The 178,413-nt window shown below is 62.6% G+C and carries 168 protein-coding genes, 4 tRNA genes and 5 pseudogenes; 77 read left to right on the forward strand and 100 right to left on the reverse strand.

What is annotated here, in order from left to right; translation table 11 throughout:
• Positions 1-913: pseudogene (locus tag CXY70_RS07025) on the reverse strand (13E12 repeat family protein); the annotation flags it as partial.
• A 191-nt stretch (positions 914-1,104) separates the two neighbouring features.
• A complete protein-coding gene (locus tag CXY70_RS07030; RefSeq protein ID WP_104191681.1) occupies positions 1,105-1,941 on the reverse strand; it encodes an SDR family NAD(P)-dependent oxidoreductase in 837 nt (278 codons plus the stop codon).
• 73 nt (positions 1,942-2,014) lie between these two features.
• Here CXY70_RS07030 and CXY70_RS07035 point away from each other — a divergent pair, with 73 nt between their 5' ends.
• Entirely contained in the window at positions 2,015-3,157 is a 1,143-nt protein-coding gene (locus CXY70_RS07035) for a cation:proton antiporter (RefSeq protein WP_104191682.1), read from the forward strand.
• 52 nt (positions 3,158-3,209) lie between these two features.
• Here CXY70_RS07035 and CXY70_RS07040 read toward each other — a convergent pair whose 3' ends face one another.
• The 3 genes from CXY70_RS07040 to CXY70_RS07050 all read right to left on the reverse strand — a co-directional run bounded on the left by CXY70_RS07040 (position 3,210) and on the right by CXY70_RS07050 (position 4,691).
• Positions 3,210-3,506, reverse strand: coding sequence for a hypothetical protein (locus tag CXY70_RS07040; RefSeq protein ID WP_104191683.1), 297 nt, complete (start codon positions 3,504-3,506; stop codon positions 3,210-3,212).
• A gap of 39 nt (positions 3,507-3,545) precedes the next feature.
• Positions 3,546-3,800: a hypothetical protein gene (locus CXY70_RS07045; protein ID WP_104191684.1), complete on the reverse strand. Its 255-nt coding sequence runs from the start codon at positions 3,798-3,800 to the stop codon at positions 3,546-3,548.
• Between the two features lie 90 nt (positions 3,801-3,890).
• Complete coding sequence (locus CXY70_RS07050; protein ID WP_199183393.1) at positions 3,891-4,691, reverse strand: class I SAM-dependent methyltransferase; 801 nt, start codon at positions 4,689-4,691, stop codon at positions 3,891-3,893.
• A gap of 125 nt (positions 4,692-4,816) precedes the next feature.
• Here CXY70_RS07050 and CXY70_RS07055 point away from each other — a divergent pair, with 125 nt between their 5' ends.
• Positions 4,817-5,590: a helix-turn-helix domain-containing protein gene (locus CXY70_RS07055; RefSeq protein WP_104191685.1), complete on the forward strand. Its 774-nt coding sequence runs from the start codon at positions 4,817-4,819 to the stop codon at positions 5,588-5,590.
• A 68-nt stretch (positions 5,591-5,658) separates the two neighbouring features.
• On the opposite strand, the gene CXY70_RS07060 is transcribed toward CXY70_RS07055, so the two are convergent.
• A complete protein-coding gene (locus tag CXY70_RS07060; protein WP_233205806.1) occupies positions 5,659-6,060 on the reverse strand; it encodes a DUF3592 domain-containing protein in 402 nt (133 codons plus the stop codon).
• A 94-nt stretch (positions 6,061-6,154) separates the two neighbouring features.
• Between CXY70_RS07060 and CXY70_RS07065 the strand changes: the two genes are divergently transcribed.
• Complete coding sequence (locus CXY70_RS07065; RefSeq protein WP_369852140.1) at positions 6,155-6,292, forward strand: hypothetical protein; 138 nt, start codon at positions 6,155-6,157, stop codon at positions 6,290-6,292.
• Between the two features lie 173 nt (positions 6,293-6,465).
• Positions 6,466-7,356: an amidohydrolase family protein gene (locus tag CXY70_RS07070; RefSeq protein WP_233205807.1), complete on the forward strand. Its 891-nt coding sequence runs from the start codon at positions 6,466-6,468 to the stop codon at positions 7,354-7,356.
• A 208-nt stretch (positions 7,357-7,564) separates the two neighbouring features.
• Here the strand turns inward: CXY70_RS07070 and CXY70_RS07075 are convergent, their stop codons facing one another.
• From CXY70_RS07075 to CXY70_RS07085, 3 genes are read right to left on the reverse strand one after another with little or no spacing between them, the layout of a single operon-like run.
• Positions 7,565-8,605, reverse strand: coding sequence for a hypothetical protein (locus CXY70_RS07075; RefSeq protein ID WP_104191686.1), 1,041 nt, complete (start codon positions 8,603-8,605; stop codon positions 7,565-7,567).
• Position 8,606: 1 nt separating this feature from the next.
• Positions 8,607-10,289: a multicopper oxidase family protein gene (locus tag CXY70_RS07080; protein WP_104191687.1), complete on the reverse strand. Its 1,683-nt coding sequence runs from the start codon at positions 10,287-10,289 to the stop codon at positions 8,607-8,609.
• 2 nt (positions 10,290-10,291) lie between these two features.
• The gene (locus tag CXY70_RS07085) at positions 10,292-10,483 is read right to left on the reverse strand and encodes a hypothetical protein (protein ID WP_104191688.1); all 192 of its coding nucleotides are present in this window, start codon (positions 10,481-10,483) and stop codon (positions 10,292-10,294) included.
• Positions 10,484-10,601: 118 nt separating this feature from the next.
• Between CXY70_RS07085 and CXY70_RS07090 the strand changes: the two genes are divergently transcribed.
• The 9 genes from CXY70_RS07090 (at position 10,602) to CXY70_RS07130 (ending at position 21,058) form a co-directional block, all read left to right on the forward strand.
• The gene (locus CXY70_RS07090; RefSeq protein ID WP_104191826.1) at positions 10,602-12,002 is read left to right on the forward strand and encodes a DUF6421 family protein; all 1,401 of its coding nucleotides are present in this window, start codon (positions 10,602-10,604) and stop codon (positions 12,000-12,002) included.
• Positions 12,002-12,670, forward strand: a complete 669-nt coding sequence (locus tag CXY70_RS07095) for an SDR family NAD(P)-dependent oxidoreductase (protein ID WP_104191689.1) — start codon at positions 12,002-12,004, stop codon at positions 12,668-12,670. The genes CXY70_RS07090 and CXY70_RS07095 overlap by 1 nt, the downstream gene beginning before the upstream one ends.
• Before the next feature lie 267 nt (positions 12,671-12,937).
• Positions 12,938-14,095 (forward strand): hypothetical protein, encoded by a 1,158-nt coding sequence (locus tag CXY70_RS07100; RefSeq protein WP_104191690.1) that lies wholly within the window; start codon positions 12,938-12,940, stop codon positions 14,093-14,095.
• 69 nt (positions 14,096-14,164) lie between these two features.
• Positions 14,165-15,496, forward strand: a complete 1,332-nt coding sequence (locus CXY70_RS07105) for a sensor histidine kinase (RefSeq protein WP_104191691.1) — start codon at positions 14,165-14,167, stop codon at positions 15,494-15,496.
• Positions 15,493-16,188, forward strand: a complete 696-nt coding sequence (locus tag CXY70_RS07110; protein WP_104191692.1) for a response regulator transcription factor — start codon at positions 15,493-15,495, stop codon at positions 16,186-16,188. The genes CXY70_RS07105 and CXY70_RS07110 overlap by 4 nt, the downstream gene beginning before the upstream one ends.
• A gap of 98 nt (positions 16,189-16,286) precedes the next feature.
• Positions 16,287-17,171 carry an ABC transporter ATP-binding protein gene (locus tag CXY70_RS07115; protein WP_104191693.1) on the forward strand — a complete coding sequence of 295 codons (885 nt, stop codon included), beginning with the start codon at positions 16,287-16,289 and terminating at the stop codon, positions 17,169-17,171.
• Positions 17,168-18,277, forward strand: coding sequence for an ABC transporter permease (locus tag CXY70_RS07120; protein WP_199183394.1), 1,110 nt, complete (start codon positions 17,168-17,170; stop codon positions 18,275-18,277). Before CXY70_RS07115 ends, CXY70_RS07120 begins: the two co-directional genes overlap by 4 nt.
• Before the next feature lie 16 nt (positions 18,278-18,293).
• Positions 18,294-19,376, forward strand: coding sequence for a low specificity L-threonine aldolase (locus CXY70_RS07125; protein ID WP_104191694.1), 1,083 nt, complete (start codon positions 18,294-18,296; stop codon positions 19,374-19,376).
• A complete protein-coding gene (locus tag CXY70_RS07130; protein WP_104191695.1) occupies positions 19,373-21,058 on the forward strand; it encodes a long-chain-fatty-acid--CoA ligase in 1,686 nt (561 codons plus the stop codon). The genes CXY70_RS07125 and CXY70_RS07130 overlap by 4 nt, the downstream gene beginning before the upstream one ends.
• A gap of 183 nt (positions 21,059-21,241) precedes the next feature.
• Here the strand turns inward: CXY70_RS07130 and CXY70_RS07135 are convergent, their stop codons facing one another.
• Together CXY70_RS07135 and CXY70_RS07140 are read right to left on the reverse strand one after the other, a co-directional pair.
• On the reverse strand, positions 21,242-22,291 hold the full coding sequence (locus tag CXY70_RS07135; RefSeq protein WP_104191696.1) for a zinc-dependent alcohol dehydrogenase family protein: 1,050 nt from the start codon (positions 22,289-22,291) through the stop codon (positions 21,242-21,244).
• Between the two features lie 45 nt (positions 22,292-22,336).
• The gene (locus CXY70_RS07140) at positions 22,337-24,499 is read right to left on the reverse strand and encodes an ATP-dependent Clp protease ATP-binding subunit (protein ID WP_104191697.1); all 2,163 of its coding nucleotides are present in this window, start codon (positions 24,497-24,499) and stop codon (positions 22,337-22,339) included.
• 268 nt (positions 24,500-24,767) lie between these two features.
• On the opposite strand from CXY70_RS07140, the gene hisC reads away from it, so the two are divergent.
• From hisC to CXY70_RS07160, 4 genes are all read left to right on the forward strand, one after another.
• On the forward strand, positions 24,768-25,835 hold the full coding sequence (gene hisC / locus CXY70_RS07145) for a histidinol-phosphate transaminase (RefSeq protein ID WP_199183395.1): 1,068 nt from the start codon (positions 24,768-24,770) through the stop codon (positions 25,833-25,835).
• 67 nt (positions 25,836-25,902) lie between these two features.
• Positions 25,903-26,898 carry an ABC transporter substrate-binding protein gene (locus tag CXY70_RS07150; protein ID WP_104191699.1) on the forward strand — a complete coding sequence of 332 codons (996 nt, stop codon included), beginning with the start codon at positions 25,903-25,905 and terminating at the stop codon, positions 26,896-26,898.
• Between the two features lie 32 nt (positions 26,899-26,930).
• Positions 26,931-27,845: an ABC transporter permease gene (locus CXY70_RS07155; protein ID WP_104191700.1), complete on the forward strand. Its 915-nt coding sequence runs from the start codon at positions 26,931-26,933 to the stop codon at positions 27,843-27,845.
• Positions 27,846-27,852: 7 nt separating this feature from the next.
• A complete protein-coding gene (locus CXY70_RS07160) occupies positions 27,853-28,644 on the forward strand; it encodes an ABC transporter ATP-binding protein (protein WP_104191701.1) in 792 nt (263 codons plus the stop codon).
• 84 nt (positions 28,645-28,728) lie between these two features.
• Here the strand turns inward: CXY70_RS07160 and CXY70_RS07165 are convergent, their stop codons facing one another.
• The 4 genes from CXY70_RS07165 to CXY70_RS07180 are packed head-to-tail and all read right to left on the reverse strand — an operon-like array spanning position 28,729 to position 31,818.
• Positions 28,729-29,508 carry an alpha/beta fold hydrolase gene (locus tag CXY70_RS07165; RefSeq protein ID WP_104191702.1) on the reverse strand — a complete coding sequence of 260 codons (780 nt, stop codon included), beginning with the start codon at positions 29,506-29,508 and terminating at the stop codon, positions 28,729-28,731.
• Complete coding sequence (locus CXY70_RS07170; protein WP_104191703.1) at positions 29,498-29,827, reverse strand: biotin/lipoyl-containing protein; 330 nt, start codon at positions 29,825-29,827, stop codon at positions 29,498-29,500. Before CXY70_RS07170 ends, CXY70_RS07165 begins: the two co-directional genes overlap by 11 nt.
• On the reverse strand, positions 29,820-30,854 hold the full coding sequence (locus CXY70_RS07175; protein WP_104191704.1) for an alpha-ketoacid dehydrogenase subunit beta: 1,035 nt from the start codon (positions 30,852-30,854) through the stop codon (positions 29,820-29,822). Before CXY70_RS07175 ends, CXY70_RS07170 begins: the two co-directional genes overlap by 8 nt.
• Entirely contained in the window at positions 30,847-31,818 is a 972-nt protein-coding gene (locus tag CXY70_RS07180) for a thiamine pyrophosphate-dependent enzyme (RefSeq protein ID WP_233205817.1), read from the reverse strand. Before CXY70_RS07180 ends, CXY70_RS07175 begins: the two co-directional genes overlap by 8 nt.
• A 295-nt stretch (positions 31,819-32,113) precedes the next feature.
• On the opposite strand from CXY70_RS07180, the gene CXY70_RS07185 reads away from it, so the two are divergent.
• From CXY70_RS07185 to CXY70_RS07200, 4 genes are all read left to right on the forward strand, one after another.
• Entirely contained in the window at positions 32,114-32,617 is a 504-nt protein-coding gene (locus CXY70_RS07185; RefSeq protein ID WP_104191706.1) for an Lrp/AsnC family transcriptional regulator, read from the forward strand.
• A 120-nt stretch (positions 32,618-32,737) separates the two neighbouring features.
• Positions 32,738-36,205, forward strand: a complete 3,468-nt coding sequence (locus tag CXY70_RS07190; RefSeq protein ID WP_104191707.1) for a DEAD/DEAH box helicase — start codon at positions 32,738-32,740, stop codon at positions 36,203-36,205.
• A 76-nt stretch (positions 36,206-36,281) separates the two neighbouring features.
• Positions 36,282-37,604: a glycosyltransferase 87 family protein gene (locus CXY70_RS07195; protein ID WP_104191708.1), complete on the forward strand. Its 1,323-nt coding sequence runs from the start codon at positions 36,282-36,284 to the stop codon at positions 37,602-37,604.
• Positions 37,601-38,194 carry a histidine phosphatase family protein gene (locus tag CXY70_RS07200; RefSeq protein ID WP_104191709.1) on the forward strand — a complete coding sequence of 198 codons (594 nt, stop codon included), beginning with the start codon at positions 37,601-37,603 and terminating at the stop codon, positions 38,192-38,194. The genes CXY70_RS07195 and CXY70_RS07200 overlap by 4 nt, the downstream gene beginning before the upstream one ends.
• 13 nt (positions 38,195-38,207) lie before the next feature.
• On the opposite strand, the gene CXY70_RS07205 is transcribed toward CXY70_RS07200, so the two are convergent.
• The 5 genes from CXY70_RS07205 to dnaK all read right to left on the reverse strand — a co-directional run bounded on the left by CXY70_RS07205 (position 38,208) and on the right by dnaK (position 43,424).
• Positions 38,208-39,332, reverse strand: coding sequence for a class I SAM-dependent methyltransferase (locus tag CXY70_RS07205; RefSeq protein ID WP_233205818.1), 1,125 nt, complete (start codon positions 39,330-39,332; stop codon positions 38,208-38,210).
• Between the two features lie 171 nt (positions 39,333-39,503).
• Positions 39,504-39,917, reverse strand: coding sequence for a heat shock protein transcriptional repressor HspR (locus CXY70_RS07210; RefSeq protein ID WP_104191711.1), 414 nt, complete (start codon positions 39,915-39,917; stop codon positions 39,504-39,506).
• Between the two features lie 2 nt (positions 39,918-39,919).
• Positions 39,920-40,921 (reverse strand): DnaJ C-terminal domain-containing protein, encoded by a 1,002-nt coding sequence (locus tag CXY70_RS07215; RefSeq protein ID WP_104191712.1) that lies wholly within the window; start codon positions 40,919-40,921, stop codon positions 39,920-39,922.
• Entirely contained in the window at positions 40,914-41,540 is a 627-nt protein-coding gene (locus tag CXY70_RS07220) for a nucleotide exchange factor GrpE (protein WP_104191713.1), read from the reverse strand. The genes CXY70_RS07215 and CXY70_RS07220 overlap by 8 nt, the downstream gene beginning before the upstream one ends.
• A 9-nt stretch (positions 41,541-41,549) precedes the next feature.
• Positions 41,550-43,424: a molecular chaperone DnaK gene (dnaK, locus tag CXY70_RS07225; protein ID WP_104191714.1), complete on the reverse strand. Its 1,875-nt coding sequence runs from the start codon at positions 43,422-43,424 to the stop codon at positions 41,550-41,552.
• Positions 43,425-43,628: 204 nt separating this feature from the next.
• On the opposite strand from dnaK, the gene CXY70_RS07230 reads away from it, so the two are divergent.
• The 3 genes from CXY70_RS07230 to CXY70_RS07240 all read left to right on the forward strand — a co-directional run bounded on the left by CXY70_RS07230 (position 43,629) and on the right by CXY70_RS07240 (position 46,729).
• Entirely contained in the window at positions 43,629-44,939 is a 1,311-nt protein-coding gene (locus CXY70_RS07230; protein ID WP_104191715.1) for an MFS transporter, read from the forward strand.
• A 20-nt stretch (positions 44,940-44,959) separates the two neighbouring features.
• Positions 44,960-45,979 (forward strand): Gfo/Idh/MocA family protein, encoded by a 1,020-nt coding sequence (locus CXY70_RS07235; protein WP_233205809.1) that lies wholly within the window; start codon positions 44,960-44,962, stop codon positions 45,977-45,979.
• Positions 45,980-46,048: 69 nt separating this feature from the next.
• Complete coding sequence (locus CXY70_RS07240) at positions 46,049-46,729, forward strand: FadR/GntR family transcriptional regulator (protein ID WP_104191717.1); 681 nt, start codon at positions 46,049-46,051, stop codon at positions 46,727-46,729.
• Positions 46,730-46,735: 6 nt separating this feature from the next.
• On the opposite strand, the gene CXY70_RS07245 is transcribed toward CXY70_RS07240, so the two are convergent.
• Positions 46,736-47,401 carry a transaldolase family protein gene (locus CXY70_RS07245; protein WP_104191718.1) on the reverse strand — a complete coding sequence of 222 codons (666 nt, stop codon included), beginning with the start codon at positions 47,399-47,401 and terminating at the stop codon, positions 46,736-46,738.
• Between the two features lie 131 nt (positions 47,402-47,532).
• On the opposite strand from CXY70_RS07245, the gene CXY70_RS07250 reads away from it, so the two are divergent.
• The 11 genes from CXY70_RS07250 to CXY70_RS07300 all read left to right on the forward strand — a co-directional run bounded on the left by CXY70_RS07250 (position 47,533) and on the right by CXY70_RS07300 (position 59,364).
• Positions 47,533-48,495, forward strand: coding sequence for a ribokinase (locus tag CXY70_RS07250; protein ID WP_104191719.1), 963 nt, complete (start codon positions 47,533-47,535; stop codon positions 48,493-48,495).
• Positions 48,496-48,534: 39 nt separating this feature from the next.
• The gene (locus CXY70_RS07255) at positions 48,535-49,386 is read left to right on the forward strand and encodes a GntR family transcriptional regulator (RefSeq protein ID WP_104191720.1); all 852 of its coding nucleotides are present in this window, start codon (positions 48,535-48,537) and stop codon (positions 49,384-49,386) included.
• A gap of 90 nt (positions 49,387-49,476) precedes the next feature.
• Entirely contained in the window at positions 49,477-50,064 is a 588-nt protein-coding gene (locus CXY70_RS07260) for a glucose-6-phosphate isomerase family protein (protein WP_233205810.1), read from the forward strand.
• The gene (xylB, locus tag CXY70_RS07265; RefSeq protein WP_104191722.1) at positions 50,061-51,560 is read left to right on the forward strand and encodes a xylulokinase; all 1,500 of its coding nucleotides are present in this window, start codon (positions 50,061-50,063) and stop codon (positions 51,558-51,560) included. The genes CXY70_RS07260 and xylB overlap by 4 nt, the downstream gene beginning before the upstream one ends.
• Positions 51,533-52,516 (forward strand): NAD(P)-dependent oxidoreductase, encoded by a 984-nt coding sequence (locus tag CXY70_RS07270; RefSeq protein WP_104191723.1) that lies wholly within the window; start codon positions 51,533-51,535, stop codon positions 52,514-52,516. The genes xylB and CXY70_RS07270 overlap by 28 nt, the downstream gene beginning before the upstream one ends.
• A gap of 2 nt (positions 52,517-52,518) precedes the next feature.
• Positions 52,519-53,172: a bifunctional 4-hydroxy-2-oxoglutarate aldolase/2-dehydro-3-deoxy-phosphogluconate aldolase gene (locus CXY70_RS07275; RefSeq protein WP_104191724.1), complete on the forward strand. Its 654-nt coding sequence runs from the start codon at positions 52,519-52,521 to the stop codon at positions 53,170-53,172.
• On the forward strand, positions 53,169-54,083 hold the full coding sequence (locus tag CXY70_RS07280) for a shikimate dehydrogenase (protein WP_104191725.1): 915 nt from the start codon (positions 53,169-53,171) through the stop codon (positions 54,081-54,083). The genes CXY70_RS07275 and CXY70_RS07280 overlap by 4 nt, the downstream gene beginning before the upstream one ends.
• Complete coding sequence (locus CXY70_RS07285) at positions 54,080-55,096, forward strand: phosphotriesterase (RefSeq protein ID WP_104191726.1); 1,017 nt, start codon at positions 54,080-54,082, stop codon at positions 55,094-55,096. The genes CXY70_RS07280 and CXY70_RS07285 overlap by 4 nt, the downstream gene beginning before the upstream one ends.
• Before the next feature lie 28 nt (positions 55,097-55,124).
• Positions 55,125-56,087: a LacI family DNA-binding transcriptional regulator gene (locus CXY70_RS07290; protein ID WP_104191727.1), complete on the forward strand. Its 963-nt coding sequence runs from the start codon at positions 55,125-55,127 to the stop codon at positions 56,085-56,087.
• A gap of 74 nt (positions 56,088-56,161) precedes the next feature.
• On the forward strand, positions 56,162-57,730 hold the full coding sequence (locus CXY70_RS07295) for an FGGY-family carbohydrate kinase (protein ID WP_104191728.1): 1,569 nt from the start codon (positions 56,162-56,164) through the stop codon (positions 57,728-57,730).
• Entirely contained in the window at positions 57,727-59,364 is a 1,638-nt protein-coding gene (locus CXY70_RS07300; RefSeq protein ID WP_104191729.1) for a fucose isomerase, read from the forward strand. The genes CXY70_RS07295 and CXY70_RS07300 overlap by 4 nt, the downstream gene beginning before the upstream one ends.
• Positions 59,365-59,460: 96 nt before the next feature.
• On the opposite strand, the gene CXY70_RS07305 is transcribed toward CXY70_RS07300, so the two are convergent.
• From CXY70_RS07305 to CXY70_RS07315, 3 genes are all read right to left on the reverse strand, one after another.
• On the reverse strand, positions 59,461-60,441 hold the full coding sequence (locus CXY70_RS07305; RefSeq protein ID WP_104191730.1) for an ABC transporter substrate-binding protein: 981 nt from the start codon (positions 60,439-60,441) through the stop codon (positions 59,461-59,463).
• A gap of 169 nt (positions 60,442-60,610) precedes the next feature.
• Entirely contained in the window at positions 60,611-61,630 is a 1,020-nt protein-coding gene (locus tag CXY70_RS07310; protein ID WP_174844560.1) for an ABC transporter permease, read from the reverse strand.
• Positions 61,631-61,635: 5 nt separating this feature from the next.
• Entirely contained in the window at positions 61,636-63,147 is a 1,512-nt protein-coding gene (locus tag CXY70_RS07315) for a sugar ABC transporter ATP-binding protein (protein ID WP_104191732.1), read from the reverse strand.
• Between the two features lie 211 nt (positions 63,148-63,358).
• Between CXY70_RS07315 and CXY70_RS07320 the strand changes: the two genes are divergently transcribed.
• On the forward strand, positions 63,359-64,228 hold the full coding sequence (locus CXY70_RS07320; protein WP_104191733.1) for a sugar phosphate isomerase/epimerase: 870 nt from the start codon (positions 63,359-63,361) through the stop codon (positions 64,226-64,228).
• A 45-nt stretch (positions 64,229-64,273) separates the two neighbouring features.
• Here CXY70_RS07320 and CXY70_RS07325 read toward each other — a convergent pair whose 3' ends face one another.
• Genes CXY70_RS07325 through CXY70_RS07340 form a run of 4 tightly spaced genes read right to left on the reverse strand, consistent with a single transcriptional unit; the run spans position 64,274 to position 67,782 of the window.
• Complete coding sequence (locus CXY70_RS07325) at positions 64,274-64,687, reverse strand: RbsD/FucU family protein (RefSeq protein ID WP_104191734.1); 414 nt, start codon at positions 64,685-64,687, stop codon at positions 64,274-64,276.
• Positions 64,681-65,550: an amidohydrolase gene (locus CXY70_RS07330; protein WP_104191735.1), complete on the reverse strand. Its 870-nt coding sequence runs from the start codon at positions 65,548-65,550 to the stop codon at positions 64,681-64,683. The genes CXY70_RS07325 and CXY70_RS07330 overlap by 7 nt, the downstream gene beginning before the upstream one ends.
• Positions 65,547-66,503: an aldo/keto reductase gene (locus tag CXY70_RS07335; RefSeq protein ID WP_104191736.1), complete on the reverse strand. Its 957-nt coding sequence runs from the start codon at positions 66,501-66,503 to the stop codon at positions 65,547-65,549. Before CXY70_RS07335 ends, CXY70_RS07330 begins: the two co-directional genes overlap by 4 nt.
• On the reverse strand, positions 66,496-67,782 hold the full coding sequence (locus CXY70_RS07340; RefSeq protein WP_104191737.1) for an enolase C-terminal domain-like protein: 1,287 nt from the start codon (positions 67,780-67,782) through the stop codon (positions 66,496-66,498). Before CXY70_RS07340 ends, CXY70_RS07335 begins: the two co-directional genes overlap by 8 nt.
• Before the next feature lie 108 nt (positions 67,783-67,890).
• Here CXY70_RS07340 and CXY70_RS07345 point away from each other — a divergent pair, with 108 nt between their 5' ends.
• From CXY70_RS07345 to CXY70_RS07355, 3 genes are all read left to right on the forward strand, one after another.
• On the forward strand, positions 67,891-68,763 hold the full coding sequence (locus CXY70_RS07345) for a fumarylacetoacetate hydrolase family protein (RefSeq protein ID WP_104191738.1): 873 nt from the start codon (positions 67,891-67,893) through the stop codon (positions 68,761-68,763).
• The gene (locus CXY70_RS07350) at positions 68,756-69,505 is read left to right on the forward strand and encodes an SDR family NAD(P)-dependent oxidoreductase (RefSeq protein WP_104191739.1); all 750 of its coding nucleotides are present in this window, start codon (positions 68,756-68,758) and stop codon (positions 69,503-69,505) included. Before CXY70_RS07345 ends, CXY70_RS07350 begins: the two co-directional genes overlap by 8 nt.
• A gap of 119 nt (positions 69,506-69,624) precedes the next feature.
• Entirely contained in the window at positions 69,625-70,425 is an 801-nt protein-coding gene (locus CXY70_RS07355; RefSeq protein ID WP_104191740.1) for an isocitrate lyase/phosphoenolpyruvate mutase family protein, read from the forward strand.
• 34 nt (positions 70,426-70,459) lie between these two features.
• On the opposite strand, the gene CXY70_RS07360 is transcribed toward CXY70_RS07355, so the two are convergent.
• Entirely contained in the window at positions 70,460-70,981 is a 522-nt protein-coding gene (locus tag CXY70_RS07360) for a hypothetical protein (RefSeq protein ID WP_104191741.1), read from the reverse strand.
• Between the two features lie 76 nt (positions 70,982-71,057).
• Entirely contained in the window at positions 71,058-71,639 is a 582-nt protein-coding gene (gene dcd / locus CXY70_RS07365) for a dCTP deaminase (protein ID WP_104191742.1), read from the reverse strand.
• A 71-nt stretch (positions 71,640-71,710) separates the two neighbouring features.
• On the opposite strand from dcd, the gene CXY70_RS07370 reads away from it, so the two are divergent.
• Positions 71,711-71,784 (forward strand) — tRNA-Gly (locus CXY70_RS07370).
• 545 nt (positions 71,785-72,329) lie between these two features.
• On the opposite strand, the gene CXY70_RS07375 is transcribed toward CXY70_RS07370, so the two are convergent.
• Both CXY70_RS07375 and CXY70_RS07380 read right to left on the reverse strand, forming a co-directional pair.
• Positions 72,330-73,292 (reverse strand): hypothetical protein, encoded by a 963-nt coding sequence (locus CXY70_RS07375; RefSeq protein WP_104191743.1) that lies wholly within the window; start codon positions 73,290-73,292, stop codon positions 72,330-72,332.
• A 94-nt stretch (positions 73,293-73,386) separates the two neighbouring features.
• Positions 73,387-73,908, reverse strand: a complete 522-nt coding sequence (locus CXY70_RS07380; RefSeq protein WP_104191744.1) for a methyltransferase type 12 — start codon at positions 73,906-73,908, stop codon at positions 73,387-73,389.
• Positions 73,909-73,986: 78 nt separating this feature from the next.
• Here CXY70_RS07380 and CXY70_RS07385 point away from each other — a divergent pair, with 78 nt between their 5' ends.
• Positions 73,987-74,850: an NAD(P)H-binding protein gene (locus CXY70_RS07385; RefSeq protein ID WP_104191745.1), complete on the forward strand. Its 864-nt coding sequence runs from the start codon at positions 73,987-73,989 to the stop codon at positions 74,848-74,850.
• A 4-nt stretch (positions 74,851-74,854) separates the two neighbouring features.
• Here CXY70_RS07385 and CXY70_RS07390 read toward each other — a convergent pair whose 3' ends face one another.
• Entirely contained in the window at positions 74,855-75,259 is a 405-nt protein-coding gene (locus CXY70_RS07390; protein ID WP_158250931.1) for a MarR family winged helix-turn-helix transcriptional regulator, read from the reverse strand.
• Positions 75,260-75,611: 352 nt separating this feature from the next.
• Between CXY70_RS07390 and CXY70_RS07395 the strand changes: the two genes are divergently transcribed.
• From CXY70_RS07395 to CXY70_RS07410, 4 genes are all read left to right on the forward strand, one after another.
• Positions 75,612-75,887, forward strand: coding sequence for a hypothetical protein (locus CXY70_RS07395; protein WP_104191747.1), 276 nt, complete (start codon positions 75,612-75,614; stop codon positions 75,885-75,887).
• Positions 75,888-76,068: 181 nt separating this feature from the next.
• Positions 76,069-76,338 (forward strand): GlsB/YeaQ/YmgE family stress response membrane protein, encoded by a 270-nt coding sequence (locus CXY70_RS07400; protein WP_104191748.1) that lies wholly within the window; start codon positions 76,069-76,071, stop codon positions 76,336-76,338.
• Between the two features lie 201 nt (positions 76,339-76,539).
• Entirely contained in the window at positions 76,540-76,950 is a 411-nt protein-coding gene (locus CXY70_RS07405; protein ID WP_104191749.1) for a DUF4383 domain-containing protein, read from the forward strand.
• Between the two features lie 58 nt (positions 76,951-77,008).
• Entirely contained in the window at positions 77,009-77,581 is a 573-nt protein-coding gene (locus tag CXY70_RS07410) for a hypothetical protein (RefSeq protein ID WP_104191750.1), read from the forward strand.
• Between the two features lie 60 nt (positions 77,582-77,641).
• Here the strand turns inward: CXY70_RS07410 and CXY70_RS07415 are convergent, their stop codons facing one another.
• Positions 77,642-78,994 (reverse strand): ATP-dependent RecD-like DNA helicase, encoded by a 1,353-nt coding sequence (locus tag CXY70_RS07415; RefSeq protein ID WP_199183396.1) that lies wholly within the window; start codon positions 78,992-78,994, stop codon positions 77,642-77,644.
• A gap of 137 nt (positions 78,995-79,131) precedes the next feature.
• Between CXY70_RS07415 and CXY70_RS07420 the strand changes: the two genes are divergently transcribed.
• Positions 79,132-80,214 (forward strand): hypothetical protein, encoded by a 1,083-nt coding sequence (locus tag CXY70_RS07420; RefSeq protein WP_104191752.1) that lies wholly within the window; start codon positions 79,132-79,134, stop codon positions 80,212-80,214.
• A 6-nt stretch (positions 80,215-80,220) separates the two neighbouring features.
• Here CXY70_RS07420 and CXY70_RS07425 read toward each other — a convergent pair whose 3' ends face one another.
• The 14 genes from CXY70_RS07425 to CXY70_RS07490 form a co-directional block, all read right to left on the reverse strand.
• Positions 80,221-82,209 carry a cytochrome c oxidase assembly protein gene (locus CXY70_RS07425; protein ID WP_104191753.1) on the reverse strand — a complete coding sequence of 663 codons (1,989 nt, stop codon included), beginning with the start codon at positions 82,207-82,209 and terminating at the stop codon, positions 80,221-80,223.
• 149 nt (positions 82,210-82,358) lie between these two features.
• The gene (locus CXY70_RS07430) at positions 82,359-82,646 is read right to left on the reverse strand and encodes an HU family DNA-binding protein (protein ID WP_035835256.1); all 288 of its coding nucleotides are present in this window, start codon (positions 82,644-82,646) and stop codon (positions 82,359-82,361) included.
• 321 nt (positions 82,647-82,967) lie between these two features.
• A complete protein-coding gene (rpsN, locus tag CXY70_RS07435; protein WP_092110538.1) occupies positions 82,968-83,273 on the reverse strand; it encodes a 30S ribosomal protein S14 in 306 nt (101 codons plus the stop codon).
• A gap of 2 nt (positions 83,274-83,275) precedes the next feature.
• Complete coding sequence (gene rpmG, locus CXY70_RS07440; protein WP_035880539.1) at positions 83,276-83,443, reverse strand: 50S ribosomal protein L33; 168 nt, start codon at positions 83,441-83,443, stop codon at positions 83,276-83,278.
• Positions 83,443-83,679: a 50S ribosomal protein L28 gene (gene rpmB, locus CXY70_RS07445; RefSeq protein ID WP_035835252.1), complete on the reverse strand. Its 237-nt coding sequence runs from the start codon at positions 83,677-83,679 to the stop codon at positions 83,443-83,445. Before rpmB ends, rpmG begins: the two co-directional genes overlap by 1 nt.
• Positions 83,680-83,900: 221 nt before the next feature.
• A complete protein-coding gene (locus tag CXY70_RS07450; protein ID WP_104191754.1) occupies positions 83,901-84,305 on the reverse strand; it encodes a Fur family transcriptional regulator in 405 nt (134 codons plus the stop codon).
• The gene (locus CXY70_RS07455; protein WP_104191755.1) at positions 84,302-85,150 is read right to left on the reverse strand and encodes a metal ABC transporter permease; all 849 of its coding nucleotides are present in this window, start codon (positions 85,148-85,150) and stop codon (positions 84,302-84,304) included. Before CXY70_RS07455 ends, CXY70_RS07450 begins: the two co-directional genes overlap by 4 nt.
• Complete coding sequence (locus tag CXY70_RS07460; protein WP_233205811.1) at positions 85,150-86,040, reverse strand: metal ABC transporter permease; 891 nt, start codon at positions 86,038-86,040, stop codon at positions 85,150-85,152. Before CXY70_RS07460 ends, CXY70_RS07455 begins: the two co-directional genes overlap by 1 nt.
• Positions 86,041-86,838, reverse strand: coding sequence for a metal ABC transporter ATP-binding protein (locus tag CXY70_RS07465; RefSeq protein ID WP_233205812.1), 798 nt, complete (start codon positions 86,836-86,838; stop codon positions 86,041-86,043).
• Positions 86,839-86,845: 7 nt separating this feature from the next.
• Positions 86,846-87,889 (reverse strand): metal ABC transporter substrate-binding protein, encoded by a 1,044-nt coding sequence (locus tag CXY70_RS07470; RefSeq protein WP_104191757.1) that lies wholly within the window; start codon positions 87,887-87,889, stop codon positions 86,846-86,848.
• A gap of 56 nt (positions 87,890-87,945) precedes the next feature.
• The gene (locus CXY70_RS07475; RefSeq protein ID WP_104191758.1) at positions 87,946-89,313 is read right to left on the reverse strand and encodes a dihydrolipoamide acetyltransferase family protein; all 1,368 of its coding nucleotides are present in this window, start codon (positions 89,311-89,313) and stop codon (positions 87,946-87,948) included.
• 22 nt (positions 89,314-89,335) lie between these two features.
• Positions 89,336-90,340, reverse strand: a complete 1,005-nt coding sequence (locus CXY70_RS07480) for an alpha-ketoacid dehydrogenase subunit beta (RefSeq protein ID WP_104191759.1) — start codon at positions 90,338-90,340, stop codon at positions 89,336-89,338.
• Complete coding sequence (locus CXY70_RS07485) at positions 90,340-91,431, reverse strand: thiamine pyrophosphate-dependent enzyme (RefSeq protein ID WP_233205819.1); 1,092 nt, start codon at positions 91,429-91,431, stop codon at positions 90,340-90,342. The genes CXY70_RS07480 and CXY70_RS07485 overlap by 1 nt, the downstream gene beginning before the upstream one ends.
• 94 nt (positions 91,432-91,525) lie before the next feature.
• A complete protein-coding gene (locus CXY70_RS07490; RefSeq protein WP_104191761.1) occupies positions 91,526-92,632 on the reverse strand; it encodes a histidinol-phosphate transaminase in 1,107 nt (368 codons plus the stop codon).
• An 89-nt stretch (positions 92,633-92,721) separates the two neighbouring features.
• Between CXY70_RS07490 and CXY70_RS07495 the strand changes: the two genes are divergently transcribed.
• The gene (locus CXY70_RS07495) at positions 92,722-93,114 is read left to right on the forward strand and encodes a phage holin family protein (protein WP_104191762.1); all 393 of its coding nucleotides are present in this window, start codon (positions 92,722-92,724) and stop codon (positions 93,112-93,114) included.
• Positions 93,115-93,136: 22 nt separating this feature from the next.
• Here the strand turns inward: CXY70_RS07495 and CXY70_RS07500 are convergent, their stop codons facing one another.
• Together CXY70_RS07500 and CXY70_RS07505 are read right to left on the reverse strand one after the other, a co-directional pair.
• Entirely contained in the window at positions 93,137-94,603 is a 1,467-nt protein-coding gene (locus CXY70_RS07500) for a hypothetical protein (RefSeq protein WP_146066087.1), read from the reverse strand.
• Entirely contained in the window at positions 94,591-94,872 is a 282-nt protein-coding gene (locus CXY70_RS07505; protein ID WP_146066088.1) for a hypothetical protein, read from the reverse strand. The genes CXY70_RS07500 and CXY70_RS07505 overlap by 13 nt, the downstream gene beginning before the upstream one ends.
• A 136-nt stretch (positions 94,873-95,008) precedes the next feature.
• Here CXY70_RS07505 and CXY70_RS07510 point away from each other — a divergent pair, with 136 nt between their 5' ends.
• Together CXY70_RS07510 and purB are read left to right on the forward strand one after the other, a co-directional pair.
• A complete protein-coding gene (locus CXY70_RS07510; protein WP_104191765.1) occupies positions 95,009-95,536 on the forward strand; it encodes a low molecular weight protein-tyrosine-phosphatase in 528 nt (175 codons plus the stop codon).
• Complete coding sequence (gene purB, locus CXY70_RS07515; RefSeq protein WP_104191766.1) at positions 95,533-96,915, forward strand: adenylosuccinate lyase; 1,383 nt, start codon at positions 95,533-95,535, stop codon at positions 96,913-96,915. Before CXY70_RS07510 ends, purB begins: the two co-directional genes overlap by 4 nt.
• Before the next feature lie 44 nt (positions 96,916-96,959).
• Here the strand turns inward: purB and CXY70_RS07520 are convergent.
• The 5 genes and pseudogenes from CXY70_RS07520 to CXY70_RS18000 form a co-directional block, all read right to left on the reverse strand.
• Positions 96,960-97,797, reverse strand: a pseudogene (locus tag CXY70_RS07520) (NAD(P)-dependent alcohol dehydrogenase); the annotation flags it as partial.
• Positions 97,794-98,729 (reverse strand): annotated as a pseudogene (locus CXY70_RS07525) (mannitol dehydrogenase family protein); the annotation flags it as partial. The pseudogenes CXY70_RS07520 and CXY70_RS07525, both read right to left, overlap by 4 nt.
• On the reverse strand, positions 98,730-99,239 hold the full coding sequence (locus tag CXY70_RS07530) for a carbohydrate ABC transporter permease (RefSeq protein WP_233205813.1): 510 nt from the start codon (positions 99,237-99,239) through the stop codon (positions 98,730-98,732).
• A 216-nt stretch (positions 99,240-99,455) separates the two neighbouring features.
• Positions 99,456-100,295, reverse strand: a complete 840-nt coding sequence (locus CXY70_RS07535) for a carbohydrate ABC transporter permease (RefSeq protein ID WP_233205814.1) — start codon at positions 100,293-100,295, stop codon at positions 99,456-99,458.
• Positions 100,296-100,479: 184 nt separating this feature from the next.
• Positions 100,480-100,683, reverse strand: coding sequence for a hypothetical protein (locus CXY70_RS18000; RefSeq protein WP_199183397.1), 204 nt, complete (start codon positions 100,681-100,683; stop codon positions 100,480-100,482).
• Positions 100,684-100,819: 136 nt separating this feature from the next.
• On the opposite strand from CXY70_RS18000, the gene CXY70_RS07545 reads away from it, so the two are divergent.
• Positions 100,820-101,017: an AraC family transcriptional regulator gene (locus CXY70_RS07545; protein WP_255412024.1), complete on the forward strand. Its 198-nt coding sequence runs from the start codon at positions 100,820-100,822 to the stop codon at positions 101,015-101,017.
• A gap of 120 nt (positions 101,018-101,137) precedes the next feature.
• Here the strand turns inward: CXY70_RS07545 and CXY70_RS07550 are convergent, their stop codons facing one another.
• From CXY70_RS07550 to CXY70_RS07600, 11 genes and pseudogenes are all read right to left on the reverse strand, one after another.
• A complete protein-coding gene (locus CXY70_RS07550) occupies positions 101,138-101,407 on the reverse strand; it encodes a hypothetical protein (RefSeq protein ID WP_104191769.1) in 270 nt (89 codons plus the stop codon).
• Positions 101,404-101,964 carry a hypothetical protein gene (locus tag CXY70_RS07555; RefSeq protein WP_199183398.1) on the reverse strand — a complete coding sequence of 187 codons (561 nt, stop codon included), beginning with the start codon at positions 101,962-101,964 and terminating at the stop codon, positions 101,404-101,406. Before CXY70_RS07555 ends, CXY70_RS07550 begins: the two co-directional genes overlap by 4 nt.
• A 163-nt stretch (positions 101,965-102,127) precedes the next feature.
• Positions 102,128-103,498 carry a replicative DNA helicase gene (dnaB, locus tag CXY70_RS07560; RefSeq protein ID WP_369852216.1) on the reverse strand — a complete coding sequence of 457 codons (1,371 nt, stop codon included), beginning with the start codon at positions 103,496-103,498 and terminating at the stop codon, positions 102,128-102,130.
• A gap of 513 nt (positions 103,499-104,011) precedes the next feature.
• Positions 104,012-104,461: a 50S ribosomal protein L9 gene (rplI, locus tag CXY70_RS07565; protein WP_104191771.1), complete on the reverse strand. Its 450-nt coding sequence runs from the start codon at positions 104,459-104,461 to the stop codon at positions 104,012-104,014.
• 9 nt (positions 104,462-104,470) lie between these two features.
• Complete coding sequence (gene rpsR / locus CXY70_RS07570; RefSeq protein ID WP_035835236.1) at positions 104,471-104,734, reverse strand: 30S ribosomal protein S18; 264 nt, start codon at positions 104,732-104,734, stop codon at positions 104,471-104,473.
• A gap of 47 nt (positions 104,735-104,781) precedes the next feature.
• The gene (locus CXY70_RS07575; protein WP_104191772.1) at positions 104,782-105,300 is read right to left on the reverse strand and encodes a single-stranded DNA-binding protein; all 519 of its coding nucleotides are present in this window, start codon (positions 105,298-105,300) and stop codon (positions 104,782-104,784) included.
• Between the two features lie 255 nt (positions 105,301-105,555).
• Positions 105,556-105,924: pseudogene (gene rpsF, locus CXY70_RS07580) on the reverse strand (30S ribosomal protein S6); the annotation flags it as partial.
• A gap of 152 nt (positions 105,925-106,076) precedes the next feature.
• A complete protein-coding gene (locus CXY70_RS07585) occupies positions 106,077-107,417 on the reverse strand; it encodes a sugar ABC transporter substrate-binding protein (protein ID WP_104191773.1) in 1,341 nt (446 codons plus the stop codon).
• A 43-nt stretch (positions 107,418-107,460) separates the two neighbouring features.
• Positions 107,461-108,291: a carbohydrate ABC transporter permease gene (locus CXY70_RS07590; RefSeq protein ID WP_104191774.1), complete on the reverse strand. Its 831-nt coding sequence runs from the start codon at positions 108,289-108,291 to the stop codon at positions 107,461-107,463.
• Positions 108,278-109,159: a carbohydrate ABC transporter permease gene (locus CXY70_RS07595; RefSeq protein WP_104191775.1), complete on the reverse strand. Its 882-nt coding sequence runs from the start codon at positions 109,157-109,159 to the stop codon at positions 108,278-108,280. The genes CXY70_RS07590 and CXY70_RS07595 overlap by 14 nt, the downstream gene beginning before the upstream one ends.
• Positions 109,149-110,579 carry a CCA tRNA nucleotidyltransferase gene (locus CXY70_RS07600; RefSeq protein ID WP_104191829.1) on the reverse strand — a complete coding sequence of 477 codons (1,431 nt, stop codon included), beginning with the start codon at positions 110,577-110,579 and terminating at the stop codon, positions 109,149-109,151. The genes CXY70_RS07595 and CXY70_RS07600 overlap by 11 nt, the downstream gene beginning before the upstream one ends.
• Positions 110,580-110,659: 80 nt before the next feature.
• Between CXY70_RS07600 and CXY70_RS07605 the strand changes: the two genes are divergently transcribed.
• From CXY70_RS07605 to CXY70_RS07630, 6 genes are all read left to right on the forward strand, one after another.
• Complete coding sequence (locus CXY70_RS07605) at positions 110,660-112,978, forward strand: DUF6049 family protein (RefSeq protein WP_255412023.1); 2,319 nt, start codon at positions 110,660-110,662, stop codon at positions 112,976-112,978.
• Positions 112,971-114,596 carry a murein biosynthesis integral membrane protein MurJ gene (gene murJ / locus CXY70_RS07610; protein WP_104191777.1) on the forward strand — a complete coding sequence of 542 codons (1,626 nt, stop codon included), beginning with the start codon at positions 112,971-112,973 and terminating at the stop codon, positions 114,594-114,596. Before CXY70_RS07605 ends, murJ begins: the two co-directional genes overlap by 8 nt.
• A 189-nt stretch (positions 114,597-114,785) precedes the next feature.
• Entirely contained in the window at positions 114,786-115,757 is a 972-nt protein-coding gene (gene trxB, locus CXY70_RS07615; RefSeq protein WP_104191778.1) for a thioredoxin-disulfide reductase, read from the forward strand.
• Between the two features lie 10 nt (positions 115,758-115,767).
• Positions 115,768-116,091: a thioredoxin gene (trxA, locus tag CXY70_RS07620; protein ID WP_104128743.1), complete on the forward strand. Its 324-nt coding sequence runs from the start codon at positions 115,768-115,770 to the stop codon at positions 116,089-116,091.
• Positions 116,092-116,195: 104 nt separating this feature from the next.
• Positions 116,196-117,560 (forward strand): PLP-dependent aminotransferase family protein, encoded by a 1,365-nt coding sequence (locus CXY70_RS07625; protein WP_369852195.1) that lies wholly within the window; start codon positions 116,196-116,198, stop codon positions 117,558-117,560.
• A gap of 42 nt (positions 117,561-117,602) precedes the next feature.
• The gene (locus CXY70_RS07630) at positions 117,603-118,559 is read left to right on the forward strand and encodes a D-alanine--D-alanine ligase (protein ID WP_104191779.1); all 957 of its coding nucleotides are present in this window, start codon (positions 117,603-117,605) and stop codon (positions 118,557-118,559) included.
• Between the two features lie 268 nt (positions 118,560-118,827).
• Here CXY70_RS07630 and CXY70_RS07635 read toward each other — a convergent pair whose 3' ends face one another.
• The 8 genes from CXY70_RS07635 to rpmH all read right to left on the reverse strand — a co-directional run bounded on the left by CXY70_RS07635 (position 118,828) and on the right by rpmH (position 123,979).
• Entirely contained in the window at positions 118,828-119,790 is a 963-nt protein-coding gene (locus CXY70_RS07635; RefSeq protein WP_104191780.1) for a ParB/RepB/Spo0J family partition protein, read from the reverse strand.
• Positions 119,790-120,743, reverse strand: coding sequence for a ParA family protein (locus CXY70_RS07640; RefSeq protein WP_104191781.1), 954 nt, complete (start codon positions 120,741-120,743; stop codon positions 119,790-119,792). Before CXY70_RS07640 ends, CXY70_RS07635 begins: the two co-directional genes overlap by 1 nt.
• A gap of 76 nt (positions 120,744-120,819) precedes the next feature.
• Positions 120,820-121,473 carry a 16S rRNA (guanine(527)-N(7))-methyltransferase RsmG gene (gene rsmG / locus CXY70_RS07645; protein WP_104191782.1) on the reverse strand — a complete coding sequence of 218 codons (654 nt, stop codon included), beginning with the start codon at positions 121,471-121,473 and terminating at the stop codon, positions 120,820-120,822.
• A gap of 68 nt (positions 121,474-121,541) precedes the next feature.
• Positions 121,542-122,009, reverse strand: a complete 468-nt coding sequence (locus CXY70_RS07650; protein WP_233205822.1) for a R3H domain-containing nucleic acid-binding protein — start codon at positions 122,007-122,009, stop codon at positions 121,542-121,544.
• A gap of 140 nt (positions 122,010-122,149) precedes the next feature.
• On the reverse strand, positions 122,150-123,124 hold the full coding sequence (yidC, locus tag CXY70_RS07655) for a membrane protein insertase YidC (protein WP_104191783.1): 975 nt from the start codon (positions 123,122-123,124) through the stop codon (positions 122,150-122,152).
• Positions 123,125-123,132: 8 nt separating this feature from the next.
• A complete protein-coding gene (gene yidD, locus CXY70_RS07660) occupies positions 123,133-123,444 on the reverse strand; it encodes a membrane protein insertion efficiency factor YidD (protein WP_104191784.1) in 312 nt (103 codons plus the stop codon).
• Positions 123,441-123,818 (reverse strand): ribonuclease P protein component, encoded by a 378-nt coding sequence (rnpA, locus tag CXY70_RS07665; protein ID WP_104191785.1) that lies wholly within the window; start codon positions 123,816-123,818, stop codon positions 123,441-123,443. Before rnpA ends, yidD begins: the two co-directional genes overlap by 4 nt.
• 23 nt (positions 123,819-123,841) lie before the next feature.
• Positions 123,842-123,979: a 50S ribosomal protein L34 gene (gene rpmH, locus CXY70_RS07670; RefSeq protein ID WP_010204566.1), complete on the reverse strand. Its 138-nt coding sequence runs from the start codon at positions 123,977-123,979 to the stop codon at positions 123,842-123,844.
• 475 nt (positions 123,980-124,454) lie between these two features.
• Here rpmH and dnaA point away from each other — a divergent pair, with 475 nt between their 5' ends.
• The 9 genes from dnaA (at position 124,455) to CXY70_RS07715 (ending at position 134,762) form a co-directional block, all read left to right on the forward strand.
• On the forward strand, positions 124,455-125,873 hold the full coding sequence (gene dnaA / locus CXY70_RS07675; protein ID WP_104191786.1) for a chromosomal replication initiator protein DnaA: 1,419 nt from the start codon (positions 124,455-124,457) through the stop codon (positions 125,871-125,873).
• A gap of 462 nt (positions 125,874-126,335) precedes the next feature.
• Positions 126,336-127,493 (forward strand): DNA polymerase III subunit beta, encoded by a 1,158-nt coding sequence (gene dnaN, locus CXY70_RS07680; RefSeq protein WP_104191787.1) that lies wholly within the window; start codon positions 126,336-126,338, stop codon positions 127,491-127,493.
• A gap of 5 nt (positions 127,494-127,498) precedes the next feature.
• Positions 127,499-128,665, forward strand: a complete 1,167-nt coding sequence (gene recF, locus CXY70_RS07685; RefSeq protein WP_104191788.1) for a DNA replication/repair protein RecF — start codon at positions 127,499-127,501, stop codon at positions 128,663-128,665.
• Complete coding sequence (locus CXY70_RS07690) at positions 128,658-129,197, forward strand: DUF721 domain-containing protein (RefSeq protein ID WP_369852200.1); 540 nt, start codon at positions 128,658-128,660, stop codon at positions 129,195-129,197. The genes recF and CXY70_RS07690 overlap by 8 nt, the downstream gene beginning before the upstream one ends.
• A 121-nt stretch (positions 129,198-129,318) precedes the next feature.
• On the forward strand, positions 129,319-131,349 hold the full coding sequence (gyrB, locus tag CXY70_RS07695) for a DNA topoisomerase (ATP-hydrolyzing) subunit B (protein ID WP_104191789.1): 2,031 nt from the start codon (positions 129,319-129,321) through the stop codon (positions 131,347-131,349).
• A 25-nt stretch (positions 131,350-131,374) separates the two neighbouring features.
• Entirely contained in the window at positions 131,375-133,990 is a 2,616-nt protein-coding gene (gene gyrA, locus CXY70_RS07700) for a DNA gyrase subunit A (protein ID WP_369852219.1), read from the forward strand.
• Positions 133,983-134,387, forward strand: a complete 405-nt coding sequence (locus tag CXY70_RS07705) for a DUF3566 domain-containing protein (protein WP_104191791.1) — start codon at positions 133,983-133,985, stop codon at positions 134,385-134,387. Before gyrA ends, CXY70_RS07705 begins: the two co-directional genes overlap by 8 nt.
• Positions 134,388-134,528: 141 nt before the next feature.
• Positions 134,529-134,602 (forward strand) — tRNA-Ile (locus CXY70_RS07710).
• Positions 134,603-134,689: 87 nt separating this feature from the next.
• Positions 134,690-134,762: transfer RNA gene (locus CXY70_RS07715), tRNA-Ala, on the forward strand.
• 200 nt (positions 134,763-134,962) lie between these two features.
• Here the strand turns inward: CXY70_RS07715 and CXY70_RS07720 are convergent.
• Positions 134,963-135,490: a hypothetical protein gene (locus CXY70_RS07720; RefSeq protein ID WP_104191792.1), complete on the reverse strand. Its 528-nt coding sequence runs from the start codon at positions 135,488-135,490 to the stop codon at positions 134,963-134,965.
• A 152-nt stretch (positions 135,491-135,642) separates the two neighbouring features.
• Between CXY70_RS07720 and CXY70_RS07725 the strand changes: the two genes are divergently transcribed.
• Both CXY70_RS07725 and CXY70_RS07730 read left to right on the forward strand, forming a co-directional pair.
• On the forward strand, positions 135,643-136,182 hold the full coding sequence (locus CXY70_RS07725) for a peptidylprolyl isomerase (protein ID WP_104191793.1): 540 nt from the start codon (positions 135,643-135,645) through the stop codon (positions 136,180-136,182).
• A gap of 20 nt (positions 136,183-136,202) precedes the next feature.
• Positions 136,203-137,045 carry a rhomboid family intramembrane serine protease gene (locus CXY70_RS07730; protein WP_104191794.1) on the forward strand — a complete coding sequence of 281 codons (843 nt, stop codon included), beginning with the start codon at positions 136,203-136,205 and terminating at the stop codon, positions 137,043-137,045.
• Positions 137,046-137,207: 162 nt separating this feature from the next.
• Here CXY70_RS07730 and CXY70_RS07735 read toward each other — a convergent pair whose 3' ends face one another.
• Positions 137,208-137,453 carry a cell division protein CrgA gene (locus CXY70_RS07735; RefSeq protein ID WP_104191795.1) on the reverse strand — a complete coding sequence of 82 codons (246 nt, stop codon included), beginning with the start codon at positions 137,451-137,453 and terminating at the stop codon, positions 137,208-137,210.
• A gap of 107 nt (positions 137,454-137,560) precedes the next feature.
• On the opposite strand from CXY70_RS07735, the gene CXY70_RS07740 reads away from it, so the two are divergent.
• From CXY70_RS07740 to CXY70_RS07745, 3 genes are read left to right on the forward strand one after another with little or no spacing between them, the layout of a single operon-like run.
• Positions 137,561-138,352, forward strand: a complete 792-nt coding sequence (locus CXY70_RS07740) for a class E sortase (protein ID WP_104191796.1) — start codon at positions 137,561-137,563, stop codon at positions 138,350-138,352.
• Between the two features lie 8 nt (positions 138,353-138,360).
• Positions 138,361-138,522 (forward strand): hypothetical protein, encoded by a 162-nt coding sequence (locus CXY70_RS18005; RefSeq protein WP_166806383.1) that lies wholly within the window; start codon positions 138,361-138,363, stop codon positions 138,520-138,522.
• A complete protein-coding gene (locus tag CXY70_RS07745; RefSeq protein WP_104191797.1) occupies positions 138,519-139,157 on the forward strand; it encodes an aminodeoxychorismate/anthranilate synthase component II in 639 nt (212 codons plus the stop codon). Before CXY70_RS18005 ends, CXY70_RS07745 begins: the two co-directional genes overlap by 4 nt.
• A gap of 156 nt (positions 139,158-139,313) precedes the next feature.
• Here the strand turns inward: CXY70_RS07745 and pknB are convergent, their stop codons facing one another.
• The 7 genes from pknB to CXY70_RS07780 form a co-directional block, all read right to left on the reverse strand.
• Positions 139,314-141,008, reverse strand: coding sequence for a Stk1 family PASTA domain-containing Ser/Thr kinase (pknB, locus tag CXY70_RS07750; RefSeq protein WP_104191798.1), 1,695 nt, complete (start codon positions 141,006-141,008; stop codon positions 139,314-139,316).
• 76 nt (positions 141,009-141,084) lie between these two features.
• Positions 141,085-142,797: a protein kinase gene (locus CXY70_RS07755; protein ID WP_104191799.1), complete on the reverse strand. Its 1,713-nt coding sequence runs from the start codon at positions 142,795-142,797 to the stop codon at positions 141,085-141,087.
• Complete coding sequence (locus tag CXY70_RS07760) at positions 142,794-144,245, reverse strand: penicillin-binding protein 2 (protein WP_104191800.1); 1,452 nt, start codon at positions 144,243-144,245, stop codon at positions 142,794-142,796. Before CXY70_RS07760 ends, CXY70_RS07755 begins: the two co-directional genes overlap by 4 nt.
• Positions 144,246-145,631, reverse strand: coding sequence for an FtsW/RodA/SpoVE family cell cycle protein (locus tag CXY70_RS07765; RefSeq protein WP_369852221.1), 1,386 nt, complete (start codon positions 145,629-145,631; stop codon positions 144,246-144,248).
• A complete protein-coding gene (locus CXY70_RS07770; RefSeq protein ID WP_104191801.1) occupies positions 145,624-146,853 on the reverse strand; it encodes a PP2C family serine/threonine-protein phosphatase in 1,230 nt (409 codons plus the stop codon). The genes CXY70_RS07765 and CXY70_RS07770 overlap by 8 nt, the downstream gene beginning before the upstream one ends.
• 3 nt (positions 146,854-146,856) lie before the next feature.
• On the reverse strand, positions 146,857-147,393 hold the full coding sequence (locus tag CXY70_RS07775) for an FHA domain-containing protein (protein ID WP_199183400.1): 537 nt from the start codon (positions 147,391-147,393) through the stop codon (positions 146,857-146,859).
• Between the two features lie 2 nt (positions 147,394-147,395).
• Positions 147,396-148,154 (reverse strand): DUF3662 and FHA domain-containing protein, encoded by a 759-nt coding sequence (locus tag CXY70_RS07780; RefSeq protein ID WP_104191803.1) that lies wholly within the window; start codon positions 148,152-148,154, stop codon positions 147,396-147,398.
• A 362-nt stretch (positions 148,155-148,516) separates the two neighbouring features.
• On the opposite strand from CXY70_RS07780, the gene CXY70_RS07785 reads away from it, so the two are divergent.
• Positions 148,517-148,600 (forward strand) — tRNA-Leu (locus tag CXY70_RS07785).
• Between the two features lie 189 nt (positions 148,601-148,789).
• Here the strand turns inward: CXY70_RS07785 and CXY70_RS07790 are convergent.
• Complete coding sequence (locus tag CXY70_RS07790; protein ID WP_104191804.1) at positions 148,790-149,545, reverse strand: transposase; 756 nt, start codon at positions 149,543-149,545, stop codon at positions 148,790-148,792.
• An 80-nt stretch (positions 149,546-149,625) separates the two neighbouring features.
• Between CXY70_RS07790 and CXY70_RS07795 the strand changes: the two are divergent.
• Positions 149,626-150,770 (forward strand): annotated as a pseudogene (locus CXY70_RS07795) (IS3 family transposase).
• A gap of 521 nt (positions 150,771-151,291) precedes the next feature.
• On the opposite strand, the gene speB reads toward CXY70_RS07795, so the two are convergent.
• Together speB and CXY70_RS07805 are read right to left on the reverse strand one after the other, a co-directional pair.
• A complete protein-coding gene (gene speB, locus CXY70_RS07800) occupies positions 151,292-152,257 on the reverse strand; it encodes an agmatinase (RefSeq protein WP_104191805.1) in 966 nt (321 codons plus the stop codon).
• Between the two features lie 216 nt (positions 152,258-152,473).
• Positions 152,474-153,799: an MFS transporter gene (locus CXY70_RS07805; protein ID WP_104191806.1), complete on the reverse strand. Its 1,326-nt coding sequence runs from the start codon at positions 153,797-153,799 to the stop codon at positions 152,474-152,476.
• A 543-nt stretch (positions 153,800-154,342) separates the two neighbouring features.
• On the opposite strand from CXY70_RS07805, the gene CXY70_RS07810 reads away from it, so the two are divergent.
• Entirely contained in the window at positions 154,343-154,906 is a 564-nt protein-coding gene (locus tag CXY70_RS07810) for an ATP-binding protein (RefSeq protein WP_104191807.1), read from the forward strand.
• Between the two features lie 45 nt (positions 154,907-154,951).
• Here CXY70_RS07810 and CXY70_RS07815 read toward each other — a convergent pair whose 3' ends face one another.
• The 6 genes from CXY70_RS07815 to CXY70_RS07835 all read right to left on the reverse strand — a co-directional run bounded on the left by CXY70_RS07815 (position 154,952) and on the right by CXY70_RS07835 (position 159,034).
• On the reverse strand, positions 154,952-155,155 hold the full coding sequence (locus CXY70_RS07815; RefSeq protein WP_104191808.1) for a hypothetical protein: 204 nt from the start codon (positions 155,153-155,155) through the stop codon (positions 154,952-154,954).
• A 426-nt stretch (positions 155,156-155,581) separates the two neighbouring features.
• A complete protein-coding gene (locus tag CXY70_RS07820) occupies positions 155,582-155,794 on the reverse strand; it encodes a transposase (RefSeq protein WP_104191809.1) in 213 nt (70 codons plus the stop codon).
• A gap of 11 nt (positions 155,795-155,805) precedes the next feature.
• The gene (locus tag CXY70_RS17775) at positions 155,806-155,967 is read right to left on the reverse strand and encodes a hypothetical protein (protein ID WP_158250933.1); all 162 of its coding nucleotides are present in this window, start codon (positions 155,965-155,967) and stop codon (positions 155,806-155,808) included.
• 181 nt (positions 155,968-156,148) lie between these two features.
• Positions 156,149-156,739, reverse strand: coding sequence for a hypothetical protein (locus tag CXY70_RS07825; protein WP_104191810.1), 591 nt, complete (start codon positions 156,737-156,739; stop codon positions 156,149-156,151).
• Positions 156,736-158,274 (reverse strand): sodium/proline symporter, encoded by a 1,539-nt coding sequence (locus CXY70_RS07830; protein ID WP_104191811.1) that lies wholly within the window; start codon positions 158,272-158,274, stop codon positions 156,736-156,738. The genes CXY70_RS07825 and CXY70_RS07830 overlap by 4 nt, the downstream gene beginning before the upstream one ends.
• 529 nt (positions 158,275-158,803) lie before the next feature.
• Positions 158,804-159,034 carry a hypothetical protein gene (locus CXY70_RS07835; RefSeq protein WP_104191812.1) on the reverse strand — a complete coding sequence of 77 codons (231 nt, stop codon included), beginning with the start codon at positions 159,032-159,034 and terminating at the stop codon, positions 158,804-158,806.
• Between the two features lie 352 nt (positions 159,035-159,386).
• Between CXY70_RS07835 and CXY70_RS17550 the strand changes: the two genes are divergently transcribed.
• Positions 159,387-159,623 carry a hypothetical protein gene (locus CXY70_RS17550; RefSeq protein WP_146066089.1) on the forward strand — a complete coding sequence of 79 codons (237 nt, stop codon included), beginning with the start codon at positions 159,387-159,389 and terminating at the stop codon, positions 159,621-159,623.
• 437 nt (positions 159,624-160,060) lie between these two features.
• On the opposite strand, the gene CXY70_RS17780 is transcribed toward CXY70_RS17550, so the two are convergent.
• Positions 160,061-160,228, reverse strand: a complete 168-nt coding sequence (locus tag CXY70_RS17780; protein WP_158250934.1) for a hypothetical protein — start codon at positions 160,226-160,228, stop codon at positions 160,061-160,063.
• Positions 160,229-161,874: 1,646 nt separating this feature from the next.
• Between CXY70_RS17780 and CXY70_RS07850 the strand changes: the two genes are divergently transcribed.
• Positions 161,875-162,828, forward strand: coding sequence for a cytochrome b/b6 domain-containing protein (locus tag CXY70_RS07850; RefSeq protein WP_104191815.1), 954 nt, complete (start codon positions 161,875-161,877; stop codon positions 162,826-162,828).
• Here the strand turns inward: CXY70_RS07850 and CXY70_RS07855 are convergent.
• Together CXY70_RS07855 and CXY70_RS07860 are read right to left on the reverse strand one after the other, a co-directional pair.
• A complete protein-coding gene (locus CXY70_RS07855) occupies positions 162,825-163,601 on the reverse strand; it encodes an EI24 domain-containing protein (RefSeq protein WP_104191816.1) in 777 nt (258 codons plus the stop codon). The genes CXY70_RS07850 and CXY70_RS07855 overlap by 4 nt on opposite strands.
• A gap of 9 nt (positions 163,602-163,610) precedes the next feature.
• Entirely contained in the window at positions 163,611-164,954 is a 1,344-nt protein-coding gene (locus CXY70_RS07860; RefSeq protein WP_104191817.1) for a hypothetical protein, read from the reverse strand.
• 115 nt (positions 164,955-165,069) lie between these two features.
• Between CXY70_RS07860 and CXY70_RS07865 the strand changes: the two genes are divergently transcribed.
• Positions 165,070-165,705, forward strand: a complete 636-nt coding sequence (locus CXY70_RS07865) for a hypothetical protein (protein WP_146066090.1) — start codon at positions 165,070-165,072, stop codon at positions 165,703-165,705.
• 19 nt (positions 165,706-165,724) lie between these two features.
• Here CXY70_RS07865 and CXY70_RS07870 read toward each other — a convergent pair whose 3' ends face one another.
• From CXY70_RS07870 to CXY70_RS07890, 5 genes are all read right to left on the reverse strand, one after another.
• A complete protein-coding gene (locus CXY70_RS07870) occupies positions 165,725-166,582 on the reverse strand; it encodes an MFS transporter (protein ID WP_104191819.1) in 858 nt (285 codons plus the stop codon).
• Between the two features lie 163 nt (positions 166,583-166,745).
• Positions 166,746-169,271, reverse strand: a complete 2,526-nt coding sequence (locus CXY70_RS07875; protein WP_104191820.1) for an excinuclease ABC subunit UvrA — start codon at positions 169,269-169,271, stop codon at positions 166,746-166,748.
• 132 nt (positions 169,272-169,403) lie between these two features.
• Complete coding sequence (locus CXY70_RS07880; protein WP_369852212.1) at positions 169,404-171,047, reverse strand: AMP-binding protein; 1,644 nt, start codon at positions 171,045-171,047, stop codon at positions 169,404-169,406.
• A 54-nt stretch (positions 171,048-171,101) separates the two neighbouring features.
• Positions 171,102-172,286, reverse strand: a complete 1,185-nt coding sequence (locus CXY70_RS07885; protein WP_104191821.1) for an acyl-CoA dehydrogenase family protein — start codon at positions 172,284-172,286, stop codon at positions 171,102-171,104.
• A gap of 71 nt (positions 172,287-172,357) precedes the next feature.
• Positions 172,358-173,086: a TetR/AcrR family transcriptional regulator gene (locus CXY70_RS07890; RefSeq protein ID WP_104191822.1), complete on the reverse strand. Its 729-nt coding sequence runs from the start codon at positions 173,084-173,086 to the stop codon at positions 172,358-172,360.
• Positions 173,087-173,331: 245 nt separating this feature from the next.
• On the opposite strand from CXY70_RS07890, the gene CXY70_RS07895 reads away from it, so the two are divergent.
• The coding region (locus tag CXY70_RS07895; RefSeq protein WP_233205816.1) for a peroxidase family protein at positions 173,332-178,413 on the forward strand (5,082 nt) is incomplete at its 3' end.

Genomic DNA, 178,413 nt, shown 5'->3' on the forward strand with positions numbered 1-178,413 from the left:
CGGAGTCGAGCTGGTCGAGCACCCGCCGCGCATGCCGCAGGGAAATGTCCCCGGCCCGCAGCGCATCGAGGGTCTGCGGGCGGGACTCGACCAACACCCGGCTCTCCTGCAGGAGACCTGACGCGGTGCCGGCCGGGATGCGCAGCGCACACGCCATCTCCGCGACCAAGCCCCGCTGAGCCGCGAAAGTCGCGTCCCAATCGTGCTCGCGACCGGGCCCAGCCTGCGGCCGGCCGGTTTCGGCGGTGTTGGTGGTGTGATCCCACGCCTCAGTAAGAACCTCAGCTTTGCTTGCCTGTGCCCAGGCAATGACCCTCTCGAGATAAAGCACCCGGTTGACGAACTGCGCCTGTCGGTGCTGGAACGGGTTCGCGTCAGTGAGCACGTCAAGCGCGGCTGAGTCAGCGGCAGCCGAGTCGAACGGGACAGGACCGAACGGATCGGCGGCGCACGGATCGGCGGCGCACGGATCGGCGGCGCACGGATCGGCGGAGGACGGATCGGCGGAGGACAGGTCGGCGACACACGGGTCGGCGTGGTGCTGGAGAGCGTTGTACTCGGCGAAGATAAACTCCTCGCGGAGGTTCTCGTCGAACAGGTGCTCGGGCGGGACGGCGGCGAACACTTCGGCGAGATCGAGGTCGGCCGGAATGGTCGGACCGTCGGCGAGCTGCACGTCCTGCCGAAACTTCACCGCAAGTGAAGCGGCGGCGGCCTGTGCCGCCGCTTCGGCTTCGGCTTCGTCTTCGGCCTGCCAATCGGACAGGCACTGCAGCCGGAACGCGTCGAAGAATGCGCGGTCTTCAGCCGAAAACGACCACTTGACGAACTCCCCCTCACAAACGTCGTCGAAGTAGGAATCGAAGTCGGAATCGACAAAGCCCGGTTGGGGGGTGTCGCCGCTCTGGCTCATGCTTTGATTCTACCAAAACTATGGCTTGAAGTCGAGGAATTCTCAGTAACTTTTGGATTTCTGTACGAAATTACATTCGGGCCATTTTTCGTGTTTCGAGACCGGTTCGCGTTGGAGAAGGTGATCAACGCGCAGAATTCGACGCCAGTGCCGGTCTGTCTGGAGCAGACCCCCTACCGCGAATTGGGCAGCTACCCGCGACCGACCCAGCGGTCCATTGACCGGTAGACACCGAAAACGCGACCGGCCACGGCGTCCCAGGCCGCCAACGGCAGCACCCCGCGCAGCACCTTCGACAGGTTCACCGTCCACGGCAACAGCAGTTGCGGCTTGCCAGCGAGCATCGCCCGCCAGACCCGGTCAACCACGTATTCCGGCGTCATCAACGGGGTGAGCAGCGGCCCGCGGGCCCCCGTGAACATTCCGGTGTCGATGTAGCTCGGACACACCGTTGTCACCTTGACATGGCCGTGTCCCTGCTGCACCAGTTCCAGCCGCAGCGAATCGCTCCAGCCGATCATGGCCGCTTTCGAGGCGGCATAGACGCTCATACGCGGGGTACTGAGGGTGCCGGCGGCCGACGCGATGTTCACGATGCGTGACTCGCGGTATCCGCTCGCAATCATCGCCGGCAAAAACTCGCGGGTGATGTACATCGGGGCAAGCGCATTGACCTGCATGGTCGGGCGGGTGTCGGCGCCGTTGTCGTGTTCCCAGAAATACTTGCCACGCACGATTCCGGCGTTGTTGATGACCACGTCGGGGTCGCCGATCTCGGTGCGCACCCGCTGCGCGGTCTGCGCGATGGCGCCGAGGTCGGCGATATTGACGACGTAGGGGACGACCTGCGTGCGTCCGTAGGAACGTTCAGACAGGATGGCGGCGGCCTGGGCGAGCGCGGCACCGTCGCGGTCCCACATAATGACCGTTTTCGCCCCCTCAGCGACGCAGCGTTCGGCATACAGGCGGCCCATTCCCATGGCGGCTCCGGTAATCAGCACGCGGGCTCCGGCGACGGTTCGACTCATACCCCCATCATGCCGCCTGCGCGCTCTATTGCGGGACTACGCTCGGGCCAGCGGCAGAATCGGGGAGGTGCGTATGGACTTTCAGACCCTCGCGATCATCTCCGTGATCGCACTGCTCGGGCCGCTGCTTGCGACACCGCGCCGGTGGAACATTCCCGTCGTGATCGGTCAGCTCGGTGCTGGTGTGATCGTCGGCCGCACCGGTTTCAATCTCATCGACGCCACCAACCCCACGCTGACCCTTTTAGCGGATGTCGGGTTCGCGTTGATCATGTTCGTGGCTGGCACGCACGTGCCCGTTCGTTCCGGCGCGATTCGTGCGGCGCTGTCGGCCGGCCTGGTGCGCGCAATTCTGGTGACGCTCACCGCGATCGCCCTCGGCGTGGCTATCGCAATGATCTTCGGCACAAATCATGCGCTCCTATATATAGTCTTGCTCGCCTCCTCGTCGGCCGCGCTCGTTCTGCCCCTCATCCATTCGCTGGGGCTGCGCGGCCGATCGATGCTCGAGCTCACGGCGCAGGTCGCGATCGCCGATATCGCCGCGATCGTGGCGCTGCCGCTGGCCATTGACCCGCCAAATGCCGGCCGTGCCGCCCTCGGCGCTGCCTTGGTGGCACTGCTGGCCGTGGCGCTCTACGTCGTGCTGGCTTGGTTGGAACGTAACGGCTCGCGCCTGCGGCTGCACAAGCTGTCGGAGAACCGCAAGTTCGCGCTCGAGCTGCGCATCCAGCTGGCCATTCTGTTCGCACTCTCCGCGGTCGCCGTATTCAGCCATGTCTCGGTCATGTTGGCCGGATTTGCGCTCGGCCTCGCCGTCGCGGCAGTCGGCGAACCGCGCCGCCTCGCCCGGCAGCTCTTCGCCCTCGCCGACGGATTCTTCGGCCCCCTCTTCTTCGTCTGGTTGGGCACCTCCCTCGCCCTGGGTGACCTTGTCGACCAGCCGCGGATGATCGCGCTCGGACTCGTGCTCGGCGTCGCTACCCTGCTCACCCACGCGACCACGCGCGTGCTGGGCCTCCCGCTGTCGTTTGGAATACTCTCGGCCGCCCAGCTCGGCATTCCGATCGCGGCCGCCACGATCGGCACCCAGCTGCGCGTGCTCGCCCCCGGGGAGGCTGCGGCCCTGCTGCTCGGAGCGCTCGTGACCATCGCGGTGACCGCGGTGGCGAGCGGATGGGCCAAGCCGCGCGCGGCATCCGCTACGCCGGCCTGATCTGACGGTCTACGGCTGGCGAAGCACGAAGCACGAAGCACGAAGCACGAAGCTAGGCTCCTGCGGCGCGACCCGCCCGCACGAACGTCGGCAGGGGCGCATCTGCTGCGGCGCGGACATAGGTGACCAGCACCCTGTCGCTGGCGACCTTCGACCGGGCGGGAAGTATCGGAGTCTCCGGTCGTGTAAACATGTTGATTTCCACGCGCACGACCGGGGCAACGCTCGGGCGGGCAACGCCGCGCAAACCCTGGCTCTCGCCGCCGGAGCCTATGTCTACAAAGGTTGACCCAACTCGAGTGAAGCCGTTCAAGGACGTGACACCCGGCAGCAGCTCAATGCGCGCCATCGCGCCATCCGCAGACTGCCCCCACGCAAGCCTGCGAATTCAGGTCAGTCTCATCTCGATTCCTTGATAGTCGGTAATAATACTGTCCTTCTTTGTTCCGAAGAAAAGGCCGAGATGGTTTCCCCTCTGGGGTGTGCCCGCCGGTGAGTTAGCCAACTTCGCGTAGCGGAGAATATTGTGCGAGTCAAAGCCACCCCCGCCACCGTTGTCCGCGCTAATGGTTTCCCATACTTCAGCGTTTGCCTGGCCATCCAGTCCACTTACCGGATCCGACTCATACGCGACGATGCTCACGTTATCGGAAATATCAAAACTTCCGATCGGCGATCGAGACTCTAGAGTGACCCCACCGTCTCGTATCCCATGGGTTACAGGGCATGGAGGTTACGTGGGGACCACGCGGTAGATCAGTTCGCCGTGGAGGACGGAGATCCAGCCGTCTTTGCTCGCGGCCCACTCTTTCCACGCGTCGCTGATCTCCTGGAGATCCTCTGATGTTGCTAGTCTCGATTCGATGAGTTGCCCTGCAATCGCCGAGTTGAGGATGCGGTCGGCCCACATGCCTCCCCACCAGGCTCGCTCTGCGGGAGTGGAGTAGCACCAGGTGCTCGAGGTAGCGGTGACTTCCTCGAGCCCAGCGGCGTGAGCCCACGAAAGTAAGCGGCGTCCAGCGTCTGGCTCACCACCGTTTGCTCGCGCAGCAGCGCGATACAGCTCAAGCCACCTATCGAGAGCCGGGATCTGCGGCCACCAGCAGAAGCCGGCGTAATCGCTGTCGCGCACCGCCACGATGCCGCCAGGCTTGGTCACCCGCGCCATCTCGCGCAATGCTTGCACGGGGTCGGCGACGTGCTGCAGCACTTGATGCGCGTGGGCTACGTCGAAGGTGGCGTCGTCGAACTCTAGAGCGTGGATGTCCGCAGGCGAAAAATCGATATTGGTCACGCCTCGCTCGTTCGCTGTTGCCCGGGTCAGATCGAGCGCGGCGGTGTCGATCTCGGTGGCGGTGATGCGCGCGACCAGGCCGGCGAGATCGGCCGTGATCGTTCCGGCGCCGGCGCCGATGTCCAGCAGATGGTCCGTGGGCTTCAGCAGCGGGAGCAGGTAAGCGGCGGAGTTCTCTGCCGTGCGAGAACGGTGCGATCGGAGAACGGAACCATGGTAACCGTGCGTGTAGATCGTCATGGAAGCTCCTTCAATTCGTATGGGTCTCAGCAGACTCAGTTTGGCGAGCCAGCCGGGGAGAGAGAAGGCCGTAATCTTCCTAGGAGCGCCGCACCCTTGTTGGCGGATGCAGAGGAGACCGACTGATGCCCAATGAGCTTGGTGAATTCCTTCGGGCACGGCGAAGCGACGCAGAACTGGAACCTCTGACGAACGCCGGTGCGAACCGCCGCCGGGTAGCTGGATTGCGCCGCGAAGAAGTGGCGGCCGCGTCGGGCATCAGCGTCGACTATTACACGCGCCTTGAGCAAGGACGAGAAACACATCCCAGCGACCCGGTGCTAGATGCGCTCGCCCGCGCGCTCCAGCTAAACGTCGATGCCAGCGAGCATCTCTACCGTCTCCGCGCGGCTACCTCGTCGCCCCGGAGTGCGCGCGGAGATGAGCTCGCACTCGGCCAACGCATGGCGGCTCTGGTCGAGGCCGTCCGGCCGAACCCCGCCTACGCACTCGACCGGCTGAGCAACATGGTCGCGGCGAATCCTGAGGGCCTGGCGCTCTACGACGGATTTGCCGATCTCCCGTCCGGGGAGCGAAATACGTGTCGTTACCTCATGACTGAAGATCGGGCGCGCGAGATCTTCGTCGAGTGGGAGGAAGTTGCGCGCGGAGCCGTCGCCCACCTTCGCGCGGCCAACGCCGACAACCTTCACGACACCGAGTTGAAGGCGCTTGTCGCTGAGCTGCGCGAGCAGAGCCCCCTATTCGGGGAGTGGTGGGACGAGCACATCGTCGAGCGCCGACGAGCCTCGCTCAAGCACCTACGCACCCAAGACGGCGAGACCATTGCGCGCCGCTACGAAGTACTGCGCCTCCCCGACGAAGGGATACGCGTAACCATTTGGCTTCCAGAAACCTGACGGGGTCGGAAAACCTCTGAGCCCCTGTCGCGCCACAGGCAACCGCTTTGATCCCCAACCGGGATGCCTCAGAGGAACATCAGCACGATACCGGCGATACCGGCGAGAACACCAATGCCGAGCAGCACCAGGCCGATCAGACGCAGGCCCTTGCCGTCGAGGTCGGGGTCGTGCGTGCGGCACTTTTCGGGCCGGCGATTGCGAAACCAGACGCGCACGTCATCGCCCTCTACCAGATTCTGCGTCTCGTGGGTGTCGGCTGGGCACTCGTGCACATCGCCGTCGTTATCAAACCAGCGGATGACCGTGGCAGGCCCCGACGCGGCGATTACGGCGGTCGTGCGAGTCCAGCGGCCACTAATGCCGCGTACGGACAGTCCGATGATATACAGGACCGCTCCGATGATGAGGCCGACGAGTGTGAGAATCTCGCTAATGATGCCGGCGAAGTCGAGCGCGTGCACTGCCACCGCCGTCCGTTTTCTGTCGTCTGCTCGCGGCGCATACCCCGATGGCTAAAGCGTATCGTTTAGCTCCGCACCGACGGGCCTCTAGGCTCAAACCATGCGATTTGTACTCTTTGTACCTCAGGGCTGGCGACACGATCTGGTCGGAATCGAACCGGCTCTGCAGTGGGCAACGATGAGTGGTTTGGCCGCTCACGCTGATGCCGGTGCGTGGGAATCGATCTGGGTCTCATAAGGAATTTGTAATGCCGTAAGCGGTTGCATGACGCTGCTGAAATAGGGCACGTCAGCGGGTCGTCACAAGTTGGGCGCGACGGTGACCGTCAGAGTGTTCATTTCGGTACCGCTTCTCGCCGCAAAAAATAGGCTTGGGGCAGCCGCCTGTCAAGGTCTGACACACTGGGGTCAATGATGCTCGACAACGAGGTACCGGCGTGGTGGCGCGGCCTGGGCCTGCCCGGACTGGTCGACCTACACACCCATTTTCTCCCAGAGCGGATGCTGCGGCGCGTCTGGGCCCACTTCGACGAGATCGAACCGCTGATCGGTCAGGAGTGGCCGATCCAGTACCGCGACGACCAGGAGTCCCGGCTGGCGACGATTCGCCGGCTGGGTGTGCGCCGTTTTACCGCGCTGTCCTATGCGCATCGCCCGGGCATGGCGGCTTCCCTGACCGATTTCTCGCTCGATCTGGCCGCTGAACACGCCGATTGCGTGCCAAGTGCCACGTTTTACCCGGAGGAAGGCGTGCTCGGGCAGGTGCAGTCCGCCCTCGATCGCGGCGCTCGGGTGTTCAAGATCCATGCGCAGATCGGCGCCTTCGACCTGCGGGAACCGGTGCTCGACCCAGTCTGGGGGTTGCTCGCAGACGCCGGGATTCCGGTCGTGATCCATGTCGGCAGCGGGCCGGTATCGCGGCCGGGTATCACCGGGCCGGACAAGCTTGCGGGGGTATTGGCGCGGCATCCGCTGTTGACGGCCGTCGTCGCCCATCTCGGCGCCCCGGAATACGGCGAGTTCCTCGATCTCGCCGAGCGCTATCCGTGGGTGCACCTCGACACCACCATGGCCTTCACCGATTTCTTCGAGCAACTCGCGCCGTTCGACCCCACGCTGCTGCCACGGCTGGCCGATCTGCCCGACCGGGTAGTGCTGGGCAGCGACTTTCCCAATATCCCGTACCCGTACGCGCACCAGCTGGAGTCGCTCGAACGCCTGCGCGACCGAGAGCCGCGCCTCGATGACGACTGGCTGCGCGCCGTCTGCTGGTACAACGGTCTGCGGTTGATCGGCGAATAAAACGCCGGGCATGTACTTTCGGGTGCTCACCGAGCTCGGACTGGTGAATTCATTGATCCTCCGGTCAGCTTCCAATAGGCCACCGACCAGATCCACCAGGCCCATTAGGAGAAATATACGGTTTGGTCCAGCTCCTCCTGCCTGGATGGTGCGCGGAGCGGGCTACCGACTCATCTGAGTTGATCGCCCAGCTGAAAGCATCCCGGCGCTAGTCGTCCTTGCTTTCGTTTTCGTTGCCGGAGTCGCCACTATCGGAGTCGTCCTGGCTGCCGTTGCCCCTGTTCTCGTCGGCGTCGTGGCCCGAATTGGTCCCGTGGCCCGAGCTGCCGCTGTCGTCGACCGTGTCGTCGACGCCGGGGCCGGAGTTGCTGCCTTCACCTCGTCCGTCGCTGTCATCGGGAGCGTCGGTAACGTCGTCACTGCCATTACCCGATCCGATGCGTCCGTCGCTATCATCGGGCGCGGCGTCGTGGTTATGGTCCGAAGCAGCTTCGGTGGCTGCCGGCGCCGGCGCTGGTTCCTTTGCCATGTCCACACCGACGCCGGCGGTCGAGCGAGGGGAAACGGTGACGGCTTCCAGCTTGGTCTGCGCCGCGCGGGCGATGCCGTTTTGAACGGACTTTATAAGATCATCGCTGAGTAACGGGCCGGTGTAGGTCACGTCGAGCTCACCAGTGCGGAGGGTGGTGGAGTAGTTGCCGAGCGCGTCCGACAAGATGCCTTCCCTGGCGATGGACTCCTCCAGTGCAGCAGGGCTGGTCGCCCGAACCGCGAACCGGAGATCGTGTACCAAGACCTCGGCGACGTGGTAATGGTCCACCCCGGCAACCACTGGGTCCTGGAAGTACGCTCGGTTGACCAGTTCGCCAGCTTCGGCAACGGTACCCCCCATCGGCAGGACGACGATCAGCTCCGGCACGAGGTGCTCAAGCGAGGCGGGGTCGAGTACGTCGGGAGAGATGTCGGACAGGGTTATCTGGCTTTGATTCGCCGCATCATCGAGCACCGTGCGAAGCGCGGCGAGATCAGCGTCGGGAGTCGAGTGGATTGCGATCGCCACCCGGCGTCGAACCATCAGCCCGTCGTAGGTCACGGTAGGCCGGTCGTTGCCCGCATCGGTACCCGTCTCAGCATCGCCGATCAGGCCGGCCGGAACGGGAGCGGTTGTAGGGGGTGACGCCACTGCAGTGCATCCGCTCAGTGCGAACGCGATAAGCACCGCCGTAACAATCTTGGTGAGATTGTTCATCTTAGGTTCCCGTCGCAAACCCCGGCCGGTACACGGGCGGATAGGAATTCATGGGGGTGGTGTCGACGATCGGATAGTCCGAGGTGACCGGGTCGTTGTTTCGCCAATCCCCCACCGAGAACTGCACCATCATGTCGTGGTCTTCGTGCACCAGGTTGTGGCAGTGCACCATGTATCGCCCGCCGGCGTGGGGACCGGTGTTGAACTGCATCAGCACGGTGATGGATTCGTTCTCTCCCGCATAGAAGACGTCTTTGGGCCCACCCTCCCACGGGAATGGCTTGCCGCCATTGGTGTTTCGGGCGATGATTTTGGCGTCGATCAGGTGAATGTGCACGGGGTGGAACCAGCCTCCGGACTCGTTCGTGATGGTCCACTGCTCAACGGAGTACGGCTGGGGGCTGGCGAAGCACCGGGAGAACCCGGATGCCTCAACGTCCTCCCACGTCTCCCCGTTGATGGTCCACTCTCCGCCCTGGCGCTGCACTCGAAGTATCCGCTTCGCTACCGCCATCTCCGGGGTCAGCTTCATCACGTCGAGGCCACCACGCTCGGGGTTTGCCGAGCCCCCGTCGTCGAGCGTTGTGGGGATGGCGGAGATCGCCCCTGTTGTGGAACCCGAGTCGGCCACCACCTGAAACCGCATGATCTTGTTCGTGTTGGCGAAGTTGACGTTGTTCTTGTTGCTCAGGTTGCGCATCTCGATCATCTGGCCGACCCTGTACTTGCGAAAGTCGATCAGGATCTCATAGCGCTCCGCCGTGCCCTGCCGCCAGGACTGCACGGCCTCCACCTTGGGCGTCATGCCTCCGTCGGTGCCGACGACGTAGAACGGGTCACCGGTGGACAGTGTGGGTCGATAGGAGCGAGTGATCGAGGCCACGAGCACTCGAAAGCGGTAGATGCGCGGCTTGACCTTCATCGTCGGCCACGGTACCCCGTTGACCATGATCACGTCACCCCACAGCCCCGCGTGGCCGTTGTCGTTGAATCCCAGGGAGCCGTCCGCGTTGAACATTGCGTCCGAGATCATCAGCGGCACGTCGAACTCGCCCTGCGGCAGTTGCGCCTGCTCGTACTGGTCCGACATCGGGTAGAACCCCGCGAGCCCTGAATACACGTTCTGGCTCGTGACCAGGTGGTTGTGGTCGTGGTACCAGAGCGTGCGCGCGGACTGCCAGTTGGGGTACTGGTAGTTCTTGACTTTGCCCGGGGCAGTGAAGTCGTTGGCGTACCCGTCGTATTGGGGCAACGACGCTGAGCCGTGCATATGGGTAACGGTGTTGAAGGCCGCCGGGTGCAGGAGCCCCGTTGCCGGCAAAGCGTTACGGATGCGTATCTCGGTTCGGGTGCCCTGCCTCACCCGAATGGTCGGGCCGGGAAAAATACCGTTGTAGCCCGCCAGCGTGGTGGAGAGTCCCGGAAGGAGCTGGGCCTGCGCCAGCCTCTCGGTGAGGGCGAATTTGGCGAATGGCCGAGACGGGTCGCCATTATCAAAGCCCGTGGCATACGGCACCAGATCGGGCGGGCGGCGGAATACACCCGCGTACGGAACCGGCATGTTCGCTGGCGCCAGCAGGCTGGGGGTGGGGACAGGGTCCGACAACCTGGCCATGCCGAGGGTGCCCATCGCGCCGACGGCACCGAGTGCGCCCAACTGCAGCAGTTCCCTACGTGTTGTCATGATCACTCCAGAGTGGTGCGTCGAAATGAATCCACGATGAAGAATGCCGCAGCGGCCTTGTGGAAACCTTGCGCGCTGGCGTGGTGTTTGTGTGCACGCTCGGGAACTGCCCCGTTGCCATGCTTACGTGTGGCAATCGAAATACCGTCGTCGTTTCTCAGCATTCGGCCTGCCGCGGTGAATTCAAGCGCCATTACGCCTCAGGAGCGATGATTCGTTGCGAGAAATCGCAAGAAAACGCCGCGCATCACCCGATATTCTGAAGTGGCACGCCCGCTGCGACCGCGGCACTCATTCGAATCGGAGGTTCCCATGTCGATATCTGTTGAAAAAACACACGTAGCTAACGCTTTGGTCGGAGAGCCCGAGGTTCTCGAAGACAGCCTCGCGCAGCACCCCTCCTGGCTCAGCCTCAAGGCAGCTGCGACCTCGCTGCAGGCTGTGCAGTCGCAGAACGGATCGATTACCGACACCGAACGGCACGCGGATGCTGACGTCTCGGTTGCGCGCATCACCGCAGCCCTCCACGACCTCGCGCCGCACTTCGCACACGACGCCGCCTATCTGGCGGCCCTGATCGTGGACTTCGACCGCTGGGCGTCAGACGGATTCGGCGTGCCCGACTTCTACGACTCCCTGATGGCCTTCCAGCCGCAGCAGCACCGGGTGAACGGACTGCGCCACCTCGTGGTGTTTCCGATGTATACGCAAAACGGCAGCGCCAACCGCCTGGTCGAAGCCGTTCTGATCGAGGTCACCTGGCCGGAATTCATCGGCGAACTCGAAGCCGGCTACACGAACAAGCTGTTCGTACCGATTCGTTTTCTCGACTTCACCCCGGGCTACGACACCAACTCGGCCGTACTGTTTCCCGAGACGGTCGCGATGCGCGAGATTCCCACGTTCACCTGGGGGGCGATCTTCGCCGACCGCGAAGCCGCCCGTTTTCGCCGAGTCGTGCGCGCGGCAGCCGAGATTACCCGGCTCGAGCTGCCCGCCGACGCCGCCCTGCTGCTGGGCGACCAGCACCTCACCGAAGAAACCTTCGTGATGTGGGACCTCATCCACGACCGCACGCACATGCGCGGGGATCTGCCGTTCGACCCGTTCATGATCAAGCAGCGCATGCCGTTCTTCCTCTACTCCCTTGAGGAGTTGCGCTGCGACCTGACGGCTTTTCGCGAATCGGTCACGATCGAGGGCAGTGAGCTGGCGAGCCCCGAGGCGCGTCGGCACGCGAAACTGGTGCAGTACGCGGTTATCTTCGACCGCATCTTTCGGTTCGCGATCACCGGCAACCGGGTGCGCAACTATGACGGCCTCGGTGGTCAGTTATTGTTCGCCTGGATGCACCAGCACGGCGTGCTGCACTGGACCGATACCCGCCTCAGCTTCGACTGGGACGCCGTGCCCGAGGTGGTCATCGCGCTCGGAGCGCAGATCGACGAGCTGTACTGGGCGTCGATCGACCGACCGAAGAAGGCGCACTGGCTCGCGGCCTACGAGATGATCTCGAAGACCCTCACGCCGAACCCGGCCTCCACCTGGGCCCGCGGGCTTTCGAACGAGGTGCTCGCCGGTTCGCCGAAGGGGTACACCGACCAGGTTCTCGACGACGAATTTCCGCTGTCGATGTTCTTCGAGGCGCTCGAGAAGAAGATGCGCACGGTCATCGAGTCGACGGCCGGCATCACCGGCAGCGCGGTCGACTGATGAATGCCAGCCCGGCCGTCGCTGGCCGCACCGTGCTGATCGCCGGTGCGACCAGCACGGCCGGTCTGGCCGTCGCAGCTTCCCTGGCGGATGCCGGCGCACACGTCGTCGCCGTCGGCTCCAATCTCCAACGCCTCCAGTCGGTGCTCGCCGTCGCGCCGGACGCTGCGTTGTATGAGTGCGACCTGGCAGATTTTGCCGCAGTGACTGCCCTGGCCGCTCAGCTCTCGCCTATCGACGGGCTCATCCACCTCGTCGGCGGCTGGCGCGGCGGTGGGGGCCTCACCGGTCAGACCGACGAGGACTGGGATTTTCTGCACTCCCACGTGGTCACCACGCTGCGCAACACCACTCGGGCCTTCAACGCCGACCTGCTGGCCTCGCCCGCCGGGCGCCTCGCCATCGTGTCGAGCGTGTCGGTCGACCGGCCAGCTGCTGGCGGCGCGAACTATGCGGCGGCGAAGTCCGCGGCCGAAACCTGGGTGCGTGCGGTCGGTGTGGGATTCGCGAAGGCCGGTGACACCGCCGCGGCGGTGATTTTCGTCGTACAGTCGCTCGACGGGCTCGAAACCGAGCTGGCTGCCCGCGTGACGGGGCTCTGGGACGAGGCGGCAGCATCCGCTAATGGCAGTCGGGTTGTGCTGGTGTCGGAGTACCCCAAAACCTGACGCGTGCTCAGGTCGCAGGCTTTCTTCACCCCCAGTCTGGCCGAAACGCGTTTCTGCACCGTGTGTGTTCCATAAGCTGCACGTGGGGATCCTTGCAGCACCACAATGCCTCGTGGCCAGAACTTGAGCCAGCGCATAACCGGACTCCCCGCCACGATCAGCTTTTTTCGACCAGCGGTTCGCCAACAGCGCGACTCCCACGTCCCAACATCAAGATTGGCTCCAATGACTTTTGCACGTTCTCGTTTTCGATACCGAGGGTCTGCCGTGGCCCTGACGATCGCGGCCGTACTCGCATTCGGCACGCTTTTCGCCGCGCCTGCCAGTGCCAACAGAGGTGATACCGGCCCGGTCACCATCGAAGGTAATCCTTTCATCATCGGCGACCCGATCATCGGGAAAACCCTGACCCTTGACGTTGGTACTTGGGACCACGGGACGACCTTTACGTATCAGTGGCGCTACGCATCGGGCGAGCCCATCGAAGGTGCGACCTCAAGTTCGTTCGCTCCAACCGAAGCTCAGCGCTGGGACCACATCTACGTCGCGGTGACCGGAACCCTGTCTGATACTTCTGAGGTGGCAGCCTCTGCCTTCGTTCGTGTCGAACGGCCACCCATGTCCGAGGGCAGCGTCTCTGTTTCTGGCTCCGCAGTCGTCGGCAGCGTGCTCACGGTCACGGCGGGTAACGACTGGCCGGAGGGCGCAAAGCTCGCGTACTTTTGGGGATGGAGCAATGGCGAGACCGGAGACGGGATCGACGGCGTAACCGGCACTACGTTTACCGTGCCCGCGACTCAAGTAGGTCGGCAGATTGTCGCCGGGATCGTTGCTACCCTCGATGGCGTCGAGGACGCCCGGGTATCTGCACACACTGATTTCGTGACCGCAGCTACCATCCCGGTCGCTACCGTGCCCGTTGAACAGGCTCCCACCACCCCGGTCGCCACCGTGCCCGCTGCCCAGGCTCCCGCCGCCGCGGCCCCGGTCGCCACCTCGGCCGAGCTCGCCGCATTCCTCACCGCGGCCCGCGTCGAAACGCGCACCGCGGCATCGGCTGGCCTACCGGCAACCGGCCTCGACGTGACCAAGCCCTACACGGCCACCGTGGACTGGGCCGCCGCCGACGGCTTCGTTGACGTCTACGCCTACTCGACGCCGACCCTCGTCGGCACGTTCCCCGTCATCAATGGCAAGGTGCAGGTCGTGCTGAGCAGCGCCATGCTCAGTGCGCTTGCGGCAGGCTCGCATACCCTCGTCGTCTCGGGCCAGTCCTCGGGCGCCGTTCAGGCCGTCGCATTCAACATCACGAAGACCCTCGCCGCCACCGGCGTCGATCCCATCGTGCCGATCGGTTCTGCAGCGCTGCTGCTTCTGCTCGGTGCCGCGCTCATCGTCGTGCGTCGCCGACGCACGCTCGCGTAACTCCGCGACAACGTGAAGGGGCGTAGCCAAGTGGCCACGCCCCTTTTCTGTGCACGCTAGCGTGTAGTCATGAGCACCGCAGACTCCCCCCTCAGCGACGAGTGGCAGAGGCCCAGCCCCAGCGGGCCGAGCCTGCGTAAAGACCTGTGGGTTGCGCTGGTTCTCGCCGGCGCTACCGCCCTGAGCGTGTCGCTCACTCGCAGCGCCGGCGTCTTCACCGAAGCGCCGGTCTGGCAAGTGGCGCTCTGGGTAGCGCTCATCAGCCTGCCGCTCGCGCTGCGTCGTCGGTGGCCCGAAATTGTAGCCATAACGGCATCCGTGGTCTTCGCCGCTGGCGCAATGCTCGCGGCGAGCGACATGCTTTTCTCCAACATCTGCCTCTACCTGGCCATTTATTCGGTCGGAGCCTGGAGCCGCCACCGCGTTGCCGCGAAATGGGTGCGGGTCGCAATCGTCGCCGGTATGTTCATCTGGCTGTTCGCGCAAATCATGGTGCAAGCCAACCAGATGACCATGATGCCCGAGCTCTCGCGCGACGGATTCTTTTCGCCCTACGCGGCATTCGGGGTGTTGCAGGTCTTCATCAACCTGGTCTACTTCGGTGCGGCCTGGTACTTCGGGGAATCCGCATGGAAGTCCGCCCGTAATAACGCCGCACTGGAGAACAGCACCGCCGAGCTCGCCAGCGAGCGCGAACGCAGCGCCGCCCAGGCGATCACACTGGAACGCGTGCGCATTGCCCGCGAGCTGCACGACGTCGTCGCCCACCACGTGTCGGTCATGGGCGTGCAGGCCGGCGCGGCCCGCCGCATCCTCTCAAGCGATCCGGATCAGACGGCCGACGCGCTCACCATCATCGAACAGAGCGCTCGCAGCGCCGTCGACGAGCTGCACACCATGCTTGGCGCACTGCGCGGTGACGACACTCAGAGCGCCGAACCGACCAGCCAGAGCAACAGCACCCGCGGCATCGCCCAGCTCGGTGAACTCGCCGACGAAAGCCGCACCGCCGGCGTTCCCGTGCGCCTGTCGGTCGTCGGCGACGAACGGGCGATTCCTGCGATCATCGGCCTGAGCATCTATCGCATCGCCCAGGAAGCCCTGACCAACACCCGCAAACACGCCGGCCCCGGCGTCAGCACCGAGTTGCGGCTGCGCTACGAAACGGATGCCGTCGAGCTTGAGATCACCGACGACGGAGTCGGCCCCCGGCGACAATTTGCGACGGTCCTGCCGGGCGGCGTTTCCGGGGAGGCCACCAGCGCCACGACCGGGCTAGGCCAGCGCGGTATGCGCGAACGGGTCGCTGCCGTCGGCGGCGATCTGCACCTCGGCGGTCGCCCACGCGGCGGCTACCTCGTACGCGCGCGGTTTCCGCTCACGAAGCGAGAGAACGCATGAGCGAGCCGGCCGGCATTCGCGTGCTCCTCGTCGACGACCAGGCGCTGGTGCGCGCCGGGTTTCGCATTATTCTGCAGTCCGAGCCGGGTATTCAGGTCGTCGGGGAGGCCTCCGACGGCGCCGCAGCGCTCGTCCTGGCTCGAACGCTTCAGCCCGACGTCATCTGCATGGACGTACAGATGCCCGGCGTCGATGGCCTGACCGCCACCCGGTCCATCGTCGACGACGCGTCGATCCATGCCGCTGTACTCATGCTCACGACCTTCGACCGCGAGGACTATCTCTTTGCCGCACTGCAACACGGTGCAAGCGGATTCATCCTGAAGAACTCCACACCCGAGGCGCTGATCGAGGCCGTGCAGGTGCTGGCCCGTGGCGACGCCCTGCTCGCCCCCGACGTCACCCGGCGCGTGATTGAGCGGTGCGTGAACCTGGGCGGGGCATCCGTTTTGGCTGCTGCCCCGCCCAGGGAACTGCACGACCTGACCGAACGCGAGTCCGAGGTGTTTGCACTGCTCGCCCAGGGGATGGCCAACGCTGAAATTGCCACGCAGCTCTTTCTCGGAGAGGCCACGGTGAAATCGCACGTCTCGAAGGTGCTGATGAAGCTGGGCCTGCGCGACCGCATCCAAGCCGTCGTCTACGCCTACGAGCACCGCGTCATCGTGCCAGGCGGCGCGCTCAAAGCGTAGCTCCTCCGCCAGGCGGAGACTGCGTTCACCCGCCAGGCGGATGTGAGGGCTTACGCCCCCGCGCTACCGTGAAGACACGCACAACGAAAGGGCGGGGAATGCTCGACATCAGGGGAGTCACCAAGAGCTATGGCACGAGAGAGGTACTCACCGACGTGAGTTTCACGGTCGGCGACGGCCGCATGACCGGCTTCGTCGGCGCGAACGGCGCCGGTAAGACCACGACGATGCGCATCATCCTCGGTGTGCTCTCGCCCGACGAGGGCACCGTGCTTATCGACGGCGTGCCAGTCACCGCGAGCGATCGCCGCCGGTTCGGCTACATGCCAGAGGAACGCGGCCTCTACCCGAAGATGAAGGTCGCCGAACAGCTGGTTTACCTGGCCCGCCTGCACGGCCTGTCACCGGCATCCGCTCGCCGCAATACCGATGATCTGCTCGAGCGTCTTGGCCTCACCGCACGCGCCGGCGACACCGTCGAGTCACTCTCGCTCGGTAACCAGCAACGCGCGCAGATCGCCGCCGCACTCGTGCACGACCCCGAGTTTCTCGTGCTTGACGAGCCATTCTCCGGCCTCGACCCGCTCGCGGTGGAGGTCGTGATGAGCGTGCTCGCCGGCTACGCCGCCCAGGGCGCGCCCGTTCTGTTCTCTTCGCACCAGCTCGATATTGTCGAAAGGCTCTGCGACGACCTCGTCATCATCGCCGACGGCGAAATTCGCGCGAACGGCTCCCGCGAGGCCCTGCGCGAGCAGCACAGCAGCCCCCGCTTTGAGATTCGCACGGCGGGTGACACCGGCTGGATCCGGTCAGAGCCGGGCATCACCGTGATCGACTTCGATGGCGACTTCGCCGTTTTTGAAGCCGAAACGGATGCCGCCAGCCAGGCCGTTCTGCACCGTGCGGTCGCACTCGGCGTGGTACACACCTTCAGCCAGCAAAGACCGTCACTCGCCACCATCTTCAAGGAGGTCATCGCGTGAGCTTCACACGCCCGGTGCACACCGCGCCCACCTTCGCCCAGAGCGTCTGGCTGGTCTCCAACCGCGAGATCACGGCACGCCTCCGCAGCAAGTCCTTTCTCATTGCGACCGGCATTCTGCTACTCATCTCCGTGGCGTCGGTCGTCGCCGGCAGTCTGGTCAGCCAGAATGAAAGCCTGACCAAGGTCGCCGTGGTCGGCACAGCCATCAGCGTCGTCGAACAGACCGAAGCCTTTGATATCGTCGAATCCGACACCGTCAAGGGCGCCGAAGCACTCGTGCGCGACGGCACCGTCGACGCGGCCGTTGTGCCATCGAACAGCGCCGATTCGCTGCTCGGCATCACGGTGATCGCACTGGATTCGGCGCCGATCGATGTTCTCGGCACGCTGAGTGTGCGCCCCGATGTAAAGATTCTCGACCCGGCCGAGCAAGACGGTTTTCTCGCCTACCTCGTTGCCATCGGCTTTGGCATCATCTTTCTCATGTCGGCAACCACCTTCGGCGCCACCATCGCCCAGAGTGTGGTCGAAGAGAAGCAGACCCGCATCGTCGAGATTCTCATGTCGACCATCTCGGTGCGGGCACTGCTGGCCGGCAAGGTGCTCGGCAACAGCCTCATGGCGTTCGGACAGATCGTGTCTATCGGCCTGCTGGTATCGATCGGCCTGGCGGTGACCGGGCAACGGGTGCTGCTGGCCGATGTCGGCCCGGCCATCGTCTGGTTCGCCGTGTTCTTCGCCTTCGGATTCGTGCTGCTCGCTGCGCTCTATGCGGCAACGGCGTCGATGGTCTCTCGGCAGGAAGATGTGGGCTCGGCGACCTCACCGGTGCTGTTCCTCGTCATGATCCCGTACTTTCTGGTGATCTTCTTCAACGACAACCCGCTCGTGCTCGCGATCATGTCGTATGTACCGTTCTCAGCGCCGGTCGGGATGCCGGTGCGCATCTTCCTCGGCCAGGCCGAATGGTGGGAGCCCGTGCTCTCCCTGATCGTGCTGGCCCTGTCGACGATGGTGGTGATTTTGATCGGGTCGCGCATCTACTCCAACGCGCTGCTGCGCATGGGCGCCCGCGTCTCGCTGCGCGAGGCGCTGCACAAGTAAGGCGACGGCCAGCCGAATGCGGGAGGATGGGGGAGTGACCCAACTCCATGATCTGTCCTCCCGCGGTTTTGCCTCCGACAACTACTCCGGAATCCATCCGGAAATCCTGGAAGCAATGGCCCAGGCCAACGGTGCTCACCAGATCGCCTACGGCGAAGACCTCTACACGGCCCGGTTGCACGAGGTCTTCGCCCAACAGTTCGGTGACGGCGTCGAGACCTTTCCCGTTTTCAACGGCACCGGCGCCAACGTCACCGGGTTGCAGTCGATGCTGCCACGCTGGGGCGCCGTTATCTGCTCGGCCACCGCGCACATCCACAACGACGAGGGCGGCGCCCCCGAGCACGTCGGCGGCTTCAAACTGCTGCCGGTCGTCACCCCCGACGGAAAGCTCACCCCCGAACTCATCGACCAGGAGGCCTGGGGCTGGGGCGATGAGCATCGCGCCCAGCCGCTCGTCGTGGCCATCACCCAGACCACTGAGCTTGGCACGGCGTACACGGTCGACGAGGTGCGCGCGATCGCCGATCACGCCCACTCCAAAGGCATGACGCTGCACATGGACGGTGCTCGCATCTCCAACGCGGCAGCGAGCCTCGGGGTGCCGCTGCGCGCCTTCACGCGCGATGCCGGCGTGGACGTGCTCAGCTTCGGCGGCACCAAGAACGGCATGATGCTCGGTGAGTGCATCGTGGTGTTGAACCCGGCGGCATCCACTGGTTTGAAGTTTTTGCGCAAGTCGAACATGCAGCTCTCCAGCAAGATGCGTTTCATCTCCGCGCAACTCATCGCGCTGCTCGACGGCGATCTGTGGCTGCGCAACGCCTCCCACTCGAACGCCATGGCCGCTCGGCTGCGCGGTGCGCTGGAGACCGAGCTCGCCCAGGGAACCATCACCGGGCTGGCCTTCAACCAGGCCACCCAGGCAAACGCCATCTTCGCCACCCTGCCCGCCGGCGTCGCCGACCGGCTGCGCGAATCCTTTCGCTTCTACGACTGGGACGCTACCAAGAACGAGGTGCGCTGGATGTGCGGCTTCGACACCACCGAGGACGACATCGACACGTTCGTGGCCGCGATCATCCGGGAGTTGTCGTGACCTTCCAGCACCAGCCGTGGCTTGCCTCGTATGCGCCCGGCGTTCCCGACACGATCGCCGAGACCACCGAAACCCTCACCGACATGATGGAGACCTCGGCGAAGCGGTTTGCGCCGGCCGTCGCACTGGACTTCTTCGGTTCCAGCACCACCTACGCCGAGCTCGGTGAGCAGATCTCTCGCGCCGCGAATGGCCTGCGCAAGCTTGGCGTGAGTCCGGGCGACCGCGTTGCCCTCGTATTGCCGAACTGTCCGCAGCACGTCGTCGCTTTTTATGCCGTGCTGCGCCTCGGCGCCATCGTGGTCGAGCACAATCCGCTCTACACCGACCGGGAACTGCGCCATCAGTTCGAAGACCACGGCGCGCGCGTCGCGATCGTCTGGGACAAGGTCTATGAGTCCGTGCGCACATTTCCCAAAGACATGGGCGTAGCGGATGTCGTCACCGTCGACCTCACGCGTGCCATGCCGTTTTCGAAACGGCTGGCCCTCAAACTGCCGATCAAGAAGGCGCAGGACGCGCGCGCTTCGCTCACCGCCGGGCCCGGAAAGGGCGCGATCAGCTGGGAGTCGATCGTGGGCGCCCGCAAACTGCACCCGACACACCAGCGGCCTGTGCTCACGGATACGGCTGTGCTGCAGTATACGAGCGGCACGACCGGCACCCCGAAGGGCGCCATCCTGAGCCATTACAACCTGCGCGCAAATGCCGCACAGGGTTCCGCCTGGGTGGCAGGCCTTCGCCCCGGTGAGGAGACCGTTTACGGTGTTCTTCCGATGTTCCACGCCTACGGCCTCACTCTCTGCCTCACCTTCGCGATGAGCATCGGCGCCCGCCTCGTGCTGTTTCCGAAGTTTGACGAGAAGCTCGTGCTCGACGCGGCCAGGCACGCACCGCCCACCTTCCTGCCGGCGGTGCCGCCGATCTACGATCGCTTAGTCACGGCCGCGGCGAAGAAAAAAGTGAGCCTCGCGGGCATCCGCTTTGCTATTTCGGGTGCGATGAACCTGCCGGTGTCCATCGTGGAACGCTGGGAGACGGCCACCGGCGGACTGCTCGTCGAGGGTTACGGCATGACCGAGGCATCACCCATCGTCGCCGGCAACCCGATCGGCCCGAGCCGACGCCCCGGAACGGTCGGTGTGCCATTTCCGAGCACCGATATCCGCGTGGTCGACCCGGAGAACCCCACGATCGAACGCGGCTTCGATGAGGAGGGTGAGCTGCTCGTAGCCGGCCCGCAGGTCTTCTCCGGCTATTGGGATCGCCCGAGCGAGAGCGCCGAGGTGCTGCTACCCGGCGGCTGGCTGCGCACCGGTGACATCGTGCGGGTCTCCGCCGACGGCTTCATCACCATCGTCGACCGCCTAAAGGAACTCATCATCACCGGCGGTTTCAACGTGTCGCCGTCTGAAGTCGAAGAGACCCTGCTCTCGCATCCCGACATCACGGACGCAGCCGCGGTCGGGCTGCCGAGCCCAAACGGCGGCGAAGACGTCGTGGCGGTCGTGGTGCTGCGGCCCGGCGTCGAACTCGACGTTTTCGCGGTGCGCGAGTACTGCCGCACCCGGCTGTCGTCCTATAAGGTACCGCGCCGCATCGTGGAGGTCGACGACCTGCCGCGCAGCCTCCTCGGCAAGGTGCTGCGCCGCGAGGTGCGCAACCGCCTCCAGGGAAAGTAAGCTGCGCAGCTAACTCGCAGGCCGGCGCCGACCTCGTCACCGGCACAAATGAGGTCGAAGGGAACATTGACTTGGCCGGCCTGCTGTAAGCACCCACCTGGCCGGTACGGCCGAATTCGCCCGCCAAAGTCGAGCCACCGTTTAAACGGGGCAACCGGGCATTTTTTCGCTCTTGTGGGAGGGCTACGGTCGCAACAACACCTTGATGGCGCGGCGCTCGTCCATCGCGGCGTAGGCTTCGGCTACTTCAGACAGGGGAAGCTCCAGGTCGAAGACCCGTCCGGGGTTGATCTGGCCCGAAAGCACCTCGGGCAGCAATTCCTCGATATAGCCGCGAACGGATGCCACGCCGCCGTTTACGCCCACGTTGCGTCCAAAGAGCGAGCGGATGGGCAGCTCGGCGCCGCCGTTGGGCACGCCGACATAGCCGACCATCCCACCGGGGCGGGTTGACCGGATCGCCTGATCCATGGATTCCTTGGTGCCGACGCACTCGAGCACAAAGTCGGCGCCGATTCCGTCGAACATGGCCTGCACGGCGGCAACACCCTCATCGCCGCGCTCTTCGATGATGTCCGTCGCACCGAATTCGCGGGCCACGGCCTGGCGGTCGGCGTGACGGGACATGGCGACGATGCGGCTCGCGCCGAGTCGCTTGCTCGCGAGGATGGCGCAGAGCCCGACCGCTCCGTCGCCGACGACGACAACGGTACTTCCGGCGGTGACGCCGGCCGAAAGTGCCGCATGGTGTCCGGTGCCCATCACGTCGGAGAGGGTCAAGAGTCCCGGGATCAGGGCATCATCGGGTACTTCGGGGGTTGCCACGAGCGTACCGTCGGCATGGGGAACGCGAACCCGCTCGCCCTGGGCGCCGTCGGCGAAGCCGCCCATGTCGTCTTTCTCGCCCCACGGAACAAGATGGAGGCAGGAAAAGCTCACGCCGTTGCGACAGTTGACGCAGGTATTGTCGCAGTCGTAGAACGGCGCAATGACAAAATCCCCTACCTTAATGGTGGAAACGTCTGGGCCAATTTCCTCGACGATGCCCACGAACTCGTGGCCAATGCGGTGCGGCTTCTTGGTGGCTGTCACACCGCGGTAGGGCCACAGGTCAGACCCACAGACGCAGGCCGCGACCACCCGAACGATGGCGTCGCCACCGGTCGAAAGTACAGGGTCAGGAACTTCTTCGAGGCGAACATCGCGTTCGCCATAAATCACGGTTGCTTTCATTGATAAACCCTAACCCGCCCAACCCGGATCTACCCCCCTTTCGAGTCACATTTTCGCTGCGAGGGCCGGAGCGGATACCACGGTGAGCGCGTCACCGTCGGCGGCGAGCGCCACGAGTACCGTGTCACCGTCACGAATATCACCGGAGAGCAGCGCCCGGGCCAGGCGGTCGTCGATCTCACGCTGCATTAGGCGTCGCAGGGGACGAGCGCCGTAGATCGGGTCGTAACCACGCTCGGCCAGCCAGCGGCGGGCATCCGGTGTCACGGCCAGTTCCAGCCGGCGCTCGGCGAGCCGCTTCTGCAAACGGTCGACGTCGAGTTCGACGATCTCGCCGAGTTCGTCGGTCGTGAGCGAGGAGAAAACCACGATGTCGTCGAGCCGATTGACGAACTCGGGCTTGAAGGACTGTCGCACGAGCGCCTGCACGGCGTCTTCCTTCTGTTGCACCGAGAGGCTCTGGTCTACCAGAAACTGCGACCCGAGGTTCGACGTGAGCACGAGAATGGTGTTGCGAAAATCCACTGTGCGTCCCTGGCCATCGGTGAGGCGGCCGTCGTCGAGCACCTGCAGCAGCACGTCGAACACCTCGGGGTGTGCCTTCTCCACCTCGTCGAACAAAATCACCGAGTAGGGGCGACGCCGAACTGACTCGGTCAGCTGGCCACCCTGCTCGTAGCCGACATAGCCCGGAGGCGCTCCGACCAGGCGGGACACCGAGAACTTCTCGCCGTACTCACTCATGTCGATGCGCACCATGGCTTTTTCATCGTCGAACAGAAACTCGGCGAGCGCCTTGGCCAGCTCGGTCTTGCCAACACCGGTCGGGCCGAGGAATAGAAAGGATCCGGTCGGCCGGTCGGGGTCGGAGATGCCGGCCCGCGAACGCCGCACAGCATCGGCGACCGCTCGCACGGCGCGCTTCTGGCCGATCAGGCGGTGACCGAGCTCGTTTTCGAGGTTGAGCAGTTTATCGGTTTCGCCCTGCAACAGGCGGCCGACCGGAATGCCGGTCCAGGCGGCGACCACGGCGGCGATGTCCTCGCTCGCGACCTGGTCGTTCACCATACGCGGCCCGACGGATTCTTCCTTCTCGGCGTCGGCAAGTGCCCGCTCCATGACCGGAATGTCTCCGTAGAGCAGCCGGGACGCCTTCTCGAGGTCTCCCTCACGTTGCGCCCGGTCAGATTCAATGCGGGCGGCGTCGAGCCGCTCGCGCAGCTCGCCGACCCGGTTCAACGAGGCCCGCTCACTGTCCCAGCGCGCCTGCAACTCCTTGAGGGTGGCCTGGCGCTCCACCAGATCACCACGCAGCTTCACCAGACGTGCCTTCGAGGCCTCGTCCTTCTCCTTCTTGAGAGCGAGCTCTTCGAGCTTGAGCCGATCGACGCTGCGCCGCAGTTCGTCGATCTCCACCGGGGAGGAATCGATCTCCATACGCAGCCGGCTCGCGGCCTCGTCGATAAGGTCGATGGCCTTGTCGGGCAGCTGGCGGGCGGTGATGTAGCGATTCGAGAGGGATGCCGCGGCCACGAGGGCAGAATCGGCGATCGTCACCTTGTGGTGAGCTTCATAGCGTTCCTTGAGCCCGCGCAGAATGGCCACGGTGTCTTCGACCGATGGTTCGTCGACCAGCACCGGCTGAAAGCGGCGCTCGAGCGCGGCATCCTTCTCGATGAATTCGCGGTATTCGTTGAGCGTCGTGGCGCCGATCAGGCGCAGTTCGCCGCGGGCGAGCATGGGCTTGAGCATATTGCTGGCCGCCACGGAGCCTTCGCCGCCACCAGCGCCCATCAGGGTGTGCAGTTCGTCGACGAAGGTGATGATCTGCCCGTCGGCGTCGTTGATCTGCTTGAGCACGGCCTTGAGCCGTTCCTCGAACTCGCCGCGATACTTGGCACCGGCCACGAGGGCAGCCAGGTCAAGTGAGACCAACTGCTTGTCTTTGAGTGAGTCGGCGACGTCTCCGGCCACGATGCGCTGGGCCAGCCCCTCGACCACGGCCGTCTTGCCGACGCCGGGTTCTCCGATCAGCACGGGGTTGTTCTTGGTGCGCCGGGTGAGTACCTGGCTGATCCGGCGAATTTCGGCGTCACGCCCGATCACCGGGTCGAGCTTGCCGCTGCGGGCAATGTCGGTGAGATTCACCCCATACAATTCGAGGGCCGTCTTGGCGTCTTGCTGCGGTGGTCGCTGACCGGCTTGCATCGCTGTCTCCTCCAAAGTTGAGCCTTACTGGCTCAAGTTTAGTCCCCCGCGGCCGACAGTCGAAATAGGCCACCGAAAATTCCAAAACTGGACAACTTGTTCGGCACAGCCCGCTGAGCACCAGTCAGATAGTGCAGTTTGTGACGTGCTGATTAGTCGAATTGTCAAACTTCTGCTACATCACTACGCTTTGAACCAGACCCGTCATTGCCGACGCTTTACTCGCCGAGCATGTCTGGCACCCGGTTACGAGTGAGGTTGAAAGATTATGGTGCAGCAACGCGAAGCCATCAGCAGGCTGCCCGCCTACAAGCAGGGCGCCGCAGCGGATGATTCGGGAGCATTCAAACTGTCCTCGAACGAGAACCCGTTCCCACCGCTCGTCTCGGTGACTGCGGTCCTCGCGTCCGCTCTTGGGGAGATCCACCTGTACCCGAGCATGGCCGTGGCCGAGGTCACCGACCGCATCGCGGCGCGGTTCGACGTGCCGGTCGAAAACGTGGCCTTCGGCGCCGGCTCGGTCGAGGTACTGTCCCAAATCATCCACGCGAGCGCCGGAGCCGGCGACGAGGTCATCTTCGCCTGGCGATCCTTCGAGGCCTACCCGATCCTGGTGCAGGTCGCCGGAGCGACGCCCGTTCCGATCGCTCTCACGAGCGATGAACGCCACGACCTGAACGCCATGGCCGACGCGATCACCCCGCAGACCCGGCTCATTCTGGTCTGCAATCCGAACAATCCAACCGGCGCCTTCGTCACCATCGACGAGTTGCACACGTTCCTGGCGCGGGTACCCGAGAACGTGCTGGTCGTCGTCGATGAGGCTTACGTGCACTTCAACCGTGACGCGTCCTCCGCCGTCGGCATCGACTTCTTTCGCCGCTACCCCAACGTGGCCGTGCTGCACACCTTCTCCAAGGCCTACGGCCTGGCCGGTCTGCGCATCGGCTACGCCATCGCGCCGACCGCGGTTGCTGCGAACCTGCGCCGAGTGGCGCTGCCGTTCGGCGTAACCGCGCTCGCCCAGCGCGCAGCCCTCGCCTCCCTCGACGCGGAGGCCGAACTGACCGTGCGCATCGACCAGATTGTCGCCGAACGCACCCGGGTTTTGACCGTATTGCGGGCGAGCGGATGGCGCGTCACCGATTCGCAGGGAAACTTCATCTGGCTGCGCACCGGCGACGACACCGACCGGGTGGACGCCGCGTTCATCGCCGGAGGCATCTTGGTCCGGGCTTTCCCCAACGAGGGACTGCGCGTGACGATCGGCACGGCCGAGCAAAACGACCGATTCCTGGTCGCCGCGGCAGCCGCCCTCGCGCCCGCAACCGTCTAGCCCCTGACCGTCCGGCCGCAGATTCCTGCGTGCCGTACCAGCATAAATTCAAAGGAGAATTTCTAGCATGAAATACACCAGATCTTTATCCGGCCTCGCCCTGGTCGCCGCGGGCGCCCTCGCTCTGAGCGGCTGCGCGGGGAGCGAGCCGACAGCATCCACTGCAGACGAGATGATCACGATCGGCATCAGCCAGATCGTGCAGCACCAGGCTCTCGATGACGCCCGGGAGGGATTCAAGAAGGCTTTCGCGGACGCCGGGTATGTCGAGGGCACCGACATTGAGTTCGACGAGCAGAACGCGCAGGGCGAGCAGGCAACCGCGAGCACCATCGCTGCGAAGTTCGCCGCCGACAAGGTCGACCTCGTGCTGGCGATCGCCACGCCCACCGCGCAGGCCGCCGCGCAGACGATCATTGACATTCCGGTGCTGTTCACCGCCGTGACCGAGCCAGAAGAAGCCGGACTGGTCGAGAGCTGGGAGAAGCCGGGCAGCAACATCAGTGGTACTAGTGACCTGAACCCGGTCAAGGAACAGCTCGAACTGATCCAGCAGATTTTACCCGACACCCAGTCGGTCGGCATCATCTACAGCTCGGGCGAGGTCAACTCCGACGTGCAGGTTGAGCTCGCCAAGGAGGCGGCCAAAGACCTGGGCCTGACCATCAAGGAAGCCACCGTCACCAACTCAAGCGAGGTCGCCCAGGCCACCGTATCGCTCGGCGATGTCGACGCCATCTATATTCCCACCGACAACCGCGTCACCGAGGGCCTCGAAGCCGTCATTCAGTACTCCGAGTCGAACCAGATTCCGCTGTTCGGTGCCGAAAACGGCCAGGTCGAGCGTGGCGCCATCGCGACCTACGGCATCAGCTACACCGACCTCGGCTACCAGACCGGCCAGATGGCCATCCGCATCCTCGAAGACGGCGAAGACCCGGCCGACATGCCGGTCGAGACCCTCGACACGATCGAGTTCATCCTCAACCCGGCCGCTGCCGAGCGCATGGGAGTGAGCCTCTCCGAGGAGCTCATCGCCAAGGCCGACCGAATCATCGAATAGCCGCCGCCCCTCATACCCGAAGGAATAACCAGATGAATGCGGCTCTCGAACTCGGCCTGCTCTACGGAATCATGGCGTTGGGTGTCTACCTGACGTTTCGAATCCTCAACTTTCCCGACCTCACCGTCGACGGAAGTTTCACGACCGGGGCCGCGGTAGCCGCGTCGCTCATCATCAATGGTGTGCCGGCTCCCCTCGCCACCCTCGCCGGGGCGGCGTCGGGAGCGGTCGCCGGTCTGGTCACCGGTGTGCTTTATACCAAGGGGCGCATCGACGGTCTCCTCGCCGGCATCCTGACCATGATCGCGCTGTGGTCGATCAACCTGCGCATCATGGGCAAATCCAACCTGCCCCTGTTGCGCGAAGACACCATGATGACGCCGCTGCGTGACGCCGGTCTGCTCGGCGGAGCCTGGAGCATCCTGATCTTCGCCGTCGCCGCCCTCATCATCAAGTTCGCCATCGACTGGTTCCTCAGCACCGACCTCGGTCTGTCGATTCAGGCGACCGGCAACAACGAGCAGATGATTCGCAGTCTCGGCGTCAACACGCACCGCACGACGATTCTCACGCTAGCGATCTCCAACGGGCTCGTCGCGCTGTGCGGCGCGCTCATTGCGCAGTACCAGGGCTTCGCCGACGTCAGCATGGGGATCGGCCTCATTCTGGTCGGGCTCGCCTCGGTCATCGTCGGCCAAGCCGTCTTCGGGCGGCGCACCATCTTCCTCGCCTCGCTCGCCGTCATCGGCGGCGCCGTCATCTATCGCCTGGTGATCTTTTTTGCCCTCGGCGCTGGCCTCAACCCAAACGACATGAAGCTCATCTCGGCGCTACTCGTCGTCGCAGCGCTGCTGTTGCCGCGCTGGGGCGTCCTGAAGCGCATCCCCTCGCTGCACCAGATGCGTTCCGTCACCGCCGGCAGTGCCAACTACAGCAAGGCCAACTAGGAGTCTCATGCTGCTCATCCAGAACATCACCAAGACCTTCTTTCCCGGCACAATCAACGAACGCGTTGCCCTCAACGACGTATCACTGCAGCTAAAAACCGGTGATTTCGTCACCGTCATTGGCAGCAACGGCGCCGGCAAATCCACCCTGCTGAACATGATCAGCGGCAAGCTGCCGATTGATTCCGGCGACCTGTCGATCGATGGCAGTTCCGTCAAGCGGATGCCCGACTACGCGCGCGCCGCGCACGTCGGCCGGGTGTTCCAGGATCCCATGGCAGGCACCGCGCCCGACCTGAGCATCGAACAAAACCTCGCACTCGCGCTGCGCCGCGGCCAGCGGCGCGGACTGTCCTGGGGCGTCACCCACAAGCGCCGCGCATTCTTTCGTGAGGAATTACTCTCACTCGAACTCGGCCTCGAAAACCGGCTCAAGGCCCGGGTCGGGCTGCTCTCGGGCGGCCAGCGCCAGGCGCTGTCGCTGCTCATGGCAAGCTTCACCCAGCCGCGCATTCTGCTGCTCGACGAGCACACGGCCGCCCTCGACCCGCAGCGCGCCGAACTGGTGACGACTCTCACCGAGAGCATCGTCGAGAAGCACCACCTGACCACCCTCATGGTCACCCACAATATGGAACAGGCGCTGCGCCTCGGCAACCGGCTCATCATGATGCACGAAGGCCAGATCATTCTCGACGTCGACTCCGAACGCAAGGCCACCATGACGGTGCCAGACCTGCTCGTCGAGTTCGCGAAGATCAAGGGTGCCTCGCTCGATGACCGGGCGCTGCTCGGGTAGTTGGCGACGCCGAAACACACCGACCCGGGACGGCGTCACAGCGCAGGCCGGATCGGCGTTTTCGTGGTCTAGCGGTTTAGTGGCTCAGCGGGCGAGAAACTCGATCGCGGCCTGCTTGAAGGCGCGGGAGCTCACCGCGTTGGTGTGAGTGCGGGCGGGCAACCACAGCACCTCAGAATCAGCGGCGAGCGCCGCGAGCTCGGCGGTTCCGGTCGCGAGCACGTCGCGGTCGCCGGTCACAAAGAGCAACGGCCGGACAGGAACGGATGCGCCCGGCTCGAACCGTTCCGCCTTGATCGCAGCGACCAACCGAAGCAGGGCGGGGGTATTGGCACCAGGTGCGAGCTGCATCAGGGTCATCAGGGACGCGGTCGACTCGTGCGCGATCGCCCTGAAATCGGCGAGAAACCGGTCGGCCGCATCGAGGTCGAAGTCGGCGAGCGGATCCTCGCCGCTCATTCCACCGAGCACCGCGCGATTAAACAGGTCGGGGCGTTCGGCGACGAGTTCCCAGACCAGGCGTGAGCCGAGCGAGTAGCCGACCAGGTCGACGCCGGAGGCGGGGTTGCCGGTCTCACGGGTTCGAGCGCCAGCCAGCGCGAGCACCTCGAGAACGGCCGCGCGCAGGCGGCTGGGGGCGTAGGCATCCGTTTCGAGCGGGGCGTGGCTCTCGCCGTGACCGGGCAGGTCGATCGTGAGCACGCGCCGACCGGCGTTGTTGAGGCCCTGCACCCAGCCGGTGGCCTCCCAATTGAGTGCGGTCGACGAGGCGAAGCCGTGCACGAGCAGCACCGGGGCGCGGCCAGCGTCGAGAGCGGGCTCGTGCTGCTGCCAGTGCAGGGTGCTGGCGAGGTCAGTCCTCATCGAGCACGACCGAGAGACGAACACGGCGCTTCGGAGCGGCCTCCTGCGGCACGGTGCCGACAATGCCGGCGGAATCGTCGGCGACCGCGAAGGTGATCAGCGGCCTGTCAACGAGCACGACATCGCCAGGCTTGCCGTGCAGCGTGAGCACAATGCCTGCGATCGGCGAGGGCAGCTCGACCGACGACTTGGTCGTTTCGACCTCGACGAAGGGCTGGTTGCGTTCGACCTGATCGCCCACCTTGACGAGCCATTCGAGTACGGTCGCTTCGAGCAACCCCTCGCCGAGGTCGGGCAGTGGAAATGATATTTCAGCCACGGCGGTACTCCAATACTCGCTGAACTCCGAAGAGAATTCGATCAATGTTCGGGATGTACTCGTCTTCGAGATCGCCAGAGGGGTACGGCACGTCGAAGCCGGTCACTCGCTCAACCGGCGCCCGCAGCGTGTCAAAGCAGCTCTGCGAAACGAGCGCCGCGACCTCGGCACCGAGGCCATTGGTGCGTGGCCCCTCGTGCACGACGATGGCGCGACGGGTGCGCGAAACGGATGCCGCCAGCCCCGCCTCGTCGATCGGCTTTAGCCAGCGCAGGTCGAGCACCTCGAGTTCGATGCCGTCTTCCGCGGCCAGCTCCGCGACCTGCAGGCAGCGGGAAACCATGGCGCCCCACGCGATGAGGGTGGCGTGATTGCCCGGCCGGGCAATCACCGAACCCTCGAGGGAAACGCTGCCCTGGTCATCAGTCAGGTCGACCGCGGCCTTGTTCCAGTAACGCGCCTTCGGTTCCATGAAGATCACCGGGTCTGGCATCGAGGCAGCGTGCTTGAGCAGGCGATAGGCCTGCTGCGGGTTGGACGGTGAGACAACCTTGAGCCCGGGCACGTGTGCAAACAGCGATTCGAGGCTCTCGCCGTGGTGCTCAGGGGCGCGGATGCCGCCGAAACTCGGCACCCGCAGCGTGACCGGCATCGGCAGGCGTCCGCGGCTGCGATAGTTCATGCGGGCGAGCTGCGTGATGATCTGGTTCACGGCCGGGTAGGCGAAGCCATCGAACTGCACTTCGGGAATGGGATGGAACCCGGCCATGGCCAGCCCGATCGCAGTGCCAAGAATGCCCGACTCTGCCAGCGGGGTGTCGAACACCCGGTTCGCGCCGAAACGTTGCTGCAGACCGTCGGTGACCCGAAAAACACCGCCGAGCACGCCGACGTCTTCACCGAAGATGAGGGCGCGGTCGTCGCGCTCGAGAATCTCACCGAGCGCCCGGTTGATGGCCTGCTGCATCGAGAGCTGCACGAGCGGGGTTGGCGCGGTCTTCCGCACACCTTCAAGGACTTCAGACATGCTCGGATTCCTCTTTCCACTGGCGTTCCTGGGCGCCGAGCGTCGGGGTTGATTCTTGAAAAACGAAGTCGAACATTTCGCTGCCGGGCCGGCTGGTAAGGGCTGCGACGCCGTCGCGGATCTCGTCGGCCCGTGTCTGGGCCTGCGCGTCGGCCTCGGCGAAGAAAGCCGCATCGGCCACGCCGCGCTCGAGCAGCACCGCACGGAACCGGCTCAGCGGGTCTTCTCCGCCATCGATTTTCTCGTCATCCAGGGTGCGATAGCGGCCGGGGTCATCGCTCGTGGAGTGCGGACCGCGCCGATAGGTCATGGCCTCAACCACGACCGGGCCGAGGCCGGCCCGGGCGTGGGCGGCGGCACGCCGGGTGGCATCGAGTACGGCGAGCACATCGTTGCCGTCAACCCGCACGGCCGGCATACCGTAACCCGCAGCGCGCGCGGCGACCGAACCGCCAGCCACCTGCTGCTCGGTCGGCACCGAGATGGCCCAACCGTTGTTCTGCACGAAGAACACCACCGGCGCCGTCAAAATGGCGGCGAAGTTCATGGCCTCGTGCACATCACCCTGCGAGCTTGCGCCATCGCCGAGAAAGGCCAGGGCGACGCCGAGCCCGACAGTGGACGCACCGTTCAGGGTCTGGCCGTGCGCCCAGCCGACCGCGTGCAGTACGGATCCCCCGACGACCGCCTGAAAGGGTGCGAAGTGGGTGACGGCCGGATCGTAGAGCCCGCCATGCCAGATCGCCTTGTGCGTCGACATGTACTCGACCATGTTCACGCCGAGCGTGTAGGCGACGCCCATCTCGCGGTAGGTCGGAAAGACGAAGTCCCGGGTTGTGTCCACGACGGCGCCGGCACCGACCTGGGCGGCCTCCTGGCCGAGCATGGGCGCGTAGCCGGGAATGAGGCCCTGCCGCTGCCAGGCGACCGCCGCCGTGTCGAGCTGCCGCACGTTCGACAGCATCCGGTACAGGTCGCGGAGCTGATCCGGGCCGGGAGCTCCGGCATCCGCTGTTCGCGGAGGAAGGGTGTCCAGGGTGCGAGGCGCCATGCTGGCTCCTTCTAATAGGTGTTCGGGCGGGCTACAGCAAAGTTAGTGACTTTGCCGAGCGTCTGCCACAGTGACTAATTAGAGTGCACAGTCTGCGAATATTTGTGTGCTCTTTGCACCAAACACCCTACAATTGGTATACAACGCTGTTCGGTAAAGCGGCCCGGCGCAGCAACGCAGCTCCGCCGGCACACGAAAGGTCACGCCCATGGATGTCGATTCTTTGGATTCCCGCCTCGTCACCCTGTTTTGCGAACGGCCCAAGCTCTCGGTCCTCGAGGCCTCGCGGCGACTAAAAGTTGCGCGGGCCACGGTGCAGGCCCGCCTCGACCGCCTGATGAGCCGCGGGGTGATCAAATCGTGGGCGCCCATGCTCAACCCGAGCGAGTTCGGCTATCCGGTCACCGCCTACTGCTCACTCACCGTGCGGCAGGATTCCGGCCACGCCGTTGTCGTCGCGGCCCTTGCAAAGATTCCCGAGATCCTCGAACTGCACACGGTCTCCGGCGACAGCGACATGCTGGCCCGGGTCGTCGCCCGGTCGAACGCCGACGTGCAGCGCGTTCTCGACCTGATCGTCGCAACGCAGACGGTCGTGCGCTCGTCGAGCGTGATCGTGCTGCAGACCCACATTGAAGCGCAGGCCCTGGCCCTCCTGCAGGCCACCGCCGCCACTCCCACCGCCGCCGCACCGGCCGGTTTTGGTGGCTAATTCAGGATATGTGGCGCGCTCCACCCCGCAGCCCCGTGACACCTCACATTGAGCGGGGCCCTTCAGGCTCCCGTGAGATAATAGAGGTTGGTCCCTTTTTCTTACGGAGCTCCCTCACCTATGGCCCATTCCCTCAGTACTCACGAGATCGCCCGCATCGTCGGCAGCCAGTCGTTCTCGCGCGGTGAACGTTACGCCCGAAACGGGCACGTCACCGAACAGTCCTGGGCCCAGTCGGGAACACACCTCACCGGTCGGGTCAGTGGCACCAGCCCGCAACCGTATACCGTACTTGTCTCGTTTACGCTCAATGCCGCCGGCCAGGCGGTTCGGGCCAGCGGAACCTGCACCTGCCCCATGGGCAGCAACTGCAAGCACGTCGCCGCCCTGCTGCTCGCCAGCCGAAGTACTCCCGCCGAGCTGAACGCTGAGCGCGCCGCCTCGAACGTGCGCGCTATCGGCGACCGCCGCACCCCGGTGTTCGAATCGACTTTCGTCCCGGGCGCATACCAGCCGCCCTCCCCTGCACCGGTCATTCCCATTCGCCCGCCGGTGCCTGCCTGGCGTGCCGCCCTGGCACCGATTGCCAAGCCAACTGCCGGCGACACCGTCACAAGCACAGCCCTGGCGCTGCAATTCGACCTGCTCGACCCGGCCTACAGCGCGAACAGACGCCCGGGACCCCGCCGTCTCGGCGCACGCCCCATGGTGATGGGCAAGAAGGGCAAGTGGATTCGAGGCTCCCTCACCTGGGACAACCTGTCCTGGACCCCCGGAACCTACAACCGCGGCCACCGCAAAATTCTCAACGCCCTTTACGCACTCTCAGCCACAGGCCAGCGCTATTACAGTTACACCGACCACTGGCTCTACCTCGACAACTTCGAAAACAAGGCCCTCTGGGACCTGCTGCACGAAGCACAGTTGAGCGGGCTGCCGCTGGTCTGCGCAACGGATGCCCAGAATCCCGTTCTGCTCTCACCCACGCCGGCCGCGCTCGAGTTGAATATTCGCCGCGACGATGCGGGCCTGCAACTGACCCCCCTGCTCATGCTGGGCCAACAGCTGCACCGCGGCGCCGAATTCGGCTTCATTGGGGATCCGGCGCACGGCGCCTACACGTTCACCGGACCCGCTGACCCGCTCGCGACCGGCAGGCAGCTCGTGCTCGCACCGCTGAATGTGCTGGTCAGCTCAGAGATCCGCGCGCTTGCTGTCACCGGGGGCTTCGACATTCCAGCCGACGACGAGCCCTCGTTCCTCTCCGATTACTACCCGTTCCTGCAGCAAAAATTGACCCTGACCAGCCATGACGCCTCGTTCGAGCTGCCCAAAACGGCCCGCCCCCAGCTGGCGCTGACGATCGCCCATCAAACGGATGCCCGGATCACCCTCGCCTGGGAATGGCAGTACCTCGCCCCCACCGAATCGGGCACCGACCCGGCCCTGAACGCAGTCAGCACGGACGCCGTTAAAACGGCCCCCGTGCTGTACCGCCACCCGCTGCGCCCGACGCCCGGCGACACCCGGTTTCGTGACCTGACCCGCGAACACGAAACGCTGCAAGCGGTCGACCGCGAGATCGCCTCGTTCGCGGGGCTCTGGCAACCTGCCACGCCGATCAGCCCGGCCCGGCTGCTCGAGCGGTCGGAGCTTCGCAGCGCCGTCATGATCACGTTTCTCGGCGAGGCCGTGCCAAAACTCGAGGCTGCCGGCATTGTCGTGCAGGTCTCGGCCGACGCCCCGAGCTACCGCGAAGCCGACGCAGCGCCGGTGATCAGCCTCGCCACCACCGAAAGCACCGACACCCGTGACTGGTTCGACCTCGCCGTCACCCTTACTATCGAGGGCGAAGACATCCCCTTCGACGACCTGTTTCGGGCACTGGCCACCGATCAAGACTTGATGATCCTTGACAGTGGCACCTACTTCAGTCTCGACCGCCCCGAACTGCAGCAGCTGCGACGGCTGATCGAAGAGGCGCGAGGCCTGCAGGAGAGCAACGCAGGCGCGCTCGGTCTCAGCCGCTTTCAGGCCGACCTGTGGGACGAACTGCAGCTGCTCGGTGTCGTCGCCGAGCAGGCCGCGTCCTGGCGCAGCGCCGTGGAGGGTCTCGCCGCCCTGCAGGGCTCGGCCGAGGCCGCCCCCCTCGACGAACGCCCGCTCCCGCCGGCCGTGCACGCCACCCTGCGTGCCTACCAGCAGACCGGATTCGACTGGCTCAGCTTTCTCTACGATCACCAGCTTGGCGGCGTGCTGGCCGATGATATGGGACTCGGCAAGACCCTGCAGGCCATCGCCCTCATTGCCCACGCCCGCGACAGCCAACGCGCCACGAAAGGCGCCACTCGCAAGCCCTTCCTCGTGGTCGCTCCCACGAGCGTCGTCTCCAACTGGGCCACCGAATGCGCTCGGTTTGCGCCCGACCTTGCGACAGCAGCCATTACGCAGACCGCCGGCAAGCGCGGCTCCAGCCTTCAGGATGAAATCGGCGAAGCGGATGTCGTGATCACCTCCTACACGTTGTTCCGACTCGACTTCGAGGAGTACAACGCCAAGGACTGGGCCGGACTGCTGCTCGACGAAGCGCAGTTCGTGAAGAACCACCAGAGTAAGGCACACGTTTGCGCCCGCCGCCTGCGCACCCCGTTCAAGCTCGCTATCACCGGCACGCCCATGGAAAACAACCTGATGGAACTGTGGTCGCTGCTCTCCATCACCGCGCCGGGCCTGTTCCCGAGCCCGAGCCGCTTCGCCGACTACTACCGCAAGCCCATCGAAACGGATGCCGACGCCGACCGGCTCGCGCAGCTGCGCCGCCGCATCCGTCCCTTCATGCTGCGGCGCACCAAGGCCGAAGTCGCCAGTGACCTGCCGGAGAAGCAGGAACAGGTGCTCGAACTCGACCTGCACCCGAGGCACCGCAAGGTCTACGACATGCACCTTGCCCGCGAGCGCCAGAAGGTGCTCGGACTGATCGAGGACATGAACGCGAACCGCTTCGAGATTTTTCGCTCGCTCACTATGCTGCGCCAGCTCAGTCTCGATGCGAGCCTGTACGACGCGAAGTACGACAGTGTTCCCTCGACCAAACTCGACGCCCTGCTCGAGCTACTCGAAGACACCGTGGCCGAGGGCCACCGCACCCTCATCTTCAGCCAGTTCACGCAGTACCTTGGTAAGGCACGCGACCGGCTCGACGCCGCCGGCATCAGCTACTCCTACCTCGACGGCAAGACACGCAACCGGGCCAAAGCCATCAGCGACTTCAAAGAGGGCACGAGCTCCGTCTTTTTGATCAGCCTCAAGGCCGGCGGATTCGGCCTCAACCTCACCGAGGCCGACTACGTCATTCTGCTCGACCCGTGGTGGAACCCGGCGACCGAAGCCCAGGCCGTCGACCGCGTGCACCGCATCGGCCAAACCAAGAACGTCATGGTCTATCGCCTGGTATCCAAGGACACCATCGAAGAAAAGGTCATGGCCCTTAAGGCTACAAAAGCGCGCCTATTCGAAAGCGTCATGACCGACGGAGCACCACAGGGTACCGCCCTGACCGCCGCCGACATTCGCGAACTCCTGGCCTGAGGCGACACCAACAGTTCATCCAGCCCCCCTAGACTGCACGCGACAGCACCATGTCGCACACTGCAGAAACGGTCCCATGTCCACCATTTTCGATCGGGTCGACGCCCGCCTGGCGCGCACGCTGACTCCGTCTCGCCGCCTCACGCTGCAACGCCCACGCACCCTTGCGCTCGGTTTTCTCGGCCTGCACGCGGTGTTCCTGTTCGCCTTGCTGCCCACCATCCTGACCGGCGGGGTACTCGGCGACCTTCCGCTGTACCGCACCTGGGCTGAACTGGGCCTGGAGTACGGCGTCTGGCAGGGTATCGATACCGAGTGGGTGTATCCGATCGGCGCCATGCTGCCGATCGCGTTCGCGGGCATCGCCGGTCCGCTGCTTTACCAGCTGCTCTGGTTTCTGATCACCACAACGTTGAATGCCGTCGCGGTCGGTGCGCTCACCGACTGGGGACGCCGCCGCAGCGGCTTCAAATCCGCCTGGTATTGGCTGTTCGCATCGTTTCTGCTGAGCCCGGTCGGGCTGCTCCGACTGGAAGGACTCACGGCACCGCTCGTCATCGTCGCACTCGTGCTGCTCGCGCGCCGACCGGTTGTCGCCGCGGTCGTGCTGACCCTCGCCACCTGGATCAAGGTCTGGCCAGCCGCCGTGTTCCTCGCGGTGGTCACCGTCTCGCCTCGCCGTCGCACGGTGGTACTCACCGGGGCGGCGGTGTCGGCGGGGGTGGCAGCATTCGTATGGCTGGTCGGGGGCCTGCAATTTCTTACCGGTTTCGTCACCGAACAGTCTGACCGTGCCCTGCAACTCGAGGCGCCCATCACTACTGTGTGGGTGTGGCTGGCCACGCTCGGTCAGCCCAGCACGGTCATCTACGAGAATTTCGCCATCGCTACCCGTGAGGTGAGCGGACCCGGCACGAACCTTGTCGCTTCCCTGATGACGCCGGTCATGTTTGGCGCCATCGCGGCGATCTTCGTGCTGATGCTCATTGCCCAGCATCGGCGAGCGGCTGCCGCCCAGCTGCTGCTGCTCGGAGCCCTTGCCCTGGTCGGCGCGTTCATCGTCTTCAACAAAGTCGGTTCACCGCAATACATGTTGTGGCTGGTGCCGGTGGTCGCGGTCGGGGTCGGCCGAAGCTGGGCTGAGTGGCGGGTGCCCGCTGTGCTGACGCTGGCCATCTCCGGCCTGACAACGCTGATCTTTCCCATTTTCTACCTACCGCTCATCGACGGCGACCCCTTCTCCCTGCTGCTGCTGACGGCGCGCAATGCGCTGCTCGTCGTGCTGCTGGGCTGGGCGATCACGGCCCTGGCCCGGATGGCCTGGGCTGCGCCGGAACGGGAAGCCCACATTGGGGCCCGCCGCGCACTCCCAGTCGGCCAAGGCAGAATAGACGAGTGACCACGACGACGACCTTCGCCCTCATCCGCCACGGCCAGACCGATTGGAACGCCGCCGCGCGCATCCAGGGCGCCACCGACATACCGCTCAACGACGTGGGGCGAGGCCAGGCAGCGGATGCCGTTACCCCGCTAAAACGCTACGACTGGGACTTCATCGTCTCGTCGCCGCTTTCGCGTGCGGCCGAAACCGCTGACCTGATCGGCGAAGAGCTCGGCCTCGCCTCTGTCCGACGCATTCCGGGGCTGATCGAGCGCGACTACGGACCAGCCGAGGGCCTCCACGCTGGCGCCGAACTCGACGCCCTGCGTTTTCCCGGCGGATTCCACGGCGCCGAGACCGAGGAGGCCGTCGCCGCGCGCGGCATCGACGCCCTGTGCGAGCTCGCTCGAAATCACCCCGGAGCCCGCATCATCGTCGTCGCGCACGGCACGCTGATTCGATTGAGCCTCGAAAACGCCCTCGACCAGCCCATCGGCAGCATCAATAACGCCTCGATCAACCTCGTGCACCACCACTACGCCCCCGCGAATGGCGAAGCAGCGTGGCAGCTCGACGTGCTCAACGGCGAGGCGCTCGTTCGCGCCTGAGCGGGGCGAACCGTCAACGACCGGTCGACACCGTCACCGTGAACTTGGTGTTGCGGCCAACCTGGCGGGTCGAACCGACGATACGGGTGAGCATCGGACGGTAGCCGAGGTGGGTGTTCCACACGGTCCACAGTTCGCCGCCCGGTGCGAGCACGCGCGCCGCGTCGATGAAGAGTTTCTCAGCGAGGCCCGCATGCACCGACGCTCCAATATGAAACGGCGGGTTGAGCAGAATCAGGTCGGCGGAGTCATCCGCTTGGCCGGATAGTCCATCGGCGCGCACCACAGTGACGCGATTGGCGAGCGCGTTGGCGTCAACGGTTGCGCGAGCGGATGCGACGGCCACGGCTGACTGATCCGTCGCAAGTACCTGCAGCAGCGGGCGCTGGGCAGCCAATGCCGCAGCCAGCACTCCGGTGCCGCAGCCCAGGTCAATGGCACGCTCGGCGTCGGGCTTCATCCGGTCGAGCACCTCGAGCAGCGCACGGGTGCCAATGTCGATACTGGTTCCGGCGAACACGCCACCGTGGCCGCGCACGGTGAGGTCGAAGTCGTCGTGCCGTTCGCTGTGCGGCCAGTCGGTCGTTAGAGCGGCCAGTGGCGAGGAGGCAATGAGAACCCGGGACTTCTGGCGGGCCGGGCGCACGTTGAGGGCGCCGAAGTGGCGGCGCAGCACCTCATTCATACTCACGGTCATGTGCTTAATGCGGCCGCCGGCAAAGACGATCACGTCTGGGGCGGCGTACCTGGCGATGGCACCGGCGATCTCGTCGAGCGCGTCGAGGCTTTTCGGCAGCTGCAGCAGCACGACATGGGCGTCTCTCAGCAGTTCTTCGCCGAGCGGCAGTGAGCGGTAGGCCTCCGTCAGGTTGACGCCGGAGGCGTTACTGTCGAGCGCGTATTCGCCCGAGAGCGCGTCCTGGTACACGCGGATACCGCGGGCGTTGTGCAGGGCTGCGGCACCGAGCGTAAGGGCGCCGTATCGGTCCTCGAGCACGACGACGCCGCCGTCACGGTAGGCGGCGATCGCGCCGGCGGCCTCATCGAGAATGAGCCGGTCGCTCGCGTCGACGGCGAAGAGGTTCTCCGCCTCGATATCGGGGCGACGACGCAGCCGGTCGAAATCAAATTCGTTCACGTTCGGGGCGGCGCCTTTCAACTGCGTGCTCGCTGTGGTGCCGGCGGTAGTGTTCCGCGGCGCGGACTGGTCAAACGCGTCCAATTTAGACATGGTTCCCCCTGAAAGTAGTGCTGGTGCAACCAGTTCGTGCTGTGAAACAGAAACGTGAAGCTTGTTACATATAACTGACTATGGTCTGGGCTGCCGCCAGATGACAATCTGGTTGCTGCGCCTGGTGCGGGTGCCCGCCTTCATCGAAATAACGTCGCCGGCCGAGCCAGCCGCGAAAACGCGGCGGCCCGGTCGGTTCAGTAGTTCGTCGGCGAGCGTCGATTCCAACTCGCGCAGGCGATTTTCGAGCCCGCGCACGTGATCCTCGAGTTCGAGGATACGACGAATGCCTTCCAGACTCACGCCTTCCGAGCCCAGTTCCGCAATTTCACGGAGCTTTGCCACGTCGAGCATGGAGTACCGTCGGCTCTTGCCGGGGGTGCGTTCCGGGCTGACGAGGCCCAGGCGATCGTATTGGCGCAGGGTTTGCGGGTGCATGCCCGCAAGCTCAGCGGCCGTGGAAATCACGAAAACCCGGGTGGTCTCGTCCATAATCAGCCCTTGGCCCGAGCGATCAGTTCATCGCGCGGGTTTTCCTTGGGCAGCGCCTCGGCGAATGCGGCGAGTTTCTCTTCCGCATCCTTCGACAGGTGCGAGGGCACAGCGACCTGCACGATGGCAAGCAGGTCGCCCGTGCCCTTGGCCGTAGTGACGCCACGACCCTTGACCCGCAGCACACGGCCGCCGGGAGTACCGGGGGCAACGCGCAACTTGACCGGGCTGCCGCCGAGGGTGGGTACCTCGATCGTCGCGCCAAGGCTGGCCTCGACGAAAGTGACCGGTACGGTAACCCGTAGGTTGAGGCCGTCGCGTTCAAACACCGGATGCTTGCGCACGGTGATCGTCAGCACGATATCGCCGGTTTCCCCGCCGTCCGGACTCGGCTGCCCCTTGCCACGCAGACGAATCTTTTGCCCGTCGGCGACTCCGGCCGGAACCTTGACCTTGATCGGTCGCCCGTCCTGGGTTTGCAGGCTGATCTGATCGCCCTGCGTGGCGGTGAGGAAGTCAATGGTCGTCGAGGCGATCACATCGCGGCCGCGGGTGGGCGCGCCCGACCCGCGGTAGCCGCCGGTGGGGTTGCCGAATCCGCCCCCGCCTCCGCCACCTCTGCCGAACATACCCCCGAGGATATCGTCGAAACCACCCTGCTCGAAGGTGTAACTCTGCTGACGGCTTCCGCCGCCGAACATGCCTCCGAAAGCATCCTCGAAGCCGCCACTCTGAGCCCGGCCGCCGGGCGCGGCGAACCGCGCCCCGCTGCCCATGGCCCGCACGGCGTCATACTCTTTGCGCTGGGCTGCATCGTTCAGCACCGAGTGCGCCTCGCTCAGTTCCTTAAACTTCGCCTCAGCGGCGGGGTTCCCCGGGTTGGAGTCCGGGTGGTACTTGCGAGCGAGCTTGCGGTACGCCTTCTTCAATTCGGCCGGCGTGACATCTTTCGATACCCCGAGAACCTTATAGAAGTCTTTGTCGAACCAGTCTTGGCTAGCCATCGCTCGGTACCTGGACGACGACCTTGGCCGCGCGCAACAGCGTGGAACCGAGGTAATACCCGGTCTCCGCGACGTCGCCGACGGTTTCGGTGTCGACGGCTGCACTGGGCTGCTGGAAGATCGCCTCGTGCATGGTCGGGTCGAAGGGGTCGCCGACCGCACCGAACGAGGTGAGTCCGAGACGCTCAACGCTCGAACGCAGCTTGGCCGCGATCGTCGCGAAGGCGGAGTCGGGCACGAGGTCGCCGTGCTTCTCTGCCCGGTAGATGTCGTCGAGTACCGGGATCAGTATCTTGACGATATCCCCGGTCACGCGCTCTTTCTCGATGGCACGGTTGGCTTCGGTGCGCCGACGGTAGTTAGCGTACTCGGCCGTCACTCGCTTGAGGTCGGCGAGGTGTTCACTCGTCGGCTCGGCAACTTCGCGTTCTGCCGCGTCCAGAATGTCCTGAACGGTCAGTTCGTCTTCTTCGATCCCGTCGGCCGAGGCCGGAGCCTGGCCGTCAGCAGCGGATGCCGCATCGGGCGCCGCTTCCGAAGGGACGCCCGCGCCGGCCGCGGCGGTGCCGTCATCGGGCACCCCCGCAGCGTCGTTGTCTGGATGTTTCTTGTCAGCCATGGTTGCGGCCTACTTCTTCTTGTCGTCTTCGTCGTCGTCAACAACCTCGGCGTCGACAACGTCTTCATCCTTGTTCTCCTCGGTGGGAGTCTCGTCGGTACCGGCTTCGTCGGCGCCGGCTGCGGCATCCGCCTGGCTGGACTTGTAGATGGCTTCGCCGAGCTTGCCTTGGCTTTCGTTGAGCTTGTCGAACGCGGTCTTCACCGCGTCGTCGTCGTCGCCGGCGAGAGCGGACTTGAGGGCGTCGACATCAGCCTGCACCTCATTCTTCACGTCTTCGGGGAGCTTGTCGACATTGTCCTTGATCAGCTTCTCGATCGAGTAGGCGAGCTGCTCGGCCGTGTTGCGCGTCTCGGCGACTTCGCGCAGGCGCTTGTCTTCGGCGGCGTGCTCTTCACCCTCGCGCACCATGCGCTCGATGTCTTCCTTCGCGAGCGAGGATCCGCCCGTGATGGTCATCGACTGCTCGGTTCCGGTGCCCTTGTCCTTGGCGGACACGTGCACGATGCCGTTGGCGTCAATGTCGAAGGTGACCTCGACCTGTGGGATGCCACGCGGCGCCGGCGCGATGCCGGTGAGCTCGAAGGTGCCGAGGTTCTTGTTGTCGCGGGTGAACTCACGCTCGCCCTGGAAGACCTGGATCGCCACGGACGGCTGGTTGTCGTCGGCCGTGGTGAAGGTTTCGCTGCGCTTGGTGGGGATGGCCGTGTTGCGCTCGATCAGGCGGGTCATGATGCCGCCCTTGGTCTCGATACCGAGGCTCAGCGGGGTGACGTCGATGAGCAGAACGTCCTTGCGCTCGCCCTTCAACACGCCGGCCTGCAGGGCTGCGCCAACGGCGACGACCTCGTCCGGGTTGACGCCCTTGTTCGGGTCCTTGCCGCCGGTCTCGCTCTTGACGAGCTCGTAAACGGCGGGCATACGGGTGGAACCACCGACGAGAACGACGTGGGCGATGTCGCCAACCTTGACGCCGGCTTCACGGATGACGTCCTGGAAAGGCTTCTTGGTGCGGTCGAGCAGGTCTTCGGTCATCTTCTCGAACTGGGCGCGGGTGAGCGTCTCGTCAAGGTTGGCCGGGCCGTTTTCGGTCAGCGAGAGGTAGGGCAGCTGGATGCTCGTCGACATGCTCGAGGAGAGTTCCTTCTTGGCCTGCTCAGCGGCTTCCTTGAGGCGCTGCTTGGCGATCTTGTCCTTGGACACGTCAACGCCGGTGGTCTCCTTGAAGCGCTTGATCAGGTGATCAACGATGCGCTGGTCCCAGTCGTCGCCGCCGAGGCGGTTGTCGCCGGCGGTCGAACGCACTTGGATGGTGGAGAAGTCGTCGTCTTTGCCCACCTCGAGCAGCGACACGTCGAAGGTTCCGCCTCCGAGGTCGAAGACCAGGATGAGCTCGTCTTCCTTGCCCTTGTCGAGGCCGTAGGCCAGCGCGGCGGCGGTGGGCTCGTTGATGATGCGCAGCACGTTGAGTCCGGCGATCTCGCCGGCCTCCTTCGTGGCCTGACGCTCGGCGTCGTTGAAGTACGCGGGTACGGTCACGACGGCGTCGGTGACCTTTTCGCCCAGGTACTGTTCGGCGTCACGCTTGAGCTTGGCAAGAATACGAGCGGAGATCTCCTGCGGGGTGTACTTCTTGTCGTCAATGGCGACGTTCCAGTCGGTGCCCATGTGGCGCTTGACGCTGGAGATGGTGCGGTCGACGTTGGTGACGTTCTGACGCTTGGCGGTTTCTCCGACGAGAACCTCGCCGTCCTTGGTGAACGCGACCACCGAGGGGGTGGTGCGCAAGCCTTCAGCGTTGGCGATGACGGTGGGTTCTCCACCTTCGAGCACGGCCACCACAGAGTTGGTGGTTCCGAGGTCAATACCTACTGCACGAGCCATGTGGGTTGTTCTCCTTCATTCATGTGCGAAACGAACTACTAAGTAATCTCAAGACTTGAGCCTCGATGGCTCAAGTATTCCAGCGCCGTCGCATCCGTGTCAATTTCTGCGGCTGAAAGTTGAGTGTGAGTGACTCAACTTTAAGAAGTGGATGCGGCAACGCGGCGAATCCAGATGTTTACCACCGGGCAGTAGATTGTGGACATGACCGAGACAGTCGCCGTAGACGCGGGAACCGCTCCAACGCGCGGACGGGTGGTGGCCTGGGCGTTCTGGGACTGGGGGTCGGCGGCCTTCAACGCCGTCGTCACGACGTTCGTCTTCAGCGTCTACATCACCGGCTCGTCCTTTGGCGACGAAGACGTCGTCTCCGCGCAATTGGGCTGGGCACTGGCCATTGCCGGACTCCTGGTGGCGGTACTCGCCCCCATCACCGGGCAACGATCTGACACCTCGGGGCGGCGTAAATTCTGGCTGGGTGCCAACACCTTCGTGGTCGTCGGCCTCACCACGGCGATGTTCTTCGTCGAGGCCAGTCCCAGCTATCTGATGCTCGGGCTCGTTTTGCTCGCCGCGGGCAACGTTTTCTTCGAATTCGCGGGCGTCAATTACAACGCGATGCTCAGCCAGGTATCCACTCCCCGCAGCATCGGCAAGGTCAGCGGGTTCGGCTGGGGCATGGGCTACCTCGGCGGGATCGTGCTGCTCCTCATCGTCTACTTCGGCTTCATCGCTCCCGAGGTGGGACTATTTGGCGTGACCAGTGAGAACGGTCTGGCCGTGCGCGTCACCATGCTCGTTGCCGCGGCCTGGTTCGCGCTCTTCGCGCTGCCGGTGCTGCTGCAGGTGCCCGAATATCGGGCCCCCGCGGCCATGCGCCGCGAGAAGATCGGCTTCCTGCAGAGCTATGTCGTTCTCGCCCGCGACGTCAAGCGCCTCTGGAGCACCAGCCGTCCGACCGTCTACTTCCTGTTGGCGAGTGCCGTTTTTCGTGACGGGCTGGCCGGCGTCTTCACTTTCGGTGGAGTGCTCGCGGCATCCGTTTTCGGATTCTCGCCGGGCGAGGTGATCATTTTCGCTATCGCCGCCAATGTGGTCGCCGGCATCGCCACCATGGCGGTCGGGGTGCTCGATGACCGTCTTGGTGCGAAACCGGTGATCGTGACCGCACTCGTCGGCCTGTTAGTGAGCGGGATGCTCGTGTTTCTGCTGCACGACGGCGGGCAGATCGTGTTCTGGACGGCAGGACTGGCCCTGTGCCTGTTCGTCGGCCCCGCCCAATCGGCCAGTCGCACCTTTTTGGCGCGTCTCATTCCCCCCGGCCGCGAGGGCGAAGTCTTCGGGCTCTATGCGACGACCGGTCGCGCCGTCAGCTTTCTGGCCCCGACTGCCTTCGCGGTCTTCGTGTCGATCTTCGGCGCCACCTACTGGGGCATTCTCGGCATCATGCTCGTGCTGCTCCTAGGCCTGCTGCTGCTCATTCCCGTCTCGGCCAGACAGCAGCAGATCGCGTAGCCTGTGGAGCGCAACACAACATGACTTCGTACCGACAACAGCTTTTGAAGGAAGACACTGTGCTTCGTATTGGCCTCCTTGGTGCGTCAGGTATAGCCCCGGCAGCAATCATCCACCCGGCCGAGCGCCGAACCGACGTCACCGTTATGGCCGTGGCGTCACGCCGCCCGTCGGCGGCCGCCGACTATGCCTCCGTCCACAAAATCGAGCGTTTTTACGGCGACTACCGCGCCTTATTGGCCGACCCTGACATCGATCTCGTGTACAACGCTCTGCCCCCCTCCGAACACGCCGAATGGTCGATCGCGGCACTCGAAGCCGGCAAGGACGTGCTGTGCGAAAAGCCGTTCGCCATGAATGCCGCACAGGCCGAGCGTATGCTCGAATCGGCGCAGGCTACCGGCCACCGCCTGATCGAGGCCTTCCACGATCGCTACCATCCGCTAAGCCTCGAAATCGATGCCCTGATCGCGTCAGGCCGGCTCGGTGACATCGTGGCGCTGCGCGCAGATTTCTCGGTCAGCAACCCGTTCGAACCCCGCGGTATCCGCCACGTACCCGCCCTCGGCGGCGGGGCGCTGATGGACCTTGGCTGTTATCCCCTGCACTGGGTGCGCAGCTTGATGAACGAGGAACCCGCCATCATGAGTGCAATCGCAACGACGAACCCACTCGGCGCCGACATGAGCATTGAGGCAGAGCTGCGCTTCCCGTCCGGCACCACAGCCCACGTCTCGGCAAGCATGGAAGCCGGCCCGAACGAGACGTCAACACTTGACATCGTCGGTACTCGCGGCACCGCACACGTGGATAATCTCGTCTTCCCCTCGGCTGGCCACAGCATCAGTGAAACCGTCGATGGCATAACCCGGGTCAGCACCGTGGCCGGTCTCACCACCTACGACCACCAGCTGGATGCGATCGTCACCGCCCTGGCCCAGCACACTCCGATGCCCACAGAGGGTGCCGACTCGATCAACAACATGATCGTCATCGATGCCATCTATGCCGCGGCCGGCATCGACCGGCAGTTCAACTGAGTCGTCCCGGCCCGGTACACGCAGGTCCTGCAGCCGGGTCGGGATTTCGACGACAGATAGAATCTGTTTATGGCCGTCACCGATGAAGCGATTCTCAAGATCAAAGACATGATCTTGAGCGGTGAGATCAAACCCCGCGACAAACTCCCCCCGGAGAAAGAGTTGAGTGAGCGGCTCGGCCTTTCCCGCAGCTCACTGCGGGAGGCGGTCAAGGCGCTCGAAGTCATTCGTGTGCTCGACGTGCGGCGCGGTGACGGCACCTACGTCACCAGCCTGGAACCACGCCTCCTTCTTGAAGCGATGACGTTCATCACAGACCTGCATACCGATTCGTCCGTGCTGGAACTATTCGCAGTGCGGCGCATCCTGGAACCGGCCGCAGCAGCACTCGCCGCAGTGCGCATGAGCGCAGACGAGTTGGCCACACTGCGCGCCCTGCTCGAGCTGGTGAACGAGTCAACCGACGTCGAGGGGTTGGTGACGGCGGACATCCAATTTCACGGAGCCATCGCCGCGGCCTCCGGAAATGCCTACCTGGCCAGCCTGATCGATTCTCTCTCGAGCCACACGATGCGCGCCCGGATCTGGCGTGGCCTCACCCAGGAGCACTCCGTCGAACGCACGCTTGCCGAACACGAAGCGATTGCCGACGCCCTTGAAGGCCACGATGCAGAGCTCGCACACGCCCTGACCATCGTGCATATCTCCGGTATCGAACAGTGGCTGCGTGACGCGCTGGTCGCGGCCTGACCGAACCTAGACCCGCGCGGCTCCGCGGGCGACGGCCGCCTCGAACTCAGCACTCGAGCGGTCGCTCACGTCGTGCTGCAGCACGGCCAGAATAACGGCCGGTGCCGCGGTGAAGTAGCGCACCCCCACCTCGGCGAGCGCCACGATGGCGTCCGGGGTGCGCAGGCTCGCGGCGAGGACGTCGGTGGCGGTGTCGGCCACCATGGTGGTCATAGTAGCTATTTCGGCGACGCCGTCGAGGCCGCTGTCCTGCATTCGGCCGAGATAGGGAGCGATGTAGCGCACGCCCAGACTCGCCGCCATGAGGGCCTGGCTCGGCGAGTGGACAGCCGTGAGCAGAACCGTCGCCCCTTCCCCGTTCAGTGCGACGGCCGCAGCGAACCCGGCGCGCGTCGCCGGAACCTTGACGACGACTTTCGGCCCGAGCGCCAGGATGCCCTCAGCATTGCGCAGAAGCGCCCGGGTATTCTCCCCCCAGGCTTGGAAGAACACTTCCTGCGCGCCTTCGGCCACCCAGCGCGCGTAGAGTTCGGGCGAATCCGCGGCACTGCGCTGGGCTCGTTCGAGAATCGTGGGGTTCGTGGTCACACCGTGCACCAGCCCGTCACGAAGCAATTCACTGACATCGGCTACCTGGGCGCTGTCAACATAAAAACGATGATCTCGACTCATCGAGGCTCTCTCCTTCGATCCGCCGATAAGCTCCGGCACTCGACACTAGCAACCAGGAAATAGGGCCCTGTCGCCACCTGTCCGGTAATGTACTTACACGTCACATGGCGCACGCACCAGGAAAGGCACCAATGAGCCAGACAGAGTCGTCGGCACCCCGCACCGACGGAATCCTGATCGTGGGAAGTACCACGGCAGATCTCACGACCTTCTCCCAACGCCTCCCGTCCCCGGGCGAGACCATTTTGGGCGATGACTTCACGCTGGTGCTCGGCGGCAAGGGTGCCAACCAGGCGATCGCAGCCGCTCTCGCCGGCGGCTCGGCCTATATGGTCTCCTGCGTCGGCACCGATCTGTTCGCACCGATGCTCACGGATGGCCTGCAGCAGGCCGGAGTCAATATCGAACATGTCGCCCAGGTTCCGGGCCCAAGCGGAATCGCCCATATCCGCGTCGATGACTCCGGTGAGAATGACATCGTCATGGTTCCCCTGGCCAATGCCGCACTAAGCGCGGCGCAGATCGACGCCGCCTTTCTGGCCCGCGCCTCGTCGTCAAAGGTGCTCCTGACCCAGCTCGAAATCCCCTGGGCACTCACCCAGCATGCGATCCGCAGGGCACACGAGTGCGGGCTCATCGTGATCCTCGACCCGGCCCCCGCGACCCCGCTCGACGAAGCGATCTGGCCCCTGGTTGACATCGTCACGCCAAACGAGACGGAAGCCAGCCGACTCACCGGCATCGTCGTGAGCGACGCTGACTCCGCCACGGCCGCCGGCAGATGGTTTACCGCGCGGGGAGCGGGCCACGCGTTGATCACCATGGCGTCGGCCGGCGCCATCCTGGTCTCAGAAACCGCGATCCAACATTTTCCCGCCATTCCGGTGGTAGCCGTCGACACGACAGCAGCCGGCGATGCCTTCGCCGGCTACCTCGGCGCGGCACTCGCGCGCGGCGATGATTTAGCGGATGCCATCAGCCAGGCGATGGCCGCCGGCGCGCTCACCGTCACCCAGCGCGGCGCATCGCCGAGCCTGCCGCAGCGCGCCGCCGTGGAGGCGCTGCTCGACGTGCATGCCGGTGTGGCGCACTGACTTCGGATGGTCTCATGCCGACCCACAGAGAGTGACACGATGAACAAGCAACCGTCCCCGCTCGACTCCGTCGGGCCAGCCCGCAGCACCCATACGCCCCCAGATATCGACCGGCTCGCCGCGACACCCATGTACCACCAACTGAAGCGTCGAATCATCGACGACATCGCCAGCCAGGGGTTGCGAGCGGGCGATCTGCTCCCTGGCGAACACCGATTGTGTGAGAAATTCAATGTCTCCCGGACAGTAGTGCGGCAGGCGCTCTCCCAGTTGGAGAATCAGGGGATCATCGAACGGGTCAAAGGCAAAGGCACGTTCGTAGCGCACCAGAAGGTGCCGGAAAGCCTCGTGCACACGCTGACCGGGCTGTACGAAGAAGTAGCCGCCCGCGGCGGGCACGTTCACAGCGAGGTTCGTCGGCAGGAGGTGATCCTGGCCGAAGACGATGTTGCAGAGTCCCTCGATGTCCCTCTGCAGTCGCCGGTCATCGTGATCGAGCGGCTCCGCTACGTCGATGACGAACCCTGGTCGTGGACGACGACGTACCTGCCGCACGACATCGGATTGCTGGTCCTGCACGAAGATCTGCGGGACAAGTCGCTGTATGCGCTGCTGGCTACCCACGGAATCCGCGCAGTGCGTGGAGTCCGGTCTGCCGAAGCGGTATCCGCGAATCGGGCACAGGGAGCACTGCTCAAGGTCGGTTCCGGCCAGGCTTTGCTGATACTGCGCAGCATCAGCTACGACGAGCAGGAACAGCCAATGGAATACTTCATTGCGTATCATCGCGGAGACCGCAGTCGCTTCGAGTTCCAGTTGAGCGCCTCGTCCGCCACCCAGAGCACGGCTGCGCTGCGCCATACTGGCACCGCCAGTCAAACGGCACCATAGCGAAAGAATTTTGCCTGTAATTACAGGTCACCTGTAATTACAGGTACTCTGGACCTGCAGCACCGCCGCTGCCCCGAGCCAGGAGACGACGTGTCTGATTACTCCGTACTGCCCGTTCCGCCCATGTCTATCCGCTTCGACCAAGCGGCCGGCACTCTGAGCCCCGCAGGTCCGGCACTTACTCGACGCATGTCCGACCTCGAAGGGCTGTTCCTCGATCAGAATGCGTGGCGGACCGCCGTCACCGACGGCGACCCGATCGTTTATTCCGTCGTGTCGAGCCTGGTACCGGAAGCCGATCGCGAGCTCCCGCAATCGGTCACGACCATCCAGCCGGGCTCTACCGGTGGGGAATTCTGGATGACCAAGGGCCACCAGCATCCCAACCACCAGGGTGAAATCTATCTCGGAATTTCGGGGCGCGGGGGGCTGCTCATGTTCGACGGGACTGATACCCGCTGGGTGGACATGACCCCTGGCACCATCGGTTACATCCCACCGGGCTGGGCGCACCGCAGCGTCAACGTCGGCAGTAAACCGTATTCGTTCCTCGCCGTCTACCCCGGCGGCGCCGGCCATGACTATGGCTGGGTGTTGGAATACGGCCTGGGCCAGCGAGTATGGCGTCAGGAAGACGGCGTGGCCTTCGTCGACTACTTCGCGGAGGCCTCGTCATGATCATCTCCCACGACCTCGGCACCACCGGAAACAAGGCATCCCTGCACCGCGACGACGGACGACTCGTCGCCTCGGTGACCGCCAACTACGGCGCATTCTTCGCCGACGGCGGTATCGCGGAGCAAAACCCAGATGACTGGTGGAACGCGGTGGTGGAAGCCACCCGCGGGCTCCTGACCCGATCCGGCGTTGACCCCTCCCAAGTGACCGGGCTCGTCGTTAGCGGCCAGATGATGGGTGCGGTGCTGTTGGATTCCGACTACCTGCCAGTGCGTCCCGCACTCATCTGGGCAGACACGCGCAGCACAAAACAGGCGCAACATTTGGAAAGCATCATCGGCCAGGACCGTGCGTACTCCCTGCTCGGACATCGGCTCAACCCCACCTACTCGCTGGAAAAAATCATGTGGGTGCGCGACAACGAACCCGACCAGTTTTCTCGCGTTCGCCACTTCTGCCTGGCCAAAGACTTCGTCGTGCACCGGCTCACCGGTCGCCTCGTCACCGATCGGTCCGACGCATCCGCCACGAACGCCTATGACCAGCAACGCGGCGAGTGGTCGTCCGAAATGCTCGCGGCTGCAGGTCTGGGCGCGCACCTCTTTCCTGAGATCCTCGACGCCACTGCCGTAGTGGGCACCTTGACTGACGATTCGGCGAGCGCGATCGGGCTGCCCCGAACGACCCGGGTTGTGCTCGGCGGCGGCGACGGCCCCATCGCCGCGGTCGGGGCAGGCATTGTCACCCCCGAAGACGGCGCCTACGTGTGTTTGGGCACCTCGTCGTGGATTTCCTTCACGAGCACGGCCCCCGTGCACGACCGGCTGCAGCGCACAATGACCTTCGATCACGTGATTCCCCATCATTACGTGCCCACCGCAACGATGCAGGCCGGTGGCGGCGCAATGGCCTGGGTGTCGGAACTGCTCGACCCGGCGCCCACGGGCGCGAGCCTCGCGGCCCTCGTCGCGGAAGCATCGACCGCATCAGCCGCATCAAGCGGTCTCTATTTTCTGCCATACCTGCTCGGTGAGCGTTCGCCGTACTGGAATCCGGATGCTGCGGGAGCGTTCATCGGAATAAACCGTCATCATGGGCGTGCCGAAATGACCCGGGCGGTGCTTGAAGGCGTAGCTTTCAACCTGCTCACCTGCGTGCAGGCCTTCCGGGAGGCCGGCGTGTCCATTGAACGCGTTGACGCGATCGGCGGCGGAGCGGCCAGCGACGTCTGGCTGCAGATCCTCGCGGATGTCTGGGGAATTCCCGTACGGCGCCGCACCATCGTCGAAGAGGCAAACAGCCTCGGTGCCGCAGTCACCGCGGCCGTCGGCCTCGGACTGGTCGATGATTTCAGTGCCGCGCGCGGTCTCTCCGAGGTGTCAGCAGAATTCATCCCCGACCACGGCCGTCACAGCGATTATCTCGACCGCCACGTCGTTTTCGTCGACGGCTATGAGCGCCTGGAACCGTGGTTCGCGACTCGGGCCGGCCGCTGATGGGCACCGTTCTAGTCACCAGTCGGTCCTTTTCCTCCGGCAGTATCGATGAGGTGGGCCGACTCGCCGACGCCGGGCACACCGTCGTCACAGCTTCGCCGAGCCACGATATCGCCGAACTGCGCGCGCTCCTGCCCGACGCGATCGGGTGGATCGCCGGGACGGGTGTGATCACCCGGCAACACCTCGACGCGGCGCCGCACCTGCGGGTGATTGCCCGCTACGGCGTCGGCGTGGAATCCGTGGATATTGCCGCGGCCGCCGAGCAGGGAATCGTCGTGACCAACACTCCCGGCGCCAACAGCGATGCGGTCGCCGATCACGCGGTCGGGCTGATGCTCGCCATCCTGCGCGGCACCACGGCGGGAGACCGTCGCGTTCGCGCCAACGACTGGTCCATGCTGCGCGGGCGCGAACTCGGAGCCCTCTCCGTCGGAATCATCGGTTTCGGCCGGATCGGGCAGGGCGTCGCTCGGCGCCTCCAGGGCTTCGGCTCCCGCATTCTGGCGCACGACCCGTGGCTCGGCGATGACGCCGTCTTTAAGGCAGGGGCTGTCCCGCAGGGAATCCTCGCCATGGCGTCGGAATGCGATCTGGTCACCCTGCACAGCCCTGGCGGCGCCAGTATCATCACCAACGAGTGGCTCGCCCGCACCCGGCCCGGGATCGTCATCGTGAACACCGCCCGCCCGGAGCTCATCGATGAACCCGCTCTCGCCCAGGCATTGCGCGCGCAGTCCGTCGGCGGATTCGCCGCCGACACCCTCGCCGGCGATGCCCGCGGCCTGTCGTCCCCGCTGCTGGCAGCCGACCTAGCGGACCGGGTGATCGTGACCCCGCATATCGGCGCGCAAACCGTGCAGGCAGTCGACAACATGGGTTCGATGGCCGTCAACAACCTGCTCGCCGTTCTCGCGGGTGACCCCCCGGCCAATCCCGTCTCAACGAAAGCGTGACCATGACGAATTCCCTGACCCGACTCCAGAACACTCGCGTGCTGGCTGTTGTGCGCGCCCCCTCCGCCGCGAGCGCACTGCGAGCAGCGGATGCCCTGGTGTCGGGCGGTATCACCGGGCTCGAGATCACCTATTCAACGCCCGACGCACCAGCCGTCATCCGCGAGCTGTCCACACGCTACGGCGACGATATCTATCTAGGCGCGGGAACCGTGACGACGAGCGGTGAAGCGATGCGTGCGGCAGCGGCAGGGGCGCAGTTTCTGGTCAGCCCCGGCACGCGGCGAGCACTCACCGCTGCGATGAAGGCCACCGGGCTGCTCGTCATCACCGGCGCACTCACCCCGAGTGAACTGATGGCTGCGGTGGAATACGGCACCGACGTTGTCAAGATCTTTCCCGCCTCCCTGGGCGGGCCAGCTTTTCTCAAGTCGCTTCGCGGTCCGTTTCCCAATGTTCCGCTCATGCCCACCGGCGGTGTCACGCCGGACAATATCGGTGCCTGGTTCGATGCGGGTGCGATCGCTGTCGGCGCCGGTGGCGATCTGGTCTCCGCGGTCGATCTGGCGACCGAGAATTATGGCAACATCGAACGTCTGGCGGCCCGGTTCATCTCTGCCGGCGTGCACCTGCACACGACGGAGGTCGGGGCATGAACGGCTATATGGGCTTCGTCGGTGTGAGCACCGCGCAGTCGTCGATCATGTCAATCTTTCCGGTGTGGGCCCAGATCCTCGACCTGCCCACCCGAACCCTGATCGGCCATGACCTCCCCGTTGGAGCGACGGCGCAGCAGTATGTGCAGCTTGTCGAACAGATTCGCGACGACCCGAATCATCTGGGCGCCCTCGTCACCACCCACAAGATGGGCCTGTATTCGGCAACCCACGACCTGTTCGACGAACTCGACGAGTTCAGCATTCTCTGCGGAGAGCTGTCGAGCATCTCCAAACGTGGAAGGCGACTGATCGGCCACGCCAAAGACCCGTTGACCGCGGGGCTGGCGGCTCGCGAATTCCTGCCTGACGATCACTTCGCGCGCACCGCCGGCCAGGTCGTCTGCCTGGGCGCCGGCGGCGCCGGCGCCGCACTTACCTGGTATCTGGCCGAGCGAACAGACGTCCCCGAGTTGATCGTCGTGACTGACACCGCTCAGAGCCGACTCGAGCACCTCAGGGGTGTGCATGAGCGCCGCGGAACACCCGCTGGCCTCATCCGCTACGTTCTGGTGGACGACGACCAGGTCACCCGCGACGTAGTCGCTTCCGCTCCGGCGCACAGCCTGATCGTCAATGCGAGCGGCCTGGGCAAGGACCGCCCAGGAAGCCCCGTGCCCTCTGAAACACCGTTTCCGTCAGCCGCCTACGTGTGGGAATTCAATTACCGCGGCACCCTGGAGTTTCTCGCGCAGGCACGTGCGCAAGCGGATGCAGCGCAATTGACGATCGTTGACGGCTGGCATTATTTCATCCACGGCTGGTCGCAGGTCATCGCCGAGGTCTTCGACATCGAACTCACCGAAGATCTGGTTACTGCGCTGTCCGAGGCGGCGTTGATCGTGCGATGAACCTGATTCGCAGTGTGCTCGGCGATGTAGACCCGTCCGGGCTCGGCCGGGTCAACTATCATGAGCACCTGTTTCAGGTCAGCCCTTTGCTCGTCGGTGATGAGCTGCGCGATGAATCGGCATCAACAACCGAAGCTCAGCTTCTGCGCACGAGCGGGTTCGACGCCATGATTGACGCGACCCCGCTGGGGCTCGGCCGCGACCCGGAAGCGGTGGCTAGAATCAGCCAGTCCACCGGGCTGACCGTGATCGCCACCACCGGCGCGCACCGCGACGCGCACTATTCTCCCGATCACTGGCTGCGCCGGTTGGATGCCCGTCGTCGCGCCGACCTGTTCCTCACCGACCTGCGTGAAGGCATGCCTCGCCTCGACCATCACCATCACCAGGCACGGGCGCAGACGCCGGCCGGCGACCCCGTACGTGCCGGTGTGCTGAAGGCGGGCATCGACTACTGGTCGATCTCTGCCTTTGAACGCGAGACTCTCGTGGCCGTTGCCCTCGCCCACGCAGCGACCGGCGCTCCGATCATGGTGCACCTAGAATACTGCACGGCGGCCCACGAAGTGCTTGACCTTCTCCTGACGCTCGGCGTTCAGCCGAGCGGGGTGGTGTTGGCTCACGCCGATCGCGATCCAAACCCGGCCTTGCACCTGGAACTCGTGGCGAGGGGGGCCTGGCTCGGCTACGACGGCGTCGCCCGGCCGCGCACCCGAAGCGATGCCGAATTGCTCGACCTCACCGAAGCCGTCATCGCCGGCGGGGGCCTGCAACACATTCTCATCGGCGGCGATGTGGCGAGGCGCAGCCGATACATTGCCTATGGCGGAATGCCGGGACTGGCCTATCTCGGCACCCGCTACCTGCCGGCGCTGCGCGCCAGAATCGGTCAGGGGCCAGTAGACACGATCCTGCGTGAAAACGCGGCACGGTTTCTCACCTGGACACCAGGTCAATCCGGCCGTCTTCTGCCCTCGCAACCAGACGAGCCGAGCGTCGGCCGGGATCAGTAAAGTGGAGACGCTCCACGAAAGGACCTCCATGGCCACGATTTACGACGTCGCCGCGCTTGCCGGAGTCTCCCCGGCGACCGTGTCCCGGGTCTTCAACGGCATCACGGTCTCGGCCGAACGCAGCGATCGGGTTCGTGCGGCGGCCGAGCAGCTGTCCTTCACGCCCAACCGGACCGCCCGCACGCTGCGCAAGCAATCGTCCGAGGTCATCGCCCTGATCATTCCGGACATTGAAAACCCGTTTTTCACGGCGTTGGCGCGCGGCGTCGAAGACGTGGCCCAGGCATCCGGGTACTCGGTGGTGCTGTGCAATACCGACGAGGACGCCGAGAAGGAAGCACGCTATCTCGACGTCGTCGTGTCGGAGAATATGGCGGGCATCATCCTTGCCGCGGCGAGTGACCTCGTGGATTTGACCGACCTGACCCGGCGCGGACGACCGGTCGTCGCCGTTGACCGCAGCCTGCCCGATGTGGATACCGTGACCGTCGATAATGTCGCCGGCGGACGCGATGCCACTCGGGCTCTGGTCGAACAGGGCTTCCGACGGATTGCCTGCATCACCGGACCGCGCGGGCGCACCACCGCCGAAGGCCGCGCCGACGGTTGGCGAGAGGTGCTGATGACCACTTCCGCGGTGCACGCAGATTTAGATCGCTACCTGCGCCATGCCGATTTTCGGGTCGAGGGTGGTCACGCGGCGATGGTCGATCTGCTGAATCTTCCGGAACCCCCGGATGCCGTGTTTGTCGCCAATAACCTTATGGCGGTCGGCGCCCTCCGAGCGCTGATCGAGCACGACCTCACCCCCCCGCTCGTCGGCATGGCCAGTTTTGGCGATTTGCCGTTCGCGACGCTGTCGCCGCGTGGCGTCACCGTGATCCGGCTTCCGGCACGCCTGCTCGGTGAAGCAGCCGCCCAACTGCTGATCGAGCGCCTGCATGGCGACGACCGACCTCGTCAAGCGATCAGGCTCGGCAACTCGGCCTGAATCTGGCACCGCTCCTGGGCCGCAGGGCGCGGCGCATCCTTGACCCTGAAATCGATTTCATTTAGGCTGAGCGCATGAGTACTGACGCGATTATCGGAGTAGATATTGGCACGTCAAGCAGTAAGGGCGTGCTCGTCGCCCTCGACGGAACCGTTCTGAGTTCAGCCAGCCGCACGCACGACCCCACACGACCCCGAGAGGGTTGGGTCGAGATGGACGCAGAGCTGTGGTGGAGCGAATTCGTAGCCATCTCCCGCGAACTGGCCGAAGCTGCCACGGCCGCTGACGCGGTGATCGTAGCGGTGGGAGTCAGCGGCATGGGCCCGTGCGTGCTGGTCACCGATGCGGCCGGCTTCCCCCTGCGCCCCGCCATCCTCTACGGCGTTGACACCAGGGCTACCCGGCAAATCGTGGATCTCACGCTCGCACTGGGCGGCGATGACGTGATCATGGCCCGCAGCGGCTCCGCGCTCTCCACCCAGGCGGTCGGGCCGAAATTGGCCTGGCTCGCCGACAACGAACCCGAGATCTTCGCCCGCGCCCGCCGCCTGTTCATGCCGAGTTCCTGGCTGGCCTGGCACCTGACCGGGGCGTACCTGCTTGACCACCACTCCGCCAGCCAGTGCACGCCGCTCTACGATGCCGGTTCGCACTCCTGGTACGAACCGTGGGCGGTGCCCATCATTGGCCCTATCGAACTTCCCGCACTCTGCTGGCCCGGCGACGTGGCTGGCCAGGTCACCGCTGCCGCTGCCGCCGAAACGGGATTGCCAGCTGGCATTCCCGTGATCGCCGGCACGATCGACGCTTGGTCGGAGGCGGTAAGCGTCGGCGCGCAACGTGCCGGAGACCTCATGCTCATGTACGGGACCACAATGTTCCTGGTCAACACGGTACCCGAACCGATCACGGCCGTCGGGCTGTGGGGAACAGTGGGCGCATTTCCCGGCACGCACAACCTCGCGGGCGGAATGGCGACCTCCGGTGCGATCACCGGCTGGCTGCGCGACCTGCTCGGCGCCGGTGATTTTCCAGAGCTCATCGCGCTGGCCGCAGCGTCTGGTCCCGGCGCGCGCGGGTTACTCATGCTGCCCTACTTCGCCGGAGAACGCACACCGATTCAAGATCCACAGGCACGCGGCGTCATCGCCGGCCTCACCGTCTCGCATTCCGCCGGCGATCTGTATCGCGCGGCCCTGGAAGCAACCGCGTTCGGCGTGCGGCACAACATAGAGGCCATGCGGGACGCCGGTGGGTCGATCGAGCGCATCGTGGCGGTCGGGGGCGGCGCCCAGGGAAACCTGTGGACACAGATCGTCAGCGACGTCACCGGACTACCGCAGGTGATCCCCAGTGTGCTGATCGGAGCCAGCTATGGCGCCGCATTCCTCGCCGCACTGGCCGTCACGACAGTCGACATCGACACCTGGAATCCGCCGGCCGAAGTGCGCAGACCGAATCCGACCCTGGCGGGCGAGTACAACGAGTTGTACTCGCTGTACCGCCAGCTGTATCCGGCTACCCGCGATATTTCCCATGCTCTCGCCGCTCGGGCCGGCCGACTTAATAACTCCGCGACTGCCGCAACCCAGACCAGTACGTCCCCTTCCAGCACCAGCGATCAGAAAGCGAATCCCGCATGACCAGCTACCTCCTGCCCACACCACTCGTTCGGGCGTCGGCGCCGGAACGAACAATTTTCACCGTCGCTAACGGAGATCTCCGCCAGGCCGCGAACCTCAAATGCTGGCCAACACAGGAACAGCTCGAAGCAGACTTCAGTTCAGCGGTGAATCGGATCGGTTGGTCGGTGCAGCGCGCTCACTCCGCCGATACGGCAAGCGGCCATGGATTCATAGACAGCCAACGCATGGGTATCGAGGTCTTCAAGACCATCCCGAGCGATGCCCCAATCGTGGTGGTCGAGGCAGTCTGGCAATACAGCCACCACGTACTCGCCGGTTTGCGAGCGCATCGTGGACCAATTCTCGTCGTGGCCAACTGGGCCGGCGATTTCCCCGGCCTGGTCGGCCTGCTCAATCTCACGGCGAGCCTCACCAAGGCCGGTATCGCGTACTCTTCGCTGTGGAGTGCCGACTTCACCGACGAATGGGCCGTCGCGCAATTGCGCACCTGGCTCCAAACTGGCCGCATCGTTCCCGACGAAAGCCACGTGCGTGACCTTCCCGTGCTGGATGCAGCCCAGCCCGAAGTTGTTCTCGGGGTGGCGCTGGCGCACCAGTTGCAGCAGGAGCAAGCCATCATCGGGATCTTCGATGAAGGCTGCATGGGCATGTACAATGCGATCATTGACGACGAGCTGCTCAACCCGCTCGGAATCTACAAGGAACGCCTCTCGCAGAGCGCCCTATTCGCCGAAATGGCGCGCGTGACCGACGCGGAGGCCGAGACGGTCAAGACTTGGCTGGACGACGCCGGATTTACGTTCCACTTCGGCCAGGACGACGCTGCCGAACTGACCCCCGACCAGGTGCACAGCCAGTTCAAAATGTACATCGCTGCGCTGCGCATCTCGGATGACTACGGACTTGATGCGGTCGGAATCCAATATCAGCAGGGACTCAAGGACCTCGTTCCCGCAAGCGACCTCGCCGAGGGTCTGCTCAATAACGTCGAACGTCCTCCCGTCTTCTCGCGGGATGGCAGCCGGGAGCTTTATGCCGGCCTCGCGCTGCCCCACTTCAACGAGGTGGATGAGGGCGTCGCCGTCGATGCTCTGATCACCAACCGGGTCTGGACTGCGATGGGTCTCGACCCGGCGAATACCCTGCACGATGTGCGCTGGGGTGAAGAATACGACGGTGAGTTCGTCTGGGTCTTCGAGATCTCCGGTTCCGTTCCGGCCTCCCACAACGGCGGCTATGACAAGAGCTACAGCATGCGTCAGCCCCCGATGTTCTTCCCCCTCGGCGGCGGAACACTCAGTGGAATTTCCAGGCCCGGTGAAATTGTCTGGTCACGGGTGTTCATCATGGACGGCGTGCTCCACGTTGACCTGGGTCGGGGGCACGTCGCGGATCTGCCAGCCGCGGAGACCCAGCGCCGCCTCGACGCAACCGATCCGCAGTGGCCGATCATGAACGCCGTCTTGCACGGCGTCACTCGCAACCAGCTGATGGGTCGGCACAAGGCTAACCACGCGCAGGTCGTCTATGCGCCGGATGCCGACACCGCCGACCGCGCGCTGGTCGCTAAGGCCGCCTTGTTCCAGGAGCTCGGAGTTCTCGTACACCTGTGCGGTGACGTGATCGCCTAGCAGCCCGCGCCACACAAGGAAGCCCCCACCCGATCGGGTGGGGGCTTCCTTGTATCTATCGTGATGCGGCCGGGCCGTTACGGCCCGGCCGCGGGGTCACTTGTAGAGAACTGCTGCTATTTCCGAGTCTTCCATGTTGGTCTTGTCGAACCAGAAGTAACCGGTGTCAATGACCTTTTCCGGAGTCTTCCCGTTAATGGCGTCGAAGGCGGCCTGAACCGTTGCTTCGCCGATTCCGATGGGGTTCTGCGTGATCGCGCCAGCCATCAGGCCGTTCGTGATCGCATCGATTTGCGCCTGGCCGGAGTCAAATCCGATCACGGTCAGTTCGCCCGCGTCCAGTCCGAGCTCGCCGACGGCGTTGACGATGCCGATGGCAGAGCCCTCGTTGGTGCCGTAAAGACCCTTCAGGTCGGGATGCGCCGCGATCATGGCCTTGGCGATATCTGCCGACTTGAGGTGGTCGCCGTCGCCGTACTGGATGTCGACGATCGTGATGTCGGGGTATTCGGCTTCAATCTGATCGACGAACCCGTCGCGACGTTCAACTCCGGTGGAGTTGATCTGGCTGTGGCCGACAATGGCTACTTCACCTTTTCCACCGATCAGCTCAGCCATGTGGTCGGCAGCAAGCGCACCGGCGCCGAGGCTATCGGTTTTAGCGATACTCAGTGGGTAGTCACTGTTGCAGCCAGCGTCGAACTGCACGACGGGAATCGATGCTGTCTTCGCCGCGTCCATGAGAGAGACGCAGGCTTCCGGGTCAAGTGCTGCATAGCCGATCGCGTCCGGCTTCTTGTCAATGGCGGCCTGCAGCATCTGCAGCTGGCTGTCGACCTCGGTTTCGGAAGCCGGTCCGTCGAAGGTGACGGTCACACCGAGCTCCTCGGCCTTGCTTTCCGCTCCACTCTTTACGGCCTGCCAGAACTGGTGCTGGAAGCCTTTGGAGACCAGGGCGATATACGGCTTGTCACTGTCGGCAGCAGCGTCACCGGCGTCTGAGCCGCCAGCCGAACAACCGGCCAGGGCGAGCGAGATCGCAGCCGCAGCGGCTAGAAAGACAACTTTCTTTTTCATCGATTAACTCCATTGTTTGTTCGGCGGACAACTTCGTAGTTGTCACGTAATGCTAGCGAAATTAGTGCTTGGAATACCGCTCAAGTACAGGCAGGTACAAGATCGTTACATTGGCGCAATCACGCGGATGCAACCGATTTCAAAAATCAGTCCCGCGAACGCGTCAGCGCTAGGACGCGTCCCGACGTTGCCGCAGGGCATCAGTAAATACGGCGATCAGAATTACGACGCCGATGACCACGTTCTGCCATTCGGTTTGGATCGACATGATCCGCAGCCCGTTGATCAGCACGCTCATGATGAGGGCACCGATCAGGGTACCGAGGATCGATCCTCGACCGCCCAACAGCGACGTTCCGCCGATGATGACGGCAGCGATGGCCTGCAGCTCATAGCCGGTGCCCAACTGCGGCTGGGCTGAGTCCAGTCGGGCGCCGATGACGACGCCGGCGACACCGGTGAACAGGCCAGCGACCGTGTAGATCACAATTTTCCACTTGCGGGTATCGACGCCCGACAACCGAGTTGCTTCTTCATTGCTGCCGATGGCAAAGGTGTAGCGCCCGAGCAAGGTCTTACTCAGCAGCACATAGGCCAGCAGTGCGAGCACGAACAAGATCAACACTGCGTTCGGCAGGCCAGGGATGACGGACCCGAGCGCGATGTTCTTGAACCCGACGACGCCGCTGAAATAGATCGGGCGCACTCCGGAGATGACAAGCGCGAGTCCCTGCGCGATAAGCATCATCGCAAGGGTGGCGATGAACGGCGGAAGTCTCAGAATGGCGATGTTGAAGCCATTTACAAAACCCATCAGTCCACCGGTGAGGATTCCACCGATCACTCCGACGATGAGCGGGAGCTCGAGATTGACCAGGAAGATTCCGGTCATGACCGCCGCGAGCGTCATACCGGTGCCGATCGACAGGTCGATCCCGCCCGTGATGATCACGAAGGTCGTACCGAGGGCGAGGATTCCGATTACGGCCGTCGAGAGCAGGATGCCGGAGATGTTGCTCCAGGTAAAGAAGTTGCTGCTCGCGAACGAGAAGAAGACCAGCAAAACGACGAGCGTTGCAAACGCGAGCGATTGCTGGATCTGGGTGCGCAAAAAGCTTTTGGCCGAACGACGTGGTTCCGGGGCCCCTCCCCCAACGCGTGTCTGGTCAGTTACGGGGGTAGCGTTCATGGCCGTCACAACTCTCTCTCGTCACCCATGCGGGTGGCGTAATCCATTATTTTTGCCTGATCGGCATCTTCGTTGTCGAGAATTCCGGTGATACGGCCATTCGCCATCACTACGATGCGGTGCGACAAACGCAGCACTTCCGGCAATTCGGAGGAGATCATGATGATCGATTTACCGGCGGCCACGAGATCGTTCAGGAGCTTGTAAATCTCCTCCTTGGCGCCGACATCGATGCCTCTGGTCGGCTCGTCGAAGATCAGAATGTCGCAGTCCCGCGCAAGCCATTTGGCAATGACGACCTTTTGCTGGTTACCCCCTGAGAGGTTCTTGGTCGTCGCCGAAATCGAAGGGGTCTTGATTCGCAGAGAAGCGACGTATTCGCGTGACTTCTGTTTGCCCTTCATGGTGTGCACGAAGCCGAGGGCATCCGTGTAGTCGCGCAGAGAGGCCAGCAAAACGTTGGTGTTCACGTCTTGCTCGAGCAGGAGACCGTAGGCTTTGCGGTCCTCGGAGAGATAGCCAATTCCGTGCGCAACCGCATCTGAGGGCTGCCTGATCTTGACCTGCTTGCCGTTGATGTGCACGCGCCCGCCCTCCGAGAGGTCGGCACCGATAATGGCCCTGGCCACCTCCGTGCGCCCCGCACCCATCATGCCGGCGAAACCGAGAATCTCGCCACGCTTGAGTTCGAAGGAGATGTCTTTCAGCAGCTGGCGGGTATTTAGACCCTCCACCTTAAGCACCACCTCGTCGCTCGAATGCTCGCGCGCCTTCGGCCGCGCACCCTCTTCGATATGGCGACCGACCATCATCTCAATGATCGTCGGAATATCCAGTTGCTCTTTTTGCAAGGTTCCGATGTATTCACCATCCCGCAGCACAGTGACGCGATCGGTGATCCGACGTAATTCGTCCATGCGGTGCGAGATATAGATGATGCCGGTGCCCGAGCGCTTCAGTGCTTCGATCAGCGTGAACAGCGTTTCGGTCTCCACATCAGTCAGTGCCGATGTGGGCTCGTCCATAATGAGCACCTTGGCGTCGAAAGACAAAGCCTTGGCGATCTCCACCATCTGCTGCTTCGCGACTGTGAGCGTTTCCACGAGAGCCTTGGGGTCCAGGTTGATGCCGAGGCGCTTGAGCAACTCGTCCGCTTTGCGGTTGAGCGCCCGCTCACGCAAAAACAATCCGTCCCGCGGCTCACGTCCAATAAAGATGTTTTGCGCAATTGTGAGGTGCGCCATCAGGTTCATCTCCTGATGAATGATGCTGACACCAAGCGCCTGGGCGGTCTTTGGGCTGTCAATGTTCACCTCCACCCCGTCGAGGAAGATGCTGCCCTCGTCCTTTGTGTAGATCCCGGACAAGATTTTCATCAGGCTGGACTTGCCGGCACCGTTCTCTCCGACGAGCGCGAGGACCTCCCCACGATCGAGTTCAAACTGAACGTCTTTGAGCGCCTGAACGCCCGGAAAGCTTTTGCTGATTCCGGTGACTCTCAACAACTGGTTTGACATACATCACCTACTTCATCGGAGGACGGACCTGGACCATGAGCAACTCGATCATGACAGATATTGCGTCAAAGATCAGACCAATTGCGAAACAATCGACTGACCCTGAGTTGTATCATAATGTATCTAAAACCAGCCAGGAACAATAGTGCGAGGGTGTTGGTTTTTTCGCAAATCAGAATTCGATGAGGAAATTTTTCAGAGAGAAGTCCATATGCAAATCGGTGCCCACGCCCTCGTCTTTACAGGATCTTTTGACCAGGCAGGCTTAACTCTCGCGATCGAGAAGACCAAGCAGGCGGGTTTCGACCTGATCGAAATTCCGCTGATGGATCCGGCGACTTTCGACCGTGCGCTGGCGAGTCGGCTACTATCCGACTACGACCTCGCCGCCACGGCGTCGCTGGGACTCAGCCAATCAACGGACCTTACGAGCGCGAATCCCGCGTGCGTCGCGGCCGGTGAGCGGATGCTGGAGGAGTGCCTGGACATCGTGCATGCTTTCGGCGGCACGCGATTGTGCGGTGTGCTCTACAGCGCAATGCAGAAATACATGAACCCCGTTACTCCATCAGGTCGGGCGTCGAGTGCGGCCGCAATCAACCGCCTGGCGTCTCGGGCGGCCGGGCTCGGCATCCACTTGTCACTCGAAGTGGTGAACCGGTACGAAACGAACGTGATGAACACCGGGCGAGCGGCCCTGGGGTTTCTCGATGAGATCGATCACGACAACGTGTCCGTGCACCTCGACACCTACCACATGAATATCGAAGAGTCCGATTTGTTCTCCCCGGTATTGGATGTGGCGGATCGCCTCGGGTACGTGCACATCGGCGAAAGCCACCGGGGCTACCTGGGCTCCGGCACGGTTGATTTCGGATCGTTCTTCCGCGGTCTGGCCCGGATCGAGTACGACGGACCCGTCGTGTTTGAGTCGTTCTCCTCGTCCGTCGTAAATCGTGACCTGAGCCGCACCCTGGGTATTTGGCGCAACCTGTGGGAAGACTCCGATGACCTGGCCGCGCATGCCAACACGTTCATCCGCAATCAGCTGCGGGCGGTGCAGTCGATCGCCCTGCACTAGGTCGGAAGGCATTCGACCGCACGGCGCGAGCGGCGCTGTACGTGGCTATTCGATCCCGACCAGGCCCTTGCGCACAATGGCACAGCCGTAAGTGCGCGTTTCACCGGTGCGCACGATCACATAGGCGTCGACTGCGTCACGATAGAAATCGAAGCGGTCGACGAACCGAGCCGCGTCCGACACCACCTGGGCGGCCCGAAGCAGTTCGGTCTGCACCGGCAGCACCGAGCCATCGGCTGAGGTCATAAGGTCCACCGCGGGGGAATCATCGAGGGGCAGTACGCTGCGAATAGCCGCGAGCACCTCCGGCGACGTCGTACCGGGAAGTTCAACCAGGCGGTTGGCGAGGCGTGCGGCCGGAAAATGGGCATCCACGATGAGCACCGTGTCCGAGTGCCCCATGGCATCGAGGTGGTTGAGCAGTTCTCCGGTGAGGAGGGGGTTGATTCCGTTCAGCATGGCCAGGTCCAATCGTTAAGGGGCAGATGGTAAATCCGTGCGGCCGTGCCGCCCAGAATGCTTGAGCGTTCGGGTTCGCTCAGTTCGGCTGCAAGTCCGTCGACGACCTGCCAGGCGGGCTGGTAGCCGCCGTTGAGCTCGGTGATGGGCCAATCGCCACCGTACATGAGGCGGTCCGGGCCGAAAAGATCGAGGGCGATCTCCCACACCCGGCGCAGCGCATCCATCGAGTACGGGCCGCTCACGCTCCACAGACCGGAGAATTTCGCCACGGTGTGGGGATGGCGGGCGACGCGGGCAAGCGCCAGGTGCCAGGCTTCGAAAGCGTCCGACGCCCGCGGCGGCTTGCCGAGGTGGTCGACGACGAGGGTCAGCCCGGGAAGGTCCCCCGCGAGGCGCTCGGCCTGGCCGAGGTGACGCGGCCAGGCATCGTGCAGGTCAAACGGAAGCCCGCGCGCCGCGACGTCAGCCAGGGAGTTCCGCACGGCCGGTAACTCCAGAAAATCCTCGCGCGGGTCATCGTTGAGCAGGGTGCGCACGCCACAGAAAGCCGAATGCTCGCTCCATCGTGCGAGCGCCTCGGCGCTCGCACGATGGTCGTCCAGTGGCACCCAGCCGACGACGCCGCGCACCCAGCGGTAGCGCGTGGCAACATCGAGCAGGTAGGCCGTGTCAGCGTACGAATCTTCGGCCTGCACCAACACGGCGCCGTGCATGCCGGCAGCCTGCAGTTCGACCGCCGCCTGTTGCGGCGTCCAACTCGCGTTCAGAAGGCCGTGTTGCGAGCCGAGCCAGTCATAGGCAGACACGTCGAGGTCCCACACGTGCAGGTGACCGTCGATGCGCAGGGCCGATCCGGTCATGCCATGATGAGTTCTTGCTCGATCAATCGCTGCCAGAGTTCGGCCGGGATCACTTCGTGCAGCCGGGACGCGTTCTGGCGGATCTGCTGCGGGCTGCTTCCGCCGACGACGACGGTTCGAACCAAGGGTTCCCGCAGAGAGTACTGCAGCGCCGCGGCGGCCAAGGAGACTCCGGCCTCCCGGCACAGCGCGGCAATGCGTTGCACGCGGTGCAGCAGCCCGTCGGGAACCGCGCCGTAGTCATAGCGAGCATCGGATCCGGGAAAGTCCGTAGCTAGAAGCCCGGAATTGAACACAGCGGCATTCACAATGCCGACTCTGTGTTCACGGCAAGCCGTCACCAGTTCGGGCACCGCCGACTGGTCGGCCAGGGTGTAGCGGCCGGCGATCATCACGAGGTCGAGGTAACCGGTGTAAACGCACGTTAGCAAAGCGGCCGTGGTCATCGATCCCACTCCGATTCGATCGACCAGGCCGGCTTCGCGCAGGCCGACGAGGGCAGGAATAGCACGGTCGATGCCGTCCTGCAGATCATGACGTTCTGGATCGTGCAGGTAGACCACGTCGAAGCGGTCCAGCCCGGTGCGCCGCAACGACTCATCAAGGCTTGAGCGGATGCCGTCGGGCGAGAAATCCCATACCCGCTTCTGATCAGCCGGCACCGCAAAATCTTGGTCCAGATCGAGCTGTCCCGCGCCGAGCGGATTCGGTCGCAACAGACGTCCGACCTTGGTTGAGACGACGTATTCATTCCGCGGCTTGTCCGCCAGAAACTCGCCGAGGCGGCGTTCAGAGAGGCCGAGCCCATAGTGCGGAGCCGTGTCAAAGTAGCGAATTCCGCTGTTCCAGGCGGCGTCGAGCACGTCGCGCGCCTCGGCATCCGTCATCGCGCGATACAGGTTGCCGACGTTGGCAGCTCCGTAGCCGAGGCGCCCCGGGATGAATTCACTCATGTGCGGTAAAAGAATACTCGTCCCGGCTGGTGGCGAGCATCTCGGTACCAGCACCCGGTATGGTCGGAGCCCGGTACGCGCCGCGATCAAGCACGACGGGGGTCAGGAAGTGCTCGTGCAGGTGATCGACGAATTCGATCACCCGGCCTTCCCTGGTCGCGGAGACGGCGACGAAATCGAACATGGACAGGTGCTGCACGGCCTCGCAGAGACCGACCCCGCCGGCGTGGGGGCAGACGCGCACGCCGAACTGAGCCGCCAGCAGCAGGATCGTGATATTTTCATTGACACCGCCTACGCGGGTGGCATCAATCTGCAGCACCTGAAGGGCGTCGGCCTGCAAAAACTGCTTGAACATGATGCGATTGGCCATATGTTCGCCCGTCGCAACGGGTATCGGCGCCACACCGCGGGCAATCGCCGCATGCCCGAGAATATCGTCGGGGCTCGTGGGTTCTTCAATCCATGCCACATCGAATTCGGCCAGACGCGACATCCACTCGATGGCTTCGGCAATGCCCCAGCGCTGGTTCGCATCGACGCCGATCAGAATATCCGGACCGACCGTCGCTCGGGCCAGGCGCATCCGACGGATGTCATCGTTGATGTTTGCCCCCACCTTGAGCTTGATCATGCCGAAGCCCTCGTCGACGGCTTCGGTGGCCAAACGCACCAGTTTGTCGTCGCTGTAGCCCAGCCAGCCCGGTGTGGTCGTGTAGGCGGGATATCCCGAAGCGAGCAGCTCAGCTTCACGTTTTGCGCGGCCCGGTACCGCGGCCCGCAGGATCCGCAAGGCGTCTTCGGGACTGAGCGCATCCGTCAGATAGCGAAAATCGACGAGCTCGACCAGCTGCTCCGGCGTCATCCGGCTAAGAAGCTGCCACAGCGGCAGGCCGGCGCGTTTCGCCTTGAGATCCCACAAGGCGTTCACCACAGCCCCGATAGCCATGTGCATGACGCCCTTTTCCGGGCCCAGCCAACGCAGCTGCGAATCCCAGACAAATTCGCGCCAGGTAGCCCCCATGTGCTCGAGCAGATCTTCTGTACTGCGACCGACTACCTGCCCGGCTAAGGCTTTGATCGCCGCGACCTGCACGTCGTTGCCGCGACCAATGGTGAAGACGAACCCGTGGCCCTCAAGGCCGTCGTCGGCATCGGTCACGATACGCACATAGGCAGCCGAGTAGTCCGGATCGGGATTCATCGCATCCGAGCCGTCGAGCGACGCCGACGTAGGAAATCGAATATCACTGGTGTGCAGCGCGAGAATAATACTCACAGAATTTTCTCCTTGTTTGGCACCCTGAGCCTAAACATCGGATGTATAGAATGTCAATCGAGAACCTGATTCGGAAGTCACCGAACACTTATCGACGAGAGTTGGCGCATGAAGTTTGCACGACTGGGCCCTATCGGCCACGAAAAACCCGCAGTACTGGTCGACGGCACCTATTTCGACCTGTCGACGATCGCTCCGGACATCGACGGGGAATTCCTCTCCACCGGCGGCCCGGCAGCGGCCCGCGCCGCCCTCTTAGCCGGAGATCTACCGAAACTGGAGCACGCCGAATCCCTGCGGATCGGCGCGCCCATTTCCCGGCCGAGCGCGGTCATCTGCATCGGTATGAACTATGCCGCTCACGCCGCAGAGTCCGGCGCTCTCCCACCCGAAATTCCGATCATGTTCCTCAAAACACCCAACACCGTGGTGGGTCCTAATGACACTGTCGAGATCCCCCCAACAAGCACTAAAACTGATTGGGAAGTGGAGCTCGGCGTGGTGATCGGCCGACGGGCCGCTTATCTGGCCAGCCCGGCCGAGAGCATCCGTCACATTGCAGGATTCGTCGCGGCCAACGACCTCTCCGAGCGTGATTTTCAAATGAACGTCTCAGGCGGACAGTGGTCGAAGGGCAAGTGCGCACCGGGTTTCAACCCGACCGGTCCCTGGCTGGTCACTCCCGATGAGGTGGAGTACCAGAACCTCGCCTTACGCAGCTGGGTGAACGGCGAACCGAGACAAAATTCGAGCACCGCTGACCAGATTTTCAGCGTGGACTTTGTGATCTGGCATCTCAGCCAGTACCTGACGCTGGAACCCGGCGACCTTGTGCTCACCGGCACGCCGGAGGGAGTGGCGCTCTCCGGACGTTTTCCCTACCTGGCCGCAGGCGACACGTGCGAAATCGAAATTGCCGGCCTCGGACGCCAGCGCCAGAGCTTCGTCCCGGCCTCCATTGAAAGGCACCAGAATGCATGAGTTCGAAAACCTCGTCGCTGTCGTCACGGGTGGTGCATCCGGAATTGGCGCGGCGATCGCCGACCGCCTGCACGCCGGCGGCGCCCGAATTGCCGTCCTCGATCTGAACCCGCACGACGCTGCCGTCACTCACTTCGCGGTGCAGACCGATATCGCTAATTCCGCATCAGTTGATGCCGCGATCGCTAAAGTGGCCGCGAAATTTGGACGCATTGACATCGTCATCAACAATGCCGGCATCGGTGCGCAGGGAACGATCGCAGACAATGACGACGCGGAGTGGGCGCGGGTACTCAGCATCAATGTGATCGGCATTGCCCGCGTCACTCGCGCAGCCTTACCCTGGCTGCTTCGGTCCCCGTCGGCAGCGATCGTCAATACTTCGTCGATAGCGGCCACCGCCGGACTTCCCGAGCGGGCCTTATACAGCGCATCCAAGGGAGCGGTTCTGGCGCTTACCCGTGCGATGGCCGCCGACCATCTCCGGAACGGCATTCGGGTGAACTGCGTGAGCCCCGGCACCGCAGACACTCCCTGGATCGGCCGGCTGCTCGCACAGTCCACCGACCCCGAAGCGGAACGGGCCGCGCTCAGCGCGCGGCAACCACACGGCCGTCTGGTCGATGCTCAGGAAGTCGCGGACGCCGTGGCGTATCTGGCTAGCCCGCGTTCCGGTTCCACCGTGGGCATCTCGCTAGCAGTCGACGGCGGAATGCAGCAGTTGCGGTTGCGCGCCCAATAGCGGTCGCGGCGAACCAGCGCCGGGTCGCCGGCTAGGCGCTCACCGGCCTTTGCCTGAGTATCCGCTGAAATAAGGCTGTCCGCTCGCTTACAGGGAGCAAGCCGGTCAGACTCGAATGCATGACACTTACCCAGCTCCAAAAGGCCGAACTCCTGCTCTCGCTGCACGTTCCGGGCGAGCCTCTCATCGTGACCAACGTGTGGGATGCCATCACCGCCAAGATCGTGGCCGACGCGCCCGGCGTCAAAGCCCTCGCGACGGCGAGCCACTCCATCTCGAACGTACGCGGCCTGCAAGACGGCGAGGGACTCTCGCTCGACGAGGCCATCATCGCCGCCACGATCATCGCCGGCGCCGTCGACCTTCCGGTCTCGGCCGACTTCGAGAAGGGCTACGCAACCGATGCCGTTGGCGTGACTCGCAACGTGCGTCGCCTGATCGAGGAATCCGGCATCGTCGGCATCAACATCGAGGACTCCGTCGGCGCGACAAAGGCCCCGCAGTTCGACATCGAGACCGCCACCGCCCGCGTGGCAGCCGCCCGGGCCGGAGCCGACCAGAGCGGCATTCCTCTGGTGATCAACGCCCGCGTCGACACCCTCGCCGGCGGCGGAAACTGGGATGAAGCCGTCGCCCGCGCCAACGCCTACCTCGGAGCCGGAGCCGACGTCATCTTCTTTCTCGGCCTCACGGACGAAGACAAGGTGTCACGCGCAATCGAGCAGGTCAACGGCAAAATCTCCGTGATTGGCGCGCCCGGACTCGTTCCGCTCGGGCGCCTCGCCGAGCTCGGCATCAGCCGAGTCAGCTTCGGCCCTGGCACCCTCGCCCTGACCCTCGCGGCATTGCAGGCCGCAGCCACGAACCTCACCGCACTTGGCGACTACCCCGACGACCTCGGGTTCAAGTTCGCCCTGTAGCCGCCCACGCATCGAGGCCATCAGCATCCGTTTCTCAGCGGATGCGGGTGGCCTCGTTGTGCGCAACGAGTTGCCAGGTCGCGCCCTCGTCGCCGGAGACCCAACCTTCCCATTTATAGCTGTTGGGGGTGATGGCGGTGAAGTTCCACCGGATTGGACGGCCGTCGGTGCGCGTGCCTTCCTGCCGCACGCCGTGCCGGTACGGCGTGGCAACGAGCTGACAGTATTCACCCAGCGCCGGGGCGAAGTAGCTCACGCGCCAGGCCCCAGCGAACGGGTCGTAGACGCGCACCGTCGTGGCGACGGTTTCAAATCCAGACGGATGCGTCGTGCTCGCGACGATCTCGACGTCTTGAACGGCCCGGCCGTCAAGGATGAATTCGACCATCCAGATGAAGTCGCGCTCGATCCATTCGCCCGTTGTCTCATCGAGCCGGGAGCCTTTGGCGGCCCAGGATCCGACCATCTGGCCGAAGCGGTGCATGCGTCCGGGGTATTCCAGCGTTGGGCCGTGCGCGATGAGCGCTTCGTCGAATCGGGTCGGCATGGGGGTCATACCTGAATTTTACCCGACGTGAGGTCGCGTTCGACGTACTGCGTTTGCTCGGCCCGCAGGCGTCCGATCAGGTCTCTCAGCGATCGATGCTGGTGCAGTGAAAGTTTTGGAACGAGCGCGAAGCAGTCGGGCCGCGCTGGCCTTGGTACCGGGAGCCGTATTCACTGGAGCCGTAGGGTTTCTCAGCCGGAGAGCTGAGTTGGAAGAAACACAGCTGGCCGATCTTCATTCCGGGCCACAGTTTGATCGGCAGTGTCGCGACATTGCTGAGCTCGAGGGTGACGTGGCCAGAGAAGCCGGGGTCGATGAAGCCGGCCGTGGAATGGGTCAGCAGTCCGAGACGACCAAGGGAGCTCTTACCCTCGAGCCGAGCCGCCACGTCGTCCGGCAGGGTGACCTGCTCGTAGGTGGCGCCGAGCACAAACTCGCCCGGGTGCAGGATAAACGGCTCGTCGGGCTTGGTCTCGATCAGGTGGGTCAGCTCTGGCTGGTCCTCGGCCGGATCGATGTAGGCGTACTTGTGGTTGTCGAACAGCCGAAATAGGCGGTCGAGGCGCACGTCTATGCTCGATGGCTGGATCATCGCGGGGTCCAGCGGCTCCAAACCGATTCGTCCAGCGTTCAGTTCAGCCTTGATATCGCGATCGGAGAGCAGCACGGTGCCAGCCTAGCGCCGCGGGGTTGATATGCTGGCACCGTTCCGATTGTTGTTCATCTATGGTCGGGTACGCGGATGTAGTTCAATGGTAGAACTTCAGCTTCCCAAGCTGATAGCGCGGGTTCGATTCCCGTCATCCGCTCCAGAGTGTTCTCAGGTATCGGTGAGTGTCCTCCCATTCCATACAGCACGAGCTTCTTTCTTGCGCTTACCGTCAGGACAGGGGTTGCAACCGACAGCTGGAATGGGTATTACCGGGACATGAAAATCAAATGATGGAATGCTCTGGTTTTCGGCTAGAAGCTCATACCCATCTTCGCGATCTACGGAGTAGCTCGGGCGTATCGCAGCCGCGGGCGCAAGCGGGGAAAAACGAATGTGAACTAATCATTCCTGACCGATGGAACAGATCGCCAGCGTCAACAATCGGGCGGCGCTGGCGTCCAAGGGATAAGCGACCGCTGACAATATGAATTGCCGCACGGGCGACGACCACGAAAGCTTGCGCTGATCGTTTCTTTGTTTATCTCAGCCTCAAAATGGTCTCGCTATGAATGACCGGACCCTAATTACCGGGAACGTTTAATCCACAATGAAGACCTGATCTCGCTTAGGTCAAGCAGTCTCGATTATCTCAAGAGCTGACACCACCGGTTCCGGTGTAAGGTGCATTCTTGAAAGGCTCTTATATCACCGAATCCACAAATTGCCATTCGAAGAGAACTGGTTGTCGTAACCACCAATCTTCCAGCGTCCATCTTCTTTCATAACAGTGAAGTTGAGAGTATACGTAGTCCGCCAGACGTTCGTTCCCGTGTTATCGAGCAGGTCAGCTTCAAGTTTGGCTTCTAGGTCTTCAGCAGACCAATCCGGAAACTCCATTTTAGCAGCCGCAATTGCCGCTGCATCAGTGACCCGGTAATCTGCGCTGCCCGTCATGGTGAAACCGAAAAATTTGCCCCATGTCGGGTCATCCGTTGCCGTAATGCTTGTGACATCGATGGTTGCATCCTGCATGCGAGCCCCACCGTCACGAATAAACTCAGGATTCCTATCTAAATCGTTGTTGTTGATTAAGCTTGGGCGATCGACTCCGTCGTTATTGTCCAATATGGAAACTTGTGATTCGAGAATATACTTCTCTCTATTCTTCTCCTTCCACGCCTCCCACCCCACAGTGCGGTGAGTATCGATAGTTGAGCTGTCGTAAACCTCTTCTATGGAAAACGTGACAATGAACTTTTGGGCGCTCAGTGTGTCAGCATCGGTGTAACCGGTCTCTGCTACGGTCGGGTCGATGATTGCCGTATTTAAGGACATCGCCTCAGCCTCTGGTGAGATAGTCATATGAGTGTAAGTTCCGAGATCGTCAGTTACCGTGGCGAGAGATACAACATCCCCAAAAGCAAATGCGGTAACGGGCTCCTGCGCAGCATCGGTTGGTGTGACAAGAGGTTCAGCGTCGGTCTTCTCGCCGTTCGCGGCACAGCCCCCGAAACTGAGACTCATTGTTCCCGCTATGACGACGGCGAGCACGGGTTTACGAAGAATTGATCCAAGCGTTTTGATGAGGTTCCTTCTCGCGTCGTCATAGTTGCTGGTGATGCCACCAGCGCCTTCTTCTATCTCTGTTTTTTTGTTTGACTTATGCATTGGTAAGTCTGTCACCATTGCCGAACGTCGCTGGACAACTTTGCTAAATGATATCGGGCACTAGCAATACAACGTTGTCGAGTTAACGACGAGGTTAGTCAGCACCAACGTCGTGTCGGTGATGCACAATGTCGTGTAGAAAGTACGCCCCCAGCGTCTCCACGGTGAACGATGGACCGTCGCTGCGGCGCGCGGTGCGCCAGCGGGCGTCCGGTGGCACCGACGCAAAGGCATCCGACACGGATGCCGCAGCCGCGGCGAGCTCCCGGGCCACGTTCGCCGGCACTTGCAGGTCGTACCGCTCCTCTATCGCGGTGGCGTCCTGATCCCAGTTGGCGAGTAGGGGGTCGTCCTGGTCGTGAATAACGCGCAAGCGCTGTTCGAACAGGTGGCAGACGTCACGCACATGGGCCGCGTACTCGAGCGGGGACCAGGTGTGATCGTCGGGCCGCACCGCGACATTCGCTCGCGCCAGCACGGCAGGCCACACGGCGGCGTTCTCGCGAATCAGGCCCGGCAGGTCCTCAAAGTCCACCTCGCTCGCTCGAAATCCACAGGCGGAGCAGGGGCGGTCAAGCACCCAGGTCCAGTCAGACGTGTCAGGAACAATAGGCATGTCGTTATGCTATCGGCCGCTTGGGCACGGCAAACTGTCACGGTGCGCCCGATAGCGTGCATACGGACAAGGAGACAGATGACGATAGTAATTGCCGGATGCGGTGACCTCGGCACCGAGGTCGGCTTACGATTGGCCAAATTAGGGCACGCGGTGGTCGGGGTGCGTCGCAACGCGAGTGTGCTCCCCGCAGAAATCAGCGGTCAGTCGATCGACTTGAGCCTTGAGAAGCCCGCCATTCCGTCCGACACCGAGTACGTCGTCATCGCGATCTCCGCTGGAAGCCCAACGATCGAGGCCTACCGAGCCGCGTACCTCGACGGCCTGCGCAACCTGCTCGATGCGCTCGATGATGCCCGTGTCACGCCCCGCCGCGTGCTGCTGGTCTCATCAACGGCCGTCTACGACATCAACGACGGCAGCCGGGTCGACGAGCAGACCCCCGCGAACCCCAGGCCGGGCACCGACTCCATCGTGTTCGACGCCGAGCGGATGCTGCACTCCCGCATACCCAACGCCACCGTTCTGCGCCTGGCCGGCATCTACGGCCCCGGTCGGGAACGACTGATCAAACAGGTACGGGATGGCACCGTGCTCTCCGCGACGTCGCGCCACACCAACCGCATCCACCGGGACGACGCAGCAGCCGCGATCGTGCACCTCCTGCTGCGCCCGGAGCAGCCGGCACCCCTGTATCTTGGCGTCGACAATGCCTCGGTCCCAGGCAACGAGGTGCTGGTCTTTCTGGCCGCTGAGCTCGGCCTTCCCGAACTAGCTCTGGAGACGAAAACTCCGCCAGCCCCCACCAGAGAAGGTCAGCGCGGCGGGGACAAGATCCTCAGCAACCGCTTGCTGCGAGATACTGACTTCACCTTCACGTACCCCACCTATCGAGAGGGTTACCGCGCACTTCTGGCCGGAGCCGGAAAACGCCACCCGTAAGCAGCTACCGGGCAGGGCCGGCCTGGATCAGATCCGCATCCGACTCCACCACGAGAGCCATCGCTGTCAGCAGCGTTCCCAGACGCACCTGATCATCCGGGCTGACGTCCCGCGCGGCACGAGCGATCAATGCCCGGAAGTCGCTGTAAACCTTCTGGGTGATCTTTTCTGCGGCGGGCGTCAGTACCAAAAGCAAACTGCGTCGATCACTCGGGTGAGCCACCCGAGTGACCAGTTCCAATGCCACCAGGCGATTTGAAAGGGCGGTCACGGCGCCCGTCGTCATTTGCAATGATTCCGCGAGCAACTTCGGCGTGATGTTGCCAGCTTCAGCGATCCGGGCCAGGGCTCGCAGCTCACTGCACGTCAGGTTGGTTTCCGAAGCGACTCGGTTGCGGTTGCGATCCATTCCCCGAAGAAAGGCGACGGCGGATGCTGACAGGCCATCCCCGGTGGGTCTCGAAATATTGAGTTTCATACGTTCTCCGACCTCTGGTCTGATTGTTATGCCCGCGCTGCACGCCCGCAAACCGGCCCGTCCCATCCGCTCTGGCCTCCTATTCTAACGGGTAGCTCAATTCCAGAGTTTCTTGCCAAGTGAGTAGTTTGTTCTTTGTATTATTTCCCGTATATTGATAGACGCGCTCGCGGATCGATGTGCTCCTGGGGTCCGCCAGTTTCCAGCAACCGGCCGCTATTGAGCCGCCGACAGGTCTCCTTGAGCGCGGCCATCACCCTGCACTAACGAAACGGACCATGCAATGCAGAGCTACCGCCTGACGATCAACGACGACTGGTTCTACTTGTCCGGCGATTATAACGTTTCGGCTCTCAAAGCAGCGATGACGGCAGCAGTTCACAGCGGCGGCGGCTTCGTCGACATATTCAGTTCCCTGCGTTCGCAGACCTCAATTTTGATCACGGCACATTCGATCGTCAAGCTGGAAGCCATCTGTGCCGAGGTTCTTCCTGACCCCATCGAGTCAACTCCCACCCTTGGCCACTCGTACATCGACGATGACTACTGGCTGGATTAAATCGTATTACGCGGGTTTTGCCCGCTCGAATGCTGGGTCATCCGTTCTGTGAGTCCGTTTGGATCGATACCTATGCACCATTGACGATGAGCACGCACACGGGTAAATTCACGCGGACGGGGATGTGCCCGTCTCGCACCGCCGACCAACTGACAGCCTGACCCACGGAAAGGCAGTTCTCATGAGTTTTCTCGGATTCCTCTTACTCGGTCTCATCGCCGGCGCCATCGCGAAGGCAATCCTTCCCGGTCGGCAGGGCGGAGGCTGGTTCATCACCCTGCTGCTCGGAGTGATCGGTGCCTTCCTCGGTGGGTGGCTGGGCGGACTCCTGTTCAACGTCAGCCTGGGCGAATTCTTCTCCCTAACGACGTGGGTCCTCGCGATCGTCGGTTCTCTTATCGTGCTGCTGATCTACGGGGCAATCACGAATCGCCGCCACGCCAAGTCGTAATACAACCACCGGACCGTTTCAACCGTTTCGAAAGCGTGGCACCCAAATCGGGTGTCACGCTTTTTGGCGTTTGCGATAGGTTGATGCGCCGTCACCCAAAAGGGGAGATTAGGGGCACAATTGGTACCAATCCGAAGTTGATGGAGCTCCGAATTTATAGCAAGCACGGGTTAGCCGTGAAACAAACAGGAGGCACCTGAAATGCGCACATCACCTAATCGTCTGATCGCAACCGTCTTCGGCGCGGTCTACGTTCTCGTTGGATTGCTGGGCTTCGCCGTCACCGGCAGCGTCGGATTCATCGCCACACAGGGCGAATTGCTTCTCGGAATCTTCGAGGTCAATCCGTTGCACAACATTGCGCACCTTCTGATCGGCGCCGCCCTGCTCATCGCTGGACTCTCCAACGTCTCGGCCGCCAAGGCAACCAACAGCACCGTCGGCGCCGTATATTTGCTCCTGGGCATCGTTGGATTCTTCATCGCGAGCACCTCGCTGAACATTCTGGCGCTCAACACCGCTGACCACTTCCTGCACCTCGGCAGCGCGATCGTGCTCCTCGGGGTTGGCCTCACCGCCGACAAGACGGTTCGTAACCACGCCACGGTGTAACGACCGGCCCTCAGCACCACTCCATCCCTTCGCAGCAGAAGATTCACCAAGGAGCATCATGTCCCCGGTCATTCGCATCTGGATGGGCTTCGCCGCTCTCGGCGCCGCTCTGATCCACCTGGCCGTGGGCGTAACCGCCCCGTTTCCACTGTCGGTTCTTCTGGTCGGGTTCGGCGTCGCCGAACTCGGCTGGGGAATCGCCACCCTTGCCATGGGCCGCATAACTGTTCCCCGCATCATCGTGGGAGCAGCCCTCATCCCGGTTTTCATCTGGGCAGTAACCGCCGCCCTCGGAAGTGGTCTCGGCGTCACGAGCGCCCAAACCGGGCTACCGCTGTACCCGATGGCCGTAGCGTCCCTGTTCAACATATTTCTCGCCGCGACCGTGGCCATCGCACTACGGCACGCATCAAAGACAGTCCCACCACCCGTCGGAACCGCCACTCACGGCGCTGCCACGCCCAGCGGGTGGCGTTTTCTCACTGGTCTCATCGTGGGAGGCTTCCTGCTCTCGGCGCTCACCACCCCGGCCCTCGCTGCCACCGAAGTCGGCTCCCACGCCGTACCCCACGGGTCGCACGGAGTGACCGAGGGTGTTACGCCGGAATCGGGCGGCCACGGGTCGCACTGACGCCTTACGCAGAGCGTGAAACAGGCCCCGCTGGCACCGATGACAGGCGGGTGGCCCGTTTCAGGGCTGGCTCTGCTCCGGCCCTGCAGCATTGAGGCCCGACGCATCCAAGCCCGCTAGGTCAGCCACCGGCGGCACAACCTCGATGTTCATAAACCGCTTGACGTTTTCATCAACGATGATATCGCTCGGTCTCAGTGGACGGGTGAGGTACAGCCCGTCCAGACTGGTCAGCCGGCTCAGCGCCACGTAGGTCTGGCCGGGGCTGAACACCCGCGCACCGAGATCGACAATGGCCCGCGCGTAAGTGGCACCCTGCGATTTGTGAATGGTGACGGCCCAGGCCAACCGCAGCGGAAACTGAGTGAATTCCGCCACGACATCCCGACTCAGTTTCTTGGTCGCGGCGTTGTAGGTGTACTTGTACTTTTCCCACACGGTCGGCTCGACCTCGTGCACGTCGCCGTCGATGTCCACGAACACGGTCGAGGTGACCTTGGTCACCGTTCCGATGCTGCCGTTCACCCAGCGCGGGCCACCGTCCAGCGGCGAGTCATTGCGCAGGAACATCACCTGCGCGCCCACCTTGAGTTCGAGCACCTCGTCGGCCGGAAACTGCTTGCCGCCGAAATCCCCGGTGATGTCTGCTTTCGCGGTGAGCGACTTACCTGACAGCTTTTTTAAGGCGGATGCGTTGATGCGGTTCACAGCGTCATTGCGGGTCGCGAGGGTGATCACACCCTCGCTCGGCGGCGTTCGCGCCCCCGCGCCGTTGAGGGCTCCGCCGATCTCAGGAGTGACCTGTCCGTGGCGAACGGCATTGAGCATGAGCTTAAAATCGTTGTCACGCTGCCGGTGTATTTCGGTGAGCTCGAAGATGCGCAGCTCTGCATCACGCCACACCTTGGCGTCGAAGAACCACATCGACCGGTAGTGGTCGGCGAAATAAGCGCGCTCGTCCGGGCCGCCCGGTACAGGGGCCAGCTGGTACGGGTCGCCGAACAGCACGATCTGCACTCCGCCGAATACCTCAAACGGGCGTTGCCTGGCCTGGCGCAGGCTGCGGTCGATCGCGTCCATGAGGTCGGCATTGACCATCGAGACCTCGTCAATGACGAGGGTGTCGATGGTGTTGAGAAGCTTGCGTACCTGGTCGTTCTGGTCAATCGGGCTGTCGGCAATCACACCGATCGGCAGGCGAAAGAGCGAGTGAATGGTTTGGCCGCCAACGTTCAATGCGGCGACACCGGTGGGCGCGGCGATCACGATCTGCTTGCTTGTATTCCACGACAGGTGGTTCAGCAGGGTGGACTTACCGGTTCCGGCCCGTCCGGTGACGAACACGTTCTGCTTGGTGCCTTCGATCGCCGCGAAGACCAGCGCCTGTTCACGACTGAGCGGAATCTCGGACACGGCACACTTTCTCTGACAGTCAAGCGCTGCACGGGTAATCGGCACAGGCAATATTCCACTGTAGCCTCCAGCAGCGCGCACGGGCACGAGCCGGGGCTTGGCCGCACGGCCAAGCGACCTGCCCATACAATATTGAAGTGACCATTCCGGCCGAACAGCATCGGGCGAGCGGGCGCCGCGGCAGTTTGCTCCGGGCCGTTCTCGCCATTGTGGTGGTCGCCGGGCTGCTCGCGGTCGGCCTCGCGGGTACCATCAGTGCCCTCAATCGCACGGTCTACAGCGCCGGCGGCTTTGTCGAACAATACCTTGACGCTTTGGTCCGCGGCGACACGCTCGGCGCCCTCGCGTTCGACGGCGTGATGCCCAGCAAAATTGACCTGGCCGACTGGGGGCTCACCGACGAGGTCGCGAAAGGTCTGCCGCAGACGCTGCTGCGGGCATCTGTTCTGAGCGGTCTCGACAATATCGAACTCGCGAGCGCAACTGCTACGCCTGCCACCGACGACGGAACCGTCCAGACCGTGGTGTTCGATTTCGATCTGAACGGCACCGCGTCGAGCATGGCGTTCGCTGTGGAGCGGGCGGGCTCGTTCGCTGGCGTTTTTAACGCCTGGACGTTCAGCACCAGCCCCCTTGCCGTGCTGCAGGTCTCGGTGCTGCACGAACGATCGTTCACGGTCAACGGCCTCACCCTGGACACGCGAGCCCACAGTGCAGCGGATGCCCCCGCCACGTTCTCCACGTCCGCCGCGTATCTCGCGTTCGCCCCGAACCGCTACACGTTCGAACACGAGTCGGCCATGCTCACCGCTCAAAAGAACACCGTGCGGGTGACGGAAGGCGGTCCCACCGCAGTGGAGGTCAACGCCCTACCGAACGAAGCCATGGTGAGCCAGGTACAGTCCGAGCTGAATAAGTTCCTCGACCAGTGCGCCACGCAGACGGTGCTGCAACCGACCAGCTGCCCGTGGGGCATCCAGATCGACGACCGCATCGAGAGCACTCCGGCCTGGTCGATCACCGCGTACCCCACTGTCGCCCTCACCGCCGGCGAGCTGTCGTTTGAAATGGCCGCTACCCCCGGGCAGGCGCATATCGTGGTGAAGGTGCAGTCACTGTTTGACGGCGACATCGGCACCCGCGACGAAGACGTACCGTTCACGATGGGGCTCAGCGCGGTCGTGCAGCCGAGCGGTGCCCTCGCCATCCAACTGCACTAGGCACGGCTAGCTGGAGTTCCGGGCGTCGCGCTCGGCGATGCGGGTCAGATTCGCGTTGTACTCGATGAGTTCGGCGTCCTCGGTGCGGTCCGCCGTGCGATCCAGCCGTTTCGTGACTTTGGTGTCGTCACGGCTCCACATAATCGCGACGACGACGGCCAGCACGAAGGTCGGCAGCTCGCCGATTCCCCAGGCGACACCGCCACCCATCTGCTGGTCAGCGATTGGTGACACTCCCCAAGTCCGGCCCATCGCTCCGTACCAGTCGGCCAGAAGCAGCCCAGTTCCGCTCATCAGGGCGAGGCCGAAAAACGCGTGGAAGGCCATCGTAACCAGCAGCAACAGCAGTCGGAATGCGTACGGCAGGCGGTACGGCACCGGGTCGATGCCGATCAGGGACTGCACGAACAGGTAGCCGGTAATGAGAAAGTGCACGATCATCCACAGGTGGCCGATGTGGTCGGTGGTGGCCCAGCTGAAGATGGAGGTGTAGTAGAACACCCACAGTGAGACACCGAACAGCACGGCCGCGACAATCGGGTTGGCGACGATGCTGGCAAAGCGCGAATGCACCGCGGTGAGGATCCACTCGCGCGCGCCCCGACTGCCGTCCTTCCGCTTGGCGATCGCTCGCGCGGCGAGGGTTACCGGGGCGCCAGGCACGAGCATCAAGGGTACGAGCATGGTCAGCACCATATGCACGAGCATGTGGGTGGAGAACAGGTACTTCTCGTACACATTCACTCCACCGTTGGTGATGTAGAACAGGGTGAGCATGCCCAGAACCCAGAGCACGCTGCGGTAGATCGGCCAGGTGTCGCCGCGACGGTGCAACCGCCAGACGCCGGCGAGATAGAAGAAGATGCCGAAGGCACAGAACAGAATCCAGGCCAGGTCGAAGCTCCACTCGGTGAAATAGCGCGAGAAGGTGAGTTCGGGCGGCAAAAGTTCACCGGTCAGAATCTGCGCCGGCGTTGACTGGGGGATCTCGGTTGTTACCACCTGCGCGACGGGCGTCGCCGTGCGGGCGAGCGCAGCGGCCACACCGGACGCGAGGCCCATGAAACCGAGCTCAGTCACGACGAGCCACCAGAACCAACGTCCGGTCGCTGGCCCGGTCCGCTGCATCCGCTTGATGAAAAACCGGCGTTGCAGAATGCCGAACCCGCCGAGTGCGACGAGGGCGGCGACCTTCACGAGCACGAGCAGGCCGTAGGGGCTGAGAAGGTTGTCCCAGCTGCCGATGCGCAGTTCAGCGCTGACATAGCCGGACGCGGCAACCACGATGAATGAGACCAGCGCGAGCGAGGAATACCGCCCGATCACCTGGCGGATGCGTTCGCCGTTCAACTGGGTACGCAGCACGATGATGGTGAGCAGGCCACCCAGCCAGATTGCCGCGAAGACGAGGTGCAGCCCGAGCGCCGTGATTGCGGCGTTGTGTCCCGCCGCGCCCGCCGCGTGCCCCTGCTGCGCCATGGGCAGCAGAGAGGTCAGCGCCAGCACGGTCACAAAGATCAGCGCGGTGTGATTGCGCACGGCGAAGCATAAGACGGTGACGCCGGCGGCGATCAAGGTCGTCGCGAGCCAGGCCTGCCCCAGTTCGATCTGGCTGAAGAATTGGCCGACCGTGGCGCTGAACTGATCGCTGATGCCGAGTGGCACATTGGTGACCTGCAGAAAGGTCAAAAAGCCCGTGAGAGCGGATGCGACGGCGAACAGCGCCGCGCACGCTGCGGCGAAGTCCAGGGCGGTGCCGAACTCGCGTTCCTTGGGGCTGAGCGCGAACAGGGTGAGCACGAGGGCACCGATCGTGCCGGCTGCCGCGAGGTTGACCACGAGCTTGGCGATGGGGAGTCCCCATCGCACCACCGGTCCCGGGTCGGCGAGGAGCTGGGCAGAAGCGCCACCGCCGAAGGCCAGGGCGACAAGGGTGGACAACACAGCGACCAGCAGCAGGGCTGCCGGTCCGAGAACGCGGACTATACGGGGCACCCACCCAGCTTATTCGCCCGGTCCTGAGCATCCGTCTTGCCTCCTCGCGCACGCGCAGCGGCGGCGGGCACGAGGTCGTGTATTTCGACACGTTAGAAGACACCAAAAGGGGCGTCGACCACGGTCGGCGCCCCTTTTTTGAGCAAAAGCTACTTGGCGGCAGCCTTGAGCTTGCTTCCGGCGGTCAGCTTGACGCGGTGGCCGGCAGCAATGGCGATTTCTTCGCCGGTCTGCGGGTTGCGGCCGGTGCGAGCAGCGGTTGCCGTGCGCTCGACGCCCAGCCATCCCGGGATGGTGACCTTGCCATCGGCGGCAACGGTCTCAGCCAGGGTTGCAAAGAATGCGTTCAGAACGCCGTCAACGGCGGCCTGGCTCTGTCCGGAGTCAGCGGCAACCTTGGCAACGAGCTCGGTCTTGTTCAGCGACTTGTCAGCCATTGAGTGTCCTCCTCGGACCTTCGTCTGTAAAAACAGCGATATTCGTAATACGGATGCTCCTCGAAGAGAAGCCCCGCTGGTCGGTTCGACCGAGTTGAAATCTAGCATTGATCCGCCAAAATCCCCGGATTTACGGCGTTTTTTGGCCATTTCGGGGTGGTTTTCCCCTCTGGGCACCCGATTTTCGCTCTCCGCGAAACCGCCGGGGACGGAACGGGCCACAGAGCAGGTTACACAAAACGGGATGTCGACCGAAGTCGACATCCCGTTTGGATGATTCAGAAGCCGCTGAAGACAAGCTTCAGCGGTTGCCAGAAGGAGTTACCAGCTGGACTTGGTGATGCCGGGCAGCTCGCCGCGGTGCGCCATGTCGCGAAAACGAACCCGCGAGATGCCGAACTTGGAGAGGTGGCCACGGGGACGACCGTCAACGGCGTCACGGTTGCGCAGGCGCACCGGGCTCGCGTTGCGCGGCAGCTTCTGCAGGCCCTTGCGAGCGGCTTCACGCGACTCGTCGGTGCCAGCAGGGTCAACCAGGGCCTTCTTGAGCTCAAGGCGCTTGACGGCGTACCGCTCGACGATGACCTTGCGCTGGTTGTTCTTGGCAATCATGCTCTTCTTCGCCATGTTTAGCGCTCCTCACGGAAATCAACGTGCTTGCGGATAACCGGGTCGTACTTCTTGAGCACGAGACGGTCGGGGTCGTTACGGCGGTTCTTTTTGGTCACATAGGTGTAACCGGTTCCAGCCGTGGAACGAAGTTTGATGATCGGACGTACGTCATGAGCCTTAGCCATTAGATCTTCACCCCACGAGCGAGAACGTCCTTGACGACGCTCTCGATGCCACGAGCATCAATAACCTTGATGCCTTTTGCGGACAGGGTCAGTGTGACCTTGCGACGAAGCGACGGCACGTAGTACGTCTTCTTCTGAACGTTCGGGTCAAAACGACGCTTGGTGCGTCGGTGCGAGTGCGAAATGTTGTGTCCGAAGCCGGGAACAGCTCCGGTCACCTGGCATACAGATGCCATGGTTTCCTCCATTACCGAAGGGCGAATGCCCTTCCCAAGATCCCTTGTCGGCGAGCTGCTCATAAATGACCAGCTCGCAATGCGCGCGCAGAGGCGCAGCAAGTCTCCACGATACGGGCTCCCGGGACGCAGTGCAAATTCGTCCGCGAATCTCCGTCGAAAGTGCGCGAACACGTGCTTTTACCGGCCAGCCCTCCGGCGGGCCGTCGAGATGTTTCGCGTTACCGAGCGGATGCTGCGGCTTGGGCAGTGCAGGCGGCGCACAGCCCGAACACGTCAACGACGTGGGCGGCCTGGGTGAACCCGTTCTGGGCGGCGACGTCCTTGGCCCAGGTCTCGACGGCATCCGCTTCGATTTCGACCGTGAGACCACAATTGCGGCAGATCAGGTGGTGGTGATGGTCGTTGGTGCTGCACGCCCGATACAGGCTTTCACCTTCTGGTGACTGAAGCGAGTCGGCATCACCCGTGACGGCCAGGTCGGCCAGGGCGCGGTAGACCGTCGCCAGTCCGATCGGGGATCCGGTCGAGTGCAAGGCGGAATGCAGCGCCTGTGCGCTGACGAAGCCGTCGTTAGCGTCGAGGGCACCCCGAACGGCCTCGCGCTGCCAGGTGTTTCGCTTCATGACATCAACCGTAGCGATGTTCGCTGTGGCTGGCGCGCATCTGCTTCGCGGGGTCGTCGTGCACGTGTCAGCCGCCGCAGCAGCAGAGCGAGCAGGAACAGCGCGACCGCAGTGAGGGCAATCGCCGGGCCTGCCGCAAGGTCGAGTGAACGCGAAAGCAGCACGCCGACCAGCCCGGCCAGGGCTCCGAGCAGGGGGGCGATGATGAACATTTGCGTGGTCGTGCGCGAGACGAGCCGGGCGGCTGCGGCGGGGGCAGCGATCAGGGCGATGGCGAGGATGGCCCCCACTGCGGGCATCGCGGTGACGACGGTGGCCGTTATGAGTCCCAGAGTCAGCAGTTCGATCGGCCATTCTCGATAGCCAGCCGCGCGAAATCCGTTCACGTCAAAGGTCGAGAATATGATCTGCTTGCCCAGAAAGACAATGGCCAGTACGGCAAACGCCAGCACTATGGCCACGAGCGCCACATCATTGCTGCTCACCGTGAGAATCGACCCCACCAGGTAGGAGTCGACCTTGACCGGCAATGACGGATTGAGCCCCTGCAGCAGAACGCCGAGCGCAAATCCGGCGGTGAGCAGAATGCCGGATGCCACCTGGTTTCCCTGGCGTTTGACCCGCCCGATCAACGTCATGACGCCGACGATGACTACGCTCGCCACGGCGGCGCCGACTGGAATGCTCACACCGAGAATTGCCGCGCCGACCGCTCCCGGAAAGGTGGCGTGGGTGAGTGCCTGGGCGAAGAAGGTGCGCTGGCGCAGCACCACCAGGGTGCCGACAAGGCCACTGAGCGCCCCGATCAGCAGTGCGGCCAGGAGGGCCTGCTCGAAGTAGCCCATCAGTGTGCCACCGGTACGGCACTGCGCTGTCGACGCGGGCCGCCGATTCGCTCCAGTGCGAGCCGCGCGACCAGGGCTAACACGTAGCCCGCGACGAGCACGAGCACGACAGTAGCTCCGCTTGGCAGGTCGACGCCGCCGTTGACGGATGCTTCGTAGCCGAGCGTCAGCCCCACCCAGGCGGCCAGTATCGCGAAGCCGGCGGCGACCGGAAAAAGCAGCCACAACCGATTGGTCACCAGGCGGGCGACTGCGCCCGGCACGATCAGCACGGCCAGGACGAGCAGGTTGCCCACAGCGCTGCTTGCCGCCACGACGACGAGGGCAATGGCGACGTTCAGCAGAATGTCGAGCGGGAGCGGCCGGTAGCCGGCCGCAGCCGCGCCTTCACGGTCGAAAGCCCGAAAGACCTGCTCCTTCAACGTGAACCCCACGATGATCAGGGCGATCAGGCAGACCACAACGGTTTGGTTGACCTCGGCCGGGCTGACGGTCAGCAGGCGCCCGAACAGCAGGGCGTCCAACTGACCGACATAATTTGTTTCCCGTGAAACTACGATTATCCCCACGCTGAACATGGCCGTGAAGACGATGGCGATCGCGGCGTCTGACGTGACCGCACGCTTGACGATGATAGTGAGCACGACGGCGGCGATGAGCGCCGCCACCATGGCTCCTACAAACAGCCCGTCGCGGCCACCCCAGACAAATCCGATGGCCACACCGGGAAAGACTGCGTGGGTGAGTCCGTCGCTGATGAACTCCAGCCCGCGCAGGTTGACGAGTACACCGACGAGTCCGGCGACCAAGCTGAGAACGACGAGCACGAGCAACGCCCTGGCCATGAACGGCAGGTCGAAGGCGGTGATCAGCGGAGTGAAGACATCCACTCAGTGACCTCCGTGACCGGGAACCACGATGGTGTGCTCGTCCATTTCCACGCCAACGGAGCCGAACGCCTGCTGTACGTTGGCGAGTGTCAACACCGCATCGCGCGGTCCGAATGCCACCTGAGCGCCGTTGAGCAGCAGCACACACTCACAGACGGCGCGCGCGAGGTCAAGGTCGTGGGTGGAAACCAGCACGGCAACGCCCTGCGCCTTGAGGCGTTTCACGGTTTCGATGAGGGCATCCCGGTTGACCTGATCGAGACCGTTGAAGGGCTCATCGAGCAGGAGCAAGCGCGGGGCGGATGCGACAGCGCGCGCGAGCAGACCGCGTTGCTGCTGCCCGCCCGAGAGCTCACCGAAGCGTGCCTTGGCACGATCGCCTAGGCTAACGGTCTCCAGCGCCTCGGCCACGGCTCGGCGATCGGCCTTGGTTGGCATGCGCCACCAGCCGAGAGAGCGGTAACGGCCCATCATGACGACCTGCTCGAGTGAGACCGGAAAGTGGGGGTCGAGTTGGTCGGTCTGGGGCACGTAGCCGATGTAGCCGGCCGGCGCCGGCCACTGTCCAAGCACCTCGACGGTACCGGACGTGCGCGTGATGAGCCCGAGGACACCTTTGAGCAGGGTGGACTTGCCCGACCCGTTCGGGCCGATCAGGGCAACAGCCTGGCCGGGCAATACCGTGAAGTCGATGCCGGTCAGCGCAGGGTCTGCGCCGTACGCAAAGGACGCCGTTACCACGCGGAGAGCGGCGGCAGCGTTCACCGTGGGTGTTACTTGAGAAGTGTTCTCGATCACGTGTTAACTATTGCAGGTCGGCGGGCAGTGGAGAGGGCGTGACGCCCCATGAGTCGAGCATGAGCGTGGCATTGTGCAACTGCGCCTTGATATAGGTGTCGCCGGCACTGCCCTCGGGGCCCAGCGAGTCAACGTACAGGGCGTCCTCGCCGGAGTAGACGGTCACACCGGCTTCGGTCGCAATCGTCTCGGCGGTTTTGGGGCTGAGCGAGGCCTCGGAGAAGACGGACGTGACGCCGGTTGCCGTGATGGCCGCGACGAGGGAGTCGATCTCGGCGGCGCTCGGCTCGGCGTTGTCGTCGAAGCTTGGAATCACCGAACCGACGTAATCGATGTGGTACGCAGCGGTGAAGTAGCCGAGGGAGTCGTGGTTGCTCACTAGTAGTCGCTCGCTCTCCGGCACCGTGTCGACGTTGGTGTGGATCCATTCGTCGAGGTCGTTGAGTTGCGCCGTGTACGCCGTCGCATTGGTCTTGAAGGTCGCGGCATTGGCACTGTCGGCGGCGGTGAGGCCGCCGGCGATCGTGGCGACGATGGTCTCCGCGTTCTGCACGTTCGTCCAAATGTGCGGATCGCCGCCCTCGTGGGCATGCTCATCCTCGGCCACGTCAGCGTGCGCATCCGCTTCTTCGTCGGCGTGTTCGTCGGCCGCCTGACCCTCGCCCGCCCCGACCTCGGAGATCGTGATGCCCTCATCGGCATCGATCGTGACGCCGTCAAAGCCGGATGCGGCTATGGCGTCATCGAGCCACTCTTCGAGTCCGACGCCGTTGATCACGAGCACGTCGGCGGCGCCGAGCGCGGTCAGGTCGGCCGCGGACGGGTCATAGCTGTGGGCGCTCTGGTTTGGCTGGATGAGTTGGGTCAGGTCGACACCTCTGGCATCGCCGACCACGTTGCGGGTGAAATCGGCGACCTGGGTGGTCGTGGCGACGATCTTGAGGTCCGCGGCCGCGCCGTCAGCGCGCACGGTCGCTCCGGCCGAACATCCCGAGAGGGCGAGGGCGGCAGATGCGAGGAGTGCGGGAAGGACGAAGTATCTCTTGGGCATTCCCTGAGAATAGCCTTGCTGATAATGATTGTCAAAACCATTAGCGGAGAGGCTCTCTATTCGAGCAGCAGCGCGGGTTCCTCGATGATGCTCGCAACGTCGGCGAGAAAACGACTCGCGACATCGCCATCAACGACGCGGTGGTCAAAGCTCGCACCGATGGTGGTCACGTACCGCACCCGCACCTCACCGTCCACGACCCACGGCTTCTGCTTGATCGTGCCGAGGGCCACAATTCCAGCCTCCGGCGAGTTGAGAATGGGAGTGCCGGTGTCCATGCCGAACACGCCGATATTGGTGATCGTGATCGTGCCATGGCTCATTTCGGCCGGGCTGGTCTTACCGTCGCGCGCGGTCAGGGTGAGTTTCTCGAGGGCCGCAGCAAGCTCGAGCAGGCTCATATCCTGCGCTTCCTTGATGTTGGGCACGATCAGCCCGCGCGGGGTCGCTGCTGCAATGCCGAGGTTCACGTAGTGCCGCACGATGATTTCCTCATCGGTGAAGGTCGAGTTAACCGTGGGGTTGCGCCGCACGGCCCAGATCATGGCCTTGGCCATGATCAACAGGGGCGACACGCGAATGCCGGCAAAGTCCGTGGACACCTTGAGCCTCTTGACGAATTCCATCGTGCGGGTGGCATCGACGTCAACGAACAGGCTCACGTGCGGGGCCGTGAACGCACTCTTCACCATCGCCTGCGCGATGGCCTTGCGCACGCCCTTCACCGGAATGTGCTCGTCGCGATCGACCGGCCATTCCGGCGTCTGGATGTTGCGGAACACGCTGGCCTGGGTCGCGCCGCGCAGCACGTCTTCGCGAGTCACGTCGCCGACCGGCCCGGTCGCCTCGACGAGGGAGAGGTCGACGCCGAGGTCTTTGGCGAGCTTCCGAATGGGCGGCTTAGCCATTACCGGTCCAACGGATGCCGCGCGCCGGGTCGGTTCCAGCGGCTGCGCGGGCGCGCGCGCCGGGGCTTTTGGCGCGAGCGTCTCGTGGGCGACGCTCGTGGCGGTGTGCCGACGCCGACGGGTCGGCATAGTAGCGGCGGCACCGCGGCCGACGAGCACCGGTTCCGGCGCCTCATCGCTGATCGTGCTGCTCGTATCTGTGGCCAAAGAGTCAACGGCGGATGCGACGACATCCGCTGTCGGAGCTGCCGCTGGCTGGTCTCCACTCGCGTTGGCATCGGGATTGATCGTGATGATGAGGGTACCCACGTCGACGGTAGTGCCGGCCGCGACCAGAATCTCCGCGACCACGCCAACGAACGGCGACGGCAGCTCGACCAGGGACTTGGCTGTTTCAATCTCAACGAGAACCTGGTTGATCGTCACAGTGTCGCCGGGCGCGACCTTCCACTCGACGATTTCAGCCTCGGTCAGGCCTTCGCCGACATCGGGGAGGGTGAATTTCGACACGCTCATAAGGTGCCTTTCTTGAAGTGTATTAGTAGGCGAGAGCGCGGTCCACGGCTTCGAGCACCCGATCGGGGCTGGGCAGAAAATGCGTCTCGACGGCGGCCGGCGGAAACGGTGTGTCAAAGCCAGAGACCCGCAACACGGGGGCTTCGAGCGTGTAGAACGATCGCTCGGCGACCGTGGCGGCGATCTCACTGCCGACGCTCACGAAACCGGGAGCTTCCTGGGTGACCACGAGGTGGCCAGTTTTCTGCACCGAACCCAGAATCGGTCGATAGTCGATCGGGGAGATCGAGCGCAGGTCGATGACCTCAAGGCTGATGCCCTCCGCGGTGGCGAGTTCAGCCGCCTGGAGCAGCACGCTGACCATAGCGCCGTGACCGACTACGGTGACGTCGGTGCCGGCCCGCACCACACGGCTGGCGTGCAGGGGAGTTCCGCTTTCGTCAAAGCGCACCTCACCCTTGGGCCAGTAGCGACTCTTGGGCTCGAAGAAGATCACCGGGTCATCACTGGCGATAGCCTCCTGCATCATCCAGTAGGCATCGTGCGGATTAGAGGGGCTAACCACACGCAAACCGGGAGTGTGCGCGAAGTAGGCTTCCGGGCTCTCCTGATGGTGCTCGATCGAACCAATGTGTCCGCCGTAGGGGATACGAATGACCACCGGCATGATGAGCCCGCCCTCGTGGCGGTTGCGCATGCGAGCGAGCTGACTGGTGATCTGGTCGAAGCCGGGAAAAACGAATCCGTCGAACTGAATCTCGCAGACCGGTCGAAACCCGCGCATAGCCAGGCCAATTGCCGTGCCGATGATGCCGGATTCGGCGAGCGGCGTATCGAGCACCCTCTTGTCCCCGAATTCGGCAATGAGGCCCTCGGTGACCCGGAATACTCCACCGAGGGGGCCGATGTCCTCACCCATCAGTAGAACTCTGGGGTCGTCGAGCATTGCGCGACGCAGCCCGGCGTTCAAAGCCTTGGTCATCGGTAGCGAAGCGGATGCCACGCTGGTGTCTAGTGCAGCGGTCATCAGTTCTTGCCTTCGTCAAAGGATGCTTCGTAGCGTTCCAGCCAGGCTTTTTGCTCAGCCACGAGCGGATGCGGTTCGGCGTAGACGTTGTCGAAGATCACCGATTGCTCCGGACCGGTGATCTCGAGAGCACGACGACGGGAGTCGGCGGCGAAATCGGCCGCTTCATCGTCGACGTCGTCGAGGAAGTGCTGCTCGACGCCCAAGCCCTTCAGATAGCTACGAAAGCGCACGATCGGGTCGCGGGCCACCCAGTAGGCGAGTTCCTCTGGGTCGCGGTATTTGGTCGGATCATCGGCGGTGGTGTGGGCGCCGACCCGATAGGTCAGTGCCTCGATCAGCGACGGTCCGTGACCGGCGCGAGCGTCATCCATCGACTTTGCCGTGACGGCGAAGCTCGCGAGCACATCATTGCCGTCGATCTGGGTGCCGGGCATTCCAAAACCGCCGGCACGCAGGTACAGCGGCGTGCGAGACTGACGGGCGACGGGCACCGAGATGGCCCAGTGGTTGTTCTGCAGGAAGAACACTTGCGGCGTCTGGTAGCTCGCCGCGAAAACGAGCGCCTCGTTGGCATCGCCCTGCGATGATGCTCCGTCGCCGTAGTAAACAATGACGGCCTGGTCGGTCTCTGGGTTGCCAGTCGCGGTCGAGCCGTCCAGTTGCATGCCCATGGCGTAACCGGTTGAGTGCAGGGTCTGTGAGGCGAGCACGAGGGTATAGAGGTGAAAGTTTCCGTGCTCTTCGGGTACCCAGCCGCCGAGGGTCACCCCGCGCAACATTCGCAGAATGTCCACAACATCAAGGCCGCGGATCATTCCAACGACGTGCTCCCGGTACGACGGGAACACATGGTCCTGCGGCCGGGTGGCGTAGGCGGATCCCACTTGTGCGGCCTCCTGGCCGTGGCTCGGAACCCAGAGCGCCAGCTGGCCCTGCCGCTGCAGGTTGGCCGCCTCGGTGTCAAACTTACGCACCACGACCATATCGCGATAAAAACGTCGGTGGTCGGCCTCGGTGATCCGGTCGAGGTAGGGCAGAAACTCTTCGGCGGCGGCGTTCGGCTCGAATACTCCGGTCGGGGAAATCATGCGCACGCAGGTGTCGGCCCCATCGAGACCAAAAGGTGTGGACGCTGCAGCAGTGCGTGATGCTGTCGCGTCGTTTCGAGTGGCTGACATCGTACTAACCTATCTTTCGAGCCGGGTGGTCGGCGGGAAGCGCGTCGACAAGATCCGCGCTTATTAATAGGAGTGTCGCCACAGCCTGCTCCTCACCGATCGAGATCCGAATACCTTCGTGCGCGAAGGGACGCACAACCAGGCCGGCCGCGCTGAGTGCCTCAGCGACACTGGTCGTTTCATCGCCCGTGGGCAGCCAGAGAAAATTGCCCTGGGGTGCAGGGATGTTCCAGCCCTGGTCGATCAGCGCCCGCCAGGTCGTATCGCGACGCGCGGCGATGACTCGAACCCGATCTAGCAGCTCTTTCTCCGCGTTGAGGGAGGCGATCGCGGCGGCTGCCCCCTGCGCGGTCACCGAGAGAGGGATCGCCGTCGATCGGGCGGCGTTGAGTATGTTTACCGGGCCGAGCGCATAACCAACCCGCAGCCCGGCGAGGCCGTACGCCTTGGAGAACGTGCGAAGGACAACCAGGTTGGGGTAGCGGGCGAGCAGCAATGGCCCGCTGACAGCATCCGCCTGGGTAACGAACTCGATATATGCCTCATCGAGAATGACCAGCAGGTCGGTCGGGACGACGGCCATGAAAGCCTCGAATTCGTCCTTGGTCACGACCGTGCCGGTGGGATTGTTTGGCGAGCACACGATGACGACCCGGGTGTTCTCGCTGATCGCGGCGGCCATTTCGGGCAAGTCATGGGCGTGATCGGTGCGGTTGGGTACGCGCACACTGCGCGCACCCGCAACGGTTACGAGTGAGGGATAGGCCTCAAACGACCGCCACGAGTAGAGCACTTCATCGCCCGGACCTGCAGCAGCGAGAATGAGCTGGGCCAGCAGGGCCACCGACCCGGAACCGATGTGCACCTGATCGACGCCGATGCTGTACTTGGCGGCCAGGTGCTCGCGCAGAACCAGCGCCGAGGCGTCCGGGTACCGGTTGTAGGCCGTTTCGGCCGTGACCGCCGCGATGACGCCGGGCAGCGGATCGAACGGGTTTTCGTTGCTGGAGAGCTTGTAGGCGCTGGCATCGGCCGGTTTGCCCTGCTTGTAGGCCGGAAGGGCGATAATCTCCGGGCGCAGGCGGACGGAGGGTCGGTCTGAGAGGCTCACTCGGCGAGTCTACGCCCGCATATATTCGCAATGACGAATGAACGTTCGTTGGACTTTCGCCCGCTGCAAGCCGGTGAGATAGTGGAGGCATGGCCAGATTTCTGATCCAACTGATCGTCACTGCGGTAGCCCTGTGGTTCACGGCCCTATTTGTGACCGGCGTGCACGTCACGCCCTACGCGCCGGACCCGGGTGCCAGCGTGCTCACGTATCTGCTCCTTGCGCTGATCTTCGGTTTCGTCAATACGGTGGTCGGCGGTGTGCTGCGCGTCGTGGCTTTTCCTCTTTATATTTTGACATTGGGCCTGTTCTCACTCATCGTCAACGGACTGCTCCTGCTGCTGGTGGCGTGGCTCTCCGGGTTTCTGGGCTTCGGCCTCGTCGTCGACGGCTTTTGGTGGGGCGTGCTCGGCGCACTCGTACTCGGCGTTATCTCCTGGCTGCTCGGCCTCATTCTGCGCCCGGTCACCGCGCGCGACTGATCGGGCCGCACCCACGCGCGCCCTACCCGTGCGCAGGTCCTCCCGGCAAGCGGATGCCGCGCCACAGCATGGCCTCGCCCGGTTCGTTCCCGATAATTTCGGTCACAGTGGATCGAAAGCCGCTGAGGTTATCTTCCGGCGAGGCGTCAATCATGCGCGCCGTCTCCCGGTAGGTATCGAGATCGTGAGCAGGCAGCACGGTCCCGGTTGGCGGCTCCTGCCCAGCGAACGCTTCGCGCCGAACGAGAAGTCGATCGTCGGAATCGATCATGCTGGCGCCGCCCATGGCGGTCACGACGTCATCGGTGTGCTCTATCGTCATCGTGGCCACGCCGGGTGGCACCGGAACTCGCGATTCGGGTGCCCCAAAGGTTGCGACCGCCTCCACATTGAACCAGGTGTACGCCGCAACCTGGGTTGCGACCAGCCCGCCCTGAGAATGGCCGGCAAGGACAACCGGATCGGACGGTGCAATGCCAGCCGCTTTCATAGCGTCGATGACAGCCGAGAAGGATCCCGCATTCTGGCGGGCAACCGCAGCAATGTTGGCCGTGAGGTCCCAGGGTTCAGTCGTCGCGACAGGGTTCCAATCGACCGTTCCGCCGATGTAGACCGCCCAGGAAGGGTTTTCGAGCGTGCCGTATCTCTCGATGCGCACCTGCGACTTGCCCGGGACGGCTTTCGGTATGCGAGCCGCCAGGTCACCGACCCCTGCTGGTGGAGTCGCTCGCGTTCCTGCTCCCACCGCCGTCGCCGTCACCGGACCTTCCTGAAGCAGACCAAGGCCGCGCGCCGCAGCCACAACCCCGAGGGCGGTCTGGGAAACACCGACCAGTCCCAATCCCTCGTCGCCGAATGTACGACCAACAATTCGCGGCGTCCCTTGAAGACCAGCGGCGGCGTCGTCGATTGATGAGGCCGCTAACCGAACGAGCAGCACCACAGCCGGGTTGGTGAGCAAGCGAGGGCTGATCTGCACTCCGCCGGCTGCGCCGTTCTGCACCGCAGACAAAGATTGCGTGGTTCCGTAACGGCGCATCAGTTCGAGGGTGAGAATCCCGGTCAGGGTGACACCGAGCGGCGTGCTGTACAGAGCCAAAAAATAAGCACGAACAAGACGGCCAAGGTCGTGAGCCACCTCTGCGGCACTAAGCAGCGCGAGTTCTTGCGCCAGCCGCTCCACATAGCCATAATTTCGGGCTGCTGCCCGGAGATAACTCGCGACTTCCGAACACAGCGTCGCGAGTCCATGGAGTCTGCCGGCCGCCTGCAGAAGATCCGGCCAGGAATCCTGTCCAAGCCAGTTCGCCGGCCGCATCGGATCCAAATTTCGAATGCGATAGGCGCGACCAGCCCAGTCGGCGGCATCGTCCCGGAGTGCATCCACAAACTGGGACTGAGCCAGAATGGCATCCGTTGCCACGATCGCGGTGCCACCCACCGAGACAACCAGGTCGCCGTCTTCAAAGCCATTACTCACGCTAGACACATGCGCTCCTCTTCGTGAATGTGCCTGCGAACACTGGCGAGCGCGTCATCGAGATGATGCAAAACCACATCGAGGTCTGCAAGCATTTCGGCCACTCGGAACGAATATTCGCGCTGCGCGCGCGAACTCCAGGCCTCACTGGGGTCAAGCATGCCCAGGTGTCGGCGGCCCGCTGTGATCTCTGCGTGCAGCGTGAAGAGAAGATTGCGTTGAGTGCGCAACATGGCCAGACGTTCATCGCGATCCTGACCGTACAGCAGAACCTCCACACGGTCCATGACACCTGCTCGTCAGGGACGATCGTCGCAGGATCAGCGACCCGTCCCGTGGCCTGTCGCGCAAACTGTGCACAGACGCTAAAAACTGGGCGTGTGGAGAAGACAAAACTGCTCCACAATGGGAGGCATGCCCTTTGCGTCTCTCACCCCGGATGAGTCGACGCCGTTTCGAATCATTTTCGTCTGCACGGGTAACATTTGCCGATCGCCCATGGCCGAGGTCGTGCTTCGCGACCTCGTCACGAGGCTTGGTCTTGGTCGTCTCATCGCAAGCAGTTCAGCCGGCACCGGAGACTGGCACGTGGGTGAGCAAGCCGACGGTCGCACGATCACAGCCCTGGCCAAGCGCGGCTACGACGGTAGTCACCATCGGGCCCGTCAATTTGACCCGCTGTGGTTCGCCGAGCACGACCTTGTCGTTGTCCTCGACCGCAGCCAGGAGCGCATCCTGCGGAATTGGACATTGGAGGATCGCGATCGCGCCAAGGTGCGCCTCCTGCTGAGCTTTGACGTCGAGCAGGCCCCCCTGCTCGACGTGCCAGACCCCTACTATTCCGACGATGCGTTGTTTGACGCCGTATTGGGCATGATTGAGAGGGCAAGTCACGCACTTGTGAAACAACTTGCACCCGCAATTCGACAGGGAGTCCGATGAGTCACCTACCCGTACAGGTTCTAAGCCCGCTAGATGGCCGCTACCGAGCCGCCGTTTCCGATCTGGGCGAGTTCCTGTCCGAGGCCGGCCTTAACCGCGCCCGGGTGCGAGTGGAGGTGGAGTGGCTGATCACCCTCACCGACCGCAGCCTGTTTGGTTCCGCCCCCCTGACCGCCGAGCAGAAGCTCGCGCTGCGCGGGCTCGTAACCAACTTCGGTCAGGCCGAGATTAACGAACTGGCCGAGCTCGAGGCCACCACCCGTCACGATGTCAAGGCCATCGAATACCTCGTCCGTCGACGCCTGGGAACACTGGGCCTCGATCACATCAGCGAACTCACCCATTTTGCCGCCACCAGCGAGGACATCAACAATCTCTCCTATGCCCTGACCGTTCGTGACGCCGTCCAGACTGTCTGGCTACCCAAACTGAGTTTGGTCATTGATGCGCTGCGCAGCCGCGCGCTGGAATTTCGAGCGGATGCAATGCTGGCGCGTACCCACGGGCAGCCCGCGACGCCGACGACAATGGGGAAAGAACTCGCTGTATTCGTTTACCGGCTCGAGCGCATTGTTCGTCAGATCAATGCCGGTGAATACCTGGGCAAGTTCAGCGGTGCTACCGGAACCTTTGCCGCTCATGTAGCTGCGGAGCCTTCCGTCAACTGGCCCGCGCTTTCGCGCGATTTCGTCGAGGGTCTTGGCCTCGGGTGGAACCCGCTTACTACCCAGATCGAATCGCACGACTGGCAGGCTGAGCTGTATGCCCGCACTTCCCACGCGAATCGCATCCTGCACAACCTGGCCACCGATATCTGGACCTACATTTCCATTGGCTACTTTCGCCAGATCCCCCAGGTTGGTGCCACCGGTTCTTCCACCATGCCTCACAAAATCAATCCGATTCGGTTCGAGAACGCGGAGGCCAACCTCGAACTGTCCTCTGCCATCCTGGACTCGCTCGCGTCGACCCTCGTGACCAGCCGTCTGCAGCGCGACCTCACCGACTCGACGACCCAGCGCAACATCGGTGTCGGTTTTGGACATTCGCTTCTCGCGCTCGACAATATTCTGCGGGGCCTCGGCGAGATCGATATCGACCGTGGGCTTCTCACAAGCGACCTCGACTCCAACTGGGAAATCCTGGGCGAAGCAATTCAGACCGTGATTCGTGCCGAGGTCTCGGCGGGGCGCTCATCGATTGAAGACCCCTACGCGTTGCTCAAGGAGCTAACGCGCGGCAAGCGCATCTCGAGCGCCGACCTGGCCGAGTTTGTGTCGGCCCTCGACATTGGTGCCGCGGCCAAGTCCCGGCTCCTGGCCCTGACCCCGGCCAGCTACGTCGGTCTCGCCGATTCTTTGATCGACTATCTGCCGTAGCTGGAGCGGCCACGCCTGAGCGGCGTCCGCCCGGATTGGGCCGGAACATCGAGGTCGACGGCGCCGCTCTCAACGAGTTTTATACCGAGCGGCCAGGTGTTGGTGTATTGGAAGACGCCGCTCAACCAGATCTCCCGGTTCTGAATCCAGGAGACGGGCAATTCGACCGTGTCGTTGCCCGACGAGAATGGCGCGGCCACCCGGCCGCACCGCCAGGATTCCGGCCTGCACCGCCGCCGCCACCCCGGAGGCATCGATGAACGCATTCACCTCCAGACCCTCGATCAAGTCGACCCGCGGGTCGAGGGCCACGGTCGCCCCGTGCTCCAGGGCCAACGCGCGCCGGTCATCCTCGATATCACTGATGTACACCGTGGTGGCGCCGAAAGCCCGCGCGGTCTGCGCCATGATCACGCCGATCGGGCCGGCCCCTGCGATGAGTACGCTACTTCCCGGACGAATGTCGGCGCGCTTGCACGCCCAGATGCCGACCGAGAGGGGTTCAATGAGCGCCGCGGCCTCGTCGGAGATGCTGTCGGGAATCGCGTGGGCGAAGTCCGCTTGAATCGCCACGTACTCGCAGAATGCCCCGTCGATCGGCGGCGTCGCAAAGAACTCAATGTCGGGACAGAGGTTGTAGCGACCGGCCTTGCACTGCTCGCAGACGCGACACGGTCGCTGCGGCTCGACAGCAACGCGCTTCCCGACGCGAGCCGGGTCGACGTTCGAGCCGACCGCAGTGATGCGCCCGGACAACTCGTGACCGAGAATGAGCGGATGCTCGACCACGTACCGTCCGATGCGGCCGTGCTGGTAGTAGTGCACATCGCTCCCGCAGACGCCGACGGCGGCAACCCGCACCAGAACTTGGTCGTGCTCAAGGAGTCGACGACAGTGATCGACTCACCCTGCTCGTCGGCGCCCTCGGCATACCGTGCCCAGCTGGCGACGATAGCGGCCGAGCACTCGACCTCTCCACCGCTGGCGAGCTGGTCACGAATGACCGGCACAAGCCATTTTGGGATTCGGTCGGATGATTCGGCGCACAGCCGGGCGAGGGTGTCTCGCACCTCGGGGTTCGAGAACCGCGCGATCAGCGTGGCCTTGTACTCATCGAGGTCAATTCCGGACACCGGTTTGAGCGTGGGCGTCGCCTCCCGATCCATGTAGCGTTCAACGAAACTTCGCAGCGCCACATCCGTCATGGCCTCGTGGGCATACCGGTGGCCGCTCAGATAGCCGAAGTAGCACAGGGCCTGGTGGCTGGCGTTGAGCAGCCGCAGCTTCATGTACTCGTATGGCGTGACGTCCTCGACCAGCTGCACATTGGCCTGCTCAAACGGTGGGCGGCCGAGATCGAAGTCGTCCTCGACGACCCACTGAAAAATCGGTTTGCAGACAACGGGCCAGCCGTCGTGCAGCCCGGTGAGGGCGACCACTCCCGGGTGGGTTTGGTCAAACGTGCCGGTGACTTGGTCGAAGTTGTAGCCGCCCTCCGTGATCGTGAGCGACACAATGCTAATAGCGGGGATCGCCAGTTTCTCGAGTACGGCCTCCGGATCGTCGGGCGCGAACAGGTACTCGACGATGCTGCCGATGATCGACGGCTCGCGGTGTCCGTCCGGGTATTTGAGCGTGACGGTATAGAGGCAATCCTGCTCGTCGAGCACGGCCTTCATTTTGCGGTCACCATCGAGGAGGCCGACGCCGCAGTGCACGATTCCCGCCGTTATTTTCGAGCGCTTGTAGTTAGGCCGGGCAACCCCGGACGTCAGGTTACTGAGTGTCGCATTGGACAGTGTGGGCTGAGTCATTTACTTCACCGCTCCCGTGGCCAGTCCGCGCACGAGCTGCTTTTGAGCAACCCACCCGGCGATGATGACCGGCAGCACGGCGATCGTTGACGCGGCGGAGAGCACCGCGAGGAACTGACCACGATCGTCGACGAAGCTCGCCAGGAACGGCGGCGTGGTGCGAGCGATCGAGGTCGTGAGAAGCGTCGCAAGGAAGTACTCGTTCCAGGCGAAGATGAAACAGATCAGGGCGACGGCCGCGATGCCGGGCAACAGAATCGGCAACACCACCCGGATCAGTTCGGTTCGCGGGTTCGCCCTGTCAATCTGGGCAGCCGCGACAATTTCGCGCGGTACCTCATTGCAGAACGACCGCATCATCCACACGGCGATCGGCAGGTTCATGGCCGCGTAGAGCAGTCCGATCGCGGTGATGTTGTCAAGAGCGCCGAGGGCCTTGAGGATGAAGAACACCGGCAGGATCGACGCCGCGGCCGGCAGGAAGCGCGTGGAGATGAAGAAGAACAACACGTCCTGAACGCGCTTGATCGGGCGGATGCTCAGCCCCTAGGCCGCTGGAATGGCGAGGAGAAGCACAATCGCTGTCGACGACAGGCTCGCGGTGAGCGAGTTGAGGAGATACGTTCCCATGCCGCGGTCAAAGACGAGCGCAGGCGATGGGAAAGAAGAACATCAGCACCAGAAGCCAGGTCGCTGCAGTGATCAGGGTGCCCGTGAGCTTGCGCATCAGCGGTCACCTCCATTCATGAATACTTTGAAGAGGGTGCGAAGGGCGAGGGTGGCGACGGCGATCGTCACAATGACCGTGACGACCCCGAAGGCGGCGGCTTGCCCGACGTCGAGTCCGATGAACGCCCGCTCATAGAGCAGGTAAGACAGGGTCTTGGTACCGCCCGTTCCCTTCGTCATGATCGCGATCGGGTCGAAGGCCTGCAGGAGCATGATCGACCCGAGGAGGGTCGCGATCTCGATGTATTGGCGCAGGTGCGGAAGCGTCATCCACTGGAAGGTTCGGAACGGGCCGGCACCGTCAACGGCCGCGGCCTCGAGCACTTCCCGACTTTGGCTCTGCAGCCCGGCAAGCAGGATGAGCATCATGAACGGCGTGTATTGCCGGGTGAGCATCATAATGATCGTGAGCGCCGGAAAGTCGGTGTTCCAGTCGATCGAGGGTATACCGATGAGGTTGAGTCCCACGTTGACCAAGCCGACGTTGACGTCGAGCATCGACCACTGCCAGATGAGAGCGGCGGCGGCCGGCATCACCAGGAACGGGGTGATCATGAGTGTGCGGGCGAGACCCTGGCCCATGAACTTACGATCGAGCGAGACGGCAAAAAACAAACCAAAGACGAGCGAGAGCACCACGGACGAGCCGGTGATGACGACGGTTGCCATCAGCGACGGGAAGAAGTCGGGGCCGGTGAAGACGACCGCGTAGTTCTGAAACCCGGCGAACGCGATCTCGGCCGGGTGGAGCTGGTTCCAGTTGAGGAACGAAAAGTCGATCGTGACCAAAAGCGGAACTTGGGTGAGCACGATCGAAAACAAGAGTGCGGGCAGCACGAGTGCCCGTGACTGTCGAGCCTTCGTGGGCAGGGAGAGTGCGGCGGCGTGCGATCATTTCGCCGTGGGCGGTGCCGGCGCTGGCGACCGGGTTGACGTCATGGTTGTCATTGCTTCTTCCTCATCGTTGCTGTGCTGTCGGGGGCCGTTTGACCGACCCCCAACAGCACGTTCTTGTGCGGTGCTACTTCTGATTGTCGCCCGCGGTGTGAGCGATGACCTGGCCCTTATCGAGGGCCTCCTCCATAGTGGTGCGTCCGGCGATGGCATCCGCTACCAACTGGGCGACTTGGTTACCAACGTCCTGGAACTCGGGAATCATCACATACTGGATGCCAACCCACGGCTGCGGATTGAGCCCGGGCTGCTTCGGGTTGACCGAATTCATGACGTCGAGCGTGATCGGGGCGAAGGCCGCAGCGACTTTCTGATATTCGGGGATCGAGTAAGTCGACGTGCGCGCTCCCGGGGGGACGCGGGTCCACCCCAGAGTCGTGCCGACTAGCTGCTAGAAAGCGAGTGGACTGACCTTCACTGCCATGGTGAAGAAGCTGCTTATCGCGAATGCCTGCCGGCTGCTTGCCCAGACCGATGACCCGATCGCCTCGGTGTCACTCGGTGTTGGCTATTCAAATCTGGCCAACTTCAATCGCCGGTTCTACGCCGAGCTCGATATGACCCCGAGTCGCTATCGGCGGCTGGATGCCGATGACCGCCCGTAGGGGACGACCCCGAGTCTTGACCTCAAGACCCGGCGCAATCCGTCCGTGCTCGAGGTGGCCGCGGGGATCACGGTGTAGGGCACCATGATGAGCCCGGCCAGATGCCCTGTCCGGCGCCGGTCAGTAGCCGTTTTGCTCGTCCAGGTCGGTCTGCTCCGACGCGTTCGGTTTCATGCCGAGCACGAGCATCGCAATTACCACGAGCGCCACTATGAACGTCACCCCGAGCCCGATGACCGAGAGCATGAGTTCGCGCGTCGTGAGAAGAATGGTCACTCCGACGAAGAGAGACATCGCGCCGGAAATTCCGAGCAATTCGGCCGGCTTCAACCGATCGGAGCGGCTCGGCTGGTGCGCCGGGTTGGGGGTACCAGGAGTCTTTTTGGTCACAGGGAGTCCGAATCATTGGTTGCAGTGTTCGCAGGGGCGGGTTCCGCTGTTGCCGTGGCGCGAGGACGCTGTCGGGGAGAATCCCCCTTGAGGGACAGCCCGGCAATCGGCTGGAATACAACGAGAAAGACCAGGTAGGCGCCGAACAGTCCGACCGAGACCACCGGGTTGGGCGGAAGCAGCAGCAGAAGCAGAGCGAGTACCGCCCCGCCAATGCCGGTGAAAAGCCAGTCCTTGGCGGGTAGAGGACGTGCGCGCAACCGGATGCCGGCATAGATTTCGAGAAAACCAGTAACGGCACCCCAGACGCTCACGATGAAAAGAAAAAACCCGTGTCCACCGGTGTGGAAACCGAGGGCTAGCGCGCCAGCGATCATGCTCACGATGCCGTGAATGAGAAACAGGCTGCGGTCGATAGCAACGGTCAGGGTGCGCGGTCCAACCAACACGAGCAGGATGCCGCTCGCGAGGGCGAATGCCCCGAAAACGATCAAACCCAGCTGCGCGGAGTGATCCCGGTTGAACGTGATGATAATGGCCGGGATGACTGCGATCAAGGCGCGCCCAACGGGTACAGCCCAATAGCGGGGCCCGACGCCTGATGGTACCTGCGCGTTTGCCACGCACGACCTCTTTCGTTGCAAAATCTGTCAGGCCTAGTCTACGCGGCCACACCGGCCGGATCTGCGAGCGCGCTGATGCCGACGACGCGGGCCCGAACTACCCGCCCGCCACCATGTCGGCGAAACGCGAGTAGTGGCCGTGAAAGGCAACCGTGACGGTGCGCGTCGGGCCATTCCGGTGCTTGGCCACGATGAGATCGGCCTCACCGGCGCGCGGGTTGTCTTTCTCGTAGGCGCTTTCGCGGTGAAGCAAAATAACCATGTCGGCATCCTGCTCGAGTGAACCCGACTCACGAAGGTCGGAGATGGCCGGCATCTTGTCAGCGCGCTGCTCTGGCCCACGGTTGAGCTGGGATAGTGCGATCACCGGAACCTGCAGCTCTTTCGCGAGCAGCTTGAGAGCGCGCGAGAACTCACTGACCTCTTGTTGGCGGGACTCGACCTTCTTGCCACTGGTCATCAGCTGCAGATAGTCGATGATGACCATCTTGAGGCCCACCCGCTGCTTGAGTCGGCGGCATTTGGCACGGATCTCAACCAGGGTCATGTTCGGGCTGTCGTCGATGTAGAGCGGTGCGTCGTTGATGCGCCCGCGAGTGGCGGCAATCGTGGTCCAATCGCGTGCCTCAACGGTGCCCTTGCGCATACTCTGGAGAGGTACGGAAGCCTCCGCCGCGAGCAGGCGCATCGCAATCTCGCTGCGCCCCATTTCGAGCGAGAAGAAGATGCTCGGCATGTTGTGGTGGATGGACGCCGAGCGTGCGAAGTCGAGGGCGAGGGTGGACTTACCCAACGCCGGACGAGCGGCCACGATGATGAGCTGGCCGCCGTGGAATCCGTTGGTCAGTTCGTCGAGATCCGCAAATCCGGTGGGGACGCCGCTCATTTGTCCGTCTTTGAGCTTGGCGGCCTCGATTTCTTCGATCGCCGCCGTCACAGCATCGGTGAGCGGAACGTAGTCCTCCGTCTGCGTTCCCCCCGTGACGGCATAGATTTCTGCCTGCGCGGTGTTGACGAGGTCAAGAACCTCCCCCTCAGCCGCGTAGCCCATCTGGGCGATACGGGTGCCCGCCTCGACCAGACGGCGCAGCAGCGCGCGCTCGGCCACGATGGTCGAGTAGAACCCCGCGTTGGCAGCAGTGGGCACGAGGCTCGTCAGGGTGTGCAGGTAGTCGGCACCCCCGGCCCGCGAGAGTTCACCGACCTTGGTGAGCTCATCCGTGACGGTGATCACGTCGGTCGGCTCGCCTTGGGCATAGAGCGAGAGAATTGCGTCGAAAATTATCTCGTGCTTGGGAATGTAGAAGTCGCCGCCTCGTACGGTCTCAACAACGTCGGCGACAGCGTCCTTGCTGAGCATCATGCCGCCGAGGGCGCTCTGTTCTGCGAGGAGGTCGTGCGGCAGTGCTCGCTCCGACTTCCAGGCTTCAGCGGGCCGCTCTCCGCGGGCAGGCCCACTCGCTGACAAACCGTACTCATTTGACGCTGGCTGATTTGCCAGGCCCAGGTGAGCGATTGACACTCCGCACCTCATTCTCTGTCGTTCGTATAGGTGTATCAGGGCCCACCGACACGGGACGGGAGACACCAGCCTGAGCGAGATGCCGACACTGATTCACCCTAAGGAGCCAGCAGCACTCGCCACAAACCCCCCTGTGGATAACGCTGTGGATAATCTGCGCGAAACGCCGTGGAGATTGTGCAGAACCTGTGCATTCGCCTGTGGATAAACTTTGATATTTTGCGAATAAAATGTCTTTGATCAGGACTTTAAGTAGGAGAATGGGTTGTGAATAAAGTAGTCTCAATCAACCCTTGAACCTTGCCGATACGAATGCTCACCTGTGCACAAGAGCAGCGGGTCAATGCCACAAAATCGCTCGTTAACGCCACGTAGCGGGGGATTCCCTGAGGAATCTCCCGCTACGTGGTTAGGTAAAAGCTGCCGGCCGTAGAGCGCCGGGCCTACCGAGGTGCGTTGTTACTTGGCAGCGACGACCACGAGGGTGATCGTGGCGCTGAGTTCGTCACGAAGACGAACCGTTGCCTTGTGCTCACCGGTCAGCTTGATCGCGGTGAGTTCGATCTTGCGCTTGTCGACCGTGCCGAGGCCAGCGGCGGCGACTGCATTGGCCACATCCGTGGTCTTGACCGAACCGAACAGGCGTCCGCCCGCGCCGGCCTTGACGACCAGGGTGACCTTGGTGTTCTCAAGCTTGACCTTGAGCGCCTCAGCCTCTTCGAAGGTTGCGTGCTCGCGGGCTGCGCGGGCTGCCTTGATCTGCTCGATCTGCTTTTCGCCGCCGCGGGTCCACGCCACAGCGAAGCCCTTGGGAACGAGGTAGTTACGAGCAAACCCGTTCTTGACGTCTACGACGTCACCGGGTGCACCGAGGCCGGAGACCTCATGCGTCAGAATCAATTTCGACATTTGGTTTCCTTACCGGCCTGAGCCTGCGTAGGGCAACAAAGCCATTTCGCGGGCGTTCTTGACGGCACGGGCGATGAGGCGCTGTTCCTGAACGGAGACGCCTGTGATGCGGCGGGCGCGGATCTTTCCACGCTCGGAGATGAACTTGCGCAGGGTGGGGACATCTTTGTAATCGATGACACCAACCCGAATCGACTTCGCGGGAGCGGCGTTCTTGCCACCCTTAGCTCCGCGAAGCGGCTTGCGGCGGTCGCCGCTCGACTTTCCAGCCATGATTTCCTTACTTTCTTAAAAGGTGTTAGCTACGCGCGTGGCGTGGCTTAGAAGGGGGTCTCGTCGCTGAAGTTGCCTGGACTGTTCCAAACATCTCCGCCGGACGCTGCGGGCGCAGCAGTCTTGGCAGGGGCGCTGGGTGCCCATGGCTCATCATTGCCCTGGCCACCGACAGCGGGAGCGCCGCTGCGGGGGCCGGACGACTGCGCGCGAGTGAGGGAAGCGGTGGCGTAGCGCAGCGAGGGACCAATTTCGTCGATCTCGAGCTCCATGCTCGTGCGCTTTTCACCTTCCTTCGTCTCGTACGAACGCTGCTTGAGACGCCCGGAAGCGATGACACGCGACCCCTTGGTCAGTGAACCTGCCACGTGCTCGGCGAATTCACGCCAAACGCTCGCACGCAGGAACAGCGCGTCGCCATCTTTCCACTCGTTAGCCGCACGATCGAATGTGCGCGGAGTAGAAGCAATGGTGAAGTTGGCAACCGCCAGCCCGTTCTGCGTGTAACGCAGTTCCGGATCGCTGGTGAGGTTGCCCACCACGGTGATTACGGTCTCGCCAGCCATGGGCTACTTGTCGCTTGCCTTGTCGGCAACAGCGGCCGGAGCCGGGGTGGCCTTGGCAGCAGCAGGCTTGGCGGCAGCGACCTTCGCGGAGGGAACCGCGGTGGAGGCGGCAGCAACCGGCGCGGAAGCGTCTACCTTGGCGGCAACCGGAGCAGCAGCGGCCGGAGCCTCGACTGCATCGGCGACGACAGGCTTCGCAGCAGAAGCAACCTTGGCCGCCGGAGCGGCAGCGGCTGCAGCAGCAGCGTCAGCCTTGGCCGCGATGACCTTGGGGTTGGCAGCCTTGCGGGCAGCCTTTTCTGCGGCCAGCTTGGTAGCGACGACGACCTGGGCAATGCCCTCTTCGGCGCGGAGCACCTTGGTGCGCATGACTGCCTCGGACAGGCTCAGCTGGCGGTCGAGCTCGACCGTGGCTGAGGCGTTCGCGGTGAAGTCAACGACGGCATAAATGCCTTCGGTCTTCTTGTTGATCTCGTATGCGAGACGACGACGACCCCAGACATCAACCTTGTCAATGGTTCCACCATCGTTGCGAACAACGTTGAGGAACTTGTCAAGGCTGGGAGCTACAGTGCGCTCATCGATCTCGGGATCGAGGATAACCATTAGTTCGTACTGATGCATGACTAACCCACCTCCTTCGGACTAAAACGGCTACAGACTTTCTGTAACAGGAGGGTTGTGCATGTGCTGAACGCGGAGGCCGGGAATCCGGCACGCAGGCAACCTGCCCAGACTACCGGATACCCCGTCGTTGCGCCAGTCGATCAGCTGGTTTACTCGGTCAGGGTCGCGTTCGCTGCGTCCTGGGCTGCGAGCACACCCTGCTGCACCGGAATGCGACCGAGGAAGACTTCGTCAAGCAGCGGCCGCATGGCGTTCTCGGCGGCCGGCCAGCCAGCACCGCGCGGCGCCGGCGCCGTTCCGCCGGCCAAAACGTCGTAGAACGGGCTGATGTCGACCTTCTCGGCTGCCCAATAAGCAGCGTAGGCGGGCTGCGCGGCCAGGACGGCCGGAGACGCTGCGCCGGAAGCGCCAATGAATTCAGAGCCGGCAGCGCTCCCGAGCCATTCCAACACCCGCTGGGTTTTCGCCGGGCGCTCCGACGAAGCATTTCCGGCAGCAGCGATGCCATCGACTCCGCTGATCGAGCCGGCGGGACCGCTGGGAAGTTGCACGACGCCCCAGTCGAAGTTCGCCCCAGCGCTCACATTGGCGAGGTTGTACACCCCGCTCTGAAACAGGGCCATCTTGCCCTGCAGAAACTGCTCGCGGCTGAAATCGCCGTTGGTGTTGGTATCGGCGGCCGACGGAGCGACGTGCCACCTGTTCATGAGGTCGACGAGGTACTGGAATGAAGCGAGACCCGCGTCAGACGCAAAGACATACTGGTTAGTTTCATCCTGGAACTGGGCACCACCGGAGGCCAGATAGTTCAGCACCATCGCCTGCAGGTCGTAGCCAGCGTTGTAGCCGTATTGGCTCAGGTTGGAACCGTCGAAATCTGCGCTGTCGGCCGTATTCCCGTTGTAGTCCTTGGTGAGTTTCTGCAGCGCGCTGATGAGGGTGTCGTTATTACCGGTGGGATCCCAGGTGAGCGCAGACACGTCTTCGGCGGTCAGACCGGCATCACCAAGCAGGTCGGCGTTGTAATACATCGCGATGCCGGGGTCGGCCAGCTGCGGTACTCCCCACAGCGTGGCATCCCGGGTGTACTGGGCGACGACGGCTGGAACCCAGCCGGCCTGGGTATCCGCTGGCATGGCGGTCGTGATGTTGAGCAGTGCGCCCGCGTCGGCATAGGCAGGGTAGCTGCCGCCATCGACCCAGAACACGTCAGGAGCACTGTTACCGGCGACGTCGGTGCGCAGCTTCTCGAAGTAGTCGTCCCACGGCACGATCTCGACGTCGACGTGGATGTCGGGGTTGTCTTTTTCGAAAGCGGTGAAGGACTTCTCGTAGGCGGCAGCGACCTGTTCGTCCCAGAGTCGCACGGTCACCGTGGTCGCGGAGTTTCCAGTGTCGGAGTCGGAGAAATTCAGTGCGGCGACGGCCCCGGAGATGACGAGAAGCACGGCGGCTGCGCCGGCGGCAATGATGGTGGAACGCTTGGCCATGATGTCCTCTGTTGACGGATCGAACCTTCCCCAAGGGACTAGCCTACGCAGAACCCGCAATGGTGATCGACCGGACGAAGCTGCGCTGGAACATCAGGAACAGCACGAGGAGCGGAACCAGGGCGAGCGTTGTGGCCGCCATGACGAGCGTCCAATTGCCGTTGAACTGGCTTTGCAGGCTTGCGGTGGCGACGGTCACGACCCGCCATTCGGTGCCGGTCGTGACCACGAGCGGCCACATGAAACTATTCCAGTGGCTCACGATTGTGATGAGGGTCAGGGTGGCGATGATCGGGCGGGACAGCGGCACGACGATCTCGACCAACACGTCGAGTGTGTTCGCCCCGTCGAGTCGGGCGGCATCGATGAGCTCTTGGGGAATGCCGCGAAAATATTCGCGCAACAAAAAAATCGCGTAGGGGGAGGCGAACGCGAATGGCAGCACGAGACTCCAAAACGAGTTGCGCAGGCCGGCCTCGGTCATCATGAGGTACAGCGGAACGACGAGCACGACCGGTGGGATCATCAGGGTCGACAGGTACACCCAGAACAGTATCTGGCGACCGGGGAAGTCGACTCGGGCGAAGGCATAGGCGGCGAGAATCGAACAGATCAACTGCCCGACCAGAATCAGCACGGCCGTGAGTACCGTGATCAGGATGGCGCGCCCGAATTGGGCCGGACCGTTCAGCAAGAGCGCAAAATTTTCCAGGGTGAACGGGTCAGGCCAGCTCAGCGCTGACTGCTGCGCGAACTGCTCCCGTGTCTTGAACGCGGTCAGGATACTCAGCAGGAACGGGCCGAGGGTGAACAGTGCGCCCAGCACGAGCACAAGGTAAACGGCGACCGTGGAGGATAATCTAGTCCATTTCATAGGTGACCCTCCGGCGAAAATACAGCTGCTGGGCGAGGGTGATGACGACCAGGATGACCAGCAGAACGACGGCCATGACGGCCGCGCGGCCGAGGTCGAAGGCCTCGAAAGCTTCGTAGTAGATGCGCGCGGCCACGACATCCGTCGATCGTGCCGGGCCGCCCTGGGTGAGCGCGTACACCTGGTCGAAGACCTGAAAGGCCGAAATAACCGTGGTGACCAGCACGAAGAACATGGTTGGGCGCAACAGGGGCAGCTTGATATGCCAGAACATCTTCACCGCGCCGGCGCCATCGATGCGGGCCGCCTCGAGAATCTGCCCAGGAATGTTGAGCAGCCCGGCCATGAAGAACAGGGTTACGTAGCCGACGTTGGTCCAGATCACCACGGCGGCCACAGCCGGAAGCGCGAGTGCGGGGTCACTGAGCCACTCGACGCGCTGCCCGAGCAGTGTGTTGAGTGCCCCATCCGTGGGCGCGAGGATCCACTTCCAGACGACGCCGAGAGCAAGTGGCGCGCAAATCCATGGCAGTACGTAGATCGTGCGAAACCAGGCTGACCCCGGCAGGCCGCGCGTGAGCACAGTGGCCGCGGCGAGGCCGATCAGGGTTTGAATCGGCACCACGAGCAGAGTGAAGATGAGCGTGACCAGCAGGGAGTTGCCAAAGACGCCGTCACTGAGAACGGATTGGTAGTTGTCGAGGCCGACGAAGGTGATCGGGCCGATCAGGTCCCAGCTCTGAAAGCTGAGCCAGAGCACGACGAGCACCGGAAGGAGGAGGAAGCAGACCACGCCGAACAGACTGGGCGCGAGCAGGGTATAGCCGGTTATCGCCCTGCGTCGACGCAGGCTGCCCCTATTGGACACGCTCCGCCCACCAGCCCACTAGTCGGCGAGTGGCTTCGTCCTCGCCGAGGGGTCCATCGTCCAGCCGCTGCTCGAGCAGATAGCGGTAGGCCTCGCCAACCTCGCGCCCCGGTTTCATGCCGAGCACGGCCATGATCTGTTCGCCGTCGAGGTCGGGGCGTACGGCGCCGAGTTCTTCCTGCTCGGCCAGAGCGGCAATGCGCTGTTCCAGGTCGTCGTAGGCGAAGCCGAGCCGATCGGCCTTGCGCCGGTTGCGGGTCGTGACGTCGGCGCGGGTGAGGATATGCAGCCGTTCCAGTTGGTCCCCGGCGTCGCGCACATATCGGCGCACGGCGGAGTCGGTCCAGGCGCCCTCGGTGTAGCCGAAGAATCGCAGGTGCAGCTCGATCAGGCGAGCAACGGCGTTGATGGTGTCATTGTCAAAGCGCAGGGCGCGCAGTCGTTTCTTAGCCAGCTTCGCCCCGACCACGTCGTGGTGGTAGAAGCTCACGACTCCGCCCGGTTCGAGTTTGCGGGTGGCCGGCTTGCCGATGTCGTGCATTAGGGCGGCGAGGCGCACGATCAGGTCGGGAGACTCAAGGTTGCCGCGTGATTTCTCGTAGCCCATAGCCTGATCCAGCACGGTGAGGGTGTGCTGGTAGACGTCCTTGTGGTGGTGGTGCTCGTCGATCTCCAATTGCAGACCGGGAATCTCGGGGAGCACGATCTCGGCCAAGCCCGATTCCATCAGCACTTCGATGCCCGCGCGTGGGTCCTTCGAGACCAGTAGTTTCGACAGTTCGTCACCGATGCGTTCGGCCGACACGATGCGGATGCTGTCCCGCATCTTCTCCATGGCCAGTGCGGTGTCGAGGTCCAGCGTGAAACCCAGCTGCCCGGTAAACCTGGCCGCGCGCAGCATCCGCAGCGGGTCGTCTCCGAAGGAAACCTCCGGAGTGCTCGGCGTGCGCAGTTGTTTGGCCAGCAGGTCGTCGATGCCGCCGGCCGGATCAACGAGCGTCAGCTGGGGCAGGCGCAGTGCCATCGCGTTGACGGTGAAGTCGCGGCGCATCAAGTCAGGTTCGAGGTGGCGTCCGAACACGACGTCGGGCTTGCGGGTGGTGCCGTCGTAGCTGTCAGCTCGATAGGTGGTGATCTCCACCGTCTCGCCGGCCAGGCTGGCACCGATTGTGCCGTATGCCCGGCCAATGTCCCACTGCGCTTCAGACAGTGGCCTGACGAGCGCGAGAATCTGGTCGGGGGCCGCATCCGTGGTGAAATCCAGGTCGTGCAGTGGACGATCAAGGAACGCATCGCGCACCGGGCCACCGACCAGAGCGAGTTCGTGGCCGGCAACCGCAAATGCGTTCGCCAGACGGGATACCGTGGGAGTGGCAGCCAGGTCGCCCAGTCGTGCGAGGGCTGCCGCGACGCTCTGCATAAGCCCCATATTAGTTGCCATCCTGAAGCGCGCAGTCGCGGTGCAGGCGGCTCTACGCTGGTACGCCGTAGAATCCCCTTATGGTGGCCGAGTCAGATCCCGCGCATCGGCCCGCGTTCCCGGTTGCCGCGTGCGCTGCCGTGCCCCCGGCCGGGAGCGTGTTGCGTCATCGACGATTGCGACCAATCACGGCGTTTCTGTTGGGATTCCTAACCCTGGCGTCCCTGATTTTTGCACCCCTATTCTCTTTGCCCTTGTCCCAGGCCGCTACGGAGAACAGTACGGTCACGAGCGCCACAACCCCCGAAGACACCATCAGCGTCACCGTATCTCCGACCACTTCGCCGCAATTGTCGCCGGGCCAGGATCTGGTTCTTACGGTGACCGTGCACAACAACACGGACGCTGGCATTCCGATCGGCCGCGTCGATGTGTACCTCGCGCAGCTGGCGCTGACCACGCGAGCTGCGCTCGATGGCTGGCTGCGACCCGATGCGAACACAAATTCTGGCGACCAGCTGGTGAGCGTACCAACGACGGAAGTTATTCCGGCTCGGGCCAGTACAAACCTCAGCATCACGGTTTCGGCCGAGGCCGTGGGATTGAGCGACCGAAACGCGTGGGGATCGCGTGGAATCACCGCGATACTCAGCGTGGGTGACGCGATTCAGGCAGAGGGCCGTGGCACATTTGTCTGGTCACAGGGCAGCGCGATCACCCCGGTCGGGCTCGCTTCCATCCTGCCGATCACGACCCCGGAAAGCACGACCGGGCTGATCACCCTGAAGGCGCTCGAGTCGTACACGAGCTCGGTCGGTCTGCTCTCTCGCCAATTGGATGCCGCCATAGAGACCCCAACGGCAGCGATCGCCCTTGATCCGCAGATTATCGCCTCGATTCGCGTGCTCGGCACCAAGGCTCCGGCATCGGCCGTGGCCTGGCTCGACCGTCTGGCTGGGACCAGTAACGACATCTTTCCGCTCGGCTATGCGGATGCCGATATCGCGTTGCAAGCGCAGGCCGGAGCCACGACGCTACTCACGCCGACCTCTTTCTCGGCGGCAATTGATGCCAGTCTGTTTGTCGTACCGCCGGCCACACCTATCCCTGAGCCCACGACCAGCCCGACCGCTGTGCCCAGCATCACCTCTCGCGCCGGAGCCGAAACTGCCCCATCGCCAACGCCCACCCCGACTCCCGCGTTGGAACCCGGCGCAACGGTCATTCCGTCGACCAGCGACCTGTTGGCGTGGGATTACACGAGCACCGCGATCGGCTGGCCGGTCGCCGGGGGTGTTGCGCGCACCGACCTCGACGTGTTTGCCGCGAGCGGCCAGACGACGACTATCCTCTCCAGCGGCAACGTCGAGCAATCCGACGTCTTCACCCCTAATGCAGCGTTCGCCCTTCCGGGCGGGCTGGCCCTCGTCAGTGACTCCGTGCTCTCGGCCGCCATCCGGGCCGCCGCCGCGGCGACGTCCGAGGACGAGTGGCGGGTTAACGTCTCCGAGGCTGCTGCGCTTTTGGCGATCGTGTCTGCGGAGAACCCCAATTCGGCACGCACGATGTTGGTCACCTTCGATCGCAGTAGCCCGGCCAGTGCCACCCGGGTCAGTCAGACCCTCGCGGCGCTCGATTCTACGGCTTGGTCGAACGCGGCTCCCCTGCAGTCAGCCTTGGAGTCTGCCCCGGCCACCACGGTGACCTTTCAAGACCGGGCAATTGACAGCAACCGGGTCGCACTCGCCCGATCCCTGTTGGATCGCGAGGCGGCGATCTCTGAATTCGCCACCATTTTGGCTGATCCCCTCGCGTTCACCGCTCCGGCACGACTGAATGTGCTGGCCCTTCTCGACACGACCTGGGCTTCGCAGACGTCGGCCTGGGCTGAGCAGGTCGGAGCGAGCCTGGCTGCCTCCTTCGACCTGATTCACGCCGTGACTGTCACCACCCGCGGACCAATTATTGTGGTGGGCAGCAAGGTTGACCTCCGCATCACGCTCGACAATGCCCTGGACCAAGCCGTCACCGTGCGCGCCAAGATTGTGCCCTCCAACGGTCGACTCATTGTCGGTGACACCCTCGAGACCATCATTCAGCCCAACTCTTCACAAGCGGTTTCCGTGCCACTCAGCGCCGCCGTCGGTAACGGCGACGTCGTCTTGCGAGTCACCCTGTTCACCCTGAACGGCACTCCGCTGGGCCAGCCAGCCCCCATTGACGTGAGCGTGCGCGCCGACTGGGAAGGAGTCGGTGCGAGCATCTTCGCGATCCTTGTCGTCGGCTTCTTCGGTTTCGGCATCTGGCGGAACATCGTGCGCCGACGCCGGGAACGCGCCGGTGAGGCATCCGCTACTCCCGGCAGAGATGTGTTAGCTGAGGCGGAATCCGATGTCTGACACCGCGACCGGCAACGGCGGAATCGGTCGAGCCAGCGCTTTCCTGGCCTCCGGCACGATCGTGTCGCGCATTCTCGGCTTCGTGAAGGTCATTGTGCTGGCCGCCATAATCGGCCAGTTCGGCGCCACTGCTGACACCTTCGCGATCGCCAATCAGCTGCCGAATACCATCTATGTGATCGTGGCCGGCGGAATACTGACGGCCGTTCTGGTTCCGCAGATCGTTCGTGCCAGCCTGCACGCCGACGGCGGCACTGCGTACATCAACAAGCTGCTCACGCTAGCCCTGCTCGTACTGTTGGCGGCGACGCTCGCGGCTACCCTGTTGGCCCCGCTGATAACGAGATTCATCGGCCTGAACCTGCCCGAGAACGAAAAGGCACTGGCCGTGGCATTTGCCTACTGGTGCCTTCCGCAAATGTTCTTCTACGGCCTCTACACGCTGCTGGGCGAAGTCCTCAACGCCCGCAAATCCTTCGGACCGTTCACCTGGGTGCCGGTGCTCAACAACGTCGTAGCCATCGCCGGCCTAGTCGTTTTCGCAACGCTGTTCAGCGCGGACCCTACCGGTGATCGATCGGCTGCCGAGATCACATCGGCCATGGTCGCTGTGCTGGGAGGCAGCGCCACCCTCGGCGTGATCACCCAGTCCGTCGTGCTGTTGTATTTCTGGCGTCGCATCGGTTTGCGCTATCGCCCGGACTTTCACTTTCGCGGCGTCGGTCTCGGGGCCGCGGGCAAAATGGCGAGCTGGACCTTCGGCATGCTTCTGCTCACGACCTTCGCGGGAATCGTCGAAACGCAGGTCGTCACCCGCGCGCACGGTGAAGCATCCGTTGCCGTGCTCGCGACCGCTTGGCTGATCTTCATGCTGCCGCACTCGGTGATCACCGTGTCGGTCGCGACGGCATACTTCACCCGCATGAGCGAACACGCCTCACTGGGTAATTGGACTCTGGTCAAAACGGATGCCTCGAGCGCGATTCGGGGAACGTCGCTGGTAATCGTGCTCGCTGCGGCCGTAATCGCCGTCTGTGCCTACCCCGTAGCTGCCGTCTTCGTGGCACCATTCGACCAGGTTCAATCCATTGGCAACGTCATCATCGCGTTTGTTCTGGGGCTCGTGCCGTTCTGCGTACTGTTCGTTCTGCAGCGCACTTTCTATGCCCTCGGCGACACACGCACACCGTTCTTTTTCACCCTGTTTCAGGTTGGTCTGCTGATCTGCGCCGTGCTGGCCTGCGCGTGGCTGCCGACAGACTGGATTGCCGTGGGCATCGCCGGTTCTATCACCGTGACCGGCACGCTGCAGGCCATTCTGGCTGCCCTGCTCCTGCGCCGTCGAATGCACGGTATCGACGGGCGTCGCATTTTGCGCAGCCTCGTGAAATATCTGGTCGCGGTCATCATGCCCCTGGCTGCGGGCCTGACCCTTATGGTGATTCTGGGGGCCGGTGTCGAGGGTGGCTTCGCGGTGTCCTCGAGACTTACGGCCATGGTCTCCATGGCTCTGACCGGTGTGATTATGGCCGCGAGCTACTTCGGCCTGCTGCTGCTCATGCGCAGCGACGAGCTCACAGCGTTCCTGACGCCCCTGCGTGATCGATTGCGCCGCTAACCACCGCGGCGGACGCAGCTGCCCACAGCGCCAGGATGAAGGCTTCGCCCGGTTTTCCCGATCGCTTCCCGAGACTGCGCCGCACCTCCAAGCTGGGAGGCCATGGAATAGCAGCCGATTAGGATGTGTTGTATCGAAACGTGAGGCGGGATATTGCTCGTCTCGCCCACCACTGCAAGGAGTGTGCGCGTGCGTCAGATCATCATTATCGGTTCCGGACCGGCCGGCTACACGGCGGCGATTTACGCCGCCAGGGCCAACCTCAAACCGCTTCTGATTGCCAGTTCGGTCGAGGCCGGCGGTGAATTGATGAATACCACCGACGTCGAGAACTTTCCTGGCTTCCCAGAAGGCGTTCAGGGCCCCGACCTGATGACCAAAATGCAGGAACAGGCAGAACGCTTCGGCACCGAGGTCGTCTACGACGACGTCGAATCTGTTGACCTGTCAGGACCCGTCAAGACGGTCGTCCTCGGTAACGGTGACGTCGAGCAGGCGCTCACCGTCATTTTCGCCACCGGTTCCGCCTACCGCAAGCTCGGCCTCAGCGATGAAGAACGTCTCTCCGGCCGTGGCGTCTCTTGGTGCGCCACCTGCGACGGTTTCTTCTTCAAAGGCAAAGAAATCGCCGTGATCGGCGGTGGCGACTCCGCCATGGAAGAAGCTACCTTCCTCACCCGGTTCGCCTCGAAGGTGCACGTCATTCACCGCAAGGGCGAATTGCGCGCGTCAAAGATCATGCAGGAACGTGCCTTCGCAAACGACAAGATCGAGTTCATCTGGAATTCCGAGGTCGTCGGTATATCCGGCATCGACGCCGTTGACGGTCTAATCCTGCGCGACACTGTCTCCGGAACCGAGACCGGCCTGCCCGTTGGCGGAGTGTTTGTAGCAATCGGCAATGATCCGCGCACGCACCTCGTGCACAAGCAACTCGATCTCACCCCGGAAGGCACCATTGCCGTGGCGGGCCGATCATCGCTTACGAGCCAGGCTGGCGTGTTTGCAGCCGGTGACGTAATCGATTCCAGCTACCGTCAGGCCATCACTGCGGCTGGTTCCGGCTGCGCGGCCGCTCTCGACGCGGAGCACTACCTCAGCACCCTTCCCCCCGCCTTGCTGGCCCAGACCGGCGACCCCGAACTCACAACAGTCAACTAAGGAGTATTTCATGACCGCACGATCCGTGACCGAAGCCAACTTCGAACAAGAAGTCATCAACAACGAAAAGACCGTCCTGGTGGATTTCTGGGCCGAGTGGTGTGGCCCCTGCCGCGCTGTCAGCCCGATCCTCGACCAGATTGCAACCGAGAACGCCGACAAGCTCGACATTGTCAAGCTCAATGTCGACGAGCACCCAGCTCTGGCCGCTAAGTATCAGATCACCTCCATCCCCGCGATGAAGGTCTTCCAGAAGGGTGAGGTCGTCAAGACCGTCATCGGCGCCAAGCCGAAGCCGCAGCTCGAGAAGGACCTGGCCGACTTCCTCGTCTAACCAGTAGTTCACACGCGATCAAACCCGTCCGGCATCAGCCGAGCGGGTTTTTTCGTGCCCGGTGCCACCCCATACGATAAGGAAGACAGCAGAACGGATGTGACGTGACAATTCAGGGTTCCCCCCAGACCGGCGCTGTGCAGACAACTACTGCGCAGGGCAGCAATAATCTCGACCCGTGGTACCACCACTACGCCGACCGAGCCTCTGGGCTCAAGGCCTCCGAGGTGCGCGCACTCTTCGCTGTGGCCTCACGTCCCGAAGTGGTTTCACTAGCCGGCGGCATGCCATACGTCGCTGCCCTGCCGCAGGACCTCGTCATTGATGCAATGGACCGCGTCATGCACCAGAAAGGTGCTACCGCCCTACAATACGGCTCTGGTCAGGGATTTCCCTTGCTCCGTGAACAAATTCTCGACGTCATGGCCCTCGAAGGCATCAAGGCCAACGCCGATGACGTAGTCGTGACGACCGGTTCCCAGCATGCCCTCGAGCTCGTGAGCAAGCTCTTTTTGAACCCTGGCGACGTCGTTCTCTCCGAAGGCCCGAGTTACGTCACCGCTATGGTCATCTTCAAGTCATACCAGGCCGAGGTTGACCATGTCCCGATGGACGAGAACGGTCTGATCCCGGCCGCTCTGATCGAGCACATCGCTGCCTTGAAGGCCGCCGGACGAACCATCAAGTTTCTGTACACGATCCCCAGTTTTCACAATCCCGCCGGGGTCACCCTCAGCTGGCAGCGGCGCCTGGAGATTCTCGAGATTTGCCGATCGAACAATATCCTGGTGCTTGAGGACAACCCCTACGGCCTGCTGTACTTCGATAAGCCAGCACCGGATGCCATTCGCTCGCTCGAGCGCGACGGCGTCGTCTACCTGGGCACCTTCTCGAAGACGCTCGCGCCTGGTTTTCGAGTTGGTTGGGCGCTCGCCCCGCATGCAATTCGCGAGAAACTCGTGCTTGCCAACGAGGCGGCCGTGCTCTCCCCCAGCTCCCTCACCCAGATGATCATTTCAGAATACCTGGCCACGACCGACTGGAAAGCGCAAATCAACACGTTTCGCGGCGTGTACCACGAGCGGAAGAATGCCATGCTGGCCGCCCTGGATGAGTTTTTGCCGGACCTGAGCTGGACCAATCCAACCGGTGGATTTTACGTTTGGGTCACCCTGCCTGAACGACTCGATTCCAAGGCCATGCTTCCCCGTGCGGTCAAGGAACTAGTTGCGTACACACCCGGTACCGCGTTCTACGCGGACGGAGATGGGCGCCAGAACCTGCGTCTCGCCTTCTGCTATCCCACCCCCGAAAGTATTCGACTTGGCATACGTCGTCTAGCTACTGTGATTCGTGGCGAACTCGACCTACTCGACACTTTTGCCGGCACAGGGCCGCTCGGCGCTGCCCCCGACCGGCCGGGCATTCACCATCAGCGTTTCGGTGGCCCACCGGCAAATATCTCTTAATTGCGCATTACTACCGACACTCAGCAAGGAAAAAACCTGATCATGAGCGAATTATCCGCACTTAGAATCATCGTGCTGGCCGGTGGCATCTCCCATGAGCGTGACGTGTCACTGCGATCGGGGCGGCGGGTAGCGGATGCCCTCACCGACGAAGGCCACTCCGTCACCGTGCTTGACCCTGGCGCCAACTTACTGAGCACCCTGGCGGAACTGGCCCCAGACCTTATCTGGCCCACCCTGCACGGCGCCACGGGAGAAGATGGCGCCCTTCTGTCCCTGCTGGAAACCACCGGAATTCCATTTGTCGGTTCGCGCGGCCCCGCGGCCGCTCTGGCCTGGAACAAGGCCATCGCCAAAGAGCTGGTGCTTCGGGCTGGCTTCGCAACTCCCCCAGCAATTGCACTGTCGACCGAAACTTTCCGCGATCTCGGGGCCACGAGCGTGCTTGAGCATTTAGTGAGGGCGATCGGTCTGCCGCTCGTCGTCAAGCCTGCCCAGGGCGGCTCGTCACAGGGCGTGACGATTGTGCGCACCCCCGCCGACCTGCCGCGCGCCATGGTCGACGCGTACACCTACGCCGACACCGCGTTGGTTGAGGCCTACATCGACGGGGCCGAGGTCACTGTCGCCGTACTCGACACCGGAGATGGTCCCGCGGCACTGCCGATCGTGGAAATCGTTCCCCTCGACGGCGTATACAGCTTCGAGGCTCGCTATAACGCTGGTGAGACCGATTTCTACACGCCTGCCCGTCTCTCTGACGATGTTGCAGTGACCGTCGCCGCCGCAGCGGTGGCCATACACACTCTTCTGGGGCTGCGCCACCTAAGCAGAGTCGACCTCATTGTCGATGCCGCCGGCACGCCTTGGTTTCTCGAGGCCAACGTGCTCCCCGGCCTCACCGAAACATCCTTGGTTCCCCAGGCTATCGAGGCCGACCGACACACCCTCGGCGCCACCTATTCCGCGCTGGCAACGAACGCCCTAGTCACTCAATAAGCCTGGTTTCACGTGAAACATCGCAGCTTCCCTTACTCGCACATCCCGTTTCACGTGAAACACCACACCTCCCCCATGGACAGGCCTGTTTCACGTGAAACGTGGCAAGGCGCCTGCTAAGCCGCCACAGGAAAGCCCGAGCTGCCACAAGAGCGGCCAGAAAATATTGATTTCTGCGGACGGACCCGGCACGCACCCCGGAACATTTGACGTGCCACGCCCGTCATGGACCGTTTCACGTGAAACGTCGCGCAGACAGACCCTCCGACTAATTTGCGCTGAAACCCGGCTCTCCGAGGACCGTCAGAATACGGTTCAAGTCACCGATAGTCGCGAAATCCACCGTGATCTGGCCTTTTCTAGCTCCCAGATTGATTTTCACGCGAGTGTCGAGCCGATCTCCGAGGTGCTCTGCGATCTCATCAAGATGCCCCTGGCGTCGACCCGGCAGTGGTTTCGCCTTTACTACCCTCGGAACGGCAATCGCAGTCGCTTCGGCCGCACGAACGGATAGGTCTTCCTCGACAATTTTGTCGGCCAGACGCAGCATGCCGGCCGGGTCGCCCACCGACAGAATCGCGCGCGCATGACCGGCCGAAAGTACACCAGCGGCAACGCGCAACTGAACCGGTTCCGGTAGTTTTAGCAGTCGCAAGGTGTTCGTGATTTGCGGACGAGATCGACCAATGCGCTTGGCTAATTCCTCCTGGGTTATACCGAAGTCCGCAAGCAACTGCTGATAAGCGGAGGCTTCTTCCAGTGGATTCAGCTGGGCGCGGTGCAGGTTCTCCAGCAATGCGTCACGCAACATATCGACGTCTGCGGTCTCACGCACCACTGCCGGAATGGTGTCAAGCCCAACCAACTTCGTGGCTCGCAAACGCCGCTCACCCATAACAAGCTCATACTTGCCCGGTTCATCGGATAATGGGCGAACAACGATGGGTTGCAACACCCCGACTTCACGAATGCTGTGCACAAGTTCAGCAAGGTCATCTTCATCGAAGATAGTACGCGGCTGCGCACGGTTAGGAACGATGTTTTGCGGATTCAGGTGCGCCAGTCGGGCGCCAGCTATCAGCGGAACGTCAGGGACAGCTTCGGGGGGGGCATCCGCTGCACTGGTCACACCCCGCGGAAAGAACACATCGACCGGGCGCGGAGCGGAGGCATCGTCCTGCACCGGGATGAGTGCGCCGATACCGCGGCCAAGGCCGGTTCTTTTCGCCATTAGTGCTGTTCTTTCGTTTGAGAAGTATTTTCCGCTCGTGGCGCCCCACGATGGGCCATTTCTGCGGCTGCTTCCAGGTAGGAGAGCGATCCTGCCGAGTTGAGATCGTAGCTGACGACACTCTGGCCATAGCTTGGGGCCTCAGAAACGCGCACAGAGCGTGGAATTGCAGTATTGAGCACCTCGTCGGGGAAATGATCGCGCACTTCCTTCGCAACCTGGGTTGCCAGATTGGTGCGACTGTCGTACATCGTGAGCAAAATGGTCGAGACGACGAGGTCGGGATTGAGGTGTTTCTCGATTAGAGCGATGTTCTTGAGCAGCTGACTCAGTCCCTCGAGTGCGTAATACTCGCACTGGATGGGGATAAGTACCTCGCGTGCGGCGACGAAAGCGTTGATGGTCAGTAGCCCAAGTGACGGCGGGCAGTCAATAAAAACATAATCATACGGCTCGACCACCTCAGCCAGGTAGAGGTCGAGTGCACGGCGAAGGCGCTGCTCACGCGCGACGAGTGAGACCAGTTCAATCTCGGCACCGGCAAGGTGGATCGTCGCGGGAACACAGAACAACGCACCAAATTCGGGGCTCTTCTGTACGACCTCGTCCATGGGCATGTCGTTAATGATGACGTCGTAGACGCTCGGCGTCTCAGCACGGTGTTCAACGCCTAGGGCCGTAGATGCGTTGCCCTGCGGGTCGAGGTCGATGACCAAGACACGTGCTCCCTGGCGAGCCAACGCGGCGGCCAGGTTGACTGCGGTCGTAGTCTTACCGACCCCGCCCTTCTGGTTGGAGATCGTCAACACACGCGTGTTCTCGGGTTTCGGCAGATCTCCAGCAGCGATGACCTGGCGACGACGCGTGAGTTCCGCAATTTCTCGGGCCAGCGGCGTTGTACCGTCGAACCCTGCCGCCTTGCCGTTGTGCTGATCTTCAGCAGGATGTTTCACGTGAAACCTTTACGCTCGACGGTTGATGAGCCACCTGAAAGGGACCCCCGAACATGAAATTCAGCGTCATTCGGGACTACTCCACTGTAGCTCTGATGACTCGGGTAACCTCGGGCAGCACACCAGCACCGAGGGTAATAACCCGAACATCACGCAGGCGATACTTGCGAATCGGTTTGGCCGCTGCTTCAATCTCACGCTGCGCCCCCTCACCTTTCATGAGGATGAGCTCACCGCCGCTGCGCAACAGGGGAGCGGTCAATGGTAACAACTTACTCAAGGCACTCACCGCTCGAGCAGTCACTTGATCAAGCGGATGCGCCAGGCGTGTTTCTTCGGCGCGCGCACGCACCACGGTCACATTCAACAGGCGTAGGGCCGCAACCTGGTTATTCAACCACGCGACTCGACGTTCCATCGGTTCGATCAGCACGAAATCCACGTCGGGCCGGGCGATAGCCAGCACGAGACCGGGAAGGCCGGCGCCGGAGCCAACGTCACCCACGAGCCCCGGACGCAAAAGGGGCGCCACGACGGCGCAATTGAGAATGTGCCGAGACCACAGACGTGGCAGTTCCAGTGGACCAATTAGCCCCAAAATTTCGCCCTGATCAGCTAAATTCGTGACAAAGGCCCTCATGACATCGACCTGTGGCCCCAGAAGGTCGACCGCCGTTGGCGGTTCAATCTCTACGGCAACCGGATCGCCCGTGCTTCCTGATGCCGCCATCGATTCAGGCATGTTTCCCGCGGTACGTTTCGGGTCCGGCGTGACAGATTGCGACATGACCAACGAGACTACGCCGCGGTAATGACGGTGTGTCGGTCGCGGCCCTCACCGGACGACTCCGACCGGTAACCACCACTGGCCGCGACGATGTCGTGTACCAGTTTGCGCTCGTAAGATGACATGGCCGGCAGGTCCGCTTCGGTCGCACCACCCACAATCCGCTCAATAGCCCGGGTCACAAGGGCGGCGAGTTCGGCTTCGCGCGCTTCACGGGATCCGCCGATATCCAAGATCAGCCGCGAAAAAGAACCCGTTTTATTCTGCACCGCGAGGCGAGTCAGTTCCTGCAGGGCGTTGACCGTTTCCGGCTTGGAAAGTACACGCAGACTGTCAGCCTCTGACGCTTTGACCGCTAAGTAGGCCCGACCATTGCGCGCATCAATGTCAATGTCGCCGTCCAGGTCGCAGATATCAAGGAACTCCTCGATATAGTCCGCAGCAATGTCACCTTCACGCTCGAGCTGATCGGTCGTCAGGGGTGTCTCGGTAACGCTCCCGGGTTCCGGAACGGCGGGGGAGGGATCTGTTGTCGTGTCGGTGGCAATGACAACTGCACTGTCAACAGTGACAGTATCCACTTCGTTGAGGCCGGTTTTGTCCGTCACGATGATCTCCACTATTTTTTCGGGCCGTTTTGTTTTTTCGCACGGGCCTTACCGACCGGCTGCTGCCGCTGAACGGGCTTGGCGGGCTCCTCAACCACAATGATGTCACCGTCAGTCGCGATGAGCTTGCCTTTACGCGCCAGACGCTCTTCCCGAGCCTTGGCGGCTTCACTGCCGGGCGTGGGCATGTTTCGGATGACCAGGAACTGCTGAATCATGGTCCAGAAGTTTGAGGTGAGCCAGTAGAACATGACGCCGAGCGGGAATGCAACACCAGAGAAAGCGAAGACGAGGGGGAGCAGGTAGAGCATGATGCGCTGCTGCTTGAACATGGGGCTCGCCTTGGTCTCAGGCGACATGTTCTTGGAAACGATCTGCAACTGGGTGATGAACTGCGAGGCGGTCATCAGCACGACCATTGTGGCCGCGATGATCATGACGGTGCCATTGAATGGGTCACCGGCAGTCCACAGCGACCACTGGGAGGCAAAGGTATCGTGCAGCGGCGCATTGCCAAACAGTGTGGCGTTGCCGAAGCTCTCGGCAAGGCTCTGGTTGAGGGGGCCGACACCGCGGGTCGAGCGCTGGGCATCATTGAGCACCGAAAACAGGGCGAAAAAGATCGGCATCTGCAGGAGCAGCGGCAAACACGAGCTCAGCGGGTTGGTACCGGTCTTCTTGTACATGGCCATGGTCTCGCGGGACATGGCCTCGCGCGAGAACTGGTCTTTCTTGCCCTTGTACTTGTCCTGGATCTTTTTGAGTTGAGGGGCGACCTCGAGCATCTTACGCTGGCTCTTGATCTGCCGTACGAAGATAGGAATGAGGGCCGCACGCACCACCAGTACGAGGCCGACGATAGACAACACCCAGGTGAGACCGTCGTTGTAACCCATACCCAAGCTGGAAAAAAGCCAGTGGAAGGCGACGAGCAGTAGCTCGACCACCCATTTCAGAGGCCAGAGAATCGTACCTATGAGGTCCATACTGTGGGTTAGCCCTTTCCGTGGCTAGGTGCGACGATAAAACCGAACGACGTCACACGAAAGCGACGCTTCTTTTTGAGAGGTACATCATCAATGCCACCTTCAGACCACGGATGACAGTGGCTCAGTCTGCGGGCAGCAAGGGCGCAGCCCCACGCTAGTCCGTGTTCCTGTACAGCCCCCAGCGCGTAGGCCGAACAAGACGGGTAGAACCGGCACACATCTCCGTAGAACGGAGAAATCACGGCGCGATACGCCCGAAGAACTACGACACCCACGTTGCGGGGTACCAGGATAATCGTCGCGATTACTTGGTTCATCGGCCCACACTCCGCTTTCGCGCTGGGTGCGGGCGGGAGAGGGAACGGTGAACTTCATCGCGCAGCGTCTGCCAGTCGACATCGCGCGCTGCCGGCAAAGCGCGGATTACAACGTCCGTGCCCGCCGGAACCAGCCAGAGCAGTTCGAACGTCACCGCCTTGAGGCGGCGTCGAACGAGATTGCGCTTCACAGCGTTACCCACATTCTTCGCGACGATAAAGCCGAAACGAACCGGAACACCGGCGGCACCAGAATGAATCTCAGCACTCACTCGTACATAAAGAACGGTGTGCGCATCGACGATCCGCACACCGCGCCGAACGATGCCTTGATAGTCACTGCCGCTCGTGATGCGATTTACGTGAGCGAGCACGAGAACCTGGCGACCACGAGAAACTAGGCGGAGAGTTCGGTGCGACCCTTGCGACGGCGTGCACCGAGGATGGCGCGGCCCGCACGGGTGCGCATGCGCAGACGGAAGCCGTGCACCTTGGCGCGACGGCGGTTGTTCGGCTGGAAGGTTCTCTTGCTCATAATTCAATCTCCACGTATTTGAATCACCGCTGGCCAAATTCCCTTCGGCCAAAACAGCAGCGCGCACAGAAGTCAGAAGCCCGCGGGATGGGGTCAACTGATTAAAACTACGGCCTCGGCCACGTCTGGTCAAACTCAGACCCCGAATCGAGGGATTCGCGACAATAATGACTCCAACGCAAAGACTGAACAAAAAGCGTGTCGCCCGCGATGAATTCGCCTCGCTGAGCGGGATTGACTACCGTAAAGACAAGTTATCCACAGGTTGGTAGCATCAACCTGAGAATTCGGCTGATTTTGTACACAGGCGGTGGATAACTTTAACGATGAGTACGGACCAAGAATTCACATGGCCCCCGAAGCTCGCGCCACACGGACCGGTGAGACTGGGCGTGTCATTGTCTACCACCAGCACCACCCACACCTACCGGTCGCCGAACAGTAAAAAACTCGAAATGCACAGATTGTAGGAACAATGGCAGACGTAGAAGCGCCGATAGCCGAAACCTGGCGGTCTGTTCTGACCACGTTGGAATCCGACGCCACCATCACACCCATGCTGTACGGGTTTCTCAGCCTGGTCGAGCCGAAGGGCATCGCGGCCGGTACCTTTTATCTCGAGGTCCCCAACGAGTTCACGGCAAGCATGCTCAACCAGCGGATGAGAGTTCCACTGCTGACCGCGATGGGCCAGCTCGATGAAGCAACTGCTGTCTCAACCTTTTACGTCGTCGTCAACCCTGAGCTCGAGCAAGAGTCGTTGCGCCCAGTACAGCAAACGTTGACCCCGCCCGATGTCATCACGCCCGCCCCACCCCAATCGGTGTTCGAGGGGGCAGTTGCGCCGCAACCGCACGAGACCCGGCTCAACCCCAAGTACAGTTTCGATAATTTTGTGATCGGGCAATCCAACAGATTCGCCCATGCGGCTGCCGTCGCTGTGGCCGAAGCGCCGGCTAAGGCCTACAACCCGCTGTTTATCTACGGATCATCGGGGCTGGGCAAGACTCATCTCCTGCACGCAATCGGCCACTATGCCATGAGCCTGTACCCAGGAATCCGAGTTCGATACGTCAGTTCGGAAGAATTCACCAACGACTTCATCAACTCCATCGCGAACAACCGCGGCTCGGCATTTCAGGCACGGTATCGAAACATCGACATCCTCATGATCGATGACATCCAGTTTCTGCAGAACAAAGCGGAAACTCAGGAAGCGTTCTTTCACACGTTCAATACCCTGCACGACCACAACAAGCAGGTTGTGATCACAAGCGATCTGCCGCCCAAACATCTCACCGGCTTCGAAGACCGCATGCGCAGCCGTTTTGAGTGGGGCCTGATCACGGATGTGCAAGCTCCAGACCTGGAGACCCGCATCGCCATTCTGCGCAAAAAAGCTCAAAGCGAAAAGTTACAGGTGCCGCACGACATTCTCGAGTTCATGGCATCGAAGGTTTCATCTAATATTCGCGAACTTGAAGGGACCTTGATTCGCGTCACCGCGTTTGCGAGCCTGAACCGTACACCGGTGGATATGGATCTGGTGCAGACGGTGCTGAAAGACCTCATCACCCTGGATGAGGACAACGTCATCGCTCCCGTGGACATCATTACGAACACGGCCAACTACTTCAAGCTGTCTGTCGACGATCTTTACGGCTCCAGCCGGTCACAAGCGATCGCCACTGCTCGCCAAATCGCCATGTACCTGTGCCGTGAGCTCACTAATCTGTCCCTGCCGAAGATCGGCCAGCTCTTCGGTAATCGGGACCACACGACGGTGATGTATGCCAATAAGAAGATCAGTGAACTGATGAAGGAACGACGGTCGATTTACAACCAGGTGACCGAACTGACCAACCGGATCAAGCAGGATCACCGCTATAAGTAGGGCACAAGCAGCACTGAGCCGAAAAGAAATTTCGCGGCCCCTCCGGAGGTTTTAAGCAGGTGCAACCTGCTCAGACCCGGAGGGGCCGAATTTTTTTTTAGTTTTCACACCTGTGGATAACCCTGTGGAATTAACTCACACAACCGGTCGTCGCCTGTAGAAACTCGGGGCCAGCCTGTAGAAACTTGTCATTTTCCCGAGGTGCGCTTGCTCAAACGAATGACAAACTTCCACAACTCGCCCACAACTTACAAGCGTGTGATTCCCAATGTCCGAGCCGTTTTCACAAAGTTATCCACAGTTTCCACAACGGTTAAGAAGATTAACAAGAATTCTTTAACTTTGATCCAGCCGACAACCTTGACTGCACCGGCCCAAGCAACACGACGGTAACGAACCAGCCCATGAACACAGCTAGCATTGAGGCCCACCCACCCGCCCGTCGAACGCAAGGAATGTTTCGTGAGATTTCAGGCCAATCGGGATGTCTTCAGCGAAGCAGTTTCCTTCGCGGTCAAACTTCTGCCCCAACGCACGACACTGCCAATCCTCAGCGGCGTGCTCATCGAAGCCACCGATACCGGCTTGATCCTCTCATCGTTCGACTACGAAGTCTCTGCACAGACGAAGATCTTGGCCGAGGTCGAAGAGACCGGCAAAGTTCTTGTCTCGGGACGTCTACTTGCCGAAATTGCCAGTCGCCTCCCCAACGCTCCCGTTCGTTTCTCCACGGAGAATTCGCGAATCAAGGTCAGCTGCGGCTCGGCAAGCTTCACGTTGCTGTCCATGCCGGTTGAGGAATATCCCAGCATTCCTGTTGTAACAACCCAATCCGGGCTGGTACCGGCTGAGGAATTCGCTGCGGCTGTAGCCCAGGTGGCTGTTGCGGCGTCGCGAGATGATGTCACTCCTGTTATCACCGGCGTGCAGCTCGAAGTGACCGAGAACAGCCTGAGCCTGGTTGCCACCGACCGGTACCGCGTTGCGGTTCGAGAAATTGACTGGGATCCGGGCAGTAATACCTCCGAAACTGCCCTCGGCACCATAACGGCCCTCGTGCCCGCTCGGACTCTGCAGGAAGTCGGCAAGACCTTCGGCCACAGTGGAACCATTTCGGTCTCCATCACCAACAGTGACGACCGTGAACTGATCGCGTTTACCGCGAACCAGAAAACCGTCACCTCCTTGCTCATTAAGGGCAATTTTCCCCCGGTTCGCCGCTTGTTCCCCGCCACCGTCGACAATTACGCGGTGATGAACACGGCCGACCTTATCGAGGCCACTCGGCGCGTGCAACTCGTATTGGAACGCGAAGCCGCACTGCGCTTTACCTTCGCCACTGACGGTGTCACCCTAGAAGCTGTTGGCTCCGAGCAGGCGCAGGCCTCAGAAACCATCGATGCCATCCTCTCCGGCACTGAGACCGTGGTCTCGCTCAAGCCGCAATTTCTCCTGGACGGACTCAGCGCTGTTCACTCTGAATTCGTGCGTATCTCGTTCACGAAAACAGAAAATCCGAATAAGCCCGGGCCGGTGTTGATCACCAGCCAGACCTCGCGCGAGCAAGCCGGAGCGGATAGCTACAAGTACCTGCTTCAGCCGAACCTGCTGCTGCGCTAACGCCGGTGCGGGTTACCCACCTCTCACTAACCGACTTTCGAAACTATGCGAATGCCGAGGTTGGTTTTTTCCCGGGTCCGAACCTCATCGTCGGGCGCAATGGACAGGGTAAAACCAATCTGGTCGAAGCCCTCGGCTTTCTCAGTACGCTTGGATCGCACCGAGTCTCCACGGACAAGGCCATGATTCGAGCTGGCCGGGACGCCGGCATAATTCGGGCCAAACTCGAATACAACGGCCGGGATATTCTGGCCGAGGTTCAGCTAAACCGCATGGGGCAAAACCGGGCACAGGTCAATCGGTCAGTCATTAAGACCCGTGATCTGCCCCGCTACTTCTCCAGTGTGGTCTTTGCACCGGAAGACCTTGCCCTCGTGCGGGGCGACCCATCGGGTCGCCGCAAGTTTCTCGACCAACTGTTGGTGCTTCGCAATCCTCGACTGGCTGCAGTGCTCAGCGATTATGATCGGGTGCTCAAGCAGCGCAATACCCTACTCAAGTCGGCCCGGGCCTCTGGAGTGCGCGGCAACCAGCTCTCAACCCTCGAAATCTGGGATGAAAGGCTCGTCGAGTTCGGTTCTGAAATCATCGACGAACGTGCCAAACTCGTGCGGCAGCTCGGTGAACCGTTACGCTCGGCGTATCGAGCCGTCGTCAATGAAGACCATGGTCCGGCACTGATCGCGAGCTTAAGCATCCTCGGTGCCGACGAAGACGCCGATCTCGGCGCTGTCACCGCCAGGGCCGCTCACTCGGCGGCGTCGGTGGAGTCGTCTACCAGTGAGATCTTTCGCGCGGCGCTGGTGGGACTGCGAAAGCGCGAGCTGGAACGGGGTATCACCCTGGCTGGACCGCACCGCGATGACCTGGTCTTCATGCTCAACGCCCTGCCGGCCAAGGGGTATGCCAGCCATGGGGAATCGTGGTCGTTCGCGCTGTCGTTGAAACTTGCATCCGCTTCGCTGTTGCGGCAAGAGTCCGCTAGTGGTGACCCGGTGCTGATTCTCGATGACGTTTTTGCCGAGCTGGATCTAGACCGTCGGGCCCGGTTGGCCGCGGCGATCGAGTCGTTCGAACAGGTTTTAATTACGGCCGCCGTACTCGAAGACGTTCCCGCAGCGCTCGTGGCGCACACCATTCACATTCATGCCGGAGTCGTCACCAATGGTTGACGAAAATGTTCCACGTGAAACCACCGAAGCCTACGATTCGATGGAAGCCAGTACCAGTGAAGCTGCCAACGTCTACCTGCGCTTCAAAAGTCTTTTCGGCGATCCAAACGCCAGGCGTTCTCGCGGTCGTAAGCGAATTGCGCCGGTTGCTGGCTCGAGTGTTCCGTTTGGGATAGGACGCGACCCGCGCGGTCTCGGAGACACGATCAATTCGCTAACCCTTCAGTTGGGGTGGAACTCACCGTTGGCCCAGTCCGAACTTCTCGCGACGTGGGCAGAGCTGGCAGGTGAGGAAACTGCCAATCATTCGACCCCGGTGGGCATCGATGAGGGTGTGCTCACGGTCCGCTGCGAATCTACGGCCTGGGCGACCCAGTTGCGGCTTATGCGCAATGTGGTCATGGAACACATAGCGAATCGGTATCCGGATGCGGGTATTCAATCAATTCGATTCCAGGGGCCCAATGCGCCGTCCTGGAAAAAGGGCCCCAGATCAATTCCAGGGCGTGGTCCACGCGATACCTATGGGTAACCCGGCATTTAAGGTCAACCCCTTGAACAAAACGCGTCAAACGGCGATTGTGGCCGGTGGGTCTCCCCCCGTTTGGTAGACTGAATGGTCGCCCGTGCGATGGTCAGGAGCCTAATTTCAGATGACAGTTGAACCGACGCCCGAACGCACGTCCCCAGATATATCCCCAGTCACGTCCCAGCAACAGGGGGAGCGGGAGCCGGAGCACGAATACGGTGCCGATGATATCCAGGTGCTTGAAGGTCTGGAAGCCGTTCGCAAGCGACCCGGAATGTACATCGGTTCCACGGGACCACGCGGCCTACACCACCTCGTGTATGAGATCGTCGACAATTCCGTTGACGAAGCCCTCGCGGGTCACTGCGACACCATCGACATTCGAATCCTGGCCGACGGTGCGATCCGCGTCGAAGACAACGGCCGCGGAATTCCGGTCGACATTCACAAGGCAGAGGGACGCTCGACCGTTGAGGTCGTACTCACCGTGCTACACGCCGGCGGCAAGTTCGGCGGCGGCGGCTATTCCGTCTCCGGTGGTCTGCACGGCGTGGGAAGTTCCGTCGTCAATGCCTTGTCGAGTCGCCTCGAGGTCGAGGTGCGCCGCCAGGGATTTATCTGGCGTCAGAGCTTCGCGAACGGGGTTCCAAACGCTCCCCTGGAACAGGGCGAAGCCAACGACGAAACCGGCACGACCATCACGTTCTGGCCGAGTGCTGAAACCTTCGAGACGATCGAGTTCGACTATGAAACCCTGCGCGCGCGTTTTCAGCAGATGGGTTTTCTCAATAAGGGCCTGCGCCTCACCCTCACTGACGAGCGTGTAGACCATCAGACCGACGATGGCACAGCCATTAGCAACACCTTTAAGTACGACCAGGGACTCGTCGACTACGTCGAATACCTCAACCGTGCCAAGAAGGCCGACCTGGTCAACGATGAGATCATCTCGTTTGAGTGGGAAGACCACGAACGCAAGATGGCCCTCGAAGTGGCCATGCAGTGGACCACTGCCTACACCGAGAGCGTGCACACCTACGCGAATACGATCAACACTCACGAGGGTGGGACGCACGAAGAAGGTTTCCGCGCCGCACTGACCACGCTGGTGAATAAGTATGCCCGTGAGAAAGGCATCCTGAAAGAGAAGGATGACAACCTCACCGGCGACGATGTGCGTGAAGGTTTGACAGCGGTTGTATCGATCAAGCTCGCCGAACCACAGTTTGAAGGCCAGACCAAGACCAAGCTCGGCAACACCGAGGCGAAATCGTTCGTGCAGAAAGTTGCCAACGACCAGCTCACCGACTGGTTCAATCGCAATCCAAACCCGGCCCGCGAAATCATCCGCAAGTCCCTGCAGGCATCAAACGCCCGTATGGCAGCACGTAAGGCCCGCGAAACCGCGCGCCGCAAGGGATTGCTCGAGGGTGGCGGCATGCCGGGCAAGCTCAAGGACTGCCAGAGCAAGGACCCGTCGCTCTCCGAAATTTTCATCGTGGAGGGTGACTCGGCCGGCGGTTCTGCCGTGCAGGGGCGTAACCCCGAATTCCAGGCCATCCTGCCCCTGCGCGGCAAGATCCTCAATGTGGAGAAGGCTCGTCTTGACCGTGCCCTCGGTAACGCTGAGGTTCAGGCGATGATCACGGCCTTCGGCGCCGGCATGGGGGAAGAATTCAACCCCGATAAAGTGCGCTACCACAAGATCGTCTTAATGGCCGACGCCGACGTTGACGGACAGCACATCACGACACTGCTGCTGACCCTGCTGTTCCGCTACATGCGCCCGCTGATCGACCTGGGTTACGTGTATCTGGCTCAACCGCCGTTGTACCGTCTCAAATGGAGCAACTCTGCGCACCAGTACGTGTACTCGGACGTGGAGCGTGACGCGCTCCTGGCCGACGGAGCAGCGTCCGGAAAGCGGATCCCGAAAGATAACGGCATCCAGCGTTACAAGGGCCTTGGTGAGATGGACTACAAGGAGCTGTGGGAAACCACCATGTCTCCCGAGTCCCGCACTCTGCTGCAGGTCACCCTGGATGACGCGGCATCCGCCGACGAGATCTTCTCCACCCTGATGGGTGAAGACGTCGAATCACGACGCAACTTCATCCAGAAAAACGCGAAGGACGTGCGGTTCCTTGACATCTGACGACACCACGGGCAATTCCGACTCGATTAGCCCCGAAGAGACCGCTGCAACCGCGGCCGCTGCGGCAGCCCACCTCGTGCAGCACGGCAAGATCGATCAGGTCGACCTTCAGCTGGAAATGCAGCGTTCCTACCTCGATTATGCGATGAGCGTCATCGTCGGCCGCGCTCTGCCCGACGTGCGTGACGGTATGAAACCAGTGCACCGACGCGTGATATACGCCATGTTCGACGGCGGCTACCGCCCGGACAAGGCCTTCTCCAAGTGCGCCCGCGTCGTCGGCGACGTTATGGGACAGTTCCATCCCCACGGTGACTCGTCGATTTACGACGCGCTGGTGCGTCTTGTTCAGCCGTGGAGCCTGCGGTATCCGCTCGCCCTCGGCCAGGGAAACTTTGGTTCCCCCGGCAATGACGGCGCGGCTGCCCCGCGATATACCGAGACCAAGATGGCCCCGCTGGCCATGGAAATGGTTCGTGATATCGACGAAGATACCGTCGATTTTCAGGACAACTACGACGGTCGTACCCTCGAGCCGACCGTGCTGCCGGCTCGCTTTCCAAACCTGCTGGTCAACGGCTCGGTCGGTATCGCCGTCGGTATGGCCACCAACATTCCGCCGCACAACCTGCGTGAGGTCGCCGCCGGTGCCCAGTGGTATCTCGAGAATCCCGACGCTTCCCGCGATGAGCTGCTCGAAGCGCTGATTTCCCGCATCAAGGGACCTGACTTTCCCACCGGCGCCCAGATTCTGGGTGTCAAGGGTATTCAGGACGCCTATCGCACCGGGCGCGGCTCGATCACCATGCGGGCGGTCGTGAGTATCGAAGAATTGCAGGGCCGCACCTGCCTCGTCATCACCGAACTGCCGTACCAGGTGAACCCCGACAACCTCGCCATCAAGATCGCGGACCTGGTCAAGGACGCCAAGGTCACCGGCATTGCGGACATCCGCGATGAGACCAGTGGTCGCACCGGCCAGCGCCTGGTTATTGTGCTCAAGCGCGATGCCGTCGCCAAGGTCGTGCTGAACAACCTCTACAAGCACACGCAGCTACAGGAGAACTTTGGTGCGAATATGCTCGCCATCGTCGACGGCGTGCCGCGTACGCTCGCCCTCGATGGGTTCATCTCGGCCTGGGTCGCTCACCAGGTTGAGGTCATCGTTCGGCGCACCCAGTTTCGTCTGAACAAGGCGGAAGCGGATGCCCACATTCTGCGCGGCTACCTCAAGGCGCTGGACGCCCTCGATGAGGTCATCGCACTCATCCGTCGCTCGAACACGGTCGACGACGCCCGCGAAGGCCTGATGGCCCTGCTCGACGTCGACAAGCTGCAGGCCGATGCGATCCTCACCATGCAGCTGCGTCGCCTCGCCGCCCTCGAGCGGCAGAAGATCATCGACCAGGCTGCCGAACTCGAACTGCAGATCGCGGAATTCAAGTCGATTTTGGCCAGCCCCGCGCGTCAGCGAACGATCATCAGTGAAGAACTCGCGGAGATCACCGCAAAGTTCGGCGACGACCGCCGCACCGAGATCATGTTCGGTTTCGACGGCGACATGTCGGTCGAAGACCTCATCCCCGAAGAGGAAATGGTGGTCACCGTCACGCGCGGCGGCTACATCAAGCGCACCCGCAGCGACAACTATCGCAACCAACACCGCGGCGGCAAGGGAGTCAAGGGTGCCCAGCTGCGCGCAGACGACGTGGTCGAACACTTCTTCGTCACCACGACACACCATTGGCTGTTGTTCTTTACCAACACCGGTCGGGTGTACCGGGCCAAGGCATACGAAGCCCAGGAATCGGGCCGCGACGCTAAAGGCCAGCACGTCGCCAATCTGCTCGCGCTGCAGCCGGGGGAGGAAATCGCTCAGATCCTCGATATTCGCGACTACGGGGTGGCCCAGTATCTAACCCTCGCTACCCGCGACGGATTGATCAAGAAGACCCCGCTCAGTGAGTACGACACCAACCGCACCGGCGGCATCATCGCCATCAAGCTGCGTGAGGGCGACGAGCTCGTTTCGGCACTGCTGGTTGAAGATGATTCCGACCTGCTGTTGGTGTCTCGTAAGGGCATGTCTATTCGCTTTACCGCGACCGATGAAGCGTTGCGCCCGATGGGGCGGAGCACGTCCGGTGTGATCGGAATGCATTTCCGCGGCGAGGACAACCTGCTGGACGCATCCGTTATCAACAACGACGGCTACGTCTTTGTGGTGACAGAGGGTGGTTACGCCAAGCGCACCGCCGCTGACCAATACCGTCTGCAAAATCGCGGCGGCCTGGGGATTAAAGTGGCAAAGCTCAACGACGACCGTGGTGACCTGGTCGGTTCGTTGATTGTGAACCCCGAGGATGAGGTCCTTGTGGTTCTTGCCAGTGGCAAGGTGGTACGGTCTGACGTCGCTGAGGTTCCGGCCAAGGGTCGGGACACGATGGGCGTTGTCTTTGCAAAGTTCGCGGATGAAGACCGAATCATTTCCATCGCGAAAAACATCGAACGTAATCTGGTCGCCACCGATGAAGAAGGCGTGACGGATGCCGACGCACCGGCTGGTGCCATCGACACCACTGCTGTGGGCGCGGCTGTTCCAAACGCGGATCCAGGGAAAGTAGAGACACCGAATGAGTAGCGTTGCCGAAAAACTCGCCAAGAAGTCGACTCGCAAAACCGCGAGTAAGCAGGTTCGTCTCAAATTGGTCTACGTCGACTTCTGGTCGAGCGTAAAACTGTCATTCCTGGTGGCGGTCTGCCTCGCTATCGTCACGATAGTGGCGACGTTCCTCACCTACACAGTGCTTGTGCAGACTACGGTTCTGACCACGGTCGACGAGCTATACGCGACCGTAGCGGGTGAATCGGCCGACCTGGCCGCCATCCTCTCGATCGGCAATGTCATGGGCTTTGCGGTCGTTGTGGCCGTGCTGAACATGGTTGTGATAACCGCCCTAGGCGCTATCTACGCCGTGCTGTACAACCTGAGCGTCAAAATTACCGGCGGCCTGCTCGTCGGCTTCACCAATAACTAATCGGCCCTTTGTGCGATTGAGGGCTGTTTTTACCCCAAAGAAGCAGCCCTCGCAAGCCAAATTCACGTTTTTTCTCCGTGCGGACGGTGACTCGATTTCAGGTTCCGGCGAGATTCCGGTAGTCTTCAATCTGCCCAAGAGGGGGATATAGCTCAGTTGGTTAGAGCGCTTCACTGATAATGAAGAGGTCCCAGGTTCAAATCCCGGTATCCCCACTTTGCGAAGTTTGTACCGATGAAGCACAGCTTCATCGGCGCCGGCGTCGCAGAAACGCTGGTGCGTTTCTCATAGTTCCAGCGCGCGGGGCCATAGCTCAATTGGTAGAGCGCCTGCTTTGCAAGCAGGAGGTCCGGGGTTCGATTCCCCGTGGCTCCACAATTCAGGATCAAGGCCCGTCTTCGGACGGGCCTTTCGTGTATCCGTGTGGAGTCGGTGTGCGGCGGTACCGTACGCAAACGGTGCGCATCCATTATTAAGGCCGTAGTAGGTCCGTGGTGGCCAGCGCAGCGCTTAACGCAGCAGAGCCCGCATCCGACGATGGATGCGGGCTCTGCTCGAGCTGGTGGGCGCTTGCCCTAGTCTTCCTGCGCAGTGGCCGGCTCGACCTCATCGTCGGTGACCCAGAGCTCGTCGTCGGCGCGAAAAGTCTGCCAGACGGCGTACGCGACGCCCACGGCGGCGACGACGGCAAGGCCGAGGGCGAAGTACGTTCCAGCACCGGGGCCCTTCGGTTCGGCCACAACGGGCTTTTGAAAGCGGATGCGGCCGATCGCTGCCCGAACGCGGGCGTCGCGCGCGACGTCCCCGACGGACATGACCGTTCCGATAGCCGTTCCGATACCGGGTAGGACATCGTTGACCACTCGGCGTCGCACACCGTCGGCCGCGTCGTGGGTGGCGTTAACGCTCGGGCGAACGTAGTGGTCATAACCCTCGCGAACGCGCGGACCTACTTCTTCGCGCGCGAGTACGCTGGCCTGATGACCGGCTTGGCGAGCGAGAACATTGGCTCGCTCCAGAACCTCTTGTTGGTGGCTCCATAGTTCGTCTGCGCTTTTGCGCAGCCGAGTGAGTTCCTTGCGGCGCTTGCGTGACAGGCTCATCTGGACCCTCCATCGATGTCGTGTGGCGAATGTGTATCTATCTTGCCACTGAGTGCCCATCTTGCCACTCAATCTCCGTGTTGCCAGCGAATGCACTGGGAGCGCGTGGCGGTAGTCAGATTCGGCGGAGATTGCTGTGCAAGAATCGGTGTATGTCTAAGCACACCGCTGTCGCCACCCTAAACACCACCCTCGGACCGATCAAGGTCAACCTTTTCGGCAATCACGCGCCGAAGACGGTCAAGAATTTCGTCGGCCTTGCGACCGGCGATATCGAGTGGAAGCACCCCGCAACGGGCGTTGCCTCCTCTACGCCGCTCTACGACGGCACGATTTTTCACCGCATTATCAAAGACTTCATGATTCAGGCTGGCGACCCGCTCGGCCAGGGCACCGGTGGCCCGGGCTACCAGTTCGACGACGAAATCAGCCCCGACCTCGACTTCACCCAGCCCTATGTGCTCGCCATGGCAAACGCTGGAATCCAGGGTGGCCACGGCACGAATGGCTCGCAGTTCTTCATCACCGTCGTTCCGACCACCTGGCTTCAGGGTAAGCACACCATCTTTGGTGCCGTCGAAGACGAAGACAGTCGCGCAATCGTTGCCAAGCTCGCGACTGTCGCCACGGATGGCCGCGACCGTCCCCTCGAAGACGTTTCCATTCAGAGTGTCTCTGTCGAGTCCGTCTAGCCAGTACCCATCAACAGAGAATGACTGATCTGCCGGTCTCGGCGGCGAATTTTTGTTACCGCCATCCGGGGCGGCAGAGCTTCATTCTGTGTCAGCGTTGCGGCCGCACCATTTGCGCCGAGTGCCAAACCCAGGCCGCTGTCGGGGTTATCTGCCCCGAGTGCATGAAAATGCAGCGCAAGAACGCTCCCCGTACCAAGCCGGCCGTACTCACCAGATTGACCGGGAGTGGCCAGCCGACGGTGACCTATGCGCTCATCGCACTCACCGTATTCGTGTTCGTCCTGCAATGGATCCCGGGCCTCGGGATCACCCAGCGATTCGCATACGTACCAGCTTTCACCATTATCGAGCCGTGGCGCATGCTGACCAGTGTCTTTCTGCATTCGCAGGGTGGACTACCGTTTCACGTGCTGCTGAACATGTATGCGCTCTGGATATTCGGTCCGATGCTGGAAGGAATGCTTGGCCGCGCACGCTTTCTGGCACTGTATCTGATCAGCGGGTTCGCGGGTTCGGTCGGCGTTCTGGTTCTGGCGCCGTTCACCTCCGTCGTTGGGGCGTCAGGAGCATTGTTCGGACTCATGGGCGCGTTCCTGATTATTCAACGAGGTCTGGGTGGAAACTCGAAGCAACTGCTGGTGCTCCTCGGTATCAACGTTGTCGTGAGCTTTATACCCGGGATTGCATGGCAAGCCCACCTCGGCGGCATCGTCGGGGGCGCACTGATTGGGTTCGTGCTCATGCGCACCCGACGACCCAACCAAAAGGGTTTGCAGATCGTTCTGATCGCGGCGGTTGCTGTTCTCTTTGTGGCTATTGCCGTAGTCAGAATCTTGAGCCTGCTCGCACCGGTGGGATAGTCAGCGGCAAGGTCCTTCGCCATTCGCATCTCGAGTTATCCACAGGTTTATCCACATGGGGATAATTACACCGGTGTCATTACCCTCACTACAGCGCCCCGGTAACCGGGAGATGAGCGTTCGATGAACGGTCTAAGACCGTTCATCGGTCGGAGTGAAGAGTTAGCGCCACCGGGTCGTCATGAGAAAGCCGATGAAGGCGATTCCGAAGCCGACGAGAATGTTCATGGCACCGAGCCCCGCGATGGGAAGCTGGCTGCCACTGACATAAAACACGATGATCCAGGCCAGACCGAGCAGCATGAAGCCGAACATGACCGGCTTGAACCAGACGGCATTGGGCGCGTCATCGTTTGAGCGGGCGACTTCGGTGCGGGCGGGCCGGGTGCGGGGATTCTTACGTGCCATTCTGCGATCCTAGCGTCTTCGCCTGTTTCAGTTGATCTGGCGCGGGGTCCTGCTGCCAATCAGGTCGGTAGACTCGCAGTATGTGCCCTCAAGCTGATGATCCCATCATGATCGTCAGCAAGCGCCCGCGACGGGCGAAATCGGGCAGGATCAGCGCGGTCGGCGTGCTGGGTGAACTTCTCATGACCTCGGCCGCTCTCGTGTTGCTCTTTCTAGGCTGGCAGCTCTGGTGGAATGACATGCTTATGGCCAACTCGCAATCCTCAGCTGCACGTCAGATCAGCCAGGATTGGATCGATTCAAACTTGTCAACGCCGGAACCCGTTCCGAGCGTCGACCCGGCTGAACCGAGCGCCGAAGCGATCGCAGTCGGCTACGGAGCGCCGATTGTGGCTGCCGTTCCGGCGAATGCCACAGCTTTCGCGGTGCTCTACGTTCCTCGTTTCGGCGTCGACTATCGCCGCACCATTGCCGAGGGCACCGGACATGACGTCTTGAACAGCAACCGTTTGGGCATTGGACACTATGAGGGCACGGAAATGCCGGGGGCGGTCGGCAACTTCGCCGTAGCCGCCCACCGCAGCGCGTTTGGCGGCGGTATGCATCTGATCAACGAACTTCAGCTCGGGGATGCCATTTACGTTCAGACTGCCGACGGCTACTACACCTACCGGTATCGCGATACCGAGTACGTGGCGCCCTCACAGGTACAGGTGCTGGCATCCGTTCCAAACAATCCCGATGCAACCGCAGTGGACCGCATCATCACCCTGACCAGTTGCAACCCGCTCTATTCCACCGCGGAACGCATCATCGCTTACGGCGTGCTCGAATCATGGCAGCCGCTCGCGGCTGGCGCTCCCGTCGAACTCGCACCGATCATCGCAGCACAGGGCTAGGAGGCTCCATGTACGCAGCACTGTGGCGTGTTCTTCCCGGACCAATCTGGGTGCGCGTTATTCTTGTACTGATCCTGCTGCTCGCCGTGCTCGCCGTGCTCGCCACCTGGGTGTACCCGTGGATCGACAGCATCATTAACAATCAGGAAGCGACGGTGGGTGGCTCATGACCCGTATTCTCGTGATCGATAACTACGACAGTTTTGTCTATACGCTCAACGGCTACCTGATGGAGCTCGGCGCGGATACCGAGGTCGTGCGCAACGATTCCTTCGAAAACGCGGATGCCGTCTCCCGCATCGCCGACTTCGACGGCGTTTTGATCTCGCCGGGTCCCGGTAAGCCTTCAGATGCCGGTGTGTCTATTGCCGTGGTCGAGGCGGCCTTGGCCACCGACCTTCCTTTGTTCGGCGTATGCCTGGGCCATCAGGCCATCGCGGAGGCCTTTGGGGCTACGGTGACCAATGCCGAAGAACTCATGCACGGAAAAACGTCACTCATTACGCACGATGGCAGCGACTTCTACGGCGGAGTACCGCAGCCATTCACAGCCACTCGGTACCACTCGCTCGCCGTCGTCGCGTCGACCGTTCCAAGTGACCTTGTCGTGACGTCGCGCACGCAGGGCGGCGTCATTATGGGGCTGCGGCACGCATCCGCTCCCATTTTGGGCGTGCAATTTCACCCGGAGTCGGTGCTCACCGAGGGCGGGTACCTCATGCTCGGGAACTGGCTGGCCTTGGCTGGCCTGGATGGTGCACAGGAGACCGCCAAGACCCTGCATCCGTTGTTACGCCTTACCTGAATCCACTCCGTGTGCTTTGGCCAAAGCCCGGACAGTAAAGAGGGCGAGGCCTGCGTGGTGCCGGCGACGGGCCAATCTGCTGGACCCACCTTATGACCGCCGGTCCGGTTTATAAACTGGGCCGGCGGACGGGGCCCGGGCCCCGTCCGCCGGACGCTAGGAGCCGGCGCAGTAGGTCAGGGTGATCTCGGAACGCTGGGCGATGTCGCCAGGCGCCAACGACTGGGCCTTAATCGGAGAACCGGACTCCTGGGCGCAGGTGTAATCCGGTTCAGAGAGCGGCGTGAGACTTTCATTGCTGACAAGGTCGATCGCGGCTACGAGGGACTGGCCGGTCAGGTCCCCGAGGGTGACGAGCCCGCTCGATACGGTGTAGTTGACGGTGACGCCGGCAAACTCGGATGCTGACGCGGCCGGATCGGTGCGCAGGACGACGTCGGCCGCCACCGTGGGCGAGTTCTCGGCGGTGACCGATCCCGAAACGAAACCGAGCCCTTCGATCGCGGCTTGGGCATCCGCTACGGGTTGGTTGGTGACGTCGGGAACCACAACGGGCACCGGGCCGGTGGAGACGAAGACCTTGATCACGTCCGAGGGGTTGACGATGGTGTCGGCCGGAGGGTCGCTGCGAATAACCTGGTCTGCGGGCACCGTGGTACTCGATTCCTCGGCGCGGGTGGCCGCGAGATCCAGGTCGAGGAGCGCGTTTTGGGCCTCATCGTAACTCTGGCCGGTGAGTGAAGGCACTTGGCGTGAGCTGTCGGGTAGTTCCACCGACGGTTGCAGGTTCGCGACCCAGATCATGACCGCCACGACGATGACGACGACGCAGACTATTCCAGCCCAGACCCAGATCACGGGAGGGCGTCGCTGTGTGCGCACCATCGTCGTATCTTCGGAGAGCTGCTTGAGCGCCAGGGCCGAACCGGTGACGGCGGTGGGCGCGGAGCCGAAGAGTCCGGCGCCGACCTCTTCGCCGGAATGATGGATGGGAATCTGGCCGGATCCGGCGGTCTCGACATCACCCCGAAACTCCACGGCGCTCTGGTATCGGGCGAATCGGTCCTTGGCTAGGGCGCGCAGCACGACCGAGTCGAGGGCGGGCGATACCCGGGGGTTGAGCGCCGACGGCTTGACCGGCATCTCACTGACGTGTTGGTAAGCAACGGCCACGGGCGTGTCACCGCGAAACGGCGGTCGACCGGTGAGCATTTCGAACAGCACCACACCGGTCGAATACAGGTCGGTGCGCGCATCGACGGATTCACCCTTGGCCTGCTCGGGGGAGAAGTAGGCAGCCGTGCCGAGAATTGCCGTGGTCTGGGCGACCGTGGTGGCCGAGTCGGAGATAGCACGGGCGATGCCGAAGTCCATCACCTTCACCTGGCCGGACTTGGTGATCATGATATTACCCGGCTTGATGTCGCGGTGTACGACTCCCGCCCGGTGGGAGTATTCGAGTGCGGTCAAAACCCCGTCGATGATGCGCACAGCTTCTGCGGCTTCGATCGGGCCCTCATGAATGATGTCCTTGAGCAGCCGTCCGTCAACGTGTTCCATGACGATGAACGGGATCTGCGAGTCGTGGCCCGACTCGTCGGTGACGGTCTCCTCACCGGCATCGAACACGCGCACAATCGTCGGGTGCGCCATGCGTGCGGCGGCTTGCGCTTCCTGGCGGAAACGGGTGCGAAACGCAGGGTCGGCCGCGAGGGTCGACTTGAGCAGCTTGATGGCTACCGTCCGACCGAGCCGGGAATCGGTGCCGATGTGCACATCGGACATGCCACCACGGCCCAGCAGGGCCCCGACACGATAGCGACCGGCGATCAAACGACCAGAGTCAGCCACGTACGCACTCCCCCACAATCAGACCGTATTCGGGTTGGACACAGTGACGCCCACTTTACCGCACGGACTTGGAAAGTTACTCTCCGAGCGCAGTGTCGCCAGTGACGAGCACTTCGGCGGCCGGGGAGAATTCAGAACTGATCTGACCGCAGAAATATCGAAACTTTACCGTGAAATTTTCTGTACCGGCGGTGATCGTAGCCGTAGTTGTTTGAGCGTTGGTCGGATTTGCCGAGGTGATGACGGCGGCACCGCCCTCCGTGACAACCTCATAGCCGGCCAGGGTCTGGCCGGTCGGGCAGGTCTGGGCGTTCCAGTTCACAGTGACAGTCCCTGCCGGAGCGGCCGGTGACGGTGTCGCGGTCGGAGGTGCTGTTGGCGTGCTCGGCATCGCAACCGGCCCGTAGGTGGTGAGCGTGATCGTTGAACCGGCCGGAACGGGGCCCCTGGGGTTGACCAGATACACCCGGTCAACGTCCTCCGCGGTCGCAGCCGCATTGCCGGGTTCGACGTCAGCGACAAATCCCATCTCCACGAGCAAAGCTGCGGCCTCGGCGCTGGGCTTTCCGATGAAGTCGTCGGGATTGACCGACGTATTGGTCGGTGTGGGTGTCGGCGTTGGGCTCGGTGTCGGTGTCGGTATTGGCGACGGTGTGGGTTTGGTCGACGGCGTCGCCGACGTCTCGGCAGGAACCGGCGTCTCGTTGTTCTGGTTGAACAGGGCGATGAGCGTGCCGGTGAGTACGATCACGAGCAGCGTGACGAGAGCGATGAGTGGCCAGGTCCACTTGCTGCGCTTTTTCTTTTCGACATCTGCTGCAGCAGCAGCGGATGCGCGGGTGACAGGAGCACCGCTGGCCGGAAGAATGGTCGTGGCCTGGTCGGAGCCGGCACCAGGCATGAGCATGGTGGCACTGGTGGCCGTGAGACCGCCCAAAATCGAGGGCACAGCCACTGCAGCCGCGGCCACGTCACCGCGACGCAGAGCGGATGCTGCGCGCGCAAGGTGGGCAGCCGACGCCGGCCGGTCGGCCGGGTTCTTGGCCAGGCAGGCGAAGACCAGGTTGCGCACCGGTTCGGAGACGGTTACCGGCAGGTCGGGCGCGATCTCATTGATCTGCGCCATAGCGATGGCGACCTGCGACTCACCCGTGAACGGACGTCGTCCGGCGAGGGACTCGTACGCGACGATGCCGATCGAGTAGATGTCGGTGGTCGGCGAGGCCGGGTGACCGCTGGCCTGCTCGGGTGAGAGGTACTGTACGGTACCCATGACCTGGCCGGTCGCGGTGAGGGGCACCTGGTCGGCGATGCGGGCGATGCCGAAGTCGGTGATTTTCACTCGACCCTCTGGCGTGATGAGCAGGTTGCCTGGCTTGATGTCGCGGTGCACGAGGCCCGCGGCGTGGGCGGCGTGCAGTGCGGCCGAGGTCTGCGCGACAATGTCGAGCACCTTGTCGGTCGGTAAGACGTGTTCGCGTTCGAGAATGGTGGACAAGGCTTCGCCGGGAACGAGTTCCATGACGAGGAAGGCGCTGCCGTCTTCTTCGCCGTAGTCAAAGACATTCGCGATGCCCTCGTGGTTGACGAGTGCGGCGTGGCGGGCTTCGGCACGGAAGCGCTCAAGAAAGCCCGGGTCGCCGAGGTACTCGTCTTTCAAAATCTTGATGGCGACGCTTCGTCCGATGACGAGGTCGGTGGACTTCCACACCTCGCCCATGCCGCCGATCGCAATGCGCGACTGCAGCTCGTATCGTCCCCCGAAGGTGAGGCCTGCTGTGGGTCTCATTTGTTAAGCACCGCCTCTAGTACTTTCTTTGCGACAGGTGCGGCAAGTTTGTTGCCGAACCCGGTTTGTCCTTCTCCCCCGCCGTTCTCTACGAGAACGGTGATGGCGTATTGCGGGTCGTTCGCCGGTACGAAGCCGGTGAACCACAGTGTGAACGGATCTGTTGACCCGTTTTGCGCCGTGCCTGTTTTTCCCGCCACGTCAACCCCGTCTATTCTTGCATTGCTTGCCGCACCATCCTGAACGCCGTTGATCATCATGGCGGTGATCGTCGCAGCGGTTTCTTCGCTCATCACGCGCCCGAGTTCGGCCGGTTCAAAGGTTTGGATGGCACTGAGGTTGGGCGCGAGAATTTCCTGCACCAGGTTGGGCGCCATCACGACCCCGCCATTGGCGATGGCACCACTGACCATGGCCATCTGCAGCGGCGTCGCCTGAACGTTGAACTGACCGAACGCCGACTGCGCCGTCTGTGGATCGTCGAGTCCGCGCGGGTAGACGCTCTCGGAGACGTTCATCGGAATGCTGTGGTTACTGTTGAAACCGAATTTCTCCGCCGTCTCACGGATGGCCGTGTCGCCCAGCTCGACGCCGAGTTCAGCGAACGGGATGTTGCAGGAGAGTCGTAGAGCGGTGGCGAGGGTAACCGTCTCGCCAGCGCCGCAGGGTGCTCCGCTGGAGTTCTCGATCTCACTCGTCGTGCCGGGCGCCGTATAGACGGAAGGATTCGGAAAGGTGCTCTCTGGGGTGTACTCGCCCGATTCGAGCGCGGCCGTGGTGACGACGAGCTTGAAAATCGATCCGGGAGGGTTGAGCGAATTGATCGCCCGGTTGATCAGCGGGTCGTTCGGGTCGGCCAGGAGGGCGTCGTAGCTTGCAGTGACCTCGGCGTTGTTGTGCACCGTGAGCAGATTCGGGTTGAAACCTGGTTTGGAGACCATCGCCAGGATGCGGCCGGTGGCGGGCTCTGTAACGACGACGGATCCGGTGTAGTCGCCGAGGGCATCCCAGGCGGCCTGCTGGGCGATCGGATCGATGGTCACCTCGACGGCGGCACCCTTCGGGTCCTGGCCGGTGACGAGGGCGCTGATCTTGTCGAAGAATTGGGAGTTTGACGTGCCGGTGAGTTCGGCATTGAGGGCGAACTCGAGCCCGGTCGGTTCGCCGTTAATGGGGATGTATCCGGTGATCGGCGCGTAGAGCTCGGGATTGGTATACGTGCGCAGAAATTTAAAATCGTCGTCGGCCGGCATCGACTGCGCGATTGGCTCGCCGTTGACGAGGATGGCACCGCGTTCGACCTGGTAGCTGTCGTAGAGCGTGCGCGTGTTGCGCGGGTCGGCCGACAGGTTGTCGGCCTGGAAGGCCTGCACGATCGAGGTGGAGCCGAGTAGGGTGACGAACATCAGCATTACAACGATGCTGACGCGCTTGAGTTCGCGGTTCACTTAGACCACCAGCCGGGGTTGATTGCGCACGGTGTCGGAGAGCCGCAGCAACAGGGCCGCGATGATCCAGTTAGCTACGAGCGATGAGCCGCCGGCGGCCAGGAACGGGGTGGTCAGGCCGGTGAGGGGAATGACCCGGGTGACACCGCCGATGACAATGAAGCACTGCAGGGCCACGACGAAGGCGAGGCCGACAGCGAGCAATTTGCCGAAGTCATCCTGCCCGGCGAAGCCGATGCGGAACCCGCGGGCCACAAACAGAAGGTAGAGGGCGAGGATGGCGAAGATTCCGGCGAGCCCAAGCTCCTCGCCGAGGCTCGCGATGATGTAGTCGCTCTGCGGCACCGGGGTGATCTCCGGACGTCCCTGGCCCCACCCGGTGCCGAGCAGTCCGCCCTTGGCGAGGCCGAACAGCCCCTGTACGAGCTGAAAGCTGCCGCCTTTGGCGTCGTAGACAGCCGGGTTGAGGGCGTCAAGCCAGTTGGTGAAGCGTCCGTTGACGTAGTTGAGGGTCTGGCTGGCAATGACGGCGCCACCGAGGAAGAGGCTCATGCCCATGATGACCCAGCTGAGGCGGCCGGTGGCCAGGTAAAGCATGACCAGGAACAGACCGAAGTAGAGCAGGGCGGTGCCGAGGTCACGCTGAAAGATGATGACTGACATCGACAGGGCCCAGACGACGAGAATCGGACCGAGATCCCGAAAGCGGGGAAAACGAGCGCCGAGAAACTTTTTGCCGACCATGGAAAGACTGTCGCGGTTGCGCACCAAGTAGCCGGCAAAGAACACGGCTAGGGCGATCTTGGCGATCTCACCCGGCTGGAAGGTGCCGAAACTGCCAACACTGATCCAGACCCTGGCGCCACTGATCTCTTTGCCCAGGCCTGGAACGAGCGGTAGAAAGAGCAGGAGCACACCGACGAGGCCGGCGATGTAGGTGTAGCGAAACAGTACGCGGTGGTTACGGATGACCAACAGCACGATAATGGCGCAGAAGATGGCCAGGGCGCTCCACACCGTCTGGCGTACGGCGGCGCTCTCCCACCCGGAGTCGTCAACGGCGATGTCGATGCGGTAGATCATGGCGATGCCGATGCCGTTGAGCACGGTGGCAATCGGCAGAATAAACGGGTCGGCATCGCGGGCGACGAAGCGCAGCACGACGTGCAGGCTGATTACCAGAACGGACAGGCCAGCGCCGAGCAGCACGAGGGTCGGGTCGAGTTCGCCGAGCGCGCCCAACTGCACCAGCACGACCGCGCCGGCATTAATGAAGGAGGCGATAAGCAGCAGAAAAAGCTCGAGGTTGCGCAGCTTCTGCGGCAGGTGCAGGCGACGGACCGGCTCAGTCGCCGGTTGTGTCTGAAGAGCGGATGCCTTATTCAACGATTGCACCCTTCAATCGCTCGACGATAGCCAGCGCGTCGGTCAAAGAGCCTGCGTTGATGGTTTGCTCCACCTGCTGGCGGTCGTAGACGCGCAGGTCAGAGAGAATGAGGTCGGTATCTTCGTAGACGCTGGACAGTTTGATCGGGCCGATGTCCTGCTGCACGCCCTGATAAATAGCGACGTTGGAACCGTCAACGCCCACGAAGTAGCGGGTCTGGGTCCATTGGTAGCCGAGAACAGTGGTCGTGATGATGCTGAGCACCAGCAGAAATACACCGACCAGCCAGGTGATCTTCCGGCGCCGGGCACGGCGAGCATCCTCTTCGATCAGCTCGGAGAGGTAGTCCTGGGAATCGGGCTCGAAATGCGTTTCACGCACCGGATGCAGGCGGAGGGCCGGGATGCGCAGGGCCCGATTGCGGCTGGGCTCCTCCCCAAACGCGAGTGGATTCGCCGCGGAACCAACGATGACCGGGCTGTCGGTGCGCGCGACGCCTTCGCCGATGTCGACGATGACGACGGTCACATTGTCTGGAGCGCCGCCGTCGAGGCTTTCTTTAACGAGAAGGTCGGCGACATCCTGCGCGTTCGCCCCGCTCGCCAGGGCTGAGGCCATGGCGTTGTGGGAGACGACGCCGGTGAGACCGTCGGAGCACAGCAGCCAACGGTCGCCGGCGATCGTGGCGAGGATGGACGTATCGATCTCAGGGCTCGCCTCGACGTCGCCGAGAACGCGCATGAGTACGGAGCGGCGCGGATGCACCATGGCTTCAGCCTCGGTGATGCGGCCGCTGTCAACCAGACGCTGCACGAAGGTGTGGTCAATGGTGATCTGGGACAACTCATTATCGCGCAGCAAATAGATGCGCGAATCGCCGATGTGCGCGATCGCGACCTCGTTCTCGAGCACCACGATAGCGCTGACGGTGGTACCCATGCCGGTGAGCTCGGCGTGCTCGAACACGGTCTCGGCCAGCTGGGCGTTGGCGCCGATGAGGGCGGCCTGCAGGGCGAATTCGGCGTCTTGGGCGCTCGCGTAGGGCTTGTCGGCCTCGATGATGCGCTTGGTCGCGATTGATGACGCGACGTCACCACCGGCGTGGCCTCCCATACCGTCGGCGACCACAAACAGGGAGTGTCCGGCGTAACCGGAGTCCTGGTTGTTGGAGCGAACTCTGCCGACGTGGGACGTGGCCGCGCTGTGACTTACCGTCGCCATGACTTACCGCCGAAGCTCGAAGCTGGTGGCGCCGATCTTCACGGTGGCGTTCAGGGAAATTTTAGTCGGCACGGTGACGCGGGAACCGGCCAGGAAGGTGCCATTGGTGGAGTCGAGGTCTTGCAGCATCCACTCATCGTTCCAGAGCATGAGGCGAGCGTGGTGCGTGGAGGTGTAGTCATCGCGGATGACCAGGCTGGAGTCGCTCGAACGGCCGATGGTGATGGTGTCGGTGCCCAGCGGAAACTCGGTGCCGGCTTTCGGACCGCTCGTGATGACCAGACGGGTGGTGTTCTGGCTCGTAGCCAGTTCAGCGTCGGTGGTCGGACTGGCGCGCGCTACCGGTGCGGTGAAGGCCTCGGCGGAGGGGACGGGGACTGCGGCGGAGACAGCGGATGCCGCGGGCGCGACATCCGTTTTCATCTTGCGCACGCGCTGCCCAAACAGGTCGCTGCGCAGGGCGTAGACGATGCCGAAGATGAACATCCAGAGCAGGAGGAGGAAGCCGATTCGCAGCACCAGCAGGGTTAGTTCGCTCACGTTCATGAGTTCGGCCCCCAGAATCCGCCCATGTCGTGGCGTTCGGTGGCCGGGTCGACCGCTGGTGCGGCGCGCGGGTACTCGCGGGAGTCTGGCGAGGCCTGGGCGAGTACGCGGAACACGATGCGCGTGCGGCCGATCGTGACGATCGAGTCGGGCTCGAGAATGGCCTGGGTGACGGGAGCGCCGTTGAGCTGGGAACCATTGGTGGAGCCGAGGTCACGCACTTGGGCACGGGCGCCGTCCCAAAGAATTTCGACGTGACGGCGCGAGGTGCCGGTGTCGTCGACGGTGATGTCGGCGTCAGAGCCGCGCCCAATCACGGTTCGGGCCTTGACCAGCGGGTGCCTGGTGCCATTGATATCGAGCACCGGCGTCCAGGCGACGGTGCTCTTGACCGAGCTGGAGTCGATCTGCACCATGCCCTCGCTGAGGCTGCGGTCGTCTTGCAGGGTGATCGTGACGCCGCCGGTGAACTGGTAGCGCTGTTCGGCGCCGTGTTTTTGCACGAGCGCGGTGAGCTCGTCGATGAGGGTGACGCCGAGCGCGCTCATGCGGGAATAGTCGGCGTGGGACATGCGCACGGTGAATCGATTGGGCGCAAGGATGCGATCCCGCGAGACTACAGCGGCCTTGGTGTCGAGCTCACGACGCAGCGCGGAGGTGATTTCCACCGGCTGCAAGCCCGATCGAAAGGTCTTGGCGAACGCTCCATTGACGGCGCGTTCCAAGCCCTTTTCAAAATTATCCAGTATGCCCACAGGTCTCCCGATCCGGTCCGTTTGGCTATGAGCATGTTACTTGTCTCGGGTGACAACCCACTTTGATGGCGCAAACGGCACGAACAGCCATACTACCTGCGGAGGGTCCCTGACCGAATTCCGCGCCCATTATGGGCATTCCACGGGACTTTTTTCGGTGGGTCGCGGCGAGCGGAGGCGGCGCGGCCGGGCCGGCCGGCGGCATCCGGCGGTCACCGCGCCTGTTGGCGGTGACCGCCGGATGCTAGAGCTGGCGCAGCGGCCGACAGGTGCCGCGGCCACGCAGGAGTGGCGCCATTCGTACGCCCGACGCGCCGTCGAATGGCGCTAACCCCCCTCGCAGTGTTAGCATTCCTAAGTTCGCGCGAGTGGCGGAATTGGCAGACGCGCTGGCTTCAGGTGCCAGTGTTCGAAAGGACGTAGGGGTTCAAGTCCCCTCTCGCGCACTGTGGGTGTTTCAGGAAATTGACGTTACGTTTTCATGAAATCCAAGCGAACGGGCCGGTTGAGTAGAAATACTCGGCCGGCCTTCGGTTTTTAACGGTGTGTGCGGCACTCACTGGCGGTTTCGAAATGGCGCCCGCGCGTCAAATGCAAAAATGCCGGCTGGTGGGCAGGCTAAGGCTCTCAGCGAACTAAGCCTTGGTGGAGATGCGGTCTGGGTTGTCGCCGGCAGTGGCGAGCAGGTGCGCGGCAAAAAACGGGCCCACACCGCTTGCGGCTATGAGAGCCGGATTCTGCCGGCTGGCGAGTTGGCCAAGTTGGCCGTCAATAAGGGCGATATCCGCTGTCAGCACCTGATGGCGTAGAGCGAGGCGTTTCGCTGATGCCCGCAGAATCAGCTCCGGAATAGTGCCCGGTGTGGGTCGTGTGCGCGAGAGCACAACCGTGAGTTTGTTGCCGTCGTATCGGCGAAAATCTTGCCGGATGGCCTCGGGTGCGCTCACCAACAGGGCATGGATCTGATTGATGCTGGCCGTGCGCGCCTTGGTGGCAGAGGAGCGTTCCGCAAGTAAGACCCGCATCGACTCGACGTCGCCATCGCGTTGTTTCGGGGTTGATAACCCTCGCCCAGCGAGAACCGACATCGCCGCTTGGTGGGCGTCGAGGGGATCGGATTTGCCGCGCAACCGACGCTCGGCACGGTTGGCGCGAGTGACCTCAACCACGCGCATTCCGGCATTCGCCAAAACGCGGGCAAGTTCCGCACCGTAGGAACCGGTCCCTTCGACGCCAACAGTTTCGACGATGCCGTAGGCGTGGAGGAACTCGATGATTTTGCGATAGCCGCTCCCGACAGCGAGGAACTCCCTGTCGGCGATCGGTTGTCCGTGGTCGTCAACGATAGCGACATAGTGCGTGTCTTTGTGGGTATCAACCCCGGCGAATATGGTTCGTGGTGACTGGGACTGCCCCCGGTTTGGTTGACTCCTGACCTGTGGAGATTCGTCTTCACTGGAAGGATGTCATCATGCCCAAGCCCTACCCACCCGAGTTTCGCCGTGATGTTGTCGCGGTCGCCCGGAAGCACGAAGCTCCGCTGAACCAGATCGCGAAAGACTTCGGGGTCTCGGAGTCCTGCCTGGCGAACTGGTTTAAGAAAGCCGACGTTGAAGACGGCGTCAAGCCAGGAGTCACGGAGAAGGAGTCCGCAGAACTGCGGGATGCGAAGAAACGTATCCGGTTGCTCGAGCAAGAAGCCGAGGTCATACGCCGTGCCGTCGCCTATCTTTCCCGTGACGTCAACCCAAAATGATGTACCCGCTGGTCCGTGAACTGGCCGTCGACAGGATCCCTGTCACGGTGACCTGCCGGGTATTGAACTTGCTCCAAGCAAGCCTTCTTCCAATGGGTTCGTAACCCGGTGTCGTAACGCGATTGGGACGACGCGCACCTCTCCAACGCGGCTGGGACGCCCACCACGACGACCCCGCGTTCGGCTATCGGTTCATCGCCGACGAACTCAATCAGGCCGGCCTGACGGTGGGCGAGAACCGGGTTTGGCGGCTGTGTTCCCAGCAGCGGCTCTGGAGTGTGTTCGCGAAGAAACGCGGCCTGACGCGGAAGGCCGGGCCGCCGGTGCACGATGACCTCGTCAAACGGAAGTTCACCGCGACCCGTCCGAACCAGCTCTGGCTGACCGACATCACCGAGCACCGCACCGACGAGGGCAAGATCTACCTCTGCGCTATCAAGGACGTCTACTCGAACAAGATCGTCGGCTACTCCATCGACTCACGAATGAAAGCGTCGCTGGCCGTCGCCGCCGCCCGCAACGCGATCGGGCAGCGGACCATCGAGGGGACGATCCTTCACTCCGACCGCGGGTCGCAATTCCGGTCTAACGCCTTCGTCCGGGTGCTAAAGAACAACGGCATCACTGGATCGATGGGCCGGGTCGGCGCGTGTGGCGACAACGCCGCGATGGAGTCGTTCTTCGCGTTGCTGCAGAAGAACGTCCTCGACCGGCAACGCTGGGCCACCCGGGACGAACTCCGCCTGGCGATGGTCGTGTGGATTGAACGGACCTACCACCGCCGGCGACGACAACGCCGCCTTGGCAAGCTCACCCCGATCGAGTTTGAGACAATAAACATGGCCTTCAACGCCGCCTAAAACCACTAACCCCCAGAGTCAACTGAACTCGGGGCAGTCCCCTCAGATGTGCTGGATTTTTTCTATCACACTGCACTATTTTCTGCGTACTAAGTCGACTCTGAATGCCCGTCGGAGACGAATTTCGGTCGGTTTTTTCCAGGAGGAACCGGTTCGTGCGACACCGACGATTCCGTCCCGCGTCGAGGAAACCGCCGACGTGCACGTCAACGCCGGCGACGGCCCGAAACCGCTGAGTCGGCCTTATCCTCGTCGTCGTCGGCTAGTGAGCCACTTAGACGCCCCAGAAGCTCATCGCCGCCGCCGATTAATACAGCGACCCGCCCATCTTGAAAATCGTTGACCGCTCACCACGCACACTACTTCACTGCTGCATGAACACCGAGCCGGTTCAACGGTTCATTCTTTTGATCGGCCCGAGCCGACTGACTGGCCAGATTCGTGCAAGTTCTTCTCGCCTGCCATGACTCGTGAACCATCTGATTCCCTCGCGGTCAGACGGTTCTGTTTCCTCGTCGCGGCTATTTCGATCGGGGTGGACGCGTCTTCTGTTGCCCGGCCATGATGCTGATGAACTCGTAAGCGAGATTTGCCGCAGCCACCGAGGTGATCGCTGCGTGGTCATAGGCTGGTGCCACTTCAACGATGTCTGCCGCGACGATCTTGTTGTGCCGAAGGCCACGCACCACGGCCAAGAGTTCACGGCTGGTCATCCCACCGGCTTCCGGTGTTCCGGTGCCCGGTGCGTGTGCCGGGTCGAGGACGTCGATATCCACGGAGACGTAAAGAGGGGTGTCGCCTACCCGTTCGAGGACACGTTCGAGGATGCCATCGACTCCGATACGGTCGAAGTCACGGCAACTGACGATCGTGAAACCTAATTCCTTGTCATCGATGAGGTCTTTTTCATCGTAGAGCGAGCCACGCACGCCAACATGAACCGAGCGGTCCTTGCGAATGAGGCCCTCTTCGGACGCACGACGAAACGGAGAGCCATGTGTGTACGGCATTTCGAAGTAGGTGTCCCACGTGTCGAGGTGCGCGTCGAAATGGACCAAGGCGAGCGGACCGTGCTCGCGGTGGGCAGCGCGGAGAGCGGGCAGGGCGATCGTGTGGTCACCGCCGAGTGAGACCACGGGGGCTCCGTTTGACATGAGTTCAGCCAGCCCCGCCTCGATTTGTGACAGTGCCTTGGGTATGTCGAACGGGTTGCAGTCAATGTCTCCGGCGTCCACCACCTGTGAATCAGAGAAGGGTCTGTTTTCCAGCGCAGGATTGTAGGGACGCAGCAGTCGCGATGCTTCCCGGATCGCAGACGGTCCGAATCTCGCTCCGGGCCGAAATGTGACCCCGGCATCGAAGGGGATCCCCACGACCGCGATGTCAAAGTTCTCGACATCCTCGCGTCGGGGGAGGCGGGCGAAGGTGGTCAGCCCGGCGTAGCGCGGGGATTCCTGGCCATTTACCTGACCGATGATTTTGTTCATGCTAGAAGACTCGATTCGTGTGCGGGGCACTGTTCACCCCGGTTGTCGTGACGATGACAGTGTTCAGATCACCGATTGAAGCGTTCATTGGATGGTGAGGGTGCGAACTCGGAGTCCGATGCGTACTCCGATTTTCGTCCCGCCCTGTCGTGCCGTGGTCGCGGCCACTGGCGACTCGGTCGCGATAGCCGAGCCGCTCCTGACCTGCCAAACGTGTTATTGCAGCTCTGAGACAGGTGCGCTTGGAAGGACGCTTTCCGCTACAGGAATAGCGACAGCCAGTTTTCTCGTCGCCAGCACACAGCCGGCAGCGACAGCAGAGAACACTGCGAGATAGCAGAAGATCAGCCAGGGTGAACCACCAGCGATCCCCAAGAGCGTGGGAAGCACAATCGGTGTCAGCACTCCAGCGGTCAGCGCCGCACCCTGGTACGCGAATGATGTGCCGGTGTAGCGCACGTTGACCGGGAAGATAGACGACAGAATGCTCGCCATCGGGCCATAGTTGCATGCCGTGAACAGGGCGGTCATTGACAGCATGACCGTGATGACGAGCATTGAGCCGGTGTGCGACAGAAGGTACAGCGGAACGGCAATCAATGTGATTCCGACCAATCCGACGACGACGACGTACTGGGGTTTCCACTTGTCGCCCAGAAGGCCGGCCAGTGGCATGAACACCATTTCGAACAGTCCCGCAACGATCAGAGCATTCAGGACAAGAGCCACTGGAACACCAGCCTGCTCCGTGGCATAGGCGAGGAAAAACGATGACGTCACGTAATACCCGCCCGTGGCTACAAGCATGGCACCGATGCCGATGAGGAGTCTCTTGGGCATTTTGGTGAGCACCACACGAGCTGGCGCCTTTGTAATCTCGCCTTTCGCGACTGCACGCACGAACTCAGGCGACTCACCGACCTGAAGACGAATGACCAGTCCGATGATGAGCAGGACCGCAGAAGCAACAAAAGGAATTCGCCATGAACCCGCGACCAGGCCATCTCCGATCATCTCGGAAAGAGCGAACATGGCGGCTGAAAGCGTCGCTCCGACGGCTGATCCAAGCTGTACGAACGAACCGAAGAACGTGCGACGGTTTGCGGGGGCATGCTCGACGGCCAAAAGGGCAGCGCCGCCCCATTCTCCACCCATGGCAACTCCCTGCAGCAGTCGCAAAGTGATCAGGAGGAGAGGAGCGAGTGGGCCAACTGTCTCGTAGGTCGGCAATAGGCCTATTCCTACGGTGCCGAGCCCCATGAGCATGAGTGTGGCGACCAGCACTGGCTTGCGGCCGATCCGGTCACCGAGGTGGCCAAAGATGAATGCACCGATTGGGCGTCCCAGATAACCGAACGATGTCGTTCCGAAAGCAACGATCGTGCCGATAACCGGATCCATATCTGGTGGGAAGAAGACTTGTCTGAAAACCAACGCTGCTGCGGTGGCATAGATGAAGAAGTCGTACCACTCGATGCTCGTGCCGGCGAGTGCGGCGAAAGCAGCTTTGCGAGGACGTGTGTGTGAGGCTTTCGTATTCATGGACTTTGTCCTTACTCGGTTAATATATCGAAGGCTTGCTTCGTGGAGTTACCCTCTAGCGAATCAACGTTGAGTCGTTCGACGACAATGCGAAACAACAGCGTTCCGCATGCCCAAAGCCGACACTAATCCATTTATCGCGAATAAGGCGAAACAATCGACATGGGGTCAGAAAGACTATATTTAGTTGCAAATCTGAAATAGGTTGCTTGAGGAATTGTGTCTGATTGGGGCTTCCAGTCTCATTTCACTGCGTCTCTGCTACTTCAAGTTCAAGTTCAATTTCAATAGAGTTGCAGCATTTTCTTTCATGATGAGTGGGTGGACTTCGGGCTTTATCGGCAGCTCCTGAAAGTCCGTAACCCATCGGTCCGTGCACAGCAGCGATTCATTAAACGCCACCGCGCACCAAAAGCTTCACCCGCCCAAGTGCAGCCTGTTCGCATTTGAGAGACTGGAAAAGCTGATCGAGGAGCCTTCGTTTTCACTGTCAGCGATGTCGAGCCCAAGAACTGACCTGCCGCGGCTATTTCGGACAGCGGAATGGGACTGACTCGTGAACGGTATTTCTGGCCTGACGCGCTGGACGTGGGTCTAGTGACGCGACGTTATGCCGCCCATGACTGGCGCTCCGATGCGACGAACCTGCTCATCATCTCGCCGACCGGGGGCGGGAAAACCTACCTTGCCTGCGCGCTGGCCATTGGCGCTTGCCAGAGTGAGCACTCCGTTTTTTACTTCCGAATGGACGACCTGGCACTAAGGCTCGTCATCGCGCGCGGCGACGGCATCGCCCACCAGAAGTTGTTGAATGAGCTCTCCAACATCGACCTGCTCATCATCGAGGATTTCCTCAACGTCGGCATCGACAGCGACGCGGCCAGCGACATATTCGCGATCCTCGCCAACCGGGAGCACCGGCTCCCGACGATGATCGCCTCGCAGACGGGACCAGCGCACCGGGTCGCCGAGCTGCCTGACCGGGTCGCGGCGGACTCGATCGTGAACCGCCTCGCCAACAACACCCGGATCATCAACCTCGGCCAGATCGACATGCGCCAGCACCGCAACGACCAAGCCCGCGCCCAGAAGAGCTACTGGGAGTGACGCCGGGGGCGGCTCGGGCACCACGCCCGGGCCGCTACCACCTCGTTAGAACCGCGCTACTCGCCACTTCAGCGTCTTGTTGGCGGACTCGACCAGGCTGCGCATGCCGAAGTGCTTGCGATGTTCCTTTGATTTGTAGGCGAATTTCTGCAGGAGGGGAATCTGAAAGTTGCGGGCTTTTTCCCCGTTGTAGGCGCGGTCGACGATGACGAGGCCGCTGGTGGAACCGAGCCGTTGGTGGGAGTCCACGAGCTTCGCTCCGTGCCCGATGATTTCCTCGGGACGGTGAAAACCACCTCCAAAACAGCGGCGCGCTCAGGCTCGGATAGCGCCCACGGCAGCTTCGTTGGCTGGGGCTGGGGCCGGGGCTGCGGCGAAGATGGTGGTCGTGGTGTGCAAGGGTGCTGGCGGTAGCGCATGGCACGTGACCGTCCCACGGCTCGGCACGCGTCCCTGGTGCCGGCGAGGGGGACGAGCTCGATAGTGGTGGTGTCGATTATTTCTCGGTGTTCGTCGCGCTGCTGTTGGTCGAAAGTTGATCCAACAGAGCCGAGAGTTTTTCCTGGATAGTGATCACCTGACGTGCCGTATCCAACTCACCCGTAAGGCGGAGATTCTCCTTTCGCGGCCGGTGAGGGCCGTTCCGGCCGTGCCGTTGGCGATGCTGATGCCTTTCTAGCTGAGGATGGTGGTGATCTGGTCCTGGCCGGCCATGCCCTTCTCGCGCTCGTAGACCCGCGTTACGTGCGCGTCCAGCAGGGTGTGACGCACCTGCGTTGGTGTCGGAACGTTCGGGCGCAGCGAGCGGTAGAACGAGGCCCGCGATACCTTAATTTTGCGGCACATCCAGTCGATGGGGAAGGATGCCTGCTCCGCCAAGATAAACACGAAGTAGTCGTCTAGCGTTGCTTCGCGGCAAAGAAGGCGCGAACTTTTCCCAGGAATTCGATCTCCCTTTTCAGTTCAGTATTCTCCTCCTGCAGGGCCTCGTATTTGGCCCATTCGACCGGGCCCGGTTCGGCAGCATCCGCCTCGGGGTGTTCCTCTTTCCAGAGACGCATTCAGTTGCCCAGCGTCCCTCGACGACACCGATCTGCGGGCGACTTGCGCGACCGGCCGGCCCGATGAAATCCCCAGCTCCAGAGCCTCAGCCCGCAACTCCGCACTGGACTTTCGACGATTAGTCATGAAACAGATTCTCCTAATCTCTGTCTCAAATCACCATACGGGCGCAATTAGTCCTTACCCGGCGGCGGCTGGTTCGATCTGAACGACTCCACCGGGTACCAGATGATAGGCGCCGGTCAAGGCGTCGACCAAGACTTTCACTGTGCCGCCATCCGCGGGCAATTGCAGGTCGAGTAGCCAATTCGGCTTGTATAACAGTGGGGCGCTACTGACGCTTGTGACCTCGATCGGGATCAGGGCGCGACGCCGGTGCAAGGCGGTGCGCACCGCGCATTGCCGGGCACCGTCCTCGGCGTGTTCCTCACTGATCGTTGCGGGCACAGCATCCAGTGTTTCGCCCGGTTCTAGCAGAACCGGATCGGGCCAGGGATCACTCGTGCTCGTGCCGCCGCTGCACCGGTCGACCAAGATATGGGCGACTCCGTGGAGGCTTCGGCCGAAAGCTCGCTGTTGAACGGCATAGATATAGCCGGCATAAGGATGGTGCACCATTCGGGCATTCGTGCAGACGAGGTCGGGAGCGCGGTTCAGCACGAGCCGGATGGCCCGGTTGCGACTGATGCCGGAGGGGATGCGGCGTGACTGCTGGTCAGCCGTGGTGGGCGGAGCTGGCTGTGGCCCGACGACCGGTATCGCGGCGCTCAACGGACCGAGGCTTCCGTCGCCATGATCACGTCCTGGCCCTTGAGCAGTTGGGCCGGGATCGGGCCGAGACGCTCCGTCTCGCCGAGGGCCGCCTGAATGTGTGCCGGGACTGGGCAGCTCGTCTGCGTCAGCAGGCTGCCGACAATCATCGCCGTGACGGAGCTGACGATGCCCACGAGCATCGAATCCAATCCCGTGCGCGAAACCAAGCTGAAGATCTCCCAGATCACTGGGACGGCGGTTCCCACGACCATCGAGGAGACCGCCCCAACGGTGTTCGCTTTCTTCCACCACACGGCAGCCACATAACAGGGCACAAAAGCGCTGCCCAGAATCGTCGTCGCGAAGATTACGAGAGCGAAGACTGCTGGAGGCTGAAAAATGGCGATGAAGAATCCGACGATGGCTAAAGCGAGCACCATTCCACGGGAGACCCACACCATGTTTTTCTCGTTCATCTTCTTGTTGATGAAGCGGTGGTAGATGTCCCGACTCGCAATGGTACCGGCTTGCAGCAGGATTGAATCGGCGGTGGACATGATGGCAGCCATAATGCCGGCCATGACGATGCCGACCACGGCGGGGGGAAGCAACAACTGAGCGGTGGCGAAGATGGCCATCTCCGGGTCCGTGCCGATCGGAACGATCAGAAGAGCGACGATGCCGACGAGGTACGGGGCCGGAACAAAGAGGATATTGAAGAGCATTGAGTAACCGCCGGCCTTGCGCGCGACACTCGGGCGTTTCATGGCCATGTGCCGGGTCACCACGTGCGGCCAGCCCAGGTAGCCGATCGAGAACACCAACAGCGCCCCGATAATCAGCCCCCATTGGCCGTAATTTGCGAGATCCTTTCCCCACATCGTCAGCAGAGAGGAATCGATCTCACCGATTCGTTCATTAGCAGCACCAAGGCCGCCGAGGGTGGCCAGCGCTGCGAAGAGAACCCACAGAACCCCGATCAACATGATGATCGCCTGAAAGAAATCCGTGTATGCCACAGCGAGGTAGCCGCCTAGGAACGTGTACAGAACGATGACACCGATGGCGATGCCGAGGGCCAGCGGATAAGAGAAGCCGGTAACGAGCGCTAAGCCCTTTCCGCCAGCAATGAACTGCGCCAGAACGTAGAAAAATAGGCAGATCAATGCGAGCGGAGCGGCGATTATGCGAGTGAGCGCCGACGGATAGCGACGTTCCAGGTATTCGATCGAGGTGACGGCCCCGAGGATTTGGGACAGCTTGCGCATGCGGCGCCCCAGCACGGACATGTTGAGCACGCCGCCGCCGAGGTCGCCGAGTGCGTACCAGAGGCTCCAATAACCCTGGGTGTAGGCCAGCGAACCAGCGCCAAGAAACATATACCCGCTCATAGATGTGCTTTGCAAGGTCAAGGCAGTGACAGCGGGCCCCATGCTTCGACCGCCGAGCAGGTAGTTATCCAGGCCCTTGCCCGCGCCGCGGCGCATGGCCCAGATGCCAATGCCAATGAGAATCAAAAAGTAGAAAAGTAGGAAGTTGACCTCGGTAGTCATTCCGGACCCCCTTCGTCTTCGCGTGCCCAATGTCGGGACACCCACATAAACCCGACGGTGTAGAGAATCCAGAACACGGGAACTCCGATCAACACTGATGAAGTAAAAAAAGGCAGGTTTAACAACAGTTCTCCTGGCGATTTGGCCGTCTAAGCGTTCATTTGCTCAGGCGGAGATTTAACACGGCTGCCCTACCGTGTGCTCGGTTCGGACGGCGAGGTTATCAAAGACTTTTGGCGTGACTTTGAGCTGACAAGGGCACCTGGCTCGGTACGTTGTGGGCTACGATCCCCCTCTCAAGCCGTAGCAATTGGCTACCCACCGTCGGGTCGAGAGCGATCAGAACGAAGGTATTCCTCCGGAACGATTCGGCACAATTTCGCGCGTATGCGCGAAATTTTCGCACAAAAGCAGCTGCCTACCAGATATTTAAAAAACATAATTTGGTCCGAGGGTGCTGCGTTGCGCCCTCGGTTTATATGTAATCTAAACTGTCACCCCGACTTTTGGAGCTTATAGGCATTGCCGGTCAGGCACAAGGCATCGAGCCAGCTGATGCCGCATTGATCTCCGTTACACCGACAAAGCCAATCTGCACGAGATAGCGCTGATTAGGGTCGAGCCGCCATTCGGGATCGAGCGCCAGTCCGACATAGGACAGGTCTAACAAGCTCTGGGTCAGTACGACCTGACTAAGAAAATCACTGCGACCGGGTTGCAGGTCGAGCAAAACATATTGGTTGGCGGAACCAGCGGCCATAACTATGGGCCTGTGCTTCGGCCGGCACCTAATTAGAGAAGTTGTTATTAGACCCGATCGGGAGGTCAATGTCGATAACCGTGCTGTGAACAATCACGGGTCGATTCCGCTCGTCGAGTTGAAGTGACGGCACTGTGTAAGTGATGCGGTACCGTTCTGGCGGGCACGGTGCCGATAGGATCAATCCGCACTGATGCGTGAGCGTCAAAGCGGTGACGAAGCTGCTCGTAGTCCGCCGCCAATCGGCGCATTCGTGGACTGGTCATTGGACCCCCGGGAACTTGATCATGTCGGGAGAATTGGCGCAGCCATACGTGGTGCAGCCTTCAAATTCATTCCAACAGTCGACCTGGTGGAAGACGCCGCGGGCCTCGCAGCGTGGCCCGGGCTTCCGGTTCACGGCACCGGAGCAATAGGCACAGACAGCCGTCTCATCGGACCGCTCGTCGCGTGGGACAGCGTTGAGATTTCGTCGGGCATCACGATCGCCGCCGGCATGCCAGCCAGATGGCTTTCGGTCGGATCTGACCCGAGCCCAGCGTCATCGATCATCCCGCTCGCCCTCTCCCGGCACGCTCCTAGAGACTAATACCGCTTATCCTAATCGGCACATCGGCGCCATCACGCAGGAGAAATACGCAGTAACGCCCCCCGAACGGGACTAAAACGTGTTTCCGGTATGAAGGGTTTCTCGACCAAATTCGAGATCATGGAGCGACAAGTCGAAACTTTCGAGAGTCGGATTCGCGAGGGATCATGGACTGAATCCGTGGCTAAATCACAGGCTAAGTAATGCTCCAAACACGATTCAGAGCGAGAACGCCGGAACGGCATCATCGTTAGCCTGGAATGACCTCACACCTATGTCGTTACTACCCAGTCGTAGCAAGGCCTCTCGAATAAGCTGAAACACCCACTGTGGGTGTTTCAAGAAATTGATGATTCGTTTTCATGAAATCCAAGCGAACCGGCCGGTCGATTAGAAATACTCGGCCGGCCTTCGGTTTTTAACGGTGTGTGCGGCACTCACTGGCAGTACTTCGTGTGGAGCCGGGCAAAAGTGGGCTGCAGGTGGAACTCGACGACGACTGGATCGACGCGCCATCCGTTTGAGCCTGCCGCTGGTGCCAGCCCGTAGAAAGCAAAATACGAGCACGCCATCACCGGGAGAACGACGGATACCAGCCGTTTCATGAGTGTCTAAGCTACCCAACCATTCCTGACACCGAGAAGTCGTCGAGTGGGTCAGGAAACCTTGGCGATTGACCGAAAGTGTGGACGCTGATCGTGCAGTTGCCACAACCGGTCTTGGTGGCTCTGACCCCGTTCCACAGGCACGGGGTCAGGACCACCAAAAAAAGACGAGACGCAACAGCAAGGTGTTGTTTGCTCCGCTATCTTGCCCCGGCGAGTACTTTCAGCACCGCTCGTAGTGGTGGCAGATCTGACAGATCTGGGCACTTTGCATTATTTCGATGGTGGAACGGCACCCTCGATCGAAAGTTTGACTACAGGCCTGTCCCCGAGAGGTGCGTCGAGATCGATGAGTAGCGAGCCCTGAAACGCCAGGGCAGTGCACGCTTCCGGCGCTTCCGGCAAGGTGCCAAGGATGAGCGCCACAGCGACTTCCGAATCGGTTTGCTCAGTGATTGCGCGCGTTCCGTAACACGCAGGATTTCCTCCGACGAAGAACACACGGACTTGGGTGTCCGAGACGTTCGCCGAATCCGTCCATGGCAGGACTCTTTCCTCGACGAGATCATCGCGTGGAATTTCATCTTCAGGTGCTGGACTGCCACTTGTAGAGGGAGCTGGCACTGCAGTGGAACCGCCCTCTTCGACCCCGAGCGAGTCGTCGGAGGGGTTTGTTGAGCAAGCAGAGGCTCCCAGCAGGCACACGGCTAAAAACGCTCCCGCCACGAGTCGTGTCGATCCCAACAAATCTGTCCTCTACCAATCTGCATCTGCGGATGCACACATTGTCGGAATGTCACTTCTGAAGAACGGGCCGCTGATATAAGTAGTGCTGTCCGTTGGGCCAAATGAACTGACAGACTTTAGATTACCGAGCCCGGAATCGTTGCTGAAGTCCTTGAGCCAAGGACCTCCCGAGGCTCCGCCTCCAAAGTCGCATCCGCTGGTTGAATGAAATTTATAGTTGTCCACGCTGCGGGTTCCCGTGGTTCCCCAGCATGCCCAGATGACCTCGCCGTCGTCGAGATTTGCTGGGTATCCAAAAAGGGAGGCATCAAAGACGTACTCAGCACCCCCAGTGATAAGCCCATGACCGCCTACAGCGTTGACAACAGCCGATCCACCTTCGTTGGTCGTGGTCGTGACGACGGCGGCATCAGAGTTGAATCCACGGCCAGTCGCTCCGTAGGTGATCCAGTCGTTCATTGAGCAGAATCGCGCGCTGGTAGGTGGCTGGGCAGCATCCACCGGTCAATGTGTCCCAGTCGGAGTGTCCAGCTCGAGAATCCAATGTTCTAGAGGAAATTCGCGTGGTTGCGGAATAATTGTCGAAGCGCTGGAACGATTAAGTCCTAAGCCTGGAATGGTGAATCGGCGGGACAAAACTGCACAGTCGTTGCAAGGCCTGCCGAATAAGCTGAAACACCCACTGCTGATGGGTGCGGAATGCCGCGCAATCCATGCGAACCGTCAGGGCCTTCGAGAAATCGGAGGCCCTGTGTCGTTAAGTAGCCATCGGCCCGCCTGCGGAGAGCGCTTGTCGCTGGCAATGTGACCTACCGCGTCATTGAACGACATCCCGGCGTGAGGGGCAAGTAGCCTTGCGGGGACGCTCCGGCAATTTGTCCGGACGAGAACGGATCACGATGACGACGGGTTCCTCCCGGCTGAGCTTGTTTCGTGCGAGCCGGCCGAACCGGTGGTTTCGGCTCGCCTGGATCGTGCCTGCCGTTCTCGTCACGCTGGCACTCTTGGTGCTCGCGGCAAACGAAATTCGTGGCCTGCCGCCGGTCGAATCGTTCACGCGTGGCTATCCCGGTGTCTCGACGCATCCCGCCGCCACCCCGGTTGGAATACCGGCCTGGCTGGCCTGGCAGCACGGCCTGAATGCCGTCTTTATTCTGTTCGTGATTCGTACCGGCTGGCAGGTGCGCACGACCAAACCCCCGTCCGTGTTCTGGACGCGCACGAACTCAGGGTTGTTCCGCACGAAGAATCCTCCGATTCGAATCACTCTGAACCTCTGGCAACACATTGTCTTTGACACCCTCTGGGTCGTCAACGGCGTCCTCTTTTATGTTCTGTTGTTTGCGACCGGTCAATGGCTGCGCCTGGTTCCTACCAACTGGGACGTCTTTCCTAACGCGGTGTCGGCCGGCCTGCAGTATGCCTCGCTCAATTGGCCGACCGACTCGGGCTGGGTGCACTACAACGCCCTCCAGCTGCTCAGTTACTTCGTTGTGGTGTTCATTGCGGCGCCGATCGCGCTCGTGACCGGCCTGCGCATGTCACCGGGCCTCTCCGCCCGGTTCCGACGCCTTGATCGCGTCTTTCCCCTGCCCCTGGCGCGCAAGCTGCACTTCGCCGTGCTGATCTTCTTCGTGGCGTTCATTGTCGTTCACGTGACGCTCGTGCTCACGACCGGCGCTCGCGCAAACCTCAACCACATGTACGCCGCGCGCAATGATGACGGATGGACCGGCGTCTGGATCTTCGTCGCCGCGCTGCTGGTCACGGCTGGAATTTGGGCGGGCGCGCGCCCGGCGATCGTGCGTGCGATCGCGGCTCGCAGCGGCCGCATCATTCACCGCAAACGCTAACTCGCTTCGGGTCCAGGCGCGAGCACATCTCGGCTGAGCATGGCCGCGCCGGCCACCGCCGCGGGCATCACGATGACGGCCGCGCCCGGAATGAGGAACAACAGGTAGGTGAGCACACCGAAGCCGAGGCTGCGGGGGCGGCGCGCGCGCAGCATCCGTCGTCGCTGTTTCACGGTAAAGCCGCGGGCGTCGAAGGCGAAGCCGGTGAGTTCGAGCGTCAGGATCCAGCCGCCGAACAGCGCCCCGAGAACGAGCGCGAGCAGTTGGCCGAGCCCGGGAATCAGGCTACAAACCAAAAGCAGCAGAGCCACCCCGACGGCGAGACCGACCAGTCGCACGGCGTCGGCTACGGACCGCAGAATGCCGCGCGGGACTTCGACCGGCGCATCGCCGAGGCGGGTTTCGACCGCGCGCCAGATGCGCTCATAGAAAGGGTCGCCGACTGCGAGTGTTACGGCCACGAACGTGTACGCCAATAAGAGGATGCCGGCAGCCGCGACCGCCGCGGCGGCCACCACCCGCATACCCGTGCGCCACGGCTCTCCCCAGCCGCTTGCGAACGGACTGATGGCCACGGTGATGGCCTCCAGGTTGATGAGCAGCACCACGATGCCGGCGAGATAGGCAATGCCGACGATGAACGCCGGCAGGGCGCCGAGCAGCATGAGGCGCGGTGACGTGATCCACATTTTGAGGCCGCGACCGAGAAAACCGGCGCCGGCGAGGAACTCGCGGGTCGCGGTGGGTCGGGCCGAGGAGGAACGGGGCGGCATTCGAAAACCCTATCTTGCCGGTGCTGCGTTCCACGCGGCGATGAAGGCGTCCGTGAGGACCGGGTCGGTGTCATCGAATTCGCTGTTCGGCGACAAAACGGTAAGAGGCGAGGTCGCCTCGAACCGTAGCCGAAAGTCGTTGGTCTCCAGGTCGACGGTGATTCCGTACGCGATCGCCCGCTTCGCGAGGGGCGCGAACTCGGCGAGACCAGCGGTATTCTGGACGACCACTTCGTGCTCGTCGGCGATGCTCCTCACACTCGTGACGAAATCGTCGGCCAGAAGGGCATTCGCCGTGGTCATGGCACTCTGCCGATCAAGGTAGTCGGTGTTCGAAACGTAGAACGAGTGCACGGCAACCCTTGTCTCATAGCTGAGAAAATCCAGGGCGGCCACATCGGCGTTGTTCGCGAGAATCATGTCGACAGCCTGCGCAGTGGTGCCCATGTCGACGACGAAACGCAGACCGTTCGGGGACACTCCAATCTCGATGATTCCGGGGTAGTCGCCGAGCACATCCACGATGCGATTGGTGGCTGAGTAATCGCCTTCGTCCTGCAGGGTGACCAGGTTCGAGGTGATCGTGACATTGCCGAGGGTCGCGTAGTCGGGCCGTGCGGCTATGAAGGCGGTGGCGGGTGCGACATCCGCTTGTTTTCGCAGTTTGAGACCGAATGCGATGGGCGATAAGCCGGCGCTGGCAAGATCAAAGGCCACGTTCGCGTCATGAAAGGCGCTAATGGCGGCGTCGGGCCGGATTCTGGGCTCGGATCCCGTCTCGCCGTACAAGTCGTCTCTGGTCAGGTCGCTGCCGGACATCTCGAAGGCGGCCGTTGGATCTGCCGCGAATAATTCTGCTGGGTCGAAGAACGGGTAGTTGGCCAGGAGGGTGTCGGCCTGGTCGTAGGCCGCGACGAGCTGGTCGGCGCCGAGCGCAGTCACGCTCACCCTGAACTCGCCGATCGCTGCGCCGACGATGGTGTCGGCGGCGCGCAGGTCGGCGTACAACCCGAGTAGCTGGTCGTTGTCGGTGCGCACGGCCGTTACGGCGAGGCCGAACGCGCCAGTTTCGAGCACGATGGGTGACCACTGCACGAGCTTCTTGTGCTCATCGATGTACTGGCCGATGAGGTCGGTCAGTTCGCGCAGCCGTTCGTCGGAGACATCGTCGTCGAGAGTGACGGTGGCGTCCACCGAGCCGGAGAAAGGAAGGGTGTTGTTCACTAAGAGACCGACCTCGGCGACGTCGGATTCACTCGAAATGAAGGTCTTGAAGTCAACACCCGCAGCGCTGCCGGCGTTGATCGGGCCGCAGCCGCTCAGCACGGTGATCGTGACGATGACGACGGCCATCGCGGTCAGGCAACGGCGGGCAGGTGCGAAGATGGTGTCCCGATCTGCTGGTGCGTGCCTCGGTTCTGTGCCCCGCACCGGTATTCTCGAGGGTACACAGGGAGAGGGGGCATTCGTGACGCACGCGCATCCGCTGTACGTCGACGTTGAAGTGGCCTGCCTGTGCTGCCTCGCGCCGCAGCCCTTTCACTTCACCTCGCGCAGTGACCAGGTGGTCTGCTCGCTGTGCGTGCACCACATCGGGGCCGAGAAATCGGAACGTCGCGATCTCGAGCACGTGCGGCTGTGGGCTGCTCGGTGGGCGGCGTCCGAGACCGCCCACGCCGAATACATGATCGAAACGGATGCCTTACTCGTCGCTAGAGACAACGACCTGACCGCGCTCCGCGATCAGGTCGGCGAGCTCAGCGCCGTCGTGGCCGGCCAGTTCACGGCGGGGATCGACGGGGTACGCGGCCTGCTGCAGAACGACCTGGTCAAGCGGGCCGAACGCAACACCGAGTTGGCTCACCGGCAGTTCGACTGGGCCATGGCCGGCATCTGGCGCATCGAAGCGCTGCACCACGACGCAGCGACGCAGAAGTGTTCCTGCGGGCGCACGGCCGGCAGCTGCGCAGAGAGCGCCGCGATCGACCCCCTGCGCCAGGCGCTGCGCGACTGGGAGAAGAAGAACCTGGGGCTGCTGCAGGCCGGCCGACGGCATGGACTGCCGGATGATCACCCCGCAGCGCTGGCCCAGCGTATCCGCTGAACTAAGCCAGCCGCACCAGCTAGTGCCCGATGGGCGCTGGCGTACCGAGCGGTGCGCGGCGCACGAGGAACGCCGCTGGAATTGCGAACAGCAAGATGATCGCGCCGCACAGGAACGCATCGTGAATACCGGATGCCATCGCCAAGCCCTCGGAGACACCCTGCGTCATGAGAGTGGCCGACTGGGAGGTCATCACGGCGATGAACAGTGCGGTGCCGATGGCGCCGGCCAGCTGTTGGATGGTGCCGACAACGGCGCTGCCGTGGGAATACAGGTTCGGCGGGAGTGAGCCGAGGCCCGACGTGAACAGCGGCGTGAACAGCATTGAGAGGCCGATGCTCATGCCGATGTGGGCTACCATGAGCATCCACGGTTCGGTGGTCTGCCCCATCAAGGTCATGGTCCAGAACGCGGCGCTGACAATGATCGACCCGGGAACGAGCAGAATGGTCGGGCCGTGGCGGTTATAGATGCGGCCGACGAACGGCGCGAGCAGGCCCATGGTCAGCCTTCCAGGAAGCAGCAACAGCCCGGTGGAGAGTGCGGTCATGCCGAGCACGTTCTGCACGTAGAGCGGCAGCAGAATGATGGTGCCGAACAGGGCGATCATGCTGATGCTGAGCATCGAGATCGAGACGGTGAACGTGCGCGAAGTGAACACGCGCAGATCGAGGAGGGCCCGATTGGCGCGCTGCAACTGCAGCTGACGTAACACGAACAGGATGAGTGCGAACACGCCGATTCCGAGCGATAGCCAACCGACAGTGGCAGCCGCGCCGAGGTTGCTGAGACCGTAGACGAACCCGCCAAAGCCGAAGGCCGAGAGAATGACGGAGAGAACGTCGAGGGGAACCGTGCGCGGCGTCGTCACGTTCATAACTGGTCCTGACGGTCGTCCGAAAAAGTTGACGTGCGAGAACGAGGGGGGAGCCCGCCTCGTGAGTACCCCGGGCTGGCTCGCTGTGCACCTTCAGGTCCAGCGTTTTGCAGGGTGTGTATTATTCCGTCAGATCAAAATTGCGGCTCTATGAGCTGGGATTTCAGGCGAGGCGGCGGGCCAGGTAGGGGGCGGTTCGGCTCGTGGGATGGGCCGCTACCGTTGCCGGAGTGCCGGCGGAGATGATGCGGCCACCCTGGTCACCACCGGAGGGGCCGAGGTCGATCACCCAGTCGGCGGCGGCGACCACGTCCATCTCGTGTTCGACCACGACGACGGTGTTGCCCGCGTCGACCAGGCGCCCGAGCTGCTGCATGAGCAGCTCCACGTCGGCCGGGTGCAGCCCGGTTGTCGGCTCGTCGAGCAGGTAGAGCGTGTGGCCACGCCTGGCGCGCTGCAGTTCGGTCGCCAGCTTGATGCGCTGCGCCTCCCCGCCGGAAAGCTCGGTGGCCGGTTGGCCAAGACGCAGGTAGCCCAGGCCCACTTCGCGCAGGGTCTCAAGGCTGCGCGCGGCGACGGCAACATCGGCGAGAAAGAGCAGCGCGGCATCCACTGTGAGGCCGAGCACCTCGGCGACGTTCTTGCCACGGTACGTAACCTGGAGGGTTTCAAGGTTGTAACGCGACCCGCCGCAGGTGGGGCAGGGGGCGTAGCTGCCCGGCAGAAATAACAGCCCCACGGCCACGAAGCCCTCACCGAGGCAGGTCTCACAGCGACCGCCAGCGACGTTAAAGGAAAACCGTCCGGCGTTGAAACCGCGCTGACGCGCTTCGTCCGTGGCGGCAAAGGTTGCCCGAACGGCATCGAACAGCCCGGTGTAGGTGGCGAGGTTTGACCGCGGTGTGCGCCCGATCGGCTTCTGATCGACCTGCACCAAACGGTCGATGCTCTCCAGCCCGGTAACCTGCGCGATGGAAATCCGCTCACCGGATGCCGCATCAGCAGCCGCTTCTGCTGCGGCTTCTCCAGCGGCATCGGGGTCGCCGAGGTCGAGCACCGGCGCGTCATCGGGATCCGGGTGCAAATACAACCCAACGGCCTCGGCGAGCACGTGGCTGACCAGGGTCGACTTGCCTGACCCGGAGACGCCGGTGACCGCGGTGAACACCCCGAGCGGAATCTGCGCGTCAAGCCCGCGCAGATTATGCCGGGTGATATTGGTCAGTTCCAGCCACCCCAGCGGATGCCGCAACTCCCCCCGGACCACCGGCTTGCGGTGGTCCGCAAACAGGTACCGCCGCGTCACGGAAGTCTCCACCTCGGCCAGTCCGGCGGTCGGCCCGCTGTAGAGCACGTCGCCGCCGCCTTCACCGGCCCGTGGCCCAACGTCGACGACCCAGTCGGCGTGACCGACGACATCCATATTGTGTTCCACCACGAAAACCGAGTTGCCCGACCGTTTGAGCTGCTCGAGCACATCGAGCAGCGGCTCGGCATCGGCCGGGTGCAGACCGGCCGATGGCTCGTCGAGTACGTAGATGACGCCGAACAGGCCGGAGCGCAACTGCGTGGCGATACGCAGCCGCTGCATCTCACCCGGAGAAAGCGTCGGGGTCGACCGGCCGAGGGCCAGATAGCCCAGGCCCAGGTCAAGCAGTACGTTAATGCGGCGGAGCAGGTCGCCGGCCAGGGTGATGGCGACCTCCGATGCACCGGGATCGCCAGACACGAGCGGCCGCAGAATGGCGGCGAGGGCAGTCATCGGCAGGGCGTTGAGTGCGGCTATCGAGTGCCCCGCTACGGTGACGGCCAGGGCTTCGGGCTTCAGCCCGCTGCCGCCACAGTCCGGGCAGGGTCCGGTGTCAACGTAGCGCAATACCCGCTGTCGAACGTTTGGGCTCTTGCTGTCGGCGAGGGTATGCAACACGAAGCTCTTCGCACTCCAGAAACGACCTTGGTAGGGCTTGGCGATGCGGTCGCGCTGTGGGACTACCTCGACAACGGGCTGTTCCTCGGTGAACAGGATCCAATCGCGGTCGGCCTGGGACAGATCTTGCCAGGGCACGTCGATGTCATAGCCGAGCACCGCAACGATGTCGCGCAGGTTCTTGCCCTGCCAGGCGCCTGGCCAGGCAGTAATTGCGCCATCACGAATACTCAGTGTGGCATCGAGTACCATCGATGCCTCGCTGACGGTGTGCGCCATACCCAGGCCGTGGCAGCGCGGGCAGGCTCCCATCGCTGTATTGGGTGAGAAAGAATCCGACTCGAGGCGACCGTTCGCATCCGCCGGGTACATGCCGGCACGAGAATACATCATACGCAGCGAGTTGGAGAGCGTCGTGACTGTGCCAACGCTCGAGCGCGAACTCGGCGTTCCGCGGCGTTGCTGCAGGGCGACGGCCGGTGGCAGCCCGGTGATCTCGTCAACGTGCGGGGTGTGCCCCTGTTGAATCAAGCGCCGCGCGTAGGGGGCGACCGACTCGAAGAAGCGGCGCTGCGCCTCCGCGAAGATGGTACCGAAGGCGAGCGAGGACTTGCCGGAGCCGGAGACCCCGGTGAACGCCACGATGGCGTCCCTCGGTACGTCGACGTCTACATTGCGCAAGTTGTTTTCGCGGGCGCCGCGCACGCGCACAAAACCATTGCCGGGCAGGGTGACCGGGGCGGGATCATTCGTATCTTCCATCAGCATCCAAGCAACAGTAGTTCGTTCAGTGGTGCGTCGCCCGGGTATGGAAAAAATCGAATTCGGGTCAGGTTCTCGACGTGCCTGACCTTGTGCGGAGGGAGCACATCTGACGCAGTCTCACTAACCGCACTACGACACCGCCGACACAGTGACCTCTTCCTGGAGATCGCGCAGCACGACCTTCATGATCTTGCCGGTGGCCGTGCGCGGCAGGGCGTCGACGAAGGTCACATAGTCGGGTACCTTGAACGCCGCTATCAGGTATCGGGTGTGGGTGAGCAGGTCGACCTCGGTCACCAGGGAATCCGGACGCAGCACAACGAAGGCCTTGGGCCGCTCGCCCCACTTGGGATGCGGCATGCCGACCACGGCCACGTCGAGCACGGTCGGGTGGGTGAGCATCGCGTTTTCGACTTCAATGGTCGAGATATTCTCGCCGCCCGAGATGATGATGTCCTTCGCACGATCCTTGATCTCGATGTAGCCGTCCGGATGCATGACGCCGAGGTCGCCGGTGTGGAACCAGCCGCCGCGGAAAGCATCCACTGTGGCTTGGCGGTCTTTGAAGTAGCCGAGCATGATGTTGTTGCCGCGGAGCACGATCTCACCGATGGTTTGGGCGTCGGCCGGCACGTCGGCCATGGCCGAGTCGACGATGCGCGCAGACTCGGCCTGCACCATGCCGACACCCTGCCGGGAGACCTTGCGGGCGCGTTCGTCGGCCGGCAGGTCGTCCCACTCGCGCTGATATTCGCAGATCGTGTACGGACCGTACACCTCGGTGAGGCCGTAGACGTGCACGACCGTGATTCCGAGCGCGTCGAGCTGTTCGATCACACTCGGCGATGGCGGGGCGCCGGCGGTGGTGATGGACAGCGGCGTCTCGAGCACGTGCTTCATCGACGCGTTGGCGATGACGCCGCAGACCGTGGGTGCGCCGCACAGGTTAGTCACTCCGAGGGTGTCGATGGCCGACCAGACCGATTCGGCCCGCACCGTACGCAGGCAGACGTGGGTGGCACCGGCTGCCGTTACCGCCCACGGTGTGCACCAACCGTTGCAGTGGAACATGGGCAGGGTCCACAGATAGACAGAGTCGCTCGTGAACTTGTTGTGGAACACTTCGCCGAAGGAGTTGAGGTACGCCCCACGGTGCGAGTACATCACGCCCTTGGGCTTGCCGGTCGTGCCCGAGGTGTAGTTGATTGAGATGACCGCGCGTTCGTCGGTGACCTCCCAGGCGAGTGGCTCAGCGGAGTCATTGTCGGCTTCGGCCAGAAAAGACTCGAGAGTCTGCTGGCCCACATCGAGGCCGCTCTCGGTGATGCCGAACTCACCGTCAGCGATTTCGATCATCCCGTTGAGCGAAGCGGATGCCGCAAACGCGTCTCCGACGCCGCTCACCAGCTCGGCGTCGATAAACAGCAGGGTCGCCTCGGAGTGCTCGAGGACGTAGTGCACCTCCGGACCGGCCATCCGGGAATTCAACGCGACGAGTACACCGCCGGCCAGCGGAACGGCGTAGTGGGCGATGAGCATCTCGGGTATATTAGGCGCGAGGAATATAACGCGGTCACCCGGTGTAATGCGTGAACGGATGGCATGGGCCAGCTCCTCCGCCGCCTGCGCGAATTCGCGGTAGGTGTAACACCGAGCGCCATAGACGATCGCATCCTTGTGGGGAAATACCTCCGCGCTGCGCTGCAAAAACCGCATCGGCGTTAGCGGAGAGTCGTTGGGTGAGCCGGGCGGTATGTTCGTCGTTTCAATCACGTGGGACTCCTTTGTCCGAAAAGATGATAGTTGTAGCGAAAAAACAGGTCGAACCTAGTGGAAGGCGCTGACCCCGGTCAGGTCGCGACCGATGAGCAGGGACTGGATGCTCTCGGTGCCTTCGTAGGTGTGAATGGATTCGATATCGGCCAGGTGGCGAATGACGTGGTTCTCCAGCAGGATTCCGTTGCCTCCGAGCATGTCGCGGGCGAGCGAGGCGAGAGAGCGGGCCGCGCGGGTGTTGTGAAACTTGGCGAGGCTGGCCTGAATGGGCCGCAGGGTTCCAGCGGCGTCGAGTTCGGCGAGGCGGATGCAGTGCAGCTGCATGGAGGTGAGCTCGGAGAGCATGAGAGTGAGGCGTTCCTGCACGATCTGAAAACCGGCGATCGGCTTGCCGAACTGCACGCGCTGCTGCGCGTAGTTGAGGGCGGCTTCGAACACCGCGGTCGCGTGCCCGAGTGCCGACCAGGCCACACCGAGCCGGGTGGCGAACAAGATCACGGCCGTGTCCTTGAAGGTGTGGGTGCCGGGCAGCACGGCGTCGAACGGGATTCGCACGTCGGTCAGGGTGATCCGAGCCTGGTGCACCGCGCGCAGCGAGCCCTTGCCGAGCATCGTCTCGCCGTGGTAGCCCGGCAGGGACTGGTCGACCAGGAAGCCGCGCACGTTGCCGTCGTCGTCGCGCGCCCAGACCACGGTCACGTCACCGACCGAGCCGTTGCCGATCCATTTCTTCTCGCCGTTGATGACCCACTCGTCGCCGTCAAGGTGGGCGGTGGTCTCAAGACCCACCGAGTCCGAGCCGTGATCGGGTTCGGTCAGGGCGAAGGCGCCGAGCTTCTCGGCGCGGGCCAGAGGCACCAACCAGGTGGCTTTCTGCTCGTCGCTTCCGAACATGGCTATGCTGCGCAGGGCGAGCCCGCCCTGCACGGCCACGACGGTTCCCATCGAACCGTCGCCGCGAGAGATCTCCATGTTCACCAGGCCGGCGGCAAGCGGCGACATCGGGGTGAGCCCCGGCCCCTCGACGCCGTCCGTGAGCAGGTCGAGCTCGCCCAGGCGGCGAGCCAGGTGCAGCGGGTACTCCGCTTTGTCCCAGGCCTCACTCAGTTCGTCGAGGGTCTCCACTGCAAAAGTCCGTGCCCGGCTCCAGAACGCCCGATCGGTCTCCGGGACATCGGCGAAAACGCCGTAGTAGTCGGTGTCGAGCGGGGCGGAGACATCGTAATCGGGCATCATTGCCTTTCGCGGTAGCGGGTGTGATTACAGTTTTACCTGACACTGAGTCTCACGTCAACTGACACTTGGTGTCAGATTGACCGAAGTCGGTTCTCGATCACCCGCGCGACATCGTGCGGCAGGGCTGAGGCGGGGAACACCGCGACGAGCAGCTCGCTGGCGCCCGCGGCTGCTTGGCCGCCTGCAAAGCGATTGCGCACAGCGTGCAACTGCGCCGCCAGGCCGTCCGGATCGAGGAGTCCCGCCCCGTCAATGGCGCGAATCATGCGGCGAAGCTCGAAGTTGTGCGTGGCGATGACGGCCGCCGCGAATTGAATCGCGATGACCGGCTCGAGACCCGGCAGGCTACGCCGCAGGTAGGCCGAGAAGACTTTCTCGTAGCGTGACACCATGACGGTTTCGCGATCACGCAGAACGGATGTCTGGCGCACGACCAGATCGCGCACCCGCACGATCTCGAGACGTTCCCGAAACCGCTCGAACACGAGTGCGGCCGCGTCGCAGACGGCCAGCCAGGGATCATCGTGTTCGAGCGCGAAATACATGTCGATCTGTTCCAGGAGTTCGTCGTGGTCGGCAAAGATCACGTCGTCTTTCGACCGGAACTGGCGAAAGAAGGTGCTGCGGGACACTCCCGCGGCGGCGGCGATCTGGGTGGTGCTCGTGGCTTCGTAGCCGTGGGCTTGAAACAGGCGAACAGCGATGTCGGCCACGTTGACGCGGCTGTGGGCATCCGCTAGCCGAGTGACGCGCGGCAGGACAAGATTGCGGCGTGCGGAACCTGCAGATGGATCAGACATGGTGAGGCGAAATTAGCACGGAATCAACGGGGGGAATGAATGGGCGGCCCGACCATTGAATGCATAAGGTTTCCATAAGGCCCACATCTCACTCTTACAGCATTCGCTCACCCTGAGGAGATCGGTGCGTCATGAGCAGGTTCGAAGATCAAGGAATCGTTCGCAGCAGTCGCAAGATAACCGGAATGCGAGGTAGTCCACCGATACCGGACAGTGGAAGACCGGAGAGAGTCTTCGGCAAGCCCATGCGCATAATTGCAGCCAGCATGGCCGCGGTGCTCTACGCCGGACTCGGGCTGACGGCCGCACTCCCGGCCCAGGCGGCCGTCGCCGCGGTCGGCCAGGGTTTCTCCGTCACCGCAAGCGACCTCGCTTTTATCCTCAAGCAGGTCAAGATCGCTGAAGCCCACGTGGCCAACACCACCCCGGCCACCGGACCGTGTGGCGCCCTCGTCGGAACCGGCCTCAACCAGATTGCCAGCCCGCTGCTCTCGCTCGGACTGCGCACCGTCGACGGCTCCTGCAACAACCTGCAGCCCGGCCAGGGCCAGTTCGGTGCCGCCGACCAGGTCTTCCCGCGCCTCGCAAAGCCGGTCTTTTCCGCAGCGGACGTCACTCCCTCCGGCTTCGGACCGCCGAACCCCACCTCCTACGCCCAGAAAAAGGGCCTGGTCTTCGACTCTGAGCCGCGTACCATCAGCAACCTGATCGTCGATCAGACCTCCACCAACCCGGCCGCCATTGCCGCCGCCGGAAACCCCGTGCGCACCCAGGGCAATGAGGGCGTCGTGGCATGCACGACCGACCCGAGCCCGGGTGTGCCCTTCGGCACGCCACCGGGCTGTATCCCTAGCCACGAGACGCTGTTCATGCCGAACGTGACGACCGACGTCGGCTTGTCGCCGCCGTACAACTCCCTGTTCACCCTGTTCGGCCAGTTCTTCGACCACGGCATCGACCAGACGGTCAAGGGCGGCGGCACGGTCTTCGTTCCCCTGAAAGCGGATGACCCATTGGTCGCCGGTCCGGACCACGTCTTCGGCAACGGGGACGATCTCGACCCGAACCTGCGCTTCATGGTGCTGACCCGTGGCCAGAACCAGCCCGGCGCCGACGGCATCACCGGCGACAACCCGTCCACGGCGAACGACGAGAGCGCCGACGACGTGCAGGATGCCCTCAACACGGACTCGCCCTGGGTCGACCAGAGCCAGACCTACAGCTCGCACGCCTCGCACCAGGTCTTCCTGCGCGAGTACGTGACCGAGGGTGGGCGTCCGGTTTCCACCGGCAAGCTGCTCGGCGGACCGGCCGGACCGACCGCCGGCGGCATGGCCACCTGGGCCACCACCAAGGACCAGGCCGCGAACGTGCTTGGGCTGCTGCTGGCCGATAAGGATGTGCTCAACGTTCCGATGCTCGCAGCGGATGCCTACGGCAAATTCATCCCCGGACCGCTGCGCGGAATGCCGCAGTACGTCACCGCGACCGGTCTGGTCGAGGGTGATACCGCCAACCCCGTACCCGTACCAAGCGACGTGCTCTACTTCAAAACTCCGTTCCTGACCGACATCGCGCACAACGCGGAGCCGAAGGCCGGACTGACCCCGGATGCCAACACCACGGCATCCGCTGATTTCGCCGGCCAGCCAGCCGGAACCTACGACGATGAGATGCTCAATGCACACTTCATCGCGGGAGACGGTCGCGTCAACGAGAACATCGGCCTGACCGCCATTCATCAGGTGTTCCACTCGGAGCACGACCGCCTTATCAACAACATCGAAAACACCCTGACCAACGACACCTCAGCCAGGGGTGTTGCCGCTCTGGCCGAGTGGAAGCTGTCCAGCGGGGCTGGCGGCTGGAACGGCGACCGTCTGTTCCAGGCTGCCCGGTTCGTGAACGAAATGGAATACCAGCACCTCGTGTTCGAAGAATTCGCGCGCAAGGTGCAGCCCGGTATCAACCCGTTCGAACCATTCGCGTTCACGCAGACCGAGCTCAACCCTGCGGTCACGGCGGAGTTCGCCCACGCGGTCTACCGCTTCGGTCACTCCATGCTGACCGAGACGATTTCGCGTCGCAACGAGGACAAGCCTGGCGCTGACGGCATGTTTGGCACGAGTGACGACGTGTTGGGCAGCCAGAACGACATCTCGTTGCTCGCAGGGTTCCTCAACCCGCCCGCCTACACCGACGGTGGACCAGAGGGGCAGCTGACCTCTAAAGAGGCAGCGGGCAGCGTCATCATGGGCATGAGCGACCAGGTCGGCAACGAACTCGACGAGTTCGTCACTGACACCCTGCGTAACAAACTGCTCGGCCTGCCGCTCGACCTGGCATCGGTCAATATGGCCCGTGCACGTTCGGAAGGCGTGCCGCGGTTGAACGTGTTCCGTCGCGACCTGTTCAACAAGACCAACGACTCAGCGCTCAGGCCGTACACGAACTGGATCGACTTCGGTGAGAACCTCAAGCACCCGGAATCGCTGATCAACTTTGTGGCCGCCTACGGGCAGTTCGACACCATTACGAGCGCCACCACGCCTGACGGCAAGCGCGACGCCGCACGACGGATCGTGAGTCCTGACAGTCTGGCCGGAGAAGTGTCTCCGGACGGCGCAATGGAGTTCATGAACAGCACCGGAGTGTGGGCCAACTCGGGTACGCGTTCGATCACCGGTCTCGACGCGGTCGACCTCTGGGTCGGCGGTCTCGCGGAGATGACCACCCCGTTCGGCGGCCTGCTCGGCACAACCTTCAACTACGTGTTCGAGAAGCAGATGACCGACCTGCAAAACGGTGACCGGTTGTACTACCTCGCCCGCACGCCCGGCATGAACCTCCGCACCCAGTTGGAGGGCAACTCGTTCGCCGAACTCATGATGCGCAACACCACGGCGCACACCCTCAAGGCCGACCCCTTCGCCACGGCCGACTGCAAGTTCGAGCTGAAGAACCTGGCGGGAACCGTCGCGGGGTTCGCGGCTTCGGGCAACAGCGTCGCGAACGATCCGCAATCTGAGTGTAATGAGACGGCCCTGCTGATCCGCATGCCGGACGGCACGATCAAGTACCGTGCCCGCAATACGGTCGACCCTGCCGGCATCAACGGACAAGCCGTCTACAACGGCACGGGCCAGGTTGACCGGATATATGGTGGCAACGACAACGACACCTACTGGGGTGGCCTCGGTAACGACGTCATCGAGGGCGGAGGCGGTGCCGATGTGGCTCTCGGCGGTGAAGGCAACGACATCATCACCGACCTCGCCGGAGACGATGTGCCCAAGGGTGGTCCTGGCAACGATGCGATCGATGCCGGGCCCGGACTCGACATCATCATGGGTGGCGAAGGCAAAGACTTCACGAACGGTGGAGCAAACGCCAACGAAACCTTCGGCGGCGCCGGTGACGACTTCATCATGCTCGGTGAAAGCCTCGACGCGGCCTTCGGTGACGGTGGCGACGACTGGGAAGAGGGCGGCAACCAGCCGGACCTCATGATCGGAGACAGCAGCAACCTGTTCTTCTTGGACGACTCACAAAAGCCCGGGAACGACTTCATGATCGGTCAGGGCGGCGACGACGACTATGACATGGAGGGCGGCGACGACATTGGCGTCGGTGGCCCTGGCATTGAAAAGGTCGCCGGCGGTTCCGGCTACGACTGGGAAATCGGTCTCGGTGACCCCCAGGCGCAGGATGCCGATTTGGCCCTTCCAATCCCTCCGCTCAACATTCTGCAGGTCGGTGTGCGCGACAAGTTCAACGAAGTCGAGGCACTTTCCGGCTGGAAGCTGAATGACATCCTCCGCGGTGACGACGTTGTTCCCAGCGCCGTCGGTGGTGGTGGCTTCATCGGCTGCGACGTCTGGGACCAGGCTGGAGTTGACCGCATCGCGGGCCTCGACGCGCTGATTCCGGAATTCACGACCACGCTGGCATCCGTTATCGCGCTGTCGGCACAGGGCGATTGCCCGATCCTGACCGGTCCGAATGTCTGGGGCGCCGGCAACGTGCTCCTCGGCGGCGGCGGCAGTGACCTGATCGAGGGACGCGGAGCCGACGACATCATCGACGGTGACGCGTACCTCAACCTTCGTCTAAGCGTTCGGACCAACCCGAGCGACCCGGCGACGGAGATTGGCAGTGCCAGCGTCACCGGCACGAACCAGAGTGCGATGACGAGCCAGTACCTCTCTGACGGTGCCGGTGGACTCACCGGACCGACCCTGCAAGAAGCTGTCTTCGCCGGCACGGTCGACCCCGGGGACATCGTGGCAGTCCGCGAGATCCTCTACGGTACTGGTGGTATTGACTCCGCACAGTTCTCTGGTCTGACCAGCGATTACCGGGTCACCACCACTGGTGGCGACGGCACGCTCGGTTCGGCGGGATCGACCACCACGGTGCTCGACAACCGTGGTACCGACGGCACCGACACCCTGCGCAATATTGAACGCCTGCAGTTTAGCGACACAGTGGCACCGGGAACCCCGACCGCCGTCACTGCAGTCGCCGGCAACGGTCAGGCGACCGTCGACTGGGTGGCTTCACCGACCGGCATCGCCACCAGCTTCTCGGTGAAGGTGCTCGACTCGGCTGGAGCCCAGGTGGGCGCATTGCGTACCGCATCTGGAACCGCATTCAACCTGGTTGTCACCGGGCTGACCAACGGCTCCAGCTTCACCTTCCAGGTGTCGGCGACCAACGCGGAAGGAACGAGCGCATTCTCGGCATCGTCCACCGCGGTGACGCCGTCAGCACCCGTGGTGCAGGTGGTCGCGGGCGCTCCGACGATCGGAACTTCGGTCGCCGGTAATGCGCAGGTGACCGTGAACTGGACACCGCCGGCAGCGGTGGCCAACCAGGCCCCGATCACGGGCTATCGCATTCGCACCTACGTCGGTGCGAGCACCACACCGGACGGCACCACGAACGTCGCCGACGTCTCCACGGCGACGATCACGGCGCTCACCAACGGAACCGGGTACACCTTCGATGTCGCAGCGATCAACTCGGTCGGCACCGGAGCAGCCTCGGATCGTTCGGTCACTGTCACACCGACCGCGCCAGTGGTGCTGGTCGTGCCTGGAGCGCCAGTGATCGGAACCTCGGTCGCCGGTAACGCGCAGGTGACGGCGAACTGGGCCGCCCCGGGCGCTGTGACCAACGCCCCCGCTGTCAGTGGCTACGTGATTCGTGCCTTCATCGGTGCGGGCACGACGCCAACGGGCAGCACGACGGTGGCGAATGTGACCAGCGCGGTGATCGGGTCGTTGATCAATGGCACGGGGTACACCTTCGATGTTGCGGCGATC

It is taken from the genome of Cryobacterium sp. Y82 (assembly GCF_002929495.1).
Lineage (GTDB): Bacteria > Actinomycetota > Actinomycetes > Actinomycetales > Microbacteriaceae > Cryobacterium > Cryobacterium serini.

What these genes read in the sequence shown, in the direction of transcription:
- CXY70_RS07830 (WP_104191811.1), bottom strand. Translation starts at nt 158,274, where the DNA reads ATGACTACCGAGGTCAACTTCCTACTTTTCTACTTTTTGATTCTCATT.
- CXY70_RS07705 (WP_104191791.1), top strand. Translation starts at nt 133,983, where the DNA reads ATGAGTAGCGTTGCCGAAAAACTCGCCAAGAAGTCGACTCGCAAAACC.
- CXY70_RS07390 (WP_158250931.1), bottom strand. Translation starts at nt 75,259, where the DNA reads ATGGATCGCAACCGCAACCGAGTCGCTTCGGAAACCAACCTGACGTGC.
- CXY70_RS07355 (WP_104191740.1), top strand. Translation starts at nt 69,625, where the DNA reads ATGACACTTACCCAGCTCCAAAAGGCCGAACTCCTGCTCTCGCTGCAC.
- CXY70_RS07870 (WP_104191819.1), bottom strand. Translation starts at nt 166,582, where the DNA reads ATGAACGTGACGACGCCGCGCACGGTTCCCCTCGACGTTCTCTCCGTC.
- CXY70_RS07055 (WP_104191685.1), top strand. Translation starts at nt 4,817, where the DNA reads ATGCCCAATGAGCTTGGTGAATTCCTTCGGGCACGGCGAAGCGACGCA.
- CXY70_RS07230 (WP_104191715.1), top strand. Translation starts at nt 43,629, where the DNA reads ATGACCGAGACAGTCGCCGTAGACGCGGGAACCGCTCCAACGCGCGGA.
- rpsR (WP_035835236.1), bottom strand. Translation starts at nt 104,734, where the DNA reads ATGGCTGGAAAGTCGAGCGGCGACCGCCGCAAGCCGCTTCGCGGAGCT.
- CXY70_RS07275 (WP_104191724.1), top strand. Translation starts at nt 52,519, where the DNA reads ATGACGAATTCCCTGACCCGACTCCAGAACACTCGCGTGCTGGCTGTT.
- CXY70_RS07890 (WP_104191822.1), bottom strand. Translation starts at nt 173,086, where the DNA reads ATGTCTGATCCATCTGCAGGTTCCGCACGCCGCAATCTTGTCCTGCCG.
- CXY70_RS07325 (WP_104191734.1), bottom strand. Translation starts at nt 64,687, where the DNA reads ATGCTGAACGGAATCAACCCCCTCCTCACCGGAGAACTGCTCAACCAC.
- speB (WP_104191805.1), bottom strand. Translation starts at nt 152,257, where the DNA reads ATGAACAAAATCATCGGTCAGGTAAATGGCCAGGAATCCCCGCGCTAC.
- CXY70_RS07245 (WP_104191718.1), bottom strand. Translation starts at nt 47,401, where the DNA reads ATGAGTCGAGATCATCGTTTTTATGTTGACAGCGCCCAGGTAGCCGAT.
- CXY70_RS07070 (WP_233205807.1), top strand. Translation starts at nt 6,466, where the DNA reads ATGATGCTCGACAACGAGGTACCGGCGTGGTGGCGCGGCCTGGGCCTG.
- CXY70_RS07105 (WP_104191691.1), top strand. Translation starts at nt 14,165, where the DNA reads ATGAGCACCGCAGACTCCCCCCTCAGCGACGAGTGGCAGAGGCCCAGC.
- CXY70_RS07375 (WP_104191743.1), bottom strand. Translation starts at nt 73,292, where the DNA reads ATGCATAAGTCAAACAAAAAAACAGAGATAGAAGAAGGCGCTGGTGGC.
- CXY70_RS07690 (WP_369852200.1), top strand. Translation starts at nt 128,658, where the DNA reads ATGGTTGACGAAAATGTTCCACGTGAAACCACCGAAGCCTACGATTCG.
- CXY70_RS18005 (WP_166806383.1), top strand. Translation starts at nt 138,361, where the DNA reads ATGTACGCAGCACTGTGGCGTGTTCTTCCCGGACCAATCTGGGTGCGC.
- rpmG (WP_035880539.1), bottom strand. Translation starts at nt 83,443, where the DNA reads ATGGCTAAGGCTCATGACGTACGTCCGATCATCAAACTTCGTTCCACG.
- CXY70_RS07150 (WP_104191699.1), top strand. Translation starts at nt 25,903, where the DNA reads ATGAAATACACCAGATCTTTATCCGGCCTCGCCCTGGTCGCCGCGGGC.
- dnaA (WP_104191786.1), top strand. Translation starts at nt 124,455, where the DNA reads ATGGCAGACGTAGAAGCGCCGATAGCCGAAACCTGGCGGTCTGTTCTG.
- CXY70_RS07190 (WP_104191707.1), top strand. Translation starts at nt 32,738, where the DNA reads ATGGCCCATTCCCTCAGTACTCACGAGATCGCCCGCATCGTCGGCAGC.
- CXY70_RS07140 (WP_104191697.1), bottom strand. Translation starts at nt 24,499, where the DNA reads ATGCAAGCCGGTCAGCGACCACCGCAGCAAGACGCCAAGACGGCCCTC.
- CXY70_RS07310 (WP_174844560.1), bottom strand. Translation starts at nt 61,630, where the DNA reads ATGAACGCTACCCCCGTAACTGACCAGACACGCGTTGGGGGAGGGGCC.
- CXY70_RS07285 (WP_104191726.1), top strand. Translation starts at nt 54,080, where the DNA reads ATGAACCTGATTCGCAGTGTGCTCGGCGATGTAGACCCGTCCGGGCTC.
- yidD (WP_104191784.1), bottom strand. Translation starts at nt 123,444, where the DNA reads ATGAACCAAGTAATCGCGACGATTATCCTGGTACCCCGCAACGTGGGT.
- CXY70_RS07850 (WP_104191815.1), top strand. Translation starts at nt 161,875, where the DNA reads ATGACGACGGGTTCCTCCCGGCTGAGCTTGTTTCGTGCGAGCCGGCCG.
- CXY70_RS07510 (WP_104191765.1), top strand. Translation starts at nt 95,009, where the DNA reads ATGCCCTTTGCGTCTCTCACCCCGGATGAGTCGACGCCGTTTCGAATC.
- CXY70_RS07600 (WP_104191829.1), bottom strand. Translation starts at nt 110,579, where the DNA reads ATGCAGAGCGTCGCGGCAGCCCTCGCACGACTGGGCGACCTGGCTGCC.
- CXY70_RS07430 (WP_035835256.1), bottom strand. Translation starts at nt 82,646, where the DNA reads ATGGCTGACAAGTCGCTGAACAAGACCGAGCTCGTTGCCAAGGTTGCC.
- CXY70_RS07740 (WP_104191796.1), top strand. Translation starts at nt 137,561, where the DNA reads ATGATCGTCAGCAAGCGCCCGCGACGGGCGAAATCGGGCAGGATCAGC.
- CXY70_RS07360 (WP_104191741.1), bottom strand. Translation starts at nt 70,981, where the DNA reads ATGACCCCCATGCCGACCCGATTCGACGAAGCGCTCATCGCGCACGGC.
- CXY70_RS07300 (WP_104191729.1), top strand. Translation starts at nt 57,727, where the DNA reads ATGACCAGCTACCTCCTGCCCACACCACTCGTTCGGGCGTCGGCGCCG.
- CXY70_RS07805 (WP_104191806.1), bottom strand. Translation starts at nt 153,799, where the DNA reads ATGAATACGAAAGCCTCACACACACGTCCTCGCAAAGCTGCTTTCGCC.
- murJ (WP_104191777.1), top strand. Translation starts at nt 112,971, where the DNA reads ATGTCTGACACCGCGACCGGCAACGGCGGAATCGGTCGAGCCAGCGCT.
- CXY70_RS07590 (WP_104191774.1), bottom strand. Translation starts at nt 108,291, where the DNA reads ATGAAATGGACTAGATTATCCTCCACGGTCGCCGTTTACCTTGTGCTC.
- CXY70_RS07495 (WP_104191762.1), top strand. Translation starts at nt 92,722, where the DNA reads ATGGCCAGATTTCTGATCCAACTGATCGTCACTGCGGTAGCCCTGTGG.
- CXY70_RS07745 (WP_104191797.1), top strand. Translation starts at nt 138,519, where the DNA reads ATGACCCGTATTCTCGTGATCGATAACTACGACAGTTTTGTCTATACG.
- CXY70_RS07810 (WP_104191807.1), top strand. Translation starts at nt 154,343, where the DNA reads ATGGGACTGACTCGTGAACGGTATTTCTGGCCTGACGCGCTGGACGTG.
- CXY70_RS07605 (WP_255412023.1), top strand. Translation starts at nt 110,660, where the DNA reads ATGGTGGCCGAGTCAGATCCCGCGCATCGGCCCGCGTTCCCGGTTGCC.
- CXY70_RS07195 (WP_104191708.1), top strand. Translation starts at nt 36,282, where the DNA reads ATGTCCACCATTTTCGATCGGGTCGACGCCCGCCTGGCGCGCACGCTG.
- CXY70_RS07400 (WP_104191748.1), top strand. Translation starts at nt 76,069, where the DNA reads ATGAGTTTTCTCGGATTCCTCTTACTCGGTCTCATCGCCGGCGCCATC.
- CXY70_RS07135 (WP_104191696.1), bottom strand. Translation starts at nt 22,291, where the DNA reads ATGAAAGCAACCGTGATTTATGGCGAACGCGATGTTCGCCTCGAAGAA.
- purB (WP_104191766.1), top strand. Translation starts at nt 95,533, where the DNA reads ATGAGTCACCTACCCGTACAGGTTCTAAGCCCGCTAGATGGCCGCTAC.
- hisC (WP_199183395.1), top strand. Translation starts at nt 24,768, where the DNA reads ATGGTGCAGCAACGCGAAGCCATCAGCAGGCTGCCCGCCTACAAGCAG.
- CXY70_RS07095 (WP_104191689.1), top strand. Translation starts at nt 12,002, where the DNA reads ATGAATGCCAGCCCGGCCGTCGCTGGCCGCACCGTGCTGATCGCCGGT.
- CXY70_RS07115 (WP_104191693.1), top strand. Translation starts at nt 16,287, where the DNA reads ATGCTCGACATCAGGGGAGTCACCAAGAGCTATGGCACGAGAGAGGTA.
- CXY70_RS07075 (WP_104191686.1), bottom strand. Translation starts at nt 8,605, where the DNA reads ATGAACAATCTCACCAAGATTGTTACGGCGGTGCTTATCGCGTTCGCA.
- CXY70_RS07755 (WP_104191799.1), bottom strand. Translation starts at nt 142,797, where the DNA reads ATGAGACCCACAGCAGGCCTCACCTTCGGGGGACGATACGAGCTGCAG.
- CXY70_RS07770 (WP_104191801.1), bottom strand. Translation starts at nt 146,853, where the DNA reads ATGGCGACGGTAAGTCACAGCGCGGCCACGTCCCACGTCGGCAGAGTT.
- CXY70_RS07090 (WP_104191826.1), top strand. Translation starts at nt 10,602, where the DNA reads ATGTCGATATCTGTTGAAAAAACACACGTAGCTAACGCTTTGGTCGGA.
- CXY70_RS07160 (WP_104191701.1), top strand. Translation starts at nt 27,853, where the DNA reads ATGCTGCTCATCCAGAACATCACCAAGACCTTCTTTCCCGGCACAATC.
- CXY70_RS07295 (WP_104191728.1), top strand. Translation starts at nt 56,162, where the DNA reads ATGAGTACTGACGCGATTATCGGAGTAGATATTGGCACGTCAAGCAGT.
- CXY70_RS07110 (WP_104191692.1), top strand. Translation starts at nt 15,493, where the DNA reads ATGAGCGAGCCGGCCGGCATTCGCGTGCTCCTCGTCGACGACCAGGCG.
- CXY70_RS07405 (WP_104191749.1), top strand. Translation starts at nt 76,540, where the DNA reads ATGCGCACATCACCTAATCGTCTGATCGCAACCGTCTTCGGCGCGGTC.
- CXY70_RS07305 (WP_104191730.1), bottom strand. Translation starts at nt 60,441, where the DNA reads ATGAAAAAGAAAGTTGTCTTTCTAGCCGCTGCGGCTGCGATCTCGCTC.
- yidC (WP_104191783.1), bottom strand. Translation starts at nt 123,124, where the DNA reads ATGGACCTCATAGGTACGATTCTCTGGCCTCTGAAATGGGTGGTCGAG.
- CXY70_RS07030 (WP_104191681.1), bottom strand. Translation starts at nt 1,941, where the DNA reads ATGAGTCGAACCGTCGCCGGAGCCCGCGTGCTGATTACCGGAGCCGCC.
- CXY70_RS07215 (WP_104191712.1), bottom strand. Translation starts at nt 40,921, where the DNA reads ATGGCTAGCCAAGACTGGTTCGACAAAGACTTCTATAAGGTTCTCGGG.
- CXY70_RS07330 (WP_104191735.1), bottom strand. Translation starts at nt 65,550, where the DNA reads ATGACCGGATCGGCCCTGCGCATCGACGGTCACCTGCACGTGTGGGAC.
- CXY70_RS07290 (WP_104191727.1), top strand. Translation starts at nt 55,125, where the DNA reads ATGGCCACGATTTACGACGTCGCCGCGCTTGCCGGAGTCTCCCCGGCG.
- CXY70_RS07720 (WP_104191792.1), bottom strand. Translation starts at nt 135,490, where the DNA reads ATGAGCCTGTCACGCAAGCGCCGCAAGGAACTCACTCGGCTGCGCAAA.
- rpsN (WP_092110538.1), bottom strand. Translation starts at nt 83,273, where the DNA reads ATGGCGAAGAAGAGCATGATTGCCAAGAACAACCAGCGCAAGGTCATC.
- CXY70_RS07585 (WP_104191773.1), bottom strand. Translation starts at nt 107,417, where the DNA reads ATGGCCAAGCGTTCCACCATCATTGCCGCCGGCGCAGCCGCCGTGCTT.
- CXY70_RS07280 (WP_104191725.1), top strand. Translation starts at nt 53,169, where the DNA reads ATGAACGGCTATATGGGCTTCGTCGGTGTGAGCACCGCGCAGTCGTCG.
- CXY70_RS07250 (WP_104191719.1), top strand. Translation starts at nt 47,533, where the DNA reads ATGAGCCAGACAGAGTCGTCGGCACCCCGCACCGACGGAATCCTGATC.
- CXY70_RS07180 (WP_233205817.1), bottom strand. Translation starts at nt 31,818, where the DNA reads ATGCTGTCGAACGTGCGGCAGCTCGACACGGCGGCGGTCGCCTGGCAG.
- CXY70_RS07315 (WP_104191732.1), bottom strand. Translation starts at nt 63,147, where the DNA reads ATGTCAAACCAGTTGTTGAGAGTCACCGGAATCAGCAAAAGCTTTCCG.
- CXY70_RS07035 (WP_104191682.1), top strand. Translation starts at nt 2,015, where the DNA reads ATGGACTTTCAGACCCTCGCGATCATCTCCGTGATCGCACTGCTCGGG.
- gyrB (WP_104191789.1), top strand. Translation starts at nt 129,319, where the DNA reads ATGACAGTTGAACCGACGCCCGAACGCACGTCCCCAGATATATCCCCA.
- trxA (WP_104128743.1), top strand. Translation starts at nt 115,768, where the DNA reads ATGACCGCACGATCCGTGACCGAAGCCAACTTCGAACAAGAAGTCATC.
- xylB (WP_104191722.1), top strand. Translation starts at nt 50,061, where the DNA reads ATGATCATCTCCCACGACCTCGGCACCACCGGAAACAAGGCATCCCTG.
- CXY70_RS17775 (WP_158250933.1), bottom strand. Translation starts at nt 155,967, where the DNA reads ATGCGTCTCTGGAAAGAGGAACACCCCGAGGCGGATGCTGCCGAACCG.
- CXY70_RS07725 (WP_104191793.1), top strand. Translation starts at nt 135,643, where the DNA reads ATGTCTAAGCACACCGCTGTCGCCACCCTAAACACCACCCTCGGACCG.
- CXY70_RS07735 (WP_104191795.1), bottom strand. Translation starts at nt 137,453, where the DNA reads ATGGCACGTAAGAATCCCCGCACCCGGCCCGCCCGCACCGAAGTCGCC.
- CXY70_RS07040 (WP_104191683.1), bottom strand. Translation starts at nt 3,506, where the DNA reads ATGGCGCGCATTGAGCTGCTGCCGGGTGTCACGTCCTTGAACGGCTTC.
- CXY70_RS07480 (WP_104191759.1), bottom strand. Translation starts at nt 90,340, where the DNA reads ATGACCGCTGCACTAGACACCAGCGTGGCATCCGCTTCGCTACCGATG.
- CXY70_RS07085 (WP_104191688.1), bottom strand. Translation starts at nt 10,483, where the DNA reads ATGGCGCTTGAATTCACCGCGGCAGGCCGAATGCTGAGAAACGACGAC.
- CXY70_RS07410 (WP_104191750.1), top strand. Translation starts at nt 77,009, where the DNA reads ATGTCCCCGGTCATTCGCATCTGGATGGGCTTCGCCGCTCTCGGCGCC.
- rsmG (WP_104191782.1), bottom strand. Translation starts at nt 121,473, where the DNA reads ATGGCGGCATCAGGAAGCACGGGCGATCCGGTTGCCGTAGAGATTGAA.
- CXY70_RS07155 (WP_104191700.1), top strand. Translation starts at nt 26,931, where the DNA reads ATGAATGCGGCTCTCGAACTCGGCCTGCTCTACGGAATCATGGCGTTG.
- CXY70_RS07475 (WP_104191758.1), bottom strand. Translation starts at nt 89,313, where the DNA reads ATGAGCGTGTCGAAATTCACCCTCCCCGATGTCGGCGAAGGCCTGACC.
- CXY70_RS07210 (WP_104191711.1), bottom strand. Translation starts at nt 39,917, where the DNA reads ATGGACGAGACCACCCGGGTTTTCGTGATTTCCACGGCCGCTGAGCTT.
- CXY70_RS07185 (WP_104191706.1), top strand. Translation starts at nt 32,114, where the DNA reads ATGGATGTCGATTCTTTGGATTCCCGCCTCGTCACCCTGTTTTGCGAA.
- CXY70_RS07175 (WP_104191704.1), bottom strand. Translation starts at nt 30,854, where the DNA reads ATGTCTGAAGTCCTTGAAGGTGTGCGGAAGACCGCGCCAACCCCGCTC.
- CXY70_RS07385 (WP_104191745.1), top strand. Translation starts at nt 73,987, where the DNA reads ATGACGATAGTAATTGCCGGATGCGGTGACCTCGGCACCGAGGTCGGC.
- CXY70_RS07255 (WP_104191720.1), top strand. Translation starts at nt 48,535, where the DNA reads ATGAACAAGCAACCGTCCCCGCTCGACTCCGTCGGGCCAGCCCGCAGC.
- dnaK (WP_104191714.1), bottom strand. Translation starts at nt 43,424, where the DNA reads ATGGCTCGTGCAGTAGGTATTGACCTCGGAACCACCAACTCTGTGGTG.
- CXY70_RS07350 (WP_104191739.1), top strand. Translation starts at nt 68,756, where the DNA reads ATGCATGAGTTCGAAAACCTCGTCGCTGTCGTCACGGGTGGTGCATCC.
- CXY70_RS07165 (WP_104191702.1), bottom strand. Translation starts at nt 29,508, where the DNA reads ATGAGGACTGACCTCGCCAGCACCCTGCACTGGCAGCAGCACGAGCCC.
- CXY70_RS07450 (WP_104191754.1), bottom strand. Translation starts at nt 84,305, where the DNA reads ATGAAGCGAAACACCTGGCAGCGCGAGGCCGTTCGGGGTGCCCTCGAC.
- CXY70_RS07630 (WP_104191779.1), top strand. Translation starts at nt 117,603, where the DNA reads ATGAGCGAATTATCCGCACTTAGAATCATCGTGCTGGCCGGTGGCATC.
- CXY70_RS07335 (WP_104191736.1), bottom strand. Translation starts at nt 66,503, where the DNA reads ATGAGTGAATTCATCCCGGGGCGCCTCGGCTACGGAGCTGCCAACGTC.
- rplI (WP_104191771.1), bottom strand. Translation starts at nt 104,461, where the DNA reads ATGTCGAAATTGATTCTGACGCATGAGGTCTCCGGCCTCGGTGCACCC.
- CXY70_RS07240 (WP_104191717.1), top strand. Translation starts at nt 46,049, where the DNA reads ATGGCCGTCACCGATGAAGCGATTCTCAAGATCAAAGACATGATCTTG.
- CXY70_RS07395 (WP_104191747.1), top strand. Translation starts at nt 75,612, where the DNA reads ATGCAGAGCTACCGCCTGACGATCAACGACGACTGGTTCTACTTGTCC.
- CXY70_RS07730 (WP_104191794.1), top strand. Translation starts at nt 136,203, where the DNA reads ATGACTGATCTGCCGGTCTCGGCGGCGAATTTTTGTTACCGCCATCCG.
- CXY70_RS07855 (WP_104191816.1), bottom strand. Translation starts at nt 163,601, where the DNA reads ATGCCGCCCCGTTCCTCCTCGGCCCGACCCACCGCGACCCGCGAGTTC.
- CXY70_RS17780 (WP_158250934.1), bottom strand. Translation starts at nt 160,228, where the DNA reads ATGAAACGGCTGGTATCCGTCGTTCTCCCGGTGATGGCGTGCTCGTAT.
- CXY70_RS07380 (WP_104191744.1), bottom strand. Translation starts at nt 73,908, where the DNA reads ATGCCTATTGTTCCTGACACGTCTGACTGGACCTGGGTGCTTGACCGC.
- rpmH (WP_010204566.1), bottom strand. Translation starts at nt 123,979, where the DNA reads ATGAGCAAGAGAACCTTCCAGCCGAACAACCGCCGTCGCGCCAAGGTG.
- rpmB (WP_035835252.1), bottom strand. Translation starts at nt 83,679, where the DNA reads ATGGCATCTGTATGCCAGGTGACCGGAGCTGTTCCCGGCTTCGGACAC.
- CXY70_RS07835 (WP_104191812.1), bottom strand. Translation starts at nt 159,034, where the DNA reads ATGGCCGCTGGTTCCGCCAACCAATATGTTTTGCTCGACCTGCAACCC.
- CXY70_RS18000 (WP_199183397.1), bottom strand. Translation starts at nt 100,683, where the DNA reads ATGAATTCGGTCAACCCGAAGCAGCCCGGGCTCAATCCGCAGCCGTGG.
- CXY70_RS07320 (WP_104191733.1), top strand. Translation starts at nt 63,359, where the DNA reads ATGCAAATCGGTGCCCACGCCCTCGTCTTTACAGGATCTTTTGACCAG.
- CXY70_RS07635 (WP_104191780.1), bottom strand. Translation starts at nt 119,790, where the DNA reads ATGGCGAAAAGAACCGGCCTTGGCCGCGGTATCGGCGCACTCATCCCG.
- CXY70_RS07470 (WP_104191757.1), bottom strand. Translation starts at nt 87,889, where the DNA reads ATGCCCAAGAGATACTTCGTCCTTCCCGCACTCCTCGCATCTGCCGCC.
- CXY70_RS07125 (WP_104191694.1), top strand. Translation starts at nt 18,294, where the DNA reads ATGCGGGAGGATGGGGGAGTGACCCAACTCCATGATCTGTCCTCCCGC.
- CXY70_RS07220 (WP_104191713.1), bottom strand. Translation starts at nt 41,540, where the DNA reads ATGGCTGACAAGAAACATCCAGACAACGACGCTGCGGGGGTGCCCGAT.
- CXY70_RS07080 (WP_104191687.1), bottom strand. Translation starts at nt 10,289, where the DNA reads ATGACAACACGTAGGGAACTGCTGCAGTTGGGCGCACTCGGTGCCGTC.
- CXY70_RS07875 (WP_104191820.1), bottom strand. Translation starts at nt 169,271, where the DNA reads ATGGAAGATACGAATGATCCCGCCCCGGTCACCCTGCCCGGCAATGGT.
- CXY70_RS07455 (WP_104191755.1), bottom strand. Translation starts at nt 85,150, where the DNA reads ATGGGCTACTTCGAGCAGGCCCTCCTGGCCGCACTGCTGATCGGGGCG.
- CXY70_RS07485 (WP_233205819.1), bottom strand. Translation starts at nt 91,431, where the DNA reads ATGATTTCCCCGACCGGAGTATTCGAGCCGAACGCCGCCGCCGAAGAG.
- CXY70_RS07065 (WP_369852140.1), top strand. Translation starts at nt 6,155, where the DNA reads ATGCGATTTGTACTCTTTGTACCTCAGGGCTGGCGACACGATCTGGTC.
- CXY70_RS07575 (WP_104191772.1), bottom strand. Translation starts at nt 105,300, where the DNA reads ATGGCTGGCGAGACCGTAATCACCGTGGTGGGCAACCTCACCAGCGAT.
- CXY70_RS07050 (WP_199183393.1), bottom strand. Translation starts at nt 4,691, where the DNA reads ATGACGATCTACACGCACGGTTACCATGGTTCCGTTCTCCGATCGCAC.
- CXY70_RS07235 (WP_233205809.1), top strand. Translation starts at nt 44,960, where the DNA reads ATGACTTCGTACCGACAACAGCTTTTGAAGGAAGACACTGTGCTTCGT.
- CXY70_RS07345 (WP_104191738.1), top strand. Translation starts at nt 67,891, where the DNA reads ATGAAGTTTGCACGACTGGGCCCTATCGGCCACGAAAAACCCGCAGTA.
- CXY70_RS07860 (WP_104191817.1), bottom strand. Translation starts at nt 164,954, where the DNA reads ATGGCCGTCGTCATCGTCACGATCACCGTGCTGAGCGGCTGCGGCCCG.
- CXY70_RS07885 (WP_104191821.1), bottom strand. Translation starts at nt 172,286, where the DNA reads ATGATGCCCGATTACGATGTCTCCGCCCCGCTCGACACCGACTACTAC.